This is a genomic window from Mesorhizobium sp. M0815 (assembly GCF_040319995.1).
Lineage (GTDB): Bacteria > Pseudomonadota > Alphaproteobacteria > Rhizobiales > Rhizobiaceae > Mesorhizobium.
On sequence record NZ_JAMYOU010000006.1, the window covers coordinates 1 to 226,929 of the forward strand.

Annotated in this window: 210 protein-coding genes, 1 tRNA gene, 1 other RNA gene, 3 pseudogenes and 1 riboswitch (1 of these 216 only partly in view); of the genes and pseudogenes, 74 read left to right on the top strand and 141 right to left on the bottom strand. The window is 63.2% G+C overall.

The window, feature by feature from the left end:
- The 6 genes from nuoE to NKI01_RS09305 form a co-directional block, all read right to left on the bottom strand.
- A partial coding sequence (gene nuoE, locus NKI01_RS09280; protein WP_352962914.1) for an NADH-quinone oxidoreductase subunit NuoE occupies positions 1-798 on the bottom strand: 798 nt, incomplete at its 3' end.
- A gap of 35 nt (positions 799-833) precedes the next feature.
- A complete protein-coding gene (locus NKI01_RS09285; protein WP_352962916.1) occupies positions 834-1,241 on the bottom strand; it encodes a hypothetical protein in 408 nt (135 codons plus the stop codon).
- Positions 1,238-2,428 carry an NADH-quinone oxidoreductase subunit D gene (locus tag NKI01_RS09290; protein WP_023720747.1) on the bottom strand — a complete coding sequence of 397 codons (1,191 nt, stop codon included), beginning with the start codon at positions 2,426-2,428 and terminating at the stop codon, positions 1,238-1,240. Before NKI01_RS09290 ends, NKI01_RS09285 begins: the two co-directional genes overlap by 4 nt.
- Complete coding sequence (locus NKI01_RS09295; RefSeq protein ID WP_023720748.1) at positions 2,429-3,031, bottom strand: NADH-quinone oxidoreductase subunit C; 603 nt, start codon at positions 3,029-3,031, stop codon at positions 2,429-2,431.
- A 5-nt stretch (positions 3,032-3,036) separates the two neighbouring features.
- Positions 3,037-3,618: a NuoB/complex I 20 kDa subunit family protein gene (locus tag NKI01_RS09300; RefSeq protein WP_023720749.1), complete on the bottom strand. Its 582-nt coding sequence runs from the start codon at positions 3,616-3,618 to the stop codon at positions 3,037-3,039.
- The gene (locus NKI01_RS09305) at positions 3,609-3,974 is read right to left on the bottom strand and encodes an NADH-quinone oxidoreductase subunit A (protein WP_023720750.1); all 366 of its coding nucleotides are present in this window, start codon (positions 3,972-3,974) and stop codon (positions 3,609-3,611) included. The genes NKI01_RS09300 and NKI01_RS09305 overlap by 10 nt, the downstream gene beginning before the upstream one ends.
- Positions 3,975-4,311: 337 nt before the next feature.
- Between NKI01_RS09305 and NKI01_RS09310 the strand changes: the two genes are divergently transcribed.
- From NKI01_RS09310 to NKI01_RS09345, 8 genes are all read left to right on the top strand, one after another.
- Entirely contained in the window at positions 4,312-5,511 is a 1,200-nt protein-coding gene (locus tag NKI01_RS09310; RefSeq protein ID WP_023720751.1) for a winged helix-turn-helix domain-containing protein, read from the top strand.
- 29 nt (positions 5,512-5,540) lie between these two features.
- Positions 5,541-5,744, top strand: a riboswitch (cobalamin riboswitch).
- Positions 5,745-5,782: 38 nt separating this feature from the next.
- Positions 5,783-6,217, top strand: coding sequence for a DUF1636 family protein (locus tag NKI01_RS09315; RefSeq protein ID WP_023720752.1), 435 nt, complete (start codon positions 5,783-5,785; stop codon positions 6,215-6,217).
- Positions 6,214-7,266, top strand: a complete 1,053-nt coding sequence (cobW, locus tag NKI01_RS09320) for a cobalamin biosynthesis protein CobW (protein WP_352962919.1) — start codon at positions 6,214-6,216, stop codon at positions 7,264-7,266. The genes NKI01_RS09315 and cobW overlap by 4 nt, the downstream gene beginning before the upstream one ends.
- An 18-nt stretch (positions 7,267-7,284) precedes the next feature.
- Positions 7,285-11,019, top strand: coding sequence for a cobaltochelatase subunit CobN (locus NKI01_RS09325; protein WP_352962923.1), 3,735 nt, complete (start codon positions 7,285-7,287; stop codon positions 11,017-11,019).
- Entirely contained in the window at positions 11,016-12,485 is a 1,470-nt protein-coding gene (gene cobG / locus NKI01_RS09330) for a precorrin-3B synthase (RefSeq protein ID WP_023720755.1), read from the top strand. Before NKI01_RS09325 ends, cobG begins: the two co-directional genes overlap by 4 nt.
- Positions 12,482-13,135 carry a precorrin-8X methylmutase gene (locus NKI01_RS09335; RefSeq protein WP_156948158.1) on the top strand — a complete coding sequence of 218 codons (654 nt, stop codon included), beginning with the start codon at positions 12,482-12,484 and terminating at the stop codon, positions 13,133-13,135. The genes cobG and NKI01_RS09335 overlap by 4 nt, the downstream gene beginning before the upstream one ends.
- Entirely contained in the window at positions 13,132-13,890 is a 759-nt protein-coding gene (locus NKI01_RS09340) for a precorrin-2 C(20)-methyltransferase (protein ID WP_352962926.1), read from the top strand. Before NKI01_RS09335 ends, NKI01_RS09340 begins: the two co-directional genes overlap by 4 nt.
- Positions 13,887-14,651 carry a precorrin-3B C(17)-methyltransferase gene (locus NKI01_RS09345; protein WP_023720758.1) on the top strand — a complete coding sequence of 255 codons (765 nt, stop codon included), beginning with the start codon at positions 13,887-13,889 and terminating at the stop codon, positions 14,649-14,651. The genes NKI01_RS09340 and NKI01_RS09345 overlap by 4 nt, the downstream gene beginning before the upstream one ends.
- Here NKI01_RS09345 and NKI01_RS09350 read toward each other — a convergent pair.
- The gene (locus tag NKI01_RS09350; protein ID WP_352962929.1) at positions 14,615-15,397 is read right to left on the bottom strand and encodes a cobalt-precorrin-6A reductase; all 783 of its coding nucleotides are present in this window, start codon (positions 15,395-15,397) and stop codon (positions 14,615-14,617) included. The two genes, NKI01_RS09345 and NKI01_RS09350, sit on opposite strands and share 37 nt — an antisense overlap.
- 1 nt (position 15,398) lies before the next feature.
- On the opposite strand from NKI01_RS09350, the gene cbiE reads away from it, so the two are divergent.
- From cbiE to NKI01_RS09390, 8 genes are read left to right on the top strand one after another with little or no spacing between them, the layout of a single operon-like run.
- Positions 15,399-16,640: a precorrin-6y C5,15-methyltransferase (decarboxylating) subunit CbiE gene (gene cbiE / locus NKI01_RS09355; RefSeq protein ID WP_352962932.1), complete on the top strand. Its 1,242-nt coding sequence runs from the start codon at positions 15,399-15,401 to the stop codon at positions 16,638-16,640.
- Entirely contained in the window at positions 16,637-17,017 is a 381-nt protein-coding gene (locus NKI01_RS09360; RefSeq protein WP_023720761.1) for a cobalamin biosynthesis protein, read from the top strand. Before cbiE ends, NKI01_RS09360 begins: the two co-directional genes overlap by 4 nt.
- The gene (cobM, locus tag NKI01_RS09365) at positions 17,014-17,778 is read left to right on the top strand and encodes a precorrin-4 C(11)-methyltransferase (protein ID WP_352962935.1); all 765 of its coding nucleotides are present in this window, start codon (positions 17,014-17,016) and stop codon (positions 17,776-17,778) included. The genes NKI01_RS09360 and cobM overlap by 4 nt, the downstream gene beginning before the upstream one ends.
- Complete coding sequence (cobA, locus tag NKI01_RS09370; protein ID WP_023720763.1) at positions 17,775-18,581, top strand: uroporphyrinogen-III C-methyltransferase; 807 nt, start codon at positions 17,775-17,777, stop codon at positions 18,579-18,581. Before cobM ends, cobA begins: the two co-directional genes overlap by 4 nt.
- Positions 18,578-19,891, top strand: coding sequence for a cobyrinic acid a,c-diamide synthase CobB (locus NKI01_RS09375; protein ID WP_023720764.1), 1,314 nt, complete (start codon positions 18,578-18,580; stop codon positions 19,889-19,891). The genes cobA and NKI01_RS09375 overlap by 4 nt, the downstream gene beginning before the upstream one ends.
- Positions 19,888-20,649 (top strand): adenosylcobinamide-GDP ribazoletransferase, encoded by a 762-nt coding sequence (gene cobS, locus NKI01_RS09380; protein ID WP_352855236.1) that lies wholly within the window; start codon positions 19,888-19,890, stop codon positions 20,647-20,649. The genes NKI01_RS09375 and cobS overlap by 4 nt, the downstream gene beginning before the upstream one ends.
- A gap of 24 nt (positions 20,650-20,673) precedes the next feature.
- A complete protein-coding gene (gene cobT, locus NKI01_RS09385; protein ID WP_023720766.1) occupies positions 20,674-21,684 on the top strand; it encodes a nicotinate-nucleotide--dimethylbenzimidazole phosphoribosyltransferase in 1,011 nt (336 codons plus the stop codon).
- Positions 21,685-21,710: 26 nt separating this feature from the next.
- Positions 21,711-22,451, top strand: a complete 741-nt coding sequence (locus NKI01_RS09390; protein WP_023720767.1) for a hypothetical protein — start codon at positions 21,711-21,713, stop codon at positions 22,449-22,451.
- 78 nt (positions 22,452-22,529) lie between these two features.
- Here the strand turns inward: NKI01_RS09390 and NKI01_RS09395 are convergent.
- Both NKI01_RS09395 and NKI01_RS09400 read right to left on the bottom strand, forming a co-directional pair.
- A tRNA-Lys gene (locus tag NKI01_RS09395) sits at positions 22,530-22,605 on the bottom strand.
- 344 nt (positions 22,606-22,949) lie between these two features.
- Positions 22,950-23,855 (bottom strand): PhzF family phenazine biosynthesis protein, encoded by a 906-nt coding sequence (locus NKI01_RS09400; RefSeq protein ID WP_352788435.1) that lies wholly within the window; start codon positions 23,853-23,855, stop codon positions 22,950-22,952.
- A 111-nt stretch (positions 23,856-23,966) separates the two neighbouring features.
- On the opposite strand from NKI01_RS09400, the gene NKI01_RS09405 reads away from it, so the two are divergent.
- From NKI01_RS09405 to NKI01_RS09420, 4 genes are all read left to right on the top strand, one after another.
- Positions 23,967-25,259: an efflux RND transporter periplasmic adaptor subunit gene (locus NKI01_RS09405; protein WP_352639666.1), complete on the top strand. Its 1,293-nt coding sequence runs from the start codon at positions 23,967-23,969 to the stop codon at positions 25,257-25,259.
- A 2-nt stretch (positions 25,260-25,261) separates the two neighbouring features.
- A complete protein-coding gene (locus tag NKI01_RS09410; protein ID WP_352495192.1) occupies positions 25,262-25,969 on the top strand; it encodes an ABC transporter ATP-binding protein in 708 nt (235 codons plus the stop codon).
- Positions 25,970-25,971: 2 nt separating this feature from the next.
- Complete coding sequence (locus NKI01_RS09415) at positions 25,972-27,189, top strand: ABC transporter permease (RefSeq protein WP_352495191.1); 1,218 nt, start codon at positions 25,972-25,974, stop codon at positions 27,187-27,189.
- 113 nt (positions 27,190-27,302) lie between these two features.
- Complete coding sequence (locus NKI01_RS09420) at positions 27,303-27,545, top strand: hypothetical protein (protein WP_023720771.1); 243 nt, start codon at positions 27,303-27,305, stop codon at positions 27,543-27,545.
- Here the strand turns inward: NKI01_RS09420 and NKI01_RS09425 are convergent.
- Together NKI01_RS09425 and NKI01_RS09430 are read right to left on the bottom strand one after the other, a co-directional pair.
- Positions 27,542-28,270 (bottom strand): hypothetical protein, encoded by a 729-nt coding sequence (locus NKI01_RS09425; RefSeq protein ID WP_023720772.1) that lies wholly within the window; start codon positions 28,268-28,270, stop codon positions 27,542-27,544. The two genes, NKI01_RS09420 and NKI01_RS09425, sit on opposite strands and share 4 nt — an antisense overlap.
- Positions 28,271-28,277: 7 nt before the next feature.
- Positions 28,278-29,390 carry an endonuclease/exonuclease/phosphatase family protein gene (locus NKI01_RS09430; protein WP_023720773.1) on the bottom strand — a complete coding sequence of 371 codons (1,113 nt, stop codon included), beginning with the start codon at positions 29,388-29,390 and terminating at the stop codon, positions 28,278-28,280.
- A gap of 187 nt (positions 29,391-29,577) precedes the next feature.
- Here NKI01_RS09430 and NKI01_RS09435 point away from each other — a divergent pair, with 187 nt between their 5' ends.
- Positions 29,578-30,165 carry a BA14K family protein gene (locus NKI01_RS09435; RefSeq protein WP_352483023.1) on the top strand — a complete coding sequence of 196 codons (588 nt, stop codon included), beginning with the start codon at positions 29,578-29,580 and terminating at the stop codon, positions 30,163-30,165.
- Positions 30,166-30,340: 175 nt separating this feature from the next.
- The gene (locus tag NKI01_RS09440; RefSeq protein ID WP_352483022.1) at positions 30,341-30,625 is read left to right on the top strand and encodes a PilZ domain-containing protein; all 285 of its coding nucleotides are present in this window, start codon (positions 30,341-30,343) and stop codon (positions 30,623-30,625) included.
- Positions 30,626-30,636: 11 nt separating this feature from the next.
- Here the strand turns inward: NKI01_RS09440 and NKI01_RS09445 are convergent, their stop codons facing one another.
- The 5 genes from NKI01_RS09445 to NKI01_RS09465 form a co-directional block, all read right to left on the bottom strand.
- The gene (locus NKI01_RS09445; RefSeq protein ID WP_352788440.1) at positions 30,637-31,260 is read right to left on the bottom strand and encodes a hypothetical protein; all 624 of its coding nucleotides are present in this window, start codon (positions 31,258-31,260) and stop codon (positions 30,637-30,639) included.
- Positions 31,253-31,774 (bottom strand): hypothetical protein, encoded by a 522-nt coding sequence (locus NKI01_RS09450; protein WP_352844452.1) that lies wholly within the window; start codon positions 31,772-31,774, stop codon positions 31,253-31,255. The genes NKI01_RS09445 and NKI01_RS09450 overlap by 8 nt, the downstream gene beginning before the upstream one ends.
- A gap of 495 nt (positions 31,775-32,269) precedes the next feature.
- The gene (locus NKI01_RS09455) at positions 32,270-33,247 is read right to left on the bottom strand and encodes a DUF3592 domain-containing protein (protein WP_352483017.1); all 978 of its coding nucleotides are present in this window, start codon (positions 33,245-33,247) and stop codon (positions 32,270-32,272) included.
- 238 nt (positions 33,248-33,485) lie between these two features.
- Positions 33,486-34,505 carry a ketol-acid reductoisomerase gene (gene ilvC, locus NKI01_RS09460; protein ID WP_352639676.1) on the bottom strand — a complete coding sequence of 340 codons (1,020 nt, stop codon included), beginning with the start codon at positions 34,503-34,505 and terminating at the stop codon, positions 33,486-33,488.
- Between the two features lie 23 nt (positions 34,506-34,528).
- Positions 34,529-35,182 carry a TetR/AcrR family transcriptional regulator gene (locus NKI01_RS09465; protein WP_023720781.1) on the bottom strand — a complete coding sequence of 218 codons (654 nt, stop codon included), beginning with the start codon at positions 35,180-35,182 and terminating at the stop codon, positions 34,529-34,531.
- Between the two features lie 156 nt (positions 35,183-35,338).
- Between NKI01_RS09465 and NKI01_RS09470 the strand changes: the two genes are divergently transcribed.
- Positions 35,339-35,767, top strand: coding sequence for an anthrone oxygenase family protein (locus NKI01_RS09470; RefSeq protein WP_023720782.1), 429 nt, complete (start codon positions 35,339-35,341; stop codon positions 35,765-35,767).
- A 37-nt stretch (positions 35,768-35,804) separates the two neighbouring features.
- On the opposite strand, the gene NKI01_RS09475 is transcribed toward NKI01_RS09470, so the two are convergent.
- Entirely contained in the window at positions 35,805-36,257 is a 453-nt protein-coding gene (locus tag NKI01_RS09475; protein ID WP_352495188.1) for a MarR family winged helix-turn-helix transcriptional regulator, read from the bottom strand.
- 100 nt (positions 36,258-36,357) lie between these two features.
- Between NKI01_RS09475 and NKI01_RS09480 the strand changes: the two genes are divergently transcribed.
- Positions 36,358-36,663: a Rieske (2Fe-2S) protein gene (locus NKI01_RS09480; RefSeq protein ID WP_352962941.1), complete on the top strand. Its 306-nt coding sequence runs from the start codon at positions 36,358-36,360 to the stop codon at positions 36,661-36,663.
- Between the two features lies 1 nt (position 36,664).
- Positions 36,665-37,390, top strand: coding sequence for a glutathione S-transferase family protein (locus NKI01_RS09485; protein WP_352590032.1), 726 nt, complete (start codon positions 36,665-36,667; stop codon positions 37,388-37,390).
- Positions 37,391-37,645: 255 nt separating this feature from the next.
- Here the strand turns inward: NKI01_RS09485 and NKI01_RS09490 are convergent, their stop codons facing one another.
- Positions 37,646-38,056, bottom strand: a complete 411-nt coding sequence (locus NKI01_RS09490) for a winged helix-turn-helix transcriptional regulator (RefSeq protein WP_023720786.1) — start codon at positions 38,054-38,056, stop codon at positions 37,646-37,648.
- 135 nt (positions 38,057-38,191) lie between these two features.
- On the opposite strand from NKI01_RS09490, the gene NKI01_RS09495 reads away from it, so the two are divergent.
- Positions 38,192-39,082: an SDR family oxidoreductase gene (locus NKI01_RS09495; protein WP_352962946.1), complete on the top strand. Its 891-nt coding sequence runs from the start codon at positions 38,192-38,194 to the stop codon at positions 39,080-39,082.
- 41 nt (positions 39,083-39,123) lie between these two features.
- Here NKI01_RS09495 and NKI01_RS09500 read toward each other — a convergent pair whose 3' ends face one another.
- The 3 genes from NKI01_RS09500 to NKI01_RS09510 form a co-directional block, all read right to left on the bottom strand.
- Positions 39,124-41,043, bottom strand: a complete 1,920-nt coding sequence (locus NKI01_RS09500; protein WP_352962949.1) for a potassium transporter Kup — start codon at positions 41,041-41,043, stop codon at positions 39,124-39,126.
- Between the two features lie 158 nt (positions 41,044-41,201).
- A complete protein-coding gene (locus NKI01_RS09505; RefSeq protein ID WP_352962952.1) occupies positions 41,202-43,115 on the bottom strand; it encodes a potassium transporter Kup in 1,914 nt (637 codons plus the stop codon).
- 97 nt (positions 43,116-43,212) lie between these two features.
- Positions 43,213-43,953, bottom strand: coding sequence for a pyridoxine 5'-phosphate synthase (locus tag NKI01_RS09510; protein ID WP_352962955.1), 741 nt, complete (start codon positions 43,951-43,953; stop codon positions 43,213-43,215).
- A 114-nt stretch (positions 43,954-44,067) separates the two neighbouring features.
- Between NKI01_RS09510 and NKI01_RS09515 the strand changes: the two genes are divergently transcribed.
- Positions 44,068-44,472, top strand: a complete 405-nt coding sequence (locus NKI01_RS09515) for a SpoIIAA family protein (protein WP_023720790.1) — start codon at positions 44,068-44,070, stop codon at positions 44,470-44,472.
- Positions 44,473-44,482: 10 nt separating this feature from the next.
- On the opposite strand, the gene NKI01_RS09520 is transcribed toward NKI01_RS09515, so the two are convergent.
- The 12 genes from NKI01_RS09520 to NKI01_RS09575 form a co-directional block, all read right to left on the bottom strand.
- The gene (locus NKI01_RS09520; RefSeq protein WP_352962958.1) at positions 44,483-45,610 is read right to left on the bottom strand and encodes an ATP-dependent DNA helicase; all 1,128 of its coding nucleotides are present in this window, start codon (positions 45,608-45,610) and stop codon (positions 44,483-44,485) included.
- Positions 45,611-45,756: 146 nt separating this feature from the next.
- Positions 45,757-46,122: a nitrile hydratase accessory protein gene (locus NKI01_RS09525; RefSeq protein ID WP_352844454.1), complete on the bottom strand. Its 366-nt coding sequence runs from the start codon at positions 46,120-46,122 to the stop codon at positions 45,757-45,759.
- Positions 46,109-46,768 (bottom strand): nitrile hydratase subunit beta, encoded by a 660-nt coding sequence (gene nthB / locus NKI01_RS09530; protein ID WP_352962961.1) that lies wholly within the window; start codon positions 46,766-46,768, stop codon positions 46,109-46,111. The genes NKI01_RS09525 and nthB overlap by 14 nt, the downstream gene beginning before the upstream one ends.
- Positions 46,765-47,370, bottom strand: coding sequence for a nitrile hydratase subunit alpha (gene nthA / locus NKI01_RS09535; RefSeq protein ID WP_352962964.1), 606 nt, complete (start codon positions 47,368-47,370; stop codon positions 46,765-46,767). The genes nthB and nthA overlap by 4 nt, the downstream gene beginning before the upstream one ends.
- Positions 47,371-47,426: 56 nt before the next feature.
- Positions 47,427-50,585, bottom strand: coding sequence for an efflux RND transporter permease subunit (locus NKI01_RS09540; protein ID WP_352962967.1), 3,159 nt, complete (start codon positions 50,583-50,585; stop codon positions 47,427-47,429).
- Positions 50,582-51,835 (bottom strand): efflux RND transporter periplasmic adaptor subunit, encoded by a 1,254-nt coding sequence (locus NKI01_RS09545; RefSeq protein ID WP_352962970.1) that lies wholly within the window; start codon positions 51,833-51,835, stop codon positions 50,582-50,584. Before NKI01_RS09545 ends, NKI01_RS09540 begins: the two co-directional genes overlap by 4 nt.
- A 168-nt stretch (positions 51,836-52,003) precedes the next feature.
- Positions 52,004-52,600: a LysE family translocator gene (locus tag NKI01_RS09550; RefSeq protein ID WP_352483004.1), complete on the bottom strand. Its 597-nt coding sequence runs from the start codon at positions 52,598-52,600 to the stop codon at positions 52,004-52,006.
- 31 nt (positions 52,601-52,631) lie between these two features.
- The gene (ilvN, locus tag NKI01_RS09555; protein ID WP_023720797.1) at positions 52,632-53,204 is read right to left on the bottom strand and encodes an acetolactate synthase small subunit; all 573 of its coding nucleotides are present in this window, start codon (positions 53,202-53,204) and stop codon (positions 52,632-52,634) included.
- A gap of 66 nt (positions 53,205-53,270) precedes the next feature.
- Complete coding sequence (locus tag NKI01_RS09560; RefSeq protein WP_352860183.1) at positions 53,271-55,067, bottom strand: acetolactate synthase 3 large subunit; 1,797 nt, start codon at positions 55,065-55,067, stop codon at positions 53,271-53,273.
- Between the two features lie 233 nt (positions 55,068-55,300).
- Positions 55,301-55,825: a GNAT family N-acetyltransferase gene (locus tag NKI01_RS09565; RefSeq protein WP_352788447.1), complete on the bottom strand. Its 525-nt coding sequence runs from the start codon at positions 55,823-55,825 to the stop codon at positions 55,301-55,303.
- Between the two features lie 61 nt (positions 55,826-55,886).
- A complete protein-coding gene (locus NKI01_RS09570) occupies positions 55,887-56,195 on the bottom strand; it encodes a hypothetical protein (RefSeq protein WP_352547049.1) in 309 nt (102 codons plus the stop codon).
- A 4-nt stretch (positions 56,196-56,199) separates the two neighbouring features.
- The gene (locus tag NKI01_RS09575; protein WP_352788450.1) at positions 56,200-56,766 is read right to left on the bottom strand and encodes a helix-turn-helix domain-containing protein; all 567 of its coding nucleotides are present in this window, start codon (positions 56,764-56,766) and stop codon (positions 56,200-56,202) included.
- A gap of 151 nt (positions 56,767-56,917) precedes the next feature.
- Here NKI01_RS09575 and NKI01_RS09580 point away from each other — a divergent pair, with 151 nt between their 5' ends.
- The gene (locus tag NKI01_RS09580) at positions 56,918-58,747 is read left to right on the top strand and encodes an ATP-binding protein (RefSeq protein ID WP_352962974.1); all 1,830 of its coding nucleotides are present in this window, start codon (positions 56,918-56,920) and stop codon (positions 58,745-58,747) included.
- Between the two features lie 44 nt (positions 58,748-58,791).
- Here NKI01_RS09580 and NKI01_RS09585 read toward each other — a convergent pair whose 3' ends face one another.
- The 3 genes from NKI01_RS09585 to miaA form a co-directional block, all read right to left on the bottom strand.
- On the bottom strand, positions 58,792-59,178 hold the full coding sequence (locus NKI01_RS09585) for an ester cyclase (protein WP_023720803.1): 387 nt from the start codon (positions 59,176-59,178) through the stop codon (positions 58,792-58,794).
- 129 nt (positions 59,179-59,307) lie between these two features.
- Positions 59,308-60,102, bottom strand: a complete 795-nt coding sequence (locus tag NKI01_RS09590) for a GGDEF domain-containing protein (protein ID WP_023720804.1) — start codon at positions 60,100-60,102, stop codon at positions 59,308-59,310.
- Positions 60,103-60,206: 104 nt separating this feature from the next.
- The gene (gene miaA / locus NKI01_RS09595) at positions 60,207-61,178 is read right to left on the bottom strand and encodes a tRNA (adenosine(37)-N6)-dimethylallyltransferase MiaA (protein WP_352788455.1); all 972 of its coding nucleotides are present in this window, start codon (positions 61,176-61,178) and stop codon (positions 60,207-60,209) included.
- Between the two features lie 49 nt (positions 61,179-61,227).
- On the opposite strand from miaA, the gene serB reads away from it, so the two are divergent.
- Both serB and NKI01_RS09605 read left to right on the top strand, forming a co-directional pair.
- Complete coding sequence (gene serB / locus NKI01_RS09600; protein WP_352495198.1) at positions 61,228-62,049, top strand: phosphoserine phosphatase SerB; 822 nt, start codon at positions 61,228-61,230, stop codon at positions 62,047-62,049.
- A pseudogene (locus NKI01_RS09605) lies at positions 62,046-62,612 on the top strand (GNAT family N-acetyltransferase); the annotation flags it as partial. The gene serB and the pseudogene NKI01_RS09605, both read left to right, overlap by 4 nt.
- A 42-nt stretch (positions 62,613-62,654) precedes the next feature.
- Here NKI01_RS09605 and NKI01_RS09610 read toward each other — a convergent pair.
- The 5 genes from NKI01_RS09610 to NKI01_RS09630 form a co-directional block, all read right to left on the bottom strand.
- A complete protein-coding gene (locus NKI01_RS09610; RefSeq protein WP_023720807.1) occupies positions 62,655-64,172 on the bottom strand; it encodes a DegQ family serine endoprotease in 1,518 nt (505 codons plus the stop codon).
- A 143-nt stretch (positions 64,173-64,315) separates the two neighbouring features.
- Positions 64,316-65,278: a protease modulator HflC gene (hflC, locus tag NKI01_RS09615; RefSeq protein ID WP_023720808.1), complete on the bottom strand. Its 963-nt coding sequence runs from the start codon at positions 65,276-65,278 to the stop codon at positions 64,316-64,318.
- Entirely contained in the window at positions 65,278-66,372 is a 1,095-nt protein-coding gene (gene hflK / locus NKI01_RS09620) for an FtsH protease activity modulator HflK (protein ID WP_023720809.1), read from the bottom strand. The genes hflC and hflK overlap by 1 nt, the downstream gene beginning before the upstream one ends.
- A 160-nt stretch (positions 66,373-66,532) precedes the next feature.
- Entirely contained in the window at positions 66,533-67,051 is a 519-nt protein-coding gene (locus NKI01_RS09625; protein ID WP_292664361.1) for a dihydrofolate reductase, read from the bottom strand.
- The gene (locus tag NKI01_RS09630; protein ID WP_352788458.1) at positions 67,051-68,061 is read right to left on the bottom strand and encodes a DUF4424 domain-containing protein; all 1,011 of its coding nucleotides are present in this window, start codon (positions 68,059-68,061) and stop codon (positions 67,051-67,053) included. The genes NKI01_RS09625 and NKI01_RS09630 overlap by 1 nt, the downstream gene beginning before the upstream one ends.
- Positions 68,062-68,202: 141 nt before the next feature.
- On the opposite strand from NKI01_RS09630, the gene cobF reads away from it, so the two are divergent.
- A complete protein-coding gene (gene cobF, locus NKI01_RS09635; RefSeq protein WP_352639705.1) occupies positions 68,203-68,976 on the top strand; it encodes a precorrin-6A synthase (deacetylating) in 774 nt (257 codons plus the stop codon).
- A 33-nt stretch (positions 68,977-69,009) separates the two neighbouring features.
- Here the strand turns inward: cobF and NKI01_RS09640 are convergent, their stop codons facing one another.
- From NKI01_RS09640 to NKI01_RS09665, 6 genes are all read right to left on the bottom strand, one after another.
- Complete coding sequence (locus NKI01_RS09640) at positions 69,010-69,351, bottom strand: winged helix-turn-helix domain-containing protein (RefSeq protein WP_023676697.1); 342 nt, start codon at positions 69,349-69,351, stop codon at positions 69,010-69,012.
- 81 nt (positions 69,352-69,432) lie between these two features.
- Positions 69,433-70,545 (bottom strand): molybdenum ABC transporter ATP-binding protein, encoded by a 1,113-nt coding sequence (gene modC, locus NKI01_RS09645; protein WP_023720813.1) that lies wholly within the window; start codon positions 70,543-70,545, stop codon positions 69,433-69,435.
- Positions 70,542-71,246 (bottom strand): molybdate ABC transporter permease subunit, encoded by a 705-nt coding sequence (gene modB, locus NKI01_RS09650; RefSeq protein WP_352495174.1) that lies wholly within the window; start codon positions 71,244-71,246, stop codon positions 70,542-70,544. Before modB ends, modC begins: the two co-directional genes overlap by 4 nt.
- A 15-nt stretch (positions 71,247-71,261) precedes the next feature.
- Complete coding sequence (modA, locus tag NKI01_RS09655) at positions 71,262-72,053, bottom strand: molybdate ABC transporter substrate-binding protein (RefSeq protein ID WP_031194508.1); 792 nt, start codon at positions 72,051-72,053, stop codon at positions 71,262-71,264.
- A gap of 274 nt (positions 72,054-72,327) precedes the next feature.
- A complete protein-coding gene (locus NKI01_RS09660; protein WP_352482986.1) occupies positions 72,328-73,122 on the bottom strand; it encodes a thymidylate synthase in 795 nt (264 codons plus the stop codon).
- A 113-nt stretch (positions 73,123-73,235) separates the two neighbouring features.
- The gene (locus NKI01_RS09665) at positions 73,236-73,547 is read right to left on the bottom strand and encodes a DUF2853 family protein (RefSeq protein WP_023676702.1); all 312 of its coding nucleotides are present in this window, start codon (positions 73,545-73,547) and stop codon (positions 73,236-73,238) included.
- Positions 73,548-73,709: 162 nt separating this feature from the next.
- Here NKI01_RS09665 and ssrA point away from each other — a divergent pair.
- Positions 73,710-74,065: a transfer-messenger RNA gene (ssrA, locus tag NKI01_RS09670) on the top strand.
- An 82-nt stretch (positions 74,066-74,147) separates the two neighbouring features.
- Here the strand turns inward: ssrA and NKI01_RS09675 are convergent.
- Positions 74,148-75,944: an acetolactate synthase 3 large subunit gene (locus NKI01_RS09675; RefSeq protein ID WP_352962979.1), complete on the bottom strand. Its 1,797-nt coding sequence runs from the start codon at positions 75,942-75,944 to the stop codon at positions 74,148-74,150.
- A 405-nt stretch (positions 75,945-76,349) separates the two neighbouring features.
- Here NKI01_RS09675 and NKI01_RS09680 point away from each other — a divergent pair, with 405 nt between their 5' ends.
- On the top strand, positions 76,350-77,090 hold the full coding sequence (locus NKI01_RS09680; RefSeq protein WP_352482982.1) for an SDR family oxidoreductase: 741 nt from the start codon (positions 76,350-76,352) through the stop codon (positions 77,088-77,090).
- A gap of 66 nt (positions 77,091-77,156) precedes the next feature.
- Here NKI01_RS09680 and NKI01_RS09685 read toward each other — a convergent pair.
- Together NKI01_RS09685 and NKI01_RS09690 are read right to left on the bottom strand one after the other, a co-directional pair.
- Positions 77,157-77,978 (bottom strand): annotated as a pseudogene (locus NKI01_RS09685) (LysR family transcriptional regulator); the annotation flags it as partial.
- 102 nt (positions 77,979-78,080) lie between these two features.
- Positions 78,081-79,286, bottom strand: coding sequence for a multidrug effflux MFS transporter (locus NKI01_RS09690; protein WP_352962982.1), 1,206 nt, complete (start codon positions 79,284-79,286; stop codon positions 78,081-78,083).
- A 167-nt stretch (positions 79,287-79,453) separates the two neighbouring features.
- On the opposite strand from NKI01_RS09690, the gene NKI01_RS09695 reads away from it, so the two are divergent.
- The 4 genes from NKI01_RS09695 (at position 79,454) to NKI01_RS09710 (ending at position 81,275) form a co-directional block, all read left to right on the top strand.
- Positions 79,454-80,143, top strand: a complete 690-nt coding sequence (locus NKI01_RS09695; RefSeq protein WP_352844473.1) for a TetR/AcrR family transcriptional regulator — start codon at positions 79,454-79,456, stop codon at positions 80,141-80,143.
- A gap of 134 nt (positions 80,144-80,277) precedes the next feature.
- The gene (locus NKI01_RS09700) at positions 80,278-80,814 is read left to right on the top strand and encodes an SspB family protein (protein WP_023676707.1); all 537 of its coding nucleotides are present in this window, start codon (positions 80,278-80,280) and stop codon (positions 80,812-80,814) included.
- 18 nt (positions 80,815-80,832) lie between these two features.
- Positions 80,833-81,036: a DUF4169 family protein gene (locus NKI01_RS09705; RefSeq protein ID WP_023720822.1), complete on the top strand. Its 204-nt coding sequence runs from the start codon at positions 80,833-80,835 to the stop codon at positions 81,034-81,036.
- A gap of 17 nt (positions 81,037-81,053) precedes the next feature.
- Complete coding sequence (locus NKI01_RS09710; RefSeq protein WP_023720823.1) at positions 81,054-81,275, top strand: ribbon-helix-helix domain-containing protein; 222 nt, start codon at positions 81,054-81,056, stop codon at positions 81,273-81,275.
- 3 nt (positions 81,276-81,278) lie between these two features.
- Here the strand turns inward: NKI01_RS09710 and NKI01_RS09715 are convergent, their stop codons facing one another.
- Positions 81,279-81,551 carry a CBS domain-containing protein gene (locus tag NKI01_RS09715; RefSeq protein WP_245278655.1) on the bottom strand — a complete coding sequence of 91 codons (273 nt, stop codon included), beginning with the start codon at positions 81,549-81,551 and terminating at the stop codon, positions 81,279-81,281.
- Between the two features lie 6 nt (positions 81,552-81,557).
- Here NKI01_RS09715 and NKI01_RS09720 point away from each other — a divergent pair, with 6 nt between their 5' ends.
- Positions 81,558-81,680, top strand: coding sequence for a hypothetical protein (locus NKI01_RS09720; RefSeq protein WP_352962985.1), 123 nt, complete (start codon positions 81,558-81,560; stop codon positions 81,678-81,680).
- Between the two features lie 11 nt (positions 81,681-81,691).
- Here the strand turns inward: NKI01_RS09720 and NKI01_RS09725 are convergent, their stop codons facing one another.
- The 3 genes from NKI01_RS09725 to NKI01_RS09735 form a co-directional block, all read right to left on the bottom strand.
- A complete protein-coding gene (locus NKI01_RS09725; RefSeq protein WP_352962988.1) occupies positions 81,692-85,846 on the bottom strand; it encodes an AsmA family protein in 4,155 nt (1,384 codons plus the stop codon).
- A 115-nt stretch (positions 85,847-85,961) separates the two neighbouring features.
- Positions 85,962-86,483, bottom strand: coding sequence for a hypothetical protein (locus tag NKI01_RS09730; protein ID WP_352482975.1), 522 nt, complete (start codon positions 86,481-86,483; stop codon positions 85,962-85,964).
- Between the two features lie 104 nt (positions 86,484-86,587).
- Entirely contained in the window at positions 86,588-88,000 is a 1,413-nt protein-coding gene (locus NKI01_RS09735; RefSeq protein ID WP_352590011.1) for an FAD-binding oxidoreductase, read from the bottom strand.
- 119 nt (positions 88,001-88,119) lie between these two features.
- On the opposite strand from NKI01_RS09735, the gene NKI01_RS09740 reads away from it, so the two are divergent.
- Positions 88,120-88,605: a thioesterase family protein gene (locus NKI01_RS09740; protein ID WP_352495168.1), complete on the top strand. Its 486-nt coding sequence runs from the start codon at positions 88,120-88,122 to the stop codon at positions 88,603-88,605.
- A gap of 147 nt (positions 88,606-88,752) precedes the next feature.
- A complete protein-coding gene (locus NKI01_RS09745) occupies positions 88,753-88,950 on the top strand; it encodes a hypothetical protein (protein ID WP_023676715.1) in 198 nt (65 codons plus the stop codon).
- A gap of 226 nt (positions 88,951-89,176) precedes the next feature.
- Here the strand turns inward: NKI01_RS09745 and NKI01_RS09750 are convergent, their stop codons facing one another.
- The 7 genes from NKI01_RS09750 to ettA all read right to left on the bottom strand — a co-directional run bounded on the left by NKI01_RS09750 (position 89,177) and on the right by ettA (position 94,636).
- On the bottom strand, positions 89,177-89,794 hold the full coding sequence (locus NKI01_RS09750) for an MOSC domain-containing protein (protein WP_352495167.1): 618 nt from the start codon (positions 89,792-89,794) through the stop codon (positions 89,177-89,179).
- Between the two features lie 141 nt (positions 89,795-89,935).
- A complete protein-coding gene (locus tag NKI01_RS09755) occupies positions 89,936-91,057 on the bottom strand; it encodes a beta-ketoacyl-ACP synthase III (RefSeq protein ID WP_352639723.1) in 1,122 nt (373 codons plus the stop codon).
- Between the two features lie 121 nt (positions 91,058-91,178).
- Positions 91,179-91,520 carry a hypothetical protein gene (locus NKI01_RS09760; protein WP_352482968.1) on the bottom strand — a complete coding sequence of 114 codons (342 nt, stop codon included), beginning with the start codon at positions 91,518-91,520 and terminating at the stop codon, positions 91,179-91,181.
- Between the two features lie 108 nt (positions 91,521-91,628).
- The gene (gene tam / locus NKI01_RS09765) at positions 91,629-92,426 is read right to left on the bottom strand and encodes a trans-aconitate 2-methyltransferase (RefSeq protein ID WP_352482967.1); all 798 of its coding nucleotides are present in this window, start codon (positions 92,424-92,426) and stop codon (positions 91,629-91,631) included.
- 22 nt (positions 92,427-92,448) lie between these two features.
- Positions 92,449-92,580 carry a type II toxin-antitoxin system RelE family toxin gene (locus NKI01_RS09770; RefSeq protein ID WP_352482966.1) on the bottom strand — a complete coding sequence of 44 codons (132 nt, stop codon included), beginning with the start codon at positions 92,578-92,580 and terminating at the stop codon, positions 92,449-92,451.
- A 98-nt stretch (positions 92,581-92,678) separates the two neighbouring features.
- Positions 92,679-92,927: a DUF6290 family protein gene (locus tag NKI01_RS09775; protein ID WP_352482964.1), complete on the bottom strand. Its 249-nt coding sequence runs from the start codon at positions 92,925-92,927 to the stop codon at positions 92,679-92,681.
- Positions 92,928-92,986: 59 nt separating this feature from the next.
- Positions 92,987-94,636 (bottom strand): energy-dependent translational throttle protein EttA, encoded by a 1,650-nt coding sequence (ettA, locus tag NKI01_RS09780; protein WP_023720834.1) that lies wholly within the window; start codon positions 94,634-94,636, stop codon positions 92,987-92,989.
- Positions 94,637-94,878: 242 nt separating this feature from the next.
- On the opposite strand from ettA, the gene NKI01_RS09785 reads away from it, so the two are divergent.
- On the top strand, positions 94,879-96,174 hold the full coding sequence (locus tag NKI01_RS09785) for a GGDEF domain-containing protein (protein WP_352962992.1): 1,296 nt from the start codon (positions 94,879-94,881) through the stop codon (positions 96,172-96,174).
- A gap of 28 nt (positions 96,175-96,202) precedes the next feature.
- On the opposite strand, the gene NKI01_RS09790 is transcribed toward NKI01_RS09785, so the two are convergent.
- The 4 genes from NKI01_RS09790 to NKI01_RS09805 all read right to left on the bottom strand — a co-directional run bounded on the left by NKI01_RS09790 (position 96,203) and on the right by NKI01_RS09805 (position 99,255).
- Positions 96,203-96,817 carry a hypothetical protein gene (locus NKI01_RS09790; protein WP_352482961.1) on the bottom strand — a complete coding sequence of 205 codons (615 nt, stop codon included), beginning with the start codon at positions 96,815-96,817 and terminating at the stop codon, positions 96,203-96,205.
- A gap of 74 nt (positions 96,818-96,891) precedes the next feature.
- The gene (locus NKI01_RS09795) at positions 96,892-97,905 is read right to left on the bottom strand and encodes a ribonuclease T2 family protein (RefSeq protein ID WP_352482960.1); all 1,014 of its coding nucleotides are present in this window, start codon (positions 97,903-97,905) and stop codon (positions 96,892-96,894) included.
- A gap of 118 nt (positions 97,906-98,023) precedes the next feature.
- The gene (locus NKI01_RS09800; protein WP_352482959.1) at positions 98,024-98,473 is read right to left on the bottom strand and encodes a MarR family winged helix-turn-helix transcriptional regulator; all 450 of its coding nucleotides are present in this window, start codon (positions 98,471-98,473) and stop codon (positions 98,024-98,026) included.
- Positions 98,470-99,255, bottom strand: a complete 786-nt coding sequence (locus NKI01_RS09805) for an alpha/beta fold hydrolase (protein ID WP_023720840.1) — start codon at positions 99,253-99,255, stop codon at positions 98,470-98,472. Before NKI01_RS09805 ends, NKI01_RS09800 begins: the two co-directional genes overlap by 4 nt.
- A gap of 265 nt (positions 99,256-99,520) precedes the next feature.
- Between NKI01_RS09805 and NKI01_RS09810 the strand changes: the two genes are divergently transcribed.
- From NKI01_RS09810 to NKI01_RS09820, 3 genes are all read left to right on the top strand, one after another.
- Positions 99,521-100,456: an alpha/beta fold hydrolase gene (locus NKI01_RS09810; RefSeq protein WP_352590000.1), complete on the top strand. Its 936-nt coding sequence runs from the start codon at positions 99,521-99,523 to the stop codon at positions 100,454-100,456.
- Between the two features lie 163 nt (positions 100,457-100,619).
- Positions 100,620-101,795, top strand: a complete 1,176-nt coding sequence (locus NKI01_RS09815) for a CaiB/BaiF CoA transferase family protein (RefSeq protein ID WP_352962996.1) — start codon at positions 100,620-100,622, stop codon at positions 101,793-101,795.
- The gene (locus NKI01_RS09820) at positions 101,792-103,441 is read left to right on the top strand and encodes a thiamine pyrophosphate-binding protein (protein WP_023720843.1); all 1,650 of its coding nucleotides are present in this window, start codon (positions 101,792-101,794) and stop codon (positions 103,439-103,441) included. Before NKI01_RS09815 ends, NKI01_RS09820 begins: the two co-directional genes overlap by 4 nt.
- A 40-nt stretch (positions 103,442-103,481) precedes the next feature.
- Here the strand turns inward: NKI01_RS09820 and NKI01_RS09825 are convergent, their stop codons facing one another.
- From NKI01_RS09825 to NKI01_RS09850, 6 genes are all read right to left on the bottom strand, one after another.
- On the bottom strand, positions 103,482-103,925 hold the full coding sequence (locus NKI01_RS09825; protein ID WP_352495157.1) for a CHRD domain-containing protein: 444 nt from the start codon (positions 103,923-103,925) through the stop codon (positions 103,482-103,484).
- Between the two features lie 152 nt (positions 103,926-104,077).
- Positions 104,078-105,049: an ABC transporter substrate-binding protein gene (locus NKI01_RS09830; RefSeq protein ID WP_023675876.1), complete on the bottom strand. Its 972-nt coding sequence runs from the start codon at positions 105,047-105,049 to the stop codon at positions 104,078-104,080.
- Between the two features lie 40 nt (positions 105,050-105,089).
- Positions 105,090-106,226: an ABC transporter permease gene (locus tag NKI01_RS09835; RefSeq protein WP_352963000.1), complete on the bottom strand. Its 1,137-nt coding sequence runs from the start codon at positions 106,224-106,226 to the stop codon at positions 105,090-105,092.
- Entirely contained in the window at positions 106,223-107,101 is an 879-nt protein-coding gene (locus tag NKI01_RS09840; protein ID WP_352495156.1) for an ABC transporter permease, read from the bottom strand. The genes NKI01_RS09835 and NKI01_RS09840 overlap by 4 nt, the downstream gene beginning before the upstream one ends.
- A complete protein-coding gene (locus tag NKI01_RS09845) occupies positions 107,102-107,632 on the bottom strand; it encodes an endonuclease domain-containing protein (protein WP_502899429.1) in 531 nt (176 codons plus the stop codon). It lies immediately after the preceding gene.
- Positions 107,622-108,413 carry an ABC transporter ATP-binding protein gene (locus NKI01_RS09850; RefSeq protein WP_023720849.1) on the bottom strand — a complete coding sequence of 264 codons (792 nt, stop codon included), beginning with the start codon at positions 108,411-108,413 and terminating at the stop codon, positions 107,622-107,624. Before NKI01_RS09850 ends, NKI01_RS09845 begins: the two co-directional genes overlap by 11 nt.
- A 161-nt stretch (positions 108,414-108,574) precedes the next feature.
- Here NKI01_RS09850 and NKI01_RS09855 point away from each other — a divergent pair, with 161 nt between their 5' ends.
- On the top strand, positions 108,575-108,979 hold the full coding sequence (locus NKI01_RS09855) for a cupin domain-containing protein (RefSeq protein ID WP_352482950.1): 405 nt from the start codon (positions 108,575-108,577) through the stop codon (positions 108,977-108,979).
- Between the two features lie 35 nt (positions 108,980-109,014).
- On the opposite strand, the gene NKI01_RS09860 is transcribed toward NKI01_RS09855, so the two are convergent.
- The 5 genes from NKI01_RS09860 to aptA form a co-directional block, all read right to left on the bottom strand.
- The gene (locus NKI01_RS09860) at positions 109,015-109,353 is read right to left on the bottom strand and encodes a hypothetical protein (RefSeq protein ID WP_352482948.1); all 339 of its coding nucleotides are present in this window, start codon (positions 109,351-109,353) and stop codon (positions 109,015-109,017) included.
- 29 nt (positions 109,354-109,382) lie between these two features.
- Positions 109,383-110,834: a dihydropyrimidinase gene (hydA, locus tag NKI01_RS09865; protein ID WP_352589985.1), complete on the bottom strand. Its 1,452-nt coding sequence runs from the start codon at positions 110,832-110,834 to the stop codon at positions 109,383-109,385.
- A 75-nt stretch (positions 110,835-110,909) separates the two neighbouring features.
- The gene (locus tag NKI01_RS09870) at positions 110,910-111,317 is read right to left on the bottom strand and encodes a contact-dependent growth inhibition system immunity protein (RefSeq protein WP_352589982.1); all 408 of its coding nucleotides are present in this window, start codon (positions 111,315-111,317) and stop codon (positions 110,910-110,912) included.
- The gene (locus NKI01_RS09875) at positions 111,314-112,564 is read right to left on the bottom strand and encodes a Zn-dependent hydrolase (RefSeq protein WP_352963005.1); all 1,251 of its coding nucleotides are present in this window, start codon (positions 112,562-112,564) and stop codon (positions 111,314-111,316) included. The genes NKI01_RS09870 and NKI01_RS09875 overlap by 4 nt, the downstream gene beginning before the upstream one ends.
- 68 nt (positions 112,565-112,632) lie before the next feature.
- Positions 112,633-113,961: an omega-aminotransferase AptA gene (gene aptA, locus NKI01_RS09880; RefSeq protein ID WP_352495153.1), complete on the bottom strand. Its 1,329-nt coding sequence runs from the start codon at positions 113,959-113,961 to the stop codon at positions 112,633-112,635.
- Positions 113,962-114,204: 243 nt separating this feature from the next.
- On the opposite strand from aptA, the gene NKI01_RS09885 reads away from it, so the two are divergent.
- On the top strand, positions 114,205-114,846 hold the full coding sequence (locus tag NKI01_RS09885) for a TetR family transcriptional regulator C-terminal domain-containing protein (RefSeq protein ID WP_352482943.1): 642 nt from the start codon (positions 114,205-114,207) through the stop codon (positions 114,844-114,846).
- Positions 114,847-114,856: 10 nt separating this feature from the next.
- On the opposite strand, the gene NKI01_RS09890 is transcribed toward NKI01_RS09885, so the two are convergent.
- Positions 114,857-115,729 carry a helix-turn-helix transcriptional regulator gene (locus NKI01_RS09890; RefSeq protein WP_352963008.1) on the bottom strand — a complete coding sequence of 291 codons (873 nt, stop codon included), beginning with the start codon at positions 115,727-115,729 and terminating at the stop codon, positions 114,857-114,859.
- Between the two features lie 105 nt (positions 115,730-115,834).
- Between NKI01_RS09890 and NKI01_RS09895 the strand changes: the two genes are divergently transcribed.
- Positions 115,835-116,686 (top strand): SDR family NAD(P)-dependent oxidoreductase, encoded by an 852-nt coding sequence (locus tag NKI01_RS09895; RefSeq protein ID WP_352963011.1) that lies wholly within the window; start codon positions 115,835-115,837, stop codon positions 116,684-116,686.
- Positions 116,683-117,405 carry an SDR family oxidoreductase gene (locus tag NKI01_RS09900; RefSeq protein ID WP_352855218.1) on the top strand — a complete coding sequence of 241 codons (723 nt, stop codon included), beginning with the start codon at positions 116,683-116,685 and terminating at the stop codon, positions 117,403-117,405. The genes NKI01_RS09895 and NKI01_RS09900 overlap by 4 nt, the downstream gene beginning before the upstream one ends.
- Before the next feature lie 28 nt (positions 117,406-117,433).
- Here NKI01_RS09900 and NKI01_RS09905 read toward each other — a convergent pair whose 3' ends face one another.
- The 5 genes from NKI01_RS09905 to NKI01_RS09925 form a co-directional block, all read right to left on the bottom strand.
- Positions 117,434-117,811 carry a DoxX family protein gene (locus NKI01_RS09905; RefSeq protein ID WP_023720860.1) on the bottom strand — a complete coding sequence of 126 codons (378 nt, stop codon included), beginning with the start codon at positions 117,809-117,811 and terminating at the stop codon, positions 117,434-117,436.
- 59 nt (positions 117,812-117,870) lie between these two features.
- A complete protein-coding gene (locus NKI01_RS09910; RefSeq protein ID WP_352495150.1) occupies positions 117,871-118,329 on the bottom strand; it encodes a carboxymuconolactone decarboxylase family protein in 459 nt (152 codons plus the stop codon).
- Between the two features lie 13 nt (positions 118,330-118,342).
- Complete coding sequence (locus NKI01_RS09915; RefSeq protein ID WP_352495149.1) at positions 118,343-118,861, bottom strand: RrF2 family transcriptional regulator; 519 nt, start codon at positions 118,859-118,861, stop codon at positions 118,343-118,345.
- A 103-nt stretch (positions 118,862-118,964) separates the two neighbouring features.
- Positions 118,965-120,278 (bottom strand): NAD-dependent dihydropyrimidine dehydrogenase subunit PreA, encoded by a 1,314-nt coding sequence (gene preA / locus NKI01_RS09920; RefSeq protein ID WP_352495148.1) that lies wholly within the window; start codon positions 120,276-120,278, stop codon positions 118,965-118,967.
- A gap of 2 nt (positions 120,279-120,280) precedes the next feature.
- Entirely contained in the window at positions 120,281-121,645 is a 1,365-nt protein-coding gene (locus tag NKI01_RS09925; protein WP_352963015.1) for an NAD(P)-dependent oxidoreductase, read from the bottom strand.
- 412 nt (positions 121,646-122,057) lie between these two features.
- Here NKI01_RS09925 and NKI01_RS09930 point away from each other — a divergent pair, with 412 nt between their 5' ends.
- The gene (locus NKI01_RS09930) at positions 122,058-122,834 is read left to right on the top strand and encodes a VOC family protein (RefSeq protein WP_023720865.1); all 777 of its coding nucleotides are present in this window, start codon (positions 122,058-122,060) and stop codon (positions 122,832-122,834) included.
- A gap of 117 nt (positions 122,835-122,951) precedes the next feature.
- On the opposite strand, the gene NKI01_RS09935 is transcribed toward NKI01_RS09930, so the two are convergent.
- Positions 122,952-123,458 (bottom strand): hypothetical protein, encoded by a 507-nt coding sequence (locus tag NKI01_RS09935; protein ID WP_031194518.1) that lies wholly within the window; start codon positions 123,456-123,458, stop codon positions 122,952-122,954.
- A gap of 181 nt (positions 123,459-123,639) precedes the next feature.
- Here NKI01_RS09935 and NKI01_RS09940 point away from each other — a divergent pair, with 181 nt between their 5' ends.
- Positions 123,640-124,032 (top strand): DoxX family protein, encoded by a 393-nt coding sequence (locus tag NKI01_RS09940; protein WP_023720867.1) that lies wholly within the window; start codon positions 123,640-123,642, stop codon positions 124,030-124,032.
- A 4-nt stretch (positions 124,033-124,036) separates the two neighbouring features.
- On the opposite strand, the gene NKI01_RS09945 is transcribed toward NKI01_RS09940, so the two are convergent.
- Positions 124,037-126,478 (bottom strand): GcvT family protein, encoded by a 2,442-nt coding sequence (locus NKI01_RS09945; protein ID WP_352963018.1) that lies wholly within the window; start codon positions 126,476-126,478, stop codon positions 124,037-124,039.
- A gap of 79 nt (positions 126,479-126,557) precedes the next feature.
- Positions 126,558-128,096: a trimethylamine methyltransferase family protein gene (locus NKI01_RS09950; RefSeq protein ID WP_352495144.1), complete on the bottom strand. Its 1,539-nt coding sequence runs from the start codon at positions 128,094-128,096 to the stop codon at positions 126,558-126,560.
- A 218-nt stretch (positions 128,097-128,314) separates the two neighbouring features.
- Between NKI01_RS09950 and NKI01_RS09955 the strand changes: the two genes are divergently transcribed.
- Positions 128,315-128,905, top strand: a complete 591-nt coding sequence (locus tag NKI01_RS09955) for a transglycosylase SLT domain-containing protein (protein WP_352495143.1) — start codon at positions 128,315-128,317, stop codon at positions 128,903-128,905.
- Positions 128,906-128,920: 15 nt separating this feature from the next.
- Here the strand turns inward: NKI01_RS09955 and NKI01_RS09960 are convergent, their stop codons facing one another.
- The 6 genes from NKI01_RS09960 to NKI01_RS09985 form a co-directional block, all read right to left on the bottom strand.
- The gene (locus tag NKI01_RS09960) at positions 128,921-131,332 is read right to left on the bottom strand and encodes a dipeptide ABC transporter ATP-binding protein (RefSeq protein WP_352589954.1); all 2,412 of its coding nucleotides are present in this window, start codon (positions 131,330-131,332) and stop codon (positions 128,921-128,923) included.
- A gap of 79 nt (positions 131,333-131,411) precedes the next feature.
- Complete coding sequence (locus tag NKI01_RS09965) at positions 131,412-132,569, bottom strand: ABC transporter permease (protein WP_352482929.1); 1,158 nt, start codon at positions 132,567-132,569, stop codon at positions 131,412-131,414.
- Between the two features lie 12 nt (positions 132,570-132,581).
- On the bottom strand, positions 132,582-133,616 hold the full coding sequence (locus tag NKI01_RS09970) for an ABC transporter permease (RefSeq protein ID WP_023720873.1): 1,035 nt from the start codon (positions 133,614-133,616) through the stop codon (positions 132,582-132,584).
- A gap of 221 nt (positions 133,617-133,837) precedes the next feature.
- Complete coding sequence (locus tag NKI01_RS09975; RefSeq protein WP_023720874.1) at positions 133,838-135,490, bottom strand: ABC transporter substrate-binding protein; 1,653 nt, start codon at positions 135,488-135,490, stop codon at positions 133,838-133,840.
- A gap of 260 nt (positions 135,491-135,750) precedes the next feature.
- Positions 135,751-141,801, bottom strand: a complete 6,051-nt coding sequence (locus NKI01_RS09980; RefSeq protein WP_352963022.1) for a translocation/assembly module TamB domain-containing protein — start codon at positions 141,799-141,801, stop codon at positions 135,751-135,753.
- Positions 141,801-143,729: an autotransporter assembly complex protein TamA gene (locus NKI01_RS09985; protein WP_352788499.1), complete on the bottom strand. Its 1,929-nt coding sequence runs from the start codon at positions 143,727-143,729 to the stop codon at positions 141,801-141,803. Before NKI01_RS09985 ends, NKI01_RS09980 begins: the two co-directional genes overlap by 1 nt.
- A gap of 273 nt (positions 143,730-144,002) precedes the next feature.
- On the opposite strand from NKI01_RS09985, the gene NKI01_RS09990 reads away from it, so the two are divergent.
- From NKI01_RS09990 to NKI01_RS10020, 7 genes are all read left to right on the top strand, one after another.
- Positions 144,003-149,483, top strand: coding sequence for an alpha-2-macroglobulin family protein (locus NKI01_RS09990; protein ID WP_352963026.1), 5,481 nt, complete (start codon positions 144,003-144,005; stop codon positions 149,481-149,483).
- Positions 149,484-149,646: 163 nt separating this feature from the next.
- The gene (gene pbpC, locus NKI01_RS09995; protein WP_352963029.1) at positions 149,647-151,743 is read left to right on the top strand and encodes a penicillin-binding protein 1C; all 2,097 of its coding nucleotides are present in this window, start codon (positions 149,647-149,649) and stop codon (positions 151,741-151,743) included.
- A 27-nt stretch (positions 151,744-151,770) separates the two neighbouring features.
- Positions 151,771-152,484 carry a M15 family metallopeptidase gene (locus NKI01_RS10000; RefSeq protein WP_352963031.1) on the top strand — a complete coding sequence of 238 codons (714 nt, stop codon included), beginning with the start codon at positions 151,771-151,773 and terminating at the stop codon, positions 152,482-152,484.
- Positions 152,485-152,703: 219 nt separating this feature from the next.
- On the top strand, positions 152,704-153,732 hold the full coding sequence (locus NKI01_RS10005; protein ID WP_352788508.1) for a sulfate ABC transporter substrate-binding protein: 1,029 nt from the start codon (positions 152,704-152,706) through the stop codon (positions 153,730-153,732).
- An 18-nt stretch (positions 153,733-153,750) separates the two neighbouring features.
- Positions 153,751-154,602, top strand: coding sequence for a sulfate ABC transporter permease subunit CysT (gene cysT, locus NKI01_RS10010; RefSeq protein WP_023720880.1), 852 nt, complete (start codon positions 153,751-153,753; stop codon positions 154,600-154,602).
- Positions 154,595-155,479 (top strand): sulfate ABC transporter permease subunit CysW, encoded by an 885-nt coding sequence (cysW, locus tag NKI01_RS10015; protein WP_023720881.1) that lies wholly within the window; start codon positions 154,595-154,597, stop codon positions 155,477-155,479. The genes cysT and cysW overlap by 8 nt, the downstream gene beginning before the upstream one ends.
- Before the next feature lie 72 nt (positions 155,480-155,551).
- On the top strand, positions 155,552-156,592 hold the full coding sequence (locus NKI01_RS10020) for a sulfate/molybdate ABC transporter ATP-binding protein (protein WP_352482922.1): 1,041 nt from the start codon (positions 155,552-155,554) through the stop codon (positions 156,590-156,592).
- A gap of 14 nt (positions 156,593-156,606) precedes the next feature.
- Here NKI01_RS10020 and NKI01_RS10025 read toward each other — a convergent pair whose 3' ends face one another.
- Together NKI01_RS10025 and NKI01_RS10030 are read right to left on the bottom strand one after the other, a co-directional pair.
- A complete protein-coding gene (locus NKI01_RS10025; RefSeq protein WP_502896288.1) occupies positions 156,607-157,005 on the bottom strand; it encodes a type II toxin-antitoxin system VapC family toxin in 399 nt (132 codons plus the stop codon).
- A complete protein-coding gene (locus tag NKI01_RS10030) occupies positions 157,005-157,277 on the bottom strand; it encodes an antitoxin (RefSeq protein ID WP_352963034.1) in 273 nt (90 codons plus the stop codon). Before NKI01_RS10030 ends, NKI01_RS10025 begins: the two co-directional genes overlap by 1 nt.
- Before the next feature lie 280 nt (positions 157,278-157,557).
- Here NKI01_RS10030 and NKI01_RS10035 point away from each other — a divergent pair, with 280 nt between their 5' ends.
- Together NKI01_RS10035 and NKI01_RS10040 are read left to right on the top strand one after the other, a co-directional pair.
- Positions 157,558-158,544: a sulfate ABC transporter substrate-binding protein gene (locus tag NKI01_RS10035; RefSeq protein WP_352482918.1), complete on the top strand. Its 987-nt coding sequence runs from the start codon at positions 157,558-157,560 to the stop codon at positions 158,542-158,544.
- 250 nt (positions 158,545-158,794) lie between these two features.
- Positions 158,795-159,244: an RrF2 family transcriptional regulator gene (locus NKI01_RS10040; protein ID WP_006202816.1), complete on the top strand. Its 450-nt coding sequence runs from the start codon at positions 158,795-158,797 to the stop codon at positions 159,242-159,244.
- Positions 159,245-159,252: 8 nt separating this feature from the next.
- On the opposite strand, the gene NKI01_RS10045 is transcribed toward NKI01_RS10040, so the two are convergent.
- Positions 159,253-159,732 (bottom strand): Lrp/AsnC family transcriptional regulator, encoded by a 480-nt coding sequence (locus NKI01_RS10045; RefSeq protein WP_352483074.1) that lies wholly within the window; start codon positions 159,730-159,732, stop codon positions 159,253-159,255.
- A 90-nt stretch (positions 159,733-159,822) separates the two neighbouring features.
- On the opposite strand from NKI01_RS10045, the gene NKI01_RS10050 reads away from it, so the two are divergent.
- Complete coding sequence (locus tag NKI01_RS10050; RefSeq protein WP_352482917.1) at positions 159,823-160,731, top strand: EamA family transporter; 909 nt, start codon at positions 159,823-159,825, stop codon at positions 160,729-160,731.
- Here the strand turns inward: NKI01_RS10050 and NKI01_RS10055 are convergent, their stop codons facing one another.
- Both NKI01_RS10055 and NKI01_RS10060 read right to left on the bottom strand, forming a co-directional pair.
- Positions 160,732-161,625, bottom strand: coding sequence for a dienelactone hydrolase family protein (locus NKI01_RS10055; protein ID WP_352788511.1), 894 nt, complete (start codon positions 161,623-161,625; stop codon positions 160,732-160,734).
- A gap of 217 nt (positions 161,626-161,842) precedes the next feature.
- Entirely contained in the window at positions 161,843-164,155 is a 2,313-nt protein-coding gene (locus NKI01_RS10060; RefSeq protein ID WP_352495137.1) for a glucose/quinate/shikimate family membrane-bound PQQ-dependent dehydrogenase, read from the bottom strand.
- A gap of 252 nt (positions 164,156-164,407) precedes the next feature.
- Between NKI01_RS10060 and NKI01_RS10065 the strand changes: the two genes are divergently transcribed.
- The gene (locus NKI01_RS10065) at positions 164,408-167,092 is read left to right on the top strand and encodes an ATP-dependent helicase (RefSeq protein WP_352639759.1); all 2,685 of its coding nucleotides are present in this window, start codon (positions 164,408-164,410) and stop codon (positions 167,090-167,092) included.
- Positions 167,093-167,101: 9 nt separating this feature from the next.
- On the opposite strand, the gene NKI01_RS10070 is transcribed toward NKI01_RS10065, so the two are convergent.
- The 5 genes from NKI01_RS10070 to NKI01_RS10090 all read right to left on the bottom strand — a co-directional run bounded on the left by NKI01_RS10070 (position 167,102) and on the right by NKI01_RS10090 (position 172,090).
- Positions 167,102-168,151: an ABC transporter permease gene (locus NKI01_RS10070; protein ID WP_352589930.1), complete on the bottom strand. Its 1,050-nt coding sequence runs from the start codon at positions 168,149-168,151 to the stop codon at positions 167,102-167,104.
- Entirely contained in the window at positions 168,148-168,945 is a 798-nt protein-coding gene (locus NKI01_RS10075; protein ID WP_352589927.1) for an ATP-binding cassette domain-containing protein, read from the bottom strand. Before NKI01_RS10075 ends, NKI01_RS10070 begins: the two co-directional genes overlap by 4 nt.
- Before the next feature lie 86 nt (positions 168,946-169,031).
- Entirely contained in the window at positions 169,032-170,045 is a 1,014-nt protein-coding gene (locus NKI01_RS10080; protein ID WP_352589924.1) for a substrate-binding domain-containing protein, read from the bottom strand.
- A 105-nt stretch (positions 170,046-170,150) separates the two neighbouring features.
- Entirely contained in the window at positions 170,151-171,059 is a 909-nt protein-coding gene (locus NKI01_RS10085; protein ID WP_352589921.1) for a sugar phosphate isomerase/epimerase family protein, read from the bottom strand.
- Entirely contained in the window at positions 171,056-172,090 is a 1,035-nt protein-coding gene (locus NKI01_RS10090) for a Gfo/Idh/MocA family protein (RefSeq protein ID WP_352482907.1), read from the bottom strand. The genes NKI01_RS10085 and NKI01_RS10090 overlap by 4 nt, the downstream gene beginning before the upstream one ends.
- 196 nt (positions 172,091-172,286) lie before the next feature.
- On the opposite strand from NKI01_RS10090, the gene NKI01_RS10095 reads away from it, so the two are divergent.
- Positions 172,287-173,312 (top strand): LacI family DNA-binding transcriptional regulator, encoded by a 1,026-nt coding sequence (locus NKI01_RS10095; protein ID WP_352589918.1) that lies wholly within the window; start codon positions 172,287-172,289, stop codon positions 173,310-173,312.
- A 31-nt stretch (positions 173,313-173,343) separates the two neighbouring features.
- Here NKI01_RS10095 and NKI01_RS10100 read toward each other — a convergent pair whose 3' ends face one another.
- The 6 genes from NKI01_RS10100 to NKI01_RS10125 are packed head-to-tail and all read right to left on the bottom strand — an operon-like array spanning position 173,344 to position 179,809.
- Positions 173,344-174,240 carry a ribokinase gene (locus NKI01_RS10100; RefSeq protein WP_352857849.1) on the bottom strand — a complete coding sequence of 299 codons (897 nt, stop codon included), beginning with the start codon at positions 174,238-174,240 and terminating at the stop codon, positions 173,344-173,346.
- Between the two features lie 30 nt (positions 174,241-174,270).
- Positions 174,271-175,146 (bottom strand): MurR/RpiR family transcriptional regulator, encoded by an 876-nt coding sequence (locus NKI01_RS10105; protein WP_023721163.1) that lies wholly within the window; start codon positions 175,144-175,146, stop codon positions 174,271-174,273.
- Positions 175,143-176,120, bottom strand: coding sequence for an ABC transporter permease (locus NKI01_RS10110; RefSeq protein WP_352589912.1), 978 nt, complete (start codon positions 176,118-176,120; stop codon positions 175,143-175,145). Before NKI01_RS10110 ends, NKI01_RS10105 begins: the two co-directional genes overlap by 4 nt.
- 16 nt (positions 176,121-176,136) lie before the next feature.
- Positions 176,137-177,663 carry a sugar ABC transporter ATP-binding protein gene (locus tag NKI01_RS10115; RefSeq protein WP_352589909.1) on the bottom strand — a complete coding sequence of 509 codons (1,527 nt, stop codon included), beginning with the start codon at positions 177,661-177,663 and terminating at the stop codon, positions 176,137-176,139.
- 56 nt (positions 177,664-177,719) lie between these two features.
- Positions 177,720-178,778, bottom strand: coding sequence for a sugar ABC transporter substrate-binding protein (locus NKI01_RS10120; RefSeq protein ID WP_352963038.1), 1,059 nt, complete (start codon positions 178,776-178,778; stop codon positions 177,720-177,722).
- A 41-nt stretch (positions 178,779-178,819) separates the two neighbouring features.
- The gene (locus NKI01_RS10125; protein WP_352963041.1) at positions 178,820-179,809 is read right to left on the bottom strand and encodes a TIM barrel protein; all 990 of its coding nucleotides are present in this window, start codon (positions 179,807-179,809) and stop codon (positions 178,820-178,822) included.
- A gap of 246 nt (positions 179,810-180,055) precedes the next feature.
- Between NKI01_RS10125 and NKI01_RS10130 the strand changes: the two genes are divergently transcribed.
- The gene (locus NKI01_RS10130) at positions 180,056-181,534 is read left to right on the top strand and encodes an esterase-like activity of phytase family protein (protein WP_352963043.1); all 1,479 of its coding nucleotides are present in this window, start codon (positions 180,056-180,058) and stop codon (positions 181,532-181,534) included.
- Between the two features lie 147 nt (positions 181,535-181,681).
- Here the strand turns inward: NKI01_RS10130 and NKI01_RS10135 are convergent, their stop codons facing one another.
- Positions 181,682-182,470 (bottom strand): L,D-transpeptidase, encoded by a 789-nt coding sequence (locus NKI01_RS10135; RefSeq protein ID WP_352481524.1) that lies wholly within the window; start codon positions 182,468-182,470, stop codon positions 181,682-181,684.
- Positions 182,471-182,669: 199 nt separating this feature from the next.
- On the opposite strand from NKI01_RS10135, the gene NKI01_RS10140 reads away from it, so the two are divergent.
- Positions 182,670-184,142, top strand: coding sequence for an MATE family efflux transporter (locus NKI01_RS10140; protein WP_352481525.1), 1,473 nt, complete (start codon positions 182,670-182,672; stop codon positions 184,140-184,142).
- Positions 184,143-184,151: 9 nt separating this feature from the next.
- On the opposite strand, the gene NKI01_RS10145 is transcribed toward NKI01_RS10140, so the two are convergent.
- The gene (locus tag NKI01_RS10145; RefSeq protein ID WP_352963046.1) at positions 184,152-185,339 is read right to left on the bottom strand and encodes an MFS transporter; all 1,188 of its coding nucleotides are present in this window, start codon (positions 185,337-185,339) and stop codon (positions 184,152-184,154) included.
- 175 nt (positions 185,340-185,514) lie between these two features.
- Here NKI01_RS10145 and NKI01_RS10150 point away from each other — a divergent pair, with 175 nt between their 5' ends.
- On the top strand, positions 185,515-186,090 hold the full coding sequence (locus tag NKI01_RS10150) for a TMEM175 family protein (RefSeq protein ID WP_023721173.1): 576 nt from the start codon (positions 185,515-185,517) through the stop codon (positions 186,088-186,090).
- A gap of 122 nt (positions 186,091-186,212) precedes the next feature.
- Here the strand turns inward: NKI01_RS10150 and NKI01_RS10155 are convergent, their stop codons facing one another.
- Positions 186,213-186,494: a hypothetical protein gene (locus tag NKI01_RS10155; protein WP_023721174.1), complete on the bottom strand. Its 282-nt coding sequence runs from the start codon at positions 186,492-186,494 to the stop codon at positions 186,213-186,215.
- A gap of 129 nt (positions 186,495-186,623) precedes the next feature.
- Here NKI01_RS10155 and NKI01_RS10160 point away from each other — a divergent pair, with 129 nt between their 5' ends.
- Complete coding sequence (locus tag NKI01_RS10160; RefSeq protein ID WP_023721175.1) at positions 186,624-187,487, top strand: SDR family NAD(P)-dependent oxidoreductase; 864 nt, start codon at positions 186,624-186,626, stop codon at positions 187,485-187,487.
- 40 nt (positions 187,488-187,527) lie between these two features.
- Here NKI01_RS10160 and NKI01_RS10165 read toward each other — a convergent pair whose 3' ends face one another.
- From NKI01_RS10165 to NKI01_RS10175, 3 genes are all read right to left on the bottom strand, one after another.
- Entirely contained in the window at positions 187,528-187,959 is a 432-nt protein-coding gene (locus NKI01_RS10165) for a low affinity iron permease family protein (RefSeq protein ID WP_031194582.1), read from the bottom strand.
- Between the two features lie 87 nt (positions 187,960-188,046).
- On the bottom strand, positions 188,047-188,688 hold the full coding sequence (locus NKI01_RS10170; protein ID WP_352481528.1) for a DapH/DapD/GlmU-related protein: 642 nt from the start codon (positions 188,686-188,688) through the stop codon (positions 188,047-188,049).
- A gap of 96 nt (positions 188,689-188,784) precedes the next feature.
- A complete protein-coding gene (locus NKI01_RS10175) occupies positions 188,785-189,273 on the bottom strand; it encodes a CreA family protein (RefSeq protein WP_023721178.1) in 489 nt (162 codons plus the stop codon).
- Positions 189,274-189,480: 207 nt separating this feature from the next.
- Here NKI01_RS10175 and NKI01_RS10180 point away from each other — a divergent pair, with 207 nt between their 5' ends.
- Together NKI01_RS10180 and NKI01_RS10185 are read left to right on the top strand one after the other, a co-directional pair.
- A complete protein-coding gene (locus NKI01_RS10180) occupies positions 189,481-190,059 on the top strand; it encodes an SCO family protein (protein WP_352465122.1) in 579 nt (192 codons plus the stop codon).
- A gap of 11 nt (positions 190,060-190,070) precedes the next feature.
- Positions 190,071-190,943, top strand: a complete 873-nt coding sequence (locus NKI01_RS10185; protein WP_023721180.1) for a 50S ribosomal protein L11 methyltransferase — start codon at positions 190,071-190,073, stop codon at positions 190,941-190,943.
- Between the two features lie 31 nt (positions 190,944-190,974).
- On the opposite strand, the gene NKI01_RS10190 is transcribed toward NKI01_RS10185, so the two are convergent.
- Entirely contained in the window at positions 190,975-191,319 is a 345-nt protein-coding gene (locus tag NKI01_RS10190) for a hypothetical protein (protein ID WP_348633244.1), read from the bottom strand.
- 36 nt (positions 191,320-191,355) lie between these two features.
- On the opposite strand from NKI01_RS10190, the gene NKI01_RS10195 reads away from it, so the two are divergent.
- Positions 191,356-193,200, top strand: a complete 1,845-nt coding sequence (locus NKI01_RS10195) for an aminopeptidase P family protein (RefSeq protein WP_023721182.1) — start codon at positions 191,356-191,358, stop codon at positions 193,198-193,200.
- Here NKI01_RS10195 and NKI01_RS10200 read toward each other — a convergent pair.
- Positions 193,190-194,080: a LysR family transcriptional regulator gene (locus NKI01_RS10200; protein ID WP_352788534.1), complete on the bottom strand. Its 891-nt coding sequence runs from the start codon at positions 194,078-194,080 to the stop codon at positions 193,190-193,192. The genes NKI01_RS10195 and NKI01_RS10200 overlap by 11 nt on opposite strands.
- Before the next feature lie 113 nt (positions 194,081-194,193).
- On the opposite strand from NKI01_RS10200, the gene NKI01_RS10205 reads away from it, so the two are divergent.
- Positions 194,194-194,484: a hypothetical protein gene (locus NKI01_RS10205; protein WP_156948172.1), complete on the top strand. Its 291-nt coding sequence runs from the start codon at positions 194,194-194,196 to the stop codon at positions 194,482-194,484.
- A gap of 89 nt (positions 194,485-194,573) precedes the next feature.
- Here the strand turns inward: NKI01_RS10205 and NKI01_RS10210 are convergent, their stop codons facing one another.
- Positions 194,574-196,091, bottom strand: coding sequence for a winged helix-turn-helix domain-containing tetratricopeptide repeat protein (locus NKI01_RS10210; protein WP_352963049.1), 1,518 nt, complete (start codon positions 196,089-196,091; stop codon positions 194,574-194,576).
- Positions 196,092-196,245: 154 nt separating this feature from the next.
- On the opposite strand from NKI01_RS10210, the gene NKI01_RS10215 reads away from it, so the two are divergent.
- Positions 196,246-196,692 (top strand): cupin domain-containing protein, encoded by a 447-nt coding sequence (locus NKI01_RS10215; protein ID WP_502895805.1) that lies wholly within the window; start codon positions 196,246-196,248, stop codon positions 196,690-196,692.
- Between the two features lie 42 nt (positions 196,693-196,734).
- Here NKI01_RS10215 and NKI01_RS10220 read toward each other — a convergent pair whose 3' ends face one another.
- Both NKI01_RS10220 and NKI01_RS10225 read right to left on the bottom strand, forming a co-directional pair.
- Positions 196,735-197,031, bottom strand: a complete 297-nt coding sequence (locus NKI01_RS10220) for an AzlD family protein (RefSeq protein WP_023721187.1) — start codon at positions 197,029-197,031, stop codon at positions 196,735-196,737.
- Positions 197,028-197,756, bottom strand: coding sequence for an AzlC family ABC transporter permease (locus NKI01_RS10225; protein WP_352855193.1), 729 nt, complete (start codon positions 197,754-197,756; stop codon positions 197,028-197,030). The genes NKI01_RS10220 and NKI01_RS10225 overlap by 4 nt, the downstream gene beginning before the upstream one ends.
- A gap of 242 nt (positions 197,757-197,998) precedes the next feature.
- Here NKI01_RS10225 and NKI01_RS10230 point away from each other — a divergent pair, with 242 nt between their 5' ends.
- The gene (locus NKI01_RS10230) at positions 197,999-198,796 is read left to right on the top strand and encodes a class I SAM-dependent methyltransferase (RefSeq protein ID WP_352963051.1); all 798 of its coding nucleotides are present in this window, start codon (positions 197,999-198,001) and stop codon (positions 198,794-198,796) included.
- A gap of 16 nt (positions 198,797-198,812) precedes the next feature.
- On the opposite strand, the gene NKI01_RS10235 is transcribed toward NKI01_RS10230, so the two are convergent.
- From NKI01_RS10235 to mraZ, 21 genes are all read right to left on the bottom strand, one after another.
- Positions 198,813-199,505 carry a DUF2461 domain-containing protein gene (locus NKI01_RS10235; protein ID WP_352844519.1) on the bottom strand — a complete coding sequence of 231 codons (693 nt, stop codon included), beginning with the start codon at positions 199,503-199,505 and terminating at the stop codon, positions 198,813-198,815.
- Complete coding sequence (gene ligA, locus NKI01_RS10240) at positions 199,505-201,712, bottom strand: NAD-dependent DNA ligase LigA (RefSeq protein ID WP_352844520.1); 2,208 nt, start codon at positions 201,710-201,712, stop codon at positions 199,505-199,507. The genes NKI01_RS10235 and ligA overlap by 1 nt, the downstream gene beginning before the upstream one ends.
- 229 nt (positions 201,713-201,941) lie before the next feature.
- Positions 201,942-203,615, bottom strand: a complete 1,674-nt coding sequence (gene recN / locus NKI01_RS10245; protein WP_352963054.1) for a DNA repair protein RecN — start codon at positions 203,613-203,615, stop codon at positions 201,942-201,944.
- A gap of 13 nt (positions 203,616-203,628) precedes the next feature.
- Complete coding sequence (locus NKI01_RS10250) at positions 203,629-204,498, bottom strand: outer membrane protein assembly factor BamD (protein WP_352456160.1); 870 nt, start codon at positions 204,496-204,498, stop codon at positions 203,629-203,631.
- Between the two features lie 204 nt (positions 204,499-204,702).
- Positions 204,703-205,650 carry a UDP-3-O-acyl-N-acetylglucosamine deacetylase gene (gene lpxC, locus NKI01_RS10255; protein WP_352481535.1) on the bottom strand — a complete coding sequence of 316 codons (948 nt, stop codon included), beginning with the start codon at positions 205,648-205,650 and terminating at the stop codon, positions 204,703-204,705.
- 279 nt (positions 205,651-205,929) lie between these two features.
- A complete protein-coding gene (gene ftsZ / locus NKI01_RS10260) occupies positions 205,930-207,600 on the bottom strand; it encodes a cell division protein FtsZ (RefSeq protein ID WP_023721195.1) in 1,671 nt (556 codons plus the stop codon).
- Positions 207,601-207,667: 67 nt separating this feature from the next.
- Positions 207,668-208,975: a cell division protein FtsA gene (gene ftsA, locus NKI01_RS10265; RefSeq protein WP_023721196.1), complete on the bottom strand. Its 1,308-nt coding sequence runs from the start codon at positions 208,973-208,975 to the stop codon at positions 207,668-207,670.
- Positions 208,972-209,913 carry a cell division protein FtsQ/DivIB gene (locus tag NKI01_RS10270; protein ID WP_023721197.1) on the bottom strand — a complete coding sequence of 314 codons (942 nt, stop codon included), beginning with the start codon at positions 209,911-209,913 and terminating at the stop codon, positions 208,972-208,974. Before NKI01_RS10270 ends, ftsA begins: the two co-directional genes overlap by 4 nt.
- Positions 209,901-210,827 (bottom strand): D-alanine--D-alanine ligase, encoded by a 927-nt coding sequence (locus NKI01_RS10275; RefSeq protein WP_023721198.1) that lies wholly within the window; start codon positions 210,825-210,827, stop codon positions 209,901-209,903. The genes NKI01_RS10270 and NKI01_RS10275 overlap by 13 nt, the downstream gene beginning before the upstream one ends.
- A gap of 315 nt (positions 210,828-211,142) precedes the next feature.
- The gene (gene murB / locus NKI01_RS10280) at positions 211,143-212,108 is read right to left on the bottom strand and encodes a UDP-N-acetylmuramate dehydrogenase (RefSeq protein ID WP_352589864.1); all 966 of its coding nucleotides are present in this window, start codon (positions 212,106-212,108) and stop codon (positions 211,143-211,145) included.
- Entirely contained in the window at positions 212,105-213,511 is a 1,407-nt protein-coding gene (murC, locus tag NKI01_RS10285; RefSeq protein WP_292664387.1) for a UDP-N-acetylmuramate--L-alanine ligase, read from the bottom strand. The genes murB and murC overlap by 4 nt, the downstream gene beginning before the upstream one ends.
- Positions 213,511-214,635, bottom strand: coding sequence for an undecaprenyldiphospho-muramoylpentapeptide beta-N-acetylglucosaminyltransferase (gene murG, locus NKI01_RS10290; RefSeq protein ID WP_352963056.1), 1,125 nt, complete (start codon positions 214,633-214,635; stop codon positions 213,511-213,513). The genes murC and murG overlap by 1 nt, the downstream gene beginning before the upstream one ends.
- A 1-nt stretch (position 214,636) precedes the next feature.
- Complete coding sequence (ftsW, locus tag NKI01_RS10295; protein WP_023721202.1) at positions 214,637-215,788, bottom strand: putative lipid II flippase FtsW; 1,152 nt, start codon at positions 215,786-215,788, stop codon at positions 214,637-214,639.
- Positions 215,788-217,188 (bottom strand): UDP-N-acetylmuramoyl-L-alanine--D-glutamate ligase, encoded by a 1,401-nt coding sequence (gene murD / locus NKI01_RS10300; protein ID WP_023721203.1) that lies wholly within the window; start codon positions 217,186-217,188, stop codon positions 215,788-215,790. The genes ftsW and murD overlap by 1 nt, the downstream gene beginning before the upstream one ends.
- 8 nt (positions 217,189-217,196) lie before the next feature.
- Positions 217,197-218,279: a phospho-N-acetylmuramoyl-pentapeptide-transferase gene (gene mraY / locus NKI01_RS10305; protein ID WP_352963058.1), complete on the bottom strand. Its 1,083-nt coding sequence runs from the start codon at positions 218,277-218,279 to the stop codon at positions 217,197-217,199.
- A gap of 24 nt (positions 218,280-218,303) precedes the next feature.
- Positions 218,304-219,737 (bottom strand): UDP-N-acetylmuramoylalanyl-D-glutamyl-2,6-diaminopimelate--D-alanyl-D-alanine ligase, encoded by a 1,434-nt coding sequence (locus NKI01_RS10310; RefSeq protein WP_023721205.1) that lies wholly within the window; start codon positions 219,735-219,737, stop codon positions 218,304-218,306.
- Positions 219,734-221,188, bottom strand: a complete 1,455-nt coding sequence (locus tag NKI01_RS10315; RefSeq protein ID WP_023721206.1) for a UDP-N-acetylmuramoyl-L-alanyl-D-glutamate--2,6-diaminopimelate ligase — start codon at positions 221,186-221,188, stop codon at positions 219,734-219,736. The genes NKI01_RS10310 and NKI01_RS10315 overlap by 4 nt, the downstream gene beginning before the upstream one ends.
- 54 nt (positions 221,189-221,242) lie before the next feature.
- On the bottom strand, positions 221,243-222,970 hold the full coding sequence (locus NKI01_RS10320; RefSeq protein ID WP_352481539.1) for a peptidoglycan D,D-transpeptidase FtsI family protein: 1,728 nt from the start codon (positions 222,968-222,970) through the stop codon (positions 221,243-221,245).
- Between the two features lie 14 nt (positions 222,971-222,984).
- On the bottom strand, positions 222,985-223,362 hold the full coding sequence (gene ftsL, locus NKI01_RS10325) for a cell division protein FtsL (RefSeq protein ID WP_023676771.1): 378 nt from the start codon (positions 223,360-223,362) through the stop codon (positions 222,985-222,987).
- A 4-nt stretch (positions 223,363-223,366) separates the two neighbouring features.
- Positions 223,367-224,398, bottom strand: a complete 1,032-nt coding sequence (gene rsmH / locus NKI01_RS10330; protein WP_023721208.1) for a 16S rRNA (cytosine(1402)-N(4))-methyltransferase RsmH — start codon at positions 224,396-224,398, stop codon at positions 223,367-223,369.
- A complete protein-coding gene (gene mraZ / locus NKI01_RS10335; protein ID WP_352481541.1) occupies positions 224,395-224,853 on the bottom strand; it encodes a division/cell wall cluster transcriptional repressor MraZ in 459 nt (152 codons plus the stop codon). The genes rsmH and mraZ overlap by 4 nt, the downstream gene beginning before the upstream one ends.
- A gap of 406 nt (positions 224,854-225,259) precedes the next feature.
- Between mraZ and NKI01_RS10340 the strand changes: the two genes are divergently transcribed.
- Positions 225,260-226,375, top strand: a complete 1,116-nt coding sequence (locus NKI01_RS10340; RefSeq protein WP_352495118.1) for a cystathionine gamma-lyase — start codon at positions 225,260-225,262, stop codon at positions 226,373-226,375.
- Positions 226,376-226,384: 9 nt separating this feature from the next.
- Here NKI01_RS10340 and NKI01_RS10345 read toward each other — a convergent pair.
- Both NKI01_RS10345 and NKI01_RS10350 read right to left on the bottom strand, forming a co-directional pair.
- A pseudogene (locus NKI01_RS10345) lies at positions 226,385-226,677 on the bottom strand (type II toxin-antitoxin system RelE/ParE family toxin).
- Positions 226,674-226,929, bottom strand: the 3' portion of a protein-coding gene (locus tag NKI01_RS10350) for a type II toxin-antitoxin system ParD family antitoxin (protein WP_352481543.1). Its footprint extends 29 nt past the window's final position; 256 of the gene's 285 nt are visible here — the last part of the coding sequence; the start codon falls outside the window, past its right edge; the stop codon is at positions 226,674-226,676. Before NKI01_RS10350 ends, NKI01_RS10345 begins: the two are co-directional and overlap by 4 nt.

A 226,929-nucleotide genomic window follows, 5' to 3' on the forward strand; every position in this document is an offset into this window, starting at 1 on the left:
CGGCGGGCCCCCCCCGGGGGGGTGGGGGGGTCGGCTCCTCTCGCCCCCCCCCCGGGGGGGGGCGGCGCCCGCGGGGGGGGGGGGGCCGGCCCCCGCGGCGGCGGCGGCGGCAGCCGCCGGCGCCGCTTCCCTGGCGGCCTTGGTCGCCGCCCTGGTTTCCCGGTCGCGGGTCGCCTTCAGGATCGCCTTTTCACTCTTGAGGGTCGTCAGGCCACTGGCCGGCTCTGAGGTGACGCGGCCGTTTTGCGGTCCTGGCGTCACCGAAGCACCCTTGCCGGCGTCATAGAGGTCGATGATCTCGGCAAGCCGCTCCGGCGTCAAATCCTCGTATGTGTCCTTGAAGACCATAACCATCGGTGCGTTGACGCAGGCGCCGAGGCATTCGACCTCCTCCCACGACAGCGTGCCCTTGTCGTTGGTGTGGAACTGGTCGTGATGGATCTTCGAGCGGCACACATCCATCAGCGATTCCGAGCCGCGCAGCATGCAGGGCGTGGTGCCGCAGACCTGGACATGCGCGCGGGTGCCGACCGGATTGAGCTGGTATTGCGTATAGAAGGTGGCGACTTCTAGCCCGCGAATATAGGGCATGCCGAGCATGTCGGAGATCGTCTCGATCGCCGCCTTGGTCACCCAGCCTTCCTGCTCCTGCGCCAGCATCAGCAAGGGGATGATCGCGGATTGCTCGCGCCCCTTCGGATATTGCTTGATCCACTGCTTCGCCGCTGCCGCATTCGCCCGGTTGAAGGCGAAGGAGGCTGGCTGGAGGCTGGCTTCTGCGAGACGGCGGACTGACATTTAGCGATCGACCTCACCAAAGACGTATAGGTTCGTCATCTTGCTGCGGCCTCCTTACAAAGTTTCGCCGTACCGTCGAAACATTGGAAAGTCGGCGAATTTGTCATGACAGGCGGGCAAACGCCGGATTTACCAGCCAAGAGAGCAACAAGCCGCGCGAACCCTGTTTTGCCGGAAGCAGCTGCCGATACCTCCGCCTTAGAGAAACTCGCGCCATCCGGCGCTGCGACGCTACACTCGCATGTATCTCTCTTGAAATAGAAAGCATCGACATCGGCGGATTCTGCTGTCGCACTTTCTTGCATGCCAAGCGTGACGTAGCTCAGCTTGAAGTGCTGCTTCACAAGATCGGAAGCATCGATAGACGCTCCGCACTCGATTGCATATGCAGGGTGCATTGCGACAGCAATGACGATTAACATGAGGCTCAGAATGCGATTCACCGATCGACCTCACCAAACACGATGTCGAGGGAGCCGAGAACGGCGGTGACGTCGGCCAACATGTGGCCGCGGCACAAAAAGTCCATCGCTTGCAGATGCGCAAAGCCGGGGGCGCGCAGCTTGCAGCGGTAGGGCTTGTTGGTGCCGTCGGAGACGAGATAGACACCGAACTCGCCCTTCGGCGCCTCGACCGCGGCATAGACCTCGCCGGCCGGAACGCGGTAGCCTTCGGTGTAGAGCTTGAAGTGATGGATCAGCGCTTCCATCGAGCGCTTCATCGCCGCGCGCTTCGGCGGCACCACCTTGCCGTCGAGGTTAGACACCGGCCCGCTGCCCTCCTTACCGAGCAACAGGTCGACGCACTGGCGCATGATTTTCGCCGACTGCCGCATCTCTTCCATACGCACCAGATAACGGTCGAAGCAGTCGCCGTTCTTGCCGATCGGAATGTCGAAGTCCAGCTCGGCATAGCATTCGTAGGGCTGCGATTTGCGCAGATCCCACGGCGCACCCGAGCCGCGCACCATGACGCCGGAAAAGCCCCAGGCCCAAGCGTCGGCCAGGGAGACGGTAGCGATGTCGACATTGCGCTGCTTGAAGATGCGGTTGCCGGTCAAAAGCGCGTCGAGGTCGTCGACCGACTTCAGGAACGGGTCGATCCACTTGCCGATGTCCTCGATCAGCTTCTGCGGCAGGTCCTGGTGGACGCCGCCCGGCCGGAAATAGGCCGCGTGCATGCGCGAGCCCGAGGCGCGCTCATAGAACACCATCAGCTTTTCGCGCTCGACAAAACCCCAGAGCGGCGGCGTCAGCGCGCCGACATCCATCGCCTGCGTCGTCACATTGAGGATGTGCGACATAATGCGGCCGATCTCGGAGTAGAGAACTCGAATAAGCTGCCCGCGCTTCGGCACCTCGATACCGAGCAGCCGCTCGGCGGCGAGCGCAAAGGCATGCTCCTGGTTCATCGGCGCGCAATAGTCGAGCCGGTCGAGATAGGGCACGGCCTGCAGATAAGTCTTGTGCTCGATCAGCTTTTCCGTGCCGCGATGCAAAAGCCCGATATGCGGATCGACGCGATCGACGACTTCTCCGTCAAGCTCCAGCACAAGGCGCAAAACGCCATGCGCAGCAGGGTGTTGCGGGCCGAAATTGATATTGAAGTTGCGAACGGAGGTTTCAGCCATTTACTGCTTTGCCTTCTCATCTCCCGGAAGCACGTAATCCGTACCTTCCCACGGAGACAGAAAATCGAAATTGCGGAATTCCTGCTTGAGCTCGACCGGCTCGTAGATGACGCGCTTGGCTTCGTCGTCGTAGCGCACCTCGACGAAGCCGGTCAGCGGAAAGTCCTTGCGCAGCGGATGGCCCTCGAAGCCGTAGTCGGTCAGGATCCGGCGCAGATCGGGATGGCCCGAAAACAGCACGCCATAGAGGTCGTAGGTCTCGCGCTCGAACCAGTCCGCGCCGGGATATATGCCGGTGATCGACGGCACCAGCGTCTCTTCGTCGGCCTGGACCTTGATGCGGATGCGGATATTCTGCCTCGGCGACAGCAGGTGATAGACCACGTCGAAGCGCTTTGCCCGCGACGGATAATCTGCGCCGCAAACGTCGATGATCGAAATGAACTGGCATTTCGGGTCGTCGCGCAGGAAGGTCACCACCTCGATCAGGTCGCGCGGCTCGACCGAGATAGTGAGTTCGCCATAGGCGAGCACCGCTTCGCCGATCCGGCCGGTCAGCTTCTCGCCAAGATAGGTCGAGAGGTCATTCAACGCCTGGGTCATGCCGCTCACCGTTCGATCGTGCCGGTGCGGCGGATCTTCTTCTGCAGCAGAAGGATGCCGTAGAGCAGCGCTTCAGCGCTCGGTGGGCAGCCGGGCACGTAGATGTCGACCGGCACGATGCGGTCGCAGCCGCGCACCACCGAATAGGAATAATGATAATAGCCGCCGCCATTGGCACAGGAGCCCATCGAGATGACGTAGCGCGGCTCCGGCATCTGGTCGTAGACCTTGCGCAGCGCCGGCGCCATCTTGTTGGTCAGCGTGCCGGCGACGATCATGATGTCGGACTGGCGCGGAGACGCGCGCGGCGCGACACCGAAACGCTCGCTGTCGTAGCGTGGCATCGAGGTGTGGATCATCTCGACGGCGCAGCAGGCGAGGCCAAAGGTCATGAACATCAACGAGCCGCTGCGCGCCCAGGTGATCAGCGCCTCGGTCGAAGTGACGAGAAAACCCTTGTCGGCGAGTTCGTTGTTGATCTCCAGGAAGAACGGATCATCCTCCCCCACCGGTCTGCCGGTGTTGGGGTCGATGAGGCCCTTGGGCTTCGGCGCGACGAGCGTGCCGGAACTGTCGTTCAATCCCATTCCAGCGCTCCTTTTTTCCATTCATAGGCAAAGCCGATGGTCAGCACCGCCAAAAACACCATCATCGACCAGAAACCGAGCATGCCGATCTGACTGAACGACACTGCCCAAGGAAACAGGAAGGCCACCTCCAGATCGAAGATGATGAACAGGATCGACACCAGGTAGAAGCGGATGTCGAACTTCATGCGGGCGTCGTCGAACGAGTTGAAGCCGCACTCATAGGCGGAAAGCTTTTCCGGATCGGGGTTGCGGTAAGCCACCAGGAACGGTGCGGCGAGCAGCGCCAGGCCGACGACCAGCGCCACGCCGATGAACAGGACGATGGGCAGGTACGAACCTAAAAGTGCGTTCATGCTGCAGTTTTCCGTTGGCGGCCAATCCACTCTGATTACAGCACCGGACCCACTTGCGGAAGCGTGACAGATTAACCACTGAACCGTTTTAAGGGGGCTCTATGCTGCAACGCGGCGAGGGTTAGCGCAGCGCTTTCGGCGAAGCAAGTCAAACCTTGTTCAAATCGCGGTGCTGGACGGCATATCCGGGAAAACTGGTCCGATCCGCTCCTGTTTGATTTCCTTCACTTTTCACTCCACTTTTCTCTCCTGACATAGATGCCGCCAAAACCTTGCTAGCATGGGGCGGAATCGCAGGTCATTTTTCTCTGTCTAACATCGTCCGGATACCGCCTTCATGAAAGAAAAAATCTCGCTTGCCCTGGCCCGTCGCATTGCGCTTGCGGCACAGGGATTCAATGACCCGCGCCCCAGCGGCACGCCTGACCGCCGGCATCTGGCCCGGGTGCTTGCACGTACCGGCCTGCTGCAGATCGATTCCGTCAGCGCCGTGGTTCGCGCCCATTATATGCCGCTCTATTCGCGGCTTGGCCCCTACAAGCTGGCGCTGCTCGACGACGCCGCGGTGACACGCAAGCGCATGGTCTTCGAATATTGGGCGCATGAAGCCTCGTTCCTGCCCGTCGAGACCTATCCGCTGATGCGCTGGCGCATGCGGCGGGCCGAGCGCGGCGAGGAAATGTACAGCGGACTGGCAAAATGGGGCCGCGAGCACGCCGCCTACATTGAGGACATCTATCGCGAGGTCGCTGAACGAGGCCCGATCGCGGCGTCGGCTTTCGAAGGCCAGAAGGGCTCGGGCGGCTGGTGGGGCTGGAGCCATGCCAAGCATGCCTTCGAATGGCTGTTCTGGGCGGGCCGCATCACCACGGCGCACCGGCGTGGTTTCGAGCGGTTCTACGATCTGCCGGAGCGCGTGCTGCCGCCAACGGTACTCGCTTTGCCAGTTCCGTCCCCCGCGGACGCCCACCGCGAACTGCTGCGCATCTCCGCCCGCGCCCATGGCGTCGCCACGGCGGGCGATCTGCGCGACTATTTCCGCCTCTCGCCCGCCGACATCAAGGGCCGCATCGAGGAACTGGTCGAGGCTGGCGACCTGTTGCCGGTGAGCGTCGAAGGCTGGAGCAAAACAGCCTATCTCCACAAGGACGCCCGTTTGCCGCGCAGGATCGAGGCGCGCGCCTTGCTTGCGCCGTTCGATCCCGTCGTCTTCGAGCGGTCGCGCACCGAGCGGTTGTTCGACTTCCACTACCGCATCGAGATCTACACGCCGGCCGAAAAGCGCCAGTATGGCTATTATGTGCTGCCGTTCCTGCTCGGCGACAGCATCGTCGGGCGCGTCGACCTCAGGGCCGACCGCCCGGCCGGCGTATTGCGCGTCCATGCCGCCTATTCGGAGCCCGGCGCCCCGCCGCAAACTGCCGCCGCCCTTTTCGAGGAATTGAAGCAGATGCAGGGTTGGCTCGGGCTCGAGCGCATCGAGGTGACGGCTGCCGGCGACCTCGGCCAGCCGCTCGCAGATATCGCCGCGTCATAGACGTGCGTTGACACGACTGCCTTCACAAGCCTAAATCCGTTCCAGACGGTCCCCTGCCCGCAACGGCAAGGGCCAAGAGGGAATGCGGTGCGAAATCTCGATTTCAAATCCGCGGCTGTCCCCGCAACTGTAAGCGACGAGCCAAGGCCGAAAACCACTGGGATATTCCCGGGAAGGCGGCACCCAGGCGATGACCCGCGAGCCAGGAGACCTGCCGTCTAGGACATAAGAATCCGATCGCCTGGCGGGTTTTCCGGGCAAGGAGCCTGATTTGGAACGCGACAGCAGTTTTCCGGCTGAGACAGCGGATTTATTGTCCGGCCATGGTGATTCCCCGGCCGGCGTTACCGTCATCGTCTGCTCGTCCTGCCGTGACGAGACCGGTTCGGACGCTTATCCCCGCGCCGGCGAACTGCTCGCCGAGCACACGCGCCGCGCCGCTTCCAGCGAAAACATTAAAATCCGCACCGTCGAATGCCTCGGCAATTGCAAGCGCCGGCTCAGCGCCGCGATGCTGCGCGACGGCTGCTGGAGCTATGTCTTCGGCGACCTGACCACGACCAGCGGCACCGATCTGGTGACGGGGGCAAAGCTGTTCGCTACTTCGACGGACGGCCTCATTCCGTGGCGCGGCCGTCCCGATTGCCTGAAGCGCGGCTTGGTTGCCCGCATCCCTCCCCTCGACCTTTTGAAGGACTTGATATGACTTCCCCAGATTCGGCCGCCAACGTTTCGCGCGTCCCCTGCACCGTCGTCACCGGCTTTCTCGGCGCCGGCAAGACGACGCTGATCCGCCATTTGCTCGAAAACGCCAAAGGCAAGCGCCTGGCCATCATCGTCAACGAGTTCGGCGATATCGGCATCGACGGCGAGATCCTGAAGGGCTGCGGCATCGACACTTGCCCCGAGGCAAACATCGTCGAGCTGGCCAATGGCTGCATCTGCTGCACTGTCGCCGACGACTTTGTCCCCGCGCTCGACCAGATCCTGTCGCTGACGCCGAAGGTCGACCACATCCTGATCGAGACGTCCGGGCTGGCCCTGCCCAAGCCGCTGGTCCAGGCCTTCCAGTGGCCGTCGGTGAAAAGCCGCGTCACGGTCGATGGCGTCATCGCCGTCGTCGACGGGCCGGCGCTGGCTGATGGCCGCGTTGCCAACGACATGGACGCCCTGCAGGCGCAGCGCGCGCAGGACGAGACGCTCGACCATGACGATCCTGTCGAGGAGGTGTTCGAAGACCAGCTCGCTTGTGCCGACCTGATCATCCTGTCGAAGAGCGACCTGCTGGACGCAGCCGGCGCGGCGCGCGCCAATGCCGTCATCGGCAAGCATGTTGCGCGGGCGGTGAAGATCGTGCCGACCTCGCAAGGCAAGGTCGATCCGTCGGTGCTGCTCGGCCTTGGTCTCGCCGTCGAGGACGACATCGAGAACCGCAAGACCCATCACGACGACGAGCTCGACCACGAACATGACGACTTTGACTCGTTCGTCATCGACATTGCGTCGGTGTCCGACCCGGACGAGCTGGCACAACGCGTCGCCACGGCGGCGGAGGAAGAAAACGTATTGCGCGTCAAGGGTTTCGTCGACGTCGGCGGCAAGCCGATGCGGCTCTTGCTGCAGGCCGTCGGTCCGCGCGTCAACCACTATTACGACCGCGCCTGGACCGCTGAAGACGATCGCCGCTCGCGCCTCGTCGTCATCGGCCTGAAAGGGCTGAACCGCCCGGCGATCGAGCGTATCCTCGCCGGCTGATCCCAGGTACGAGCCGCGATGCACATCCTCACCACCACATCCGCCTCGCTCGACGATCTCGCCGAGCCTGTCGATCTCAGGCAAACGCCTGCGGATGTCGTGGCGCTGTCCTTCACCGACAGCGACCTCGCCGGGCTGGCGGCGGCGTGGAAGGCAGATGCGGACCGCCTGCCGTCGATGCGGCTCGCCGCCTTGCGCGACCTGCGCCACCCGATGTCCGTCGACCTCTGGATCGACAGCGTCGCCCGCCACGCCAAGGTCGTCCTGGTCCGCATCCTCGGCGGTTACGACTGGTGGCGCTACGGCTGCGACCAGCTTGCCGTTGTCGCGCGAAATCGCGGTATTAAGCTGGCGCTCCTACCGGGCGAGAGCCACGACGAGGATTTGCGGCTGATCGAAGGCTCGACGCTGCCGCGCCAGGAACTTGATGGTCTGCTCGACTTTTTCCGCGAAGGTGGCCCGGCGAATATGACGGCGCTGGTGCAGAGGTTGGCAAGTCTCGCCGGATCGGGTGCGGCGGTCGCTGAACCTGTCAGCGTGCCAAAGGCGGGATTTTACGAGCCGGGACGCGGCGTTATAAAAAGAATGGACTTATCAAGCGTCGGCATTCCTTCGCGCCCCCCTCTGTCCTGCCGGACATCTCCCCCACAAGGGGGGAGATCGGCTGTCACTGACCGTCTCGCGACTTCTGCAACATCGAACATTGACGAAGGCGACGATGACCAGGCGATCTCCCCCCTTGTGGGGGAGATGTCCGGCAGGACAGAGGGGGGCGCGAAGGAACGCAGCCTAAACCTACCGTCCGCCGAACCCGCCCCCATCATCCCCATCCTGTTCTACCGCTCGATGCTGCTCGCCGCCGATGTCGCGCCCATCGACGCGCTTTTCGAAGCGCTGGGCGCACGCGGCATGGTTCCCGTGCCTATTTTCGTCTCCAGCCTCAAAGACCCGGCATCGCTCGCCTTTGTCGAAACCGCGTTTGCCGCGCTGAACCCTGCCGCCATCATCACCGCCACAGCTTTCGCCTCGGGCGCCGAACCCGGCGTCGAGACGCTGTTCGACCGCGCCGGAGTGCCGGTGTTCCAGATCGTCGTCGCGACCACCCGCCGCGACATCTGGCAGAACAACCAGCGCGGCCTGGCGCCCGCCGACCTTGCCATGCATGTCGTCCTGCCCGAGCTCGACGGCCGCATCCTGGCCGGCGCCATTTCCTTCAAGAGCGAAAGCGAGACCGATCCGGCATTGGCCTTCCGCCACTTCGCCAACCGGCCAGAGCCTGACCGCGTGGCGCAGGTCGCGAACCGGATCGAGGCCTTCGTGCGCCTGCAGCGGACGCCGCGTGCGGAGCGCAAGCTCGCCATCCTGATCCCCGACTATCCGAGCGCGCCCGGCCGCACCGGCTATGCCGTCGGTCTCGACGTGCCGTCCAGCGTGCTGGCGATGCTGCACGACCTGAGCGAACAGGGCTACGCCGTTGAAGGGATTCCGCAAACGCCGCGTGAGTTGCTGGAGATGCTGGAGCCAGCCGACCAGGGACTGGCATTGAAGGAGTATCTGACCTTCTCGAAGGAATTGCCGCCGGCGGCCATCGCTGCGGTGGAGGCCGCATGGGGGAATGCGGAAGATGAGACGGGTTCGCGCGAGGCACCCCCCTCTGTCCTGCCGGACATCTCCCCCTCAAGGGGGGAGATTGCGCTGTTGTCTCTGCTTTCGCCAATTACCAAGGGCGTTAAGGGAGAGCCGGCAGCCGAACTGCCAATCTCCCCCCTTGAAGGGGAGATGTCCGGCAGGGCAGAGGGGGGTGTCCAAGCGCCCACCACCGCAAAATTCCCCTTCCGCGCCGCCACCTTCGGCAATATCACCGTAGCCCTCGCCCCTGATCGCGGGCGCTCAGCCGACCGCCGCGCCGACTATCACGACCCGACACTGCCGCCGCGCCATGCACTGATCGCCTTTGGCTTGTGGCTGCGTAAGTCGCTCGGCATCCATGCAATTATCCATGTCGGCGCCCACGGCACGCTGGAGTGGCTGCCCGGCAAGACCGTGGCGCTCAGCGAAAACTGCTTTCCCGAAATCGTCACCGGCCCCCTGCCCGTCATTTATCCTTTCATCGTCTCCAACCCCGGCGAGGCAGCACAAGCCAAGCGACGCATTGCCGCCGTCACGCTTGGCCATCTGCCGCCGCCGCTGACCGGCGCCGGGCTGGACGAAGAGCAGCATAAACTCGAGCGACTGGTCGACGAATATGCCCAGGCCGACGGGCTCGACCGCCGCCGCCGCGACCGCCTGGCGAAGCTGATCGTCGAGACTGCGGAAAAGACCGGCCTCGCCTCAGAGGCCGGCGTCGCCAGGACCGACGCAGCCGACGAAGCCTTGCGCCGCATCGACGCCTGGCTCTGCGATCTCAAGGATTTCGCCATCAAGGACGGCCTGCATATCTACGGTCGCTCGCCTGAGGGCGAAACCGATCCTTTGCGCGAGCAGAGTGCGGCAGCCGAGAAAGTAGCACTCATCGCGGCCCTCGACGGCCGCCATGTCGCCGCCGGTCCGGCCGGTGCACCGGCGCGTGGCCGGCGCGATGTGCTGCCCACCGGCCGCAATTTGTTTACCGCCGACCCACGCACCATGCCGACGCCGACCGCCTATGATCTCGGCAAGGTGGCAGCGGAAGAAGTCGTCCGCAGCTACATGCAATCGCATGGCGACTGGCCGCGCTCGCTGGTCATCGACCTCTGGGGCTCGGCCTCGCTGCGCACCGGCGGTGAGGAGATCGCGCAAGGCCTGGCGCTGATGGGCTGCCGGCCGCAATGGGATTCCGCCACCGGCCGCATCACCGGCATCGAGGTGCTGCCGCCGGCAACGCTCGGCCGCCCGCGCGTCGACGTCACCTGGCGCATATCCGGCCTGTTCCGCGACATGTTCCCAACCCAGATCGCGCTGATCGATGCCGCCGCCAACGCCGTCGCGACCCGCGACGAGGACGATTCGGAAAACCCGCTGGCGGCGAGAACCCGTGCAGACGGCAAGATCAGCCCGCGCATATTCGGCACCTCGCCCGGCACTTACGGCGCCGGCATCGAGGACTTGCTATCAAGCGGCGACTGGGCCGCGCGCGAAGAGATCGGCCGCGCCTATCTCGCCGCCACCTCGCATGCCTATGGCGGCGCCGAGGGCGAAGGCATTTCGGCGCCCGGCGCTTTTGAGGGCCGCATCGCTGAGGCCGACCTTCTGGTTCATACCGGCGACGATCCCGGCCGCGACATCCTCGAAGGCTCGGCCGACGTCGCCTTTATCGGCGGCTTTTCGGCAGCGCTTGCCGCGCTCGGCAAAAACGCTGACGTGATCGTGCTCGACACCACGGATCCGCAAAAGCCCAAGCCACGCTCGGTTGGGGACGCCGTATCCCGCGTCGTACGGGCACGCGCCGTCAATCCGCGCTTCATTGCCGGCCAGATGCGCCACGGGCCGCGCGGCGCCTCGGAATTCGCCGAGACGGTCGACCGGCTTGTCGGCTTTGCCGAGACCACTCATGCCATATCTGGCGCGCTGATCGAGGCCGTGCACGACGCCTATCTCGGCGACCCCGTTGTCCGCGCCTTCATCCTGCGCGAGAACCCGTCGGCGGCGAAGGTCATGGCCGAACGTTTCATGTCGGCACGACGGCGCGGTCTGTGGCATCCGCTGCGCAATTCGATCGATGACGATCTCGCCGCACTGATTGCCGAAGCCCAGGCGCTTGGGGTGGCGGCATGAACGCTTTCTCCCGACGCAGCGCCTGCCCTGCTTTGTCGGCACCGATGCAAACCGGCGACGGGCTGCTGGTGCGGCTCAATCCGGTCGCTGGAGGACTGTTGCCGAAGTCGTTGATCGGACTCTGCGAATCCGCCCTGCGCCACGGCAACGGCATTATGGAAGTGACCGCCCGCGGCAGCTTGCAGATACGCGGCCTGACGCCCGAAAGCGCCCGGCTGCTGGCGATGGAGGTCGATGCGCTGGGTGTTGCCGTTCGCACCGGCGTGCCGGTCGAGACTGGTCCGCTGGCCGGGCTCGACCCGCAGGAAATCGCCGATCCGCGCCCGCTAGCGGAGCGGATTCGGGCGGCAATCGAGGACGCCGGCGTCACGCAGCGTCTTGGCCCGAAGGTCTCGGTGATTGTCGACGGTGGCGGACAGCTGACCTTGGATGCAGTGACGGCCGATGCCAGGCTGGCTGCGGTGCGGACCGATGCGGGGACGCAATGGCAGGTGGCTATCGCCGGCGGCGGTCAGACTGCGACGCTACTCGTCATGGCCGAGGAAGATGCGGCCTGCGACATCGCCGTTGCGATCCTAAGGATGGTTGCCGAAAAGGGGCGCGATGCCCATGCGCGGGATTTGACAGAAAGACAGCTGAGATCTCTGGCAAATTGGCGATCCTTCGCGCCCCCCTCTGTCCTGCCGGACATCTCCCCCACTTGGGGGGAGATTGCGCCCTCATCTCAGCTTTCGCCAATCGATAAGCATGCTAAGAGTGAGCCACCGGCGAAGCTGCCGATCTCCCCCCAAGTGGGGGAGATGTCCGGCAGGACAGAGGGGGGCGCGAAGGATCGCCGGCCCATCGGAGTTTTCGACTTGGCTGCAGCCGGAACCGCCCTCGGCATCGGCCTACCCTTCGGCAGCATGCCGGCGAACCAGATCATCGCTCTCGCGCAGAGCGCGCTGGCCCTTGGCGCCACCGAAATCCGCCTGGCGCCGGGCCGCGCGCTGGTTTTCCTCGGCCTCGCGCCAGCGGCCTGCCCGCCGCTCCACCAAGCCGCCGCAACCCTCGGCTTCGTCACCGACGCCGCCGACCCGCGCACCAGGATCGCCGCTTGCCCGGGTGCTCCCGCCTGTGCCTCCGGCCGCATCGCGACGCGCGAAATCGCCGAGACCATCGCCGTGGAAAACCGCGACATCTTCGATTCTTCCTTGACGCTGCACATCTCCGGCTGCGCCAAGGGCTGCGCCCATCCCGGTCCGGCGGCGCTGACATTGGTCGGTAGCGAAAACGGAGCCGGACTTGTCGTGGACGGGACGGCTAAGATGTTTCCTGCCGGATACAGGCCGGGCGATGACGCCTCGCGCGGCATCGGCGGCATTGCAGCGGCAATCCGCAGAAAACGACTTCGAGGCCAGACTGCCGCCGCCTGCCTTGCAAGGCTTGGCACGGCCGGCGTCGTCAAAGCTTACCGACAGGAATGAGCATGCCCGCCCAGAACCCCATCACCTACGACTATATTCATGATGGCACAGCGATCTATGAGCGCTCCTTCGCCATCATCCGCGCCGAGGCCGACCTGTCGCGCTTTTCCGAAGCCGAGGCCGACGTCGCTATCCGCATGATCCATGCATGCGGCCAGGTCGAGGCTGCGCGGCATTTCGTTTTCTCACGCGATTTCGTCGCCGCTGCGCGCACAGCGTTGAGCGCCGGCGCGCCGATCTTCTGCGACGCACAGATGGTCTCGCATGGCGTCACGCGCGCGCGGCTGCCGGCCGGCAACGAAGTGATCTGCACGCTGCGCGATCCGCGGACCGCCGACATCGCGAGAAAAATCGGCAACACCCGCTCGGCCGCGGCGATCGATTTGTGGGGCGAGCGCATGGCCGGTTCGGTCGTCGCCATCGGCAATGCGCCGACCGCCCTGTTTTATCTGCTGGAAAAGCTGCGCGATGGTGCGCCGAAGCCGGCGGCGATCATCGGTATGCCGGTCGGGTTTGTCGGTGCCGCCGAATCGAAGGATGCGCTGGCCGAAAATTCCTATGGCGTGCCTTACGCCATCGTGCGCGGCCGGCTGGGCGGCAGCGCCATGACCGCCGCCGCACTCAACGCACTGGCGAGGCCGGGCCTATGAATGCGATCGCAAGAGGTCGGCTGGTCGGCGTTGGCACCGGTCCTGGCGACCCAGAACTCTTGACGCTGAAGGCAGTGCGCGCGCTGGCGGAGGCCGATGTCGTTGCGCATTTCGCCAAGCGCGGCAACAACAGCAACGCGCGTGCCATCGTCGGAACCCATTTTCGCCCTGATTTGATAGAGTTGCCTCTGCTCTATCCGTTGACCACCGAGATCGACAAGGATCATGGCGACTACCGCTCGCAGATCACGGATTTCTACGAGCAGTCGGCCGAAAAGGTTGCCGAGCATCTCAGCGCCGGCAGGATGGTTGTGGTGCTCTCGGAAGGCGACCCGCTTTTCTACGGCTCCTACATGCATCTGCATGTCAGGCTGGCGCATCGCTTTCCGACCGAAGTCATTCCCGGCGTCACCGCCATGTCCGGCTGCTGGTCGGCGACCGGCCTACCGATCGTCCAGGGCGACGACGTGCTGACGGTGCTGCCGGGCACCATGAGCGAATTCGAGCTGACGCGCCGCCTCGCCGACACCGATGCCGCCGTAATCATGAAGGTCGGCCGCAACTTGCCCAAGATCAGGCGTGCGCTGGAGGCGACCGACAAGCTGCCGCGGGCCATCTATGTCGAGCGCGGCACCATGCCGGGCGGCGTCTCGATGCGGCTTGCCGACAAAAAGGACGACCAGGCGCCTTATTTCGCCATCGTGCTGGTCGCCGGCTGGTCGGGGCGGCCAAGCGCATTGGGAGCCGAAGCATGAGCGGCCGCCTGACCGTCATCGGCCTGGGGCCTGGCAACGCCGACCAGGTGACGCCGGAAGCGAACCGGGCCGTCGCCGAGGCGAAATTCTTCTACGGCTACAAGCCTTATCTTGACCGGCTTGATCTGCGTCCCGACCAGATTCGCGTCGCTTCCGACAATCGCGAGGAGCTAGCGCGCTCCAGGGACGCGCTGCTGAAGGCTGCGGAAGGCCACAATGTCGCGGTCGTATCGGGCGGCGATCCCGGCGTCTTCGCCATGGCGGCGGCCGTCTGCGAGGCGATCGAGGCGGGGCCGGTCGAGTGGCGCGCGGTCGACATCGCCATCGTGCCTGGCATCACCGCCATGCTCGCCGTCGCCGCCCGCATCGGCGCGCCGCTCGGCCATGATTTCTGCGCCATCTCGCTGTCAGACAATCTGAAGCCGTGGGATTTGATCGAGCTGCGCCTGCTGGCCGCGGCCGGCGCCGGCTTCGTCATCGCGCTCTACAATCCGATCAGCAAGGCGCGCCCCTGGCAACTCGGCCGCGCCTTCGAATGCCTTGCCGCGATCCTGCCGGGCACCACGCCGGTGATCTTCGGTCGCGCCGCCGGCCGTCCCGACGAGCGCATCGAAGTTTTCTTGCTGGCGGAAGCCGATGCGCAAAATGCCGACATGGCCACCTGCATCATCATCGGTTCACCGGAAACCCGGATCATCAAGCGCGGTGAAAAACCAGCGCTGGTCTACACGCCGCGGTCGGCAGCGGGCCCAAGAACATGACCGACCAGAAAATGATCGACCATCGCGGCAAGAGATTCGACCGTCTCAGCCGACGTGACGTCCGGCAACGCCGGCCTGCGGATCATGACCACCTCGATGCCGAGCGCCCGCGCTGCGGCGATCTTGCCGTAGGTCGCTTCGCCGCCGCTGTTTTTGGAAACGACGACATCGATGCGGTGCTCTTGAAGCAGCGAGTGTTCGTCCGGCTCCTGGAACGGCCCGCGCGCCAAGAGATAGGTCGCGTCGGGCACAGTAAGTCTTGGTTCGACCGGATCGACGCTACGGATGAGATAGTGGTGCTGGGGTGCAGCCTCGAAGGCAGTGATCTCCTGCCGTCCGAGCGCCAGGAACACGCGGCGCTGCGCCGATCCCAGCGCCGTCACCGAGCTGGTAACACCGTCGACCAGCGTCCACTGGTCACCTTCGGCAGGCTCCCAGCCTGGGCGCTTGAGCGCAACGATCGGCACGCCGGATCGGTGCGCTGCTTCCGCCGCATTGGCGGAGATCTGCGCCGCATAGGGATGCGTGGCGTCGATCAGCAGGTCGACGTCCGTCTCGTGGAGATACAACGCCAGCCCGTCGACGCCACCAAAGCCGCCAACCCGCACCGGCACGCCTTGCGCGGCCGGGTTTTCAGTGCGGCCGGCCAGCGACAGCGTAATCGCGAGATCGGAGCGCACCGAGAGTATTCCGGCCACCTGCCGGGCTTCGGTGGTTCCGCCGAGGATCAGAATGCGGTGGGTCATCATGCCTGCTGAAGGTCCGCGCGCCGCCGTGCTCACTCCAAAATGGCTCACGATCATCGGCATCGGCGAGGACGGTGTAGCGGGTCTCGGCGACGAGGCCAAGCAGTTGATCGCGGGTGCCGAATTCGTTTTCGGCGGCAAGCGCCACCTGGCCCTCGTCGCATCGCTCGCCAAAGGTGAAGCGCGCGCCTGGCCGACGCCTTTCGATGCCGAAATGCGCGACGTGCTGGCGCTCTCCGTCAGACGCGTCTGCGTGCTGGCCTCCGGCGATCCCTTCTACCACGGTGTCGGCGTCACCCTCGCCCGCAAGGTCGCGGCGGAGGATATGCGGGTGATCCCCGCGCCCTCGGCCTTCTCGCTGGCCGCCTCACGCTTGGGCTGGGCGCTACAGGACGTCGAGACCATTTCGCTGCATGGCCGCCCGCTCGACCTGATCCGGCCGTTGCTGCATCCTTGCACCCGCATTCTGGCGCTGACCTCGGATAGCGATGCACCGGAAGCGATTGCCCGTCTCATGACCGAACTCGGCTTCGGCGCCTCGCGGTTGACGGTTCTGGAGGCGCTGGGTGGGCAGAACGAAAGGCTGCGCTCGGCGAACGCCGGCGCTTTCGACCTCGAAAAGATCAACCCACTCAACGTGCTCGCAATCGAAGTTGATTCGACCCCGCAATCACGCGTCCTGCCGCTGACATCGGGCCTTGCCGATCATTTGTTCGAGCACGACGGCCAGATCACCAAGCGCGAAGTGCGCGCCGTCACCCTGTCCGCTCTCGCGCCAAGGCGCGGCGAACTGCTGTGGGACATTGGCGCCGGCTCCGGCTCCATCGGCGTCGAATGGATGCTCGCGCATCCCTCCATGCGCGCCATCGCCGTCGAAGGCGATCCGGCCCGCGCCGCGCGCATCCGACACAACGCCGCGGCCTGCGGCGTTCCCGGTCTCGCCGTCGTTGAAGGTTCGGCACCGCAAGCTCTTGCCGGACTGGAAACGCCGGCGGCGATCTTCATCGGCGGCGGCGGCAGCGATGCCGGCGTGCTGGAAAGAGCCATCGATGCCTTACCCGCCGGCGGCCGCCTCGTCGCCAACGCGGTGACGCTGGAGATGGAGGCACTGCTGCTTTCCCGTCACGCTGCGCTCGGCGGCGAGCTCACCCGCATCGCCATATCCCGTGCTTCGCCGGTCGGTTCGATGCAGGCTTGGCGGCCGGCTATGCCGGTCACCCAATGGAGCTGGGTGAAGCCATGATGGTCGCGGGCATCGGCAGCCGCAAAGGCGTCAGCGCACGCGACGTGCTTGCTGCGGTAGAAACCGCGCTGGAGGCGCACGGGCTTGCCCTGCCCGCGCTTTCGGCGCTCGCGACCGCGTCTCTCAAGCAGGATGAAGCGGCAATCTTCGCCGCCGGACGCGAACTCCGCCTTCCGGTGATCGTTGTCGAGCAGGACGAACTCAAAGCTGCATCTACAACCAGCCACTCCAACCTATCACAGGAGCACGCCGGCACGCCGTCGGTTTCCGAAGCCTCCGCGCTTGCCGCCGCCGGCAAAGGCGCAAAACTGCTCGGACCACGCACCGTGCTCGGTGCTGTCACCTGCGCCATCGCCATCAGCGGAGATGCGGTATGACCGTCCATTTCATCGGCGCCGGCCCGGGTGCCGCCGATCTGATCACCTTGCGCGGGAGCCGTCTGCTCGGCAGTTGTCCCATCTGCCTCTATGCCGGATCGATCGTCGCGCCGGAGCTGTTGCAGCACTGCGCGCCCGGAACGATGTTGATCGACACCGCGCCGATGTCACTCGACGAGATCGAGGCCGAATATCTGGCAGCCCACGCGGCCGGCCATGATGTCACCCGCCTCCATTCAGGCGACCTTTCCGTGTGGAGCGCCGTTGCCGAGCAGATCCGCCGGCTGGAAAAGCACGGCATCCCTTACACGCTGACGCCGGGCGTGCCGTCTTTTGCCGCCGCGGCCGCCGCGCTGCGCCGCGAGCTGACCATTCCGGAAGTCGCGCAAAGCCTGGTGCTGACCCGCATCTCCGGCCGCGCCTCGAAAATGCCGCCCGGAGAAACACTGGCCGGCTTCGGCCGCACCGGCGCCACGCTCGCCATCCACCTCGCCATCCACGCTGTCGACCGCGTCGTCGCCGAGCTGACGCCCTACTACGGCGCCGACTGCCCAGTCGCGGTCGTCTTCCGCGCCTCCTGGCCGGACGAGCGGGTGTTGACCGGCACGCTGGCGACCATTGAGGCGCAGCTAGGCGCGGATCCGATGGAACGCACGGCGATCATCTTCGTCGGCCGCTCGCTGGCGGCGGAAGATTTTAGTGAAAGTTCACTTTACGACGCCCACTACCAGCGGCGTTTTCGCGGACGAGACGGATCGTGAGCGGCAGCAATAGAAACACTACTGTCGAGCAGGCGCTCACCCGGCTGAACTTCAAGCCGCGCCAGCTGGAGCCCGGACATGTCTGGCTGGCCGGCGCCGGCCCTGGCGATCCCGGCTGCCTGACGCTGGAAGTGCTGGCCGCCCTCGGACAGTGCGACGCGCTGGTTTATGACGCGCTGGTCTCGCCCGAAGTCGTCGCCGTCGCCGAGGGCGCGGAACTGTTCTATGCCGGCAAGCGCGGTGGCAAACCATCGATGAAGCAGGACGACATCACCGCTCTGCTGGTCCGGCTGGCGCGCGAGGGCCGGCGCGTCGTCAGGCTGAAGGGCGGCGACCCCTATATTTTCGGGCGTGGCGGCGAAGAGGCGCTGGCGCTGGCCGGGGAAACCATCCCGTTCCACATCCTGCCTGGCCTGACGTCCGGCCTCAGCGCGCTGGCCGCCACCGGCATTCCCGGCACCATGCGCGGCATCAACAAGGCGCTGATCCTGGCGACCGGTCACGCCGCCGGCACCGATGACGATCTCGACTGGGCGGCCATCGCCCGTACCGGCCAGCCGGTGGTCATCTATATGGGCATGGCCAATCTGCCGCTGATCGCCGCCTCGCTGCTTGAGGGCGCGCTGGCGCCTTCGACGCCCGCCGCGGTAATTGTCGCTGCGACGACACCGCAGGAACGGATCGTCGTCGCCACGCTCGCCACCATTGCGGAAGAGGCAGCGGCCGCCGGTCTGACCTCGCCGGCGCTGATCGTCGTTGGCGGCATCGTCGCGATGCGCGCGGCATTGGCGGGTGAGTCATGACCCGCGCCATCATCATCGGCGCGCCGCGCTCGGGCTCGGGCAAAACCAGCGTCACCATCGGCATTCTGCGCGCGCTCGCCCGGCGCGGCCTGAAGGTGCGCGGCGCCAAATCCGGCCCGGACTATATCGATCCCGGCTTCCACGCCGCAGCCACCGGCCTGTCCGGCGTCAATCTCGACAGTTGGGCAATGCCGCCTGCCCTGCTCAACGCGCTGGCTGGTGAAGCGAACGAGGATGCCGAATTTATCTTTCTCGAAAGCGCCATGGGCCTGTTCGACGGGATTCCGGCTGCTCCAGGACGGTCCGGCTCGGCTGCCGACCTTGCCCGGCTCTACGGCCTGCCGGTGCTGCTGGTGCTCGACGTTTCCGGCCAGTCGACCACGGCAGCGGCCGTCGCCAAGGGTTTTGCCACCTACGATCCGGATGTGCGCATGGCGGGGGTCGTGCTCAACCGGCTCGGCAGCGAGCGCCACGGCCGGCTATGCGGCGATGCCATCGAGGCACTCGGGCTGCCTGTCGTCGGCGCTATCTTGCGCGATCCCTCGCTCAACCTGCCCGAACGCCATCTCGGCCTCGTCCAGGCCGGCGAATATGAGAATCTGATGGCGCACCTCGACCGGCTGGCCGACATGGTCGAGCGCTCGCTCGACCTCGACGCCATCATGGCGCTGGCGGCGCCATTCACGCCCGCGCCGGGCAATTTCGGCGACGCGCTGCCGCCCCCCGGCCAGCGCATTGCACTTGCCGAGGACGCCGCCTTCAGCTTCCTCTATCCGCATGTCGCCATGCATTGGCGCAAGGCCGGCGCCGAGATTATTCCCTTCTCGCCACTCGCCGACGAAGCACCAGGCGACAATTGCGATGTCTGTTGGCTGCCCGGCGGCTATCCCGAGCTTCACGCCGGTCGCCTCGCCGCCGCGGCGAATTTCAGAGCCGGCATGGCGCGGTTCGCCGCTACGCGGCCGGTGCATGGTGAGTGCGGCGGCTTCATGGTGCTCGGCGAGGCGCTCGAGGACGCGTCGGGCGAGACGCATCGAATGCTTGGCCTGCTCGGTCATTCGACCAGCTTCGCCAAGCGCAAGATGAATCTCGGCTACCGCGAGGCGCGGCTGCGTTCCGGGTGCCCGCTCGGCAGCCACGGCACGCTGATCCGCGGCCACGAATTCCATTATGCGCAGATGATCGCGACCGGCAATGACGAGCCGCTGGCCGACCTCGCCGATGGGCAAGGCAATCCGCTCGGCGCCTCCGGCTACCGGCGCGGCCATGTCAGCGGCACCTTCTTCCATGCCATTGCGAGGGGTGGATGAAGGCCTCGCAACGGCAGATTTTCGAGGACATCGCGCTTTGCCTCGTCTTCTTCACCCGGCTGCCGCTGCCGAGAACCGACTTCCGCGTCCGTAGCCTTGCTGCCGCGATCTGGGCGGCGCCCGTGGCCGGCCTCGCCGTCGCTCTGGCCGGTGCGCTGGTCTACGCCATCGGGACAAGGCTCGGCCTGGCCGGAGGGTCTGCCGCCGCATTGACCCTTGCCGCGATCTTGCTCGCCACCGGCTGTCTGCATGAGGACGGGCTTTCGGATGTCGCCGACGGTTTTGGCGGCGGCAAGACACGCGACAGAAAGCTGGAGATCATGCGCGACAGCCGCATCGGTGCCTACGGCGCTTGTGCACTTGCTGTCTCGCTGCTGATCCGCTGGACCGTGCTCGCCGAACTCGCCGGCCCGGTCTACGTGTTCTGGGCCCTCATAGCCGCGCATGCCGCTTCGCGCGGCCTGCTCGGCGCGTTCATGCACCTGTTGCCGCCAGCGCGCGCAGACGGCCTCTCGGCCAATGCGGGGACGGTCTCGGCCGAGACCGCTGGTATCGGGGCCGTGCTCGGCGCCATCCCACTGCTGGCGCTTGGGTTCGGCGCTGCCGTTTTCGCGATCATCCTGCTCGGTCTGTTATTCGCCGCCTTCCGCGCGCTTTGCCTCAATCAGATCGGCGGCCAGACCGGCGACACCGTCGGCGCCCTTCAGCAGCTCGGCGAGATCGCAATCCTGCTCGTCGCTTCCGTTTCCCTATCCTGACTCTGTTTCGGAGATTTTGCCCCCATGCCTTTCAAATCGCTCGATGAACTGCGCGCCGCCTGCCTCGACCTGCCCAATGGCAGCGACGCCGCGGCCAATGCCGTCGCCCACCGCCAGGACACCCTGACCAAGCCGCAAGGCAGCCTCGGCCGGCTGGAGGCGATAGCCGCCTGGCTGGCGCGCTGGCAGGGCCGCGACATGCCAAAACTCGACCGCGTCAAGGTCTTCGTCTTCGCCGGCAATCACGGCGTCACCGCACAGGGCGTGTCGGCCTTCCCCTCGGAAGTCACCGTGCAGATGGTGGCGAATTTCGCCGGCGGCGGCGCCGCCATCAACCAGCTTGCCCGCATTGCCGGTGCCGAACTCGACGTCATCCCGCTCGACCTCGACCGTCCGACCGGCGATTTCACCCAAGGACCCGCAATGAATGACGAGGCCTTCCTCGCCGCTGTCTCCGCGGGCTACGACGCGGTCAGCAAGGATCTCGACCTCGTCTGCTTCGGTGAAATGGGCATCGGCAACACCACCCCGGCGGCGGCCATCTCAACCGCGCTGTTCGGCGGCGGCGCGGAAAGATGGACCGGGCGCGGCACCGGCGTCGATGATGCCGGCCTTGTGCGCAAGATCGTCGCCATCGAGGCCGGCCTCAAGCGCCACGCCGAGGCTCTCACTGATCCCCTGCAGATCGCAGCCACGCTTGGCGGGCGCGAACTCGCCGCCATCTTCGGCGCAACGCTCGCCGCTCGCCGTCTTGGTGTGCCGGTGCTGCTCGACGGCTTCGTCTGCACCGCCGCCGCCGCACCCCTGGCGAAACTGCACCCGGCAGGCCTCGCCCACACACTCGCTGCCCACGTCTCCGCCGAATCCGGCCATCGCCGCCTGCTCGAAGCGCTCGGCCTGCCGCCGCTGCTTGATCTCGGCATGCGGCTCGGCGAAGGCTCCGGCGCCTGCCTCGCCGTCAACATTGTTCGTTCAGCGCTCGAATGCCACGCCCGCATGGCAAGCTTTGCTGAGGCTGGTGTTTCGGAGACGTAAACGCTCGCAAAGTTTGGGCTGCGTCGATGAACGAACCCTCGCAACATTTCGGAAACCCCAAACAGGGGCTTCGCGATATTCTTGCTCGGATTATCGAAGATTTCGACAGCAAGAGCGGAGCTTTTGCTGGGTTGAAATACAATTCGCCGTGGATACTGGCCACGGCGGATTGGGCAGAGCGATCCGGCCATACGGTCGAAGAACTGTGCGAGATGATTTCTCAATGGCGAATTTCAATTTTTTCCGGCGAGCAGACAAATCCGAAAATCGTTCAGATTTTCGAAGATCTTCGCAGCGCTGCGGAGGAGTGGAGAACCGAGACGGACTATGTCGATCCGCCTACTCCCTATAACCCTGAAGAGGCAAAATTCCCTAATCGCAAGGAGCTGAAAGCCCATACCCTTAAGGCTTGGAGTTCTTTGGGGCTATCGACGCAATGGCATCAATACGATGCCCGAGACCTTAGTTTTAGCGGAATCTTCGAAGACAAATTTGGTCATGATATTAGATTCTCGATGACTTTCAAGCTAGCATACGGTGGCCCCGTAAGATTGTTCTTCCAATTTCCTTACTATTCGGAAGGCGATCCGAGACATCTAGACCTCTTTATGCTTTCAGGCTGGTTTGTCTGTCAGGACCTCCGTTTGCCCGAAGCACCCGACCTTAAATGGACCGTCGGTAAAAGCAGGACAAACTTCGATGCCGTCGACGGCGTCTTGGCCATAGTGCGGGCGATCCTCAGCTGTCTGCGGCCAACTATCCAATAGCGGTTGCATAAATGCGGCCACCCGACAGCGGCGAAACATCCCGCTTTCTAGGTCTTTCCACCAATTTTCTGAAAAATTTGGTGGGTGCGCACAGGATTGAACTGTGGACCCGCTGATTAAGAGTCAGCTGCTCTACCAACTGAGCTACGCACCCACTCGGCCGGCAAAACCGGCGTTGGCGGGCATATAGCCGCCGACATCCGCCATGTCCAGCCCTGCCGGATTCATTTCCCGACAAATCGCACCGGGGGTCTCGTCATCCCTGGGCGGAGCGAACGCGAAGCGGAGCGCAGACCCTGGGACCCGTGCCGTGACAGTCGTCGAAGAACGCAGCGACGCGGATTAGCATCCGTCCGCAAATGAGCAGAAAGACGGCGGCTAGTTGAAGTCCAGCTTGCACCGTCCGCGCGTTGCCGTCCGGTCACGGCATGGATCCCAGAGTCTTCGCGAGTCGCTTCGCTCCTGCTCCGCCCTAGGAAGACGAAGCGTAAGGTAGGATCAGACAAACAGCTTGCCTTCCGCCACCTTGACCGCATGGCCGCCGATGCGGGCGGCTGCCAGTTTGCCGCCTTCGACATTCAGTTCGAGGCGAATGCGCGACGGCCGGCCCATCTCCAGCCCTTGCTCGATCCACAGCTGCGACGCACCATCCGTCGGCCGGTCGAAATGCATGATCGCGCCGGCGAAGGCGGCGGCCGCCGAGCCGGTCGCCGGGTCTTCGTAGGAAGGGTTGCCGGGTACGACCATGCGGACATGGAAGGCGCTGTCGTGGTGCACCGTCTCGCGGCAATACACATAGGGGCTGGCGAAGGCCCATTCGCTCTTGCGCGGCGCCAGTTCCGTCCACGCCTGGTTGTCCAGCCTGATCCGGGCAGCCGCCTCTAGATTGGCGACGGGGATGGTCACGTAAGGCACTCCAGCCGACCAAAATGAAACGCGGTGGTTCTCGAAGCCGATCTCGTGCGGCCCAAGGCCAAGGGCCGCACCGATCGCCTCGGGATCGGCCGACAATTCCAGCTGCGCCGGCAGTTTTGCCAGGTCGAACTCGGCGAAGGTCGAACCATCGTGCTTGCTGACAGCGCAGCGCACCGGGCCGATATTCTCCTCGAGCACGAAGATGCCGGCGGCCTCTCCCGCCATTTCGGCGAGCGCTATCGCCGAGCCGACAGTTGGGTGGCCGGCGAACGGCATTTCATAGTCAGGCGTGAAGATTCGGATGCGGGCCCGGTGCTTCGGGTTGTCGGGCGGCAGCACGAAGACGGTTTCGGACAGGTTGAACTCGCGCGCCACCGCCTGCATCGCCGCAACGTCCAGCCCGTCGCAGTCGAGTACCACGGCCAGCGGATTGCCGGCCAGCCGGGTGGTGGTGAATACGTCGTAAAGCAAGTAATTCCGCTTCTGCATTTCAGTAAGTCCTCTGCCTCATTCCCAACATGAGCGAAATTTAATTTGAATTTTGAACCATTAGGCCTGATTTGTGCACTGATGGGACATCACTGAACATAGGGGTCCGGCGTGGACCAGATTGTCAATCTGCCAAAGACGGATTCCACTTCCGCCATCGAGACGGCGCTCGGGCTTGACCACCAGGGCTTGAAGACAAAACGCCGTCGCGGTTGGCTTTACGCAGTGTTCGCACTGCTTGCCGTCGCCGCGGCTTTTGCCGGCTATGAGTGGTACGCGGGCTCGCCCGCCAAGATCGAGTATACCACGACACTGGCTGCCATGGCCGATCTTACCGTCGCGGTTTCGGCTACTGGCACGCTGCAGCCCCTCACCCAGGTCGATATTTCCAGCGAACTCTCCGGCGTCGTCCGCTCGGTCTCGGTCAACGAGAACCAGCTGGTGAAGAAGGGCGATGTGCTGGCCGCGCTCGACACTGCCAAGCTGGAGGTCCAGATCGAGCGCGCCCAGGCCTCCGCCAAGGCGGCGGCGGCGAGCGTCGAGGACGCCACCGTGACCCTGGCCGAAAACGAAAAGGGCCTGGTGCGCGCGGCGCAATTGACCAAGCGCGGCATGGCGACGGACCAGTCGCTTGAAGCGGCAACCGCCACGCGCGACCGCTCGAAGGCGGCGCTCGATATCGCCAGAGCCAACCTCGCCATGGCCAATGCCGATCTCAAGGCGCAGCAGACGGATCTTGCCAAGAGCACCATCTACGCTCCCATCGACGGCATCATATTGACGCGCTCGGTCGACCCCGGCCAGACGGTCGCCTCGTCGCTGCAGGCGCCGGTGCTGTTCGTCATCGCAGCGGATCTGAAGAACATGGAGCTGAAGGCTGCGGTCGACGAGGCCGACATCGGCGCCGTCAAACCCGGCCAGCATGCGCGCTTCACCGTCGATGCGTTCCCTGAACGGCCATTCGACGCCGAAATCCGCGACATTTCCTATGCCTCGGTCACTACCGACGGCGTCGTCACTTACGATGCAAGGCTGGATGTCGACAACAGCGAGCTTCTGTTGCGGCCCGGCATGACCGCCACCGTCTCGGTCGTCACCAAGCAGGCCAAAAACGTGCTAACCGTGCCGTCCATCGCCTTCCGCTACCGGCCGGCGCAGACGGCGGAGCGCGGTTGGAGCCTCACCGACCTGTTCACTGGCCGCATGGGACGCCCCGGAGGCAACCGCCAGCGCCAGGCGGCGACGAAGCCCACCGACGGCTCGCGCACGCTCTACGTGCTGGAGAATGGGCGGCCGCATCCGGTCAACGTCAAGGTCGGCTCGACAGATGGCGAACTGACCGAGATCGTTTCCGGCCTCGAGGAAGGCGCGCAAGTCATTACCGCCTCGCAGCAGAGGAGCTGATCGTGGCATCCGGCGCGACCCTCATCGGCTTCGACAAGGTCTGCAAAAGCTATGGCCAGGGCGAAGCCCGGGTGCATGCGCTGGCCGGCGTCGACCTCGCCATCAGGCGCGGCGAATTCGTCGCCATCATGGGCCCGTCCGGCTCGGGCAAATCGACGGCCATGAACATCATTGGCTGCCTCGACACGCCGACGGCCGGGACCTACAGCTTCGAAGGCATCGACGCCGGCCGTCTCGACCGCAACCGCCGTGCTCAGCTGCGCAATCTTTATGTCGGCTTCGTTTTCCAGGGCTATAATCTGTTGCCGCGCACCACGGCGGCCGAGAATGTCGAACTGCCGCTGATCTATCGCGGCGTCGGTGCCCGCGAGCGCCGCGGCCTGGCCATGCAGGCACTTGCCGAGGTCGGCCTTATCGGCCGCGAGCATCATACGCCGGCCGAGCTGTCCGGCGGCCAGCAGCAGCGCGTGGCGATCGCGCGCGCCATCGTCACCAGGCCGACGCTGCTCGTCGCCGACGAACCGACCGGCAATCTCGACACCGCCCGCACGCACGAGATCATGGAGCTCCTGACGCAGTTGAATACCGAGCTCGGTCTGACCATCGCGATGGTCACGCACGAAGCCGATGTTGCCGGCTGTGCGCAGCGCACGATCCGTTTCCTCGATGGCCATGTCGCCTCGGACACAGCCAATCTCGAGATGGCCTAGCCATGATCTGGGAAACCGTTCGCCTCTCGCTCCGCTCCATCCGCCGCAACGTGCTGCGCTCGTTCCTGACACTGCTCGGCATCGTCATCGGCGTCGCCGCCGTTATCGCCATGCTGACCATCGGCTCGGGCACCACCGAGAAGGTCAAGTCCGACATTTCCAAGCTCGGCAGCAACCTGCTCGTCATTCGTTCCGGCCGGCCGGCCGGACCCGGCGGCCCGGGAGGGCTCGACCAGGTGGTCCGGCCTCTTGCCGACAAGGACTTCGCCGCGCTTGTCGCGCACCTGGACGGCGCGCGCGCCATCTCGCCGGCGTCGCAAAAGCAGGTGCGCGTCATTTTCGGCACCGAAAGCCTGACCTCGGGCGTCACCGGCACCGACAGCGCCTATCTCGATGCCCGCGACTGGAAGCTGGTCTCGGGCCGCCCCTTCAGCGATTCGGAAACCCGCTCCGGCACCGGCGTCTGCCTCGTCGGCGAGACGGTGCGCCAGCAGTTCTTCGGCGCCGGCGATCCCGAAGGCGAGATCATCCGCGTCAACCGCACCTCCTGCAAGATCATCGGCCTGCTCGAACCGAAGGGCTATACCGGCTTCGGCCAGGACCAGGACAATGTCGTGCTGATGCCGCTTGCCGCCTATCAGCGTCGCATTGCCGGTAATCGCGACATCGACTCGATCTATGTCGCCGCCGACGACCGTACGCTGACCACGGTGCTGCAGCAGCGCGTCGAGGACATCTTGCGCGACACACGCCGCATCACGCCCGACCGTGACGATGATTTCTCGATCCGCGACATGACCCAGATCGCCGATGCCATGGCCAGCGCGACCACCACCATGACTGGCATGCTCGGCGCCGTCGCCGGCGTCAGCCTGCTCGTCGGCGGCATCGGCATCATGAACATCATGCTGGTGTCGGTAACCGAGCGCACGCGCGAGATCGGCATCAGGCTCGCCATCGGCGCCCACGAAAAGCATATCCTCATCCAGTTCCTGGTCGAGGCAACCGTGCTGTCGCTGCTTGGCGGCATCATCGGCATCCTGATCGGCCTGGCGCTTGCCGGCCTTGCCTCGCTGACGCTGACGATCCCGTTTGCGCCAAGCCCGGCGGTCATCCTGCTTGCGGTCGGCTTCTCCGCGCTGATCGGAATGGTGTTCGGCTTCTTCCCGGCGCTGCGCGGCGCGCGGCTTAACCCGATCGACGCGCTGAGACATGAGTAGGCGTTGCAGCAAGTGTCGCCTCCAGACGCTGCCGATTTTTTATGCAACCTGCCCTTGTCGCAGCACATTCTGCAATGATAACAATGCTGTTGGGGACTAAGGGGGAACAATGGATGAGCAAGAAAGCGCGACTGGCTCTGGCGATTGTGATCGTCGAAGCCGCCTTGGCAGGGCTTTGGTGGAATTTGATCCTTTATGGGATGGAGAATCCCGATCGCGTCACCGCTGACTTCCAGCAGGTAATTGGGCAGACGATGGGAACGGCGATGGGGGCGCTCCTGGGTCTCGGCGTGCTGTTGTATTTTGTCGCCGCCCGCAACGACCGCAAGGCTATTGAAGGCAGGCTACGACGTTAGAGTCGGAAGCCTTGCTCGCTCGCAAAGTGCCATTCGATCAGCGGTCTCATATGCGGCATCAGCCCGTCCGGCAGATCGGCGGCATTGCGGATGATGACGGGGCCTTCGATTTCAGGCTCTGACTCGGCGGCGACGAAAGCGCTGATCCGCTGTGCCAGGTCGTCGGCGGAGGCCGTCTCGCGGTAGCGGCGAAAAATCACCGTGCCGCTTGCCGTCGACAGGGCGTAATGGTGCCTGCCGCGTGCCGCGCCTGATAGGTCGAGGCCGGTCTCTTCCCGCACCTCGCGGATCATGTTGAAGTCGACGTCGACAAGGCCGTCGTGGAAATCGGTTGGCTCGAACGAACCGGCGGCGAAGTAGACGCGCCCGGCATTGACCGTATGCGGCGCCATGCGGATCGCCACCAACGCGTTGTCGCCGGCGACCAGCATGGCGTGCGCGTAGGCATGTTCGGCGCCAGGCACCTGCCTATTGCTGCGCCAAAGCATGAAGGTCGAATAACGCACCGCATGGCAGCGGCCGACGAGGCGATTGTCGCGATAGCTGAGAGCGGAAAGCAGCACCACGGTGCCGTCAAAAAGCGCCGGCTTGGCTGCGGTCTCACGCCGCCAGTTTGCGGCGATCGCCTCGGCATTATCGCGCTCGAACGGATGTGGGCCGGGATCGAGCCTGACGTCGATGGCATCGACCGGCAGGATGACGTTGCGCGGCAGGTCGAAACTCACGCGTGTCTCACGCCATGTCGAGGGCAATTGCTACCGGGCAATGGTCGGATGCCTTGGGCCGGTCCCACCCGGCGCGTGGAAAGCGCTCGACCTCCTGGCCCGCCGGAAATATGGTCCGCCAGGGCTGGCCGTTGCGGATGATATCGGGAACGGCGGTGGCGTTCTGCCTGGCTAGCGCCCTCGACAAAAGGATGTAGTCGAGCTGGCAGAGATGCCGCTCTTCCGGTCCGCGCGTGTGATAGAAAGTCCAGCGATCCATTTCCGGCCGCCGCTCGACCGCGTTTTCGCAAAAACCGCCGGCAGTGAGCACGTCGATGCAGGACCGGGTCTCGTCGATGACCTCGAAGCGATAGCCGTCGACGGCATCGCCGGTAATCTTCACGCGCTGCCGGTAGTCGTTCATGTCGCCGCAGATTGCCCAGCGTTTGTCGGCGGCATGGTCCTTGCCGAAGCGCTCCTCAATGATCCGCCGCACCGCTTGCGCCTCGGCGATGCGCAGCGGCATTGTTGCTTCACGGCCGTCGAGGCCGTTGCGGGGAGAGCCCATCGACTTGAAATGCACGAGATAGAGTGTCAACGGCGCGCCAGCCACCGTCAGATCGATTTCCAGGCAGTCGCGCCGGAAGATGCGTTCATTGGCCTGATGTCCAAGCGCTGCCAATTCCGCCGTGTGCAGCCCGAATTGCTCGAACGTGACATAGGCGTAGCTGGTCATACGCACGAATTCGATCGGCTGGCCCTGCGCGGTCTCGTTGCGCATCATCACGGCGACGTCAATGCCGCGCGAATCATTGCCGGCGGTGGTGTATTTCTGCCGGTAGCCTTGCCCCACCATCTTGAACAGATAGCCATATTCGAAGGCCCTCAGCGCCTCGATATTGTCGACCTCCTGCATGCAGATGATGTCGGCGCGGGTGGCCGCGATCGCCAGTGCCGTCAACTGCCGCGTGTCGTCAGACTGCGCGATCGCCCGCGCCTGCTCGAGCATCTTGTATTCGGCCTCGCTCTGGATGTCGAAAAGCGCCAGCGTGCGATCTTCGTTGAGCTGATTGCGGTATCCGGAATAATCAAACCTGTTCATCAGGTTTTCGACGTTGAATGTGGCAAGGCGCAGCGACATGGCTTTGACCTTTGCCCGCAAGCGCGCTCGAAAACAAGGGCGTAGAACCCAGGCGGCCCCGATTGACCGCGCGCTCGTCATGGTTGATGGAACCTTTTTTGTTCATCCTCCGTTCAGATGGAAAGTTCCATGAATGGGCTCTTCCCTGGGTATTCTGGGCGTGGGGCCTGAATCTTAGGAGAGTGCGATGAAACCGCTCTTTTTATCTTCCGTCAGATCCGGGCTGATGGCCCTCGGTCTGATAGCCGGCCTCTCGGCCCCCTCGCTTGCCGGGCCGATGCCCAAACCCCTGCTGCCGGTGGCGGGCAATGCCGCCGACATCGTGCAAATTCGTGAAGATTGGGCAGGCGGCAACGACAGGCAGATCTGGCGTTGGCGCCATCGCGGCTTTCGGCAATGGCACGGCGACAATGATTGGAGATGGCGGTCCAACAATTTCCGCGGCCGTCATTTTTCGAGACACTGGGACAATGGCGGCTGGGACGACAGCTGGCGTAGGCGCCATCATCGCCGCCATTACCGTGGCGGCTACTATGATGATGGTGGTGCGGGCGCCGCGATTCTTGGCTTGGGCCTGGGGCTCGGCCTTGGCAGCCTGTACAACAACTACAACTACTACGACGCGCCGCCACCGCGGCGCTATTACCGGACACAGCGGCTGTCCAGCGCGCATGTCCAATGGTGTTACAATCGCTACCGGTCGTACCGCGCCTGGGACAACACGTTCCAGCCCTACAACGGCCCGCGCCAGCAATGCTATTCGCCCTATAGCTGAGCAGGCCGACAACAAGCATCATTCGGCGCCGTGCTTCGCGGCGCCTTTTTCTTTCAGCCAGGAATCGCGAAAATCGTCCAGCCTCCACCAGCGATAACGCTATTTTTATCAGCCAGGTCTAATAATCCTCCCGATCAGAACGCCCGAGACGCGAAAGATCGCTGGATTGCGTACGATGGCCGAGGACGAACAGAGGGACAAACGCCGGCAGCGCGTCTTGAAGGGCGCGGCGATCCTGACCGGCATGACCAACTCCGAGGTCACATGCACGCTGCGCAACATGCATGCCGGCGGTGCCGAATTGAAGGTCTCGATCGACGCGCGCGTGCCCGATGAGTTCCTGCTCTACGTTCCAACCGACGGCATTGCCTACAAGGCGGAGGTCCGCTGGCGCCGCGAGGACCGAATTGGGGTGATGTTCACCGGCACCGAACCAAAGCCCAGCTGGCACTACGGTTGAGGTTCCCGGCCCTATCCGGGTGGCAGGACTTGCAGTGTCTGCTCGTCAAACAGCGGCTCCTCCTGGCCAACGCGAATGAACAGAAGCTTTCGCAGCTCGGGTGATTGTACCTCGAAATACTGAATGCCGTCCGGGGCTTCGCCCCATTCGCCGCATGGCGGTTCGCCGACCTCGTCAGGGTCTGCAACGGCTTTCAATTCACTGAGATAAACGGCATCGGGACTGAAGACATACCGCAGGGTGCCCGTGGGCGTGACCCCTTCGGTGTAAGGCATGAGCACGCAACGTGTGCTGACAGCCTTCTCGGTCTTCTGCGAGTATATTCGCTGCAACGCGGCGCCAGCGGCCTCGCCCGGCAGCATATCGAAGACTTCGACGACGGGATCGGCCGGCCCGCCATCGCTGTATTTGATGGCAAGAGCATTGCCGCCAAGCTCGAAATGGATCTGGCGGAATCCGAAATCGCAGCGCTGTACCCAGGCAGCCAGCCCGACATCTCTGTCCGCCAGCCGTTCCCAGGTGCATTTGTCGACAGGCGGACGCGACGGCTTGCTTTGGTCGGCACGCGCCCCGATGGCCATGGCCAGAAGGACCGGCAGGGCGCAGATGCAGGCCGGCAGTCTCTTGCTATTCATCGCTGCAACCCGTCAAGGTAAAGGCATCCCAGGCCGAGCCATCGGGATTGGCTTTGGCGAAATCGGGCCATTCGGTCAACATCGCGCCGAAGTCAGGCAACAGCAACCCTGTCGGTGCCGGCGAGGCTTCGCGAGAGCTCAACTGCTCGGCACCGCCTGCGTTGAACGCATAGACCTGCCCATCCCACACTCTGCACAGCCCGGTGCCGTCCTCGAGACCCGCCTCACGATCGTCGTCGTTGCAGGTGTGCCGAATCGTCCCCACAGGAAACGAGTACTTGCCATTGGTCCAGGTGATGTCCGATGGCAGGCGAATGGGGGTATTGGGCACGATCAGCGAAAAGACCTCTGTCGTCAGCGCGGCCGGTTCGCGGTCGATGGGCCGGAACTGTATCGTCGCTCCCGAACGCGGCTCGCGATAGGTCGCGTGGCTTAGCGAACATTCTGTCGCGTTCGCTGCTTGCAACAGGCTCAGCATGCTCAGAAAAATAGCTGCTGCTTTGCGGATGATCATTTGAGTCCCTGGAGCAGCAGCATTGTGAAGTTTAAGCATCGATGCTTTAGCATGGCCCGAGGCCCGGTCGAAAGAAAGAAATCGATGATGCGAAATCTCTTGATGCTCATTTCGATCTTAACATTTTCGTGCGGCAGCGCCTTTGCCACGGAACCCTATGTGGGCACATGGTCCCGGGACAGATCGAACTGTACCGCCGTCGCGGATGTTCAACGCCAGACTGTTTACACATTGTACCCTGAGGCACTGTCGGTTCCTGCTTTCGGCTGCGAACACGCAACGTTTCGCAAGATATCCACGGGCTGGGTGGCGCGGGCCAGCCAATGCTACGGTTCTGATCCCACGATCGAAGAGCCGTTCTCGCGTCTCGTCCATATCGTTGGCAATGGCACGACGGTGAGATTGACCTGGCCTGGCTTCGACAGCGGAGTTCTTGTCAGATGCTGACGACAGGTGCCTTCTTCCGCTGGATATGCAGCATCTAGAACAGCAGCTTCAGATTACGCCTACCAGAAGCGCGGCTCCACCAAGGAAGCCAGCGGCGCAGATCCACAGTAGCCAAAGCCCACGCACCCTGCATTCGAGAACGGCTGCAGCCGGATTGGCGGGATCGTAGTAGACCTCGACCTTGTCGCCCTCGAGGTAGCGCTGCGATTGACCGCTGACGAGGCTCGGCAGCGACGCCGTCACGTTTGCGCCGAAAGCGATGCGATCGGCGGCGTAGCGCTGGCCGGCAACGCTATAGCTGTAGACGATGCGGGATTTGAAAACTGTGTGCCAAGGCCGATAGCCGCCTCCGGACCTGTCGCGGGTCTCGACTTTCTGCAGGCCCGAGGCGTCGATGCGTCCTGCCGTGATGGGCCACTTGGCCGCCTGTTCCGCAAGTGACTTCTGGGCAAAGCCCATGCGCAGGACAAACAATCCCATGAAAAGCAGCAGGGCCGCGGCGCCGAGGTTCTGCGGCTTGGGCAAAAACGGCCGGATCGCTTCCAGGACGCCGCCAACGGAGAAGACCAATACCAGCGCGCCGACCACCAACCCGGCCGAAAGCTGGACCATGAATTTGAAGGAACCGTCGGGCATGGTGCGTTCGATCACGGCCTTGGCTGGATCGGCCGGATTGTAGAAGACGGTTACGCCGGCCCCGTTTGGAAATTTCGCAAGGGTTTCCGCCACCGCAAAGTTTCCAAGGTTCTCCTGCACGCTGTAGTGCGAACTGCGAAACTTCTTGCCGTTCACCTTGTATTCGAAGGTGATCGCCGGGAAGTTGCGCATCTCGGTCGACCCTCTGCTGTCCGAACCGGATCCCGAACTGGTCACCTCGCGAGCCTCGACCCGCGACGAGATGATCTTTCCCTGCGTCGGAGACCAGCGGCTGACCGCCCTCACCTCCCACCACTTCAGCAAGGTGACGAGGGACAGCATGCCGGCAACCGCGCCGGCAAACCCGACCAACAGAAATTTGAGTTCCAACGCTCACCCCCTTGGCCATTTTGTGCCATGCCCTGCACACGCATACCACGACAGCGGGAATAGCGCGCCTGCTGAGAAATCAACGCAAAAAGGCCGGCGGATCGCTCCGCCGGCTTTCTTGATCGACAATGAAATTGCGATCAGTTCTTGGCCTTGTCGACCAGCTTGTTCTTGGAAATTCCCACGCGCCCGCAGGGCGAAGCCCGAGGATGCGTAACGAAACGAACGTGGATTTCCTTCAGTTCTTGGCCTTGTCGACCAGCTTGTTCTTGGAAATCCACGGCATCATCGCGCGCAGCTTGGCGCCGACTTCCTCGATCTGGTGGCTGTCGTTGTTGCGGCGGATGCCCTTGAAGCGCGACATGCCGGCGCGGTATTCCTGCATCCATTCCGAGGTGAACTTGCCAGTCTGGATGTCCTTGAGCACGCGCTTCATCTCGGCCTTGGTCTCGGCGGTGATGATGCGCGGACCCGAGACGTATTCGCCCCATTCGGCGGTGTTCGAGATCGAATAGTTCATGTTGGCGATGCCGCCTTCATAGATCAGGTCGACGATTAGCTTGACCTCGTGCAGGCACTCGAAATAGGCCATTTCCGGCGCATAGCCCGCTTCCACCAGTGTCTCGAAACCGGCGCGGATCAACTCGACCAGACCGCCGCACAACACCACCTGCTCGCCGAACAGGTCGGTCTCGCACTCCTCGCGGAAATTGGTCTCGATGATGCCCGAACGGCCACCGCCGACGCCGCAGGCGTAGGAGAGCGCCAAATCGAGCGCATTGCCCGAAGCGTCCTGGTTGACCGCGACCAGGCACGGCACGCCGCCACCCTTCTGGTATTCGCCGCGCACCGTGTGGCCCGGGCCCTTTGGCGCGATCATGACGACGTCGACCGAGGCTTTTGGCTCGATCAGGCCAAAATGCACGTTGAGGCCGTGGGCGAAGGCGATCGCCGCGCCGTCGCGGATGTTCGGCGCGACCTCTGATCTGTAGATGTCGGCCTGCAGCTCGTCGGGCGTCGCCATCATCATCAGGTCGGCCCATTTGGCGGCATCGGCCACACTCATCACCTTGAGCCCGTCGGCCTCGACCTTCTTCGCGGTCGCCGAGCCGGCCTTGAGGCCAATGGCGATATCCTTGACGCCGGAATCCTTGAGGTTGAGCGCATGCGCCCTGCCCTGGCTGCCATAGCCGATGATGGCAACCTTCTTGCCTTTGATCAGGTTGAGATCGGCGTCGCGATCGTAATAGACACGCATTTTTCTTCCTTCCCGTTTTGAATTCAGAGGCCCTGCGGCCCGGTTTTTGCCCCGTAAAGAGCGAGAAACTGCTGCGTCGCCCGGACGGCATCGCCGCCGATCGCCGCATCAGTCAATTCCAGCCGGTCGCCGAGCAGCAGGCGGATCTGCACGTCGCGGGCGACCAGCCCGAAAAAGGTGCGGAAAGCCATCTCAGCGTCGGAAAACTCGAGGAAACCAGCTTCCTTGCCTGCCTCCAGCACCGGCTTCAGCCGCCTGGCCAGCGCGAAGCGGCCGTTCTCCAGCACGATGGCGCCGAGATCGTCCTTCCCCGAACTAGCATGGCCGACCGCCACCCGGTTCAGCGCGATCGAGGTGTCGCTCGAAATTACCCTGAGCCAGTCCGAAGCGAAGCGTTCGAGGCTCGCCGTCAGCGAGGCAAGATCGAGTCCCTTGCGGTCGACCGGCACTACCCGCACCTTGGACGCCTGCCATTGCACCGTTGCCGTCAACAGCCCGTCGCGATCGCCGAACCATTTGTAGAGCGTCTCCTTCGAGCAGCTCGCCCGCCGCGCCACGGCGGTCATGGTCAACTGATCGCCCTCTTCGACCAGCAGGCGAAGGGCGGCGTCGAGCACGGCCTTCTGCCGCTCCGTCAGCGTCTCGCTGGTGTCGATGTCGGTCACAGCGTGCAACACAGTCTTTCCTCAGGAGGCGAACTCACCCGCAGTTCAGATATGAACTCGACAGCGTACCGTACGTTACGGTTCGGCTTTATGGCGTATTGCCCGACCCGGCGCAAGCCTTTATTTCTGTAGCTTGCTCCATGCGGGGCATTACGGGAGACACGGATCATGCTCGCCGGATTGCTTGCCTTGACCGTTGCCGCTGTGTTTGCAGGCGCGGCTATCTACGTCAGCGTCGCCGAACAGCCGGCGCGGCTTCGCCTCGATGACAAAGCATTGCTGCAGGAATGGCAGCCTTCCTACAAGCGCGGCGCCGCCATGCAGGCCTCGATCGCCGTCATCGCCTGTATTCTGGGCCTCGTCGCGTGGTGGCAGACCGGCAATCTCGCTTATCTGGCCGGCGCCGTGCTGATCATCCTGCCTTGGCCATGGACGCTGCTGGTGATGATGCCGGCAAATCGGCTGCTGGAGGTGATGGACGCTAACACCGTCAATCCTGAGGCTCGGACAATGATCGTCAAATGGGGCAATCTGCATCTGGTCCGCGTCGGGCTTGGGGTTCTGGCGACATTGGCATTCCTTTGGGGCAGTGCCTGACCTCGCAGATCCGCGCCATCTTCGGCGCGAAGGCGTGTCACGCCAGGGCGGGCGGATCTCGCAGGCGCCCAAGCAGAGCCGACAGCGTGTCCAGATCATCGTTGGAAAGCTGGGAGCCGACCAACTCCGATATCGAGCGGCCGTAGACGACCCACATGCGGCGGCGCGTCTCGCGCCCCTTGCCGGTGATGCGGATGGTTTGCCCGCGGCCGTCATCGGCAACTGGAAGCTTCTCGACCTGCCCGTCGGCTTCGAGCCGCGCCAGCAGCCGCGAGATGTTGTATTGCGCAAACAGGGTGCGCTCGGTGAGTTGGAACGGCCGCAATCCGCCCTCGCCCGCCTCGGCAAGCTCATGCAGCACGTCGTACCAGGCAAGCGGCGGCAGGCCACTGTCCTTCAGCGCGTCCTCGGCACTTTCCAACAACTGGCGCGAAACCCGCATCAGGCGGGCCCAGGCTTTGATTGCTGGAGGTGAAGGAATCCCGGTCATGATTACATCGTAGGCGATAGATGCAACTGCATCAAGCTTGACGATTGATGCAAATGCATCTATATAGATGCAATCGCATCAATCATGAAAGGCAATTCCGATGAAGCATGAAATCTGCAGGATCGCCGACATTCCGGAAACAGGCAGCCTGATCGCTCCGTTTTTCGGCCGCGAGGTCCATGCCTACCGCAGCGGCGAGCGTATCCGCGCCTCCGCCAACGTCTGCCTGCACTTCGGTGGCCCGCTCGACTGCAAGGACGGCAAGCTCGTCTGCCAATGGCACGGCGCCTCGTTCGACATGGCGAACGGTGATCGCCTCGAAGGCCCAGCGCCGAAGGGCTCCCGCCTGATGTTCCTCTCCACCCGCGTCGAGAACGGCGCCTTGAACTATGTCTGGGGAGAGTGAGATGACCGACAAGCTCATCCTCGTCAGCCACCATCTTTGTCCCTATGTGCAGCGCGCGGCGATTTCGCTTCGCGAAAAGGGCGTGCCGTTCGAGCGCATCGCCGTCGATCTCGCCAACAAGCCTGCCTGGTTCAAGGCGATATCGCCGCTCGGCAAGGTGCCGCTGCTTCGCGTTGAGCATGACGGCCAGGAAACGGTGATCTTCGAATCGCTCGTCATCCTCGAATTCCTCGAGGAAACCCAGCCCAATCCGCTGCATCCCACCGATCCCTATGCCCGTGCCCGACATCGCGCCTGGATCGAGTTTGGCTCGGCAATCCTCAATGCCATCGGCCGCTTCTATTCAGCGCCTACGGAAGCCGCGTTGCTCGCCGAAAGCGAGGCGCTATCGGCGATGTTCGATCGCCTGGAAGTGGAACTGGCGAATGGCGCGGTTGGGCCGTGGTTCGCCGGTGAGCGCTTTTCACTGGTCGACGCGGTCTACGGGCCGATTTTCCGCTATTTCGACGTCTTCGACCGGATCGGCGATTTCGGCATCCTGGACGGAAAGCCGCATGTCCAGGTGTGGCGCGAGGCGTTGCGCAAACGCCCATCCGTGAAGGACGCGGTCGCTCCCGATTATCCGCAACGCCTCCATACATTCCTACAGGCGAAGGGCTCGCACCTTTCGGAAATCATCCGCCGAAACGATCCGGCCACCGGGCTTCCGCAAGCCCGATCGGCTTGAATGGATTGATCACAGTGCCTGTAATCATCGAGGCAAGGATATTCGTTTCCGGCGGAATGCTTGCCACTGGCCACCAGCCTGTCGCGGACGCAAGCCTCCAGCGCAGTATCGATACGTCCGTTCCGATGAGCGCGTAACTGATCGCCGCGCCGGCAATCGCGATGTCCAGAGAATTGCCCATTTGCCCGACCCGACCCAGGCCGGACAATCCTTCAGCGCTGTCGCTAAATCAAGCCGCCGTCTCGGCCTTGAGGCTCAGCCTTCGGCAGCATCGAAAACCTTCCGCGCCTCGCGTACAGCGCCGTGATTGAGCTCGGCCCATTGGATCAGCTGATGCAAGGGTCCAAACATCGAGCGCCCGAGATCGGTGAGGCTGTATTCAACGCTCGGCGGTTTGGTCGGAAAAACCTCGCGATGCACATAGCCGTCGCGCTGCAGATCGTGCAGCGTCTGAGTGAGCATGCGCTGTGAAATATCGGGCACGAGGCGCCGCAACTCGCCGAAGCGGTACGGCTTCTCGGCCAAGGCCTCCATCAGCAGCGAACTCCATTTGTTGCTTATGCCCTGGATCACATCGCGAACCGGGCAATCCGCAAGGTTTCCGCCACCGCTGCCTGCTTTGTAGATCTCGAGCTTCGATCTCAGATTGACGATCTTGCCGTCCATGGCTGGTTCCCTGGCTGTGCCTAACTCCCGCAAAACTGCCTTCTTTACGAGGATGGGTCAATTCCTATTTTAGTGCTGGTCTCTTTTGGAGACTAACATTGCACCCGCCGCTCCGGCGCAACGTCAGGACCTTTCATGACCGACACCCTTCTCGTCACCGGCGCCTCCGGCCAGCTTGGCCGCGGCGTCATCAATCATCTGCTTGACACGCTCAAGGTCTCCCCTCAGCGCATCATCGCCGCCACCCGCAATCCGGAAAATCTGGCCGATCTGGCAGCGCGCGGCGTCACCATCAGGGCGGCCGACTTCGACGACACCGCATCGCTGGCCAATGCGTTTACGGGCGCCGACAGGGTTCTGATCATTTCGACGAACGAGCTTGCCCTTCCGGGCAAGCGCCTGAAGCAACATGAGACCGCGGTCGCCGCAGCAAAAGGCGCGGGCGTTTCGCACCTGCTCTACACATCGATGCCCAATCCCGAGCCCGGATCGCCGGTGCTGTTTGCGCCCGATCACCACGGCACCGAGCAGGCGATCAAGGCGAGTGGTATCCCCTACACCATCTTCCGCAATGGCTGGTACCAGGAGAACCTGTTCATGGCGTTGCCGCACGCCATCGCCTCGGGGCAGTGGTACACATCCGCTGGAGACGGCCGCATTGCCCATGGCGCGCGCGACGACATGGCCGCGGCAATCGCCGCCGGCCTCGCTTCGAGCGCAACCGACAGCACGACATACACGCTGACCGGCCCCAAGGCCCACACGATGGCCGAAATTGCAGCCCTCGTCACCGAGATCACCGGCAAGCCGATCGAAGTTGTCCAGCTTTCGGATGAAGCGCTGACCGAGGGATTGAAGGCAGCCGGCGTTCCCGAGGCTTTCGCTCCCGTCATCGTTTCCTTCGACACCAACACGCGCTCCGGCCGCATCAGCATGGTAACGGACGCGGTCGAGACGCTGTCCGGCAGGAAGCCGCAGCCGCTGAAGCAATTTCTTGAAGCAAACAAGGCGGCTCTGGTGAGCTGAGCCTCACAATGGCCGTGCCCTCAAAGGGCACGGCCATTTGTTCAAATAGCCACCTGCGTCCCGATCTCGACGACGCGTCCGGTCGGGATCTGGAAATATTCCGTCGCATCAGCCGCCGAGCGCGCCAGCCCGATGAACAGCTTGTCTTGCCAGACCGGCATGCCGGAATTGGGCGAGGCCTTGAGCGAGCGCCGCGACAGGAAGAAGGATGTCGTCATGATGTCGAACTTCCAGCCCTGCTTGCGGCAGATCGCCAGCGCACGCGGGATGTTGGGCTGCTCCATATAGCCGAAGGTCAGCGTCACCCGCATGAACAGTTCGTTGACCGTCTCCATCTTGACGCGCTCGCTGTCGGGCACAACCGGCTGCGGTGCCGTCACCACCGAAAGGATGACGTTCTGCTCGTGCAGCACCTTGTAGTGCTTCAGGCTGTGCATCAGCGCCGTCGGCGCGCTCAGCGGATCGCTGGTCAGGAACACCGCGGTGCCCGATACCAGATGCGGCTTCTTCTTCAGCAGATTGCCGGCAAGGAAATCGAGCGGGATCTCGTTTCGGCGGGTCTTTTCGAACAAATAGCGGCTGCCGCGGATCCAGGTCCACATGGTCAGCACAATAACCGCGGCAATGGCAAGCGAGGACCAGCCCCCTTCAAACACCTTGACTATGTTGGCTGCAAAGAAGCCGGTATCGACGAAGGCGAACACCGCCATCAGGGCGACCGCGACGCCGAGCGGCCATTTCCAGATGCGCGTCATTACAACAAAAAGCAGTATGTTCGTCACCAGCATGTTGCCGGTCACCGAAATACCGTAGGCCGAGGCCAGGCGGCTGGATTCGCCGAAGCCGACCACCAGCAACATCACCACCAGCGCCAGCATCAGGTTGATGCGCGGCAGATAGATCTGGCCCGACTGTTTTTCCGACGTGTGCTGGATGACGAAGCGCGGCAGCATATTGAGCTGCACCGCCTGTCTGGTCAGCGAAAAAGCGCCGGAGATCACCGCCTGGCTGGCGATCACGGTCGCCGCCGTCGCCAGCACGACCATCGGAATAAGCGTCCAGCCCTGGTTCATCTCGAAGAATGGATGACCGACAACGCCGCCATTTGCCAGCACGAAGGCGCCTTGCCCGACATAGTTGAGCAACAGACAAGGGAACACGATTGCCAGCCAGGCGAGCACGATCGGCTTGCGGCCGAAATGGCCGAGATCGGCATAGAGCGCCTCGGCGCCGGTAACGGCGAGGAAGACCGCACCAACCGTGACGAAGGCGACGTCGGGCGAGTTGACCAGGAACGACACGATGTAATGCGGGCTGATTGCCAGCAGAATTTCCGGATCGGCGATGATGTGGTTAATGCCGGAAAGGCCGATGGCCAGGAACCATAGCGCCGTGACTGGCCCGAACACCAATCCTACGCCGCCGGTGCCGAACCGCTGTACCGCAAACACGATCGCCAGGATGGCCAGCGTCAGCGGCACCACATAGGGTTGGAATGTCGGCGTGACGACATTCATGCCTTCGACCGCCGACAGCACCGAGATCGCCGGCGTAATGACTGCGTCGCCGAAAAAAAGCGCCGCGCCGACAATGCCGATGCCGAGGATCACCGCCGAGCGGGTCGGGAAACTGTTGCGCGCCAGCGCCATCAGCGACAGCACCCCGCCCTCGCCGCGATTGTCGGCACGAAGCACGAACATGATGTATTTGATGGTGACGGTGATCGTCAGCGACCAGATGATCAGCGAGAGTACGCCCAGGATGTCGCCACGGTTGGCGACGTTGCCACCGGCTGATGCATGCAACGCCTCTCGGAATGCATAGATCGGGCTGGTGCCGATATCGCCGTAAACCACACCGAGTGCGCCCAGCATCAGCACCTTGGTGCTGTGCTGCTCGACCTCAGAATGGCTCGATTGTTCGACAAGTTCTGCCTCGTTACCAGCATTGGTAAGGGCCATGGACGACACTCCGATAAGCGGGCGGTGCTCTACGCTTGCTGCGCTGCAATATCAAGTGCCGTCACGTAATGGCTCCGTCCCGATATTGCGAGTCCTCCACGACTTGGCAGACTCAGTCCCATCGGCAGACTACCTGGAATGTCGCAACGGACACGTTTTCAAATAGCCACCTGCGTCCCGATCTCGACGACGCGTCCGGTCGGGATCTGGAAATATTCCGTCGCATCAGCCGCCGAGCGCGCCAGGCCGATGAACAGCTTGTCTTGCCAGACCGGCATGCCGGAATTGGGCGAGGCCTTGAGCGAGCGCCGCGACAGGAAGAAGGATGTCGTCATGATGTCGAACTTCCAGCCCTGCTTGCGGCAGATCGCCAGCGCACGCGGGATGTTGGGCTGCTCCATATAGCCGAAGGTCAGCGTCACCCGCATGAACAGTTCGTTGACCGTCTCCATCTTGACGCGCTCGCTGTCGGGCACAACCGGCTGCGGTGCCGTCACCACCGAAAGGATGACATTCTGCTCGTGCAGCACCTTGTAGTGCTTGAGGCTGTGCATCAGCGCGGTCGGCGCGCTCAGCGGATCGCTGGTCAGGAACACTGCGGTGCCCGACACCAGATGCGGCTTCTTCTTCAGCAGATTGCCGGCAAGGAAATCCAGCGGAATCTCGTTCCGGCGGGTTTTGTCGAACAAATAGCGGGTGCCGCGGATCCATGTGGACATGATCAGCCCCATGGCGCAAGCGACTGTTATCGAGACCCACCCGCCTTCGAGGATCTTGACGATGTTTGCGAGGAAAAATCCGGTATCGATCGTGCCAAACAGCAGTGTGAGCGCCGCCGCCAGTGCAAGCTGCCATTTCCACCGGAACCGCATCACGACAAACAGCAGGATGGTTGTCATCAGCATTTCGCCAGTCACCGAAATGCCATAGGCGGAAGCCAGCGAACTCGAACCGCCAAAGCCGACCACCAGCAACATCACGCCCAGCGCAACCACCAGATTGACGCGCGGCATGTAGATCTGGCCGGATTGCATTTCGGACGTATGCTGCACCTCGATGCGCGGAAGCAGATTGAGCTGCACCGCCTGGCGGGTCAGCGAGAAAGCGCCGGAGATCACCGCCTGACTGGCGATCACGGTCGCTGCCGTGGCCAACCCAACCATAGGCATCAGCGCCCAATCGGGCAGCATCTGGAAGAATGGATTGGTGGGTTTGCCGCCGTTGGCCAGAACGAACGCGCCTTGTCCGAAATAGTTGAGGAGCAAACAAGGGAACACCACGGAGAACCACGCCAGCACGATCGGCCTGCGCCCGAAATGACCGAGATCGACATAGAGGGCTTCGGCCCCGGTGACCGCCAGGAACACCGCCCCGACCGTAACGAAAGCGCCGGTGGGCGTATTGGCCAGATAAGCGACCGCGTAATAGGGATTGATCGCCAGCAGGACCGACGGGTCGTCCAGCAGATGGTAGACCCCGGCGGCGCCGATCGCCAGGAACCACACTGCCGTCACCGGTCCGAACACGGCCGCCACCCTGCCGGTGCCAAAGCGTTGCACGGCAAAAAGCATTGCCAGGATGATCAGCGTGATCGGAACCACGTAAGTTTCCAGCGTCGGGGTCACCACTTCCAGGCCTTCGACCGCCGAAAGCACGGAGATGGCCGGCGTTATAATGGCGTCGCCGAAAAACAGCGCCGCGCCGCAGAGCCCGATCCCCAGGATGAGCTTGGCTCCATTGGGATAAGCGCTGCGCGCAAGCGACATCAGCGACAGCGTGCCGCCCTCGCCCTTGTTGTCGGCTCTGAGCACAAAGGCGACGTATTTTATCGTGACGATGATCGTCAGAGCCCAGACGATAAGCGACAGCACGCCGAGGACGTCGTTGCGGGCGACCGGCCCCGACGATGCGTGCAGCGCTTCGCGAAACGCGTAAATTGGACTGGTGCCGATATCGCCGTAGACCACGCCCAGCGCGCCCAGCATCAGCACCTTGGTACTGTGCTGCTCGACTGTGGAGTGGCTGGATTGCTCGATGGGTTCTGCCTCGCTACCAGCGTTGGCAAGGGCCATGGACGACACTCCCATAGACGTGCGGTGCTCTATGCTGCGGGGATGGAAAGGACGCGCTGCCATGCCGGGAACGCACGGCCTATCGGCTCGCCTCTCTCTACCAGCCACAAGCCTTCAGAAACCGCCTGACCGTTGCGGCCATGCCATACTCCAACGCATCGGCTGTCAACCCATGTCCGATCGACACTTCGGCCAATGCCGGGATGCGCCTGGCCAGTGCCGGCAAATTGCTCACCACAAGGTCGTGCCCGGCATTGACCTGGAGCCCTGTAGCAAGTGCGGCATCCGCCGTCTTTCCCAATTTCTCCAATTCCTTCGCCGCTTTTGCCGAATCGGAATGATAGCTGCCATATGGACCCGTGTAGAGTTCGATCCGGTCGGCGCCGGTGTCGCGAGCGGCTTTCACGCCATCGGGATCCGGATCGGAAAAGAGCGATACGCGAAAGCCTCCCTTCTTCAGGCGCTTGACGACCGGTGTCAGGAACGCAGCCCCGGCGGCGAAGTTCCAGCCATGGTCGGAAGTCGCCTGCACCGGGTCGTCGGGCACCAGCGTCACCTGTTCCGGCTGATGCTTTTCCACAAGCGCCAGGAACTCCTCGGTCGGATAGCCCTCGATGTTGAATTCCGCACTCGGGAACTCGTCGTCGATCAGCGCCCTGATCTCAGGCAGATCGGAATGCCTGGTGTGCCGCTCGTCGGGTCGCGGGTGCACCGTCAGCCCATGCGCACCGGCGGCAAGGGCGATGCGTCCGAGCCCCGTCACGCTTGGCCACGGCAGGTCGCGCCGGTTGCGCAGCATGGCGATGGCATTGAGGTTGACGGAAAGCTTTGCAGGCATTTGCACGGTTCCAGGCTGATCTCGGCGCGCATCTATAGCGCCTTTAAGGGGAACAGACAGAGGGTTTCAGGTGTTCCAGGGGAACGAAGAAAATCGAGCGCAAGGAGTTTCCTGTTGAATTTTCTCGATGCCGTGCCGGCGATCCGCCGCATCGATACCGATCGCGAAGACCTCTTCGCCATCGATGTCGTCGGCCATGTCGCAGCGGCTGATGCCGAAAACCTGTTCGGATTGCTGGAGGCAGCCTACGCGCTGCACACGAAAATCGACGTGCTGGTGCGCCTGATCGATCATGAGGGTGTCGACTGGACCGACGTATCGGACGAGACGATCGAACAGGGCATAGCTCACGCGGTGGAGCATATCGGCCGCTGCGCGGCGGTCGGTGAGCCGAACTGGATAGCGGAGGCAAGAGCCTTCTTGCCAGCCTCTTTGCCTATCGAACTCCGGCATTTCGAGGCTAAGGACGAAACCGCCGCCTGGGAATGGCTTGGCGCCAGACCGATCGCCCAGCGCTGATACGGCCGCCCTATCGGACGATCGTCAGCCGTTCGGCCGCGCGCGTGATGGCGGTGTAAAGCCAACGCTGCCGGGTTTCCTTGAATGCCCAGCTTTCGTCGAAAAGCACGATCTCGTTCCACTGCGCCCCCTGCGCCTTGTGCACGGTCAGTGCGTAGCCATAATCGAAATCATCGAAGCGCTTCTTCTGCTGCCAGGGAATGTCGGCGTCCGGATCTTCGAACGCCGCCTTGAGCAGTTTGATCTTGGCGACGCCGCGATCCGGATCGTCTTCCTCCGGCGAGACCAGCAGATTGATGCCGGGCTTGACCGTCTCGCGCGACGAGGTCATCACCTTCCACAGCGAGCCGTTGAGCAGCCCCTTGGCTGGATCGTTGCGCAGGCAGACCAGCTTGTCGCCGGCTTGCGGATAATCGGCGTTGAACCCCTTCAGCTCGCGCAGCCGCTGATTATAGCGACGGCGCGTGCGGTTGGTGCCGACCAGCACCTGGTCCGCCTTCAGCACCAATTCCTGGGTGACGTCTTCCTTGCCGATCACTTGCGCCGCGCCATAGTCGCCGCGCATGAACTCGCGGCCCTCGCGCACATCGAGCGCCAGCCTGATGATCGGGTTGTCGCGCGCCTGGCGGTGGATTTCGGTGAGCAGAATGTCCGGTTCGTGGTCGGTGAAGAAGCCGCCGCCGGAGATCGGCGGCAACTGGCCGGGATCGCCAAGCACCAGGATCGGCGTGCCGAAGCTCATCAGGTCACGGCCAAGCTGCTCGTCGACCATCGAGCATTCGTCGATGACGACGAGCTTGGCCCGCGAGATCGGGCTCTGCCGGTTGAGCGAAAAGGTCGGCGACATTGAGGTTTTGCCGGTCACCTCGTCCGCTACCGATTCCTCGCCTTTCGGCCGGTAGATCAGCGAATGGATTGTGCGGGCATTGACCGCGCCCTTGGAACGCAGCACCTGCGCCGCCTTGCCGGTAAAGGCGGCGAACTGCACCTGGCCGTCGACATGCTCGGCGAAATAGCGCGCCAGCGTCGTCTTGCCGGTGCCGGCATAGCCGAACAGCCGGAACAGCTGCGGCTTGCCGGCTTTCAGCCAGCCGGCCACCGCCTTCAGCGCCTCGTCTTGTTGAGGGGAGAATTCCATCAGCGCGACAGACCGGATTCGCGAGGGAAAGACAAGGTGACTGCCGTCACCATCAACTTCATCGCCTGCAATTACGCTGCTGCGACAGGGCCAGGCTATCAGCGACGAAGAGGAACGTAAAGAGAACAACGCCGGGCGACGACAGCTTACCCAGCCCGCTGTGGATCGTTCTCCAGCAGGATCGGCTTGCCATGCGGCGTAGCATGCGCGGCCCGTTCCCAGGCAGCAGCAAGGCTGTCGACGTCGCTCCTACCGGCAACGCCTTTGGCCGAAAGCAGCTTTTCTAGCGCGGCCAGCCAGTGCTCGTAATAGTCATGACCGTCGCGCGCGGCGCCCGGCCGCTTCACCTCGGCCGACAAGGCGTCCGCCCATTCGCTCCACGAAAACAGCCCGTTGTCGTGTAGCGCCACCGTCATGGCGAACGCCTCTGCTTGCCACGGCTGGGCGAAGACTGGCGCCTCGACACCAGCGGGCAGCGCGGTGGCGGCTGAGCCCGTCTCACGCCGGTTCAAGGTAGCTCTCCCAGGCATCGATGGACACGACAAGTTTCGGGTCGGCGCCCTCGCCCCAGATTTCGCTGCCGGTGAAAGCCACCGTATAGACCCATTGCGGGTTTTCGCCCTGACCGTGAGCATTGGTGTCGGGAAAGACAAAGCCGTCACGCATGGCCTCGATGACGCCTCGCTTGCCGCGCGCGTAACGCGGCAGCCTGGTGTGGCCGGTCGGATGAAAGTTCCTGGTTCGCACGAGGTCGCCTGCCTTGAATCGCGGCAAGGCGGCGACCGGCCGGTCGCAAGGCCCGCCCTTGGCCAGCACCGCCGAAACGTCTTGCGCCTTCAGGACCCGCTTGGGTGTCGCTACCGGGTCGACCGCATCGCCCCTGGCCAGATCGCGGTCGCTGACGAAACCATGGCGTTTGAGTAACACCTCCAGCGCCTTGATCCAGATTTCGTAATAACTCGACGTATAGTAGTCGGCCGGGTGCAGCGATTCCCGCGCGTGCCGGCTCTCGTCGATGTTCCAGGCGCCCATGGCGCCGGCGCACAACGTCACCCCCAGCGCCCGCCTTTCCCAATCGGCATGGAAATAGGGTTCGTCCTGTTCAGGCGCGACCGGCCCGAAACCCATCTGGCCGCCGAGATCCTGCGGCCCGTTCATGCCGGTTCCCGCGCCAGCGCCGTGCCGATCATGGCATCGCGCGTCACCAGATCGGCGAGCCGCGCCTCATCCCAGCCCTCTGTGTCCCTGCGCCGCATCGGCACCACCAGATAGCGCAGCTCGGCGGTCGAATCCCACACCCGGATTGTTGTCGTTGCCGGCAAGCTCAGCCCAAATTCCTCGAGCACACCGCGCGGATCGATCACCGCGCGCGAACGGTAGGGCGGCGCCTTGTACCAGACCGGCGGCAGGCCGAGCACCGACCACGGATAGCAGGAGCATAGTGTGCAGACGACGAGGTTGTGCGTGTCGGCCGTGTTGAACACCGCCTGCATGTGCTCGCCTTGCCGGCCGGTGTAGCCGAGCGATTCGATGGCCGCCGTCGCATCACGCTTCAGCCATGCGGCAAACCCGGGATCAACCCAGGCCTTCGCCACCACCTTTGCCCCGTTGCGCGGGCCGATCTTGGTCTCGTAGGTGTCGACGATAACGTCGATCGCCGCTGGATCGATCAGCCCCTTGCGGGTGAGAATTGTCTCCAGCGCGCGCACCCGCGCCGCGAACGGATCGAACTCGTTGTCGTGGTCGTGATTATGCTGCATGGCGTCAAATTACGATCGCGGACACCCGGCCGCAAGCACCACGGCTTGGGCCAGCGCTATTCAGCTGCCGCCTTCTGCGGCACCGGTTCTTCCTCGTCGTTAAACAGCGACGGCTGGTCGACCGCCTCGACCGGACTCGGCTCGCCCCGGCGCCCCGTCCACAGCCTGACCAGCCAGCCGGAAAAATGCTCCATGTAAACGTAGATGACTGGGGTGACGAACAGCGTCAGTGCCTGCGAGGCGACGAGGCCGCCGACCACCGCCACGCCGAGAGGCTGGCGCAATTCCGCGCTGGCGCCAGTGCCGAGCGCGATCGGGATGGTACCCATCAGCGCGGCAAGCGTAGTCATCATGATCGGCCGGAAGCGCATCAGGCAGGCCTTGTGGATGGATTCGACAGGCGACATCCCCTCGCGCCTGAGTTCCAGCGCCACGTCGATCATCATGATGCCGTTCTTCTTGACGATGCCGATCAGCATCAGGATGCCGATCACCGCGATCACCGACAAATCCATCCCCGCCAGCCGCAGCGCCACCAGCGCGCCGAGCACCGCCGACGGAAGCCCGGTCAGGATGGTAAGCGGATGGATAAAGCTCTCATAGAGCATGCCGAGCACGATATAGATGGTCAGGATCGCGCCGCCGATCAGCAGCCCCTGGTTGGAAAGCGAATCCTGGAACGTCTTCGCCGTGCCCGAGAAGGCGGTCGAGATCGTCGGCGGCATGCCGATCTTGTCCTTCAGCGCATTGATGTGGCTCACGCTGTCGCCGAGGGCCACGCCTTGCGGCAGATTGTAGGAAATGGTCACTGCCGGAAGCTGGCCGAGCTGATTGACGGTCAAAGCGCCGGCGGTCCGATCGACACGGGCGAAGGCGCCGAGCGGCACCAGGCTGCCGCTTGCCGTTCTCACCTTGATGGCCAGCATCCGCTCTGGCGACCACTCGATCTTCGGATCGAGCTCCATGACCACTTTATAGCTGTCGGCCGAACCGAAGATGGTCGACACCTGCTGGGTGCCGAAACCGCCATAGAGGCTGGAGCGCAACGTGTCGGTATCGACGCCAAGCGTCGCTGCCTTGTCGCGGTCGATCACCAGCGTCGCCTGCAACGCGTTGTTCTGCAGGTCATTGGTGACATCGGTGAAGGCGCCATGATCGGCAGCCATCGCGTCCGTCAACTTTTGCGCCCAGACGTTCGTCAGGCCGGTATCGAGGCCCTGCACGGCAAGCTGGTAGGCACTCGCCGAAGCGCGCGCGCCGAGCCGCAGGTTCTGCACCGGTTGCATGTAGGTTTCGATGCCGGACACATTGGCAAGCTGGCGCCGCAGATCCGCAAGCACCTTGTCGATATTGGGGCGCTGGTCCTTGTCTTTCAGCTGTACAAACAGCTGGCCTTGGTTGAGCGCATTGTTTCCACTGCCCGCCGACCAGCCGACATGCGCGACATAGGGCGAATGGGAGAAGACATCAGCCACTTGCCCCTGCAACTTGACCATGGCGTCGAAGGAGATGTCCTGGCGCGCGATGGTCGTCACCGAGACCTGGCCGATATCCTCCTGCGGGAAGAAGCCCTTCGGCGAGATCTGGATCAGCCACACCGACAGCCCGGCGGTTACCAGGAAGACAAGGAAAACCAGGAAATTGTGGCGCAGGCAGAATGTCAGCAGCCGGTCATAGCCCCGCATGAAGACGTTTTGTCTATGGCCTTCACCGTGCGCTGCTTTCTGCTCGGCTTTCGATAACGACAATAGCCGCGAGCACAGCATCGGCGTCAGCGTCAGCGAGACGAACATCGATGCCAGGATGGCGACCGTCACCACCACCGCGAACTCGTTGAAGATGCGCCCGATCACGCCGCCCATCAAAAGCACGGGAATGAACACGGCGACCAGCGAGATCGAGATCGAGATGATGGTGAAGCCGATTTCGCGGGCGCCCTTGAGCGACGCCTCCATTGCCGAGAGCCCATCCTCCTCCATATGCCGGAAGATATTTTCCAGCATGACAATGGCGTCGTCGACGACAAGGCCGACCGCCAGCGTCAGTCCCATCAGCGAGATGTTGTCGATGGAAAAGCCGAACAGGTACATCACGCCCAGAGTGGCGATGAGCGAAATCGGCACCGCCACGGCCGGGATCACCGTCGCCGTCACCCGGCGCAGGAACAGGAAGATCACCATCACCACCAGCGCGATAGTGAGCAGGAGCGTGAACTGCACGTCGTCGACCGCCTCGCGGATCGATGTCGAGCGATCGTTGAGCAACTGGATGCTCGCAGCTGCCGGCATCTGACCCTCGAAGGAAGGCAGCATCGCCTTGACGCGGTCGACGACATCGACGGTATTGGCATCCGGCTGACGCTGCACCGCCATGATGATGGCGCGGGTGCCGTCATACCAGCTTGCCGTCGTCGTGGTCTCGACCGAATCGATGACGCGGGTCACCTCGCCGAGCCGCACCGGATGGCCGTTCTTGGTGGCGATGATGATGTTGGAGAATCCCGCCGCGTTGGTCAGCTGCGTGTTCGCCGTGATGGTCAGCTGCTGTTTGTTGTTCTTGAGCACACCGAGCGGCGTGTTGCTGTTGGCCGAGGCAATGGCCGTCTGCAGCTGGTCGATCGAGATGCCGCGTGCGGCGAGCGCCGTCGGATCGATCTGGACGCGGACGGCATATTTCTGTTGGCCGTAGATCGAAACCTGCGCAACGCCGTCGATCGTCGACAGCGACGGCGAAATCACATTCTCGGCAAAGGCATCGAGATCGGTCAGCGGAATGGTGTCGCTGACCAGCGACATCAGCAGGATCGGCGCGTCGGCTGGATTGACCTTGCGATAGCTCGGCGGGCTGGTCATCTCCGGCGGCAATTGTCGTTGCGTGCGTGCGATCGCCGCCTGCACATCGGCGGCGGCTGCATCGATGTCGCGGTTGAGCACGAACTGAATGGCGATCGAGGTCGTGCCGAGCGAATTGGTCGTCGAGATCGAATCGATGCCGGCGATAGTGGCAAACTGCTTGATCAGCGGCGTTGCCACCGAGGTCGCCATGGTTTCCGGCGAGGCCCCAGGCAGCGAGGCCGAGACGTTGACAACCGGAAATTCCGCGCTTGGCAGCGCCGCGACCGGCAGGAATTTGTAAGCAAATAGCCCGCCCAGAACCAAGGCGAACGACATGAGCAGCGTGGCGACGGGCCTGCGGATGCAGAATTCGGAAATCATGGCTGTGTTCCGCCCGTCCTGTCGGCCTCCGCGACCTTCGGAGTCGCCTGGTCGTCGGTACCGGTCGAGGCCTTGCCTTCGCGGACCGCCGCGCCGTTTTTCAGCTTGGTCTGGCCTTCGACGACGACACGCTCGCCGCTTTCCAATCCTTGGCTGATCGCGGTGTTGGCGCCTTCTGTCAGCGCGACCTGCACGGGCCGCATTTCAACGGTGTTGTCCGGCTTGATCACATAGACGAACGGCCCCTTCTGGCTGGGCTGGACGGCGACCGTCGGAACGGACGTCATTTGCGGCATGATGCCGGCATCGAGCACAACATTTACATATTGGCCCGGCCACAGCGAAAGATCGGCGTTGGGCACGCTGGCCCGCGTTGCGATGGTGCCGGATGCCGTGTCCACGCTGGAATCGACGAAATCCAGCGTTCCCTTGCCGATCGGCTTCGGGTCGCCGTCCTTGGTCAGCGTCACCGCGCCTTGCTGCGGCGCCGCCAGCGCCTTGTGCAGTAAGGCAAGATCGCTTTCCGGAAGATTGAAGTTCACCTGCAGCGGGTCGACCTGCGTGATCGTCACCAGCGGCGTCGACGTGCTGCTGCCGTTGCTGGTGGTGACGAGGTCGCCGACCGCGACGCTGACCGCGCCAAGCCTGCCGGAAATCGGCGCTTTGATCGTGGCAAAGCCAAGCTGGACCTCGTCCGCATCGATCGTCGCCTTATCGGCGTCGACAGTGGCCGCGGCGGATTTCTGCGCCGCGACGGCCTGATCATAGGTCTGCTGTGTTCCGGCCTGCCTGGCGACGAGATTTTTGGCGCGCTGAAGATCGGCCGTGGCGCTGGCAAGCAGCGCCTGGTCTTTTGCGAGCGTCGCCTGATCGCGTGCCAATTGGGCCTTCAATGAGCGATCGTCCAGCGAGAACAGAAGGTCGCCGGCCTTCACCATCTGTCCGTCCTTGACCGCGATTGCGACGATCTGGCTTGAGACCCGTGCGTTGATGCTGACCACGGCGGGAGAGGACACAAAGCCGATGGCATAGCGCCGGACCGGGAAATCGGCCGTCGAGGCGGTGGCGGCAACCACCGAAGTCGAACGCGCGGCATTTGCCGCTGCAGCGGGCTTGTCCGCCGCCGCCGTCGTCTGCTTCGCCGACAGCATCTGCTGAAGACCGCTCATTGCGGTGGGCGAATGATAAGGCCACGCCGCCGCGGCAACGCAGGCTGCAGCAATCACCGCAAATACGATCTTTCCGCGCATCGACAAAAGGCCTCTCGATCCGACACGCCGCTATCCGGTGGCCGCAGTCTAGCTCAACTCGCAGCCTCTTGCCGCGCTTTTGCCAGATAATAGAGAATGCCGAAGGCGAAAAAGGGCCAAAAGCCGTCATTACGAAGATTTAATGTGCAGTGCACAATAAAACGGCAGCTAACGCAGCATCGGCCACAGCGTCGCCGCAAGCATCACGCCCATGGCGATGTTGAACCATTTGAGCCGCACCGCATCAGCCAGAAAACCGCGCAGCGCCATGCCGAAACCGGCCCAAGTCGAAATGCTCGGCAGCATGACGACGGCGAAAGCGGCCGCGATCAGCACCACGGACACAAACGGGCGTTCCGGATTGGTATAGACGGCCATGGCCGTAATCGCCATCACCCAGGCCTTAGGATTGACCCACTGGAAAGCCGCAGCCTCGATGAAGCGCATCGGCTGGCCCTTCGCCTCGCCTTCGCCGCCGAGCGAGCGCGACATGGCGATCTTCCAGGCCAGATAAAGCAGGTAGAGGCCGCCGGCGATCTTCAACCCGGTATGCAGCACCGGAAAGGCCGTCAACACGGCCCCAAGCCCGAAGCCTACGGCAAGCAACAGCACGAGGAAGCCGAAGCCGATGCCGAGCATGTGTGGCACGGTCTTGACCAAGCCGAAGTTCACACCCGAGGCCAAAAGCATGAAATTGTTCGGACCCGGCGTGATCGAGGTCACGAAGGCATAAACCAGCAGGGCGAAGAATGCGTCGAAGGTCATGCCGTTCCCCTAATCAATGCGAGCAGGACGATTACATCCCCTGCGGGCCGCGGTTCATCGCCGCCACTCCGGTACGGCAGATTTCGACCAACCCGAGCGGCTTCATGATGGCGATAAACTGATCGAGCTTCGAACCCTTACCGGTGATCTCGAAGATGAAATGCTCGGTGTTGGCGTCGATGACGCTGGCGCGGAATGCATCGGCGAGCCTGAGCGCCTCGACGCGGGATTCGCCGGTGCCGGCGACCTTGACCAGCGCGAGCTCCCGCTCCAGTGGCCGCTCCTGTCCGAATTCCTGCGATCGCACAGTGAGATCGACGACACGATGCACCGGCACGATGCGCTCGAGCTGGTGCTTGATCTGCTCCAGCACGTGCGGCGTGCCGCGCGTCACGATGGTGATGCGCGACAGGTGCTTTTCGTGCTCGGTTTCCGAGACCGTCAGGCTCTCGATGTTGTAGCCACGTCCGGAGAACAGGCCGATGACCCGGGCAAGCACGCCCGGCTCGTTGTCGACGAGGACCGAAAGCGTGTGGTTCTCTGGTTTTTCCGTCTCCTTGGCGATGAAATAGGCGGAGCCGGTCGGTTGCAACTGTGCGTTCATGACATGAATCTCGATTTCAAACTTTTGTGCTAATCTGCTGTTTCCGCACAGCTTCCTTGAACCAGGCTACACCAGTTCCCTGCCCTTGGCGTCGATCGCGTTGGCGACAGCTTCGTCGGTCGCCTCATCAGGCAACAGCATCTCGTTATGCGCCTTGCCGGACGGGATCATCGGGAAGCAGTTGGCGAGCGTCGCCACGCGGCAATCGAACAGGACGGGCTTCTTGACCGCGATCATCTCCTTGATGGCGTCATCGAGCTCGTCCGGCTTGTCGCAGCGAATACCGTGGCCGCCATAGGCTTCGGCGAGCTTGACGAAATCCGGCATCGCCTCGGTATAGGAATGCGACAGCCGGTTGCCGTGCAGCAGCTGCTGCCATTGCCGCACCATGCCCATGTACTGGTTGTTGAGGATGAAGATCTTGATCGGCGCCTCGTGCTGTACCGCCGCGCTCATCTCCTGCATCGTCATCTGCACCGAAGCGTCGCCGGCGATATCGATGACCAGCGCATCCGGGTGCGCGATCTGCACGCCGAGCGCGGCCGGCAGGCCGTAGCCCATCGTGCCCAGCCCGCCGGAGGTCATCCAGCGGTTCGGCTTCTCGAAATGATAGTGCTGCGCCGCCCACATCTGGTGCTGGCCGACCTCGGTGGTGATGTAGGTGTCGAGGTCTTTGGTCAGCGCATAAAGCCGCTGGACGGCATATTGCGGCATGATCACCTCATGGTTCATCTTGTAGGCGAGTGAATCGCGCGCGCGCCATTTGGCGATCTGCTCCCACCACGGGTGAAGCGCCTTCTTGTCGGCCTTGGCGGTTGCCCGCCACAGTCGCACAAGATCCTCCAGCACACGGCCGACATCGCCGATGATCGGCACGTCGGTATGGACGTTCTTGTTGATCGAAGACGGGTCGATGTCGATGTGGATCTTCTTCGAATTCGGCGAAAACGCTGTCAGCCGCCCGGTGATGCGGTCGTCGAAGCGCGCGCCGATGCAGAGCATGACGTCGCAATCGTGCATCGCCATGTTCGCTTCGTAGGTGCCGTGCATGCCGAGCATGCCCATCCAGTTCTTGCCCGACGCCGGATAGGCGCCAAGGCCCATCAGCGTCGAGGTGATCGGGAAGCCGGTCAGGTCGACCAGCTCGCGCAGCAGATGGCTCGCCTCCGGGCCGGAATTGATGACGCCGCCGCCCGAATAGATGATCGGCTTCCTGGCGCCGGCCATCAGCTCGACCGCCGCCTTGATCCTCTCCAGGTCGCCCTGGACCTTCGGCTGGTAGCTGGTGCGCGGCGCCGTCTGCGGCGGAACATAGATTCCCTTGGCGAACTGAACGTCCTTCGGGATGTCGACGACGACCGGGCCGGGGCGCCCTGTCGTTGCCACATGGAAGGCCTCGTGGATCGTTGCCGCGAGCTGGTTGACGTCCTTCACCAGCCAGTTGTGCTTGGTGCAGGGCCGCGTGATGCCGACCGTGTCGCACTCCTGGAACGCATCCGAGCCGATCAGCGACGTCGGTACCTGGCCCGTCAGGCAGACCAGCGGGATCGAATCCATCAGCGCGTCCTGCAATGGCGTCACCGCATTGGTGGCGCCCGGCCCGGAGGTCACCAGCATGACGCCGGCCTTGCCGGTCGAGCGCGCATAGCCTTCCGCCGCGTGGCCAGCGCCCTGTTCGTGGCGAACGAGGATGTGCTCGACCTCGTCCTGCTGGAAGATTTCATCGTAGATTGGCAGAACCGCGCCTCCCGGATAGCCGAAAACATGCTTGACGCCATTGTCCTTCAGCGCCTGCACCACCATTTCGGCGCCAGTCATCTCGGTTCTTGGCGTTTCGCGCCGCTCGTTCTGTCCACTGCTCATCGGTCTGGTCCCGTACTGTTCGCCATCGGGCGATTGCTGGTCGTTTAGTCGTGTTTCGGGCAATAAAAAAGGCCCCCGAGGGAGCCTGTGTCTTGCGCATGGGAGGTCACCGCCTGGCGGTTACACCGCCTTGCCCACGCGCTTTCCTACGAGAATGAGTGCCGTTTTCATGGTCGCGGACAATAGAATTGGTTTGATGGTGCTGTCAACGGCGAATGTGCGCGGGCCAGATATCAGACTGTACCAATGCGCTTCCAGTAGATGAGGGTGCCCGTCAGCCCGCCATGCGGCTTCAGCGCATAATCTGGTATTTCGCCGCCCAGCGTGAAGCCGAGCTTTTCATAGAGGCCGGAAGCCCCCTCCTCTTTTGCCGTGTCCAGCACCAACAGCGTGCGGCCTTTCTCCATGGCAACGGCTTCCGCCGCCTCCATCAGGCGGGTTGCGACGCCCTTGCCGCGATAATTGAGACGGGTCATCAGCTTGGCGATCTCGGCCCGGTGCGGCTGGTTGGGAGGGCAGTCGAGCAGCACGGTGACGGTGCCGATCAGAGCCTCGCCGTTCCAGGCCCCGAGCACCGCCCTTTCGCCTCTGGCGACCGCCTGAAGCGACTTGTTCCAGAAGGCTGCAGCCATCTCCGGCGCCAAGGGACGCATGAAGCTGACCGAGCCGCCGGCGGCAACCGTGCCGATCAGCAAATCGACCAGCATTTTTTTCGTTCCGGCAGTATTGCTGAGCAGGTTGATTTCTATTGAATCCATGTGGTCTCCTCTGTGTGCAACGGGAACGGCAGTGCATCGAGCGGCAGCATGGCCTGCACCGTCAGCCGAAATGACTGGTCCGCTTCCGCTTCCTGGCTCGGCGGATTTCTCCGATGCGCTCGGCGTCTTCCTCTTGCAGATGTCGCCCGCGTTCCAGCAGTTCGAGCGTGTATTCCTCATAGGTCAGGCCTAGCCGCTCGGCCTTGTCCAGCCGCATCAGCATGATCTCGCGGCTCGGCACTTTCCATGCCTGGGCATGGGCGGTCCGCCAGGCAAGAAAGATATAGGGGTCTCCCTTGCCCCAAGGCGGACCGTCGTAGTCGTCGAGCGGCGGACCGCCATTGTCGGAACGTTTCGGACGGCGCGCCATCGTCTCAGCTCCTGGCCAACGCAACCAGATAGTCGGCGGCGTCCGGCCCCGGAGCGTGGAAGACGCAATCGGATGGCGCGCCGAGCGCCAGGCAGTCGCCGGGCTCGAGCCTGTGAACGATGTCGCCCTCGACGAATTCCAGCTGCCCGGAGATCAGCCAGATCTGTTGTCTGATGAAGGCATAGGAGGCCGCCGGGAAGCTCACCTTGGCGCCCGCCGGCAGTTTGACCCGGATCAGTTCGAGCGGCATGTCCGAAACCGGCGAAAGGTGCCGCCGCACATAACCCGTAGCCGGATCGCGCCAGACCGGCTGGTCACGTTCGCGAAGCAGGCCACCGCCTTGCAACTCCGCCCTTGCGATCAAAGTGGAAAGCGTCATGCCGAACGCGGCCGCAATGCGCACGAGGAGTGCCGCCGTCGGGCTCGTCATGCCGCGCTCGATCGTGCTCAGCATGGCTTTCGAGACATCGGACTGCTCCGCCAAATCCGCCAGGGACCAGCTGCGAGCCACCCTTTCGGCGTGTATCCTTCTGCCGATAGTCGATGAGATATCGTTCGCTATATTATCCATTCATCCACTATAGCGAAATCCCGCGCTCGGGCAACGGCCGTTTCGTCCAGTTTTCGCAAACCCCTTAACGTCCGCTAAACCATCCGGCCTCACCCCACCTTAACCCCATCCGCCTAGGCTCATTGTTTGGGAAAAGGGGATCGGCCTGTCCATGCTCGTCGAACGCGAAACCTCCATTGGAGAACCGACTTTGCTGGAGCGCCGCAGGGCGGAGCAGAACGACAAGCGGATTCTGGGCAATGTCGTGCAATGCGATGGCGCGCGCGCCACCATCAGCGCCTATGCCGACGATATCGAAGGCACGGTCACCGGCCTATGGAGCGTCGGCAAGATGATCTCGATCAATCTCGGTACATCACGAACCGTCGGACTGGTCTACGAAATCGGCAAGTCGGATCGTGCCTGGAGCAGCGAGGGCCAGAATCCGATCGAGGTCAGCATCGAATTGATTGGCGAGGTGCGCGACGGCGCCGAACCCGGCGCCAAGCCGATGTTCGACCGCGGCATCACGACCTATCCGCATATCGGCGCCATTGCCCATCGTATCCGCAGCCGCGACCTGCAGGCCGTCTACGATCTCGCCGGGCGTCACTCGATCACCATCGGTACGCTGTCGCAGGACGAGGTTATCGACGCCAATATTGCCATCGACGATACGCTGGCGCGCCATTTCGCCATTGTCGGCACCACCGGGGTCGGCAAATCGACCGCCGTCTCGCTGCTCTTGCGCAAGTCGATTGCCGCCCGGCCCGACCTGCGCGTGCTGATCCTCGATCCACACAACGAGTTCGCCGCGTCCTTGCCCGAATATTGCTTCAGGGTCGATTCGACGACGCTCGACCTGCCCTTCTGGATGTTCAAACTCGAGGAATTCGCCGAGGTGCTGTTTCGCGGCCGCGAGACGGTGCCGGAAGAGGTCGACGCCTTGCGCGATCTCATTCCCGCGGCCAAGAACCTCTATCGCAATCCGAACACCGGCCACTACCTGCGGCGCAGCACCGACGCGCTGACCGCCGACGCGCCGGTACCCTATCGCATTGCCGACCTCATCAAGCTGGTCGACGAACGCATGGGATTGCTGGAAAGCAAGAACGATCGTCCAACCCTCAGGTCACTGAAGACACGTATCGAATCGGCGGCATCCGATCCGCGCTACCGTTTCATGTTCAACTCGCGCCTGATCGAGGACACCATTCACGAGACGATCGGCAACATTTTCCGCGTGCCGCATCACGGCCGCCCGGTGACCTGCTTCGAAATGGCCGGTATGCCGTCCGAGGTGGTCAATTCCGTATGCTCGGTGCTGGCGCGGCTGGCGTTCGACCTGGCGTTGTGGAGCGAAGGCCGCTTGCGGCTGCTCTTCCTGTGCGAGGAAGCGCATCGCTATATGCCGGCCGATCCCCGCCTCGGTTTCGCGCCGACCCGGCACGCGCTGTCGCGCATCGCCAAGGAAGGCCGCAAATATGGCTGTTATCTCGGTGTCGTCACCCAGCGCCCGGGCGAGCTTGATCCGACCATCCTGTCGCAGTGCTCGACGTTCTTCGCCATGCGGCTCGCCAATGAGCAGGACCAGGCGATCATCCGCTCGGCGATCGCCGATTCCTCGGCTTCGACGCTGGCGTTCCTCTCCTCCATGGGCCAGCGCGAGGCCATCGCCTTCGGAGAAGGCGTGGCGACGACGATGCGGATGAAGTTCGAAAAACTCTCCGAGGATTTGATCCCCGGCACGGCCAAGCGCGAGGACGCCTTGCCCTCCGAAACCGGCAACGATGTCGACCTCGTTGCGATCGTCGAACGGCTGCGCAACGTGCCTAGACCACAACAGGCAATGCCGTTCGCGGAAGTCATTGATCCGGGCCGGCAGGCCGGCGATTCCGACTATCGCAAACCGCCGGCCGTACGTACCCAGCGGGACGAGGATTTCGACTTGCGCTACGGCCTCAAGCCGGCGACCTTCGGCCTGCGTCCCCAGAACGATTGAGCCGAGCGACGTTTAGGCAGACCTCATCGGTGCGTCGGCAACCATCAAAGCTGAACTTCGATGGCTGCCTTGTCTATAACGGACCATACCTGGCGAATTTTCCCTCTCTGAAACTCATAGAATACGTTCTCGGTAAACCAAATTCTCTTCCCGCTTACATCGAGCCCAAGGAACGTTCCCCTTGGGGTGCAGTTGAAGCTTAGCCGGCTCGCTATATAAGGCGGATCGGCAACCAATAGCCGAATGTCGAAGTAAAGGTCCGGAATTTCATCGAAGTCTCTCTCCAACATTTCGAGGTACCCGGATAATCCAAGCGGCCGACCGTTGTGGATCGCTTCATCATGAACAAACTGCCCCAGATTTGGCCAATCCTGCTTGTTCAGACATGCAATATAGCCTCGGTAAAGATCGGAGAGGTCGGATTTGATCACGGCAACACCTCTATCTCCCACAAGCCTTGCAAGGCGCCGTCTCAGCTTATTTGGCGACGTCGGTCTGCGAGCACCGGAAGCACAGAAAACGGCACTAGACGGCCAGCATCACGAATTTAATGACGGGATTCAGGCGCAGACGCGGTTGCGGCCTTGCCTCTTTGCCTCATAGAGCTGGCGGTCGGCGCGGCGATAGAACTCCTCGGCGGTTTCCTTGCGGTCCCAGACGGCAAGCCCGACGCTGGTGGTGATTTTCAGTCGGACATTGCCTGTCAGCACCGACATGCTGGCGATCGCCTTGCGGATGCGCTCGGCGAATTTGGATAGCAGCTCGGCGTCCATATTGGGCGTGACCACCGCGAACTCCTCGCCGCCCAGGCGCGCCACCACGTCGTGATAGCGTGTCATGTCCTTGAGACAGTTGGCGACGGCCCGCAACACCTCGTCGCCGACATCGTGGCCGTGGCTGTCGTTGACCTGCTTGAAGTGGTCGAGATCGAGGATCATCAGCCCGACTGGTTTTTCGATGCGGCGAAACTCCTCGAGATATTCTTTCAGCGCATCGTCGAAATAGCGCCGATTCTGCATGCCGGTGAGGCTGTCGGTCAGCGCCGCATGCTCCAGCGTCTCCGAGCGCGCACTGAGTGAAACTGTCATCGCGCGCAGCTTGCCTTCTTCCGTCGCCTGCTTTCGGATCAGCGGATAGATGAAGAAAATGCCGAAGAACAGCGCAGTCGCCAGCAGCACGCCGATCGCAAACAGCAGCTTGTTGAGATAGACGATTTCATCGAGTTCCGAAGGCGTATTGCTAATGTCGGCCGCCAGGGTTTGCAGGAGTCCATAGGCGTAAAGCGTCACCAGGCCGGCGGCCAGGATCACAAAAATAAAGACGAAAAACGCTGATTCCGCCTTGTGGAAATGCATCTGCTCCCCGTTGAAAAGTTCCTATCGATCTTATGGCATGCGGGAGCTTACGGACAGTTAACCTGGACAACTTCAACGCGAAATGTCCCTTCGATGTCGACTTTTCAGGTTGCGCTCGAAGGAGGGGGTGAGATCACCCAGTTGATCCCCTCACCGGGACGCAACCTGTGCCATTCCGGACCCAATTGGTGCCTGAACCAGGTCGCCTGCCGCTTTGCATATTGCCGCGTCGCGATCTTCGCACGCTCGATAGCCTCGGGAAAACTGATGGCGCCGGCCAGCGCGGCCTGAAGCTCGCGAACACCGATCGCCTTCATCGCCGGCAGGTCGGGATCGAGGCCGAGCGCCGAAAGCTGCTTCACCTCGTCCAATGCCCCTTTGTCCAGCATGCGGTCGAAGCGGGCATCGATCCGCTCCACCAGCGCCGCCCGCTCCGGCTCGATGACGAAAAAGCGCGCGCTGCTCCTGTCGATCAACGGCTGGCCACGCGCGGCCTGCCAGTCCAGGATGGAGCGGCCCGACGCGTCGAGCACCTCCAGCGCCCGCACGATGCGCTGGCCATCCGTCGGCCTCAGCATCATGCCGGCCGCAGAATCCTCGCGCAACAGGATGCGGTGCAATCTCACAGCGCCCTGTTCTTGCAGCTCGTAGCGCCAGCGCTCGCGGATCGACTGCGGAATGTCGGGCATCTCCGAAATACCTTCCGTGAGCGCCCGGAAATAAAGCCCGGTACCGCCGACGAAAATCACTTGCCGCGCCGAAAGCGTGCCGTCGTCGATCAGCTTCATGACATCACGCAGCCAGGCGCCGGTGGAATAGGCGGTGGACGGATCGACGTGTCCATAAAGAAAGTGAGGGACGCGGGCGAGTTCGGCAGCACCCGGCCGCGCCGTCAGCACGTCGAGCACCGAATAGCCTTGCATGGAATCGGTGCTGACGATGACACCGCCATTGCGCTCGGCGAGGTCGAGTGCGAGCGCCGACTTGCCGCTGGCGGTCGGCCCGGCTATCAGGATCGCGTTCTTCACGCGGCCTTCGCCCGCCTGTCCGCTGGAATTTTCGATGCTGATCGCCACGCTTCTATCCCATCCCGCCGGCCGCGCATTGACGCCGACGCTAGCGAATATGGCGTCTGGGTCTGTCGGCGCAAGCGCTGTTCGCTGGCTGGCCGAAGGCATCGCCTGCGAGCTCGATTTGCCAGAGACCGCCGAAGCTTCCGAAATAACGGCCCGCCTGCATGCCGCGCTTGCTTCCGAACCCATCGACGTGGCCGTCCAACCGGCTGAGAACAGGCGCAAGAAGGTCCTGATCGCCGACATGGATTCGACGATGATCGAGCAGGAATGCATCGACGAGCTTGCCGACGAGATCGGCGTCAAGGATCGCGTCGCCGCCATCACGGCGCGATCGATGAACGGTGAGATCGCATTCGAGCCGGCCTTGCGCGAGCGCGTGGCGCTGCTTAAGGGTCTCGATGCCGCAATCATCGACCGCATCATCGACAATCGCCTGACGCTTGCCTCCGGCGGTCGCACGCTCGTCCAGACAATGGCGGCCAACGGCGCGTGGACGGCGCTGATTTCCGGTGGTTTCGACATCTTCACCACCCGCATCGCAGCATTGCTCGGTTTTCACGAAAATCGCGCCAATCGGCTGATCGAGCAGGATCGCCGCTTCACCGGCTTGGTCGCCGAGCCAATCCTCGGCCGCGCCGCCAAGGCCGAAGCCCTTATCGAGATTTCCGCCCGCCTCGGCCTGACGCCTGCCGATGCCATTGCCGTGGGTGACGGCGCCAACGATCTCGACATGATCCGTCTTGCCGGCATCGGCGTCGCCTTGCACGCCAAGCCGGCCGTGGCAGCCGAGGCAAAGATCCGCATCGACCACGGCGACCTCACCGCCTTGCTTTATCTGCAGGGTTATCGCCGGGAGGAATTTGTCGAGTGACGCCGATCCGCACCGAACGCCTGATCCTGCGCAACTGGGAAGATCGTGACCGCGAGCTCTTCCATCGCATCAATTCCGACGAGCGCGTCATGGAATTCTTTCCGTTTCGGCGCGACCGTGCCCAGTCGGATGCCAAGATGGAGGAGTTGCGCGCCGCTATCGATCGCAACGGCTTCGGCTTCGCGGCCGCTGAGATCACAGCCACAGGTGAATGCATCGGCTTCGTCGGCATAACCCGAACCGATCATTTGCCATTCTTGCCGCCCGGCACGATCGAGATCGGCTGGCGGCTGGCACCCGAATTCTGGGGCCGCGGCTATGTCACCGAAGCAGCCGATGCCTGGCTCACCTATGGCTTTGAAAGACTTGGCCTCGACGAAATCGTGTCCTTCGCAGTCAAGGATAACAGCCGGTCCACTGCCGTCATGGAGCGCCTGAACATGATCGCCGACCCGGCCTCCGATTTCGACCATCCCGGCGTTCCGGACAGCCACACCGCACTCAGGCGACATGTCTTCTACAGGCTGTCACGCACAGACTGGCAAGCAAGAACGCTAGCCGCCCTTTTTCTTTTCAAGATCAGAGTGTTACAGGCTCTTCCGGACTCAATCCATCCGGATTGTCACAAACCTCAGCTCGCCGGTCTTCGACGCCAGCATCAAAAGCGCGTTCTTGCGCCCTTGCTCCTTCAGCGCGCCGATCCGGTCCATGACGTCCTTGGGCGTGGCGACCGATTCCTGCGCGATCTCGGTGATCACCTCGCCCGGCTGGATGCCGCGTTCGGCAGCGGCTGAATCCTTGGTGACGTCGGTCACGACGACGCCGGAGACGTCGGCGGCGATGCCGAATTTCGTGCGCGTCTCGTCGTTGAGCTCGCCGATCGTCATGCCAAGCACGGCAGCCGTCGAAACGGCAGGCGCCTTGTCGGCATCGTCCTGGTCGGTGTTGCCGTTTTCACCGCCGCTGGCAAGCTTTTCGCCGTCCTCGAGTCGGCCGAGCGTCACCTTCACGGTCTGCTCGACCCCCTTGCGCACGATGATCACGTCGACCGCCTTGCCGACCGGGCTTTCCGCCACGACGCGCGGCAGGTCGCGCATTTCATGGATGTCCTTGCCGTCGAACTTGATGATGACGTCGCCGGCCTGGATGGTGCCGTTGTCGACCGGTCCGCCCTTGATGACGCCGGCGACCAGCGCGCCCTTGGCGGTCGCCATGCCCAGGCTTTCGGCAATGTCGTCGGTCACCGGCTGGATGCGCACACCGAGCCAGCCGCGCCGCGTCTCGCCGAACTGGCGAAGCTGGTCGACGACGCCCGAGGCGAGCTGCGACGGAATGGAGAAGCCGATGCCGATCGAGCCTCCCGACGGCGAGATGATTGCCGTGTTGATGCCGATGACCTCGCCGCTGCTGTTGAACAGCGGTCCGCCGGAATTGCCGCGGTTGATCGCGGCATCGGTCTGGATGAAGTCGTCATACGGGCCGGAATTGATGTCGCGATTGCGCGCCGAGACGATGCCGACCGTCACCGTGCCGCCGAGACCGAACGGATTGCCGATCGCCATCACCCAGTCGCCGACACGCATCGTATTGGAATCGCCGAACTTCACCGCTGTCAGCTTGTGCCCTTTCGGATCGACCTTCAGCACCGCGACGTCGGTCTTGGTGTCGGTGCCGACCAGCGTCGCCTTGAGCGTCACCCCGTCGGAGAAATTCACCTCGATGTCGTCGGCATCGGCAATGACGTGGTTGTTGGTCACCACGATGCCCTGCTCGGCGTCGACCACGAAGCCGGAGCCCAGCGACTGCACCTTTTGCCCGCCGCCGCCCTTGTCGCCGCCGCGGTTCTTGAAGAAATCGTCGAAGAAGTCCTGGAAGGGTGAGCCTTCTGGAAGCTGCGGCATCGGCACGGCGCCCGGACCCTCCGTGCCCTTCACCGTCTGCGAAGTCGAGATGTTGACCACCGCGCCGAGCAGGCCGGCGGCGAGATCGGCAACCGAGGGTGGCCCGTCGGCTGCCACTGTCGGCGTCACGAACGACGGAACGGCAACGGCGCCGACCAGAAGCGCAGCGGCCCCGGCGATGAACGTCCGCCTCGCTGCACGCAGAAGGGTGGTGGATGTCATCGAAAGGCCTCCGGGTGTTCTAAAAAAGCGCTTCGGCAAAAACGCCGCGTCGCGTCATGTTGGCAAGAAATAAGGCACGTTTGCGGCTACGGCTACCGCCAGAGGATAAATCCTCCATTACGCCGGCTTCCCCTGCACCGGCCCTACTGGCCGGTGCCTGGCTGTGCCGCTGGCGCGGCGGGAGCGGGCGGCGCTGGCGGTGGTGCCGCCGGTGCCGCGAGCGTTTCCTTGCTGTTCGGGTCGCGGAAAAAGCGGAAGAACTCGGAATTCGGCGACAGCACCATCGTCGTTCCGGTGCTGTTCAGCGCCGTGCCATAGGCATTCATCGATCGATAGAAATCGAAGAAGGCCGGATCGCGCTGATAGGCCCCGGCAAACGTCGCGCTGCGCTGGGCTTCACCTTCACCACGCAGGATTTCAGACTCTTTTTGCGCTTCGGCGACGATTTCCACCACTTCACGGTCGGCGCGGGCCCTGATCCGCTGCGCTGCCTCATTGCCTCGCGCCCTCAGCCGCTCGGCTTCGGCGAGACGTTCGGCCTTCATGCGGTCGAAGGTCTGCTGCGAGACCTCAGCCGTGAGATCGGTGCGGCGGATGCGGACATCCTCGATCTGCAGGCCAAGCGAGGTGGCGTCGGGCCTCAGTTGATCGCGTACCTCGCGCATCATCACGGCGCGCTCTTCCGAGAGTGCCGCCTCGAAGTCGCGCAGGCCGTAGACGCGGCGCAAGGCGGCGTCGAGACGCGTCCTCAGCCGGGCCTCGGCCAGTTCGATCTGGCCGGAGACCGCGGCGCGAAACACGCGCGGATCCGAGATACGATAGGCGATAAAGGCATCGACCTCATAGAACTTGCCGCCCGAAACCTGGACGCGGATGTTATCGAGGTCGAAGCGCAGGACCCTGTTTTCGATCAGCTGCACGGTGTCGGCATCGAAGAAGGAGAACGGCGCCTTGAAATAGATGCCTGGCTGGTTCTTGACGTCGACGATTTCGCCGAACCTGAGCACCAGCGCCTGCTGGCGCGCATTGACGACGAAGACAGACGAATAGAGCAGGAACAGGATGACCGCGGCGATGACCGCAATGACGGGAAGACGGTTGGCCATCACTGGTTTCCTCCGGCGGCCGGTGCCGGCGCCTTCTGCTGCAATGCGGGCAGCGGCAGGTAGGGAACGACCCCTTGCCCATTGCCTTGCTCGACGATGACCTTGCTCGAATCCTTCAGCACCCTCTCCATTGTTTCCAGGTAAAGCCGCTTGCGCGTCACCTCCGGCGCCTTTGCATATTCGTCATAGACCGAGATGAAGCGCTGCGCCTCGCCTTCGGCCTCCTGCACGACCCGGTTCTTGTAGGCGGCCGCGTCTTCGCGGATCTGCGCGGCAGCGCCGCGCGCCTGGCCGAGCTTCTGGTTGGAATACTGATTGGCCTGCTCGACGAACTTGTCCTCGTCCTGTTCGGCCCGCTGCACCTCGTCGAACGCGTCCGCCACCTCGCGCGGCGGCGCGGCATCCTCGATCGAAATGGCGTTGACGTTGAGGCCGGCCTTGTAGCCGTCCAGCGTCGTCTGGATGATCTCACGCACCGACGCCGCAATTCCTTGCCGGTCGTCGCGGAAAATGTCCTGCGCCGGACGCCGGCCGACCGCTTCACGCATCGCGCTTTCGGCGACCTGCTGCAGCATGCCGCCGGGGTCGGACACGTCGAACAGATAGGCCTTCGGGTCGGAAACCTGATAGGCCACAGAGAATTGCACGTTGACGATGTTCTGATCGCCGGAAAGCATCAGACCATTGCCGCTGGTGCTGCCGCCACCGATGCTGACAAGCTGCTCGGCGATGTTGGCGGTCTCGACCGTTTCAATGGGCCACCAATGGAAATGCAGGCCAGGCTGCGAGAGTTCCGCCTTCGGCTTGCCGAACCTGAGCTCCACCGCAACTTCGTCGGGCTGCACGGTGTAGACCGCCTTGAACGCCCACAGCACCACCAGCGCCGCAGCAATCAGCCCGAACACCGCCGGGCTCGCGCCACCGCCGCCCGGCAGTGCGCGCCGCAACCTGTCCTGCCCACGCCGGATGATATCCTCGAGATCAGGAGGCGAGCCCTGCGGGCCGCTGGGTCCCTTGGGTCCCTGTCCCCAAGGTCCCTGATTGTTGCCGCCGCCCCACGGGCCGCCGCCGCCGCTCTTGTCGTTCCAGGGCATGAATGTCCTTTCGCTTGGAATTCCCTCAAGCGCCGGCTCACCGGCGCAAAATCCAATATTATTCTTCTATAGGGATGCAACGGCACGCTTTCAACGCGATCGGCTGCCGTCACAGTCCGCCTTTGGGTCCATTTAGACCTGTCGCGACGCTTTGTCGTCTTCAATTCACATCGCGGCGCCGCTCGTAAACCGAATAGCGTGTCGCATGGCTGTCCTTCTCACCGGCCTCAACCTCCTGTGAGTGGACTATCCGCCATAGTGCCGGGTCGATCGGCGGGAAATGGGCGTCGCCGTCGACCGCGGCCAGCACATGGGTGACGTGCAGCCGATCGGCCAGCGGCAGCGCCTGAGCATAGATCTCGCCGCCGCCGATGACGCAGATCTCGTCGGCGCCTGCCATGCAGCGCCCGCGCACCGTCGCCAGCGCGATTGCGTCCTCGATCGAGTGCGCGACTTCTACGCCCTCGGCGCGCCATGCCCTGTCCCGCGTCACCACGATGTTGAGCCTGCCCGGCAACGGCCGGCCGATGCCTTCATAGGTCTTGCGGCCCATGATGATAGGCTTGCCCATCGTATCGGCCTTGAACCGCTTGAGATCGGTGGAAAGCCGCCACGGCAACCCACCCTCGCGCCCGATCACGCCGTTCTCGGCGATGGCGACGTAGATCGCGAGGTCCATCAGCCGCCGTTCCCGCCATCGGATGGCTCCAGCAGCAATATGTCAATGTCGTGCTCGGGGTAGAAGTTCTGCGCCTTCATCTCGAACGTCGTCGGTCCGATCTTCCTGACGTTTTCGCCGCAAAACGAGACCAGGTTCTTCGGATCGCCCTTGTCGACGGTCAGCTTGAACGTGCCGATGTTTCCCGACGCCCAGTTGCCGCCCGTGGTCAGGATATAGGCGATGCGGTTCTCGAAATATTTGGGGTAGCCGTCGGGATCGTCCTTGGCTGCCTTGCGCACGGCATTCTCGAACGTGCCATCCATGCAGTAGCGGGTCTTGTAGGCGGCATACTGACCCTGGAATTGGCCGTCATAGAAGAAGCTGACCGAGGAGGTGCCGCCGACGCTCGGCTTGTAGCGATGCGAGACATGCACCGCCTTGTTGGCCGGAAAGGTCGAGCGCCACCAATAGGTCGAGCGCAATTGCCAGAACGGCGTATAGACGGTCTTCATGCCCGAACCGTCATCGGCAGTGTCTTCGATGATGATGCCGCGGTTGACCCAGTCGTCGGTGACCGCTTGCGGCAGCTTTGCCAGCGCTGCCTTGGCCGCATCGCCGAATGGATAGAAAGGCACGCCCTGCGCCTCCAGGTCGGCGCCAATGTCGATGGCGAGCGCGAACACCTTCTGCTCGAGCTGCGGCTTTGCCGGCACCCCGTCGATCGTCACTTCGAAGCCGAGGAAATTGTCGCTCTGCGCCTCGGGAATCGCCGGTATTTCTTCGGGGTCGCCTTCGATGTCGGGCATCGGAAAGGCGACGATCGCATCGACATCCTTGTCGGTGTTGTTGCGGAAGACGTAATCGACCGTCACCTTTTCCGGCGAGATGTACAGATCCTCGCTTTCCATCGCCACCGCATCGCTGCGCGACAGGATCAGCCCACCGGTGCCGAGTTCGGCGACCGAATCATTGGCGAGTGCGGGCGTAGCCGAGAGCGCCAAGGCTGCGGTCAGGACGTAACGGAACATGGAAACTCCCCCGGCGAAAATGCCAACATGACTCTAGCCGTTCAATGTGGCGTTTCAAAGCCTTTCGGCAAACGCGCCGGCGCGTGCCGGCTTGTCGTGTCGGTCTAGACACGCCGGTCTCGATCGGGCAGGAGTTCGCTCATGCGCAAGCTTCTTGTCATCGGCATCGGCGCCGGCAATCCGGAGCACATGACGGTCCAGGCCATCAACGGCCTCAATCGGGCCGACGTGCTGTTCATCCCCGACAAGGGCGCGAAGAAGAACGATCTCGCCGAATTGCGCCGCCAGATCTGCGACCGCTTCGTCATCAATCCGAACTCGCGCCGCGTTGAATTCGATGTGCCGGTGCGCGCCGAGCCGGCGCCTTCCTACCGCTCGACCGTCGACGACTGGCACGAGGCGATCGCCGCGATCTATGAAGGCCTGATTCGCGGCGAACTCCCCGAAGATGGCTGCGGCGCCTTCCTGATCTGGGGCGATCCTTCGCTCTACGACAGCGCGCTGCGTATCCTGGAGCGCGTGCGCCTCAGAGGCAATGTCGCGTTCGAACTGGAGGTCATCCCTGGCATTACCGCCATCCAGGCACTCGCAGCCAGTCACAAAATGGCATTGAACCGCATCGGCGACGCCATTTTGATCACCACCGGCCGCCGGCTCGTCGAGGAAGGTCTGCCCGAAAACGCCGGCAGCACCATCGTCATGCTGGACGGCAAATGCGCCTTCAACACGCTGGCCGACAAGGACGTTAGTGTCCACTGGGGCGCCTATCTCGGCACACCCGACGAGATCGTCGTCTCGGGCCGGATTGGCGACGTCGGCGACGAGATCGTCAGCATCCGTGAGGCGGCACGCCGGAAAAAAGGCTGGATCATGGACACCTATCTGCTGCGCAAGCCGGGCGAGCCTGAGGAGTGACAGGGATTGAGCGCGGCATGAATTCCGCCGAGTTCACGCAGCATCGATCTCGGCCTGCAGCGCCTCCATATGCGCCGCCGCTGCTGAAGACGCAGCCCGCTCGATGGCGCGGAAGCGGCTGACCACCGCAAGCCCGACCGACGTCAATTGGGCGCCACCGCCTTTCTTGCCGCCCGTCTGTGCCGCAACCAGCGGCTTGCCGAACACGCGGTTCATGTCCTCGACCAGATCCCAAGCGTGCTTGTAGGACATCTCCATGCCGCGCGCCGCGGCCGAAATCGAGCCGAAGGCAGCGATCTGTTCCAGAAGCTCGATCTTGCCCGGCCCGATGCGGCCATCTGGATCGAGATTTATCCGCAAGCTCAGCGACGGCATTTGCTCCTCCGCGGTCACGCCATTCTACAAGTTCTCCAGCGATACCGCTATTCCAACACGATATAGCGAATCATCGGCCGTTCACCCATCCGCCTCGGCGGGGAGGCCGGCGCCGGTATTTGCCCGGTCGAAGCTCACCGTCTTGACCACCGCGAAGACCTTTCGACCAAGCTGGAGCCCTAGCGTCTGCCGCGACTGTTCAGTGATGCGGGCAAGCACGGTTGCGCCATTGCAGTCGATGCCGATCTCGACCGTAGGCCCTTCGCCCGGCTTTATCGCCATGATCGCGCCCGGGAATATGTTGAGCGCGCTGAGGCCAACCGGCTGCTCGGTGGCGATCATCACGTCGCGGGCGCGGATGCGGACGCGCACCGGCGCACCGACCGGCGTTGCCAGAAGCGGCACACGGATCTCGCCCGCCGCCGAGCCAAGCACGGTCATGCCAAACGCCTCGTCGTGGCGCAGAACCGCGGTATCCAGCACGGCACCGCCCTCGCCGCGCTCTTCGGCCGGCAATAGATCCAGACGCTGCATGATCACTCCGGTTGGACCGGAAGCAGCGACCTTGCCCTGCATCAGTACCACGACGTCGCTCGCCAACCGCGCCACTTCGGCGATCGAGTGGCTGACATAGACGATCGGGATTTTCGTCTCGTCGCGCAGCCGCTCGATATAAGGCAAGATCTCGGCCTTGCGCGCCTCGTCGAGCGACGCCAGCGGCTCGTCCATCAGCAGCAATTTCGGACTGGCAAGCAGCGCCCTGCCGATTGCCACGCGCTGCTTCTCGCCACCGGAGAGTTTTGCCGGCCGCCGGTCGAGCAAATGGCCGATCCCGAGCAGTTCGACCACGCCATTGATATCCGCGTAGCGCTCAGCAGCCGGCGTGAACCAGCGGCCATAGCGCAGATTGCTCGCCACGCTCATATGCGGAAACAGCCGCGCGTCCTGGAACACCATGCCGATCCGCCGCTTGTGCTTCGGCATGAACAAGCCGGCATCGCTATCGACCAGCACACGGCCGTCGGCCGCGATACGGCCTTTGTCGGGGCGGATCAGCCCGGCAATCAGGTTGATCAGCGTCGTCTTTCCGGAGCCGGAAGGCCCGAACAGCGCAGTCAGCCGCCCGGCGCTTTCGAAGCGGGCATTGACGGCGAAATCGCCAAGCCGGTGGCTGATGTCGACCTGAACCGTCATTCGATGTCCATCCGCCGGCCGACGCGTCGCGCCAGCACTTCCGAGGCGACCAGTGCCGCCATCGAGATGACGATCGAGATCAGCGTCAGCCTGAGCGCACCGGCGTCGCCGCCGGGAACCTGCGTGAAAGTGTAGATCGCCGACGGCAGCGTCTGCGTCTCGTTCGGAATGTTGGAGACGAAGGTGATCGTCGCGCCGAATTCGCCCATCGCCTTGGCGAAGGAGAGGATCGCACCGGCGATCAGGCCGGGCAGGATCAGCGGCAGCGTGATCGTGCCGAACACCCATAATGGATTGGCGCCGAGCGTGCCGGCGGCCGCCTCGATTTTGCGGTCGACCGCTTCGATCGACAGCCGGATCGCCCGCACCATCAGCGGAAAACCCATCACGCCGCAGGCGAGCGCGGCGCCGGTCCAGCGAAAGGAAAAAACGATGCCGAAATGTTCGGCCAGGAAAGCTCCGGCCGGACCGCGCTTGCCGAAAGTCAAAAGCAGCAAATAGCCGGTCACCACCGGCGGGAGGATCAGCGGCAGATGCACCAGCCCGTTGAGCAGCGTCTTGCCCCAGAACTGGCCGCGGGCGAGCACAAGAGCGATCGCTACGCCCGGCGGCAGGCTGGCAATCATCGCCACGGTCGCCACCTTGATGGACAGTCGGACCGCATTCCATTCGTCGGGAGCGAGATCCAGCAGCCAGCTCATGCTCAGGGCCGTTCGTCAGTTGCTCGGCGCAAGCACGGTAAAACCTTGCGCCTTGAAGAGTTCGCCAGCCTTGGCGGATTGCAGGCATTTCAGGAATGCCGGGGTATCCTTGCCCTTCGAATCCGCAAGCTGGGCAACCGGATAGATGATCGGCGGATGTGTATTGTCGGGGAAAGTGCCGACCACCTTCACGCCAGGCTCGGCATGCGCGTCGGTGGCATAGACGATGCCGAGTGCTGCCTCGCCGGTCGACACCAGCTTTAGGGCGGCGCGCACATTCTCGGCCTGCGCCACGTTGCCTTCGACGGAAGACCAGACACCGAGCGATTCGAGCGCCGCCTTGCCGTATTTGCCTGCCGGCACCGCCTTGAAATCGCCCATGGCAAGTTTGCCGTCACCCACGAGCCCGGCAAGATCGAAACCCTTTTCAATCCTGGTTTCAACCTTGGAATCCTGCGGCGCGATCAGCACGATCTGGTTGCCGAGCAATTTCACTTCGGTGTCGGGCTTGGTCAGCTCCTTGTCGGAAAGATATTTCATCCAGTCGAGATCGGCCGAGATGAACACGTCCGCCGGCGCGCCGCTTTCAATCTGCTTGGCCAGCGCCGAGCTCGCCGCGTAGGAAATGGTTGCCGCCTCGCCGACACTGGCCTCGCAGGCCTTGTTGACGGCATCGAGCCCGTCCTTCAGGCTCGCCGCGGCAAACACGACCACCTTGTCATCGGCATGGGCCGCCGGCACCGCGGCCATCAGCATGGCAGCGAGACCCGCGATGGCAATCGTCGTCGAACCTTTGCGCGCCAGCATGAACTCTCCTCGTCTCGGATCGCCCGAAGCCGTCCATCGATATATCCATGTGAACATAACAAGGAAAGGCTCTTTACCAGGCGACGGCATTCTGAGCTGCGGTTTTCTCCGCCTGCGATAACCTCCTTTAGATACAGCGGTATCGAGGTCGAAGAAAATATCGCATGGAATCTGTTGCGCGCACCACAGACGTCGGTCGATCAAGATGGATGCTGACAACGTCCGAGGGCGTAGCCGCAGTAGGCAATTTCGATATGCACAGTCAGGTAGGGTGCTAAACCGCGATCGGCGCCTTGATCGTCGCGTCGGCGAAATAGTTGTCGAGCCGGAAATCCTCGAAGCCGAAGGCAAAGAGATCCTTCACCTCGGGATTGATCCATAGCGTCGGCAACGCCTTGGGCGTACGCCGCAATTGTTCGCGCGCCTGCTCGAAATGGTTCGAGTAAAGATGCGCGTCGCCGAGCGTGTGGATGAAATCGCCGGGTTTCAATCCGGTCACCTGCGCCACCATCAGCGTCAGCAACGCATAGGAAGCGATGTTGAAGGGCACACCGAGAAAGATGTCGGCGGAGCGCTGATAGAGCTGGCAGGAAAGCTTGCCTTCCGAAACATAGAACTGGAATAGGCAGTGGCAGGGCGGCAACGCCATGGCCTCTACCTCGGCAGGGTTCCACGCCGAAACGATCAGCCGCCGCGAGTTAGGATTTTTGCGTATCTCCTTCAGAAGATTCGCAATCTGGTCGATGGCGCCGCCATGGCCGTCCGGCCACGAACGCCATTGCTTGCCATAGACCGGGCCGAGATCGCCATTCTCGTCGGCCCACTCATCCCAGATCGAGACGCCGTGATCGTTGAGATATTTGATGTTGGTGTCGCCGGCCAGGAACCACAAAAGCTCATGGATGATCGACTTGAGGTGCAGCTTCTTGGTGGTGGTGACCGGAAAGCCGCGGGCCAGGTCGAAGCGCATCTGGTAGCCGAATATCGAGCGTGTTCCGGTGCCGGTACGGTCGCCGCGATCTGCGCCGTTTTCCAGCACATGCTTCAGAAGGTCGAGATACTGGCGCATCGGCTCCGGTCCGATTCGGGTTGTCAGCCATCATAGCCGAATGACCGTCGGCCGAACACAGCAAAGCGAGACAATTCCAGCAGAAGCCTCGCCAGCATCAGCGGCGAGTTTGTTCAGAGCGAGCCGAGCATGCCCAGATCCTTGGCGACAAGATAATAGAACGTCACCCGGCTCTTGCTGTTGTCGGCCGCCATCGCCTTGCAGGTCTTTTCGATAGCCGCATCCGCCTTGGCGCCGTCGGTGACACCGAGCTTGCCAGCGACCCAGCTGTTCCTGACGCGCTTCAGTTCCTCCGGGTCGGTGCAGGACACCAGCGAGGAATCGCGGTTCCTGAGCGCGATGCCCAGATGCTTGACGATCTTGGCGACCGCGTCGGCATCCGCCGCCGCATCATATTTTTTTACGTCTGCGAGATAATCGGCCATCGAATTTCCCCTCGTCGGCGCCACGGGATCCGGTCGATGAGGATTGTGGCGCGCTGCCGCAACTGTGCGCTGGGTCTCCTCACCGCCACAAAGCTTCGGTTGAGACCGGCTGCAAGTCAACCCCGTGATGATCCACTTTGACACGGACGAAAGTGGCATTCCGGCCTTTCATTTTCCACCGCCAGTCCCTATATTCGCCTCGTCGGCTCGACCGACTATGGTGATAAACAGGCGATGAAATAAGCCGTTCGGACCCGGGGGCGGTACCCGGCGCCTCCACCAAAAACCGCTGCTCAAGAGCGGCTTTTGCTGGGGGCGAAATAGGATCGACGAAGGTGTAAAGATCGTACTTTTGCCCGGCATTGTACCACCGTTATCGGGCTAAACTTATAGTTGCCAACGACAACTATGCGGAAGCACGTCTCGCCGCGTAAGCGGTGCGATAGCTTCAATTCAAGCCCTAGTGGTTCGCACTTCTAGGCGGGGTTCGGAGGTACCTGGCAACAGAAACCTCCATTTCTTCTTTTTTGATATGTGCAGCTGCAGGCCTCGCCGGCTGGGCTTTTTATGCGCCCTGATACGCTCAAGACGCCGCGGCGTTTATACCAGCCCCTGGCTGACCGCGTCGATCGCACCGGCGAATGTTTCACCAGTAGCCTCATCGGGCAACAGCATCTCATTGTGCCCTCTGCCCGTCCGGATCATCGGAAAACAATTGGCGAGCTTGGCAACACGACAGTCGAGGAGCACCGGCCGGTCCACGTCGATCATTTCCTGTATCGCATCGTCAAGGTCGGCTGGTTTGTCACAGCGCAGGCCGACCGCTCCGAACGCCTCGGCCAATTTGACAAAATCGGGCAAGGCCTCGGAATAGGAATGCGCGAGGCGGTTGCCATGAAGGATTTGCTGCCACTGGCGAACCATGCCCATATATCCGTTGTTCAGGATGAATATCTTGATCGGCGCGTCGTACTGGACTGCCGTCGACAGCTCTTTCATGGTCATCTGAACCGACGCGTCGCCGGCGATATCGATGACGAGGCTGTCCGGATGAGCGATCTGCACGCCGAGCGCCGCCGGCAGGCCGTAACCCATCGTCCCCAGGCCGCCCGAACTCATCCAGCGGTTCGGCTTTTCGAAGCCGTAGAATTGGGCCGCCCACATCTGATGCTGGCCGACTTCAGTGGTGATGTATGTGTCGCGATCCTTCGTCAGCTCGTAAAGGCGCTGCACCGCATATTGCGGCATGATCACGTCGTTGTTCATCTCATAGGAGAACGAATTGCATGCGCGCCAGGCGGCGATCTTTCTCCACCAGTCCTGAAGGCGGCTTCCATCCGGTTTCTGAGATAATGCGCGCCATAGACGAACCATGTCACCCAGAACATTGCCGACATCGCCTTGTATGCCGATATCGGCGTGGACGTTCTTGTTGATCGAGGACGGATCTATATCGATATGTATCTGCCTGGAGTTGGGCGAAAAAGCATCCACACGCGAGGTCACGCGGTCATCGAAGCGCGCGCCGATACAGATCATGACGTCGCAATCGTGCATCGCCATGTTCGCCTCATAGGAACCATGCAGACCGACCATCTTGAGCCAGTTCTTGCCGGAGGCGGGGTAAGCTCCAAGGCCCATAAGCGTCGAGGTGACCGGAAAGTCGCTCAGTTGAACCAGCTCCCGGAGCAATGTCGATGCTTTCGGGCCGGAATTGACGATGCCGCCGCCGGCATAAATAACGGGACGGCTGGCATTGGCCATCAGCGCTATCGCCTGGCCGATCTTGTTGATGTCGCCCTGCAGCTTCGGTTGATAATTTTTCAGCGCAGCAACGTCCGAACGCGGCGTGTACATGCCGGACGCAAACAGAACGTCCTTTGGCATGTCGACGAGAACAGGCCCCGGTCGCCCCGACTGGGCGATGTGGAACGCCCTATGGATCGCTGACGCTAAGTCATCGACGTCTTTGACCAAAGAGTTGTGCTTGGTGCAGGATCGCGTGATGCCGATCGTGTCACATTCCTGAAAGGCATCGGAGCCGATCAATGTTGTCGGCACTTGTCCGGACAGACAGACGATCGGCACTGAATCCATCAGTGCGTCCTGCAGGGGCGTCACGGCATTCGTCGTGCCTGGGCCTGACGTGACCAGCATCACGCCGACCTTGCCCGTGGACCGGGCATAACCCTCGGCGGCATGGCCGGCGCCCTGTTCGTGGCGCACAAGGATATGCTTGAGATCGTCCTGCTGGAATATCTCGTCATAGATCGGCAAAATAGCCGCGCCGGGATAGCCGAAAATATGCTCCACACCATTGTCTTTGAGTGCGCGGAGAACGATCTCCGCTCCTGTCATGCGGTTGCTCGTATCCTGAATGGAATTATCGCTTGTCATGGTTCTGTCCCGTAGCGTGATGAGGATGGGTTGACGGGGCATCGCCGAAATCGGGCGTAAGAAGAATTTCGGGCATAAAAAAAGGCCCCGTCAGGAGCCTGTTTGTCGCGCACGGGTGGCTGTCGCCGGATGGTTACACCATCCTGCCCATGCGCTTTCCTACCACTGCAAGAACCATAGCGATCTTCATGATCATCGCTGCTAACACAGAAAATCGCGCATCGTCAACGTCTCAGGCTAAGGCGTCTCAGGCCAAGGCGAAAACCCAAGGGCTTCCCTTCATCGGAATTTCCGATGGCAGCATTCGTATCTTCCCGTTTCCCTTCTCCCCTGCCTTTGTCGAACAAGGCTTCAGTTTCTCGCCGCGTGTCGGTCACGCCCCGCGAGCTACCTGATGGAGAAAAGATGAACCAGGAAACCACACCAACACCCGAACGCATCCTGATCGTTGGCGGCAGTTCCGGCATGGGACTGTCGCTTGCCGAACAGCAGCTTGCTGCCGGCGCCGAGGTTACGATCGTCGGCCGCTCCGAGGACCGGTTGTCGGCCGCACGGCAGCACTTGCCTCACCCGGAAAGGCTGAGGACGATCGCAGCCGACGTCACAAGCGAGGACGAGGTCCAGCGCCTGTTCGAGGACGTCGGTACGCTCGACCACATCGTCTCGACCGCCGCAGACATCATCGGCGTCTATGTGTTGCTTCCCGAGATGGACGTCTCGATAGCGCGGAAAGTGATGGATTCCAAAGTCGTCGCGCCGCTTCTTCTCGCCAAACACGGCGCGCCTCATCTGACGCCCAGGGGGTCGATCACGCTGACCTCGGGCATCGCCGCCTATCGTCCGGCGGCGAAAGGCTCGGTGGTGGCAGCCGTTAATGGGGCCCTTGGCTCACTCGCCTACGCGCTTGCCGTCGAACTGGCGCCGATCCGCGTCAATGTCGTCTCGCCGGGCTGGGTCGACACGCCGATTTGGGATGCCGTCGTCGGCAGCGGAAAGACGGCTGCGCTGGACGCCATGGCAAAGCGTCTGCTCGTCGGCCGGATCGGCCGGGCAGCCGACGTTGCCCAAGCTATCACGTCCCTGATGCATAACGGCTTCATCACCGGAACCGTGCTTCATGTCGATGGTGGCCAGCGATTGGTCTAGTGATGGCCAGACCTCGCGAACCATTGCGAGGAACAGTTGCAAGACCGGCGCTTGAATGCGCCGGTGGCGCCATACCATGGTGACCGGCGTCACCGGGCTGCTTCCGACCCAAGGCAGCACGACGATATTGGCGTCAGCCGCAGAACCCACGAGACGCGGGACCAGCGCGCATCCAAGACCGGCTGCAACAAGGCCCCGTATCGCGCCCATGCTGGCGAACTCGCCGACCAGTTTTGGACGGTCAGGCAACGTTGCGGCAAACGTTTCGTCGAACATCCGCCTGTAGACGCAACCGGGCTGGGTGACGAGGAAGGCCTCGTCAGCCAGATCGTCGGGCGTTATGGCAGAATATCCGGCCAACCGGTGATTTGCCGGCATTATGATGACGAGCTCTTCTTCTGCCACCTGCTCGCTTCGCAGCTCCGGCGCCGCCGCCGGGGCGGCCCCGAAATGCAAAGACACGTCCAGCGCCCCGCTGGCCACGCCGGCACGCAACCGGCTGCTATCGCCCGCCTGGAGGTTCAGTTCCACGTCTGGATAGCGCCGGTGGAATTCGCTCAGCAAGGCTAGCAAGCGCGTAACGCAAAGCGTCTCCAGGCCGCCGACCGTCAGGCGACCGGCAACCGTACCGCTCGCGTCGGCGACAGCGGAACGGGCTTCGTCCGCAAGGTCGAGGAGATCGTTTGCGTAGTCCAGCAGGCGCTGTCCTGCCGCCGTCAGCTTCAAGCCACGCCGTGACCTGTCGAACAGCGACGTGCCCAGATCGGCTTCCAGCGCCTGGATCTGTTCGGTCACGCTCGATTGGGCAAGATGAACCCGCTCGGAGGCGCGCGTGATGTTCAAGGTGGTGGCGACCGCCACGAAGGTCTTGAGATGTCTAAGCTGCATGTCTTGAACCCGTCATATAGGCAAAGGCTGCTTTGAACCGGGACCGCAAACGTGAAAAGGCCGGGAACATCGCCCGGCCTTTTTTGTCTCGCTAGGAGAAGCTTACTCCGCCGGCGCTTCCGCAGCTTCGCGGCTGCGGCCGAGCGTTACCTTGGCCAGCGTGAAGGAGATCGCCGCGCAGAGCGTGATGCCCGCCACCATTGGCAGCGGCGTGCCGTCAAAGAACACGCCGGCGACACCCATGGCGACCGCCCCGATGGCGAAGTGCAGCGTGCCCATCAGCGCCGACGCCGTGCCGGCGATCTCACCATGCTCTTCCATGGCCAGCACCGACGTAGTCGGGATAACCAGGCCGAGGAAACCGTAGCCGACGAACAGCAGGGCCGCCATCACGTCGAGCCGGTCGACACCCGAGGCCATCACCGCGAACAACACCACCATCGTCGTCGCATAGCCGATCACCGCGACGCGTACCACGCGCTGCAGCCCGAACCGCTCCGACAGCAACCCGGTCAGCTGCGACATGCCGATGAAGGCAACCGCATTGATCGAGAAGAACACGCTGTAGACCGAAGGCGACAGCCCGTAATGGTCGATCAGGATGAAGGACGAGCTCGACAGATAGACGAAGAAGCTCGCAATGCCGAAGCCGGCGATGGCCGTCAGGCCAAGGAAGTTGCGGTCGCCCATCAGGAAGCGGTAGCCGGAAAGTGCCGTCCCGAAGGACGACCCGGCGCGCTCCTCGACCGGCCGCGTCTCCTTGAGCGAGGTCGCCAGCAGGATGGTGGCGAGCACAGCCGCGCCCGTCACCGTCCAGAACACGGCGCGCCAGCCGAAATTCTCGATGATTTGGCTACCGGTCAGCGGCGCCAGGATCGGCGACACCGAAAAAACCAGCATCAACAGCGACATCAGCTTGGCGGCTTCGGTGCCGGTGTGCAGATCGCGCACGATCGCGCGCGGCACCGCCATACCGGCGCTGGCGCCGAGCCCTTGCAGGAAGCGGAAGGCGATCAGCCATTCGATCGACGGGGCCAGCGCCGAGCCGACGCCGCCGACCATGAACAGCGCCAGGCCGCCATAGAGCGGCAGCTTGCGGCCGACCATATCGGAGATCGGTCCGACGACGATCTGACCGAAGCCCATGGAAAGAAAGAAGATCAGCAGGCTCATCTGCACCGCGGCGGTGCCGGCATGCAGATCCTCGCCGATCGACGGCAAGGCCGGAAGATACATATCGATGGCAAACGGGCCGATGGCGGACAATAGGCCGAGCACGACCGCAATGCGGAGGAATTTGGCGTTCATGATAGCAGGCTCTTTCGAATTCTGGTTGCCGCCGCGGGCCGGCGTGTAACCCTAGGACGTTCCATCCCGTGGAGTTCCGACTCTTCTGCGGAACGAAACCCCCTCGTGTTAGTCCACAAATCTAGACAGGCTTGTCTAATTCGTCAACCACCTCTATATAGTTTTGCATGAAGGCCAACGTTTCTCCTGACATTTTCCCGCCGCGGGGCCATGAGGCCAAGCGGATGTCAATTGTCGACGCCGCCGCCTCGGTCTTCTGCCGCGAAAGCTTCGCCGGTGCCAATATCGACATGATTGCCGCCGAAGCCGGCGTCTCCCGCCAGACCATCTACAATCATCATGGCGACAAGGAAAAACTCTTCGTTGCTATCGTTCGCGACCTCACCGAACGTTGCAATGCCGGCATCTTTGCCACGATCTCCACTTTTCCCGATCGGCCGAAGGATCTCGAGGCCGACCTCATAGCCTTTGCCGTCCGGATGAACCACAACTGCATCTGCAACCGCGACGGAAAATTCCTGCGCAAGCTGATCCAGAGCGAGGGCGAGCGCTACCCCGAGCTCTTCGCCGAATGGCGCGAAGAAGGACCGGGCAGGACATGGCCGGCGATCGCCGCCCGTTTCGCCCGCCTCGCTCATGCCGGCTTCCTTGATATCGACGATCCCGATGTCGCAGCGCGCCAGTTCATGGCGCTTGCCAATGCCGAGTTGCAGACGACATTCATGCTCGGCGGTACACCGACCGAGGACGAGGTGGTGCAATCGGCGACAAATGGCGTGCGCACCTTCCTGCGCGCCTTCGGCAAGCGGCAGCATGTGGTCCGGGCAAGCAAACAGGGCGTGCTCGCCAGCGCTTGACGATCAAAGCCGTTTGGCGATCAAATCGTCGCCAACAGGCTTCGCTTCCGCACCCCGGCGATCTATATCCGGTTTACGCCGCGCTCAAGCTTGATTACAGCTATCAGGACGATTCAACGGAAGCCGACAGCCACATGGCCGACGACCACATCCGCTACGACATTCTGGCCCAGGAGGCGTTGCGCGGCGTCATGCGCAAGGTCCTGGCCGAGGTCGCGCGCACCGGTCTCCCAGGCAACCATCACTTCTTCATCACATTTCTCACCGGCGCGCCGGGCGTGCGCGTATCTTCGCGGCTGCGCGAACGCTATCCCGAACAGATGACCATCGTTATTCAGTTCCAATATTGGGACCTGAAGGTGAGCGACACCGGCTTCGAGGTCGGGCTGTCGTTTTCCGACGTGCCGGAGAAACTGGAAATCCCGTTCTCGGCCGTACGCGGCTTTTACGATCCGTCCGTCAACTTCGAGCTCGAATTCGACGTCAAGACGGATACCCCGGCTGAACAGGAGACAAAGGCCAAGCCTGCTCCCGAGCCGCTGGCCATCGTCGCCGAGAAAAAGCCTGAGACGAAGAAGAAAACCGCTGAGGCGGAAAAGAAGCCTGCCGCGGCCGACGCCGGCGCCAAGGGGGCCGACGTGGTGTCGCTCGACGCCTTCCGCAAGAAGTGACCCGACGGGCGGCGTGACATGGCCGAGATCGTCAATCTCCGTCAGGCACGCAAGCAGAAGGCGCGAGCCGAGAAGGAGCGCCTGGCCGAACAGAACCGGGCGCTGCATGGCCGTTCCAAAACCAGCCGGGATCGCGACCGCCTGATCGCCGACAAGGCCGACAAATTCGTCGCCAGTCATCGCCGGGAAAAATCGGGCGATTCGGACAAATCCGATGCTTGAAGTGTGAGGGCGGTCGCGTGAGCCCGGTCGAAAAGCGCTCGGTCACCATTCGCGGCCACCGCACCAGCTATTCGCTCGAAAAGCCTTTTTACGACGACCTGGTCGCCATCGCGGCCGCGCGAAAATTGACGCTCGCCGCGCTTGTCGCCGAAATCGACGAGAGCCGCCCGCGCGATGCGAACCTCTCCTCGGCGCTCAGGCTCTATGTGCTGGACTGGGCCAAGCGCCGCAAGTTGTAGCCTTCAGGCAACGCTATTTTGTTTCCTGCGCCGGATACGGAAGCCCAGCAAAGCCGAGCGGTCGCGTTCTTCGGCCTGCTTCTTCGATCTGACACGCATCAGGTCCTTCCAGCCGACATAGCCCACCAGCCGCGCATTTTCTCGCGTGACGACGGGCAAATGGGACACGTTCGCCATCAGCAGCTTGTCGGAGGGGCCCTCGAGATACTCATCCGGATAGGCAACCGTCTTTGCGAAGCCGGGCTCGTCGCGAGGGACCACTACGAGGAGGACCACCGCCGCGTGCTGCTGCGGCTGACCGACTGCGCCGACGACAGTCTCGCCGATCTGTCAGCCGCTCATCTCGACGAACTCGGGCGGATCGAGCCGATGCTGAAGCGCTTGCTTGCTGGACGCGGCGCATAAGGGATGCGCCGTCACCCGCCATTCAGCGATTTTAGCAGATCGTCGATCGACGAGGGATCGAACTTGAGCTTTGGCGGGGGCGGCACTGAGGGTGGCACGTTATTTGCGGCCGGTGGCGCACGTTCTGCTTTCTGCGCTTGCTCCGCCGCGGCCTTGCGTTCGGCGTCGAGCTTTGCCTTCTCTTCCGAGGCGATCCGCAACGCCTCTTCCGCCCTCTGGCGTTGCTGTTCTTCGGCCTGCGCTGCTTCCTCGGCAGCCTGTTGCGCCGCCTCGGCTTTGGCTTCGGCATCCGCTTTGGCCTTTGCAGCCGCCTCGGCTTTCGCCCTGGCCTCGGCTTCGGCCTTCGCCGCTGCATCCGCTTTCGCCTTGGCTACAGCCTGCGCCCTGGCCTCCGCTTCGGCTTGGGCCTGCGCCTCAGCTTCGGCCTTTGCCTTGGCGTCCGCTTCAGCCTTCGCCTTGGCTTCAGCCTGCGCCCTGGCCTCCGCTTCGGCTTGGGCCTGAGCCTCGGCTTCGGCCTGTGCCTTAGCGTCCGCTTCAGCCTTCGCCTTGGCTTCAGCCTGCGCCCTCGCCTCCGCTTCGGCTTGGGCCTGCGCCTCAGCTTCGGCCTTTGCCTTGGCGTCGGCCTCGGCCTTCAGCCGCGCTGCTTCCTGTTGCCTGCGCAGTTCCTCCGCCGCTCTTTCACGCTCGGTTTGCAGGGCAGCGTAGTAGCGCACCTCACGCCGCAGCCTTTGTTTCTCGAGCAGCGCGGCTTGCATGGCTTCGACCCGCTGCTGCTCCTTTTCCAGCGCACGCTGGGTCAGGAACTGTGCCAGTGGCTCGCTGTCGAACTGCCGTTTGATGGCGCCGAACGGACCGTCGACGCTGAAATTCAAAATTGGTTCGGAGCCGACCAGCGCCTCGTCGCCGGGCCGGTAGGCGATCTCGCCCTTAGCATCGACGGTGCTGGTATTCAGATCGGCGGTGATGTCGGCGGACAGCGTCGCGCCCGGGCTTTCGAATTTGACCGGCGGCGCCCTCAGCGTGCCGCCGGCGATGGTGAAGGCAATATCGGTGTCCTGCGCCGGAAAACTGCCCGCCGCGGCGATCTGCGGCACAAAGCCGGCAGTCTTCGACGCGTCGATATCGCGCCCTATCGCGTCGGCCTTGGCAATGAATGCGCCAAAGGCATCGGGATTGAAGCCGGCAATGGTCATGCCCTTCAGCGTCGCCGTGCCGGAACCGGACAGCGCCGCCACCATCGCGTCGACCGATTTGCCGCTGGTCGACAGCGCCGTCGTGAACTCGCCGTTTCCGCTGATGCCGGCCTCCGGCAGCACGGCTGCCAGATCGCCGCCGGCGAGCTTCATCTGGCCGGAGAAAAGCCCGGTGCCGTCATTGTTCTTGAGCTCGAACAGACCACTCAGCACACCGCCGAGGAACTTTGCCTTGAGATCGGAAACGCGGATACCCTCCTGGTCGAGCTGCAGCGACAGCGCGGCGTCATAGGCGGTGGCAAGCGGGCCGGCGGCGAGCGACGCCGCCGTCAGATCGAGATCGGCGGTAAATGGCAGACTGGATTTCTGGCTGAACGGTGCCGTCGGCCAGGCCCCATCATTGACAAGGAAGGCCTGGTCGCCGAACAGCATCATCGCCATCGGATCGAGGTCCAGCTCGTCCAGCGACAGCGCGCCGGCAAGATGCGGCAGCCCCTCTTTGACGTCGATATTTACGTCACCGGAAACCGCCGCTTCATTGACGGCGCCACTGAGGCCGCTCAGCACCAAGAGACCATTGCCGTAGTCGGCATCGGCCGCAAGCGACGTCGACATGCCGGTCCCCATGCCAGGCAGGCCGACGCCGGTCGTCATCAGCCATGGCTCGATATCGGCCGTTTCAAGGCTGACCTTGCCCTTTGCGGCGGCGCCCTGAGGCGTGTCGGCAACTGTCCCCTCGAAACTAGCTTTGAAGTCGTTGCCGGCGAGGCTGAAGCGTGTCGCCAGGCCGCCGCCAAGCGTGCCTTTGGCCGAGACGTCGGTGGTCGCCTCGCCGAGCATGCCGAGTGGCAGTGCCGGCAACCCGTAAAGCGCCAGAAGTGCGGTGGCGTCGGCGTTCCTTGCATTGAAGGTCAACGTCACCGGCGCTTCGAGAGGCCGGTCGAGCGCCCCTTTGCCGGACAACGACGCCGAAAAGGCCGAGCCACCGGCCCTGCCCTGTGCGCTCATTGCCAGTCCAGTCGTACCGTCGCCATTGTCTGCGGCACTCGTGACGGCGTCGATACGCGCATCCTGGAACAGCTCCGGATAGGCAGCGGCGCGCGCCGCCAGCCCCTTCAGCACCGCATTGTCCGGATAATGCCGGACGGCGACGTCGATCAGCGGCTTGAGGTCGACGGCGACCACCGAGGCGTCGAGCTTGCCGGTCGGGCTCGCCGGGAAGTCCTTGATCCGGCCGGTGGCGCTGATAGAGGCGCCGGCAAGTCCGCCGACCGACAGGCGGTCGATCTCAAGCAGCCCGTCGCGCAATCTAAGCGCGGTGTCGACGCTATCGGCGGTCAACCCACCTGCGCTGACCGGCCCGGCCTTGATCTGGAAATCGAGGTCGCGGTCGGAAAAGCGGTTGGCTCCCTTGTCGCTGACGAAGATCGAGGCGAAGGCGGCGAGTCCATCGACGTCGAGTTCGCCACCTTCCAGTTGCATCAGCACCGATGGCCTTGTGTCTTCGGGCTGGGTGGAATCGATGCGGCCGGAGAACTTCGCCTTGCCGAGGATGAGTTCGAGATCGCTGAAGGCCTGGTGCTTTTCACTCAAATCTACTTTTGCCTTGAAGCCAGCGGCCGGCAAGCGGCGGATCGCCTCGTCGACGTCCTTCGACAGCCAGGCGGCAAAGCCGGAGGGCTGCGCCACGGCCAGAAGCAGCGATCCGGTGAATCCAAAATGATCCTCGACGCTGACCATGCCATTGGCTTCCAGCTTGGCGCGGCCGGGCAGCGTGGCGGCCAGCGATTTTACCGCCCAGCCGCCCTCGGCCGGTTCGGCGGACAGATGCACGTCGCGAATCGTCGTGTCGCCTGCCACCACCGCCGGCAGTTTCACCTCGACCGTGCCCGGTATGGTCGGCTTCGGCAGATCGAGCAGCGCCTGCTCCAGCGCCGCCACCCGCTCGGACAGCGTCAATCCGGCACTGGCCGCCGCCCCCACTGCCTCGTCGAACTGCACCTGCGCGCCATTGGCCTCGATCGAGAAATGCGGCTTCAGCCCAAGGTCGACCGCAGCCTTGCCATCGGCGGTGTAGGGATTGTCGAGCGGTCCGGTCTCGAAGCGGAATTCGTCGACGCCGAGCTCCTGGTGGTCGAGCGAAAACTTGCCGTTCAGCCTGAACCCCGGATCCGGCTTGCCGGCGCTGACTTTCACTGCCTCGCCGTCGGTGCCGCGCAACTGCGCTACAGTCTGGTCTGCGCCCGATATCTTGAACTGGCCCGAATAGACCGCGGCGCCCTCGACGAGGCCCACATTGCCGTCGGTCTCGATGACCAGCGGATAGTCATCCGGACCGGCTTTGAGCCTGAGCCGCATTTGCCCGTCCGGTTCAGCCTTGCCGGTGGAAGCGGCGATCGTGGTCCGCAACCCGTCCAGCAACAGGGAGCCGTCCATCCGCCAGGGGCCGCCCAGCGACTTGGCCGAGATCGTCGAGTTGATCTCGGAAATAAGATGGCTACGGCCGCCGGCGGCGTGGCTGAGCGCGATCTGTCCTTCCGTCACCGTCAGCTTCTCGATGGAGATCTGGCCGGGATCGAACGGCGAGGACGGCCGTATCGTCCAGTCGACCGTGCCGTTGGCGGCGATGTCGATCGTCGCCTTCGGCCGCACCAGGCGCATGTCGAAGATTAGCACCTCGCCGCGCAGGAATGGCGCGAGTTCTGCATCCATCGAAAAGGTTTCGACGGTCATCGCCGGCTGGCCGTTGGGGCCACCGGCGACGGCGACGTTGGAAAAGGTCACCGAGGGAAACGGCAGCAGCCTTGCCGTTGCATCGCCTCGCACGGTCACCTTGCGGCCTAGGACGGCGCTCGCCTCGCGCTCGAAATCGGCACGGTAACCCGTCCAATCGACAAAGTAAGGCACCACCAGCGCCGCACACAGCACCAGCACGAGAAGCCCACCGAAGATCACGAACAGGCGTGCGAGCATGAACTCCGAAGCGGTTGATTGAAAATCAGCCGCACTCTACCCGCATCAGCGTGTCGATAAAGAGGCAATTCCCGCCAGACAGGCGTCCAGAGCAAAAGAAGGCGGCCAAGAAAACTCAGCGCGCGTCGCGCTTTGCCTGCGCCACCTTTGCCGCCTGCCGCTGCCGGCCGAGTTCCATCGGCCGGATCAGATTCTCGGGCCGCCGGCTCACGATCGCGCGCATGCCTTTGTGCGCGGTGCGCGTGTTGAACTCGGGACCGTCTGCCGCAGCGCCCTGCTTCATGGACAGCGCCTTGCGTGCATTCTCGACCAGCGAAACACGCGCTGCCAACTGGCGGCGGCGTTCGGCCTCGCCATTGAGCCGCCGCATGGTCATCGCCAGAACCGCCAGCTTCAACTGCGAACCTTCATCGGCCTTCGAGGCGCCGGCGCCCTTTGGCGCACCCTTGCCGCGCATTTCGCGGCGGCGGCGATGCGCCTCGGTCTGGGCCTTGTCGCGCCGCTCCCTTAGGAGCTTGACCAGGCTGGCGAGTTCGGCGTCGGCAAGATGCTGCACTGCTGGATGGTGCGACTTCTCGACGAGAGCATGTTCGTCGGCGCTCAGCGCCCGAGCCTCTTCCTTGCGTGAAATCGCCAGGACACCATTCCTCCGTCTGTGACGCCTGCCTGCCTCTCAGGTGCTTGGAGTCTCGATCCAAATGGTGGTGCGGTCAAGCCAGGGACCATCTGGATCTTCTTCCACTATTCGGCCGGCAATATCTTGCCCGGGTTCATGATATTCAGCGGGTCGAGCGCCTGCTTGATCGTGCGCATGATGTCGACGCCATGACCGAGCTCATGCCGCAGGAAGCCGATCTTGCCCTGCCCTATGCCATGCTCACCAGTGCAGGTGCCGTCCATGGCGATGGCGCGCATATTGAGCCGCGCCACGAATTTTTCCGCCAATGCGATCTCCTTCGGGTCGTCCACGTCCATCAGCACCAATACATGGAAATTGCCGTCGCCGGCATGGCCGACGATCGGTGCGATCAGGCCCATCTCGGCGATATCCGCCTCGGTCTCGGTGACACATTCGGCAAAGCGCGAGATCGGCACGCAGACATCTGTCGACAGGCCCTTGGCGCCCGGCCGCAGCGTCAGCGATGACCAGTAGGCATCGTGCCTGGCTTTCCACAATTTTGTCCGCTCTTCGGCGATGCTGGTCCACAGGAACGGGCCGCCGCCATTTTCCTCGGCGATCATGCCGAAAGTCTCGGCCTGTTCGGCGACGCTGGCATCGCTGCCGTGGAACTCGACGAACAGGCAGGGGCTCTCCGGATAGTCGAGCTTCGAATAGGTCTTCATCGCTCGCATCTGCAGCGCATTGACCAATTCGATGCGCGCCACCGGAATGCCCATCTGGATGGTCGCGATCACCGCGTTGCAGGCCGCCTCGACGCTGGGAAACGGGCAGACGCCGCCCGAAATCGCCTGCGGAATGCCCTGCAGCTTCAAGGTCAGCTGGGTGATGATGCCAAGCGTACCTTCCGAGCCGATCAGCAGCCGCGTCAGATCATAGCCGGCCGAGCTTTTCTTGGCGCGCTTTCCGGTCGTCACCGCTTCGCCGTCGGCCATCACCGCCGTCAGTGACAGGACGTTGTCGCGCATCGTGCCGTAGCGCACGGCGTTGGTGCCAGACGCCCGTGTCGCCGCCATGCCGCCGAGCGAAGCGTTGGCGCCCGGATCGATCGGAAAGAACAGGCCGGTGTCGCGCAGGTGCCGGTTGAGGTCCTCGCGCGTCACGCCGGGCTCGACGATGCAATCGAGGTCCTGCGGATTGACCGCGATGATGCGGTTCATGCGTGACGTATCGAGCGAGATGCCGCCGCCCGGCGCATTGGTGTGACCTTCGAGCGAAGAGCCGACGCCAAAGGCGATCACCGGCACGCGATGTGCCGCGCAGGCACGCACGATCTCCTGCACCTCCTCCGTCGTCTCGGCAAAGGCGACGCCGTCCGGCGCCTGCGTCGGGATATAGGTCGTGGTGTGCGCGTGCTGGGCGCGGATCGCCTGGCCGGTCTGGAATCGCTCGCCGAGCCGCTGCTTGAGGATGCCGAGCACGGCGGCAATGCCTTCCTCGTTGCGTTCGACCGGGTTGAGGTCGCTTAGAGCCATCGATTCCTCCGCGAATGGACCAGCGTCCACCCTTGTTCTGCATCTAGGGATGCGTAGTCTCACCGACCACGCTCTGTCCAGTCCACGCTCATCCCGGCATGACGAGAAGGAAGTTTCCGATGCCCATCCCCGCCCCTTTCGTCTCTCGCGCCATGGACATCGAGAAGGCCTGGATCGACTACAACGGCCATCTGAACATGGCCTATTACAACGTGCTGTTCGACCGTTGCTCCGACGAAGCCTTCGAGATGATGGGAATGGGGATGGACTATGTGAGGGAACGGCGGCTGACCATCTACACCGCGGAAGTCCATGTCTGCTACGTCCAGGAGCTGCATCTCGACCACAAGGTCACGGTCTCGTTCCAGCTCCTCGACCATGACGACAAGCGGCTGAGGGCCTATCAGGAAATCCGCCATGTCGACGGCTGGCTTGCCGCCACGTCCGAAACGCTGTCGCTGCATGTCGACATGGCTGGCCCGAAGGTGGCGCCCTTCCCCGCCGACGTCCTTGCCAGGGTGGAAGCGATGCGCGCCGCCCATGCCGCCCTGCCGATGCCGGAGCGCGCCGGCCGCTCGATCGGTATTCGTCGTAAGCCGGCTTGAACCGCAACCCAACCGCCGTTAACCTTACCGAGGTTTTAACGTGAACAAGCCGAATTGAGACGTTGAACGACTCAGCGCGGCGTTGGAAAACCATCCGCATCGAGTTGCGATACGGGCGGCGGAGCAGCAGCGGTTCGGGGAACGTGCATGAAAACCGACATCAAGGTCGAGGCGGACAGGCTGGCGGCTGACCCACGCATCACCGACTATGATTTCTGGCGCTCGCTGAAGAACCTCAACAACGAGATCTTCCACATCGCCAACAACAACGAGCCGATCCCCTTCGCCATGATCCGCTGGCGCGCCATCCTTAAGCAGGCGCGGATGAAACGCGGCCACGCCTGAAACTGTTATGATAACACCGAGCTTGCGGCACAAGAATACAGCGTTGCTTACGACAACGAATGGTCGCCAGGCAGCAAGCCACCGAATTCCGGCATCTATCGTTGCAAGAATTGCGGTGAAGAAATTGCGGCGAACAAAGAAAACGGCCAAACAAGGCGATGGATTGGAAGCTGTTTCAGCAGCCAACTACAAACAGACAATCCCTGATCCTCTAAGATTTTAGTCTTCAGGCCCGGTAAATCCACTGTTCTGGCACGCGCACCGAAATCTCCTCGCCGGCCGTGATCGTGCCGGGCTTCTCGACCCAGGCGACGAGGCCGCGCAAACGCTTCGCCGCTTTCGCGAACAGCAGCGCGCCGGCCTCGTGATCGGCCATCCCGGCATTTTCGGCGACCGATCGCCCGGCGATGCGGCAAGGCCCGTTCTGCGCGTCGATCTTGACAGTCGCGCCGCCTTTGAAGAACAGCAGCGCGCCGGACGGCAGCATCGAGAGGTGCGGCAGGCCTTCGATCAGGAGATTGGCGCCGATCCATTCCGGCTTGATCTCGGCGATGCCCATCCGTTCGGCAACGATTGCCAGTTCGTCCGCCGCGACGATCGACAATTGCCGTTCGTTGCGCATTTCGGTGCCGCGCGGATACCAGGGTTCCCGTCCGCCGGAGCGCCGCGTCGTGCCGGCGTGGAAATCGCCTTCAATGCCGTCGAAGCCAAGCTGCAACTTATCCACCGCCCGTGTCTCGAAATGATCGAATGGTGCGAGATAGAGCGAGGCCACCCTGGCGGTGAGCTTTCGCGCCGGGACGATCTCGACCGGAGTTTCGGCTTCGGGAAAAAGATCCAGCATGGGTTCGTTCCTCGCGTGATACGCGCAATTAGCCGCGGTCAGCTCATCGGGTCCAGTCGAAAGCGCTGATGCTCCGATCAAGCGGACTGATGCGACTCTGCTCGGCGCGTTCCGATGCTGGTTCCGTTCGCGCCGAAATGGTCAAAGCATGCGCAATAGCGCGCCGCCGATCGAGTAGCCGGCGCCGAAGGCGCAGAGCAGGCCGTAGTCGCCGGCCTTCATGTCGGCATGGTTCTCCGACAGGGCGATGATGGCACCGGCGGCGGCAGTATTACCGAGGCGCTCCAGCACCATCGGCGCGCGGTCATGGTCGACGTCATGGCCGAACGACAATTTCAGGATCATGGCATTCATCCGCGCATTCGCCTGATGCAGCCAGAAGCGCCGGATCGCTTGCGGTGTCAGCCCGTGTTCGGCCAGGAATTCGACGATGAACTTGTGGCCGGCGACGGTGACTTCCTTGAACACCTTGTTGCCGATCTGCTTGATCAGATTGCCTTCCAGATCGATCATGTACGGATCGTCCTGGGTGGCGCGGGTATAGTAACCGAGATTGGTGCGGATGCTGTTCGACATCTGCGTCCAGGCACGCGTGTCGAGCACCTCGAAACGCCCCGACCGCTTCTCGCCCTGGGCGAGCCCTTCGACGATCATCGACACGGACGCGTCGCCGAAGATGAAATGCGTCTGCCGGTCGCGAAAATTGAGGTGGCCCGTGATGATCTCCGGCGTCGTCACCAGTACGCGTTTATGCGCCCCTGCCCGCACCAGATTGACCGCAATGTGCAATGCGACCGCCGCCGAAGAGCAGCCAAGCCCCATGTCGAAGCCGGCGCCTCTCGTGCCCAGCGCCTGCTGCATTTCGATGGCGATAGCCGGATAGGGCCGCTGATGGTGCGAGGCCGAGCAGATCACCAGGTCGATATCCCCAGGCTTCAGCCCGGCATGATCGAGCGCCTTGCTGGCCGAGGCGATGCCGAACTCGGCCTCCAGCGACAGCGCATCGTCGGGCCGCGCCGGGAAGCGCGGCGCCATGCGGGTCGGGTCGAGGATGCCTTCCCGTTCGATGACATGGCGGGTCTGGACGCCCGAGGCGTGGACGATGAAGGCACTGTCCGATTTCTGCAGCAGCGGCTCGCCCGAGACCTCGCGCCGGACGTTCTCCATGTCCACCCAAGTGTTGAAGCTGGCGACGAGCTCCTCATTGGTGATCGACGCTTCGGGGATTTCAACGCCGATGCCGCTGATGATGACGCGATGCATTTCCAGTTCGTCCCGTGCGCAGGCGTTGCGGCTTCATGTCGACGCCGCAAAAGCTCGGCGCAACCTCTTTTTGCACCTAGCCAGTTTATGCCGGCTTAAATCAAGTCCCTGGAACGGGTCTTTACCAGGCGCAGAGCTTGGTATTGGTCTGCGGGTTGTTCCAGCAGGCACCGTCATCATTGCTGCGCACGAATTGTCCGGGCAGCGGCACGTTGCGCTGGCCGAGATTGACATAGCCGTAGGCAAAACCCGGGTCGTCGATCTCCAGGACGTAAGTCGGATAGCCCGGCGCCGAGATGCGAAAGCTGCCGGCATCATCCAGCGCCCGATAGCTGCAGGAGAAATACCCGTCATCGCTGGTGAAGCAGCGCGCTCGCTTGGCCTGCGCCGATATCGAAAGGCAAGCACAGCGGCCGCACAAATGCTGCCGCCGAAAATGAGCGTTTTCAGTGTCATCATCCACCCCCCATGGCCCATGAGGGCCGCCATCCCTGCCCCAGCGAGATGCGCATGACGGCGAAAGCCGGTCAAGCATCCGCTGCTGGCTGTTTTTGGGTGTAGCTAAGAGTTTCTAAGCAGAACGCCGCGCCACGATGAAGACACGGGGAAAGCGCAGCAACACCTTGCCGCTTGCCGTTTTCGGATAGGCTTCGGCGATCCTGGCCGTGTAGCGCTTCAGGAAAAGCTGCCGCTCGCCTTCGTCGAGCGGATCGAGGAACGGCTTCAGCCCCGTCGACTTCACCCATTCGACGATCGCCTCGGCATCGGCCAGCGGATGGTTGTAGATCGTGTGCCAGATATCGAGCCGATCCGAGAATGGCGACAAAAGGTCGTAATAGAACGCGACAGGCGGCAGCGGCGCGCGGGCCGCACGCTCGAACTTTTCAGTGAACGGCATCTCGGCCGCGGTCTCCCGCATCAGCCGGTGCGAAGGCTCGCCCATATTGTCCGGCATCTGCACGGCAAGCGCGCCGCCGGGCGCCAAAAATCCTATCAGCCGCTGGAAGACAGCCGGATGCTCCGGTAGCCACTGAAACACTGCATTGGCGAAGATCACGTCGACCGGTTCGGCCGGCTGCCACGTCGCCGCGTCCGCCAAGGCAAAGGTGACGCCGGGCAGGCGCGCCTTCGCCTTCTCGATCATGTCGGGCGAGGTATCGAAGCCGCTGATCTGTGCCTGCGGCCAGCGCTCGACCAGCAATTCGGTCGAATTGCCCGGCCCACAGCCAATGTCCACCACCCGGCGCGGTTCCGGCACTGGCACCTGCGCTAGGAGGTCGCGCGCCGGCCGCGTGCGCTCATCCTCGAATTTCAGGTAGAGTGCGGCGGACCAGTCGGGTTTTGCCTTTACCGCTATGCTGTTATTCATCGATAGATCTCGCGACGGTTGCCTATCTCCCGATCAGCACGACGAGCCGGCTGTCCTGAAACTGGGCAATGATTCTGTAGTCGCCGACGCGAAACCGCCAAGCTTCCTTGGTCCCAGTCAGCCGTTTGGCGAGTGCTCTTGGATTGGGGTGCACAGAAACTCTTTGATACAGGAATTCTAGGACACGGCGCTAGTCCTTCGGTGAAAGCCCTTCAATGTCTTTTTCGGCTCGCGTAAACTCGACCTGCCAACTCATTCAGCGGCAGGTTTCTTGTGCCGCTCCTCGACTTCGCGAAGTTCAAGCTTCCGGATCACCTCTTCCAACGGAATGCGTACGCCGTCGTCATCCCTCAGGCGTTCCTCCGCAATCCTGGCATCCTGCCAATCCTCAATGGTTTCGAGGATCGTTTCAACTGCGACCTGATCGATCGTACGGCCGCTGGCCTTGGCAATATCGGCCAGCAGCTTCTCGGCTTTTTGCGGCAATTTGACCGTGATCATGGGCAACTCCATCCGATCAATTTAGGCCAAACGACGATCGCCCGCAACGGATCGAGACCCTACCTCGTCAGCCGCTTATACGTCATGCGGTGCGGATTGACGGCATCGGGCCCGAGTCTACGGATCTTGTCCTGCTCGTAATCCTCGAAATTGCCTTCGAACCATTCGACATGGCTGTCGCCCTCGAAGGCGAGGATGTGCGTCGCCAGACGATCGAGGAACATGCGATCGTGCGAGATGATGACGGCGCAGCCGGCGAAGCTCTCGAGCGCGTCTTCAAGTGCGGCCAGCGTTTCGGTATCGAGATCGTTGGTCGGCTCGTCGAGCAGCAGCACATTGCCGCCGGTCTTCAGCATCTTTGCCAGATGCACGCGGTTGCGCTGTCCGCCGGACAGGTTGCCGACCTTCTGCTGCTGATCGCCGCCGCGGAAATTGAACGACGCGCAATAGGCGCGGGTGTTGGCTTCGAACTTGCCGAGCTTGACCACTTCGGCGCCGCCCGAGATCTCTTCCCAGACGGTCTTGGTCGGGTCGAGTGCGTCGCGGCTCTGGTCGACATAACCGAGCTTGACCGTCTCGCCGACGCGGATGGTGCCGGCATCGGGCTTTTCCTGGCCGGTGATCATGCGGAACAGCGTCGTCTTGCCGGCGCCGTTCGGGCCAATGACGCCGACGATGCCGCCGGGCGGCAGCTTGAATTCGAGATCGTCGATCAAAAGCGTGTCGCCAAAGCCCTTCGACAGGTCCTCGACCTCGATCACCACATTGCCGAGCCGCTCGCCATGCGGAATGACGATCTGCGTATCGCTCGGACGCCGCTTGTCGGCCGCATCCAGCAGATCCTGGAACGCCTGGATACGGGCCTTCGACTTGGTCTGCCGGGCTTTCGGGCTGGACTGGATCCACTCGCGCTCGCGGCCGATCGCCCGCTGGCGCGCATCGTCCTCGCGGCCTTCCTGCTTGAGCCGCTTGGCCTTGGCTTCGAGATATTTGGTGTAGTTGCCTTCGTACGGGATACCGCGGCCGCGATCGAGCTCGAGGATCCAGCCGGTGACATTGTCGAGGAAGTAGCGGTCGTGGGTGATGATCATCACCGCGCCCGGATAGGCGCGCAGATGCTTTTCCAGCCACGCCGTCGTCTCGGCGTCGAGATGGTTGGTCGGCTCGTCGAGCAGCAGAAGGTCGGGCTGGCGCAGCAAGAGCTGGCAGAGCGCGACGCGACGGCGTTCGCCGCCCGACAGCTTGGTGACATCGGCCTCCTTGGGCGGGCAGCCGAGTGCCTCCATCGCCATCTCGACCTGCTGCTCGAGATCCCACAGATTGAGCCGGTCCATCTCGTCTTGCAGCTTGGCCGACTCGTCCGCCGTCTCGTCGGAATAGTTCATCATCAATTCGTTGTAGCGCTCGATGATCGCGGTCTTGGCGGCAACGCCTTCCATGACGTTTTCGAACACATTCTTGTTCGGATCGAGCGCCGGCTCCTGCGCCAGGTAACCGACGGTAGCACCCTCGGCCAGCCAGGCCTCGCCGCTCCACTCCTTGTCGATGCCGGCCATGATCTTGAGAATCGTCGACTTGCCGGCGCCGTTGGGACCGAGGATGCCGATCTTGGCGTCCGGGTAGAAGGACAGATGGATGTTCTCGAGCACCTTCTTGGTGCCGTAGGCCTTGTTGAGGCCGGCCATGTGATAGATGAACTGGCGTGCCACGCGCGCTTTCCCTGAAAAGTCGACTGATGTCGGATTGAATGGAAGTTGGGGGCTATGTAAGCGATGCGGCCCCGAACGGCAAACAGTTTTGGTCCCAGGCGGAGTTGGTCGCACCGCGAACGCTTAGCCGCTTCATTTCGTGCCGGCGCCCGGGCGAAAGCTCCGGTTAACCATTCCGCGTCAAAACAGTGTTTGGATGGGAAATCGCTGGCAGCCGCGATTTCGGGGAGAGAGATCGGGCCGTGTTGAACAGTTTCCTGCTTTTTGCCGAAGCGGTTCTCTATTTCGGCATCATGGTCACGCTTTTCCGGTTCAGGGGCCGCATCGGCCTCGGTGTCTTTGTTTGCGCCATTGGCGTCATGCATTTCCTGGAAACCTATCTCGCCAGCGTCTTCTACGTCGCGCTGCCGTTCGGCATGGTATCGCCGGGTTCGGCCGTGCTGTTTTCCGGCAAGCTGGTCATGCTGCTCCTGCTCTACATCAAGGAGGACGCGGCAACTGTCCGGCAGCCGATTTACGGCCTGCTGCTCGGCAATGCCCTGATGATCGGGCTCGTGCTGATCCTGCGCCTGCATGACATCGCACCGCTGCCCGACGGCAAGCTTCCCGACATCGGCTTCATCGACGAGATGGGCTGGCTGATGGTGTGGGGCACGACGCTGCTGTTCGTCGACGCCATCCTGATCATCCTGCTCTATGAAAAGCTCGGCAAATATCTGCGCAAGGCGCTTTTCACCCGCATCCTGGTCTCCGTCGCCTGCGTGCTCACCTTCGACCAGGCAGGCTTTTTCACGGCGCTGCATTTCGTCACCGGTGCGCCGGTCGCGGTGTTCTTCGGCGGCTGGTTCGCCAAGATGGCAGCGGCCCTGGTCTACAGCACCATGCTGGTCGCCTATATCAGGTGGTTCGAGGCGCGGCAGGTGCCGGCGCCGCGCGGGCTTTCCGACATTTTCGACACGCTGACCTATCGCGAGCGCTATGAGGCGCTGGTCGAGCATGTCGGTCGCGACGGCCTCACCGGCCTCCTGCACAGGGGGCGCTTCGACAGCGATGGCGAGGCCGCCGTCGCCGCCAGCCTGCGGACTGCCAGGCCGCTCAGCCTGCTGATCATCGATGTCGACCACTTCAAATCGATCAATGACCGCTTCGGCCACGCCGAGGGAGACAAGGTGCTGAAAGCCCTGGCGATTTTGCTTGGCGAACTTGTCGGGACCGAAGATCAATTGTTCAGGATCGGCGGTGAGGAATTCGCCATCCTCTGCTGGCGTCCACGGCCGCTCGCCAGACTGCTGGGCGAAACCGTCAGGCAAGCGGTCAAGACGTCTGCGAGCACCAGCCGGTTCGACATCACCGTCAGCGCCGGCATCTCGACGGTCAGCGAGACGACGCGTTGCCTTGCCGATCTCTTTGCGCTGGCCGACCAGCGTCTCTACAAGGCCAAATCGACCGGACGCGATCGCGTTGTCGGCGAACCGGGTGGCAACGAAGCAGACGGGCGCAACACATGGAACAGGCCGGAGCGCAGCGCCGGCGCGTAACTCTCACTCTGGTCTCGGATTGGCGCAATCAGGATTGTTTGCGCCGCTGCCATGCGCCGATCGCAACCGAAACCGCCATCAACCCGATCGCCAGCCATTTCATTGCCGCGATGACCGGGCCGGCATCGATGTCGTAGGCGATGAACAGAAGAATGCCCGGCACCAGCAGGCCGCAAAGCACGAGCGTGATCCGGTTGATCTGCCATGACACTTTTGCCGCAAGCATCTGGTCGCCGGGCACGGCGACAAGCGCGGCCCGCATTGCCTTCGGCGCGACCAGCGCGGTCGAGAGACGCAGCGAAATCGGCAAGCCGATGCCGATGATCAGCAAGGCGCATGCCGCCAGGAGCAGCGAAAACTTGAGCGCACTGGTTTCGGGTGGTACCGGGAACAGCAGCGTCGCCAGCGGCAGGAAGACACAGAAGATCCCGAGCGCGGCGATGGCGATGAAGATCGCCGCGTTGACCAGCGTGAACAATTGGTAGGTGCCGCCGCCGATCGGTTTGGCCAGCGTGGTCATGCGCGCCCACTCCACTTCGGTGTAGGAAAAGCCCGGCCATTCCATATGGCCGTCTCGGATCGCCGTCATGCCCCTGGCCCAGAACGCCAGCCGCGCCAGCGCCCCGTTCGTCATGCCACTCATCGCCACCCCCTACGAATGTGTGCCTTCAAGACCATACCACCCCCGGCGCAAGGCGACAGTCGCGTTCGGCCTGTCTACTGGAACCCGACGGCGTCGACGGTACCCTTCGGACAACCCACCTTGGCTGTCGGTGCCGAGGCAAGCAGCAGCGCACCGAGCGAAGAGTTCGAAGCGATCGGGCCGGCCAGGCCGAGCGTCAGCTCGTCGATCAGCCGCCTGCCGCTCGAGGGATCGACCACGCAGGATACGCGGACCCGGTCGCCCGCGCCTTTGCCGAAGGCGCTGTCGAAGGTGCTGCGGATCTGATCGGATGTCAGCTGCTTGCCGACGTTCCTGGTGAAGAGATCGCGCACCGGCGACGCGTTCACCGCTTGCATCAGGTTCAAAGCGTCGGAGAAATACTCCTGCTGGCTCTTGCCGTAGCAGGTGCCGTGCTTGATCCATTCATGCCTTTCGAGGGCGGATGCGGTGCCCGGCATCACCTGGTCGAGTTCCGATCGCGTATTCGGGTCCAGCGTGACCGGCGGCAAATCCCGCCAATGTGCCGGATCGTCGTTCGCCTTGTCGCTTGCCGCGACCTGGCAATAGAAATTTCCATTCGGTTGCGGCCACAACCCATGCAAGGTGAAGTGGGTCGCATCGAAACCGGCGGCGGTCTGCGCCCGGCATTCGGTCTTGCTGGATTTGGTCTCACAGAAAGCCGGCTGCCAGCTCAGCGCGAAGACATATTCCGGCTTTCCGGACGCCGATGGCTTGTTCGGCTCGGCAGGCGCCGGTGCAGCCGGTATCGTCGACGCGCTGCCGCCCGAAACGTGACCGCAGCTGATCTTAACCCAGCGGCGCTCCGGATCGGCGCCCGGAACGCGGATGAGATAGTGCGTGGGCGCGTCCTTGTTGCCGGCCAGCAGATCGTAACTCTGGCCAGCCGCGGTCGAGACGTTGCGGGGATTCTTGCCGCTCTTGATCGCCTGCGTTGCCGGACAGGCGGCATCGGCGACGAAAGAGCCGGTCATCTTCACATCGGCCCGCGCCGCGCTTGCGCCAGCAAACGCAAGAAACACCGCCCCCCATATCGCCCAAATCCGCATTCCGGCACTCCTCGTATTCACGCCGCAAGCTAGAACTTGCGACATGTCAGAATTACGATTTCTTTCGTCGGCCGTAAAAACAATCGCCAGCGCATTGAGACGGTTCCCGTGTGGTCGATCAGGATCCGCCCGCCTCCACGCGTTCTGTCAAGGTGCGCAGCAGATCAAGCGAGGCTTTTAGCGCGTCGGCGTCCATACCCTCCGAAACGCGGTTCGCCCAAACATGCTGGCGTGTGCCGATATTCTTGACCGCTGCCCGGCCGGCATCGGTTATCGACAACAGCTTGGCGCGGCGATGCGCTGGGTTGTCGGCATAGGCGGCAAGCCCCTCCGCAGCCAGTATGTCGGCCAGCCGCTGTACGCTCTGACGGGCGAGACCCATGTCGCGGGCGACGTCGGCCACGGATTTCGGCTCCTTCAAAACCGCACCCAAAACCTGCCAGCGCGCTGCCGTCAGCCCGGTTGGAGCGGCCAGCCGGTCGGCCGCATCCAGAAAACTGCCGTTCATCCTGAACACGGCAAGCACGAGTTCCGTGAACACATTTGCCGCTTCGGTCCTGGTCGTCATTTCTGGCCGGCCTCGATGGTCGCGACGAAATTATTAACGGCTTCGGCTACGACCTCGGGCTTGTCAAGCATCACCCAATGGCCGCTGCCCGCCACGATCTGGCGCGGAATGTCCGTGCGCAGCCGGTAGAGCGCGGCTGGAGTGTCACTGGCCTCGGTAGCCAATACGAACATAGGCCCGCGATACGCATTGAGTGCCGGCTCCGGGTTCCATTCGGCCAGTGCCTTGCCGACACCTGCCCTCGCCGCCGGATCGACCACTGCCACATCGGCCAGAACACGCTGGCGAACAGCCGCGTTAGGGCCGGCAATCGACGTGTAATAGGCGTTCAGGACATCGCGGCCTTGCGGACCGGCCAGATCGCGGACAAAGCCGTCGCGAATCGCCTGCGGCAGCGCACGAGGATTGGTCGCCGGGTCGACGAGCAAGACACCTGCGACCCGGTCGGCATGGCTGGCGGCATAAGCGAGCGCCACACCACCGCCGCCGCTGTGCGCGACAATGAGAAACCGCTTCAGGCCAAACGCGTCGGCCACGGCACCGACATCCATTGCACGGCCGTCATAGCCATAGTCACCGTCCTGCGCCGGCGCGGAGGCGCCATGGCCGCGAAAATCGAAGGCTACCGCCTCGCGGCCTTCGACGGAGAGCTGCATCACCCGGTCCCAGTGGGAAGCGCGGCTGCAATCTCCATGCAGGAACAGGATCGGCAGGCCATTGCCGGCGTTGATCCTATAAGTGGCAAGCTGGCCTTGCGGGCCTGGAACGGTGGACGTCATCATGGGTCATCTCCCTGGTTTCCTGACTGAACGCAGCAATCCCTGGCAACAGGGTGGCCGTCGTGAAGGCGAAGCCCGCCAGCAAGATTGCACGCCGCGAAATGGCCCCGGTGGTTTTCATAGTCATACCCCCAATCTGCTGGCCAATTGACAGTATGCTGTCATGTAATCATATTGACAGCATACTGTCAACTAGCGTCGAATGGGTACCCTACGTCTCTTGACGTCGATCGCTGCGTCGCCCAACAGTCGCCGACGGGAGCGAGACATGCCATTTGACAAGCAGAGGATGCTGGCATCGCCGACCGGCGCCGAGCTCAACCTTTATGTGAAACACGCCACAGGCCAGCCGCGCGCCATTGTCCAGATCAATCACGGGTTGGCCGAGCACGCGGCGCGCTATGCCCGCTTCGCCGATTTCCTCGGCGCGCGCGGCTACCAGGTCTACGCGCACGACCACCGTGGCCACGGCGTCACCAAGGCGCCCGACGCGCCACCTGGCAGGTTCGCCGATGCGGATGGAGGTGCCAAGGTCATCGCCGATGTCGCTGCCGTCCATGATCTGATCGCCAGGGAACAGCCCGGCCTGCCGGTCATCGCCTTCGGTCACTCCTTGGGCGCGTCGGTCGCTCTGAACTTTGTCCTCCGCAACTCGGCGCGCATCCATGCCGCCGCGATCTGGAACGGCAATTTCTCTGCCGGACTGCTCGGCCAAATCGCGCTGGGCATGCTTGCCTGGGAAAAGTTCCGGCTTGGCTCAGACGTGCCGTCGCGCATGCTGCCCCGGCTGACGTTCCGGGCTTGGGGCAAGGCAGTGCCCGATCGCCGGACGCCCTTCGACTGGCTGTCGCGCGATGCCGCCGAAGTCGAGAAATACATCGCCGACCCGCTCTGCGGCTGGGACGCATCGGTGTCGATGTGGCAGGACATCGTCAAGATGACGCTGCATTGCGGCCGCGACCGCAATTTTTCCGGCGTGCGGCGCGACCTGTTCGTCAATCTGGTCGGAGGCGAGCAGGATCCGGCCTCGGACGGCGGCAAGGCGGTCAGCCATCTCGCCGGCCGGATGCACATGCTGGGCTTTTCGAATCTCGTTTCAAAGGTTTACGCCGAAACCCGCCACGAGAGCCTGAACGAGGTCAATCGAGACATCATCATGGAGGATTTTGCCGCTTGGGCCGATCGCGTGCTGAGGGCGCCTTGATACTTGGCCCATTGCAAGGGCCGTGACAGCGGCACCCGGGATTGATAGTGGGATGTCGCCCAAACATGCCCTTGGGCTCGACCCGAGGGTGCGCAGCGGTTTTGGGATAACGACATGCACAAAAAACATCTAAGCCTGCGCTTTCGGCCAACCACGGTGATCCATGACTGAGCCTCCGCTCAAAGGCATCCGCGTCATCGAACTCGCACGCATCCTCGCCGGGCCATGGGCCGGGCAGCTGCTTGCTGACCTCGGCGCCGACGTGATCAAGGTCGAGAGCCCGGACAGCGGCGACGACACCCGCAAATGGGGACCGCCCTTCGTCATCGGCCATGATGGCGAGAACCTTTCGGCCGCTTATTACCATTCCTGCAACCGCGGCAAGCGCTCCATCGCCATCGACTTCTCGACGCCCGAGGGCGCCGAGACGGTGCGCCGGCTGGTCGCGACCTCGGAAGTGCTGATCGAAAACTTCAAGGTCGGCGGACTTAAGAAATACGGCCTCGACTATGACAGCCTGAGGAAAATCAACCCACGGCTGATCTATTGCTCGATCACCGGTTTTGGCCAGTCGGGACCGTATGCGCCGCGCGCCGGTTATGATTTCATCATCCAGGGCATGGCCGGCATGATGTCGATCACCGGCGAAGCCGGCCGCGGACCGCAGAAGGCGGGCGTGGCTATTTCAGATGTCTTCACCGGGCTTTATTCGGTCGTTGCCATCCAGGCGGCACTTCGCCACGCCGAGAAGACCGGCGAAGGCCAGCATATCGACATGGCGCTCTACGACACCCAGATCTCAACGCTCGGCAACCAGAACCTCAACTATCTCGTCTCCGGACAATCGCCGGTGCAGATGGGCAATGCGCATATGAACATCGCGCCCTACGAGGTGGTGCCGGTGAAAGATGGCCACATCATCCTGGCGGTCGGCAATGACGGCCAATTCGCAAAGTTTTGCGCTGCCGTCGGCCTCGATGAGCTGGCTTCGAACCCTGACTTCGCCACCAATCCCGCCCGCGTCGCCAACCGGGCAAAGCTGCGCGAGCACATGGTCGAGGCGCTGAAGGTCTTCGATCGCGACCCGCTGCTGGCCAGGCTGGAGACAGCCGGCGTGCCGGCCAGCCCGATCAACAATATCGGCCAGATGTTTGCCGACCCGCAGACCATCGCGCGCGGCATGCGGCTCGACCTCGATGACGGCCATGGCAATCTCTTGCCCTCGGTGCGCGCGCCGATGGTCATGTCCGGCACGCCGCTGGTCTATGAACGGCCGTCGCCGCGTCTCGGCGAACACACCGAAGAAATCCTTGCCGAACTGGAGAGGTCAGGAAAATGAAGACCGGCGGACAACTCATCGTCGATGCGCTCGAAGCCAACGGAACGGACCGTATCTATTGCGTGCCCGGCGAATCCTATCTGGCGGTGCTCGACGCGCTGCATGATTCGCCAATCCGCACCATCGTCTGCCGCCAGGAGGGCGGTGCCGCAATGATGGCCGACTGCCATGGCCGCCTGACCGGCAGGCCCGGCATCTGCTTCGTCACCCGCGGCCCAGGCGCCACCAATGCCTCGGCCGGCATCCACATCGCCATGCAGGATTCGGTCCCCCTCATCCTGTTCATCGGCCAGGTCGCCAGCCACGCCAAGGGGCGCGAGGCCTTCCAGGAGGTCGACTATGTCAGGTTCTTCGGCGATATCGCCAAATGGGTGGTCGAGATCGACGACGCCGCGCGCATCCCCGAATTCGTCACACGGGCATTTGCAGTGGCGACGTCCGGCCGCCCGGGCCCGGTCGTCATCTCGCTGCCCGAGGACATGCTGACCAGCCTTGCCGAGGCACCGGAAGCCCGGCATTACACCCCTGTCGAGACGCGGCCTGGCGAAGCCGAGCTCGACGCGCTGGACGAGCTGCTCAACAAGGCAAAGCGGCCGTTCGTCATCCTTGGCGGTACGCGCTGGGATGCGCAGGCCGTTGCACGGATGCGGACGATAGCCGAAGCCTGGTCGCTGCCGGTCGGCTGCTCCTTCCGCCGCCAGATGCTGTTCGACCATCTCCACGCGAACTATGCCGGCGATGTCGGCATCGGCATCAATCCCAAAGTGGCAACCGCCATCAAGCAGGCCGACCTTGTGCTGCTGATCGGCGGCCGCATGGGCGAGATGCCGTCATCCGACTACACGCTGCTGAAGAGCCCCTACCCCGACCAGACGCTGGTCCATATCCATGCCGACGCCGGCGAGCTCGGCCGCGTCTACCGGCCGGCGCTGGCGATCAATACCTCGCCTGCCGCTTTCGTCGAAGCCTTTGCCAAACGCAAGCCGGCCGCAACGCCGGTGTGGGCGGCGGAGGCAGCGAAGCTGCACACCGCCTATCTCGACTGGTCGACGCCTCCGGAGAGCGGCCCCGGCGCCGTGCAGATGGGGCCGATCATGAATTATCTCGAAACGATGCTGCCGGACGACGCCATCCTCACCAATGGCGCCGGCAACTACGCCACCTGGGTGCATCGCTACCATCGCTTCCGGCGTTTCGGCACGCAGGCAGCACCCACATCCGGCTCGATGGGTTACGGCACGCCGGCGGCCGTCGCCGCCAAACAGCTTTTCCCCGACCGCGACGTGATCGCCTTTGCCGGTGACGGCTGTTTCCTGATGAACGGGCAGGAATTCGCCACCGCCGTGCAATACGGGCTGCCGATCATCGTCATAGTCGTCAACAACGGCATTTACGGCACCATCCGCATGCATCAGGAGCGCGAATATCCGGGCCGTGTCGTCGCCACCGATCTGAAAAACCCCGACTTTGCTGCTTTGGCCCGTGCCTATGGCGGCCATGGCGAGACGGTGGAAAAGACCGCCGACTTCGCGGCGGCCTTCGAGCGCGCCCGTGCTAGCGGCAAGCCGTCGATCGTCGAGATCAGGCTCGACCCCGAAGCCATCACGCCGACCCGCACGATGACCCAGATTCGCGACAAGGCCTGACAAACAGGGTGGTTGCCCTGTTTTTGTCGTCTTGATGTGCCTATTTGACCTTTTCGATCTGGCCGCGGATCTCGCCGTCGGCGTGGGCCGCGGTGTGGATGTTGACGTAATATTTGCCCGCCTCAAGATCGGTGGCCTGGGCATCGGTCAATGTCGCCGAACCCTTGATCGGGCTCTTCAGCTTGCCTTCGAACGGCACCACTGGATCGGCGTTTTGACCCTCTGCCGCCGGGCCGTGAATGTGTGCGGCCTTCGCCGGCCCGCTGAGGCCGGAATATCTCACCGTCCAGCTGAGTTTCTTGGTGGCGGTGTTGAATCTGAGCGTGGCGGTGCCCTTGCCCTTCGTGGTGACGGGCGGGTTCTGCTGAGCACCATCGAGCGTCGCCGTCATCTTTATAGTTTCGGCCAGGGCCGGTGAAGCAGAGAAGATGGCTGCAGAAATGGCCAGCGCCGAAAGCATCGGCGTGAAGGACTGGATGCGCATGGAAACCTCCGTTGTGACACCCTTGAGGCGGATGCACCGGCACAACGATTTTGCGAGCGGATGTTTCCACCGGTAACGTTCATTTTACATCCCACTAAAAAGGGGCGGTCGCCCGCCCCTTTCGGTTTCCAACGGAGCCGGTTTGACAGCCCCTATTTGATGGCCTTGTCGGTGATCGCGGTCGTGTAGGCGCCGGTAGGCTCCTTGCTGATGATCTTCTGGTCGAGCAGCGCCTTCGCGGTGCGCTCGTACGTCGCCGGATCGAGCTTGCCATCGGCATTGTCGATCAGCTTGGCGACTTCGCCCATCATCCGCTTCTGGTGGTTCTCGTCCTGGCCGCCATTGTCCATGACGATGCCGGCCGCCTCGTCGGAATTGTCGACGGCGTATTTCCAACCCTTCATCGAAGCGCGCACGAAACGCACCATCTTGTCCTCGAAGGCCGGATCCTTGAGCTTGTCCTCCAATGCATAGAGCCCGTCTTCGAGCAGATCGTTGCCCATGGCGGAATAGTTGAAGACAGTCAGCTCTTCCGGCTTGTAGCCGGCGTCGATGAGCTGCCAGTATTCGTTATAGGTCATGACCGAAATGCAATCCGCCTGCTTCTGGATCAGCGGCTGCACGTCAAAGCTCTGCTTGAGCACGGTGACGCCGTCCGGCCCGCCGTCGGTCTTGAGGCCAAGCTTGTTCATCCAGGCATAGAACGGATACTCGTTGCCGAAGAACCAGACGCCGAGCGTGTGGCCCTTGAAGTCGGCTTCCGTCTTGATCGGGCCGTCCTTCGGGCAGACCAGCTCCATGCCGGCCTTCTTGAACGGCTGGGCGATGTTGACCAGCGGCACGCCCTTTTCGCGTGCAGCCAGCGCGCCGCCCATCCAATCGACGATGACGTCGGCGCCGCCGCCGGCAATGACCTGCTCGGGTGCGATGTCCGGGCCGCCGGGCTTGATGTCGACGTCGAGGCCTTCGGCGTCATAGAAGCCCTTGGCCTTGGCGACATAATAGCCGGCGAACTGTGCCTGCGTGACCCATTTCAGCTGCAGCGTCACCTTATCCGCGGCCATCGCCTGAAACGCGGCAAGCGACATCGCGCCGGCCAGCATCGAAACAACAAGTCTTTTCATGTTTTTACCCTCTGAAGTTAGCGCCCTAAACCCACCGCCCCTATCCACCACGGACAGAGGGATGCCAAAACGTGATTGCTCTCTCGAAAAGAGCGACCACGCCATAAAAGACCGAACCCGCAAGTGCTGCAACTGCGATTTCGGCCCACACCATGTCGATGTTCATCCGCCCGACTTCCGTCGAAATGCGGAATCCCATGCCGACCACCGGCGTGCCGAAGAACTCGGCGACGATGGCGCCGATCAGCGCCAGCGTCGAATTGATCTTCAACGCATTGAAGATGAACGGTGCCGCCGCCGGCAGCCGCAGCTTGAACAGCGTCTGCCAGTAGCTCGAGGCATAGGTGCGCATCAGGTCGCGCTCCATATGGCCGGAGGCGGTAAGCCCGGCGACGGTGTTCACCAGCATCGGGAAGAAGGTCATGATTATGACCACGGCTGCCTTGGATTGCCAGTCGAAGCCGAACCACATGACCATGATCGGCGCGACGCCGATGATCGGCAGCGCCGACACCATATTGCCGATCGGCAAAAGCCCGCGCCGCAGGAACGGCACACGGTCGGCGGCGATGGCAACGAGGAAGCCGGCGCTGCTGCCCACGACATAGCCGAAGATCACCGCCTTGAAGATGGTCTGCCTGACATCGGCCCCCAGCACCGGCAGCGAGCCGACGATGCGTGCACCGATGGCGCTTGGCGGCGGCAACAGGATGAAGGGAACGCCGGCGCCACGCGTCACCGCCTCCCAGATGATCAGGATCCAAGCGCCGAAGATGGCTGGAATGATCAGGCGCAAGGCGGTTGACGCCCAGCGCGACGTCGGGCGAACCGACGACAAGACCGTTACGCAGCGCCAGGCCAAAAACCACGCCGCGACGAGCAGCAGATAGAAGGAGCCACGAGCGCTGCCCTCATTGCCGGTTATGCCGGCGAGCAACATCCACGCCGCGCCGTGAGCGCCAAGGAACAGCAACACCACCCCGATCATCGGTGGAAAGTTGTCGGCCTCGATTGCCATGAGCAGCAAAATGAAAATCAAAACCGTAGTCGCCATGCCGTAACCGGGCGTAGCACTGACGAGCGGCCAAAGAAGCAGCGCGCCGACAAGCAGGATAAGCGCGGCATATCCTTGCCAGGATCGGGGGGTGATTGAGGAAAGGCTCAGGAGCGAGCTCATGCCGGCCTCCCGCCCATGGCGCGGTCAACAAGGCGCCCAGCAATGCCGACCAGCATAACCAGCAGCGCCGCCACCACCGAGCCGGCGACCAGCGCCGACCAGATGTCGATCGTCTGGCTGTAGTAGGCGCCGGCGAGCAATTTGGCCCCGATGCCGGCGATGGCGCCGGTCGGCAGCTCGCCGACAATGGCGCCGACGAGGCTGGCGGCCACCGCCACCTTCATCGAGGTGAACAGGAACGGCACCGAGGCCGGCACCCGCAATTTCCAGAAGGTCTGCGAGGGACTGGCATTATAGGTATGCATCAGGTCGAGATGGGTGAGCTCGGGCGAGCGCAGCCCCTTCACCATGCCAACCGCCACCGGGAAGAACGACAGATAGGTCGAGATCAGCGCTTTCGGGATCAGCCCGGTGATGCCGACCGCCGCCAGCACGACAATGATCATCGGCGCCACCGCCAGGATCGGAATGGTCTGCGAGGCGATGATCCACGGCATCATGCTGCGGTCGAGCGTCGCCACATGCACGATGCCGACGGCGATGACGATGCCGAGCGCCGTGCCGAAGGCAAAGCCGAGCAGCGTCGACGACAGCGTCACCCAGGCATTGTAGACAAGGCTGCGGTTCGAGGTGATGCTGCGCAAAAAGGTGTTTTCGAAAAAATTCACCGCCACCTGGTGTGGCGCCGGTAGCGTCGGCTTCGGTTGTGCCAGCGTCTTGCCGATGAATTCCACAATGCCCGGTGTCAAATTGGCGCGGCGGTCGAGATCGCGCTGGAACGGCGCGTTGAGGACAACGGCCATGACGTACCAGACGACGACCACGCCCAGGAGGATCGAGGTCACGGGAACGATCTTGTCGCGAAACGAGTCCATCTAGCGATCCTCGGGCGCTTGGCGCCCTCCTCTCCCCAACGGGGAGAGGGTGGCCGGAGCGAAGCGGAGGCCGGGTGAGGGGGTAGAAATCTTTCCGTCGAGGCAAGCCAATATCGTATCAAGGACCGCTCGACGTTCGGCCAGAACTTCATGGTTCCAGAACCGAAGAACGGAATAGCCATAGCCATTCAGCCAAGCAGTTCTCGCCGTATCGGTTGGAGAATCCGCATGCTGACTGCCGTCGACTTCAACAATCAGACCCTTCTCGCGACAAACGAAGTCCGCGATGAAAAGGCCAAGGGGCACCTGCCTCACAAATTTGTAGCCGTTGAGATGACGTCCTCTCAGTTCCCCCCAAAGCCGGTACTCAGCCTCGGTCTCGTCAAACCGGAGCTTTCGGGCACGAGCGGTTGCCCCAACATTTCTTTTAGTTGGATCTGTTAGCGCCGCCCCCTCACCCGACCTCCGCTTCGCTCCGGCCACCCTCTCCCCGTCGGGGAGAGGAGGACCCTCATCCCGCTCAATCATCATAGCTGTGCCCTGCCCTCAGCCCGTCGCGCACCCGTGCCGCGATGGCCAGGAACTCCGGCGTCTCGCGGATATCGAGCGGCCGCTTCTTCGGCAGCGTCGATTCTATGACATCGCTGACACGCCCCGGGCGCGGCGACATGACGATGATGCGCGTCGACAGATAGACCGCCTCGGGGATCGAATGGGTGACGAAGCAGATGGTCTTGTTGGTCCGCTCCCAAAGCTCCAGCAGTTGTTCGTTGAGGTGGTCGCGCACGATCTCGTCCAGCGCGCCGAACGGTTCGTCCATCAACAAAAGGTCGGCATCGAAGGCGAGCGCCCGTGCGATCGAGGCGCGCTGCTGCATGCCGCCCGAAAGCTGCCAAGGGTATTTCTTCTCGAAGCCGCTGAGGTTGACGAGGTCGAGGGTTCGCTTGATGCGCGCCGCCTGCTCCGCCCTGGACAGGCCCATGATCTCCAGCGGCAGCGCCACATTGCGCTCGATCGTGCGCCACGGATAAAGTGCGGCCGCCTGGAAGACATAGCCATAGGCGCGGCGCTGGCGCGCCTGCTCGGGCGTCATGCCGTTGACGGAAATGGCTCCCGATGTCGGCTTCTCCAGATCGGCGATGACGCGCAGCAAGGTCGTCTTGCCGCAGCCGGAGGGCCCGATGAAGGACACGAATTCGCCCTTGCCGATGGTCAGGTCGACATTCGACAGCGCCTGCACCGGACCGTCATTGGTCTGGAAGGTCAGGCCAAGCTTGCTTGCCGAAACAACGGCTGGCGATGCTCCCGTCATCGGCCGTAGCCTGTCGCTTCCGGCCACTGCGGCGCCGGCCGGAATCCGATTGATTTTACCCCGATGTTGCTTTCCACTCGCCCAGTCCTACTCGCCCCAGTTCTACGTGCCGCAGTTCTACGTGCCCTTGTCCCATCAGATAGACGCCCGGAGTTGCCCCGATGTCGCCCAAACCGACGTGCCATCTTATCCGCCCTGAAAGCTCTTATGAAGGCAAGCAGGGCCTGAGCTATTTCGCCGGTATCGCCGCCGAAAGCGTCGGCTCTTCCGGCATCTGCATGCATCTGCTGACCATGCCTCCGGGCGCCCGCGCCAAGGCGCATATGCACGAAAACCATGAAACCGCGATCTATGTGCTCTCCGGCGAAGTCCATACCTGGTATGGCGACCGGCTCGAACAGCATATCGTGGTCAAGGCCGGCGATCTTTTCTATATTCCCCCCGGTGTGCCGCATCTGCCGGCCAATCTGAGCGACAGCCCCGCCTCGGCGGTTATTGCCCGCACCGATCCCAACGAACAGGAAAGCGTCGTCCTGCTGCCGGAACTGGACGGGTTGGTCGCCTGAGGACTGGGTCGAGGCGGCGGCCGTCATCGGCACCGTCACGAACATGATTTCAGCGGCCCCATCTCCTCAAGGCCGGGAATGGTCACGAAGAAACCGTCCCCTCCTTTGTTGATGACCTTGACGACATCCGTGGTCGTCCCCTTCTCGCCCTCGGCGAAACAGGTGGAGCTCAACAACTGGGTGCCAGGCGTCGTCGTCAATGGCTGTGCGAACTCGCAGCCGCTGCCATAGGTTTCGACGCCCTCGGCGGTCAGCACGACATAATCGTCGCTGTCCTGATAACCGAGCCGTACACCAGCGCAGCCGACCTCATTGCCAAAGGAGCCGGCAAGGACGTCCGCCGCCGGCCCGGCGGCAAGGATCACCGCGGCCATTGAGATGATCGCTCCGTGGCTCGCCAAGCTCAAACGCCCGTCGCCGGGATGCCTGTACGCTCCACCTTGCGCGGCGCGGAAATTTCCTTCCAGGTCGACAGTGCCCGGTTGACCGCCGCGTTCGGCTCGCGAGCGACGAATTCGCCATGGCCGGGCTTTGCCTTAACCTCGTTTTCCTCGATCGACAGTTCGCCGCGCGAGAAGACGAAGCGCGGCAGGCCGGTTACCTCAAAACCTTCGAAGACGTTGTAGTCGATCACCGACTGCTGCTTCTTGGCCGTGATCTTCTTCTTGCGCTTCGGGTCCCAGACGAGAATGTCGGCGTCCGCGCCTTCGACGATGGCGCCCTTCTTCGGATACATGTTCAGTATCTTGGCGATGTTGGTCGAGGTCACCGCGACGAACTCGTTCATCGTCAGCCGGCCGGTGTTGACGCCGGTCGTCCACAGCACTGGCAAACGATCCTCGAGCCCGCCCGTGCCATTCGGGATCTTGGTGAAGTCGCCGACTCCGTTGCGCTTCTGCTTGGTGGTGAAGGCACAATGGTCGGTCGCCACCACTTGCAGCGACCCGGACTGCAGGCCCGCCCACAGCGAATCCTGATGCCATTTGTTGCGGAAGGGCGGGCTCATGACGCGGCGCGCCGCATGGTCCCAGTCCTTGTTGAAATATTCGCTCTCGTCCAGCGTCAGGTGCTGGACCAGCGGCTCGCCGAACACCCGCATGCCTTTCTGGCGCGCCCGGCGGATGGCTTCGTGCGCCTGCTCGCAGGAGACATGCACGACATAGAGCGGCACGCCGGCCATGTCGGCGATCATGATGGCGCGGTTGGTCGCCTCGCCTTCCACTTCCGGCGGGCGTGAATAGGCGTGCCCTTCGGGGCCATTGTTGCCCGCCGCCAGCAGCTTCTGCGATAGCGCCGCCACCACGTCGCCATTCTCGGCATGGACCAGCGGCAGCGCGCCAAGATCGGCGCAGCGCTGGAACGACGAATACAGCTCGTCGTCGTCGACCATCAGCGCGCCCTTGTAGGCCATGAAATGCTTGAACGAGGTAATGCCCCTATCGACGACGGTGGCCATCTCGTCGAACACCTGCTTGCCCCACCATGTGATCGCCATGTGGAAGGAATAGTCGCAGGACGCCTTCGAAGTCTTGTTGTCCCACATCTGCAGGGCCTCGAGCAGCGATTGCCGCGGCGCCGGCAGGCAGAAGTCGACAACCATCGTCGTGCCGCCGGCAAGCGCGGCGCGCGTGCCGGATTCGAAATCGTCGGCCGAATAGGTGCCCATGAACGGCATTTCGAGATGGGTATGCGGGTCGATGCCGCCCGGCATCACATAGCAGCCGCTGGCGTCGAACTCATGGTCGCCATGCAGGTCCGGCCCGATGCCGACGATCTTGCCGTGCCTGAACAGCACGTCGGCCTTCCACGTCCGGTCCGCGGTGACGATGGTGCCATTCTTGATGACTTTGGACATTTTCTTGTTCCCCTATATGTCCGCGTTGGCAAGCTTAAGCTTTCTTCGATCTGGCGGTTCCCGCGTCCTGACCGCTCAAAATTTCCCAGGCGGAACCGAATTGTGGCCGATGCTTGCCGATGTCTGACATGGTTTGGTCAAGCGATTGCAGGATCCCGTCAAGCTCAATCCAAAGATCCTGGTTTCCATCCAGAACTCCGGAGAAATCTTGAGGCAGTTCATAAGTAGATCGCCATCGTGGAACGTCACTGCGATCAACGGGTTTTCAGTCAGTATGGATATCGCTTTGGGGACCACATATTCCAGCCCGAATCCTTGGCTGACCAGCAGCCTTATTTGCTCCCCCCTAAGGTTCCGCAGCGGCGTTGCCAACGCGATGCTGCATTGTTCGACGAGAGAGGTTTGAAATGGAGGCTGATCTGCCTTCCAGCCCAGAAGCACGTTGAGCGTCCGATCCTCGTCAAGATTGCGACGCGGCTTCATTCGACAATCACCGCCGTATCGACCACCGCGTGGAACAGCACATCGGCGCCGGCCGTTGCCCATTCCCTGGTGATCTCCTCGGCCTCGTTGTGGCTGAGCCCGTCGACGCAGGGACACATCACCATCGCCGTCGGTGCGACGCGGTTGATCCAGCAGGCGTCATGGCCGGCGCCGGAGACGATATTGCGGTGCGTATATCCCAGGCGCTCCGCCGCATCCCGCACCGCCTTGACGCAGCCCGCGTCGAAAGTGACCGGATCGAAATGGCCGACCTGCTCGATTTGATATTTAATGTCGAGCGCGTCGCAGATCGTGTCGATGCCTTCCCGGATGCGGCCGTCCATGGCGTCCAGCACTTCCTTTTCCGGTGAGCGGATGTCGATGGTGAAGACGGTGCGACCGGCGATGATGTTGCGCGAGTTCGGATAGACCTCCATATGGCCGACCGCGCCAACGGCGTCCGGCTGGTAGTCCATGGCGATCTCGTGCACCAACTCGATCACCCGCGCCATGCCGAGCCCGGCATTGCGCCGCTTCGGCATCGGCGTCGAGCCGGTATGCGCCTCCCTGCCGGTCAGCGTCACCTGCAGCCATTTCAGTCCCTGGCCATGGGTGACGACGCCAATGTCGATGCCCTCGTCCTCGAGGATCGGGCCCTGCTCGATATGCAATTCGAAGAAGGCGTGGATCTTGCGCTCACCGACTTTCTCGGTGCCCTTCCAGCCGATCCGTTCGAGCTCCTCGCCGAATTTCTTGCCGTCCTTGTCGACATGCGAATAGATTTCGGCCTGATCGAGCACGCCGGCGAATACCCCGGACGCCATCATCGCCGGCGCAAAGCGCGCGCCTTCCTCGTTGGTCCAGTTGGTGACGACGATCGGGTGCTTGGTCTTGATGCCGAGATCGTCGAGCGAGCGCACAACCTCCAGGCCGCCGAGCACGCCGAGCACGCCGTCATACTTGCCGCCGGTCGGCTGCGTATCGAGATGGCTGCCGACATACACCGGCGGCAGGCTGGGGTCGGTGCCTTCGCGACGGGCAAACATCGTGCCCATCTCGTCGACGCCCATTTCGAGCCCCGCCTCATCGCACCAGCGCTTGAACAGATGCCGCCCTTCGCCATCCTCGTCGGTAACGGTCTGGCGATTATTGCCGCCGGCAATGCCGGGGCCGATCTTCGCCATCTCCATTATCGAATCCCACAAACGGTCTGAATTGATTCGCAGATTCTCGCCGGGGGCGGCCATTCAAGTTCCTCTCATTTACTCACATTAGGACGACGGTTCCCGTCGTCGCCCTACATGTTGGGGAGCATCTAGTCCACCGCCCTCAGCACTTCGCGCACATGGTCGATCAATTCGTTGATCTGGCCCTTGGTAATGATGAGCGGTGGCGACAGAGCGATGATGTCGCCGGTGGTGCGGATCAGCGCACCGCGGTCGAACGCCTTGACGAAAGCCGAGAAGGCGCGCTTCGTCGGCTGGCCTGCGATCGGCGCCAGCTCGATCGCGCCGATCAGGCCGATGTTGCGGATGTCGATGACGTTCGGTTCGCCCTTCAGCGAGTGCAGCGCGTCCTCCCAGTACGGCGCCAGTTCCTCGCCGCGCGTCAGCAGCCCCTCTTCCTTGTAGGTGTCGAGTGTGCCCAGCGCCGCCGCGCAGGCGATCGGATTGCCCGAATAGGTGTAGCCGTGGAAGAACTCAATCATATGCTCGGGCCCGGTCATGAAGGCGTCGTGGATTTCCTTCTTGACGAACACCGCGCCCATCGGGATGACGCCATTGGAGACGCCCTTGGCCGTCGTCATGATATCCGGGGTGACACCGAAATAGTCGGCGGCAAACGGCGTGCCGAGGCGGCCAAAACCGGTGATGACCTCGTCGAAGATCAGCAAGATGCCGTGCTTGGTGCAGATCTCGCGCAGCTTCTGCAGATAGCCCTTCGGCGGCAGGATGACGCCGGTGGAACCGGCAACCGGTTCGACGATGACTGCGGCGATGGTCGACGCGTCGTGCAGGGCGACGATGCGTTCCAGCTCGTTGGCCAGTTCCGCGCCATGCTCGGGCACGCCTTTCGTGAAGGAGTTCTTTTCCGGCAAATGCGTGTGTGGCATGTGATCTACGCCGCCGAGCAGCGTGCCAAACATCTTGCGGTTGGTGACGATGCCGCCGACCGAGATGCCGCCGAAATTGACGCCGTGATAGCCGCGCTCGCGGCCGATCAGCCGGGTGCGCGAGCCCTCGCCTTTTACGCGGTGATAGGCGATCGCCATCTTCAGCGCCGTCTCGACTGATTCCGAGCCGGAATTGGTGAAGAACACATGGTCCATGCCCTTCGGGGCGATGTCGACCAGGCGATTGGCCAGCTCGAACACGATCGGGTGGCCCATCTGGAAGGCCGGCGCATAGTCGAGCTCTGCCGCTTGGCTCTGGATCGCCTCGGTGATCTTCGGGCGGCAGTGGCCGGCATTGACGCACCACAGGCCGGCGGTGCCGTCGAGAACCTTGCGCCCGTCGCTGGTCGTGTAATGCATGTCCTTGGCCGACACCATCATGCGCGGCGCCTGCTTGAACTGCCGGTTTGCCGTGAACGGCATCCAGAATGCGCTGAGATCGTTCGGCGTGACTTTCAGCCGGTTGGACATGACCAAGACTTCCCCTTGTAACCTGTTTCGGTGCGGCTAACGCTTGGTCTTTCCAACACTTGGTCTTTGCTGCGTTTTCGTGCTACGCAAATTTTTGACCGGTTGGACAAACGTTAGCACCGCCTTATCAGCGGTCAAGGGATTACTAGCGGAAATGCGGCTTTCGAAGTGCGCTCCACAGGGCGGGGAAAAACTGGTCCAGAGAATTGGTCCAGACGCTCCTCACAGCGAAGGTTGTTCGAGGTGACGGGGGCGGTCGAAAGCTCCGCTCCACGCCGCACCCGCATCCAGCTGGAAAAGCGCGAGCTCATTCTGGAGGCGGCGCTCGAAGTCTTCTCCACCAACGGTTTTCGCGGTTCGACCATCGACCAGATCGCCGAAGCCGCCGGCATGTCGAAGCCGAACCTGCTCTATTATTTCCGCCGCAAGGAGGACATCCACGAGACGCTGATGCAACGGCTTCTCGACACCTGGCTGGCGCCGCTGCGCGAACTCGACGACATTGGCGATCCGCTGACCGAACTGCGCAACTACATCAGGCGCAAGCTCGAAATGGCGCGCGATTTCCCGCGCGAGAGCCGGCTATTCGCTAATGAGATCCTGCAGGGCGCGCCGCGCATCATGCCGATGCTGGAAGGTGAGTTGAAGACGCTGGTCGACGAGAAAGCCAACGTCATCAAGGGCTGGATGCGCGCCGGCAAGATTGCCCGCACCGACCCCTGGCACCTGATCTTCTCGATCTGGGCGACGACGCAGCATTATGCCGATTTCGACGTCCAGGTCCGCGCCGTGCTCGGCCCCGACCGCGGCGGCGACGGCCGCTTCGAGGATGCCGCAAGGTTTCTCGAGCAACTGTTCATCGACGGGCTGAAGCCGAAAGACTAGCCTTGATGGTTCACGCGCTGCGCCGCGCGGCCGGCAGCGCATCGAGCAGCTTCTGCAGCTTGGCGATCGAATTCTGCTCGGCGAGCGGCGTGTAGACGATCAGCTTCATGTCCGAGCCGTCGTCGATCGACAGGCTCATATGTTCGAACGCCATGGCGCCCGCTATCGGATGCCTGACATGCTTCACACCCGATAGGTTGCGGGCCACATCGCGCAGCGGCCACCAGGCGCGGAACTCCGGGCTTGAACGCGTCATCAGCGCAATCAACCGCTCGAAATCCGGATCGCCGACATACTTCGCGCTTTCCGCCCGGAATGACGCCAGCACGGCGCGCGCCAGTTCCTCCCAGTCGGCGAGCAGGCGCCGATGCTGCGGGCTGGTGAAAACCATATGGACGATGTTGCGGGCATCGCCCTCCAGCAGGCCATAATCGCCGAACACGGCTGCCGCCGCCGGGTTCCAGGCCAGCACATCCCAGCGCCGCCCGACGACATAGGCCGGCTGCAGGACCAGGCTCTGCAGCATGTGCAGCAAGGGGCCGTCGATCTTTTCCGGCGCGTCGACGCGACGCTCCGGCTGCGGCCGGCCGGCGAGAATAAACAGATGCCGTTGCTCAGCCGCGTCCAGGCGCAGCGCCTGGCTGAGTGCGGTCAGCACTTCCACCGACGGCCGAACGTCGCGGCCCTGCTCCAGCCAGGTGTACCAGGTCGTGCCGACGCCGGCGATCATCGCCACCTCCTCGCGCCGCAGCCCGGGCGTGCGCCGGCGTAAGCCGGTCGAGATGCCGGTGGCCGAAGGCGTCAGCCTTTCGCGCCGCGAACGCAGGAAGGCGCCGAGCTCGCGGCGGCGGCTGTCTTCGGCGGAATGCGCGGTGGAATCCATGGCCGCTATTATAGCAGTACCGATACCAGGATAAAGTTTGAACTGTTTGGCAAGTGGCTGGTGCCCCATCTTTCCGCTCAGAGCGATGAGATGGAGGCTCTGAACATGGAACTGAAAGACAAGACAATCCTCATCACCGGTTCGACCGACGGCGTCGGCCGCGTCGTCGCGCAAAGGCTCGGCGCCGGCGGCGCCCGCATCCTGGTGCATGGCCGCGACGCGACCAGGGGCAAGGCGATCGTGGCCGAGATCGAAGCCGCCGGCGGCAAAGCCGAGTTGCTCGTGGCCGATCTCTCCTCCCTGGCCGAGGTCCGCCGCCTCGCCGAGGCTGTTCGCGCCCGCACGGGCCGACTCGATGTCCTCATCAACAATGCCGGCGTCGGCACCGCCGGCCCCAACGCCAAACGACAGGTCAGCGCCGACAGCTACGAACTGCGCTTTGCCGTCAACTATCTCGCCGGCTTCCTGCTCACCACGGAGCTGCTGCCGCTGCTCAAGGCCAGCGCGCCGGCGCGCATTGTCAACGTCGCCTCGGCCGGCCAGCAGGCGATCGATTTCGACGACGTCATGCTGACCCGCTCCTATGACGGCGTCCGTGCCTACTGCCAGAGCAAGCTGGCGCAGATCATGTTCACCATCGATCCGGCGGAGCAGCTGAACGGCATCGGCGTCACGGTCAACAGCCTGCATCCGGCAAGCTACATGAACACCACGATGGTGCGGCAGGCGGGCGTCACACCCTGGAGCTCGGTCGAAACCGGCGCCGAAGCCATCATCAACCTCGCCGCATCGCCGGCCCTGGAAGGGCGGAGCGGCCTCTATTTCGACGGCCAAAAAGAATCCCGCGCCGATGCGCAAGCCTATGACGCTAAGACACGACGTCGATTGCGGGAATTGAGCCTCGGTCTTGTCGGGCTCGCACCGGCTTCCGCAACATCGAAGAGAGAAAATTCATGATCGAGAAAGCGCAACACACTGTGGTCGTCGGCGGCTCCTCCGGCATCGGCCTCGCCACCGCGAAAAAACTGCTTGGCCCGGGCATGAAGGTGACGATCACCGGGCGCAGCCGGGAACGGCTCGACAACGCATGGCAAAGCCTTGGCGGTGCCGTCGGAAAAGCTGCCTTCGATGCCGCGAAGCCGGACGAGGTTCGCCGGTTTTTCAGCGATCTCGGCCCTTTCGATCACCTGGTGCTGGCCGCGAGCGGCGGCAAGGGGCTCGGCCCGTTCGAAACGCTTGACCTGACCGACATCGGCGGCGGCGTCGACGAGAAGGTCCGGCCGCAGCTCTCCTGCCTGCAGGCCGCCTTGCCGACGCTGAACAAGAGCGGCTCGGTGACTTTCATCTCGGCGGTGTCGGCGCAATTGTCGGCGCCGGGTGTCGCCGGCATCGCCGCCGTCAACGGCATGCTGCTGACCGTAGTGCCGATCCTGGCAATGGAGCTGAAGCCGTTACGCGTCAATGTCGTGGCGCCGGGCGTCATTGACACGCCCTGGTGGGATTTTTTGCCTGATGAACAGCGCCATGCGGTGTTTGCCGATTATGCAGGCAAGACGCCGGTCGGCCGCATCGGCCGCGCCGAGGACGTTGCTGAGGCGATCGCGTTCCTGGTTTCGAACAGCTTCGTCACCGGCCAGATCCTGACCTGCGACGGCGGCTTGCGGTATGCGGCGTAACGCGGCTACATCTACGCGGCAATCGCTTTCAAAGCGACTGCGCGATCAGCGCCAGAAATCCTCCGGTCAGCGCGACGTTGCCGACAAAGCCATTGATGCGGGACGCGCGCTCGGGACCCTGATGATCCCAGAAATTATGGAACATCGGCGTAGCAACGACAAGGAACAACACCAGGCACAGAGCGGCGGCAGCGGTCCAGATGCCCGCGATCACCAGTGCTCCGGTGACGGTCTGCAGGACGATCCCCAGCCAGAGCACCAGCCGCGCCTGCGGCACGCCGCGCGTCGTCATCAATTGGGTCAGGAACGCCGCGTTTTGGATGTTGCGCAGGCCGGCAAAGACAAAGGCGCCGCCGAGCAGCAGGCGGGCCGCGAATAGAATCTCACTATCAAAGCTTGAAAACATGCTGTTGGTCCTTGGGCAGAAAAGAGGCGCGCGACGCAGGCCGCGCGCCTGGTCCATGCTCAAGCGGCCATGACCGCCGGCATCGGATGGATTGCATGGAACGGAACGCAAAGTCGGTTCCAGGTGTTGATCATGCCGAGTGCAACCGACAGCTTGACCAACTCCTGCTCCGAAAAATGCTCGAGCGTCCTTGCGTAGAGTTCGTCCGAAACACCGTTGTCGGCGATCCTGGTCAGCGCGTCGGTCCAGGCAAAGGCTGCGCGTTCGCGCTCTGAAAATAGCGGCGATTCCTTCCAGGCGGAGACGAGATAGAGCCGCTGCTCGCTCTCGCCGTCGTGGCGCGCCTCGCGGCTGTGCATCTCGACGCAATACGAGCAGCCGTTGATCTGCGACGCCCTGAGCTTGATCAGATGCAACAGGCTTTTTTCGAGCCCGCATTCGTCGACTGCCTTGTTGAGCACCGACACCGCCTTCATGATCTCCGGCGCCGCGCCGAAAAATTGCAGCCTCTCTTTCATCGTTTTTAGCCTTTCATGCTTGCTTGGTTGAACTTGATTTCTGCGGACGCTGACGGCGCTCGACGAAGGCGCAGTTGGCGGCGACCGAACGGGGATCGGCATCGGCCGTGTATTCTGCAACGATGTCGGACAGCCGGGCGTCGGCGAGCGCTGCGCGGTAGGCACGCTCGGCCTTCAGCATCGCCACCTTGATGCCGCAGGGTTTGACATAAACCGAGGCATCGAGCCTGGCGGGGCCGCGCTGGCGGATTTCGGCGCAGCGAAAGGCCGGTTCTCGCCCTTCGACGGCCAACACGATATCGAGCAGCGTAATGCGTTCCGCCGGCCGCGCCAGCCGGTAGCCGCCGGACGGCCCCGGAACCGATTCCAGAATGCCCGACACCGTCAGCATGTTGAGATGCTTGAGGAGATAGCTCGGCGACAGCCCGAACGCTTCCGCCATGGCAGCACCCGGCATGGTCGCGGCGCCATCAACGCCAGCAAGCATCGCGGCGCAGTGGATGGCCGCTTCGACGCCCTCACCCAGCTTCATTTCGCTCTCCTAGTCATGGATATAGATTATCGTGGATAATCTTTGTCCGCAATAGGGAAATTAAAAAAGCGGCGCCCGTGAACGCCGCTTTTTTTTCGCAATGCTATTCCGCCGCCACCTTGGCCATCGGGTTGTTCGGATGCGTCGTCCAGTTGGCGTAGATCGGTGACACCGGCTTGCCGGTGCGCTGGTCCATCACGCCGACCGCCAGCGGCTCCATGGTGATGCAGTTCTCGACCGGGCAGACATTGACGCAGAGATTGCAGCCGACGCATTCGGCCTCGATCACCTCGAAATGCCTGACGCCGTCCACCATGCTGGTGATCGCCTGGTGCGAGGTGTCCTCGCAGGCGATGTGGCAGCGGCCGCATTTGATACAGGCGTCCTGGTCGATATGCGCCTTGGCGATATAGTTGAGGTTGAGATACTGCCAGTCGGTGACGTTGGGCGTGGCGCGGCCGACGATGTCGTCGAGCGAGGCATGGCCCTTCTCGTCCATCCAGTTTTCCAGGCCGGCGATCATCTCCTGCACGATCTTGAAGCCATAGGTCATTGCCGCCGTGCACACCTGCACATTGCCGGCGCCGAGCGCCATGAACTCGGCGGCGTCGCGCCAGGTGGTGATGCCGCCGATACCGGAGATCGGCAGGCCATGCGTTTCCGGGTCGCGCGCGATCTCGGCCACCATGTTCATCGCGATCGGCTTCACCGCCGGACCGCAATAGCCGCCATGCGAACCCTTACCGTCGATCGTCGGCTCCGGTGCGAAATTGTCGAGATTGACGCCGGTGATCGAATTGATGGTGTTGATCAGCGACACCGCGTCGGTGCCGCCGGCAAGGGCAGCGCGTGCCGGCTTGCGTATGTCGGTGATGTTGGGCGTCAGCTTGGTGATGACCGGCATGCGGGTGTTGGCCTTGCACCAGCGCACCACCATTTCGATGTATTCCGGCACCTGGCCGACCGCCGCACCCATGCCGCGTTCCGACATGCCGTGCGGGCAGCCGAAATTGAGCTCGATACCATCAGCGCCGGTCTCCTCGACCACCGGCAGGATAGCCTTCCAGGCATGCTCCTCGCACGGCACCATCAGCGAGACGACGATCGCCCGGTCGGGCCAATCCATCTTGACCTGCTTGATCTCGCGCAAATTGACCTGCAGGTCACGATCGGTGATCAGCTCGATATTGTTCAGGCCAAGCAGGCGACGATCGGCGCCCCAGATCGCGCCGTAGCGCGGGCCATTAACGTTGACCACCGGCGGACCCTCTTCGCCGAGCGTCTTCCAGACAACGCCGCCCCAGCCCGCCTTGAAGGCGCGGATGACGTTGTAGGCCTTGTCGGTCGGCGGCGCCGAGGCCAGCCAGAACGGGTTCGGCGATTTGATGCCGACGAAATTATTGCGGATGTCTGCCATGCTCATGCCCTCCCGTTCGAGGCAAGTGCCCGATGAATGCTTTCCGCCGCGTCGCGGCCTTGCGCGACGGCCGAGACGGTCAGGTCGTCGCCGCCAAAGATGCAGTCGCCGCCGGCCCAGACGTTTGGCAGCGAGGTGCGGCCTTCGGCGTCGACCTTGATGCGGCCGGCTTCCAGGTCAAGCAAAGCCCCGCTGCCGTTGAGCGCAGCCGGGACAAAACTCTGGCCGATCGCCTTGAACACCTGGTCGGCGGTCAGTGTCAGCCGCTCGCCGGTGCCGACGAGCCGGTCGCCGTCCATCGCGGTGTATTCGAGCTCGATCGCCGACACCTTGCCGCCATCGGCAATGACCCGCTTCGGCTGCAGCCAGTGCCGGATGATGACGCCGTTGGCAGCGGCCAGGTCCTGCTCGAATTCGGAGGCGTTCATGTGCTCCGGGCCGCGCCGATAGCAGATCGTCACCTCTTCGGTCCCGAGCAGCTTCGATTGCACCGCCGCGTCGATCGCCGTCATGCCGCCGCCGATGACGACAACACGCCGGCCGACCGGCAGGCTGGCCAGATCACTGGCCTGACGGAGCTCGGCAATGAACTCGACAGCATTGGTGACGCCTTGCGCCTCCTCGCCATCCGCTCGCAAGGCATTGACGCCGGCAAGCCCCATGCCGAGGAACACCGCGTCGTAATTCCGGGTCAGGTCCGACAGCTGGTAATCACGGCCGAGCGCCTTGCCGTTCTGGATGTCAATGCCGCCGATCGACGTGACATAGTCCACCTCGGCTTGGGCGAAATTGTCGACGCTCTTATAGGCCGCGATACCGTATTCATTAAGGCCGCCGGCCTTCGGGCGGGCTTCCAGGATGGTCACGTCGTGGCCGTAGCGGGCGAGCCGATGGGCGGCCGCTAGCCCGGCCGGACCGGCGCCGACCACGGCGACGGTCTTGCCGGTCGGTTCGGGGCGCTTGTAGAACTGCTTGTTTTCGGCCATGGCGACATCGGTGGCGTAGCGCTGCAGGCGACCAATCTGCACCGGCTTGCCTTCGGCCACTTCGCGCACGCAGACCTCTTCGCACAGCGTCTCGGTCGGGCAGACGCGGGCGCACATGCCGCCCAAGATGTTCTGGTCGAAAATCGTCTTGGCTGAGCCGATCGGATTGCCCGTCGAAATCTGGCGGATGAACAGCGGGATGTCGATCGAGGTCGGGCATGCATTCATGCACGGCGCGTCATAGCAGAAGTAGCAGCGGTCGGACTCGACCAGCGCCTCGTGGTGATCGAGCGGCGGATGCAGGTCGGCGAAATTATCGGCGTATTGTTCCGGCGAAAGCCGCCCGCCGGCAATGCCTTGCTTGAACTGGCCTTCTGCCATCGTCAGTTCCCCATGTTCTTGTTTTGGGGAAGGCTAGCACGTTTTATTTTTTTATCAATTGGTCAATTTTCGGCGCAAGCGACTGAAAAGCTTCAACAAACATGACTGTAATAATCATGTTTTTCCAAACGGCCATATACGTCACGAAGCAGGTACGGAACCGCATTCAGGAGCGTTGCCATGGATCAACCTGATCTCGTCGCACAGCGCGACAAGTTCGGAAGTGAGCGACATCCGGCGCATGGATCAACAACCCCTCGTTGACTGCAAGCAAAGTCGAAAACCACAGGGCGCGCAACCCGGTAACATTTCCGGTTTGCCGTCATCTTTTTTGGTTGGCTGTCGGATTTTCGTCGTGAAGATCGTCCTAGAATGGATCGCGCATGATCGAAAAACCGCAAGGAGCACGACAATGCCACAGTCCCCCATGCCCTTCTTCTGGTACGAGCTGATGACCACCGATCTCGACGCCGCCGAGGCGTTCTACACCGCCGTGGTAGGCTGGCGGGGGCAGCCTTTCGACGGGGCGCCGGGCATGCCGCGCTATATCGTCATGAATGTCGGCGAGCGCGGCGTCGGCGGGCTGATGACGCTGCCCGATGACGCGCGCAAGATGGGAATGCCGCCGGCCTGGATCGGTTATATCCTCACCAGGGATGTCGATGCCGCAACGGCCTCCCTCAAGAAGGCTGGTGGCGCGGTTCACCGCGAGCCAGACGACATTCCGGGCGTTGGCCGCTTCGCCGTCGTTGCCGATCCGCAAGGCGCGATGTTCAACTTCCTGCAGCCCAGCGGTCCCGACCAGCCGCCGCTACCATTGGCGACACCCGGCAACATCGGCTGGCATGAGCTCTACACATCAGACTGGAAGGCGGCGTCCGATTTCTATTCCAGTCAGTTCGGCTGGGAGAAGGGCGACGCCATGGATATGGGTCCGATGGGCGTCTACCAGCTTTTCGCCTTCGGCGGCGAGCCCGTTGGCGGCATAATGAACAAGCCCGAGCAGATCCCGATGCCGGTCTGGCAGTTCTATTTCAACGTGCCCGGCATCGACGCGGCAGCCAAGCGCGTCACCGACAATGGCGGCAAGATCCTGATGGGTCCGATGGAGGTCCCCGGCGGCAGCTGGATCGTGCAGTGCACAGACCCGCAAGGCGCCCATTTCGCGCTAATGGCACCGGTGCGGTAGCAACGTCGCGTCGCGATTGGCGAAACCGGCAGCAAAAACCGATCTCCCCCCTCGTGGGGGAGATGTCCGGCAGGACAGAGAGGGGCGCTGTCCCTCCAACCTTACGCTCTTTGAGAACTATTCCGGCGTCAGCACGGAAACTTTGAGATCGGGCTTCTTGGCGCCGCTGAGCTGGATGGTCGCCGGGCCGGCGGCTAGCTTGAAGCGCACGCTCTTGCGGATCCCCGGACAGGTTTTTATACCACTGAAAGCCGCCGACTTCACGGCTTTACCGTCCTGAACGACATCGATCCAAGCCTCATCAGACAGGCTGATCTGGAGCTCTCCCTCCGGGGGCACGGCCACGCTCGCCATCGCGCCGAATGTACCGGCTGCCGGCGCGCGTTCCGGCGGAACGGTGAAGCTGATCGTGCCGACCGGCGCCAACGCCACATCTGCAGCCTCGCCGACCGAAAGGTCAGCGCCGGACTGCGCGGCGGGCGCCGCCGCAAACAGGGCCTCCTCGCGCGTCACCGGCCATTTGAAGGCAGCACAGCCGGCATCGTCGGCCGTGGCGACGCTGGTGCCTGCAAGGATGGCGAATAGGCTGACGACGACTTTTCTCATGGCAAACGGAACCCACATGGTTTGGAGTGTCTGGATATCACTACAACTATAGCATTTAAAATACAACCCTGGAGAGAAAAATATTAAAAGAACGAGGAACATTTCCAATCACTGATTGTGGCTGGCGGGCCATGCGAAGTGAATGGTCCCCTGTCGGGCGATGATCTATGGCCGGTTCGGGGGTAAAATGGAGTCTTAGATGAAGCTTTTCGACGGTCTTGTCAGATATCAGCTGCAGGCTCTGGCCGCATTGCGCTTCGTGACGGCACTGCAATTCATCGAACATGGTACGCAAAAGCTGTTCAATTTCCCCGTCGGCGACCATGCCGGCGCCCTGAGCGGGCTATCGCTGACCGCGGCCATCCTGGAATTCGCCGGTGGCATCCTGCTGGTATTGGGGCTTTTCACTAGGCCGGTGGCATTCCTTCTCAGCGGTGAGATGGCGATCGCCTATTTCATGGCGCACATGCCGCGCGACTTCTTCCCGGTCAACAATGGTGGCGATGCGGCAATATCGTTCTGCTTCATCTTCCTCTATCTGGTATTCGCCGGCGCCGGCGCATTGGCGCTGGATAACCGCCGCAGCGCCTGAAACCTCACCCACGCATCCGCTCGAAGTTCGCGTCGAACAGTGGGACCGGCTGCATGCGCGCAACATGGCGTTTGCCCAGAAGCTCGATCTCAAAACCGTCGACTTCGTCGGCAATCTCTTTCGGCACATAGCCGATAGCGACGGATTTTTTCGAATGATGCGCATAGCCGCCCGACGTGACCCAGCCGCGCACGGCGCCGCCATGCCAGATTGGTTCGTCGCCGATGACGTCGGCATCGACAGCATCGACGACAAAGGCCCGCAGCCGCAGTCTGCCGCCTTGCTTGCGCTCTGCCAGCGCCGCCTGCTTGCCGATGAAATCGGCCTCCTTGGCATAGGCGACGAAGCGATCGAGGCCGGCCTCCAGCGGCCCATAGATCGGCCGGTATTCGCGCGCCCATGAGCCGTAATTCTTTTCCAGCCGCAATGCGTTGAGCGCTCGCGAGCCGAACAGGCCGATGCCGAATTCTTCGCCCGCCGCCATCAGCGCCTGATAGGCGGCGCGCTGATATTCCGGCGCCACCCAGATCTCGTAGCCGAGATCGCCGGTGTAGCTGACACGCCCGACCAGACACGGCGCCATGCCGATGTCCATCTTGCTGATGGCCATGAACGGAAAGGCCGTATTCGACACATCAGATCGTGTGACCTTTTCAAGAAGGTTCCGCGTGCTCGGCCCGGCGATCGATAAGCCGGTGAGTTTTGCTCCCAGCGCTTCGATACTGACCGAGCCGTCCTTCGGCAGATGCGCTTCGAACCAGCGCATATGGTACTGCTCGGCGACGCCGGAGCCGGCCAGGAACCAGCCGTCCCTTTCCGAATTTGGGCTGCTGAGATTGGCTAGCGTGAAATCGCCAATCAGCCTGCCGTCTTCCTTCAGCATCGGCGCCAGCGTCATGCGGCCGGGCCTTGGCAGCTTGCAGGCAAGCAGGCGGTCGAGCCAGGCTGCAGCGCCCTCGCCCGTCACCTTGTATTTGGCGAAGCTCGAAATCTCCGACAGGCCAACGCCTTCTCGAACGGTCTTGACCTCATTTGCGACATGCTCGAAATCGCTCGAGCGCCGCCACGAGAACTCGTCCCTCACGCCTTCCGGCGCATACCATAGCGGCACTTCCAGCCCATAGGCGACGCCCCATTGCGCGCCTTTGGCCGACAGGAGATCATAGACCGGTGTGGTCCTGAGCGGCCGTCCAGCGGGCAGTTCCTCGTTGGGGAAGCGGATCGAAAACCGCCGCGAATAGTTTTCGCGCACCTTGGCGTTGGTATAGGCCATCGTGGCCCAGTCACCGTAGCGCGACACATCCATCGCCCAGATGTCGGCGCCGGGATCGCCCTCGATCATCCAGTTCGACAGCGCCAGCCCGACGCCGCCCCCCTGTGAGAACCCGGCCATGACACCACAGGCCACCCAGAACCCCGGCAGGCCGCGCACCGGCCCGACCAGCGGATTGCCGTCCGGCGCGAAGGTGAAGGGCCCGTTGATGATCTGCTTGATACCGGTGTTCTGGAAGGCCGGGAAATGCCGGAAGCCGACCTCCAGCGATGGCGCGATGCGGTCGATGTCGGGCTCGAGCAACTCGTGGCCGAAGTTCCACGGCGTCTGGAACTCGGACCATGGCTTGTTGGCCTTTTCGTAAGTACCCATCAGCATGCCGCCGCGCTCCTGACGCAGATAGAGCTCGCCATCAAAGTCGACTGCATGGATGATTTCCGTGCCGGTCTTCTGGTTCCAGGCGGCGACTTCCGGCATGTCCTCGGTGATCAGGTACATGTGCTCCATCGCCAGCACCGGCAGCTCCAGCCCGACCATGCGGCCGACCTCGCGCGCCCACAGGCCGCCGGCGTTGACGACATGCTCGGCCACCACCTCGCCCTTGTTGGTAATGACGCGCCACAGCCCGTCGGCGCGCCGCACGATGTCCTCGACCTTGGTGAAGCGCTCAACCTCGGCCCCAAGCTTCCTCGCGGCCTTGGCGTAGGCGTGGGTAACGCCGGATGGATCGAGATGGCCATCCTCCTTGTTGCGGACGGCACCGACGAACTGCTTGGGATCGAGCAGAGGCATCAGTTCGGCGGCTTCGGCCGGCGATATCTCCTCGAGCTCGATGCCGAGATAGCGGCCCTTGGCGACAACGCCGCGCAGCCAGTCGAGCCGCGCCTCGGTCGCCGCCAGCAGCACACCGCCGGTCAGATGCACGCCGGTCGCCTGGCCGGACAGTTCCTCAATCTCCTTGTAGAGCGAGATCGTGTATTTCTGCAGCTTGGCGACATTGGGATCGCCGTTGATCGTGTGCATGCCGCCGGCCGCGTGCCAGGTCGAGCCGGAGGTCAATTCATCGCGCTCCAGGAGCACGATGTCGGTCCAGCCGTGCCGGGCCAGATGGAACAGCACGGAGCACCCGACGACGCCACCGCCAATAACCACGACCTTTGCATGTGATTTCATGGGATTCTCGTCATTTCAAAGAGTTGGATGGGTTTCATGATTCTGGAAGAGAAGAAGATGAATCCGAGAAGAGTGGTGCTTAAGGCTCGCTCTGCCCGATCGCTTCCTTGCGCTTGGCTAGGTACGCCTCCAGCGCCTCGCGCCTGGAGATTTCCATCACCGGCTCGGCGTAGTCCTCCAGCGCCTTCTTCCACAGCCTGGTCGCACGCGACGTGGCGTCGAGCCCACCGGCCTCCTGCCAGGCCTCGTAGTTCTGCCAGTTGGACAGTATCGGCTGGTAGAAGGCCGTGGCGTAGCGCTCCAGCGTGTGTGGCTCGCCGAAGAAGTGGCCGCCGGTCGGAACCGCACCCAGAGCCTCGACGGCAAGCTCGGCCTCGTTGACTTCGATCGGGCGCAAAAACTCCATCATGTGCTGGATCATCTCGACGTCGATGATGAACTTTTCGAACGATGCAGTTAGTCCGCCCTCCTGCCAGCCGGCGGCGTGATAGACGAGGTTGCCGTGGCCTAGCACCGCGCCCCACAGCGCCATCAGCGTCTCATAGGCGCCTTGCGCGTCGGCGGCATTGGAGGCTGAGCCCGGTGTCGTGCGATAAGGCAGCTTGTAACGCCGCGCCAACTGTCCGGACGCGATGTTCGCCTTGGTATTTTCAGGCGTGCCGAAGGCCGGCGCGCCCGATTTCATATCGACATTGGAGGTGAAGGCGCCATACATCACCGGCGCGCCGCGACGGACGAGCTGCGTCAGCACAACGCCAAACAGCGCCTCGGCATTCTGCTGGGCGAGCGCGCCGGCAAGCGTCACCGGGCTCATCGCTCCCATCAGCGTGAACGGCGTCACCGCCACCGACTGGCCGAACTCGGCCATCGTCATCAGCCCCTCGGCCATCATCTCGTCGAAGCGGCGCGGCGAGTTGACCGAAATGATCGTGGTGACCCCGGGATCGTCGCGCATCTCGTCAAGCGTCAGTCCGCGCGCGATTGCCATCATCTTGATGCCGTCGAGCGCCCTGCCACGGCCGATGGCCGAGACGTGAAAGCTTTTGTCCGTCAGCGTCAGATTGGCGAAATAGGTGTCGAGATGACGGGAATTCGCCGGCAATTCCACCGGCGCGCAGACCTGGTTGCCGAGCATGTGGATGCAGTTGAAATGCTGCGCCAGGCGGACGAGATCGGAATAATCGCGCAAATTGCCGGCACGGCGGCCGCGCTCCATGTCGTGCACATTGGGCGGCCCGGCGACGAGCGTGAAGTTGATGGTATTGCCGCCGAGGTGGACGGCATGGGCGGGATTGCGCGGCGTCAGAGTGTAGCTGGACTGTGTCGTCTTCAGCGCTTCCTCGATCATGCCGCGATCGATGCGGACGTTCATCGAGGCATGATCGACCTTGGCCCCGGCCTTCTCGAACAGCGACAGCGCCCGCGGGCTCATCACCTCGATGCCGAAATTCTCCAGGATATGCATAGAGGCTTCATGGATCGCCTCGATCTGGTCGGCCGAGAGCATCGCCATCGGCGGATAAGGGTTTGTCACCCGCCTGAGCGGCAGTTGCGGGATGGCGGTCGGTCCCCTGTTGCTCGTTCGCTCGGCGCCGCGCTTGCGTCTTGGTTCGCTCATGCGGCGCATCAAAGCGCCGGCACGAGGATCGAGCTGTCAAGAATCCGCCACCTGCGGGCGTGATTTTAGCCAAGGCGCCATTCCGGGAATTGCATATCGGTAAAAGCGACAACAAACGTCGGAATCTTCATACTTCCTCAGCGCCTGCCAAAGCGGCCGACGAGCCGTTAAGGAACGCCGCAAGATTCCTTTTATGTTTTCGGCCTAATGCTCTTCCAATGCGTAGGTCGAGTTTTAGTAAAATTGTAGCGATTGCCGTGCCGCTGACGCTTTCGGCATGCGCGACGCCGCCGAACCACATCAACGATGTCTGCGCCGTTTTCGACCAGAACGATGGCTGGTTCGACAACTGGCAGGCGGCGGCACAGCGCGCCGAGCAGAAATATGGGGTGCCGGTCCCCGTGCTGATGGCGACGGTGCGCAAGGAATCCGGCTTCAAGAGCAACGCCAGGCCGCCGCGCACCAAGCTGCTGGGCTTCATTCCCTGGAAACATATCTCCAGTGCCACCGGCTTCTCGCAGGCGCTCGACGGCACCTGGGCGCAATACCAGAACGAGACCGGCAGTTGGGCGGCGCGCCGCACCAGGTTTGCCGATGCCGTCGATTTTGTCGGCTGGTATCATTCCAAGACCGCCGACACGCTCGGCGTCGCCCGCAACGACACCTACAATCTGTATCTCGCCTACTATCTTGGCTGGAATGCCTATAAGCGCGGCAATCGCGGCGGCGCCGACGTGCAGCGCTATGCGCACGCCACCGAACAGATGGCGCAGGACTACGCCGCGCAGCTACGGCAATGCGCGCCCTAGCATATCAACGGTATTTCAGCCGCCCTTGGGTTTGCGCGGCTTGCGCGTGGCGTTCTCAGCTTGGCGGCCGTCGCCGACTGTCGGCGGCGTGATTGGTGCCACCGCGCTATCGGCAGAGCTTGAGATGCCGCCGGTCTCTGAAACCTCGTCGCGAACCTCGTGACGGCGGGCTTTGGCGACCGCTTCGGCATTCTCCGCTGCCTGACCCTCGGCATCGGCTTCAACGCTGCCAGTCTTGCCATGCGGGCGCTTGGGCGGATCTCCAGCAAAGCCCGGGCCAACACCGTGGTTTGCATCATCCGGCACGCCCTCATTCGCCGCGTGTTCCTTGTCGAATTTAATCACCGGCTCCATTTTTGCCAGCACGTCGTCGGCCAGCCAGCACAGGCTCATATGACCGTCGCCGAGATTTTTGACCGGCGGCACCGTAGTTTCGCAAAGATTGTCCGGCACAAGTTTCTTGTAGCCGCAGCGCGTCTGGAACGGGCAGCCCGAGGGCGGGTTCATCGCCGACGGAATGTCGCCTTCGAGCACGATATGCCTTTTCACCACGCTGGTATCGGCAATCGGGATCGCCGACAGCAGCGCCTCGGTATAGGGGTGATAGGGCGGCGAAAATATCTGGTCGGTCGTGCCTTGCTCGACGATATAGCCGAGATACATGACGACGACGCGGTCGGCGATGTAGCGCACCACCGACAGATCGTGGCTGATGAACAGCATCGTGGTCTTGTTCTTGCGCTGGATGTCCATCAAGAGTTCGGTCACCGCCGCCTGGACGGACACATCCAGCGCCGAGACCGGCTCGTCGGCCACCACCACCTTGGCGTCGCCGGCAAAGGCCCGCGCCACGCCGATGCGCTGTTTCTGGCCACCTGAAAGCTGGCGCGGCTTGCGCGTCTCGAATGCCCTTGGCAGCTTCACCAGATCGAGCAGTTCCAGCATCCGCTTGCGGCGGTCGGCCACCGTGTCGCCGACATTGAACTTTTCCAGCGTACGGATGATCTGCGAACCGACCGAATGGCTGGGATTGAGTGTGTCGAACGGATTTTGGAACACCATCTGGATCGACGACACGGTGTCGACGCTGCGCTTCTCGATCCCGGTCGACTGGATTTCCTTGTTGCCCAGCTTCACGCGGCCGGAGCTTGCCGTTTCGAGGCCGAGCAACACCTTGGCCAGGGTCGATTTTCCGCAGCCGGATTCGCCAACGATAGCGACGGTCTCGGATTCGCGCGCCATGAAAGAGATCGTCTCGTTGGCCTTGACGACACGTCCTTCGCTCGAGCCGAACACTTCGCTGCCGCCGACTTTGTAGTACTTCCTGAGGTCTTCGATCTGGAGCACCGGCGCACCGGGCACCACGCGCTCGTTGACTTTCTTGGCGCCAGGCGGCAGCGCCTCCCAGTCGATCTCGTTGAAGCGTACGCAGCGCGAGAAATGCCCGTCATGGCCTTCGACCGCGATCATCGGAATTTCGGCGGCGTTGCAGACGCCCTCGACGAAATGGTGGCAGCGCGGGCCGAAATTGCAGCCCTTCGGCCGCTCGTGCGGCAGCGGCAACTGCCCCGGAATGGATATCAGAGGCCGCGAATTCTTGTCGGCGCCCGGCAACGGGATCGAGCGGAACAGGCCTTGCGTGTAGGGATGGCGCATCCGGTCGAAGACGTCCTTGATCTTGCCCGTCTCCACCGCTTCGCCCGAATACATCACCGTGATGCGGTCGCAGGTCTCCAGGATCAGGCCGAGATTGTGCGACACGAAGATCATCGAGGTCCCGAACTTCTCGCCCAGCCCCTTGACCAGATCGACGATACCGGCCTCAACCGTCACGTCGAGCGCTGTCGTCGGCTCGTCGAGCAGAAGCAGCGCAGGCTTCGACAGCAGCGCCATGGCAATGACGATGCGCTGCTGCTGGCCGCCGGAAAGCTGGTGTGGGTAGGAACGCATCATGCGCTCGGGATCCGGCAGCTTCACCGCGCGCACCATTTCCAACGCGCGTTTATAGGCTTCATCCTTCGATACCTTGTCGTGGATCAGTGGCACTTCCATCAGCTGCTGGCCGACCTTCATCGCCGGATTGAGACTGGCCATCGGCTCCTGGTAGATCATGGCGATCTTGTTGCCGCGGATGGCGCGCAGTTCCTCGTCGGACAGTTCTCCCATGTCCTTGCCTTGGAACTTGATCTTTCCGCCGACGATCTTTCCGATGTTCGAGAGGTCGCGCATGATGCCGAGCGACACGGTCGACTTGCCGCAGCCGGATTCGCCGACGATGCCCATCGCCTCGCCGGGCATGACCGTGCAGGAAAAATCCATGACGGCCGGGATCTCTCCCTTGCGGGTGAAGAAGGAGATCGACAGGTTCTCGATCTCGATGATCGGCCCATTGGTCGGCTTGGCGGGATTTCGAACTGCCTCATTCATGGGTCGCTCCAATCCTTGTTCTGCAGGCATGTCGGGCCGAACCCGGCATCGATCTTTCCCGGTTCAATCTTTCCCGGCATCAATCCTTCATCGACTGTTCGCGCAACGAATCCGCCAGGAGGTTGAGGCCGAGCACGAACGACATCAATGCGATCGTCGGCGGCAGCGCCGGGTGGATGAAAGAGCGCAGCAGCCGGCTGGCATCCTTGATCGCCGTGCCCCAGTCCGGGCTTTCCGGCGCCAGCCCCAGCCCGAAATAGCCGAGCGTGCCGAGCAGGATCGTAGTGTAGCCGATGCGCAGGCAGGCGTCGACGATCAGCGGCCCGCGCGCATTGGGCAATATCTCCCACAGCATGATGTACCAGGGCGATTCACCGCGCGTCTGCGCCGCCGCAACATAGTCGCGCGTTTTGATATCCATGACCAGGCCGCGCACGATGCGGAACACGCCCGGGCTGGAGGCGAACACCACTGCCACGAAGATGTTGAGCTGGTTGGGATCGATGTGGATGATCTTGAACGGATCGGCGTCGAAGACAAGGCCGGCATAGATCCAGCCGCCAACGACCAACGTCAGGCCAAGCAGGATATAGAGGCGGTCGGGCCGGTTCTTGTAGCGCGTCCAGAACAGCACGCTGAAGAAGATGATCGGGAACAGGAAGAACAGCCCGGCCATCGCGTAGGGGATCGGCGTGTCCATGATGCCTGGCGTCACCAGGAGGTAGAACAGCAGGATCACCGGGAAGGCCAGCACCAAATTGGCGAGGAAGGAGAGCACCGTATCGATCCTGCCGCCGTAATAGCCAGCCGGCAGGCCGAGCGTGATGCCGACCATCAGTGCAAAGCCGGTTGCCGCCGGCGCGATGATCAGCACGATCTGGCTGCCATAGACCATGCGGGAGAACACGTCGCGGGCGAGCTTGTCGCCGCCGAAATAGTATACAAGCTTCGACGCCGGCTCGATCGCGCCCGGCAGCGCGTCCTTCATGATCGGCACCTGGGCGAGCGGATCGAAGGGCGCGACGGTCGATGCGAAGATCGCCGTGAACAGCCAGAACAGGCAGATGCCGACGCCGACGATGCCGACGCCGCTGTCGAAAAGCTGGCCGTAAAGGCCAAGCTTCTTCTTGTAGCCGAAGCTCGCCCCCATCACCAGGGCGAGAGCGATCCAGACCGGCCAGAAGCGGGTAAGCACGCCGAGTACGACGTTGAAGGCGCTGAGATATTCGACCTGCATCCGCCCGGTCTCCTATTGAACTCTGATGCGGGGATTGAGGAACGCGTAGCCGACATCGGAGATGAGCTGTGTGATCAGGACGATAAACACCGAGACCAGCGAGCAGCCGAGCAGAAGATCGATGTCGTTGTTGCCGGCCGCCTCGACCAGCGTGTAGCCGAACCCCTGGTAGCGGAACATCACCTCGACGATGACGACGCCGGTGAGCAGCCAGGGGAACTGCAGCATGATGACCGTGAACGGTGCGATCAGCGCGTTGCGCAGAGCGTGCTTTACCACCACGCTGCCGAAGGAGAGGCCCTTCAGCCGGGCGGTTCGGATATATTGCTGCGTCATCACCTCGACCATCGAGGCGCGGGTCATGCGGGCGATGTAGCCGATGCCGTAGATCGCCAGCGTCATCACCGGCAAGGTGAAATTGTAGAAGGTGATGCCCTGGCTGGCCGAGGCCGCCGAGCCGTTCAGCACGCCGAGCCAGGAGGCGAAGATGACGGTGAAGATGACGCCCGAAACATATTCGGGCGTCGCCGTCGAGGCGATCGACGCCACCGACAATGTGCGGTCGGTGCGTGAGCCCTCGCGCATGCCGGCAAGAATGCCGATCAGGAGCGAGACCGGCACCATAACCGCAAGCACGCAGAGCATCAGGATGCCGGTGGCGCTGAGCGCCGGAAAGAGTTTCGAGGCGACCGTCGTCTTGAATTTGGTCGAGCAGCCGAAATCGCCTTGCAGGATGCCGGAAAATGTCGGCACGACCGGATCGTTGCAGAAGGAGAAACGCTGCGCTGGCTTGCCTGTCGCCGGGTCGGTCACCGGCTGCTTGGGCACGACGCCCAGCCATTGTCCGTAGCGGACAAAGAAATTCTGCCGATAGCCATGATTGACCAGCCAAGCCTCGAGCTGCTCGGCCGATGTGTGCATTTCGGTTTGGCTGATCGCGAGCTTCTTCAGATTGGGCCCGAGATTGACCAGGAAGAAGACGATCATCGTCAGGCACAGCATCGTCAATGCCATGGTGCCGAGACGCCTGATAACGAAAGAAAGCATGGCGGTCCCCTGCCGGTCGGGTTGGGGGGTGGAACCGGTTTGCAAGCCGTGCCCTGCCGCCAGCGGCAGAACAAGCCTTCAGACCAGTCCCAGATGCAATACCCTTTTTATTGCAGACCCCGGCCGAAGAGTCCGCAACTTTTTGCTGCGCCGACTTCCGGTCCAAGGACCATGCAACGAGCGAGAGAAAGGGGCCAGACGCCCCTTTCCGGATCGTCCGGTCAGGCCTGGTCGAGCCAGACCTTACCGTAGTCGCGCTCGAAGGTCGGGTGCATCTTGTAGTTCTGCACCGCCTTGACCGAATGGCTGTAGAGCTTGCGCCAATAAGGCTGGATGATAATGCCGGAATCCTGCAGGATCTGCTCGATATCCTTCATCATTTCCTTGCGCTTGGCGGCGTCGGCAACTGCCAGCGCAGCGTTGAGCTTGGCATCCCACTCGGGATTCGACCAAGCCGTCTCGTTCCAGGCTTCACCTGTACGATAGCCGATCGCCAGAACCTGGACGCCGAGCGGCCGCATGTTCCAGTTGGTCATCGACAGCGGATACTTCGTCCAGTCGTTCCAGAAGGTCGAACCCGGCAGCACCGTACGCTTTACCTTGATGCCGGCGTCGCGCATCTGCGCGGCGATCGCATCGCCGGTGTTCTTGTGCCAGTCTTCGTCGACCGTGATCAGCTCGTGCTCGAAATCGGCTTGGCCGGCTTCCGCCATCAGCGCCTTTGCCTTGGCCGGGTCGCGAGCAACCTTCGGCAATTCGTAGTATTCGGGATGGATCGGGGCGACATGGTGGTTCTCGGCAACCGTGCCGGCATTGCCGTAGCCGAGCTGGAGGACGACAGCGTTGTCGACCGCGAGCTGCAGGGCGTTGCGAACCTTCTGGTCGCCGTAAGGCTTGTTGGTCACATTGGTGCGGCAGACGATCGTCGAAGCGGTGACGACTTCGGACTTCGCCAGGTCCATGCCGTCGAGGATCGACACATAGTCGGCCGAGGTTTCGAAATTGGTGTGCACTTCGCCAGCTTCGAAAGCGCTGACCATCGCCGCCGGATCGGTGCCGTAGTCGATGAACTCGATGCCGTCGAGGAAGACCTCGCCATCCCACCACTTGTTGTCTTCACGACGCTTGTAGACCACTTTCTGGCCGACATCGTAAGAGACCAGCTCGAACGGCCCAGTGCCGATCGGGCAGGACTTGAAGTCGCCGCCTTTTTCGTCGAACGTCTTGTGGACGATGAGGCCGGGATAGTCGCACACGTTGGGAATGAGGGCGATATCGGGCTTGCTGAGCGTCAGCTTGATCGTGTGGTCGTCGACCTTGGTCACCGCGCTCTCATCCAGCTTGTCGTCCTTGACCAGCGAACCGAGGCGACCGGGCATAGAATTGCCTTCGGCCTTCTTGTCGGCCCAACGCTTGAGGTTGAAGATGACGTCGTCTGCGGTGAACGGATCGCCGTTGTTCCAGGTGACGCCTTTGCGCACATGCAGCGTGTATTCGGTAGCGTCGTCATTCACGTCCCAGCTCTCCAGCAGATAGGGGCGGAATGTGTATTCGGTGGTATATTTGACCAGCGGCTCGAGCGCCTGACGCTCGGCATTGGCGATTTCCGACCAGTCGGACTTGCGCGGATCCTTCGGATCCTTGATCCACTGCGCGACCTTCAATACGCCGCCTTTCTTGCCCTGGACCTCTTCCGCCTTGGCCGGCGTGGGGTCTGCAAGGCCAAGCATGCCATATGCCATCGCCGTCGACGCACCGAAGACGCTGGCGAGAGCCAGAAATTCGCGACGATCCATCTTGCCTGCCTTGGCGTCTTCGGCCATGGCCAGGATGTGATCGGGAACGCGGTCGCCGTTACTCTTGTAGATCGTCATGACTAACTCCCATTGTTGGCTTTCTGCCTTTTAACATTCCGCATTCGCGCCATGATGTCAAAGACGGCACGGATTGGGAACATGCCAAGGAATGTGCAACTTTGAAAGCAGGGCGGTTCGCGCGATAACGACAGTCTTGGCGCAAATTTGCTACTGCGCCAGGGATTTCGCGCGAAATCTCCACGGACAATTAAACCGGGACATTTGCTGCTGCGCCGCTCGTTCTTCGGGCAACCAACTGTTCTGCGCGAACAGCCGTTTTAATATTCCCGTTCATAGAAAACACCGCCTTTGGCTTCGCCGGCGTCGGTTGCCTCACCACGCAGCTTGACGCCGCGCCCGACGTCGAGATCGACGGTTGCCTTGCCCGAGCCGGGCCTATCGCCCTTCTGGATCGTCACGTAAGTGCGGTCGTTGAGATACTTGCCCGCCGAGACGGCGGTGCCGCCCTCTTCGTCGGTGATTACGTCGAGATCGTCGACGCCGATCGCGCTGCGCAGGTTCTGCAGCAGGGAGGTCGAGCCGCCGACGCCGGCCAGTTGTCCGGCAGCCTCGGCAAGCTGCGCGATCTGCAGCGGCGACAGGTTCGACATCGAACGGCCGAAGATCAGCTGCGCCAGCACCTCGTCCTCCGGCAGCGCGGGTACCGAGGAGAAGGTGAATTTCGGGTTGGTCGCCTCGCCCGACACCACGATGGTCACGGTGGCGCTGGTTGTCTTGGATTGCGCCGTAAGGTTGAGGTAGGGCACCAGAGAGCCCGAGAAGCCGACCGTGCCTTCGGTGAAGGTCAGCCGCTTGGCAAGGATCGTCAGCCGCCCGCGCCGCAAGGTGAAGGTGCCGACCGCCTGGGGTGACGATGCCGGACCGGTCAGCCGCAGCGAACCGCCGAGCTCGGCGTCGACGCCCCTGCCCTGGATGAAGATCTGGCTCGGCGCATTGATCGTGACGTCGAGGTTGAGGCCACTGCCGCCGCCACCGCTGCTTGCAGCGGCCGGGCGCAACGCCTTGTCCTGCGCACGCACGGCTGCCGGCGCATTCTTGTGCTTGACGTTGAGCTCGGCCAGCGAGCCGGGCAGCTTTTCGGGTACGGTGATGACGGTCTTGGCCAGGTTGACGGTACCGGAAATCACCGGCCCGGAGGTGAGCGGTCCCTTGATGGTCAGGTCGCCGCCGAGGTTAGCAGTGACCACCTTGCCGTCGGTATAACGGCCGTCGACCAGTTTGACCGACAGGTCGGCTGGGAAACCCTTAGCCGGATCGATGCCGACGGTGCCGCTGGCCGAAAGGCTGCCACGCGTCGACAGCGTGCCGGTCAGGCGGTTGATCCTGGCCACGCCACCACCGATAGCGACATCGGCGGTGATGTCGTTGATCGCGAGCCCCGAGCGCGCGTCGACCAGGCGGGCGCCTGACGTACGGACCGTGCCTGAGATCACCGGCGACGTCGCCGGGCCGCGCACCTGCACATCGACGTCGGCCGTGCCGCTCAAGGACAGGCCTTGCGCGGCGAGTGTCCTGGTGAGGAAGGCGAACGGCACCTTGCCGGAAAAGTTGAGATCAAGGGTGGGCGCGCCTGATGTCGTCATCGTGCCGCCGCCCTTGAGGCCAAGGCCGGCGGCATCGCTCATGTTGGCGTCGAAGGTCAGTCTGTTGCCCGAATACGTACCTGAAGACGAAACGCCCATGCCGCCGAAACCTGCACCGCGGGTCTGCGACGTCTGAACGCCTCTGGCGTCGATCTTGAAGGCGACGGCCGGATTGGCCGGCGCGCCCGTCACCTTCACCGTGCCCGAGACGGAGCCGGCGGCATCGAGGCCAGGCGAAAAACTGTTGGCTATCGAGATCGGGACGCGGGCCAGCGTCGCGTTGAGGTCGAGCGCCTGCCCAGCCTTGCCCGTGACCGTCGCCGTTCCGCCGCCGAGGTTGAGCACCAGCCTGTCGAGGCTGGTCACTCCATTGGCGATGTTGATGGTCGAGGCCTGGGCGATAGCCGCCTTGATGCCGCGAATGGTCGCCTCGCCGGAGGCAAGTTCGACCGTCGTCGTGCCCTTGACCGCCCTGACCCGGCCGCCGGCCTTCAGCGGAATATCCTTCACGGTGGCGCCACCGGAGAAACCGGTCCATTCGCCGTCGCGCTTGAGATCGACGTCGACACCACGGATAACCGTGCCGCCGGAAGTGACGCTGTCGGCACGGATTTTTCCGGAGATCACCGGTGCCGCCAGGTAGTTGGCGATCAGCGCATCGATGGTCACGGCCTTGGCCGAGACATCGCCGCGCGAGATCGAGCCCGTCGTCGCCTTGATGGCGACCTGCGGCACGGCGCCAGCCTTGGAGAAGGCGATCGTGCCGCGCACATCGCCATCGGCCTTTTCCAGTGCCAGGGCAGCAAGCGGACCGATATCGGGCAGGTCCAGTGCTACCGTACCGACCGGCACGAAGGCATCGTCGAGCGCCAGGTCGCCGGAAATACGGTTCTTGCCCAGCGACAGCAAAAGCCCGTTGATGGCGCGTTTGCCGTCCGATGTCGCCAGCACGGCACTACCCTGCAGCGACTGGCCCGCGACATTTCCGGTGAGTTGTACATTCGCCGCCGGGTTGGCGGCATCAGCCTTGCCGGTGGCGGTGAGCTTCAGTCCGGTGATCTCACGCGCCGCCACCGAAAGCCTATCGCTGTTGACAGTCAGCGACAGATCCGGCGCGGTGCTGGCGCCTTGCGCATTCAGCGCGAAAGAAATAGCGCCTTTGGCATCCTTGGATAGCAGCGAGACGTCGCCCAGCGCGCCTTTGACGTCGGCGCTCAGCTTGTTATCGGCAAGGCTCGCCTGCCCGTCTGCGGTCAGCGCGCCTGATGACAGCCTGATCGCGTTGGCGGTGACATTGCCGTTGGCGTCTCGCTTCAGCGCGGCACTGAGTTGCGTCCGCTCGGCGAGCATGCCACGCGCCGCTACTGGCAGCGCCGCCGACGCGGCATCCGCCTTGAGATTTAGATCGATGGCGCCGTCGGCCAGCGAGACCCGCCCGTTGAAGCCGCTGTTCAACGCGTCGCTGGTCACGGTGCCGCTATCGATGATGACAGCGTCGGCGGCAAGGCTGCCGGCGACTTTGGCAGTGACCTTGCCGGCGATCAGCGGCGCGACGGTCGGATTGTCGAGGCCGATTTTTCCGGCGGTCACCGAGCCGAAGATCGGCCCGCTCCGGGCTTTCACGTCGAAGCGGTCGGAGTGCAGCGCAAGCGTGATGCCCTCGATCTTAGCTAGATTGGTGGCGGCCGATGGCAGCGTCGCGGAGATGTCGAGCTTCGGCTGGGTGCCCTGCCCGGCCGCCTTTAGCGACAGCGTCTGCAGCTCGAGCTTGATCGGGCTCTCCTTGCTGCCGAGCGAAAGCGGCAGGCTCGGGCCGGTGGATGCGAGGTCGAGCGAGAAATCGCTGGCACCGTTCGGATTGATGGTGCCGGCTGCCTTGCCGGAGATTTTCTCGCCGGCAAGCGTCGCATGCTCGATGGCGACGCCGCTGGCCGACGAGAAACGGCCAGCCGCATCGAGATTGAGCGGCCCGAGCCCGGCCCGCCGGGTCTGGCTGGTTTCGCCGCCGCTGAGCCGGGCGTTGAAGCGAATGTCTGGGGCAGCCGACGATCCCGTGACTTGCGCGGTGCCGCTGAGCGTGCCCGCGGCATCGAGGCCCGGTGAAAAATCATTGGCAAGTGCTGCCGGCACCGCCGACAAGGTGGCAGCGAGATCGAGCGTCTGGCCAGCCGTACCCGACACGGCAACCGAACCACCGCCGACACCGAGCGCCAGTTTCTCTATGCTCACCATGCCATTGGCGATTGTCAGCGCCGATGGCTGCGCGACCGCTGCCTTGATGCCGCGGATGGTCGCCTCGCCGGAGGCAAGCTCGATGCTGGTGATGCCGTTCGCAACCCTGACCCGCCCGGCCGCGCTGGCCGGAATGCCGGCGACCGTGGCGCCGCCGCTAAAGCCGGTCCAGTCGCCATCGCGCTTCAGGTCGACGTCGATGCCGCTGATCACCGTGGTTCCGGAGGTGATCGTGTCGGCCTTGATCTTGCCGGAGATCGCCGGGGCTTTGAGATAATTGGCGACCAGAGCGTTGACGGCGATTGTCTTCGCCGCCAGTTCGCCGCGCGAAATCGCGGCGCTCGTCGCATCGATCGCGACCGTCGGCGCACCATTGTCATTCGCGAAACGGATCGTGCCACGCACGTCGCCGGCTACCGTTTGGCCGGCAAGTCTGGCCAGCGGAGCAATATCCGCGGCATCGAGGTTCAACGTGCCGAGCGGCAGCAGGTTGTCGTCGAGCCCGAGGTCGCCGGAGACCTTGTTGTCGGCCAGTGAGACGGCAAGTCCATTGATGGAGCGCTTGCCGTCGGTGGTGACCAGCGATGCCTTGAGGTCGAGCGGCTGGTCGTCGACCGAGCCGGTCAGCGAGACATCGGCGGCAGGGCTGGCAATGTCGGCCTTGCCGCTCGCGCTCAACTTGATCTGCTTCACCGCATGGCCGGACGCCGTCAGGCTGTCGCTGTTGGCCGAAACCGAGAAATCCGGTGCGCTGCGCGCGCCGCTTGCCGTCAGCGCGAAACCGACGGCGCCGCCGACCTTCGCGCCGACCAGCGGCGACAGTACCGACACGTCGCCGAGCGTGCCCTTGATATCGGCCCGGATATCGGTGCCTTGCGCACTGGCGGTGCCGCTGGCACTAAGCGTGCCGGAGGTGAGCTGCAATGCGTTGGCGGCGAACGCACCGTCCGGGTCGCGTGTCGCGGTTGCGGAAAACTGCACACGCTCGCCGAGAACCGAGCTGATCTGCGGCGGCAGCGCCGCCGAAGCCGCGTCGGCATTCATCTTGAGCGTCATCGACAGATCGGCCAGCGCCACAGTGGCCGTCACGGACGCATTGAGCGCGTCGCTGCGCAGCGTGCCTTGGTCGACAACGACCTGTTCCTTGCTGACCGAGCCGGCGAGACCGGCGCTGACCCTTCCCGTTATCAGCGGCGCCAATGTCGCAACGTCGGTGTTCAGGCCGGCCGCCGTCAGCTTGATGGTGACGGGCCCGCTACGGTTCTGGATGTCGAAGCCATCAGAATGCACTTGCCCGATCAGGTCGTCCACCCGCGTGCCGCCCGCCACCACGGAGACCAGCGACGCGCCGATATCCACCATCGGCGCCTTGCCATCGCCGAAAGCGCGGACCGTGGCGTCATTGATCGCCACGGTTATCGGCTGTGCCTCGCTGCCGAGGCTAAGCACGATCGGCGGTCCTTTCGCGGCGAGTTTCACAGAAAGATCGCTGACGCCGTTCGGATCGACAATGCCGGCGGCGGTCGCGTGCACGGCGCCGCTGTCGATATTGGCGCGCTCGACATCGACGCCGCCGGCCGCGGTCGCTGTGCCGGCAAGGTCGAAGGTGGTCTTGCCGGCAAACAGCGGTTTCAGGGTTTCGGGCAGGAAGCGCTCGAATTCGCCATCGCCGTTGGCCTCGACATAATGGCCCTTATCGGTGAGCTGATGGCGACCGGTGAGTTGGGTGACGATCCGGCCGTCGACAACGAAAGTCCCAATACCATTCCAGTTGGCGAGCGGTCCTGTGCCGGAAACGACAATGTCGACTGGCGGCGCGCCCGGCAGCTTGAGCAGGTTGGCGATGATGCCGCCGGCCGGCTCGGATGCCTTGAGGTCTAAGTCGAGCTTGTTGTCAGCCGGCGCGAAATGGGCTTTGGCGTCGACCGTGCCTTGCTTGCCGTCATGGCGAACGATGTTGAGGCTGCTCTCGATCGCCAATGGCGAGGCGTCCGCCTTGAGCGCTCCCTTGGCTGCAAGTTCGGCGACGCCGCTGCCGGCCAGAGCCTGCCCGAGCGCGACTTCGGGAAGGTCGAGTTGCTTGACGTCGATGGAAACCGGCAGCGTCGCCGCTCCGCTTTGGCTCGGCTGCGTGCTGGCCACCGGCAGCCGTGCCAGCTCGATGCGCTCGGCCCCAATGCGATCGGCGCTGAAGCTCTTCGACAGGAGTGCCAGAGGCGACCAGTCGACTGCCACCTTGCGCGCCACCATCCAGGCGCCTTCGCGATCCTCCAGAACGACATGATCGACCCTCAGCGCTCCCGACCAGATGCCGTCGATGCCGACGACAGTGACCTTGCGATCGCCGCTCGAGGCCAAGGTCGAGATGATGCCGGCAAGGTTTTCGCGGCCGCCCTCGGTTTTGGTCAGCACGATGAGCGCCCCCACCGCCGCTGCCACGACGATGAGCAGCGTGTAGAAAAGGATACGGAGGATGCGCCTGAATATTGCCATCAGAATGCCTGGCCGATGCCGGCATAAATGCCGAAATGAGGATCGTCGGGGCCGCGGTTGAGCGGCACTGCCGCGTCGATGCGCAGCGGCCCGAACGCCGTCAGATAGCGCAAGCCTACACCCGCGCCGACCTTCATGTCCGAAAAATCGGGGACCTGCCTGGTCGACACCGTGCCGGCATCGACGAACGGCACGACGCCGATCTTGTCGGTGACGGCGATGCGCATCTCGACAGAGGTCTCGAAGAAGGAAAGCCCGCCGATCGGCTCTCCATTGCTGTCCTTCGGGCCGATGCCCTGATAGGCATAGCCGCGCACCGAGCCGCCGCCGCCGGAGTAGAAGCGCCGGTCGGCCGGAACATCCTGAAGACCGGCGCCGATGATCGAGCCGATGGCGACACGTTCGGCAAAAACGAATTTCGAGGCCGAATCGAGCGACTGGTAGGCCGACCCCTCGCCTTTCAGCTTGACGAACGCAGCCCCGCTCAAAATGTCGTAGCTCGGCTCGGCATAGGCCAGCACCCTGAAGCCCCTGGTCGGATTGAGCTTGCTGTCGCGATTATCGTAGACATATTGCAGCGGAATGCTGGCGATCAGATAGGTGTGTTTGCCGAAAGCGTCGTGGATCCTGGAATAGTCGAGCGCGACTTGCGCGGAAACCGTCTGCTTTTTGTCGAGTTCGTAGGACAGGCCGGTGCTGCCCTTGACCGAGAAATGGTCGTAGGCGTCGGGGTGCTCCAGCACGGTGTTGACACTGGCAATGAATTTCGACGCCGGCCCGACCACGCCCGGCTTTTCGAACATGACGCCGGCATTGTAATTGAGCTGGGTCAAGTCGTTGCTGCCGATGCCGCTGATCTTGCCGTCGATGCGCAGCTTTTCGGCGCGGCCAAACAGATTGCGGTGGCCCCAATAGCCCTCGAGGCCCAGCCCTTCGGTGTTTGAGAAGCTGCCGCCAATGCCGAAATAGCGCGGCTTACGTTCGCTTACCTGGACACCGATCGGGATGTTGCCCTCGACGTCGAGGGCGTCGGCTTCCTTCACCGTCACGCTGTTGAAGACCTCGAGCCCGAGCAGCCGGTCGCGCGCATCGTCGATCTCATCGGGCGAATATTGGCGGCCGCGCTTCAGGCCGGTCATATATTCGGTGAAGTCGCGGTCGACCTTTTCGGTGCCCTCGACAGTGGTGTCGCCATAGCCGGCGACCGGCCCGGCCGCGACGGTGAGCGTCACGTCGAGCGTCGACCCGGCGTGCTCGGCGACGATCTCGCGGCCCGTCACCTTGGCCAACGGCCTGCCTTCTTGCTTGAGTGCCCGCACGATCGCCGCCTCGGCCTTGAGCACGGCGCCCGAACCGGCGTCACCGCCGGCGATCAGGCCGAAATCGGCACTTGCCAGCCCCGCTGCATCGCCTTTCAGTCTGATGTTGCCAAGCGTGAATTTCGGCCCGGCTGCTATGCTTATCACCACCGGAATCGGCTGCGGGCCGGAAAACTCGGCATCGGGCGGCAGATCGTCGAGCGGCTTGCCCTGAATAGTGATGGTGACGACACCCTCGTAGCGCGCGTCCGCGTAGAGCGCGGCGACAAGTTGCTCACGGTCGCTGCGCGCCTTGGCCAAAAGACCCAGCGAACCTGATACCGGGTGTTCCTCGTCGGCTTTCAGCGCCGAGGCGTTTTCGAGCTTCTCGGCGAGATCCTCGTCGGCGTCGGGCGCTTCTATCGTCACGGCATAGCGCAGTGGGTCGACGATGTCGGCATCTTCGTCCTTTGACGACCCCCAGAGCTTGATGCCGAAAATCTCGAAGGCTGCCGCACTTCCGGTTTCGGCAACAAGTGCCGTCGAGCACAACAAAGCGAAAAGCAGGGCGCGCGAAAGCGCGCGCTGTGGCGCGGTTCCTCCCGACATCTGCCTTTCATACGCCGGCATTATGCTCCTAGCCTAGCTCGCAAACCTAAAATTGGAATGAAGTTCTGAAGCACTCGTAAAGGGGCCACAATCCAATTGCTGAAATAGACAGGGCTTGGAACTCACACCTTCTGCGTCGCCGCAAGAAAGCGTGATCCCCTGTCCTATGGAGCTACTACCGGTCACCGACCGGAAAGCAAACCGTTGGCAGGCGGATCCTGCCGCGTCCTGATGTTGACAAGCGCGACTGAAGCTTGAAGATTTCTGGACGTAAGCACTTGTCTGGAGGGGTTTATGGCAATGCGCGCGGCTCGTGGTCTATCGATTCTTTTCCTTCTCTTTTTCGCCTGGAGCGGTGTCGCGCAAGCGGCCGAAGCCCGGCGGGTGGTGACATCGGATAATTCCGACTATTTTGGTTTCGATCTCAGATCCGACCAGAATGTCAGCCTCGATCAGTGCAAGACCACCTGCCTCGGCGACCCGGCCTGCCGTGCCTTCACCTACAACCTCAAGGCCAAATGGTGCTTCCTTAAATCCGATTACAACTCGTTGAAACCCTTCGGCGGCGCCGTCGCCGGCAAGGTCGTCAACATCGATGGCGATCCCGACATCGGCGCGCCACCCGAACTCGCCTTCTTCCCCAACTGGATGGCCGACCAGGCCCAGCAATACCGCAACAAGCTCACCGGCCCGACCTACACCAAGCCGACAGAGGGGCTGACGGCGCTGAGGGCCGCCGCCGAACAGTCGGCGCTGACGGGCGATCATCGCTCGGCCATGCACAAATACGAAGCGGCGGTTTCGGTGCTGCCGGACGATGGCCAGCTCTGGCTCGAGCTGGCGCGCGAAACGCTTGCCGTCCATCCGACCGCCAACAGTTCGGAGCCGTCGACCCTACCGGCGAACGCCACTTCCGCCGCCTTCAACGCCTACAAATTGCTGCGCACCACCAAGACGCGCGCCGACGTGCTGGCGCTGCTCGGCGACGGCCTTGACCGCCGCGACCTCTACAGGCCGGCCCTGCAGGCCTACGAGGCGAGCCTCGCTTTGGTCAATTCGCCGGCGGTCAGGGCCGCCTATCAGGATCTCAAGGCCCGCAAGGGCTTCCGCGTCATCGATCATACCGTCGATGCCGACACCAGCGCGCCGCGTATCTGCGCGCAGTTCTCCGAGGAGTTGGTCAAGACCGGCGTCGATTATTCCCAGTTCGTCACCGTCGACAACGCCGCTCCCAAGGGCGTCGAAGCCAAGGACAAGCAGATCTGCGTCGAAGGGCTCGAGCACGGCCAGCATTATGACGTGACCTTCCGCGCCGGCCTGCCGGCCGCCATTGGCGAGGTCACCGCGGCACCGGTGGTACTGTCGATCTACGTGCAGGACCGCGCGCCTTCGGCCCGCTTCACCGGCGACAGCTTCGTGCTGCCCGCCGGCGCACGCCGCGGCATACCGGTCGTCACCGTCAACATGAATGCCGCCGAAATGAAGCTCTTCCGCATCGGCGACCGCTCGCTGGCCCAGCTTCTGTCGGGGTATCAGTTCCTGCGCCAACTTGACGGCTACGACATTTCGAACATCTCCGAACAGATGGGCGAGCCGGTCTGGCAAGGCCAGCTCGACATCGCCAACGACCTCAACAAGGAAGTCACCACCTCCTTCCCCATCGACGAGGCGTTGCCGAAGCGCAAGCCCGGCGTCTATGTGCTGACCGCACAAGCCGTCAACGATCGCAGCGACGACTATGATTCGCACGCCACGCAATGGTTCGTCGTCTCCGACATCGGCCTGTCGACCTATACCGGACAGGATGGGCTGAACGTCTTTGCCCGTTCGCTCGCAACCGCCAAGCCGATTGCCCGCGCCGAGCTGACGCTGCTGGCCAGGAACAACGAGATCCTTGGCACCGCGACCACCGACGCGGAAGGGCGGGCGGTGTTCAATCCCGGCCTGACGCGCGGCGACAGCGGCATGGCACCGGCGGTGCTGATGGCCAAGCAGGGCGACGACGACTTCGTCTTCCTCGATATGGGCCGCGCCGGGTTCGACCTGTCCGACCGCGGCGTCGCCGGACGTGCGGCGCCGGGCGCGCTCGACGTCTATGCCTGGACCGAGCGCGGCATCTACCGCGCCGGCGAGGACGTCCACGTCTCGGCTCTTGCCCGCGACAGTGCCGCCAAGGCGGTCGAGAACCTGCCGCTCACCTTCATCTTCTCGCGGCCCGACGGCGTCGAGGACCGCCGCATCGTCAGCGACGGAGCATCGGCCGGCGGCCACGCCGTCGACCTGCCGCTGGAACCCAACGCCATGCGCGGCACCTGGACAGTGGCGATCCACACCGATCCCAAGCAGGCGGCGGTTGCCAGCCAGATGTTCCTGGTCGAGGACTTCGTCCCGGATCGCATCGAGTTCGACCTGTCCGCCGACAAGCAGGAGATCGCCCAGGGCGAGACCGCCAACATCACCGTCGACGGCCGCTTTCTCTATGGCGCGCCGGCCGCGGGCCTCGCGCTCGAAGGCGAATTGACGCTGTCGACCGCCCGCGACTGGGACCGCTTCAAAGGCTATTCCTTCGGTCTGGCCGACGAACAGTCGGCCGAACCAACGGTGACGCCCTTCACCGGCCTGCCGGTGGTCGGCGACGACGGCAAGGCGACCTTCCCGGTTTCCGTCGATCAATTGCCATCCACCACCAAGCTGGTCGATGCCAAGGTCACGGTCCGGTTGCGCGAGACCGGCGGCCGTGCGATCGAGCGCTCGCTGAATATCGGCATCCGCCCGCAGGGCCACATGATCGGCATCCGCCCCGATTTCGACGGCGACGAGGTGCCGCAAGGCGGCACGGCCAAGTTCAGCCTGATCGCCGTCGACCCCGACGGCAAGCGTGAGGCGCTCAAGGGTGCGCAGTGGTCGCTGGTCAAGGTCGAGCGCAGCTACCAGTGGTACCGCTCGAGCAATTCCTGGAACTATGAGCCGGTCATCTTCACCAAGGCGGTGGCCAACGGCCAGGTCGACCTGAGCGCCGATGGCGAGGCTACCATGTCGCTGCCGGTCGACTGGGGCCGCTACCGGCTCGATATCGAGACAGCCGATCCGGAAGGCCCGGCGACCAGCTATGAGTTCGACGCCGGCTGGTATGTCAGCTCGACGACCACCGAAACGCCTGACGGGCTCGAGATAGCGCTCGACAAGGACACCTATGCGGCGGGCGAAGTAGCCAAGCTCAAAGTGTCGCCGCACTTTGCCGGCGAATTGCTCGTCACCATCGGCGCCGACAAGCTCTTGAGGACGGTCACCGCCAGCGTGCCGGCCGGCGGCAGCACCGTCGACATCCCGGTCGGCGACGATTGGGGTGCCGGCGCCTACGTCACGGCAACGCTGTTCAGGCCGGGCGATGCGCAAGAGACGCGCATGCCGGCGCGCGCCATCGGCGTCAAATGGCTGAAGCTCGATCCCGGCTCGCGGAAGCTTGCCGTCAGCTTGGCGCCGCCGGACAAGACCATGCCGCGCCAGCAGCTGTCGATCCCGGTCGCCGTCGCCGGCGTGCAGCCCGGCACCAACGCCTATGTCATGGTCGCGGCCGTCGACGTCGGCATCCTCAACCTGACCAACTACAAGGTACCGGATCCGGAGAACTGGTTCTTCGGCCAGCGCATGCTCGGTCTCGAGGTTCGCGACATCTATGGCCGGCTGATCGACGGCTCGCTGGGCACGACCGGCAAGCTGCGCACTGGCGGCGATGGCGCCAACATGCAGTCGCAAGGCAGTCCGCCGACCGAAAAGCTGGTCGCCTTCTTCTCCGGCCCGGTCCAGCTCGACGCCGACGGCAAGGCGCGGATCGACTTCGACATACCACAGTTCAACGGCACCGTGCGCGTCATGGCCGTCGCCTGGACCAAGGAAGCGGTCGGCCATGCCCAGTCAGACGTCATCGTGCGCGATCCGGTGGTGATCACCGCCGGCCTGCCGCGCTTCCTGGCGCCCGGCGATTCCGCCGTCATGCGGCTCGACGTCGCCGACACCGATGGCCCCGCTGGCGACTACAAGCTGACCATCGACACGACGGGCGACCTGTCTACCGGCAGTGCCGCCTTGCCTGAAAAGCTGACGCTGGCCAAAGGCAAGCGGCAGACACTGACCGTGCCGTTGATTGCGCAGACCGCGGGCAACGCCTCGATCACCATCAAGCTTGCGCATGCCGATGGCACCGCCGTCGAGCAGACGCTCTATGTGCCGGTGCGCCCGGCGCAACTGCCGGTGACCACCCGCATGGTCGTCGACCTCAAGGGCAATGGCGGCGCGCTGCGCGTCGACAAGGAACTGTTGGCGGCAAGCCTGCTCGATGGCGCTTCGGTGAGCGTCGGCGTTTCGCAGTCAGCTGCCTTCGATGTGCCGTCGCTGCTGATGACGCTCGACCGCTATCCCTATGGTTGCGCTGAGCAGACCACCAGCCGTGCCATGCCGCTTCTATACGTCAACGAGATGGCTTCCGGCATCGGCATGGCCAGCGACCCCGATCTGCATGGCCGCGTCCAGGACGCCATCTACAAGGTGCTGAGCTACCAGGCCTCGGCCGGCAGCTTCGGTCTGTGGGGTCCGGGTTCCGGCGATCTGTGGCTCGACGCCTATGTCACCGATTTCCTGACCCGGGCGCGCGAGCAGAAATACGACGTGCCGGCCCTGGCGATGAACCAAGCGCTGAGCAATCTGCAGAACGCGATCGGCTACGACCAGGACGTCCAGGATCGCGGCAGTGAGATCGCTTATGCGCTCTATGTGCTTGCCCGCAACAAGAAGGCCTCGGTCGGCGATCTGCGTTATTACGCCGACACCCAGCTCGAAGCCTTTACCAGCCCGATGGCCGTCGCCCAACTGGCGGCCTCTCTCGCGCTCTACGGTGACACGCAGCGCTCGGAGGCAACCTTCCAGGCCGCGTTGCAACTGGCCAAGTCGACGCCGGAATATGACTATTACCGGTCCGACTATGGCTCGCCGCTGCGTGACGGTGCGGCGATCCTGGCGCTTGCCGCGGAAAGCAAGCCGGTGCCGACCATCGTGCCGGCGCTGATCCAGCTGGTGACCAGGGAACGCGCCGACGCCAGGTGGACCAGCACCCAGGACGAGTCCTGGATGCTGCTGGCGGCCCGCGCGCTGAAGGCCGGCAATGATTCGATCGCGCTGACCGTCAACGGCGCACCGCATGCCGGCGGCTATTCGGACCAGATCGCCGGTGGCGAACTGGCCGACAGTCCGCTGACCATCGTCAACACCGGCAGAAATCCGCTGCAGGCGGTCGTCACCACCGTGGCCTCGCCGATCCAGCCTCTGCCGGCCGGCGGCAACGGCTTTACCATCAGCCGTACCTACTACAAGCTCGACGGCACAGAGGCCAACGTGACGGAGGTCAAGCAGAACGAACGCTATGTCGTCGTGCTCAAGGTTTACGAGCAGAACACCTGGCCTTCGCGGCTGCTGATCACCGACCTGTTGCCGGCCGGCTTCGAGATCGACAATCCGGGCCTGGTCTCCAGCGCCCAATTGACGAACTTCTCCTGGCTGGCGCAGACCGATGCTGCCCATCTCGAATTCCGCAACGACCGTTTCGTCGCGGCCTTCAATCCGAACGACGGCGACGGCGACCGCAACATCACGCTCGCCTACGTCGTGCGCGCGGTGACGCCGGGCATCTACGCCCACCCGGCGGCAACGATCGAGGACATGTACCGGCCGCAATATTCGGCCCGCACCGCCACCGGCATGATGGAGGTCAAGGCGCCGTAACGATGGAGAGGGACGCAGACCGGTTGACTGCAGGTAACGACGTGATGCCGCGCCGCCCCTCACCCTTACCCTCTCCCCGTGAAGGACGGGGAGAGGGGGTCGCCAGCGTTGCGGCCATTCACCTTCTCCCCGTCCTCCACGGGGAGAAGGTGCCGGCAGGCGGATGAGGGGCGGCGCCGTGCTCTCCAAAAGATTCCTCCGCCGAGCGGCCATTGCGGGCATTTCCTTCGCCGCAATCACCGCTGTCGCCCTCTGGCAGCTCGACCGCGCTTTTCCGCCGCCGCTGCCGGCTGCGCTGACGGTCTCGACCGAGGTGCAGGACCGTGACGGCCAGCTGTTGCGGGCCTTCGCCACGCCGGATGGCTATTGGCGGCTTGCGACCAACCTGGACCAGGTCGACAACCAGTTCGTCGACATGCTGGTCACCTATGAGGACAAGCGCTTCTGGGATCATCAAGGCGTCGACGTGCTGGCACTGGCGCGTGCGGCCGGACAGTTCGCGACCAGCGGCCATATCGTCTCCGGTGGTTCGACGCTCTCGATGCAGCTCGCCCGGCTGATCGAACCGCGCGACAGCCGCAGCCTCGGCTCGAAGATCAAACAGATGCTGCGCGCCGTCCAGATAGAACGGCGGCTGTCCAAGCGCGAGATCCTCGAACGCTACCTGACGCTGGCGCCCTATGGCGGCAATCTCGAAGGCGTGCGCGCCGCTTCGCTCGCCTATTTCGGCAAGGAGCCGAAGCGGCTGACGGTCTCTGAGGCGGCCCTGCTCGTCGCTTTGCCGCAATTGCCGGAAAAGCGACGCCCTGACCGCAACCTCGAAGTCGCTCATGCCGCCCGCGACCGCGTGCTGACCCGCATGGTGTCGGCAGGCCTGCTCGGCGAACGCGAGGCCGCGCGAGCCGCGCTCGACGATGTGTCGGGGCTGCGGCGGACCTTGCCGGCGCTCGCTGCTCATGCTGCCTATGCAATGCTGCCCAAGGCCATTCCCGGCCAGAAGCTGCAACTGACGATCCGCAAGAGTGTCCAGGAAGGGCTGGAGCAGGTGGCCAAGGATGCCGCCGCCAAGCTCGGCCCTCGCCTCTCGGTGGCCATGGTGCTGGCCGATGCCCGCACCGGCGATATTCTTGGCGAGGTCGGCTCTGCCGATTTCTTCGATGCCAGCCGTTCGGGCTGGATCGACATGACCAAGGTCGTTCGCTCGCCTGGCTCGACGCTGAAGCCGTTCATCTACGGCCTCGCCTTCGAGCAAGGCCTGGTGGCGCAGGAGATGCTGATCGAGGACAGCCCGGCCGATTTCTCCGGTTACCGGCCGAAGAACTTCGACATGGGCTATCAGGGCGATGTCAGCATCAGGCAGGCGCTGCAATTGTCGCTCAACGTGCCGGCGATCCGCGTGCTCGACGCGGTCGGCCCGGCCCGGCTGATGGCGCGCTTTCGCCAGGCAGGCGTGATGCCGATACTGCCCGTCAACGAAGCGCCTGGCCTGGCGATCGGCCTCGGTGGCGTCGGAGTGACGCTGCGCGACCTCGTCCAACTCTATGCCGGCCTTGCCAATGGCGGCAAGGCACACACGCTGCATGACGGCACCGAGCCGGCGAACACCGAACGCTCGACCACCACCATCCTCGATGGTCAGGCGAATTGGCAGATCACCGACATCCTGTCGGGCGTCAAGCCGCCCCAGGGTGCCGCCCAACGCGGCATCGCCTACAAGACCGGCACCTCCTACGGCTATCGCGACGCCTGGTCGGTCGGCTTCGACGGCCGTTATGTGCTCGGCGTCTGGGTCGGCCGCCCCGATGCCGGCGCGGTGCCCGGTCTGTCCGGCTATGTCTCGGCCGCGCCCATTCTGTTCGAAGGCTTTGTCCGTTCCAGCCTAGCCGCCGTGCCGCTGCCAAGCCAACCGTCCGGCGTCCGCCGGCCAAAGCGCGAAGAATTGCCGGTGACGCTGACGCGCTTCGGCGCCGGCGTCGACGGGCTGGTGCAGGCGACGCCGACCGAACCTGCACCAACCATCGTCTTTCCGCCTGACGGCGCCCGTGTCGATCTCGGCACTTCCTCGGCCGACGCCTCGCCGCTGGTGCTCAAGCTGCAAGGCGGCCGCGCACCGTTCCGCTGGCTGGCCAACGGCAAGCCGCTGGTCGGCATCGACCGGCGGCGCACCGCGACCTGGCAGCCGGACGGCGCCGGCTATTCCACCCTGACCGTAGTCGATGCGGCGGGGCGCGCGGCCAGTGTGAAGGTTTTTGTCGAGTGAAAGTTTCCCTTGAATAGTTTCCGGCAGGTGATTCAGCGGATTGGGTTTTACGCCTTGCTTTCGGCCGCCGGTATTTCCTCGGCCTCTGCTGACGCCCTCCCCGCCGGCTTTGTTCGGCTGGCCGACATCGATCCCAGTATCCGGCAGGATATCCGCTATGCCGGCCTCGAAAACTTCCTGCATCGCAAGGTATGCGGTTACGATGCGCCGGTATGCGTCCTCACCAGCCAAGCGGCGCAAGCGCTTTCCGCAGTGCAGAAAGCGATTGCTGCCGGAGGGCTGACGCTGGTCGTGTTCGACTGCTACCGCCCTGCGCGTGCTGTCTCCGACATGGGTGACTGGACAAAAACGAGCGGACCACCGGACCCGCAATGGTACCCAAAGGTCAAGCGCAAGGATCTCATCGCCAAGGGCTATATCGGCGAACTGTCCACCCATTCGCGCGGATCGACGGTCGATGTCGCCATCACGCGAGCGGACCGCAAGAGCGCTCCGAAACCGGCCTGCGGCGCGACCGATGCCGACACGCTGGATTTCGGCACCGGTTTCGACTGTTTCGATCCGACGAGCGAAACGGCTCACCGACCGATCGCCAGTGAAGCGGCGGCAAACCGCAAAAAACTTGTCGAGGCGATGCGCGCCGGCGGCTTCAAGAATTACGCACGCGAATGGTGGCACTTCACGCTGGAAAACGAGCCGTTTCCAAGAGAGCGCTTCAACTTTCCCGTCACCGCCGAATAGTCCGCCAAAACCTCGTTCGGACGCGACGCCGCCATTGCCGAAGAGCTAGCCGTCTCTAGATAATCGCGTCGGGAGCGTAGGTCCCGTGCAAGGGAAAATAGTTCCTCCCATCGCCGAAAGTAGGCGAAAAATTGCTTCAATAGGCCAAAAAAGGCAACATTGAATGCATCTAAATTCTATCAATTCGGTAGATTTGGCGCGAGTTCAACGGAGGCGGAAATGACCAAACCTCATTTCAGGAAACTGCTCGGCGCACTGGTCGCCACATCGGTCCAGTTCGGCACGCTCGGTTTCGCGTTTGCCGACACCACCATTCTCAACGTGTCCTATGACCCGACGCGTGAGCTCTACAAGCAATTCGATGAGGCCTTTGTCGCCCACTGGAAGACCGAGACAGGCGAGACGGTGACCATCCAGCAGTCGCATGGCGGATCCGGCGCCCAGGCGCGCGCCGTGATCGACGGGCTCGACGCCGACGTGGTGACGCTGGCGCTCGAAGGCGATATCAACGCCATTGTCTCGAAAACGAAGAAGATCAATCCCGACTGGCGGACGAAATTCGAAAACAATTCGGCGCCTTACACCTCGACCATCATCTTCCTCGTCCGCAAGGGAAACCCCAAGGGCATTCATGATTGGGGCGATCTGGTCAAGGATGACGTCCAGGTGATCACGCCCAATCCGAAGACCTCCGGCGGCGCGCGCTGGAACTATCTTGCCGCCTGGGCCTATGCCAGCGCCAAGGATGGCGGCGACGAGGCCAAGACCAAGGGATTCGTTGGCAATCTCTATGCGCATGTCCCGGTTCTCGACACCGGTGCGCGCGGCGCCACCGTGACCTTTGCGCAAAAAGGGCTAGGCGACGTGCTGCTCGCCTGGGAAAACGAGGCCTATCTGGCGCTCGACGAGTTCGGCGCTGACAATTTCGATATCGTCTACCCGCCGACCTCGATCCTGGCCGAGCCGCCGGTCGCAGTGGTCGACGCCAATGTCGACGCCAAAGGCACACGCAAAGTTGCCGAAGCCTATCTGAGCTACCTCTATTCCAAGGAAGGCCAGACGATCATCGCCAAGAACCATTATCGCCCTTCGAAGCCCGACCTGGTGCCGGCGGAGGACCTGGCCAAGCAGCCTGAGATCAAGCTGGTCACCATCGACGACCCACTTTTTGGCGGCTGGAAGAAGGCACAGCCTTATCATTTCGGCGACGGTGGTATATTCGACCAGATCTATAAGCCGGCCCAGTAGCATTTAGATCAGGACGACATGACCACAGCACCCGCCAAGGCGGGGTGGCGGTTCAGGCAGCCGAGCGTCATTCCGGGTTTCGGATTGACGCTCGGCTTCTCGCTTGCCTACCTCACCCTCATCATCCTCATTCCCCTGTCCGGGTTGATCTGGCGCTCGGCGGCGCTCGGCTGGACCGACTTCTGGGCGATCGTCACCGACCGCCGCACCATCAACGCGCTTGAAATCAGCTTCGGCACCGCCTTCATTGCCGCCGCCGTCAACGTCGTCTTCGGCACGATCGTCGCCTGGGTGCTGGTGCGCTACAGCTTTCCCGGCCGCCGCATCGTCGATGCCATGGTCGACCTGCCCTTTGCGCTGCCGACGGCGGTTGCCGGCATCGCGCTGACCACGCTTTACGCACCGAACGGCTGGATCGGCAGCCTGCTGACGCCGCTCGGCATCAAAGTCGCTTATACGCCACTCGGCATTGTCATTGCGCTGATCTTCATCGGGCTGCCCTTCGTCGTGCGCACCGTGCAGCCGATCATGGAGGAGATCGACAAGGAGGTCGAGGAAGTGGCCGCAACGCTCGGCGCCAATCGCTTCCAGATCATCAGCCGCGTCCTGCTTCCCGGACTGGCGCCGGCCATCGTCACCGGTTTCGCGCTGGCCTTCGCGCGCGGCGTCGGCGAGTACGGCTCAGTCATCTTCATCGCCGGCAACCTGCCCTATAAATCCGAGATCGCACCGCTTCTGATTGTCATCAGGCTCGAGGAATATAATTACGCTGCGGCGACCGCGATCGCGGCGATCATGCTGGCGCTGTCCTTCGTGATGCTGCTGGTCATCAACCTGGTGCAGACGTGGAGCCGCAAGCGCTATGGCTGACCCGGAGATCAAATCCTACGCGCCGCACCACGAAAGCCAGTCGCCGGCGGTGACCGAAAGCCGCACGGCGAGAACCGTGCTGATGATCGTGACCTTTGCCTTCCTCGGCATTTTCCTGCTCTTGCCGCTGATCATCGTCTTCAAGGAAGCTTTCGCCAAAGGCATCGAGGCCTACACACAGGCGCTGTCGGAACCGGATACGCGCTCGGCGATCCGCCTGACGCTTCTGGTCGCGGCGATCTCGGTGCCGCTCAACGTCGTCTTCGGCATTTCCGCCGCCTGGGCGATTGCCAAGTTCGAGTTCAAGGGCAAGGCGTTCCTGACCACGCTGATCGACCTGCCGTTTTCGGTCTCCCCGGTCATTTCCGGCCTGGTCTATGTACTCCTCTTCGGCGCGCAAGGCCTGCTCGGTGCTTGGCTCAAGGCGCATGGCATCGTCATCCTGTTTGCCGTGCCGGGCATCGTGCTGGCCACCATCTTCGTCACCTTCCCCTTCGTCGCCCGCGAATTGATCCCGCTGATGCAGGAGCAGGGCAATGGCGACGAGGAGGCGGCCCTGTCGCTCGGCGCCAATGGCTGGCAGGCGTTCTGGTACGTGACGTTGCCTAACGTCAAATGGGGATTGCTCTACGGCGTACTGTTGTGCAATGCCCGCGCCATGGGTGAGTTCGGCGCGGTCTCGGTGGTGTCCGGCCACATACGCGGGTTGACCAACACCATGCCGCTGCATGTCGAAATCCTTTATAACGAGTACAATGCCGCCGCCGCCTTTGCCGTCGCTTCGCTGCTTGCCGGCCTGGCGCTCGTCACACTGGTCTTGAAAACACTTCTCGAGATGCGCTACGGCGCCGAGATCGCCGCGACGCGCGGACACTGACAAAATGCATGTCGCCCAAAAGTGGGAACCGGTTTTGGGATAACGACATGCATCAACTACAAAGGGATTTGTATGGAAGTTCGCGTTGCCAACGTGCGCAAGGAGTTTGAGCGGTTTCCGGCCCTTCACGACGTTTCGCTCGACATCAAGTCGGGTGAGTTGATCGCGTTGCTGGGGCCATCCGGTTCCGGCAAGACGACGCTGCTCAGGCTGATTGCCGGGTTGGAGCGGCCGACCCGCGGAAAGATCTTCTTCGGCGAAGAGGATGCCTCGCAAAAGTCGATCCAGGAGCGCAATGTCGGCTTCGTCTTTCAGCATTACGCGCTGTTTCGCCATATGACGGTCGCCGACAATATCGGCTTCGGACTCAAGGTCCGGCACGGGCCGTCACGCCCGTCGGCGAAGGAAATCCGCCGCCGCGCCTCGGAACTCCTCAACCTCGTTCAGCTTTCCGGTCTGGAAAAACGCTATCCGGCGCAGCTTTCGGGCGGCCAGCGCCAGCGCGTGGCGCTGGCCCGCGCGATGGCGATCGAACCGGCCGTGCTTTTGCTCGACGAGCCGTTCGGCGCGCTCGATGCCCAGGTGCGCCGCGAACTGCGCCGCTGGCTGCGCGACATCCACGACGCCACCGGCCACACCACGGTCTTCGTCACCCATGACCAGGAAGAGGCGCTGGAGCTTGCCGACCGCGTCGTGGTGATGAGCCAGGGCCGCATCGAGCAGGTTGGCACCGCCGACGAGATCTACGACACGCCGAACTCGCCCTTCGTCTATGGCTTCATCGGCGAATCGAGCTCGATCCCGGTCAAGGTCGAGGACGGCCAGGTCTGGATCGCCGACCGGCCGATCGGGCTTTCCGCGCCGCACGCACCGCAAGGTGAAGCGACGCTGTTCTTCCGCCCGCACGACGTCGATCTGGTGGAAGAATGCAACGGCTGCATCGCCGGCACGGTTGTCGCCAGCCGCCGCGTCGCCGGCACCAGGCGGGTCGAGCTCGAAATCGGCGGCGAACGCCAGCGGGTCGAGATCGAGTTGCCAGTCGACCATCCGGCGGCGCAGAAAAGCCGGGTGGCTTTCAGGCCGCGGCGCTGGAAGCTTTTTCCGGCTGCTTGATCCTCTTTTAGGCGCTACACCAGCCAGTTCTCGACCTTCAGGCCTTTGATCCGGTTGAACTCGCCGGTGTTGGCGATCACCAGGGTAGTTCCCAGTGCATAGGCGTGGGCAGCAATAAAAAGGTCGTTTTGGCCGATGGTCTGGCCCCTTCCTTCCAGCTCTGCGCGAATCGCGCCGTACTCGGCATCTACCGGCACATCGAGCGGCAAGACAGGAATCTCAGCCAGCAATTCCTCGACCTTCTTGAGCAACTTGGCCGACTCTTTCCTGGCGCAGCCATATCGCAGTTCCGAGGCGACCACGATGCTGGTACACACGGCGGCGTCTCCCACGCGCAGGACGGCGGCGGCGGCTTTCCCGGCCGGATTTCGGATCATGTCGCTGATAATGTTCGTGTCCAGCATGAACCGCATCAAAAAAAATCCTCGGATTTGACAGGCATATCCTCGACTTCGGGAAAGTCCTCCTCGGAACCGGGGGGCGGCTCTTTCGCCCATTGCGCGAGCAGCGCCGTGAGGCCGGGTTTGCGAACCGGCTCGATGATCAGGCGGTCGCCTTCACGACTGATCAAGACCTTTTCGCCGGGAAGTTTGAACTCGACAGGAATGCGCACCGCCTGACTGCGATTGTTACGAAACAGCTTCGCCTCTTTCGGCGGGGTTGTTGAATGGCGGCGTTGAGGCATGACGATAGCTCCTTGTATATACCATTTGTATATGCCAGACCGCGCGGCGATGCAATCGCCATCGCGTTGGCCGGCCGGGAACCATCGTGCACGCCGACGGCATCGGCACCGCTGCCAAGCTGCCCGGAAGACTCTGCCTGAAAGAAAAAACTAGAAATCCTCCACAGCGGGAATATTTCTTCTATCGACAACGTGGAGCGGCCGCTCTGCCTGCCTCGTCGCGCACAATGCCTTGCCGCTATGGTCCGGCAATAAGCGCACGCATTGGAGCCTTGTTTTCATGAAGCGATTTTTGCTTGGCGTCGCCACATTGGCCGGCCTGTTCCTCGCATCCTCCCAAGCCTGGTCGGCCGACAAATTGCTGAACGCTTCTTACGATGTCGGCCGCGAGCTGTTTGCGCAGGTCAACAAGGCGTTCGTCGCCGGCCACCCAGGCGTCACCATCGATCAGTCGCATGCCGGGACGTCTGCGCAGGCACGTGCCATCGCCGAGGGCCTCGGCGCCGATGTGGTCACCTTCAACCAGGTCCTCGACATCGACTTCCTGGTCAGGAAGGGTCTCATCTCCGCGGATTGGCAGAAAGATTTTCCCGACAACGCCTCGCCCTTCTATTCGCTGCCCTCCTTCCTGGTGCGCGCCGGCAATCCGAAGCACATCAAGGATTGGAACGATCTCGTGCGCGACGACGTCCAGGTGATCTTCCCCAATCCGAAAACCTCCGGCAATGCCCGGTACACCTACCTTGCGGCCACCGCCTACGCCAAGGAAGCCTTCAAGGGCGACGACGCCAAGGTGAAGGAATTCGTCACCAAGCTGTTCAACAACGTACCGATCTTCGACAGCGGCGGACGCGCCGCGACCACCACTTTCGTGCAGCGCGAGATCGGCGACGTGCTGATCACCTTTGAGTCGGAAACGCGCGGCGTCCGCAAGGAGTATGGCGAGGACAAATTCGAGCAGGTGACGCCCTCGGTCAGCCTTTTGGCCGAGTTTCCGGTGGCGATCGTCGACACGATCGCCGACGAGCATGGCACGCGCGACCTCGCCAAGACCTATCTCGACTTCCTTTATACGCTGGAGGGCCAGGACATCGCCGCCCGCAACGGCCTGCGGACCCGCGACGCGACGGTCGCCGCCAAGTACAAGGCTGAGTTTCCCGATGTCCGCCTATTGACGGTGCAGGATGTCTTTGGCGGCTGGGCCAAGGTCCAGGCCGAGCATTTCGCCGCTGGCGGCCTGCTCGACCAGACTTACGGCAGCCGCTGACGTCTGCAACCTCGTGAACTGATTGAAAGCGGGCGTTTGCCGGCTTTCTTCATTTGCTCGCCGAAAACGTGGCCTCCGCCCGTTCCGGACGCCCGCCCTCCAAAACGTTACGAAGAATCAACGCGTTTGCGCGCAATATGTCTTCGGGCGGCCTGTCTGCGCGAACGGCATCGCACGGCCAAACCGTCATTATTTGCACACAAACAGCCGCCAGATGCGGGTGGTTGGGGCTTAATGGGTTGACTCGGGCATGCTTACCAAAAAAGGCAAATACGGCCTCAAGGCTCTCGTGCATCTGTCCGGCCTGCCGGTCGGCCAGCTCGCATTCGTCAACGACATTGCGGTCGCCAACAACATCCCCAAGAAATTCCTGGATGCCATCCTGGGCGAGTTGCGCAATGCCGGCTTCGTCCAGAGCCGCAAGGGCAAGGAAGGCGGTTACCGCCTCGCCCGTCCCGCTTCCGAAATCAAGATCGGCCATGTCGTGCGTGTCCTCGACGGGCCGCTGGCGCCGATCCCTTGCGCCAGCCGCACACAATACCAGCGCTGCGAGGATTGCGACGAGGCGACCTGCCAGGTCCGGCACATGATGCTGGAGGTGCGTCAGGCGATCGCAGAGGTGCTGGACAACCGCAGCCTCGCCGCCATGCGCGACGCCGACAATGACGATTTCCCGGTCGAGCTGACGTCGCAGATTTAAATCTAGCATCAGGCCGGGCGCTTCACCGCCCCTAGCGGCGAGCGTGCCACTACCGGCGTCGACTGGATGATCGCCGTATTGGTCATCGCATGGGGAATGATCCGGTCGATCACCCGCTCGAGCTCGGCGACCGAGCCGACATGCGCCAGCGCGATGAAACAGTCTTCGCCGGTGACCCGGTCGCATTGGGCGATTTCCGGCAGGTCGCGGATGATTTCGGCCACGACGGCGAGTTGCCCCGGCACCGGCCTGATGCGCAGCCATGCCGACAGCTTCATGCCGAGCGCGGCCGGATTAATCCGCACCGTATAGGCCTCGATCACGCCGCTTTCCTGCAGCCGCTTGATGCGCTCGGCGACGCTCGGCGCCGACAGGCCGACTGAGCGCGCCAGTTCGGCAATACTGGTGCGCGCATCCTCCTCCAGCAGGCGCAGGATTTTTAGATCCGCCGGATCCAGATCGGTATTTTCATTTCGAAGGCGTTTCAGCGGAATACTCCTTGCTTTCGAAAAGGGAATAGCCGCAATGCCCGGCCATCATCCATATCAACGGCAAAAATCGCCTGCGATACTGACCCCATGGAAGATCGGACGCAAGCCCCAGCAGCAAGTCCGGCACTCGCCGGCCCGGCTTTTACCTTGGCAAGCTCGGTGCCGCCCCATCTGTGGTTCGGCGTCAGCGCCGTGTTCCACTATCTCGGCCCCGCTTTCGCAGTCCTGCTTTTCTCGCATGTCGGCGTGCTCGGCATGGCGTGGCTGCGCATCGCCACCGCGGCACTGGTCTTTGCCCCGCTGACCCGACCATGGGCGGTCTTCGCCCGCGCCGATCGCTCGACGCGGTTGTTGCTTGTGGGTTTCGGCGTCTGCCTTGGGGTGATGAATTGCTCGTTTTACCTGGCGCTCGACCGGCTGCCGATCTCGCTGGTAGCGGCGATCGAATTCGTCGGCACCATCGGCGTCGCGCTTGTCGGCCTCAGAAGCCCGCGCAATCTCGCCGCCCTTGCAATCGCCGTCGCCGGCACCTTGCTGCTCATCGACGTCAAATGGTCGAGCGATCCTGTCGGCCTGTTCTGGGCCTTCCTCAATGGCGCGCTGTTCGTCTTCTATATCGTGCTCGGCCATCGCGTCGCGCGCGCCGACGCTGGCGATGGCATCGCCGGGCTGGGTGCCGCCATGGCGGTCGCCCTTCTCGTCGTTCTGCCGATCGGTCTTGCCGATGCGCTGCCGGCGTTCTCGACGCCGCCGCTGCTGCTTGCGGCGGTCGGTGTCGGCATCTGCTCGTCGGTCATTCCCTATATTTGCGACCAGCTTGCCATGTCGCGGCTGCCGCGCTCCAGTTTCGCGCTGATGCTGTCATTGCTTCCGGTTACCGCGACGTTTATCGGCGTCATCGTGCTGCGGCAGGTGCCGAGCCTCACTGACTGCCTCGGCATCGCGCTGGTGGTGGCCGGCGTCGCCCTTCACAAACCGGCGCTGGCGCCCGCCTGATCAGGCCAACTTCTCCTTGAGGAAAGCGATCGTCCGCCCCCAGGCGAGGTCAGCCGCCTTCTTGTCGTAACGGGCCGCCGATGTGTCGTTGTTGAAGGCATGGTTGGCGCCTTCATAGACATAGACCGAATATTCGATATGGGCCGCGTCGAGTTCCTTCTTGAAGGCGTCGATGCCGGCATTGGTGCGGGTGTCGAGCCCGGCATAATGCAGCATGAGCGGCGCCTTGATCTTCGGCACGTCCTCGGCCTTCGGCTGCATGCCGTAATAGGCAACGGCGGCTGCAAGATCCGGCGCGTTGACGGCCAGCATGTTCACCGTGCCGCCGCCCCAGCAGAAGCCGACGGCGCCGACCTTGCCGTTGCCGTCCTTGTGGCCTTTGAGGTAGGCGACCGTTGCGACGGCATTGGTGGCGACCTGTGCTGGATCGAGCTGGGAAAACAGGTCACGTGCCCTGTTTTCATCGGCCGGCGTGCCGCCGAGCGGTGTCATGAAGTCCGGGGCAAGCGCCACGAACCCCTCCAGCGCCACGCGCCGCGCCACGTCGCGAATATGCGGGTTGAGCCCCCGGTTTTCGTGCACGACGATGACCGTGCCCAGCCTGCCGGTCTGACCCGCCGGCTTGACCAGATAACCCTTCATCTCGCCGCCGCTGCCTGGATAGCTGATGTCCTCGCCTTTCACGCGCGGATCGTTTTCCGCGACGATTGCCGCCTGGGCCGAATTCGCCGCCAGCAGCGGCGCGATCGCGGCCGCTGCCGCACCCGATCCGGCAAGCCTGGTCAACTGCTCCATGAAGCGCCGCCGGTCGAGCGTCAGATGCGTGTATTCATCATAGGCATCGATCATCGCCTGGGTAATGACAGGCTTGGCGGGGCCGGCAGGTGTTGTCATGGCGCGCTCCTAGGTCTTCGGCCCCCGGCAGCAACATAGGGTCGAAGCCTGGCTGGTCCAGTCACGGCTGAGTGAGGGCTGCCATAAGTCTCTGCACGATGGCCTTGATGCCGCGTTGGTCCAGCAGGCCGAGACAGCCGCCGGCCCGCAGCTGACCAACGAGGTACTTGCATCGGTACCCGACCTGAAAGGGCATCTCGGGCTCTGAGGAACTTCTCTATTTCGGCAGCGTATAGGCCATCACATAATCGCCCGGCTTGGTGCCGACCGAGCCGTGGCCGCCGGCAACGATGACGACGAACTGGCGTCCGTCGGCTACCGTGTAGGTCATCGGTGTCGACTGCCCGCCGGCAGGCAGCCGCGCCTGCCAGAGCTGTTTGCCGGTCGTCAGGTCATAAGCGCGCACATAGTCGTCGACCGCCGCACCGAGAAAGGCGACGCCGCCGGCAGTGATCATCGGCCCGCCAATGCCCGGCACGCCGACCTTGAACGGCAGCGGCAGCGGCGTCATGTCGTAGACGGTGCCGTTGCGATGCTTGTAGACGATCTTGCCGGTCCGAAGGTCGGCGCCGGCCACATAGCCCCACGGAGGCGCCTGGCAGGGAATGCCGAGCGGCGACAGGAATGGCTTCAATATCACTGCGTAAGGCGCACCGTCATTGCGGTTCAGGCCTTGTTCGCTGCCCTTGGTATCGCCCGGCGGCGGCACGTCGGCGCGCGGCACCAATTTGGAGATGAACGCCAGGTATGTCGGCATGCCGAACATCACCTGCCGGACCGGATCGACTGCCACGCCGCCCCAGTTGAAGGTGCCGAAATTGCCAGGATAGATCAGCGAGCCTTGCAGCGACGGCGGCGTATAGCGGCCCTCATACCGCAGCTTCCGAAGCTCGATCCGGCAGGCCAGCTGGTCGAACATGGTGATGCCCCACATATCCGCGCCGGTCAGTGGCTTCGGACTGAAGCTGAGGTCCGAGACCGGCTGCGTCGGCGAGGTATGGTCGCCTTCGATCGCGCCGCCCGGCGCCGGCACTTCCTTGACCGGAACGATCGGCTCGCCGCTGCGCCGGTCGAGCACATAGAGGTCGCCCTGCTTGGTCGGCCCGACCAGCGCCGGCACCACACCACTGGCCGTGGTTATGTCGACCAGCGTCGGCTGCGCCGGCACGTCCATGTCCCAGAGATCGTGATGCACGGTCTGCCGCACCCAGCGCAATTGTCCGGTGTTGAGATCGAGCGCGGTGATCGAGGAAGAGAATTTCTCGTCATTGGCGCTGCGTCCGGCGCCGAGCTGGTCCGGCGTCTTGTTGCCGAGCGGCACATAGAGCAGGCCGAGCTTCTCGTCGGCGCTCGCCGTCGACCACATATTGGGCGAGTTGTTGGTGTAGGTCTGGCCCGGCGGCAGCGGCGTCGTCTGGTCCGGATTGCCGGAATCCCAATTCCATAACAGCGCGCCGGTGTCGGCATCGTAGGCACGGATGACCCCGGACGGCTCCTGCGTCGAATAATTGTCGTTGACCGCGCCGCCGACGATGATCTTGTTGGCGACGATCAGCGGCGCGGAAGTCGAATAGTAATAGCCCGGCTTCGGATATGGCATGTTGGCGAGCAGGTTCAGCGTGCCGCCCTCGGCAAATGTCGGACAGACCTGGCCATTCGCCGCGTCGAGCGCGATCAGCCGGGCGTCCGATGTCGGCAGATAGATGCGCGTGGCGCAGGGCTGGCCGGCGGCGATCTTGGCATCGGCATAGTAAGCCACGCCGCGGCAGGTCTGGTGCTGGCGGTCCTTGTTGAGCTTGACCTGCGGATCGAAACGCCATTTCTCCTTGCCGCTCGCGGCATCGATGGCGATGGCGAAATTATGCGGCGTGCAGATGTAGAGCGTGTCGGCGATTTTCAGCGGCGTCACCTGATAGGTCGTCTCGCCGATGTCGTCGGGCCCTTTCACGTCGCCGGTGCGATAGGTCCAGGCCGGCTGCAGATTGGCAACGTTTTCGGGGGTGATCTGGTCGAGCGGCGAATAGCGCTGGCCATATTGCGTGCGACCGTAATAGTGCCATTCGCCGGCCGGCACATTGCCGCCGAGTTCGGCCGTCGGCGTCACCTTGTCGGTGTTGAGTTGGCCGGCAATATCCTTTGGGTCCGTCGTCATCGAATAACCGGCGACGCCGAGCGATGCCAGCACCGCGAGGATCAGCGGCGCTCGTCCGTCGGGACCGGTAAGCCCGCGCCGCGCCCATGGCGTCAATAGCCACAGCGCGACAAGCACGATGATGCCGCCGCGCGGGCCGAGCTCCCACCAGTCGAAGCCGGTTTCCCAGACAGCCCAGGCGAGCGTGCCGAGCACGATCGCCGCGTAGAGCCACAGCGCCGTGGATCTGCGCCTGTAGAGCAGCCAGGCAGCGATCAGGAAAGCTATGCCGGCGATGACGTAATACCAGCTGCCGCCCAGCGTCACGAGCCAGATGCCGCCGCCGCCAAGCGCCAGGCCGATGAGGAAAAGGATCAGGGAGGTGATGACCACAGCCAAGACGGTGCTCCTTCGACTGGTGCGCTCCGCGACGCGTCCATGGGCAACCCCGCATTGCGTGCCTGCCCCCACGCAACTTTCTCCGGCCCGCTTCCCCTGTCAAGCAAGCTCGGCGTTTTACGGCGTCGACCCACGGCAAGCTCGGCGTTTTGGTTAGCGGACCCATTCAGATTGTGAGTCTACCGACTGGACAGAGAACAAAACGGAGACACTTCTGGCCTTTCGCTGCCGAATCACTACATTCGGGGAGAGATGTCCGGCTTTTCGGAAGACATGCCCTTTTTTGACGAACCGAACGCGCGGCCCGTGGCCCCCTCGGGCATCGCCGCGCGCGCCATGGCTGCCCGCAGCAATCAAAACAACGCGCCCGATTATCTCAACGGCCTCAACCCCGAGCAGCGGCTGGCGGTGGAAACCACCGAAGGCCCGGTGCTGGTGCTGGCCGGCGCCGGCACCGGCAAGACGCGCGTCTTGACCACCCGCATCGCCCACATCCTTGCCACCGGCAAGGCCTTCCCTTCGCAGATCCTCGCCGTCACCTTCACCAACAAGGCGGCGCGCGAGATGAAGCAGCGCATCGGCCTGTTGATCGGCGAAGGCAATGTCGAGGGCATGCCGTGGCTCGGCACCTTCCACTCGATTGGCGTGAAGCTGCTGCGCCGACATGCCGAGCTGGCCGGGCTCAAATCCGACTTCACCATTCTCGACACCGACGATGTCGTGCGGCTGATCAAACAGCTCATCCAGGCGGAAGGGCTGGACGACAAGCGCTGGCCGGCCAAGCAGTTCGCCCAGATGATCGACGGCTGGAAGAACAAGGGCCTCGGTCCCGCCGACATCCCCGAGGGCGATGCCCGTGCCTTCGCCAACGGCAAGGGCCGCGAACTCTACAAGGCCTATCAGGAGCGGCTGCAGACGCTGAATGCCTGTGACTTCGGCGATCTCCTATGTCACCCGATCCGCATCTTCCGCGCCAATCCGGACGTGCTGAAGGAATACCACAAGCGCTTCCGCTACATCCTCGTCGACGAGTACCAGGACACCAACACCGCACAGTACATGTGGCTGCGCCTGCTGGCCCAGCGGCCTCAAGGCAAGCCAATCTCCCCCCTCGCGGGGGAGATTGGGCGCTCTTCGGCCGAAGGCCGCAAGCCCGACCGGGCGTCGGCCGGCCAGGCCGCCCCCGCGGAGGCCAGCGAGCGAAGCTCGCGCGCGGCCGTGAGCGAAAGCAAAGTTAACATCTGCTGCGTCGGCGACGACGACCAGTCGATCTATGGCTGGCGCGGCGCCGAAGTCGACAACATCCTGCGCTTCGACAAGGATTTCCCCGGCGCCACCATCATCCGGCTGGAGCGCAACTACCGCTCGACCGCGCACATCCTCGGCACCGCCTCGCATCTCATCGCCCACAATGAGGGCCGCTTCGGCAAGACGCTGTTTACCGAGAAGATCGCCGAGGACGACGAGAAGGTGCATGTCCACGCCGCCTGGGATTCCGAGGAGGAGGCCCGCGCCGTCGGCGAGACCATCGAGGCCTACCAGCGCCAGAAGCACAATTTGAACGATATGGCGATTCTCGTCCGCGCGTCTTTCCAGATGCGCGAATTCGAGGACCGCTTCGTCACGCTCGGCCTCAACTACCGCGTCATCGGCGGCCCGCGCTTCTATGAGCGGCTCGAGATCCGCGACGCGCTGGCCTTCTTCCGCGTCGTCGCGCAAGGCGCCGACGACCTCGCTTTCGAGCGCATCGTCAACGTGCCGAAGCGCGGGCTTGGCGAGGCCACCATCCGCCAGATCCATGATACCGCCCGCGCCCTTCGCATCCCGATGCTGGAGGCGGCGGCAAAACTCGCCGAGAGCGACGAGCTGAAGCCGAAGCCGCGCGCCGCACTTCGCGAGGTCGCCGCCAATTTCGAACGCTGGCAGAAGGCTCTGGAAACCACCCCGCATACCGAGCTCGCCGAGACCATTTTGGAGGAGAGCGGCTACACCGACATGTGGAAGAACGACCGCTCGGTGGAAGCGCCCGGCCGGCTCGAGAACTTGAAAGAACTGATCCGCTCCATGGAGGAGTACGAATCGCTGCGCTCCTTCCTCGAACATGTCGCACTCGTCATGGACGCCGAGCAGAACGCCGAGCTCGACGCCGTCAACATCATGACGCTGCATTCGGCCAAGGGCCTCGAATTCGAGACCGTCTTTCTGCCTGGCTGGGAGGAGGGCCTGTTCCCGCATCAGCGCGCACTCGACGAGGGCGGCCGCTCCGGCCTGGAGGAAGAGCGCCGCCTTGCCTATGTCGGGCTGACCCGCGCCAAGAAGAACCTGCATTTGTGGTTCGTCTCCAACCGCCGCATCCATGGCCTCTGGCAATCGACTATCCCGTCGCGCTTTCTCGACGAACTGCCGGAAGCCCATGTCGAGGTCGCCGAAAGCGGCAACTCCTATGGCGGTTACGGCAACGCCTATGGCGGTGGTTCTTTCGCCTCCGGTCGTGGTGGCCAAGGGGCAGGAAGACAGAACCCCTACGGGGCGTCGCGCTTCGACAACATTGGCGGCAATTCCGGCGCCGAGAAATCCGGCGCTTTCTCCAACACCTATGCGACGCCGGGCTGGCAGCGCGCTCAAGCGAACCGCACCGAGGCGACCGACCGCAATTGGGGCACGCGCTCCGGTCACCAGGTCGAGCGCATCGGCTATGGCGAAACCGACTCGGGCTACGGTGCCGGCCGCACCTCGATCAAGGGCCGCACCATCGACGGCGAGCTGGTCGCCAAATCCGTCGCCGACACGCCCTCCCCCTTCAGCGTTGGCGACCGCGTCTTCCACCAGAAATTCGGCAACGGCAACATCTCGGCCATCGAAGGCAACAAGCTGACCATCGACTTCGACAAGGCCGGCCAGAAACGCGTGCTGGACGGGTTTGTCACGGGGGTTTGAGGCCGCCGGTCACCGATACCGCGCTTGGTTCCACTTATGGCCGAGCAGCGACAGGATAATGATCAGCCCGTTGAAGAACTGGACGTAGAAGCCGCTCAGTCCCGCCGCGACGACGCCGGTCTGGATGAAGGACACCGTAACCGCGCCGATCGCGCCGCCGACGACGGTGCCGATGCCGCCCCAGGTCGGCGTGCCTCCGACGAACACCGATGCCAGCACCGGCAGCAGGTATCCGTCGCCCGCCGTCGGCCACCAGGTGAAGTTGATCATTACCGAGAACGTGCCGGCGATCGCCGCGCCGATACCGACGAAGACGAACACTTTCACCCTGACGCGCTTGACATCGATGCCCATCTGCTGGGCGCTGTCGGGATTGTCGCCGACCACCTTGACCTGGGCACCGAAGCGATGGCGGTTGTAGAGCAGCGCCGACAGCACGACGAAGGCGATGGCCCAGAATATCTGCACCGGGATGCCGTAAAGCTGGCTGGAGAAGATCTTGTAGGCCCAGCTGTCGGCAAGGCCGGTCAGCGCGGTCGACCTGCCCTCGTTGATGATCTGGATCAGGCCGCGCAGCAGGAAATTCATGCCGAGCGTGGCGATCAGCGACGACAGCCCGCCATAGACGACCAGCGAGCCGACCAGGAAGCCGAGCAGCATGCCGGTGACGATTGCGGCGGCGATGCCGAGGAACGGGTCGTAGCCGGCCTGCACGACCAGCGCGAACACCCATGAGGCAAAGCCCATCGTCGCCGGAAACGACAGGTCGATCTCGCCACAGGTGACGACGAAGACCAGCGGCACCACCACGAACAACGCCACCGGCAGCGTGGTCAGCACGGAACTGTAAAGATACCAGGTGGTGAAGACCGTCGGATTAGCGATCATGAACACCGCCATCATAACGATGAACACGGCCAACGTGCCGAGTGCGGCGCGGTTGTCGAGGATGAACCCGCGCAGCCAATTGTCGGACGGGTGTCTCCACTCTTTCCCGGCGGTTTCGCCATGCGTGGTGCCGAGGGGGCTCTGCAGATCGGGTTCCATGGTCTTGCTCATCGTGCCGCCCTCTCCGTATCGCCCGCGTCGTGCAATCCCGGCAATCCGCTGGGGTGGGCGACGTCTTCCATGAAATTGATCAGATCCTCGGCCGACTTGACCTCGCTCCGGTCGGCGGTGAGCGCGACCTTTCCGCGGTCCAGCACCACGAAGCGATCGGCGATGTCGAAGACGTGGTGGATGTTGTGGCCGATGAACAGGATCGAGCGTCCGCTCGCCCGCACCTGGCGCACGAAGTGGAAGACCTTGGCGGTCTCGGTCAGCGATAGCGCGGTCGTCGGTTCGTCGAGGACTATCAGCTCCGCCTTCTTATAGATGGCCCGCGCGATCGCCACGCCCTGGCGTTCGCCGCCCGAGAGCTGGCCGACGATCGACTGTGGCGTGAACACTTTCGAGGTGAAGCCGATCTCGCGCATCAGCCGGCTCGCCTCCGCGATCTCCTTGTTGACCTTCAGCCAGCCAAGCCAGCCGGTGAGTTCGCGGCCCATGAAGATATTGCGCACGATCGTCTGCTGCACGGCGAGCGCCCGGTCCTGGAACACCGTTTCGATGCCGGCGTCGCGCGAGCGCGCAGGGTTCCATCCGGTCACCGGCTTGCCGCGGACGAGAATCTCGCCGCTGGTCGGCTTGACCACGCCAGACAGGATCTTGATCAGCGTCGACTTGCCGGCGCCATTATCGCCGATCAGGCCGACCACCTCGCCGCGATCGACGCTAAGATTGACCCCACCCAGCGCATAGACCTGGCCATAGGACTTGCTGATGTCGCGCAGTTCTATGATGCGTTCGGCCATGGCGATCCTCGCTTGATTTTCGCGTGCCGGCCTTTTCGCCGGCGGTCCCGCCGGCCGGGCTCGATCCCGGCCGACGGCTTGGGAGGTCAGCGCAGCGCCTGCTTGGCGAGCTCGGCGACGATCTCGTAATTCTGTGGCGTGACGAAACCGGCGCCGGTGTCGACGTTCATCGGCGCCAGACCCAGCACCACTTGCTGGCAGAGGCTGAGGATCGGCAGATATCCCTGCAGGAACGGCTGCTGGTCGGCCGTCAGTTGCACCCAGCCGCCCTTGAAGCCCTCGACGATCTGCGGGCTGGTGTCGAAGCCGAAGTTGAAGATATCGCCCGGCTTCCTGCCCGCCGCCTGCATGTAAGTCGGTACGTTGCCCAGCATCTGCCCGCCGGGATAGCCAACCGCCTTGACGTCGGGATTGTTGAGCAGTGCCGCGGTGATCACCGGAATGGCCAGATTGGGGTCGGAAGCCCATTCGCCGCTTGGCGGCGAGGAGAGCTGTATGACCTCGACGCCCGCTTCCTTGAGGGCAGCGACAGTGCCGCGCTCGCGCGCGCCGCGGCTCTCGTTTTCGAACGGGCCGATCATAATCGCCTTGTCGCCGGCCTTGAGCCCGGCCAGCTTGACCGCCTCGGCGCCGAGCGCGCGGCCCTGCTGCTCCTGCTGGGCGCCGACATAGCCGCCGCCGAACGCCGCCGTGACCGTCGGCACCGGCACGTTCTGGTACATCATCTTGATACCGTCCTTGTGTGCCTGTTCGGCCAGCGGCATGATCGAAGCGTCGCCGGGGTGGCCCATCATGGCGATGCCTTGGGGCTTGACCGCGACAGCCTCGCGCAACTGCTGCACCATCTTCTCGACATCCCACTGGGAAAAGATGTAGTCGACCTTCGGCCCGAGATCGGCCGCCGCCTGCTTGGCACCATTATAGACGATCGTGCCGAAGGCATCGCCCTCCGCCCCGCCGACGAAGAAACGGATATGGACATCCTTGCACCACTGGGCATCGAGCGCCTGCGCCGGCAAGGTCGAGAGTGCGGCGGCGAGCGCCATCGCGGCCGCCGCGACGGTCGAGCGCAGAACTGTCCTTCTCATCGTAATGCTCATGCACTTATCCTCCCTTTGTTCCCTCGCTAACCGAGGGGTTTCGACGATCGCTTCGGCAAGGCGCCGCAATCTTTCCCTGGCCGGCACCTCCCGCCGGCCGAGTTCTCACACCGGGTTCGGCAGGTAGCTCGCGCCTCCCCGGCATTGTTGGAGATAATCCAGCGCACGCGCCTGGCCGGTGATCTCGAGATCGCCGCGATAGACCGGGTCGTGCCAGCCCTCGATGTCGATGGCGCCCTTGTAGCCGGCCAGCCGCAGCTCGCTGATCACCCTTGTCCAGTCGCTGTCGCCGAAGCCCGGCGTGCGCATCTGGACGAACGGCAGGCGACCGAACACGCCATGTTCGCGGATCACGTCCCAGCGCACCGTCGCGTCCTTGCCATGGACGTGGAAGATGCGCGGCGCCCATTTGCGGATCTGCGGGATCGGATCGATCAGGTAGACCAGCTGGTGGCAGGGCTCCCACTCCAGGCCGAGATTGTCGTCCGGCAACTCGTTGAACATCAACTCCCAGGCGTCCGGATTGTGGGCGATGTTCCAGTCGCCGCTGGCCCAGTTGCCGTCCATGGCGCAGTTCTCGAACGCGATGCGCACGCCCTTGTCGGCGGCGCGCCTGGCCAAGGGTCCCCAGACCTCGCGGAAACGCGGCAGGCTGTCGGGCAGCGGCTTGCCGCGAATGCGGCCGGTAAAGCCGCTGACCATATTGGTGCCGAACAGATGGGCGTTGTCGATGATCGTTTCCCACGCCTGGAGCACGCCGCGATCGATCTCGCCGCTCTCCAGCGGATTGCCGAACACGCCGATCGACGAGACGATGACATCGGCATCGCCGATCGCCTCGCGGATCTCGCCCGCCAGCCGCGGAATGTCCTTGCCGCCCAGCGTCTGCCAGAAGAACGGCTGGATGCTCTCGAAGCCGAGCGGCAGGATCTGCCTGACATAGGCGGCCGGGTCGTCGAGATTGGCCCGCACCATTGTGCCGATCCTGATGTCGAGCAGCGGGTTTGGCATCATGATCCTTCCTGTGCAGCGATGGCGACCCGGCGCCCGGTCTCGGCGCTCTCGATCGCAGCGAAAACCATGGCCAGGCTCTTGATGTTGTCGGCGCCGCGCGTCTCCGGCTCGGTGCCGGTTTCGACGGCGCGGACGAAATCCTGGATGATGCCGAGATGGCCGCCGACGCGATCGGCCGGGTCGAGCGGCGGCACGGCGATCGGTTCGGTGCGGTCGAACAGGCCTTCACGGACCGGCCGCACGACTTCCGCCTTCAGCCCATCCTCGCCGTCCCAGACAATGCTGCCGCGCTCGGCGACAATACGCCATGTACTGTCCCAACTGGTACGGAAGCCGGCCGCGCACCAGCTGCCGGCATAGGTGAACAGCTTGCCGCCGCCGAGGTCGAAGCTTGCGGTTGCCGACGACCCTTGCCGATACCAGGAATTGGCCGGCTCCCACTCCTGGCAATGGACACCGGCCGGCTCGCCGGCCACCATGTAGCGGGCGGCATCGAATGTGTGGATCGCCATATCGAGCAGCAGCACATGGCGCATCTCTTCGCGAAAACCGCCGAAATGCGGCGCAACGAAGAAATCGGCGTGGATGCTGGTCGCAGCACCAATGACGCCGGAAGCGAGAAAGCGCCGGATGCGCCTGACATTGGCGACATAGCGGCGGTTCTGCACGACGGCATGGATGCGCCCGGCGCTGCGGGCGGCCTCGACAATGGCACGCGCATTGCCCGGGCTGTCGGCCAGCGGCTTTTCGGTCAAGAGGTGGCAATGATGGGCAAAGGCGGAAAACGCGACCTCGCGGCGGGCGGCGGGAACCACCACGTCGAATACCGCGTCGGGCCTGGTCTGGTCGAGCACGGCGTCGAGGTCGGTTCCGATGACAGCGCCGGAAAGCTCGTATTCGCGCGCCCTCGCCCGCGCCCTTTCGGCGTCGATATCAACCAGGCCTACAATGGCGAGCCCGTCGATCTGCCTGGCCGCATCGAGCCAGGCCTTGCTCATCGCTCCGCAGCCGACCAGGACGACATTGATCATCCAGTGTTCCTCCCTCTCGGCCCCTCCAGACCGATCCTCACGGCATTCACGGCAGGGCCGTGAATGTTTTTCCGTAAACGTTTACGAGAACACACCCGATGGCGTAGAATGTCAATTGGCCGGTTGCGAAAAATCGTGGTGTCGGCTTGGCCCGGAGAGCAGCCGGTGCTAGCCAAGCAAGGGGGAGAACTGTCCTTTGGCGTCCAGCATTCACGACCTTGCGCGTCACCTGAACATTTCGATCGGCACGGTGTCGCGCGCGCTCAACGGTCGCGCCGACGTCAATGCCGACACACGCCAGCGCGTGCTCGATGCGGCCAAGAAACTGAACTATTCACCGAACCAGTCCGGCCGCAGCCTGCGGCGCGGCGCCACCCATTCGATCGCCTTCATGCTGCAGCCGCATCCGGGCGACCAGGAGTATGGCGAGCCGTTCTTCATTCCATTCCTGACCGGGCTGCAGGCCAAGCTCGCCGAAAGCGGGCTCGACCTGATCGTGGTGATGGGCGCGCCAGGCGACTATCAGCAGGAGCGCCTGCGCCGTGTCGTCGAGACCCGCCGGGCCGATGCCGTGGTGCTGGCCTGGACGCGGCGCGAAGACGAGCGCATCGACTATTTGACCCAGGCCGGTTTCCCGTTCGCGACGCTCGGCCGCAGCCGTTCCGGCGGCGATGCCTACCCCTCGCTCGACCTCGACTTCGAAAAAGCCGGAGCTGACGCCGTCGATCGTCTCGTCGCGCGCGGCCACCGGCGCATCGCCGCCATCCGCCCGTCGCTCGACCTCAATTTCGGCTATCTGTTCCTCGCCGGCTATCGCAAGGCGTTGCGGCGGCACGGCATCGAATTCGACCCCGAGTTGATCGCCGACGGCTTCATCAACGAGGCCGGCGGCTACGCGGTGACACCGAAGGTCATGCGCTCCAAGGACCCGCCGAGCGCCATCATCTTCAACAACGACGCGATGGCGCTTGGCGGCTGCAAGGCTCTGGCCGAGGCGGGAATCAAGCCCGGCCACGACATCGCGGTGATCGTCATCGTCGACACGCCGCTCTGCCGCTATTTTTCGCCGGCGCTGACCGGCTTCCGCCCGGCGCTGGAGCCGATGGGCGAGCGGCTGGCCGAAATGCTGCTGGCATCGATTCCGGCCTTCGCCGGCACCGAAGGCGCCCGCATCATCCGCGAAGTCTGGCCGCTGGAGCTTATCGCGCGCGACAGCGATTGAGCGCGGCGGTCACCGAGCAGGTTCAGATTGATCAAGGCCCGCCGCGCTCGCGCTCCGGCGTTGCAACCAGCAAGGCCGCTGCGGCATTGGCGGCGGCAAGTGCCGCCTCGACAGGCTGCCCACGCGCAAGCCCCGCCGCGAAGGCGCCAACGAATTCGTCGCCGGCACCGTGGGTGCTGATGACCTTCACCGGCATCGCAGGCAAGGCGAACGCCTGGCCGTCGCGGTCGCGATAGGCGACCCCCTCCCCGCCGGCGGTGACGATGGCAGCCGGGTAGGAGCCGACGAGCATACCGGCCGCATTCGCAGCACCCTCGAGCGTGTCGACGACCGGAACACCGGCCAGGAATTCCGCCTCGATGGCGTTGACGATGACGATGTCGGTGAGCGCGATCAGCTCGGCGGACAGTTTCCGGGCGGGTGCGGCGTTGAGGAGGACGCGGCCGCCTTGCGCCTTCACCGCCCGCGCCGCGGCGATATTGGCGGCTTCCGGCACCTCGTTTTGCAGCAGCAGCACCGCCGTTTGCGCGATCAGCTCGGCCGCCTCCGCAATGTCCTTTTCGCTGAGAGTGAGGTTGCTGCCCGAGACGATCACCGCGCCATAGTCGCCGCTGTCGTCGAAAATCGCTACGCTCATGCCCGAGCCGGCGCCGGAAGCCTCCCGCACGGAGCGCCGGTCAACGCCCCAGCGATCGAGATTGTCGAGAAGCGTGCGGCCGAAATCGTCATCGCCGACAGCTCCGATCATTGCCGCACGCACGCCGGCCCGCGCTGCCGATACCGCCTGGTTGCCGCCCTTGCCACCGCATTTTGGATGCCAGGCATGACCGGTCACCGTTTCGCCCTTGCGTGGGCGATCGGGGGCTTCGACCATGATGTCGTAATGCAGGCTGCCGAATACGGTGACCAGCGGCGGGGAAGCCGTCATGTGCCCTTGACTTTCACGAGCCGCTGCCTTTCATGAGTTCTTGTCTTTCCGTTTCGACGTCACCGCGGACATGGTGCGGCCGAGATTGCGCTCCGCCGCCTGGTAGTCGCGTTGCGCCACCGCGACGAACAGCGCGTCGAGGATGTTGAGCTGGGCAATGCGCGCCGCGGCGTTCTCACCCATCAACGGCGAGCCTTGCGCGGTCGAGCAGAGCACGATGTCGGCGACGGCTGCCAATGGCGAGTTATCGTAGTTGGTGATGGCCAGCGTGCGTGCGCCGCTTTTGCGCGCAAGCTGTATAGCGTCGATGACGGCGCTGGTGTTGCCGGAATGCGAAAAGCCGACGGCGATGTCGTCGGCGCCGAGCAACGAGGCCGACATTAGCATCATGTGCGAATCGTCGTAGACAGAGGTGCGGATGCCGATCCGAAGGAATTTGTGCGAGACGTCGCGTGCGATCTGCGCCGAACCGCCGACGCCGTAGAAATCGCGGTTCCTGGCGCGGTAAAGCAGATCGGCGGCGCGGTCGAAATCGTCCATGTCGAGGATGGCGAGCGTCTCCTCCAGCGCCTGGATGGAGGTGCGGAACACCTTCTGCACGATTTCGGCCGAGCTGTCGTCCACCGACAGCTCCTGATGCATCTCGGCGGTCGGCAGGCGGCTGTATTCATAGACCGCCGTGCGGAAATCGCGATAGCCGGAAAAACCCAGCTTCTTCGCGATTTTGACCACCATCGCCTCTGAGACGCCGGCCTCCTCTGCGATCTGCTTGAGCGGGATAGTCTCGTCGAAGCCGCGCCTGCCGAAGACGGTTTCCACCACCTTCGCCTCGAGCGGCGTCAGATGCGGCATCATCATGCGGATGCGCGGCCCTACTGCTTTCAGATCCAGCCCGGTCAATGTCATCCACGTCCCCTCGTCACGCGATCGACAAGCATCGCGGCGAGGATTATAAGGCCAGTTGCCAGGAGCTGATAGAAGGACTGCACGTTCATCAGCGTCAGGCCATTGCGCATGCTGCCAAGGATGACGGCACCCAGGATTGTGCCGACGACGCTGCCCTTGCCGCCCATCAGCGAGGCACCGCCGATCGCCGCCGCTGCTATGGCGTCGAGCTCCCAGAGATTGCCGAGAATGGGTTCGGCCGCACCCAACCGGCCGATCAGGATCTGTGCGGCAAGCGCCGCCAGCAGGCCCGAGATCATATACGCGGCGATCTTGGTGCGGGCGATCGGCACGCCGGCTATATAGGCCGCTTCCTCATTGCCGCCGACGGCGAGCAGATATTCGCCGAACGGCGTCTTCTTGAGGATGATCCAGGCAATCAGCGCGACCACGGCCACGATAATGACCGCCAACGGCAATCCGAACAGCGAGCCATTGAAGATGGCACGGAAGCCGGCAGGCAGGCCGAGCACCGGATTGCCGCCGGTATAGATCAGCGCCAGCGCCCGGTAGGTGCTGAGCGTTCCCAGCGTGACGATGAAGGGCTGCAGCCCGACATAGGCGACCAGCACGCCGTTGAGCAGGCCGCAGGCAAGGCCGATGGCGAAGCCGGCGGCGATGGCCAGCGGAAACGGCACGCCGCCAACCAGCATCGAGGCCGAGATGACTGCCGAAAGAGCTGCCGTCGGCCCGACGGACAGATCGATGCCGCCCGAGATGATGACCAGCGTCATGCCCAACGCCAGGCAGGCATTGATGCTCGACTGCTGCAGGATGTTGATCAAATTGCGCTCGGCAAAGAAGCCGGGGACCAGCGCCCCGAAGACAGCGAGGATCACCACCAGGCCGATCAGCGTGCCAGCGTCGCGCACCGAAAACCGGTGCAGGAAATCTGCGCTTGGGCGCGCTGCTGTGTGTTGGGTTATATCGGTCATCCGCTGGTCCTGTCCGTTATGCACCGGCCCGACGGCCTTGCGCCTTGCCGGCCTCAATCTCCGTTTGGGGTATGGCGTGCGCGGCGATCGCCTGTTCGCTGAGACTTGCGCGGCCCAGTTCGGCGGCGACCGTGCCGTCGCGCATGACCAGCACCCGGTCGGCGAGCCGGATCACCTCGGGCAACTCGGACGAAACGACGATTGCCGAATGGCCTTCGGCGGCGAGCTCCTCGATCAGGTGGTAGATCTCCGCCTTGGCGCCGACATCGATGCCGCGCGTCGGCTCGTCGAACAGAAGGATCCGCGTTCCCGCCGCCAGCCAGCGGCCGATGATCGCCTTCTGCTGGTTGCCGCCGCTGAATAGGCGGATCGGCCGGTCGAGCAGGAACGGTCTGAGATTGACGCGTTTCATCTTCTCGGCTGCCACGCGCTTCAGCCGGCGGTGGTCGATGACGCCGCGCGGCGCGAACACGCCCATCGACGCCAGCGCCATGTTGCTGGAGATCGACCGCAACGGCACGATGCCTTCGCGCTTGCGCTCCTCCGGCACAAGGCCGATGCCGGCGGCGATGCCGCCGCGCGGACTGGAAAGTTTTATCGCCTTGCCGTCGATCTCCATTGTGCCTGATGACGCCCGGTCGGCGCCGGCCAGCAATCGCAGCAGCTCGGTGCGGCCCGAGCCGACCAGGCCGGCAATGCCCAGCACCTCGCCGCGATGCAGGTCGAACGAAACGTCATGGACCTTGGTCGCCGAGGCCAGGCCACGCACGCTCAGCCTGATCTCGCTGGAAGCATGCGAGCGGTGCTGTTCCTGCGCAAGTTCGCGGCCGACCATCATCGAAACGACGGCCTTTTCCGACACCTGCGCGAGATCAACGGTTTCGACCACGACACCGTCGCGCATGATGGTGGCGCGCTGGCAGATGCCGAACACCTCATCCAGCTTGTGCGAGACATAGACGACCGTGACACCGTCGCGCGCCAGGCCCGCAATCACTTCGGCCAGCCGTTCGAACTCGCTCGGCGTGAGGCTCGATGTCGGCTCGTCCATCGCCACGATCCTGGCGCGGTCGAGCAGCGCCCGGGCAATCTCGACGATTTGCCGCTGCGCCACCTTCAGCGAGCCAAGCGGGGCTGCCGGATCGATGGTCGGGTCGATGGCGGCCAGGGCTTCCGCAGCGCGGCGCTCCTGCTCGCGCCGTGCGACGAAGACGCCGCCGCGCGTCAGCGGATGGCCCAGGAACATGTTCTGGGCAACGCTGAGACGTGGCACCTGCTGTAATTCCTGATGGATCATCGCGACGCCCGCGGCCCGCGCCTGGACCGGGTTGTTCAGCGTCACCGGCCTGCCGTCGATGAAAACGCTTCCCGCTGTCGGCCGGTAGACGCCCGACAGGATGCGCAGCAGCGTCGACTTGCCGGCGCCGTTCTCGCCAAGCAGGCCATGGATTTCGCCGGCGCCGACCGAAAAGGACACGTCGCTCAGCGCCCGCACGGCCGGAAACAGCTTGGAAATGCCCTCGAATTGCAGCCGCGCTGACATTGCTTCGGTTCTCCAAGCAAGGGTGCCGACCCAAGGCCGGCACCCGCCGCCCTGCTCTATTGGCCTGCTGCCGCGTCCTCGAGCAGCGCTTTGCGCACGGCGTCGCCGCCGCCCGAGTAACGGTCGGCATTGTCCTTGGTGATCAGCGCCTGCGGGGTGGCAACAACACGCGGCAGCTTCTGCCCAGCCACCAGTCGCAGCGCCGATTCCAGCGCCACCTCGCCGGTCAGCACCGGGAAGCTGTCGACGGTACCGGTCAGCTCGCCGGCCCGGATCGAGGCATAAGCGTCGGAAATCCCGTCGGTGCCGAAGACGGCCACCTTGTCCTGCAGACCGGCCGCCTTGACCGCTTCGACGATGCCCAGCGCCATGCCGTCATTATTGGCATAGAAGCCGATCAGGTCGGGGTGCTGCTGCAGGATATTGGTGGCCGCGTCGTAGGAGGTCTGGCGATCCCAGTTGCCCGGCACGCTGGCGACGACCTCGAACTTGCCGCCTTCAGTGATCGTGCTCTTGAAGCCGTCGGTGCGCTGGACGGCGGCGTAGACGCCGGCCTGGCCTTCGACGATGGCAACCTTGCCGCCATCCGGCCGGTTCTTGATGAACCATTTGGCGACACGCACACCATTGTCGCGCTGGACATTGCCGACATAGTACTCGGCCTGCGGGATGACCGCGTCATTGACGTTGACCACCGGCACGTTGGCGGCCCTGGCCTGTTCCATGATCGGCTGCAAATTGGAGTCGGTCTGCGGTGAAACGAGCAGCACGTTGTAGCCTTGCGTGACCAGGCCTTCGGCGATGGTGAGCTGGCCGAGCTGGTCGCCCTCGCTCTGCGCCGCCTGGTAGACGACGGGCACGCCGATGCGGTCGCCGAACGACTTGTAGCCCTCACCCAGCGAGCGCCAGTATTCGTTGGTCAGCGTCTTGGAGACCGCACCCGCCTTGGTGCCCTCGGGCAGCTTGGGGAAAGCCCCGAACTTGGCCTCGAGCTGCGACCAGTCGATGCGATCCTTCTCGGTGTCGGAATTGAGCGGCGCGAGATCCGCGGAAAACACCGAGCCGATGGACAGCGTCATCAGGGCAGCGGTAGCGGTGACGAGCAGACATTTCATGGTCTTTCCTCCCTTGTTGAAAAACGGTGATGGCGCCGGCCTCAGCTGTCCGGCCCGAGCATGGCTTCCTGGATGATGGCCTGCGACGCGACCGCGTCCTGACGATCGACGGCGGCTGACAGGCGGTTGTCCTTTTCCAGCCGCTCGACGACGCGCAGCATGCGCTTGACGGTGGCGATGTTGACTTCGCATTCGTGGACGGGATCGAGCCCGGTCATGTCGGGGAACGTGTCGAAGTAGATGGCCCCGGCATAGCCGTCGCGGCGGATCTGCCTGAGCAGCTCGATCGTCTGCAGCGTGTGCACGGCACCGACCATCAAGCCGTCGTCGCGCTTGGCGTAGCCATCGTTGAGGTGCACGCCGAGCAGCTTGCTGTGCCGTGCCACGAGGGCGGCGGCGAAAGCCGGCTGCTCGTCGGCATAGAGCACATGGGCGAAATCGAGCGTCACGCCGAGATTGGGCAGGCCGATCTCGCGGATCGCCAGCAAGGTCGTCGCGGCATCGGGCATCAGGCTGTAGGAGCGCGGCTCGTTGGGTTTGTATTCAAGGCTGATCTGGCAGCCCGGATCATGCGCCGAAACTTCACGAATGCCATCGATTTCGTGTTGCCAGAGTGTTGCGTAGTCAGCCTGGAAGGCGTAGTCGAAGCCATCCTGCCCTAACCACAATGTCATCAGGCTGGCGCCGGCCTCGCGCGCGGCGTCGATGCCGGCCTTGGTCAGGTCGATGGCCTCGCGGCGAACGGAAGGATCCGGATTGGTGAAGGCCCCGAGCTTGAAGGCCGGATTAGAGTAGTAGCGCATGGCGAAGCCATTGATGGAAAGCCCGAGATCGCAGAGTTTGCGTGCCATTTCCGCAGGTTTTTCATCGACATGGTCGGGGAAGTTGAGGTCGAGATCGGTCAATTCCGCAACCTTCGCCGCACGCGCCGCCATTTGCAGCATGGACGGTTTACCAACAAGATCAGGCCACTCGGCCTGTGGCCGCGAGGCAAAGGAATTGAGGCGGGTAGCGAAACGACAGACTGTCATCGGTGACCTTTCATTGTCATAACTTCACATAAGAATGATTATTTGTAAAGTTGTTAATTGCTCTCGGTGGCGACGGATTCGCCATGCCCGGGCTAGTTGCGACCACATGAGGCCAGGCAAGCGCAGCACTGTCACGCAAGTATCATGTTCGCGTCCTAGATCGCTTCTCCGAAGGCTTTCGCGGCATTCTCGATGCGACGCGGCGCTTTTTCAGATCCCGGCTGTTTTGTCACAAAGAGGATTTCCATGAAAAACCTGCACCGAAACGCGTCCCTCGCAGTCGCGCTGGCGATGTTCACCGCCTTGACTCCGGCCTTGGCTGAAAACGCAGCGACCGTCGGCGGCGTCAGCTTCGTCAACAAGGGCCTGGTCGGTGTCGGTCGCATCCCGGCCAGCCAAAGGGACAAGTTCGGCGAGACGTTTGGCTCCGGCTCGGGCATGGCGATCGACGCTGCCGGCTGGACGCATGGCGCCGATGGCTATAAGGGCTCGCTGTGGCTGCTGCCGGATCGTGGCTACAATGTCGTCGGCACCACCGATTACCGTCCGCGCATCAACACGATTGCCATCGAATTCGCCCCGATCGCACCGGGTGCGGCACCAGCCGCCGGCCAGGAACAGTCGGGCCTCAAGGCAACCCTTGCCGACACCATGCTTTTGACCGACGACAAGGGCGCCGACGCAACCGGCCTCGATCCGCTCAACGGCGTGCGCGCCGCGACCGACGACATGCCGATCCTGCCCGAAGCCAACGGCAAGCTCGCGCTCGATAACGAGGCGATCGTGCGGCTGCCCGACGGCACCATGTTCATCTCGGACGAATATGGTCCGAACATCTACCACTTCTCCGCCGATGGGCGTCTGATGTCGGCAACGCAGTCACCGGCGGCGCTTGTCCCGATGCGTCATGGAACGCCGAACTTCGCGTCCAACAATCCGGGACCGGGCGCGGCAGACCCAGATCCGACGGATCCCGAAACCGGCCGTCAGAACAACCAGGGCCTCGAAGGCATGGCACTGACGCCGGACGGGAAGTTCCTGATCGCTGTGCTGCAATCGGCCCCCAGACAGGATGGCGGCGATTCCGCTTCGACGCGCCAGAACACGCGCGCGCTGGTCTACGATGCCTCGGATCCGGCCCAACTCAAGCTTGCGCATGAATATGTTGTGCCGCTGCCGGTGTTCACCGATGCCAAGGGCAAGACCAAGATTGCCGCGCAGAGCGAAATCGTGGCTCTGTCGGACAAGACCTTCCTGATGCTGGCGCGCGACAGCGGCAACGGCCAGGGGGTGAAGGGCGACACCTCGCTCTATCGCGAGATCAGCGTCGTCGATGTGTCGGCGGCAACCGACATCGCCGGCACCGAGTTCGACAAGGACAAGCCGGTTGCGCCCAAAGGTGAGCTCGATCCCTCGGTCACGCCGGCCAAGCTGACGCCGTTCATCGACATCAACGACAAGACCGAGCTCGGCCGCTTCGGGCTGCACAATGGCGCGCCCAATGACCGCAACAACCTTTCGGAGAAGTGGGAGGCGATGTCGGTGGTGAGCGTCCGCGATCCAACACGGCCCGACGACTATTTCCTGTTCGTCGCCAACGACAATGACTTTCTCACCCAGGACGGCTTCCAGGTCGGCGCGGCCTACAAGGCCGAAGATGGCCCCGATGTCGACACGATGTTCCTGGTCTATCAGGTCACGCTTCCAGGCCTCGCCGGGAAGTAGCGACACCCCCAGGCAGGCGGACGCGCCTAACGCGTCCGCCTGCCTGGCACGATCGAACGGTCGGGCCCTTCAGTTGCGGCTCGCCGGCACAAGGATTGTGTTCTAGTGGGTTTGCAAAACCTAAGACTGATGATCCGTCGAAGGCACTTACCTCAACATCTCCGCGTCCTTTGGCACGCCCGCATCGATCGGCTCGGCCGTCCTGTCCGACACGGCGGCGATCTTCCCGGCGGCCGACAGGTTCGGGCGCACGAAGACCGGCGCGACGCCGTCGACGCGGCTGTAGAGGTCGATAATGTCCTGATTCATGAAGCGCACACAGCCGGAGGAAGCGTTCTTCCCGATGGAATCCCACTCCGGCGTGCCGTGCAGCCGGTACATCGTGTCCTTGCCGTCGCGGAAGAGATATAGCGCGCGTGCGCCCAGCGGGCTGTGGGGGCCGGGCGGCATGCCGTCCTTGTATTTCGCCAGTTCCGGCCGGCGCTGGATCATCTCCGGCGGCGGCGTCCAGACCGGCCACTTCTTCCTCGCCTGAACCACGGCGCTGCCGGTCCATCCGAAACCGGCCTTGCCGAGGCTGACGCCATAGCGAATTGCCTTGCCGCCGTCGCGCACCAGATAGAGGAAGTGCTCGGAGGTATCGACGACGATCGTGCCGGGTTTTTCTCCGGTCGGATCGGACACGATTTGGCGCACGAATTTCGGATCGACCTTGGCTACCGGGATTGCCGGCAGTTGATAGCCCTCGTCGACGCGCGCCGCATACATACTTGCGGCATCGCCGAAAGCCGGATCGCTTGGCGCCGCGGTCACTGGCGGCGCCGCTACGTCCGTCGTGGTGCACGCCGAAAGAGCCACGGAGGCCGCGCCCAAAGCGGATGCACCAAGAAACGCACGCCGGTTCAGGCGCTCAAAAAACAGCGGAATATCGGACATGAACCCCCGGCTTGCCCATGAGATCCAGGAAAGATGCGGCCCCACGCGTGCAGGATCAATATACGATTCCGGAAGCTTTGAGAACATGATTGGATCAAGGCACGCCAGGCGGAATTCGCAACGCTGCGTCGACCTGTCTCGTTAAATCGGCAATCATTGCGGACCGGACTCAAGATAAGCCTTCGCCGAGTTGCCTGCCATGGACGACAAGATGCCCGCGCGCCGGCGGACCAGCGACCTCACCAGTGGACCTATCCCGCGTACATTGCTGCTGTTCGCCCTGCCGGTGCTCGGCTCCAATGTTCTGCAGTCGCTCAACGGCTCAATCAATGCCGTCTGGGTCGGTCGTTTCCTCGGCGAAGCGGCGCTGACCGCCACGTCCAATGCCAACCTCGTGCTGTTTCTCATCCTCGGCACCGTCTTCGGCATCGGCATGGCGGCGACCATCCTGGTCGCGCAATCGGTCGGCGCCCGCGATCTGCCCGAAGCCCGCCGCATCGTCGGCACCAGCGCCACCTTCTTCTTCCTTGTCTCGGTGGTGTTCGCGGTCTGCGGCTGGATCTGGGTCGATACAATCCTCAATGCGCTCGGCACGCCGGCCGATGCGTTGCCGCTGGCGCGCTCCTATCTGCGTATCATTTTTCTCGCCGTACCGATGATGAACCTGCTGTCCTTCGTCATGACGGTGCTGCGCGGCGCCGGCGATTCGCGCACGCCTTTCCTATTCATGGCGCTGGCCGTCGTGCTCGACGTCATTTTGAACCCGTTGCTTATTCTCGGCATCGGCCCGTTCCCCGAACTCGGCATCGCCGGCTCGGCCACCTCGACGCTGATCGGCCAGACGGTAAGCGTGCTTGCCATCCTGATCGTGCTTTATGCGCGCAAGCACCCGCTGCGGCTGGCCGGCGCCAATCTTGCTCTGCTGCGGCCGGACCCGGCGCTGCTGCGCATTGTCGTCTTCAAGGGCGTGCCGATGGGCCTGCAGATGATCGTCGTCTCGTCCGCGGCGCTGACTGTGATGGGCATGGTCAATGCCTACGGCTCGCAGGTCGCCGCTGCCTACGGCATAGCCGCCCAGCTCTGGACCTATATCCAGATGCCGGCGCTCGCCATCGGCGCCGCGGTCTCGTCCATGGCGGCGCAAAATGTCGGCGCCGGGCGCTGGGACCGGATCGGCCGCATCGCCGCGTCCGGCGTCGGCTTCAACCTTGTGCTTACCGGCGTGCTTGTCGCGCTGCTGTTCGTATTCGATCGCGCGGTGCTCAGCCTCTTCCTCAGCAGCGACAGTGCAGCGATCGACATCGCCACTCACATCAACAAGGTCGCATCCTGGTCCTTCATCCTGTTCGGCATCACCATCGTGCTCTTCGCCACTGTGCGTGCCACGGGCGCGGTGATGCCGCCGCTGATCATCCTGGTGATCTCGGTACTTCTGGTGCGCACCAGCTTCGCCTATTTCTTTCGAAGTGCGATCGGTGAGGAAGCGTTGTGGTGGAGCTTTCCGGCCGGCTCGATAACCTCGCTCGTGCTGGCCACGGCCTATTATCGCTTCGGCGGTTGGCGCAGCGTGCACATGATCGAGAGCCGGCCGGCTGCCGGCGAACCGCCGGATACCGGCCTCGGCGTGCCGCGCCAGCGCGCGCATCTTTCGCCCGAGACGCCGAACGGCTGAAAGGCCGGCTCAGCGCGCGTATTTCGCGCCAAACCCGAGCGCCACCAGGGAAAAGACGACAATCATGCCGGCAAAGGCCAGGCTCGCCACGGTCGCGCTTGCCACGGTCGACAGGATGCCGATGCCGATGACCGGCAGCGCGTTGCCGCAAAAACAGCAGATGAAGAAGGCCGAGACCACTTCGGCGCGCCGGTCCGCCGGCGCGATCTCGTTCACCACTTGCAAGCCGCCGCGATAGCCGAGCGCTGCCGACACGCCACACAGAGCACTTGCGGCGACCATGATGGCCATCGAGGCGAAGACCTGCGCCGCAACGATCAGTGCGACGCTGGGGATCATCAGCGCAAGTGCCGCAAACATCGCGGCCCGGCTCGAAAGACGCGTCGTCGCCACAATGGTGCCGGCCGCCACGATCGACAATTCAAAGAACAGAGCGCCGGCTACCGCATGGTTGGCTACCTGCAGTTGCTGCGCCAGGATGCTCGGCGCGAGTGCCGCATAAAGGCCGACGAGCGCCATCGCGCCAAAGCCGGTCACCGCCGGCGCAACGAAATTTGCGCGGATGTCATCAGGCACGGAAAGCCGCGGCCGCATCGAGACGTCAGCCAGTTTTCCCGGCCGCGAAACGGTTTCCTGCGTACGCCAGATCAGCAGGGTTACGATCGCTAGCATCGCCAGGTGGACGACGAATATCAGCCTGAGCGGCCAAGGTGCGTATTCTGCGAGCAACCCGGCCCCCAGCGCACCAATGCCGAGGCCGAGAAAATTGGTGCTGGTGGCAATCGTCGCCGCCTGTGACTTGTCGTTGGCCGAGAGCAATTCGGCGAGCCAGGCCGTCCCAGTCCCGGCGCCGACGCCAATTCCCAATCCGCTCAAAATCCGGGCGATGTCGAGCCACGCGACATTTTCTGCGAACAGGAAAAACACCGCGCTGACGACGGCCACCGCCATCCCGGCCAATGCCATCGGACGGCGCCCGATAACATCGGACACACGGCCCAACATCAGCAGCGCTGCCAGATTGCCGATGACATAGACGGCGTAGACCAGCGTCAAAGTGATCTGCGAGAAGCCGAAGACCTGCTTGTAGATGATGTAAAGCGGCGTCAGCGCCGTGCTGCCGGCGAAAAGAGCCGCGATCATGGCAGCCACGGCAGCCGCTGCGGCGCTGCCGCCGAGTTCGTGATCGCGCGTCATGACTTGAGCGTGAGCTGTCATTTTTCGACCTTTTGCTGTTCGGGATCTGACACCAAACGCCTTTTTCGCGTCAGCCGTTCCCCCTTCCCGACTTGCTCCTGACAAGTTTGGCAGCTTTGCCGATGGCGCTGAGCGAGATCCTCTTTTAACCTCAGCGGATTGTCAGGGGAGATTCATGGGCAAAGGACGGGTCGAGGCATTCACCGATGGCGTGGTCGCCATCATCATCACCATCATGGTGCTGGAATTGAAGGTGCCGCATGGCGAGGATTTTTCCGCGCTGGCACCACTCTGGCCGATATTCCTCAGCTATGTGCTGTCCTTTATCAATGTCGGCATCTACTGGAACAATTTGCACAACATGTTCCATACCGTGCAGCGGGTTGACGGCCGCGTGCTGTGGGCGAACCTCAACCTGCTGTTCTGGCTATCGCTGATGCCGGCGACGACAGCCTTCATGGGTGAGAACCATTTCGCGCCCGTGCCGGTCGCCGTCTATGGCGTCGACCTGGCGCTCTGCGCCATCGGCTTCAACATCCTCACCATGGCCCTGCATCGACTGCACAGCAGCGAAACCCTTTTCGCCAGGGCATTGGGCAATGACCTCAAGGGAAAGATCTCGCTGGCCCTCTATATCGCCGCCGTCGCACTGACCTTCGTCAATCACTGGATCGGTGTCTCGATCTATGTCCTGGTAGCGCTGATCTGGTTAGTGCCGGACAGGCGCTTCGAGCGGCTAATCGAGAAATAGACAGACCATGATCCCGAACCGAAGGACCGCGTCAGCGAAAAGTGGATGCCGGTTTTCGGAAAAGATCATGGTCCAACGAGAAGATAGAGCCCATCCCGAATTTTATCGGGATGGAACAGGCTCTAGCCTCGCATTTCCTTCAGCTTTTCCGCTACCGAGGCGGCAAGGTCGGCGTAGCGCTCCTCCAGCCGCTCGGCCGCCTTGATCACTGAAAAATCATGGCCGAACTTTTCCAGCGCCATACGCAGCTTTTCGACGAACTCCGCCTGTTTTTCGAGCGCCGAAAAAAGTGTTTTCACTTGCGCTTCGCTGATGTCGGGATTGGCAAGCATTTGCGGCACTTCGCGGCTCATCTGGTCGCCGGTTGCGGTCTGTTCTTTCAGGATCTCGATCCAGTCGGTCAATCGTCAGTCTCCTTTTTCGATATCAGCATGCGCAGCGCCCGCCGACGCGGTCAACCCGAAGATACCGGCATCGGCTTGCGCGAGCCTCGTTCCGCGCTAAGTTCGCCGCGGCCAGAACAGGAGAAAATCATGACCACCAACGCCGAGATCCAGACCGCCCTGCCCGCACTTGCCTCCGGTAATGTCGCCGTCATCACCGGCGCGGCCAGCGGCATCGGCCTTGCCGCGGCCAAACGACTAGCGGCGATGGGCATGAAGATCGTGCTGGCCGACATCGGCGGCGCACGCCTCGATGAGGCCCGACACGCCGTCGCCGCCATCGCCGGCGAGAGCGCCGTGCTTGCTGTTGCAACTGACGTCTCGAAAGCCGACGAGCTCGACCGACTGGCCGAACGGACATTCGGCGCCTTCGGCGACGTCTCGCTGCTGATGAACAATGCCGGCGTCGGCAACAACCCCGGCAAGCCCTGGGAGAACCGCGAGGCCTGGAAGCAGTTGCTGGACATCAATTTCTGGGGTGTCATCCATGGCGTCGAGGCCTTTGCGCCGCGCATGCTGGCGGCGGGAAAGCCGGGTCTGATCGTCAACACCGGCTCCAAGCAAGGCATCACCACGCCGCCCGGCAACCTCGCCTACAACGTCTCCAAGGCTGGCGTGAAGACCTATACCGAGGGCCTTGCACACGCGCTGCGCAACGAGCCCGGCGCCAATGTCGCGGCGCATTTGCTAATTCCCGGGTTTACCTTTACCGGCCTGACCGAAGGTGCGACCGAAAAGCCGGCCGGCGCCTGGACCGGCGAGCAGGTCATCGACTTCATGCTGGCCTCGGTGCTGCGTGGCGATTTCTACATCCTGTGTCCCGATAACGAGGCGACCCGGTCCATGGACGAAAAGCGCATGGCTTGGGCGATTGGCGACATCATCGAGAACCGCCCTGCCCTGTCGCGCTGGCACCCGGACTACAAGGAAGCCTTTGCAGCATTCATGAAATGATCCGGCGAACGTCGCGCAGGAACCCGGACAACAGGCTCCCTCACGCCGAAGCGTGCTTCTTCGCGTTGCGCTTCTTGGCCACGGCTTTGGGTGCGGCCATGTCGGCAACCTGTTCGTCGTGCCGCTTCGCCGCGCGTTCACATTTGGCCCGGATTTCCTCGACTTCGGATTCGGTCAGGTGCTCGATGCCGATAAAGGTATTCTTGGCTTTGCTGACGCGGATCAACTCGTCGAGCTTGGCCTGGATCGCTGCACTGTCGCGGTTCTGGGTGTTCTGGATGAGAAACACCATCAGGAAGGTGACGATCGTGGTGCCGGTATTGATGACGAGCTGCCACGTGTCGGAAAAGCCGAAGACCGGACCGCTTGCCGCCCAGACCACAATGATCAGGAAACAGACGGCAAACGTCGGCGGCAGACCGGCAAGATGGGCGATATGGTTGGCGATCCTGGTGAACAGCTTTTCGATCATGGCAGGGAGAAACAATCGGCAACTGCTTCGAGTTCCCTGCGAGGAGGAATTCACGGTCAAACAGCGCACGCGCCGCGCTCGCAACGATCAGGCGGCGTCGTTTTCCCAGCGGTCGAGGAAAGCCTCGATAGGCAAGGCCTGCATGTCGGGGACTGCCCTGGCCAGTTTCTCGACCGGCCAGTCCCACCAGGCAAGACGTTCGATCCGTGCCGCAGTTTCCGCGCTGAAGCGCTGGTACAATGGCCTGGCCGGAACGCCAGCGACGATTGCATAGGCCGGCACGTCGCGCGTCACCACCGCGTTGGCACCGACGATCGCGCCGTTGCCGATCACTATGCCAGGCATGATCACCGCGCCATGGCCGATCCAGACATCATGGCCGATGCTGACGGCTTTCGCCCGCCGTCGGTTGCGGAACGCCTGATCGACACCCAGCCAGCGGAAGTACTCGTTGGGCCGGTAGCTGATCTTGTGTTGCGTCAGCCGCTCGACCGGATGTTCCAGCGCATTGATGCGGCTGTTGGCGGCAATCGAGCAGAATTTGCCGATCGTCGTATAGATCGCTTCAGCGTGGCGCTCGAAGTAGGAGAAATCGCCGACCGTCACCTCGCGTAGGATGACCCGCTCGCCGATCGACGCATAGCGTCCAAGCTTGCACGCCTTCAGCTCCGCCGTCGGATGGATGCGCGGCTCGGGATCTTTCAGGACAAGGTGTTCGGGACGGTCCATGCGCGCGCTTTACGCCGGCACGCATAGTCTCGCAAGCCGAGTGCAGCGCCGCGCATCCGTTTGGATGCGCCAAGGACCCTGTAGCACCTTCAGTCTCTATTTCGGCTTGCCGCTGGTCCACACCACGTTCTGGCCGTAGAGCGGCACGGTGGTGACCGACATCTTTGCCGAGCCATCCTGCACCTGGCGCGAATGCGATAGGTAGATCAGCGTCTCGTTGGCCTTGTCGTAGATGCGGTTCACCACCTGCTTTTTCCAGATCAGGCTGATGCCTTGCTTGAACACCTCCTCGCCGGCCTCGCTCATGTCGATGTCGCCAATGGTGATCGGCCCGGTCTGGCGGCAGGAGATCGAAGAATCGGACGGGTCCTCGAACCAGTTGCCTTTCTGCAGGCGGTCGATCATGCCACGGTCGAAATAGGAGACGTGGCAGGTCACGCCCTCGACCTTCGGATCCTTGATCGCCTCGACGATGATGTCGTTGCCGAGCCAATCGACGCCGACCTTGCCGACTTCCTCGGCGACGGCCGCGCCGGCACCAATGACCAGGCATGCAGCCAACGCGCCGCCAATCAATTTTCGCAAAGAGGCCTCCTGCGGTTCGAATTTTGCCGACCTCAGGTGGGACGAACGGCGGCGCTTTGCAAGCAGATCGCCTTCCCACAGCATTGCCGGTTGCGGCAACGCGACATCTTTGCGTCGGTGCGACTGAACCGCTAAGAGTGATCGCCAAGCTGGGGCCTTCACGGCGCCAATATGGCGGCCGATGGAAATCACGACGGACTTTCACTGATGATGCGTTCAATTCTGGTCGGCATTCTGGTCCTGATGGCCGCAGGCATCGGCTGGCTCACCTTCGACTGGTACCGCGGACATTATGGCGGCGAGCCGTTCGGAGCGCCATTTACGCTGGTCGACCAGAAGGGCGCGCCGGTCACCGAAGCCGCCTTTCGCGGCCACCCCAGCGTCGTTTTCTTCGGCTTCACGCATTGTCCGGAAGTCTGCCCGACCACGCTTTTCGAGTTGGCCGGCTGGCTGAAGACGATGGGCGACGACGGCAAGAATCTGCGCGCCTATTTCGTTACGGTCGACCCGGAGCGCGACACGCCCGAAATCATGAACACCTATGTCAGCAATTTCTCCGATCGCATCCTCGGCATCACCGGCGATCCCGACAAGGTCCACGCCATGGCCAAGTCCTTCGGTATCTACTGGAAGAAAGTCGACACGAACGACGGCGACTACACGATGGACCACACCGCTTCGGTGCTGCTGCTCAATGCCAAGGGCGATTTCGCCGGCACCATTGCCTATGGCGAAAGCCCGGACGCCGCCATCGCCAAGCTCAAACGGCTGGCGGCGGAAGGTTGACATATCCGGTAATGACGCAGACGCGTTTGTATTTCACCGCGGGCAAGATCGAGGCTGATCGCATCTTCGCGGCGCTCGGTGCGGCGTTCGACGATGAGGGCCTGCCGGTTGCGGTGCTCGAGGTCGACGAGGACCGCGACATCCACGAAGTATCGCTCTATGCGGACGACAACGTCGATGCGGTCGAGGCGCGGCTTAGGGACATCCTTGCCGGACTGTCGCTGTCGAAATCGATAGAGCGCGAAGCGCTGCCCGACATCGACTGGGTGGCGCGCTCGCTGGAGGGGTTGAAGCCGGTGCGGGCCGGGCGCTTCTTCGTCCATGGCGCGCATGACCGCAGGAAGCGCCACAGCGGTGAGCTCGCCATCGAGATCGAGGCCGGCCTTGCCTTCGGCACCGGCCATCACGGCACCACCGCCGGCTGCCTCGAAATGCTGGAGCAGGTCATAGAGCGCGAGCATCCGCGCAACGCGCTCGACCTTGGCACCGGCAGCGCGGTGCTCGCCATCGCGGTGGCCAAGCTCGCTCATATTCCAGTGCTGGCGACCGACATCGACCCGGTCGCCGTCAAGGTGGCCGCCGCCAATGCGCGGCTGAACCATGTCAAGGCGCTCATTGAAACGGTGGCTGCACCCGGTTTTCATCATCCGATCTTTGCCGCGCGTGCGCCCTTCGACCTGATAATTGCCAATATATTGGCGCGGCCGCTGATGCGGCTGGCGCCGCAAATGGCCGGGCATATCGCGCGCGGTGGCTCGATCGTTTTGTCAGGCATTCTCGAGCGCCAGCGCGACGCGGTGATCGCGGCCTATGTCGGCCAGAAATTCCGGCACGTCCGCACCTTGCACCGCGAAGGCTGGGTGACGATCCATCTCAAGCGCTGAGGCGCCGCGCCTTCAACGCATCCGCTCGGACCTAGCGAGAGTTCGCCGCTTTCTTCAGCTCTTCGCGATCGTAGCCGTGAGCTTTCAGCGTTTCGTCATCAAAGCCAAGCAAAACGCCGCTCACATACCGGCTCGCTTCGCGCTGGCGAGCTTCGATCAGCGCGTTCACAGCGCTTCTGAAAAATCCGCGTCTGGCTGAAATCGTGGACATGATGGTCTCCTTTGCAGGCAATAAGACACGTTCCTCCACGTTAAGAAGGTAAGCCTTGCTGACGCTTTTTGAAATCGCCGATTCTGCATGGCCTCCATGCGCAAAAAGAGGCTGTCGCGACCAGGCATGATCGTTCCGAAAATCGATTCCGATTTTCGAGGTCATGCGCTACGGTCGCGCCAGCATTCGAGGAGAGCCCACATGTTCCAGACCTTCGATTCCGCCGGCGATCCGGCCGTTGGCAAGCCGCGCGTGGCAATGCTACGCCAATGGTTGGCGGCGAATGGGCTGGACGGCTTCATCGTGCCCCGCGCCGATGAGCACCAGGGCGAATATGTCGCCGACCGCTCGGCACGGCTGAAATGGCTGACCGGCTTCAGCGGCTCGGCCGGCGTCGCCATTGTGCTTGGCAAGCGCGCCGCCATGTTTGTCGACGGGCGCTACACGCTGCAGGTGCGCCAGGAGGTTGATCTCGACATCTTTTCGATCGAGAGCCTTGTCGACAACCCGCCGGCCAACTGGATCAAGGACAATCTCGGCAAGGGCGTGCGGTTGGGCTTCGATCCATGGCTGCATACGATCAGCGACGTCAAGGCGCTGAGGGCCTCGGCCGTGAAGTCCGGCGCGATACTGGTGCCGCTCGAACAAAATCCGATCGACGCCATTTGGCAGGACCAGCCCGGGCCGCCACTGGCGCCGGTCGAGATCCACCCGATCGGCTTTGCCGGCGAACTGGCCAAGGACAAGTTGGTCCGGCTGGCGGCAGCCATCGAGAAGGAGGGCGCCACCCATGCCGTATTGACCGACCCCTCCTCCATCGCCTGGGCCTTCGACATCCGTGGTGGCGACGTGCCGCACACACCGCTGGCGCTCGGCTTTGCCGTGCTCGCCGCCGACGGATCGCATCTGCTTTTCATGGACCAGCGCAAGTTCTCACGCACCGTCGCAGCCTATCTGACGCAGCTCGCCGAATTGCACGAACCCGGTGAATTCGAAACAGCGATCGTCACCCTGGCCAAGGGCGGTGCAAAAATCGCGCTGGACCCCGCTCTGGCGGCGGAGAAGCTCAGCATGCTGGTCGAGGACAATGGCGGCACCGTCACTGCCGCACCGGATCCGGCCCGCATCCCACGCGCAACGAAGAACAAAGCCGAGATCGCCGGCGCCCGCGCCGCGCATCGCCGTGACGGAGCCGCCGTCGCCAAGCTGCTGTGCTGGCTCGACCGTCAGGAACCCGGCACGCTCGACGAGATCACCGTTGTCACCAGGCTCGAGGAGACGCGCCGGCAAACCGGCGACGAAACACAGATGCCGCTGCGCGACGTCTCGTTCGACACAATCTCCGGCGCTGGTCCCAACGGCGCCATCATGCACTATCGCGTCTCCCGCGCCACCAATCGCAAACTGGAGCATGGCGAGCTGTTCCTGCTCGATTCCGGCGGACAGTACCAGGACGGCACCACCGACATCACCCGCACAGTGCCGATTGGCGCGCCGACGGAAGAGATGCGCGAGCGCTTCACGCTGGTGCTGAAAGGCATGATCGGCATCTCCATGCTGCGCTTTCCACTGGGCACGCGCGGCTCCGAACTCGATGCCGTAGCGCGCCTGGCGCTATGGAGACACGGCTGCGATTTCGCCCATGGCACCGGGCACGGTGTCGGCTCCTATCTTGCCGTACATGAGGGCCCGCAGCGTATCGCCAAGACCGGCACCGAAAAGTTGCTGGCCGGCATGATCGTCTCCAATGAGCCCGGCTATTACAAGGAAGGTTCTTACGGCATCCGCATCGAAAATCTCGTCCTGGTCACTCCGGCTGAGATGGTCGAAGGCGGTGACATCGCCATGCATGGCTTCGAGACGCTGACGCTGGCGCCGATCGACAAGCGGCTGATCCGGTCGGATCTGTTGACGCGTGACGAGTTGCATTGGCTCGACGAATACCACGCGCGGGTGCTGGCCGAGATCGGGCCGATGCTCGACGGCGAGACGCTGGCCTGGCTGGAAAAGGCAACCGCCCCGCTGCCGCACGACTTCAAGCAATAGCGGCGGCGGCAACGCCGGTTGACAGGCTTTGCTCCGCAAGCAGTTCTTGCAAAGCCGTGACGTTGGGAGAACCGGCTCCCTTGCGCCAGAACAACACCGTGACGGCGTTGTCTTCGTCAGAGGGCAGTTCGTGCAGCTTTAGCCAGCGGCTCTCCGGGAAACCCGAAAGCACACTTTTCGGCATCAGCGCTATGCCCATGCCAGCCACCACGCAACTAAGGATGGCATGGTATGAACCAAGCTCGATGGTTTTCTCGGCCATGAACCCTCTGCGCGCGTACCATTGTTCCAGCCGCTTGCGGTGCGGGCAGCCGTGCTCGAAGGCTATCATGGTTTTGGGCATGTCCAGGCGGTCGTCGATCGAAACGCGCGATGCCGCCGAGACAATGATCAGCTGCTCCTGGAATGCGGGCAGCTTTTCGAACGGAGCGTCGGCGATGGGCTCGGCGGCGAACGCCGCATCGAGTTCGCCGGCAAGCATGGCGGTCGCGAGAACCTGCGGGTTGCCGGTGCGCAACTGGATTTCCACTTCGGGATAACGTGCGTGATAGTCGGCGAGCAGACTTGGAAGCCGTGCCGCGGCGGTGCTCTCCATGGCACCTAGGCGAAGCGTGCCGCGCGGGCGTGGATCGAGCATCGCCGTTCGCGCCTCCTCTGCAAGCGCCAGCAGCCGATCCGCATAGCCGATCAATTTGTGACCGGCGGGCGATACGTGCAGGCGCTTGCCCTCCCGGATAAACAGCTGCACGCCGAGATCCTCCTCGAGCTGCCGGATGCGTGTGGTCACGTTCGATTGCACGCGAAACAGTTTTTCCGCTGCCCTGGTGATTCCGCCCTCGCGCACCACCGTGCGGAAGATGCGCAGATCGGCCAAATCCATATATCTCTCCTGGAGAACATAACGATCTTAATTATTCATTTTAGCTGATTAGCCCTTTCCCGTAAATCGTCGGTGTAGCTGCCGATCAACACGGCAAACCAGGGGAGATGGAAATGTCGCCTGAGCCCTTCGGCATCCAGCCGATCGATCTAAGCGCATTGACGCCGAAGCAGCGCGAGGCGCTCTATAGCGGCGCCGTGCGTCGCGCCCACCAGGAGAGAGCGGAGGCGATCCGGCTGAGCCTGTCGCGGGTCGCGTCGATATTCAAGAAGCCTGCTGGCTGGGCAGGAGCTATTGTTTCGTTCGCTGGGCTTATGGGCGCTGCGGCGAAGCGTACGATCAGAAGTGGTGATTTTCGCAATGGCGGTGGGTCGGCTATCGACCGGACCGCAGCATCACCCTGAGTGCGAAGCCGACCTGGCTTGTGCTGCCCAACAACTGCGTGACCGACATCACACAGACGACGCCAATCTGCAGGGGATTGACCGCAGCCTTACTGCTGCCAACCGGCTTTCTTCAACAGATCCGCCATCTGGTCTGCCCAATGTGGATTGCGCAGCCTGAGCGGCGCCAAGGCATCGCCTGTAGGGTTCTCCATCTCCCGCATCAGTTCGACGCAAGATCTTGCCTCCGGCAGACGGCCAAGCGAGACGTAGCAGCAGGCGAGTGTTTCATGGGTGGGTCGCCACGTGGGACCGACCTTGCGAGCCTCAATCGCCGCGACGAGCCCCTCGTTTGCCTGCCCCGCAAATAGATAAGCGAGCGCCAGGACATTAAACCAGACGAAGTTCTGCGGATCGTACCGGTTCAACATAAGGCCGTGTTCGAGCGGCGCTATCGCTTCGGATGCGCTGCCGCGGAAAAGCTGCCCCATTCCCATAGCCAGATGACCAAGAGCGAAACTTGGGCTGATCTCGATCGCTCTTTCCGCAGCAAGAACGGCTTGTTCCTGCGCATTGGCATAGATGCTGCAGATGGCGAGCGCATAATGCGAATAGGGATTTTTCTCGTCGAGCCGAACCGCCTTCAGGGCTGCATCCAGGCCTTCTCGGATATCCTGTGCCGGCTTGTCGCTCCAGCCGTAAGCGACGATGCCGGCGCTCACCCGACCGAGCCAGAGATGGGCCTCTGCGAGTTCAGGATCGAGCTTGCACGCCAGCCGAAATAACTCGCGGCCACGCAAGTGAGTTTGACGGCCGACGTGGTGAAAATGCCAGGTACCTTGCCGCACCAGGTCCCAGGCCGTCGCATTTCCGCTGTTGCGTCCAACGGCTGGGAGCGACTCCGTCTTGAGCAGTTCGGGTTCGATCGCACCAGCCACCCGCTCGGCTATGGCATCCTGGACGGCGAACGCCTCCGTCAGTTCCATCTCGTATCGTTCGGCCCAGATCTGATTGGCCGAGGCGGCATCGACCAGTTGCGTCGAGACCCGGATCTGCTGGCCGGACCGGCGCACACTTCCTTCCAAGACATAACGGGCGCCAAGCTCGCGGGCCACCTGTTTGGAGTCGACCGACTTGTCCTTATAGACGAAGCTGGAATTGCGCCCGATCACCCGGAACCATCGGAACCTTGTCAGCGCGGTGATGATGTCCTCGGTGATGCCGTCAGCCAGATAGGCCTGTTCCCTGTCGCCGCTGACATTGGCGAACGGCAACACCGCAATGGACGCCCTTTCGGAGAGACCCGCCAGTTGGCTCGGAAGCGCATCGTCTGCAGCGGGGTCAAGCACATGAACACTGCCGGCGAAGCGATATCCGGTGCGGGGGACGGTGGCGATCCATTCGCTGCCGTCCGGCTGCGGGCCGAGTAGCTTGCGCAGGGCGGCAATCTGCACCGAAAGATTGCTTTCCTCGACGACGGCATCGGACCAGGCGGCCTCCATGAGGGCCGTCCTGCTCAGCGCCTGCGTCGGTGCCTCCACCAGGGCCTGAAGCAACGACAAGCCTTTTTGCCCGACCGCAACTGGCTTGCCCTCGCGAACAAGCGTCCCGCGCAGCAGGTCGAGCACGAACGGCCCGAACGCGAAGCGTCGCGGTGCTGAAGCATCTCGCTTTCCGGCTTCGGAAGAATTCGGAACTTTTCGCCTCCTGTTAAGGACTTCGGACGGGGGACTGATCATTCTGGCCGTCCTTCGCACAGACTAACACAAATGGAGGTTCAAGATGATGATGTTGAAACAGCCGGCCGCAATGGACAGTGCTGCGCCCAGCGAGGGAAAGGCTTTGGTTGTTAGGGGCGGCGAGGCTTATCGGGCCGAACAGGGGTCGGACTATCTGCCGGGAATAAGTGCTGAGACCGTCGGAGCGAAGGCCCTTTGGCTGGGCGTCGCCTCAATCCCGCCGGGCAAGCGGACCAAAGCCCATGTCCATGCGCGCCACGAAACAGCATTTTATATGCTGAGCGGAGACGAGTTGGAGATGTGGAGCGGGGACGAACTGCAGTTTCGCGACCTCGTGCATCCCGGCGACTATCTCTACATTCCCGCCAACGTGCTTCACGTTGCCGTGAACCGGGCAAGCACGCCGGCCACCTTTATTGGCGCCCGCAACGAACCGACCGCACAGGAGAGTGTCATTCTCTTCCCGAAGATGGACGGCAAAATACCATAGAGCGGCGATCTGGCAGGAAGACAGGCGTACTCCGTCGGTCCACTACCCGACGAGCTGCCGCGCAAGGATCAGCACGGCAGCACCCGCCAGGAACATCGCCATCAGCCCGCCGCGCAGCGAGACCAGGCCGGCAACAATCAAGGCTGCCCATTCCGCCGGTCCGGCGCTGAGCGCCGCCGGCGCCACCAGCGTGGTCAGCACCGCCGCCGGCACGGCGCTGAGCCCGGCCTCGACGCGCGGATGGATATGGTCGAAGCGTGAGATCACCAGATGACCGCCGATGCGGGTCAGATAGGTCGCGATCGAAGCGGCGACGATGATCCACAAGGTCGTGCTCATGGCCGTGTCTCCACGCCGCTGTGGCGGGGCGGCAGGATGACGGCGAGCAGCACGCCGGCCAGCGCACCTATGGAGACATGCCAGGGCGAGCCGACGGTTTTGTACGCAATGGTGGAGGCGGCAGCGCTGGCGATGACCACCGGCAGCCACAGCGGCCGCTTGCGGAAGCTCATGACCAGGCCGAGAAAATAGATCGGCAGCAGGAAGTCGATGCCCAGCACATGGGTGTCGGGAATAAGCTTGCCGAACATCGCGCCGAGCGCGCTTTCGATGACCCAGAACACATAGACCGGCAGCCCAAGCCCCATATACCAGGTAAACCCGACGGTTTCGCCGGCCTCCGCCTTGCGCTCGGCCATCGCGAACTGCGGATCAGTGAGCACGAAATAGCCTATCGCCTGCTGGATCAGTGGCCAATGCGCGATGCGCCGGCCGATACCGGCCGAATAGAGCACGTGGCGAAAATTCACCGCGAAGATCGACAGCACGATCAGCCACGGCGCGACATGCTGGCCGAACAGCTCGATGCCGACCATCTGGCTGGCGCCGCCGAACACCGTTGCGCTCATCAGGAACGCTTCGAGCACGGAAAACCCGTTGTCGACTGCGAGCGCCCCGAACAGCAATGCAAACGGCGCCGATGCCACCACGACGGGCATGCTGAGCCGCACGCCGTCCCAGAAATCGCTTTTCGCACTGTTTTCGGAGATTGCTTCCGCCGACATCAATCGCCTCCTCGGGACGGTCGTATGTAGGGAGGGCCGCCCTCCTTGTCACACCAATTCGATTGAGGCAAATGATCAGCGGAAGTGATGGCTGAGGCGGGCGGCAAGGCGCTCCAGTGCCCAGTGGATAAAAATCAGACGCTTGGCACCTGGGAGGGCATATCCGTTGGCGCCCATCGGTCCTTGCCAAAAGTGGCGGCCACAGACCCAAGGCCAGAGGTGGTTCCCCAGAGGTGGTTGCAATGAGCGAATTTTTCATCGATCCAAAATTCGGCCGCCTGGCCTTCGGCGCCGATCCCGGCAGCTATCACGCGACGCGGCCTGGCTATCCTGATTGGGTATTCGAAATTCTATGTGAACGGTGCCGTCTCGCCCCTGGCACGGCGACGTTCGAGATTGGCGCAGGTACAGGAACTGCTACGCGCCGCTTACTCGAACTGGGCGCGAGCCCGATGCTCGCCATCGAGCCGGATTCTCGCCTCGCGACTTTCCTTTGCGAGACTATTCAGGACAAGGCGCTCTCGGTGAGCGTCTCTGCGTTTGAGGATGCCGTCCTTGAGAAGGCCGGTTTTGATCTCGGCGTCAGCGCCACTGCCTTTCATTGGCTGGATGAGGACACCGCGCTGGTCAAGGTCGCCGAGCTGCTTCGGCCGGGCGGCTGGTGGGCAATGGTCTGGAATGTATTCGGCGACAACAGTCGCCCCGATCCCTTTCATGATGCGACGAAGGCACTGCTTGAAGGGCCTTCGAGCCGTTCGGCGGGCTCAAATGGTATTCCGTTCGCCCTTGATGCCGAGGCCCGCGTGGCGGCGCTGGAGCGAACCGGCGCGTTCGATTCCATCGAACATGGGACAAGTGTCTGGTCGCTCGTCCTCGATCCTGACCAGACGGTCGCCCTCTATGCCACTTTTTCCAACATCAACATCCGCAGCGACCGCAAAGCAATCCTGGCGGAGCTGGGTCGCATCGTCCGCGACGAGTTCCAAGGCTCCATAACCCGCAACATGACCACCAGCCTCTACACTGCGCGGCGCATTTGACTGTCTGATTTATCCGCTAGCGCGGCGAAGCCTTGCCTTCGATCGCCCTGCCCCAGTCGAGCAGCGGTTTTGCCCGCATGACGAAGTCGACGAGTTCGTCGACCAATCCAGCTCCATAAATATCCGCCGGCTCGACTGCGTGCCGGACGGCAAAATGCCGATTGCGGATCGCGGCAGCGAGATCGGGCTCGGCGATATGCTCGAAGCCGCGCGGCGTGCGCTTCATGCAGCCGTCCGGGTCGAGCTCAAGGCCGTTCTTTTTCAGCGCCGCGACGAGGGTGCGGAATTCAGCCGGCCGCTTCGCGATCGCGTTGCGCAGTGCCAGCAATAGCTCCGGTCCGGGCTGCCACCAGGCAACGGCGGCAAAGCAGCGCTCGAGCCCGATATGGACGTAAAACACGCCCTGTTCCATCTTGGTGCCGTCAGGCGAAAGGATCGCCGACAAATGCCGGTTATAGGGCCGTTTGTCCTTGGCGAAACGCACATCGCGGTTAATCCGGAACAGCGACTTCTTGCGGTCGCCGCGCAGGCCGAGCCCCGCGGCCGTGAAGCGCTCGGAGAGCGTCTCGACCAGATCGCCGAAGGGATCACGCAGGTCGCGTTCGAAAAGGTGGCGGTTTTCCAAAAACCACTCCCGGCTCTGATGAAAATCGAGCGCCTTGAGGAAGGGAATGGCCTTTTGCCCAAAACCGTAGAACACAGCCGCCATCACCCGCCCTTGCCGATCCGCTGCAGCCAGGTGTCCTCGTCGATCACCTCGATGCCGAATTTGGTCGCGTCCTTCAGCTTGGAACCGGCGCCCGGCCCCGCTACCAGGAGATCGGTCTTCGCAGAAACCGAGCCGGCGACCTTCGCGCCGAGACGTTCAGCCATCGCCTTGGCCTCGGGGCGCGTCATCTTTTCCAGCGTGCCTGTAAACACGATTGTCTTGCCGGCGACCGCACTATCGGCTGAGACGTTCACAATGTATGGCTTCGGGTGGACCTGTGTGAGCAGCGCTTCAAGCACGGCGTCGTTGCGTTCATTGCCGAAGAAATCGCGAAGCGCACCTATCACCGTATCGCCGATGCCGTTGATCGAAGGAAAAACGGTGTGTGGATCGGCCGCCGCCGCCGTCTCCTTGCCAATGCGGATCAACTCCTCGATCGTCGAGAAGGTTCGGGCAAGCACAGCGGCCGTCGTTTCGCCGATATGGCGGATGCCCAGCGCAAAGATGAAGCGATCGAGTTCGGGTTCGCGGCGAGCGTCGATGGCAGCGAAGAGCTTGTCGAGGCCGTCGTAGTTGCGTTCCTCGACACTGCGTACATTCTTGCGCGTCTTGCCCGATGCGGCCTCACGCTGCCTGGCCTGCTCCTCCCGCCGTTCCGCCAGCGCCTTGGTGACGGCGGGACGGCGGTCCCTGAGCGTGAAGATATCGGCAGCTGTCTTGATCAACCCGGCATTGAAGAACAGGTCTATGTTTTCAGCGCCCAGGCCTTCGATATCCATGGCGCCGCGCGACACAAAGTGGCGCAATCCTTCCACGGCCTGCGCAGGGCAGATCAGCTCGCCGGTGCAACGTCGGCGGGAATCCTCCTTGCCGGTCTTCTCGTTGATCTCGCGCGTTGCGGGTGAGCCACAGATCGGACATTTGTGCGGGAATTCGTAGGGCACGGCATCTGGCGGACGCTTATCGGCTACGACGCTGACGATCTGCGGAATGACGTCCCCTGCCCGCTGGATGACCACTGTGTCGCCGATACGCACGTCATAGCCGTCGCGGATCGGCTGGCCGTTGCTATCCAGACCCTTGATGTAATCTTCGTTGTGAAGCGTGACGTTTTCGACCACGACGCCGCCGACCGTGACGGGTGCAAGCCGGGCAACGGGCGCCAGCGTACCGGTACGGCCGACCTGAATGTCGATCCTCAGCACGGTTGTCATGGCCTGTTCGGCCGGAAATTTGTGGGCGATGGCCCAGCGTGGTTCGCCAGTGACGAAACCCCATCTGCGCTGCAATTCCAGCTGGTCGACCTTGTAGACGACGCCGTCGATGTCGTAGCCCAGTGATGAGCGCTGGGTCTCGATCAGGTGATAATGCGCGACCAGTTCCTCGACCGATCTTGCCCGGACCATCAGCGGGCTGACCTTGAACCCCCACTCCGCGAATTTCTGCACGGAATCGTACTGGGTCGGAGCCGGATCCTTTGTGGTAAAGCCCCAGGCGTAGGCAAAGAACTTGAGGTTGCGGCTGGCGGTAATAGACGGGTCCTTCTGACGGAGCGACCCGGCCGCGGTATTGCGCGGATTGACGTAATCCTGGCCGCCGATCGCCGCCGAGCGCTGCTTCAACGCCTCGAATTCCGCGTAGGTCATATAGACCTCACCGCGTATTTCGATGACCTCGGGCCAGCCCGATCCCTTCAAGGTCTTGGGAATGTCGGCGATGGTCCTCAGATTGGCGGTGATGTCCTCGCCAACGGCGCCGTCGCCGCGCGTTGCCCCCTGCACGAACACACCACCTTCATAACGCAGCGAAGCCGACAGCCCGTCGATCTTCGGCTCAGCCGTGAAGGCGATGTCCAGATCCTTGTCGCGATCAAAGAACCGCCGGCCACGTACGATGAAATCGGCGACATCCTGGTCGGTATAGGCCTTGGCGAGGCTGAGCATCGGCACCGCATGACGCACCTTGGCAAAGCCTTCCGCCGGTGGCGCGCCGACCCTGCGTGAGGGGGAATCCTCACGCAGCAAAGCAGGGAAGCGCTGTTCGATGGCGAGATTGCGCCGCGTCAGCGCGTCATATTCCGCGTCCGTGATTATCGGCGCGTCCTCGCCATGGTAGCGCCGGTCGTGCTCGGCGATCTCCTGCGCCAACCGCTTCAACTCGCTTGCCGCCTCGCTTTCGCTGAGCGAATCGACTGGTTTTTCGTCCATACACTGCTCCCTCCACGGTGGCGCGACACAATAGAACAGGATTCTCTCATGAGGGAGAGATCAGACACGGAAATCATTCCTGAACAGCAGGATGGAGCCAGACCCTGACTCAGGTCACGAGCGCCGGAAACGAACTCGTCTAGAGCAATTCCAGGAAAAGTGTGAAACGGTTTTCCGTCCGGAATTGCGCAAAACAAAGAGGTAGAGCGGTTCGGCGTGATGAACCGCTCTACGCTGCCGCGATGTTCTCCCGCAGCAAGCGCTCGGCCGCCGCGCGCGCCTCGTCGGTGATGGTGGCGCCGGCGAGCATGCGCGCGATCTCCTCCTGCCGCGCCGCCCGGTCCATCTCGGCGATGCCGGTCGACACCCGGTCGGCCCCGCCTGACTTGGAGATCAGGAAATGCGTCGCGGCGCGCGCCGCCACTTGCGGCGCGTGCGTGACCGAAAGCACCTGCACGCGCTTTGCCAGCCGCGCCAGCCGCTGGCCGATGGCGTCGGCAACCGCGCCGCCTACCCCGGTGTCGATTTCGTCGAAGACCAGGGTCGGCGCCGAGCCGCGATCGGCCAGCGCCACCTTGAGTGCCAGCAGAAAGCGCGAAAGCTCGCCGCCGGAAGCGACCTTCATCATTGGGCCGGGCCGGGTGCCGGGGTTGGTGTGCACCCAGAACTCGACCTGGTCGATGCCTTCTTCCCTGCGGCTCCCGGCATCGCTTGCGATCTCGACGATGAACTCAGCCCGTTCGAGCTTCAGCGCCGGCAGTTCGGCCATTACCGCCTTGGTCAGCCCTGCGGCCGCCGCATGGCGAAGCGACGACAGCTGGGCCGCCGTAATGTCATAGGCCTGACGCGCAGCTGCAGCCTGTCTCTCCAGCGCATGCAGGCGCTCTTCGCCAGCGTCGAGATCGGTAAGGTCGGCCGCCATGGTGTCGCGCAGTTGCGCCAGATCGTCGACAGCGACGCTGTGCTTGCGCGAGGCGGCACGCAGCGCAAACAGCCGCTCCTCGGCCTTCTCCAGCCGCTGCGGATCATATTCAGTGGCGCGAAGTGCTGCTTCCACGCCCGACTGCGCCGCGTCGAGCGACAGCATCGCCTCGTCGAGCGATTTGACGACCTCTTCAAGCAAGCCGGGCGCTTCCGTCACCTTGCGCTGCAGCCGCCTGAGCAGGCTGGCCAACTGCGGCAAGGGTGAGGACGGGCCCGAGAGCACATCCTGCGCATCGTGGATTTCCGAGGCGATCTTTTCGGCACGCATCATCGAGGCGCGCAGTTCGGCGAGCTCGGTCTCTTCACCCGGTTGCGGATCGAGCCTGGTCAATTCGGCGACCGCCGCACGCAGATAATCGGCCTCGCGGGAAGCCGCCTCGACTTTGGCCCGGTGCCGTGAAAATTCCTGCTCGCAGGCGCGCCAGTGCCGCCACGCCTCGCCTGTTGCACGCGCGGCGCCCAGATGACCGCCGAAGCTGTCCAGCAATTCCCGATGCGCACCGGGATCGACCAAAGCGCGCTCGTCGTGCTGGCCGTGGATCTCGACCAGCGCATGGCCGACGTCGCGCATCAGCGTCACGCTGGACGGCTGGTCGTTGACGAAAACGCGCGTGCGGCCGTCCGCCGTCTGGACGCGGCGCAGGATGATGTCGCCGTCGTCCTCGAGGGCGTTCTCGGCGAGCAGCATACGGGCCGGGTGGTTGCGCGGCACGTCGAACACAGCGATGACCTGGCCTTGTGCCGCGCCATGCCGCACCAGCGAGGCGTCGCCGCGGGCGCCAAGCGCCAGCGACAAGGCGTCGAGCAGGATGGACTTTCCGGCGCCGGTTTCGCCGGTCAGCACCGAAAGGCCGGACGAGAAGTCGATGTCCAGCTTCTCGATCAGAACGATATCGCGGATCGACAGCCTGGAGAGCATGGTGACGCGCCGCTCAGGCGCCGGTGATCAGCTTCCCGGCCTTGGAGATCCACGATCCGGCATTCTCGCGCGGCTCGAGCCCACCACTCTGCAGGAGCTTATAGGAGTCCTTGTACCACTGGCTGTCGGGATAGTTGGTGCCGAGCACGGCCGCGGCGGTCTGCGCTTCCGACGTCAGCCCCATCGCGTAGTAGCTCTCGGTCAGACGCGCCAGCGCCTCCTCGACATGGCGTGTGTTGGAATAGTTCTCCACCACGTTGCGGAATCGTTTGACGGCTGCGATGTACTCGCGGCGCTCGAGATAATAGCGGCCGATCTGCATCTCTTTGCCGGCGAGCTGATCGTTGGCGAAGCGGATCTTCTCCTTGGCGTCGTCGGCATATTCGGACGTGGGCCAGCGCGTCACCAGGTCCTGCATCGTCTGCACGGTAAGACGCGCTTCCTTCTGGTCCTGGGTGACGTCCTTGATCTGGCGGTAGTAGCTCAGCCCGATAATATATTGGGCATAGGCTGCATCGTCGGTCGACGGGTAAAGGGTCAGGTAGCGCTTGGCCGAACCGATCGCCTCGTCGTAATTGCCCTGACGGTAGTCGGCAAAGGCGCCCATCACCATCGATTTGCGGGCGAATTCCGAATACGGATGCTGGCGGTCGACGGCATCGAATTTGCGGCTTGCCTCCTGCAGGCGCCCGGCATTCAGATTGGCGAGACCCTGATTATAGAGCACGTCGGCCGGCTCGGTCTGATCGACATAGGTCGATAGATCGACGTCCTTCTCGGACGACATGCAGGCCGACAGAAACAGCGATGGAACGACGACCGAAAGCGCCAGGAAAACAGCCCGCCGCGGCGCCTTCGATTGACCAACTCGCTTGAAAAACATGATTGGATTCCGCCCTTTCGGCGTCATTTCAGTCGACGGCAGCAGCCATAAACCATAACCGCCTTGCCCGGCAACGCTATCCCCGGCCAATCGCACATTTTTGTGGCGGTTTGGCGCCACCTGGAAAGCTGTGCGATTTGGCCGGCCAGTGATGCATCCTTGCAACACAGCTGATCGCAATAAGAGCCGCAAAAACGTTAAGAATCAGATCATCCAGGGCGCAAAGAGGGGGGCATTGACAGCGCTCATCTCGGCGGCACGGCCGCGCTCGCGGCGCGTCGTCTCGACGATCTCGAAAGCCGAACGGTCGGACAAGAGACGGCGCAGCGCCGCGGCGTTCAGCCTGTGGCCACCACGATAGGAGCGGAAGCAGCCGATAAACCGGGCACCGGCGAGCGCCAGGTCGCCCATTGCATCCATCGTCTTGTGCCGCGCGAACTCGTTGGGATAGCGCAGGCCTCCCATGTTGATCACGCGGTTGTCATCGCCGATCACCAGCGAGTTCTCCAGCGAGGAGCCGAGCGCGTAGCCAGCTGCCCATAGCCGCTCGACGTCCTTCATGAACCCGAAAGTGCGGGCCCGCGCGACGTCGCGGCGGAAAATGTCGGCATTCATATCGGATGCGAAAAGCTGGCGGCCGATCGCCGGGCTTTCGAAATCGATCTCGATCTCGAAGCGCGTGCCATCATAGGGCCTGAACTCCGCCCAGCAGGCGCCGTTCTCGATGCGAACCGGCTTGACCACCCTGATGTAGCGACGCTTGACCGGCAGCGTTTCGATGCCTGCCTGGTCCATGGCCTCGATGAACATGACCGCGCTGCCGTCGAGGATAGGCACCTCACGGCCGTCGATTTCAATGACGAGATTGTCGATCCCAAGCCCAAAGAGCGTCGCCATCAGATGCTCGACCGTGGCAATGTGCTCGCCTTGCGGATCGCCAAGCATGGTGCAGAGGTCGGTGGCACCGACCTCGGAAACGAGCGCGCGAAATTCGTGGCTTCCGCTTGCATTCGAAAGCTGGAAGACGATACCCGTATCGGCATCTGCCGGCAGGAAATGGACGGTGACCGGATTGCCGCTATGGACGCCGATACCAGTCAGCGTCGCACGCGATTTAAGTGTCGTCTGATAGTCGTGCAAAACAATCCCCATAGCCCGTACTGCCTAGGTCCGCTTCATCTGCCCTGAGGGCGCGGCTCTTGATTGATCGGCAGGCAGGGCCACTTCCCCGAGACTCCCAGCAAACCGACTTTGGTCGGTGGCGAAGATAATGGTCCCACAGGGAGACTCCAAATCACGGTTTCTTACTCTTTGTAACTGCGGTCCAGCGCGGGATTGCCCCATAAGTCCTTGTTTTAAAACCGCTTTTAATATTAACAGGCGAACAGTTTCCTGCTCGCCTGTTAACAACTGTTACGAACCGTCAACAGATCAATTGGCCTGCCGGCGCAGGAAGGCGGGAATCTCCAGCTGATCGTCTTCCTGGACAGCCCGGCTCTGCGGCGTCAGTCGGCCCTGCTCGTCCAGCTGGCCGCGGCGCGGCGCGTAAAGCTGCGGATCCTGGCTGGCTAGGCGGCGCACTTCCGCCGGCGCCTGGCGCAGTTTCGGTTCGCGCGGCTGCGCCGGCTGCAGCCGTGCAGGTTCCTCTTCGCGGCGGGTTAGGCCGTTGGTCAGGCGCTTGAGCAAGCCCATCGGGCCGCTGTTCTCGTGGTCGGCCGGGCGGGCCTTGGCTTCCACTTCAGCCTTCACCTGCGGCGGGAAATCCTCTACCCGCGGCATGCGCTGGGGTGCCGCGGCAATCGGCTGCGGCATTTCACGATGCGGAGCCGGCTGCATCGCTTGCTGAACCACTGGCTGCATCATCGGCTGCGGCTGAGCGGGAGGCGCCTGGAAGATCTTGCTCTGCGGACGGAAGTCTTCCGAATGCGCGACCGGTGCCGGGCGGGCCTGCGCCATCGCTGCCGCATTCGCCTCGGCGAGCTGAATGGCCTCGGCGACCGGATCGGCAGCACGTGGTTCATAGATCGGCTGCTGGACAGGCGCCGGGCGCATTTCCGTGACCTGAGCCGCCGGGCGGCTGACCGGCTTCGGCGGAGCCGTGCGGATGGCGATCGGCGCTGCAGCGATTTCGGCCGCCGATTTGTCGATGCCGGTGGCGACCACCGACACGCGGATAACGCCTTCGAGTTCCTCATCGAAGGTGGCGCCCAGAATGATGTTGGCGTCCTGGTCGACCTCTTCGCGAATGCGGGTTGCGGCCTCGTCGACTTCGAACAGTGTCAGGTCGCGGCCGCCGGTGATCGAGATCAGCAGGCCCTTGGCGCCCTTCATCGAGGTCTCGTCGAGCAGCGGGTTGGCGATGGCGGCTTCCGCGGCGGCCATTGCGCGGCCCTCGCCCGAAGCCTCGCCGGTTCCCATCATCGCCTTGCCCATTTCGCGCATGACCGAGCGGACGTCGGCGAAGTCGAGATTGATCAGGCCTTCCTTGACCATCAGGTCGGTGATGCAGGCGACACCCGAATAGAGCACCTGGTCGGCCATGGCGAAGGCGTCGGCGAAGGTCGTCTTGTCATTGGCCAGCCGGAACAGGTTCTGGTTGGGAATGACGATCAGCGTATCGACACATTTCTGCAGTTCCTCGATACCCATGTCGGCCGTCTTCATGCGGCGCTGGCCTTCGAAGTGGAACGGCTTGGTGACGACGCCGACGGTAAGGATGCCCTTTTCGCGGGCAGCGCGCGCGACCACGGGCGCCGCCCCGGTGCCGGTGCCGCCGCCCATGCCGGCGGTAACGAAGCACATATGCGTGTTCGAGAGATGATCGATGATCTCGTCGATGCACTCTTCCGCCGCCGCGCGCCCGACTTCAGGCTGCGATCCGGCGCCGAGACCCTCGGTGACATGCGCACCGAGCTGGATCAGCCGCTCGGCCTTCGACATCGTCAGTGCCTGCGCGTCGGTGTTGGCCACCACGAACTCGACGCCGCGCAAGCCGGCGGTGATCATGTTGTTGACGGCATTGCCGCCGCCGCCGCCGACACCAAACACGGTGATGCGCGGCTTGAGCTCGGTGATGTCCGGCTTCTGCAGATTGATGGTCATTGTCTTCGTCCTTTGCCTTTCCCGCCGCTTCGCCGCCGCGGCCGCCTATGGGGCTGTCCCCGTCAAATTAAAAACTGTCTCTCAACCACTGACTCATTCGATGCAGTTTTCCGCCTGTTCCGGTCATCCGAAGACCGGAAATTCCCTTCGCCGGGCGGCTCTCGAAGCTCGCCATCTGCGGGTAGATCAGAAGTCCGACCGGGGTCGAGAAAGCCGGCCCCTTGGCCGCCTCGGGCAGGCCTGCCACGCCGAGCGGGCGGCCAATGCGCACATTGCGGCCGAGAATGCGGCGTGCGGCTTCGGGCAGGCCGGCAAGCTGGCTGGCGCCGCCGGTCAGCACCACCCGCTTGCCGACGGCATTGCCGTAGCCGGACTTGTTCAGCCGGTCGCGCAGCAGTTCCAGCGTCTCGTCGATGCGGGCGCGGATGATGCGCGTCATCACCGAGCGCGGAATCTGCAACGGCACCTCGCCGTCTTCGCCGATCGGATGGATCGAGACCAGGTCGCGGTCGTCGGCGCTTCCTGGCAGCGCCGAGCCATGCATCACTTTCAGCCTTTCAGCGGCATCGAGCGAGGTCGACAGGCCCTTGGCCATATCCAGCGTGACGTGGTTGCCGCCAATCGCGATGGCGTCGCCGTGGACGAACTTGCCTTCCGAAAATACCGAGATCGTCGTCGTGCCGCCGCCCATGTCGATGCAGGCCGCGCCCATTTCGAGCTCGTCGTCGACCAGGGCGGCTAGCCCGCTGGCATAGGGTGTCGCCACCATGCGCTCGACCGAGAGATGCGAGCGGTTGATGCAGAGCTCCAGATTGCGCAGAGGCGCCGCGTCGCCTGTCAGCACGTGCATGTCGACGCCAAGCTGGTCGCCAACCATGCCGCGCGGATCGCGCACACCGCGCTCGGCATCCAGCGAAAAGGCCACGGGAAGCGAATGGATCACCTCGCGCTCAGCCCGCAGCGCCTGCTTGGCGCCGGCGGCAAGCACGCGTTTGATGTCGGCCTCGTCTGCTTCATGACCGCCGAGATTGATGGTGGCCGAAAAAGCCTCGCTCTTCAGCCGGCCGGCGGTCATGTTGACGATCAGCGAATCGACCGTCAGTCCCGCCATGCGTTCGGCGGCGTCGACGGCAAGACGGATGGCGTGCTCGGCACGGTCGAGATCGATGACGACGCCCGATTTCACGCCTTGCGATTTCTGGTGGCCGATGCCGATCACCTGGATGCGATGCGAGCGTCCGCGCAGCAGCTTGCCATCGTCGCGCGGCTTGAGCTTGGCCACCACGCAGCAGACCTTGCTGGAACCGACATCCAGCACCGTCAGGATGCCGGACCGGCGCGACGAGGCATCGCTGTTGCCGCCAAGCCAGCTCATATCTTCGTCTCCGGCTTGCGCTTCAGCATCTTGGGCTTTTCGTTAAGCGCAGCCTCGCGCTGCGTCGCCGCTTCCGGCGTCAACTGGACGACCAGACGGTCGGAAAGGCGCATGTCGACGGCTGCGATGTCGCGCGTCAAAAGCCCGTTCTCGTGGTCCATCCTGACCAGGTCGGCAATCGCCTGGTCCTCACCGTCTTCGGGAAGCTTGACGGTGATGCCATTCTCAAGCTTGAGATCCCAGCGCCGTTCGCCGATGCGGATATAGCCTTTGATCCGCGCGGCAAGCTCCGGATAATTCTTGATCCTGGCCAGGAAATCCGGCGCCTTGGCCGGTGCGCCGGTGCCGATGATCAGCGGCAGCAATATCTGCTTGCCGCCGGAGAACGGCGCGATCACGGTGCCGGATTTCTCGATGACCGAAAGCGCGCTCCCTTGCTGCCACAGCGCGAACGGCTCGCGCTCCTCGACGCGCACTTCCAGCGTATGCGGGTAGACTTTGCGCACTGCCGCGGCTTCGACCCAGGGCAGCGTGGTGATGCGTTCGCGCGCAGCTTCGGCATCGAAACCGATCAGCGAGGTCCAGCCGTCGAGTTCCAGCCTGTCGAGAATATCGATCTCGGAGGTTTCGCGGTTGCCGACGACCTTGACCTGGTCGACGGCAAAACCGGTGCGGGCGGTGACACTCTGGACGATGGCGTCGGCATGCCCGCCGAGATAGGCGCCATAGGCGCTGCTCGAAATAAGCAGTGCCGCCGACAGGATGGCAGCGCAATAGGGCGGCGCTTCGAAATCGCCCTCGCCGAGGCGCGCCAGCACACGCACCGGCCGGCGGAGCAGGCGTGGCAGCACGAAATGGTCGAACGACAACGGCATGCCGAACAGCACCGGCCCGGCCGCGCCCTTCCCCTTGCCCTGTCCCCACTTCAACGCAGACACGAAGCGTCCTCCACCATCCAACTCAACAAATCGCCGAACGAGTGTCCCGCTTGCGCGGCGATTTCCGGCACCAAAGACGTCGGCGTCATACCCGGCTGGGTGTTGACCTCGAGCCAGACAATTTCACCGTTTTCGGAGTGACGATCGTCATAACGGAAGTCCGACCGGGAAACGCCCCGACAGCCGATAGCTTGGTGAGCCTTGAGCGTCAGTGTCTGTATTTTTTGGTAAATATTCGGTGAAAGTTTTGCCGGGCATTCGTGTTTTGATCCGCCCGCGACGTATTTTGAATCATAGTCGTAGAAGGAATGGCCGGTCGGGATGATCTCGCAGACACCGAGCGCCACATCGCCCATCACCGCGCACGTCAATTCTCGCCCGTGCACATAACGCTCGACCATCACCGTATCGCCATATCTCCACTCGGACGAGCCGATGATCTGCGGTGGATGCGACTGGCCTTCATGCACGATGACGACGCCGAAGCTCGATCCTTCGTTGACCGGCTTGACCACATAGGGCGGCTTCATCGGGTGCTTGTTCTGGATGGCGAAGCGATTGGCCACCTTCGATTCCGCTACCGGAATGCCGGCCGCTTTGGCGACCTTCTTGGCCTGTTCCTTGTTCATCGCGAGCGCCGAGGCAAGCACGCCGGAATGGGTGTACGGAATGGCCAGATACTCGAGGATGCCCTGGATGGTGCCGTCCTCGCCGAAGGGGCCGTGCAGCGCGTTGAAGACGACGTCGGGCTTGAGCTCGACGAGCACCGAGCTGATGTCGCGCGAGACGTCGACCCGGGTGACCTGGTAGCCCTCCCCCTCGAGTGTATCGGCGCAGGCTTTGCCCGACGACAGGGACACGGGCCGCTCGGACGAGAATCCCCCCAGAAGGACGGCCACGTGCTTGCTTGTCATTCCCCGTCATTTCCTCTCACAGCAGGCCTGCACCATCGTGCATGGCCCGAAAAGCATCGCGCGCACTCAAATACGCCGAGCAGCTTTGCTCCCGTGTTTCCGCAACATTGAGTCCGAGTCTCCCGGCAGGTTGCCCCCCCAGACGGAAACGCGAGTAACGCGTCGAAACGACTCAAATCAGGAAACGCTTCAGGGCAGAGAATCAGAGAGTTGATTCGCTGGCAAGTGCTTACGATTCCGATGGATTCACTTTCCGCAAAAACGGCAGCAAAATGTGAATTCATGAGGTCCGGAGGCAACGGTCTTCGGCTTGCGCTAAAGCAGCTGCCCGAGAAATTCCTGGACGGCATGGCCCGGCCGAAAATTGCCGATGCGCTTGATCTCCCACTGCAGCCGGATGCCCGATCTTTCGAGCACGCGCGCACGCACCGTCTCACCGAGATATTCAAGCTCGTAGCCTGTGGCGGTCCCGGTGTTGATCATGAAGTTGCAATGCATCGGCGACATCTGTGCCCCGCCGACCATCAGGCCGCGGCAGCCGGCCTTGTCGATTTCCTTCCAGGCCGAGGTGCCCTCGGGATTCTTGAAGGTCGAGCCACCGGTCTTTTCGCGGATCGGCTGCACGGTCTCGCGATGGTTCTGGACAGCATCCATCGCGGCCTTGATCGCCGCCTTGTCCTCCGGAACGCCTTCGAACAGCGCCGACGTGAAGATCAGCCCGGACGGCGCAGCTGAATGGCGATAGGCATAGCCCATGTCGGCGTTGCTCAGCACATGCACATTGCCCTTGCGGTCGAGCGCCCGCATCTCGACCACGCGCTCGCGCGTCTCGACACCGTTGGCGCCGGCGTTCATCCTCAGCGCTCCGCCGATGGCGCCGGGAATGCCGTGGTAGAAATGAAAGCCGCCGATGCCGGCCTCGTAGGCAACGGCCGCAACGCGCTTGTCGGGTGTCGCGGCCCCCGCCTTGATCGTGGTCGGCGCTATCACTTCGGTCTCGCCAAAGCCTTTGGCCGAAAGCCGGATGACGAAGCCCGCAATGCCGCCGTCACGGACAAGCAGGTTTGAGCCGACGCCGACGATGGTCAGCGGTATTTCCTCGGGCACCGCCTTCAGGAACGCGGCAAGATCGTCCTCGTCGGCCGGCTGGAACAATGCCTCCGCGAGCCCGCCGGCTCGAAACCAGGTGATCTTGTCCATCTCGGCATTGGGCGTGATGCGGCCGCGCAGTCCGGCAAGCCGGTCGCCAAGCTTGTCGATCAACGCCTGGCCGCGCATCATGAGATAGTCCCGCCGAGTTCTTTGGGCAGCGCATAGGCCCATTGGGTGATGTTGCCAGCGCCGAGGAAGACGACGAAATCGCCCGGCTTCGCCACCTCGCGCACGATCGGCGCAATCGCCGCCGGACCTTCGATGTAGCGTGCGTCGCGATGGCCGCCGGAGCGGATGCGCGACACCAGTGCGTCGGACGTAACGCCGTCGATCGGTTCCTCGCCGGCCGCATAGACGGGCGCCACCATTACCGTATCGGCGTCGTTGAAGCAGACGGAAAACTCGTCGAACAGATCGCGCAGCCGAGTGAAGCGATGCGGTTGGGTAACGGCGATGATGCGGCCCTTGGTGGCGCTGCGCGCGGCCTTCAGTACCGCCGTGATCTCGACCGGATGATGACCGTAATCGTCGAACACATCGACACCGTTCCACGAACCGGTATGGGTGAAGCGCCGCTTGACGCCGGCGAAGGACGACAGACCCTTCTTGATTGCCTCAGCCGAAAGGCCGAGCTCATGCGCGACGGCAATCGCCGCCGTCGCATTGGAGACATTGTGGCGCCCGGGCATGGGTAGCCGCAGACCTGATATCGTTATCTGGCCGTGCGTCTTGCGGTCGCGGATCACCACGTCGAATTCCGAGGTCGGGCCGTCCATGCGGTGATTGGTGAAGCGCACGTCGGCCTGCGCATTTTCGCCATAGGTGATGACGCGCCGGTCCTCGATGCGGCCGACCAGCGCCTGCACCTCGGGATGGTCGGTGCACATCACGCCAAAGCCGTAGAACGGCACGTTCTCGACGAACTGGCGAAACGCCTCGCGCACTTTGTCGAAGGAGCCGTAATGGTCGAGATGTTCGGGGTCGATATTGGTGACGACGGCAATCTCGGCCGGCAGCTTGAGGAAGGTGCCGTCGCTCTCGTCGGCCTCGACCACCATCCATTCGCCGTCGCCCATGCGGGCGTTGGTGCCATAGGCATTGATGATGCCGCCATTGATCACCGTCGGGTCGAGCCCGCCGGCATCGAGTAGCGTCGCCACCATCGAAGTCGTCGTTGTCTTGCCGTGCGTGCCGCCGATCGCGACCGCCTGCCGGAAGCGCATCAGCTCGGCTAGCATTTCGGCGCGCCGCACGATCGGCAGCAACTTCTCTCTCGCCGCCTTCAGCTCCGGGTTGGATTTCTTGATTGCGGTGGAGACGACGACCACTTCGGCCTCGCCGAGGTTCTCGGCCTGGTGGCCGACGAAGCATTCGATGCCCTTGTCGCGCAGCCGCTGCACATTGGCGCTGTCGGCCTGATCGGATCCCTGCACCTTGTAGCCGAGATTGTGCAGCACCTCGGCGATGCCGCTCATGCCGATGCCGCCAATGCCGATGAAATGCACGAGGCCGATCGTCTGTGGCATCTTCATCAATGCGTCTCCTTCCTGAATTCCGAAACGGATTTCCTGGACGCAATAGCCTCTGTCAGATCGGCGAGCAACCGCGCGGCATCCGGTTTACCGGACGATTTCGCCGCCGCAGCCATTGTCGCCGCCCTGCCTGGATCATCCATTAGCCCGCCGACAAGCGCAGCGATCCGCTCCGCCGAAAGCGTGGACTGCGGATGCACCTCGGCGCCACCCGCTGCGGCAAGGGCGGCCGCATTCGCCGCCTGGTCGTGGTCGAGCGCGTGCGGATAAGGGACCAGCAGCGCCGGCCTGCCGATCACCGCGATTTCCGATACGGTCGACGCGCCGGAGCGCGACATCACCAGATGCGCCGCCGCGAGCCGCGCCGCCATGTCGGTGAAGAAGGGCGACACCTCGGCCTCGATGCCAAGCGCGGCATAGGCGGCTTCCACCCGCGCCACATCGTCGGCGCGGGCCTGCTGCGTGATCGCCAGTCGCCTACGCTGTGCATCGGAAAACCGGGCGATCGCCGCCGGCACCGCATCGGAAAAGAATTGCGCGCCCTGGCTGCCGCCAAACACCAGAAACCGGAACGGCTCTTCGCCGGCCGATGCAGCATAGGGTGTATTCGCTGCTTCCAACACTTGCGGCCTGACCGGATTGCCGGTGGTCACCGTCTTGGCGCCAGTGGCACTGATGTCTTCCGGCAGGAACCCGCCGGCAACGGCGTCGACGCGGCCGGCGAGCGCCCGATTGGCGCGGCCCATCACCGCATTCTGCTCGTGGATCAGCGTCGGCACCTTGCGCCGGGTCGCCGCGTAAAGCGGCGGCAGTGTCGGATAGCCGCCGAAGCCGACCACTATGGCGGGCTTGATGCTGGCGATGACGGCCGACGCCTGCCGCACCCCGCGCCAGATTTTCCAAAACGCGGCGAGCATGGCAAAAGGATTCTTCGAGCCCATCGTCGCCGACTGGATCGGATGGATGGCGGTCGCCGGGAACTGCCCGGCAAAGCGCTCGGCGCGGTCGTCGGTGGCCAGATGTACCGCCCAGCCGCGCCCCTTGAGCTCATGTGCCAGCGCCTCGGCCGGGAACAGATGTCCGCCCGTTCCGCCAGCAGCTAGAAGGATGACCCCCTTCGCCATCTCACTCCGCCGGCATCGCACGCGGCGACGGCATGAAGCCCAGCTGCTTGCGCTTTTCCGGGCGCTTGCGCGTCAGCGCCAGCACCATGCCCATCGAGATGGCGATCGCGATCTGGGAGGAACCGCCATAGGAGATGAACGGCAGCGTCATGCCCTTGGCCGGCATCAGTTGCAGATTGACGGCCATGTTGATGACCGACTGCAGGCCGAAGACGGTGACCAGGCCGCCAACCGCGTAGCGCGTGAAATCGTCCTGCTCCTTGAGTGCCGTGTTGAGGCCGCGCAGCACGATGAAGCCGAAGATGGACATGATGAAGAAACACATGATCAGCCCGAATTCCTCGCCAGCGACCGAGAAGACGAAATCGGCATGGCTGTCGGGGATGACCCGCTTGACGGTGCCCTCGCCCGGCCCGACGCCGAACCAGCCGCCATTGATCAGCGCCTCGCGGCCCATGTCGACCTGGAACGTGTCGCCCTCGCCGGTCATGAAGCGGTCGATGCGGCCGGCAACGTGCGGGAACACCGCATAGGCGGCGAACACGCCGCCGACGCCGGCAGCACCCAGCGCGACGATCCACAGCCACGGCAGCCCGGCCATGAAGAACATCACCCCCCAGGTGCCGAGCACCAGCATGGTCTGCCCCAGGTCAGGCTGCGCCACTAGCAGCGAGATGACCAGCGCAAGCAGCAACATGGCGAACAGATTGCCCGGAATGTCGGGCTGGCGCTTGTGCTCGGCGAACAGCCAGGCGCAGATGATGACGAAGCCCGGTTTCAGGAACTCGGACGGCTGTATCGACAGGCCGGCAAGCGATACCCAGCGCCGCGCGCCTTTCACCTCGACGCCGATATAGAGCACCGCCACCATCAAAAACAGCGTGATGCACAGCATGACCAGCGCCATGCGCCGGATCTGCCTGGATTCAAGGAACGAGACGGCAAGCATCACTCCAAGTGCCGGAATGGTGAAGATGATCTGGCGTGTGGCGAAGTGGAAACTGTCTAGTCCGATGCGTTCGGCCACCGCCGGGCTTGCGGCGAAGGACAAAACGATGCCGAGGCCCATCAGCGACAGGAACGCCGCCAGGAACCAGCGATCGATCGTCCACCACCAGGTCGCCACGGGGCTTTTGTCGAGACGGCTTTGCATTATCGTGTCCCTCCGATGGGCTTCACGCCATCAATGGCGGTTGCGGCTTGCCTGAACGCCTCACCGCGGACTTCGAAATTCTTGAACTGGTCGAAACTGGCGCAGGCCGGCGACAGCAGCACCACCGCCTCGCCGCTACTATCCTTGGCCGCATCGCGGGCGGCGTGTTCGACCGCCGCAGCCAACGTGCCTGATATCTCGTAGGGCACCGCTTCGCCCAGCGTCGCCGAAAAGGCCGGTGCGGCTTCGCCGATCAGATAGGCCTTGGCGATACGCGGGAAGAAGCCGCGCAACGGCTCGATGCCACCCTCTTTCGGCAGACCTCCGGCAATCCAGTAGATACGCGCAAAGCTCGACAGCGCCGGTGCCGCGGCATCGGCATTGGTCGCCTTGGAATCGTTGACGAACAGCACATGCCCTTTGCGGCCGACCTGCTCCATGCGGTGCGCCAGCCCCGGGAAACTCTCCAGTCCGGATTGGATCTCGCCGAGCTCGAGCCCGACCTTGAGGCAGGCGGCGGCGGCGGCCAGCGCATTCTGCGCGTTGTGCTGGCCGCGCAACGAGCCGATGCCTTCGAGAAAGGCGACCCGGCTGTAGCGGCCGTGCACGGCTTCCATCAGGTTGGTGCCTTCGGCGAAATAGCCGTCGGTCAGCGGCAGGCGCTTGGAGATGCGAATGATCTGCCGGCCCGCTCGCTCCAGCCGGTCGGCGATCTGGGCGCACCAGGAATCGTCGACACCGATGATTGCCGTCTCGCTGCCGGCCACCAGCCGCTCCTTGATCGAGGCGTAGTGTTGCATCGTGCCATGGCGATCGAGATGGTCCGGCGTCAGGTTGAGCAGGATGCCGGCCGTCGGATTGATCGAAGGGGCAAGATCGATCTGATAGGACGAGCACTCAACCACATAGTGCCGCTCGGGCTGCGGCGGATCGAGCGTCATCACCGCGCGGCCGATATTGCCGCCCATCTGCGTGTCGCGCCCGGCCGATTTGAGGATGTGCGCCGTCAATGCCGTGGTCGTCGACTTGCCGTTGGTGCCGGTGATGGCGATGAAGGCTGCTGCCGGCGCCCGCGCCGTCCGCTCGCGGCAGAAAAGCTCGATATCGCCGATGATCTCCACGCCTGAGCCCCGCGCGAGCTCGACGGTCCAGTGTGGCTTGGGATGCGTCAGCGGCACGCCGGGCGACAGCACGAAGGCGGAAAACCTCGCCCAGTCCGCGCCGCGCAGGTCTGCGGTGGCGATGCCGACCGCGCCGGCCTTGGCAACGCTGTCGGGATTGTCGTCCCAGGCGAGGACGTCCGCGCCGCCCTCGATCAGCGCGCGCGCCGTGGCAATCCCCGAGCCGCCGAGCCCGAAGAGCGAAACGCGCTTGCCTGAAAAGGATGCGGCGGGGATCAAGCGGCCTCCTATCTGAGCTTCAGGGTCGACAGCCCGACCAGCGCCAGAATGACGGCGATAATCCAGAAGCGGATCACCACCTGGCTTTCGGTCCAGCCGAGCTTTTCGAAATGATGGTGGATCGGCGCCATCAGAAAGACGCGCTTGCCGGTCATCTTGAAATAGCCGACCTGGATGATGACCGAGAATATCTCGACGACGAACAGGCCGCCGACGATGACCAGCACGATCTCGTGCTTGGTCGCCACCGCGACCGTGCCGATCAGCCCACCCAGCGCCAGCGAGCCGGTATCGCCCATGAAGATTGCCGCTGGCGGCGCATTGAACCACAGGAAACCGAGACCGGCACCGATCACCGCTCCGAGGACCACGGCAAGCTCACCGGTGCCGGGAACGAAATGGATCTGCAGATATTCAGCGAACACCGCATTGCCGGAGAGATAGGCGATGACGCCGAAGGACGCCGCCGCGATCATGATCGGCACGATCGCCAGCCCGTCGAGGCCGTCGGTCAGGTTCACCGCATTGCCGGCGCCGACGATGACGAAGCACGAGAACGGGATGAAAAACCAGCCGAGATTGACGAGAAACTCCTTGGCGAAAGGGAATGTCAACGATGACGAGAACGGCACCTGGCCGATATGCATGATCACCCAGGCGGCGATGCCGGCAATGACGAATTCGAGCCCGAGCCGCGCCTTGCCGGAAAAGCCGAGATGCGATTGCTTCGTCACCTTGAGATAATCGTCGTAGAAGCCGATCGAGCCGAACCCCAGCGTCACCAGCAGCACCACCCAGACGTAGATGCTCGACAGGTTCGCCCACAGCAGCGACGAACCGACGATGCCGGACAGGATCATCAGTCCGCCCATTGTCGGCGTTCCCGCCTTCTTGAAATGCGTCTGCGGCCCGTCGGCGCGGATCGGCTGGCCCTTGCCTTGCCGCAGCCTCAGCGAATTGATGATGGTCGGTCCGAAGATGAACACGATCAGCGCCGCTGTGATCAGCGCTCCGCCGGTGCGGAAAGTTATGTAGCGGAAGACGTTGAAGACCGAGATCTTGTCCGCAAATTCGACGAGCAGTGTTAGCATGCGCTTGCGTCCCCCGGACCGATCCTAGGTCTGTCTGCTGGTTGTGGCTTCCGCCGGAAACTTGCCGAGCAACGCCTCGACCAGCTTTGAAAAGCCTATGCCCTTCGACGATTTGATCATGACCACGTCGCCGGGCTTCAATTCCGACAGAAGCACCGGTTTCAGATCTTCCGCGCCGGCGCGGTATTCCGTCTTGATCTCGCCCGGCAGCACGTCGGCCAGCGCCCGCATTTCCGGGCCGCCGAGGAAAACCGTGCGCGTATCGGTGCCGACGATCAGGTCGGCAAGCGCGGCATGCAATTTCGCCGAATGGCTGCCGAGCTCGAGCATGTCGCCAAGCACGGCAATGCGCCTGCCCTCGCCCGACACCGGTGTGGTGTTGAGCAGTGCCATTGCAGCGGTCATCGACGCCGGATTGGCGTTGTAGCTCTCGTCGATCAGTGTGATCGGCCCCTTGGGATGGCGCAACACATAGCGTTTGCCGCGTCCGCGTTCGGGCGAAAGATCGGCCAGCGCCTGCGCAACCCTGGTGACGTCGGCGCCGACCAGATGCGCGGCACCCAGCACGGCCAGCACATTCTGCACCATATGGCGGCCCGGCGCGCCGATCCTGGCGACAATCTCGTGTCCGCCAATCTTGGCGGCTATCACGGAGTGATCGGCATTGAGCTCGCATTTGATCAGTTTGAAGGTCGCCCTTGCATTCTCGCCGAACCCGTAGACATGCTCGACGCCCGCTTCTTTCGCCATCTTCTCCAGCAGCTTCCAGCGCTGGTCGTCGCGGTTGAGAAGAGCGGCGCCACCGGGCTCCAGTCCCTCGAAAACCTCTGCCTTGGCCTTGGCGATCTCGTCCAGGTTGCGGAAGAAGCCGAGATGAGCGGCCGCGATCAGCGTAATGATGGCGACATGCGGCCGGACCATTTTGACGAGGGGCCGGATCTCGTCCGGATGGTTCATGCCGATCTCGAAGACGGCATAGTCGCAATCCTGCGGCATGCGCGCCAGTGTCAGCGGCACGCCCCAGTGATTGTTGAACGACTGAGCCGATGCATGCACCGTACCGACCGCGGACAGAGCGTGGCGCAGTGCTTCCTTGGTGGTGGTTTTGCCCGCCGAACCGGTCACGGCAATCACCCTCGCCTTCGAGCGTGCGCGCGCCGCAACGCCGAGCTTTTCCAGCGCGACGAGCACGTCCTCCACGACGATCATCGGTGCCGTCAGCCGCCCCAGCGACGGCAGCTTGCCCTCGGCGACGACAAGCACGCCGGCGCCCGCCTTGATGGCGGCGGTGACGAAATCATGGCCGTCCATCACCTCGCCCTTGATGGCGAAGAAGGCGTCTCCCGGCTGCAGGCTGCGACTGTCGATGGAAATGCCGGCGATGCCTTCAGGCATCGGACCGAGCGGCCGGCCATCCATGGCGGCAACCAGCGCCTCGGAGGTCCACAGATAGCTCACGCCGCTTGCTCCCTGAGCGCCGAGCGAACTTCCTCATGATCGGAAAAATGCAGCGTCTCGGTGCCGATGGTCTGGCCTTCCTCATGGCCCTTGCCGGCCACGATCAGCGTGTCGCCAGCGTGAAGCATCCCGACTGCCTCGTGGATGGCCTTGCGCCGGTCGCCGATCTCGATGGCGCCAGGTGCGGCCTCCAGGATCGCGGCGCGGATCGTCTCGGGAACTTCCGAGCGGGGATTGTCGTCGGTGACGATGACGACATCGGCCAGCCTTGTGGCGATCTCGCCCATGATCGGCCGCTTGCCCCGGTCACGGTCGCCGCCGCAACCGAATACGACGATGACGCGGCCGGTGGTAAAGGGACGCACCGAAGCCAGCACGTTTTCCAGCGCGTCCGGCTTGTGCGCGTAGTCGACATAGACCGGTGCGCCATTGGCGGCCGTCCCAACGAGGTCGAGCCGCCCCGGCGCACCCTTCAATTTCTCTAGCGCCATCAACGCCTTGGCAACAGATGTTCCAGTCGAAATGGCGAGGCCCGCCGACACCAGCGCATTGGCGATCTGGAAGTCGCCCGCCAACGGCAGGTCGACTTCATGGAGAACGCCGTCAACTTCGACCTCGGCGCGTTGGCGGTGGCGCTCGTGCTCGACCCGCTTCAGCCGCAGGAAATCGCCGTGGCGGCCGACCGTCAGCACGTTCAGTCCCGCTGCCCGCGCCGCCTTGATTGTCGGCTCCGACCACGGGTCGTCGGCAAAGATGACGGCCGGCGCGCCCTTCGGCAGCAGCGCATCGAACAGACGCAATTTGGCGCGATGATAGTCCTCGACCGTCGGATGATAGTCCATATGGTCGCGGCCGAGATTGGTGAAGCCGCCGGCCGCAAGCCTGACGCCATCGAGCCGGCGCTGGTCGAGGCCATGGCTGGACGCTTCCATCGAGGCGTGGGTGACGCCGGCCTCCGCCAACTCCTTGAGCAGCCTGTGCAGTGCCACCGGATCCGGCGTGGTCAGCGAGCCATATTCATTGCGGCCCGGCGCCACCACGCCGGTCGTGCCGATCGAAGCGGCGACCAAACCCGCCTGCTCCCATATCTGTCGGGTGAATGCGGCGACGGAGGTCTTGCCGCTGGTGCCGGTCACCGCGACCATGGTTTGCGGTTGCTTGCCGAAAATACGGGCAGCACTCAGCGCCAGCGCAAGGCGCGGATCGTCTACGACAAGAACCGGAACTGGCAGCCCGGCGACCGCACTGCCCTTGCCGACAACAATCGCGGCAGCGCCGCGGCTCGCGGCATCGGCGGCATAGGCTGCGCCATCCGCCTTGGAGCCGGTGAGCGCGAAAAAGACAACACCCGGTGTTACCTGGCGGGAGTCCGACGAAATCCCTGTAACCTCCATGTCGAAGGAAGCTGTCCCCTCGACAGGCAGGATACCGGCTAGATTTTTCAGCTTCATCGAACCCCGTTCATCGCAACAAAATAGCGCGCAGTTGCCGGCGCGCCCCAAGAATCACTGATAGGAAACCAGCGTTGCACCATTTTCATGGCTGAAATCTGGCTTCACGCCAAGCATGGAAGCCGCACGTCGGATGATGTTTGCAGCCATGATGCCCGCATTCGAGGCAGCCGTGGCACCCATGCCGGGCTTTTCCGGCTTCGGTTCGTCGGCGATCGTAAGCACTATGTATTGCGGATCGTCCATTGGGAAAGCCGCAACGAAAGCGTTGAAATTCTTTTCCTTCGAGTAGCGGCCGTTGACGACCTTCTCCGCCGTTCCCGTCTTGCCGCCCACCCGGTATCCTGGCACCCGGGCATTGCGGCCGGATCCCTTTTCGGCATTGAGGGCATAGAGATAGCGCATGCCCTCGACGGTCTTGTCGCTGACCACTTTCTTGGCCACCGCCATCGCCTGCTCCTGGGTGCGCGGCAGGAAGGTCGGGTCCATCAGATAGCCGCCATTCATCAGCGCGGCGCAGCCGACCGCCGTCTGCAGCGGGGTCGTCGACACGCCGTGGCCGAAGGCGATGGTAATCGAATTGACCTGCTTCCAGACCTTGGGCTCGGTCGGCCGGGCGACTTCCGGCAGTTCGGTCTGCATCTTCTCGAGGATTCCCAGGCGATGCAGGAATTCGCGGTGTCCGTCAATGCCAACCGCTTCGGCTTCCTTGGCAGAGCCGATATTGGATGAGTAGATGAACACTTCCGGCACCGACAGCACCCGGCCCTTGCCATGGAAATCATGGATGGTCTGATGGCCGATCCTGATCGGGCGCGATGCGTCGAAGCGGCTTTGCAGCGTTATCTTGCCGGAATCGAGCGCCATGGCGGTGGTGAAGCTCTTGAAGGTCGACCCCATTTCGTACAGGCCGGCGGACATACGGTTGAGCCGGTCCTTGTCCTGCGCGTTATAGGGGTTGTTCGGATCGAAATCTGGAACCGACGCCATCGCCAGCACCTCACCGGTCTTGACGTTGAGCACGACGGCACCCGCCGCGATCGCATGGTACTTTTCCATGCCGGTGGCGACCTCGTCACGTACGATATGCTGGACGCGCAGATCGATCGAGAGCTGGACCGGCTTCAAATCCTTGGCCACCGCCAGGCCCGACGCCTGAAGATCGCTCAAGCCCTGTTCGTCGATGTATTTCTCCATGCCGGAGATGCCCTGATTGTCGATGTTGGTGAGGCCGACAATGTAGGACGAGGTTTCGCCGGCCGGATAGAACCGGCGCTTTTCGGTGCGGAAGCCGAAGCCGGGGATGCCGAGCTGCATGATATCGGCCTGCTGCTTCGGCGTCAGTTGCCGCTGCAGCCAGACGAAGCCGGCGCCGCTCTTCAGCTTGTTGTATGTCTGCTCGTAGTCGATCTCGGGAAGCACCGTCGACAGCTTTTCGATCGCCTCGTCGGCATCGACGATGCGGCGCGGTTCGGCAAACAGCGACGCCGTCTTGATGTCGGTCGCCAGCACTTCGCCGTTACGGTCGACGATGTCGGGCCGCGATGCCGTCACCCGGCTCTGCGGCCCGCCCGACAGGTCGGGGTTCTGGAAACCCAGATAGACCAGCCGCCCGGCAATGGTCGAATAGATACCGAAGAACACCGCCATCGTCATGACAATGCGGGTCCTGCCCTTGCCACCGGTTGCCTTGCGGGCACCTTCGACCACGATCGATCCGCCCGCGCCGGGCTTCGAACCGCGCTTCAGCAGCCTGCCAACCTGTGGAAATCTGGCGGCCATTGGAAATCCGGTGATCATTGGACGATGCCTCCGGTCACCACCGGATCCTTGCCGCCAATATCAGCCATGCCGCCCAGCCGCTGCGATGAAAGGTCCTCGATGTTGACGGGTTTGGCCGGCAGATCGTCCAGCCCGACGATCTGGCGCGCATTGACCGGCTCGAGTCCGAGTTGCGATTTGTAGATTTCGGTGAGCTTCTGCAGGCGCGACGGCTGGGTAAGCAGGCTCCAGTCCGCCTTGAGCAGGTCGATCGTGTCCTCTTCATAACGGATCTGCGCCTGGATCTTGTGCACTGCCGCCAGTTGCTCCTCGGCCTCGCGCTTGGTCTTGTAGGTCAAGGCAGCCGCCGAAACCATGACGGCGATCAGGACTATGTCGCTGGTACGAAACACGTGTTCACCTCTCTCCCGGTCGATCGGCACCGGGAAGCTTTGGGCCAGGCAGTTTTGGCAGGCCGAAAATCGAAAAATCACCAGCGCGCGCCGGCGCCTCTGTACGGATCGCAGCGCGCAGCCTTGCCGAGCGCGCCCGCGGATTGGCCGAAATCTCGGCATCGCCAGGCGTCACGCCGCTGCCCTTCTTGGTGAAGGTGGCGGTGCGCGCCTGCGCCTCGGGCAGGTGCCGCGATCCGGTCGCTGAATCAGCTCTGTCGGCGATAAAGCGCTTGACCATGCGGTCCTCCAACGAATGGAAGGTCACCACGGCAAGCCGCCCGCCCGGTTTCAGCACGCGCTCGGCGGCAAACAGCGCCTTTGCCAGCTCGCCGAGCTCGTCGTTGACGAAGATGCGCAGCGCCTGGAAAACCCGGGTGGCTGGATGGATCTTGTCTTTCGGCGCGCGGCCGATATGCGTCTCGATGGCATCGGCAAGGTCGAGCGTGCGCTCAAAGGGGCGTTTTTCGCGACGGCTCTCGATCATACGGGCGATGCGCCCAGCATGGCGTTCTTCGCCGAGAAAACCGAAGATGCGGGCAAGATCGCCCACCTTGAAAGTGTTGACGACGTCGGCGGCGCTCAGGCCCGCCTGCGCCATGCGCATGTCGAGCGGTCCATCGGCGCGGAATGAAAAGCCGCGCTCCGGCTGGTCGATCTGCATGGAGGAGATGCCGATGTCGAGCACGACGCCATCGGCACTTTCAACCTGCTCGTCGAGCGTTGAGAACGGTGCCTGGACAAGCCTGAGCCTGCCGCCGGACTGCTGTTCAAGGGTCCGCCCCGCCGCGATCGCATCCGGATCGCGGTCGATGGCGACGACCGAGGCTCCGCTTGCCAGAATGGCCTTCGTGTAGCCGCCAGCACCGAACGTGCCGTCGACGAGCACCTCGCCTTTTGTCGGCGCCAGCGCCTCCAGAACTTCGGCAAGGAGGACCGGAATGTGACGGGCTGGTCCGCCAACGGCATGAACTTCATCGCCGTCGCCCGCCATCATTCCGGCCGCTCCCCGGGCTTCGTCCCCTGCCGAAGCTGCAAAAGCCGGGCGCGAGCTTCCGTCCCATAGGCGCTGAGCCGTCCCGGCTCCCAGATCTGAAAGAAATTGCCGCGGCCAACGAAGGCCACTTCCGCTGAAATGCCGGTATGCTCGCGAATGAAATCGCTCATCGTGATACGGCCGTCCTGGTCGAGCTTCAGAAACGTTCCATCGCCATGGCAGAAGAACGACATGTCGTCCGCCGCCTGCAGGAACGGGTCTTCCTGCGCGATGCGCTGCTCGTAGCGATCGAGCAGGTCGAGCCCACCGACATCCATCGCCGGGCGATCCAGGCAGCGTAGCGCATAAAGTTCCGAATAGCCGCGTTTCTGCACAACGGCACGGAAATGCGCCGGCACGGACACCCGTCCCTTCGCATCGATCCTGTTCACCGCGTTCGACAGAAACCGGTCCATTACGCCTTACGGCCGCTTGCGCCGCCGCACCCCTCTGCATCTTCCTGTCCGCGCCGCCCCGGCCCGGTCGCCGTCCAAAACCCACTTCATTATGACGGGCGAACGCAGGCAAACGCGCAGCCGCCGCGGCTGCCCGATTGGCGTACGCTTCACCCTGACACGGAACGAAGGCTTGAGTATCGGAATGGGATATCATGGGGTGTTATGGGCGTCAACGGGAACAGTCTTCAAAACGCGCCTGCCACGACTGGGGAGAGCAGCTTTGACGGCACTCCGGTCTTTATCCTCCATTAAGCCTAACGAAGGGTTTAGAGCCGTGTGGTCCAACCGGACGCGGCTTGCTGCGGATCGTTGCCGCGCATAGCCTCGGCATCTCCTTTTCCGGTCAGTAACGAGGTTTGAAGCCATGTCTGAAACAGCCAAGTCGCGCGCCGCGGCACTTCCTCATCTGCGTCGCGCCGGGCTGGCCAAGGGCGACCCAATTCCCTTGCCCTTGACCATGGCCGCCATTTTCCACGCGCCGGGTGACGCCACCGGCTACGATCAATATGGCCGCTTCAGCAATCCGACCTGGGATGCAGTCGAGCACATGCTGGCGCATCTGGAAGACGCCCCATGCGTCGCCTTTCCCTCGGGAATGGCTGCCATCTCGGCGGTGTTTTTCGGCCTGCTCAAAGCCGGCGACCGTATCCTGCTGCCGTCCGACGGCTACCATACGACGAGAGCGCTGGCAGACCGTTTCCTGAAGTCCTTCGGCGTCGCGTACGATGTCCGGCCGACATCGAGCTTCCTCGACGGCGGCTTTGACGGATACCGGCTTGCCTTCGTCGAAACGCCCGCCAATCCAGGACTGGACATATGCGACATCGCAGCCGTCGCCGAAGCCGTGCACAAAGCGGGTGCGATGCTTGTGGTCGACAACACGACGATGACGCCTTTCGGCCAGCGCCCGCTCGATCTCGGCGCCGATATCGTCATTGCTGCCGACACCAAGGCGCCGAACGGCCATTCCGATGTGCTGTTCGGCCATGTCGCCAGCCGCAACGCAGATATTATCTCGAGGGTGACCGACTGGCGCGAGACGTCGGGCGCCATCCCCGGGCCGTTCGAGGCATGGCTGGTACATCGCGGCCTCGAAACGCTGGACGTGCGCTTCGACCGCATGTGCGCTTCCGCCGAAATGATAGCGCGACGGCTGAAAGACCATCGCGCAATCAGCGGCTTGCGCTTTCCGGGACTGGAGAGCGACCCATCACACAATCTTGCCCGCGCCCAGATGGAGCGCTTCGGATTTCTCATCTCGTTCGTGCTCGCCTCGGAGGACAAGGCCGAGGATTTCATCAACAACTGCGCGTTGATGCAGGCAGCGACATCGTTCGGCGGCGTACACACTTCGGCCGAACGGCGATCAAAAAGGGGAGATGCCGTTCCGCCCGGCTTCGTTCGCTTGTCGATCGGCTGCGAGCCGGTGGAAGAGCTTTGGCAGGCGATCGAGACGTCGCTAGACCGCATCGGCACCTGAGCAGCGCGACTACGAATTCAGATCGCCGGCGTCGATCTTGCGCCGGCCGTGGAGAACGCGAACGATTTCGATCGCCTCTTCGCGGACACGATACAAAGTGAGGTATTCGCCGACGATCAGGTGACGGATGCCGGGCGCAATGTCTTCGCGCGGTGCACCTGAGAAGGGATGCAGGGTCAGCAAATCCACCGCCTTTGCAAGAGATCCACGAGGCGAACCGCCGCATTTGGATTCTGTTCGGCAATGTAGTCGACGATGGCTTCGAGGTCGATCAATGCCTGAGGAAGCAGGCGATATTTCACTCCTCAAGGCCTTTGGCCTCGGCCATTTTCAGATATTTGGCGCGCAGCCGTTCCATGATTGGCGGCCCGTCAAGCGCCGGTCCGCTGTCGATCCCCTCCTGCGCCATCTTGCGCAATTCCTCGACCGTGTAGCCGAGCAGGTCGCGCCTGTCCTTCCATTGCCTCAGTGCGTCGCGGATCACCTCGCTCGCCGAGGCATATTCGCCGGCGGCGACCACGTCGTCGACTGCCGCGGCCAACTCCGGCGACAGC

Excerpts from the sequence above, each read along its gene's own strand:
- NKI01_RS09565 (WP_352788447.1), bottom strand. The coding sequence starts at position 55,825 with ATGGATTCAATAGAAATCAACCTGCTCAGCAATACTGCCGGAACGAAA.
- NKI01_RS09540 (WP_352962967.1), bottom strand. The coding sequence starts at position 50,585 with ATGATTTCCGAATTCTGCATCCGCAGGCCCGTCGCCACGCTGCTCATG.
- NKI01_RS09810 (WP_352590000.1), top strand. The coding sequence starts at position 99,521 with ATGCCATTTGACAAGCAGAGGATGCTGGCATCGCCGACCGGCGCCGAG.
- NKI01_RS10315 (WP_023721206.1), bottom strand. The coding sequence starts at position 221,188 with ATGAAGCTGAAAAATCTAGCCGGTATCCTGCCTGTCGAGGGGACAGCT.
- NKI01_RS10275 (WP_023721198.1), bottom strand. The coding sequence starts at position 210,827 with ATGACAAGCAAGCACGTGGCCGTCCTTCTGGGGGGATTCTCGTCCGAG.
- NKI01_RS09520 (WP_352962958.1), bottom strand. The coding sequence starts at position 45,610 with ATGGAATTCTCCCCTCAACAAGACGAGGCGCTGAAGGCGGTGGCCGGC.
- NKI01_RS10200 (WP_352788534.1), bottom strand. The coding sequence starts at position 194,080 with ATGGATTTGGCCGATCTGCGCATCTTCCGCACGGTGGTGCGCGAGGGC.
- NKI01_RS09675 (WP_352962979.1), bottom strand. The coding sequence starts at position 75,944 with ATGACAAGCGATAATTCCATTCAGGATACGAGCAACCGCATGACAGGA.
- NKI01_RS09970 (WP_023720873.1), bottom strand. The coding sequence starts at position 133,616 with ATGCTTTCTTTCGTTATCAGGCGTCTCGGCACCATGGCATTGACGATG.
- NKI01_RS10085 (WP_352589921.1), bottom strand. The coding sequence starts at position 171,059 with ATGATGCCAAACCCGCTGCTCGACATCAGGATCGGCACAATGGTGCGG.
- hflK (WP_023720809.1), bottom strand. The coding sequence starts at position 66,372 with ATGCCCTGGAACGACAAGAGCGGCGGCGGCGGCCCGTGGGGCGGCGGC.
- NKI01_RS09490 (WP_023720786.1), bottom strand. The coding sequence starts at position 38,056 with ATGGACGGCAAGATCGTCAATCTGAGATCGAAGCTCGAGATCTACAAA.
- NKI01_RS09840 (WP_352495156.1), bottom strand. The coding sequence starts at position 107,101 with ATGGACTCGTTTCGCGACAAGATCGTTCCCGTGACCTCGATCCTCCTG.
- cobM (WP_352962935.1), top strand. The coding sequence starts at position 17,014 with ATGACCGTCCATTTCATCGGCGCCGGCCCGGGTGCCGCCGATCTGATC.
- NKI01_RS09950 (WP_352495144.1), bottom strand. The coding sequence starts at position 128,096 with ATGAGCGAACCAAGACGCAAGCGCGGCGCCGAGCGAACGAGCAACAGG.
- NKI01_RS09915 (WP_352495149.1), bottom strand. The coding sequence starts at position 118,861 with ATGAAGCTGGGTGAGGGCGTCGAAGCGGCCATCCACTGCGCCGCGATG.
- NKI01_RS10215 (WP_502895805.1), top strand. The coding sequence starts at position 196,246 with ATGATGATGTTGAAACAGCCGGCCGCAATGGACAGTGCTGCGCCCAGC.
- ligA (WP_352844520.1), bottom strand. The coding sequence starts at position 201,712 with ATGGACGAAAAACCAGTCGATTCGCTCAGCGAAAGCGAGGCGGCAAGC.
- ilvC (WP_352639676.1), bottom strand. The coding sequence starts at position 34,505 with ATGCGTGTCTATTACGATCGCGACGCCGATCTCAACCTGATCAAAGGC.
- NKI01_RS10050 (WP_352482917.1), top strand. The coding sequence starts at position 159,823 with ATGGAAGATCGGACGCAAGCCCCAGCAGCAAGTCCGGCACTCGCCGGC.
- NKI01_RS09725 (WP_352962988.1), bottom strand. The coding sequence starts at position 85,846 with ATGCTCGCACGCCTGTTCGTGATCTTCGGTGGGCTTCTCGTGCTGGTG.
- NKI01_RS09450 (WP_352844452.1), bottom strand. The coding sequence starts at position 31,774 with ATGATCATCCGCAAAGCAGCAGCTATTTTTCTGAGCATGCTGAGCCTG.
- NKI01_RS10075 (WP_352589927.1), bottom strand. The coding sequence starts at position 168,945 with ATGGCCGAACGCATCATAGAACTGCGCGACATCAGCAAGTCCTATGGC.
- NKI01_RS10170 (WP_352481528.1), bottom strand. The coding sequence starts at position 188,688 with ATGGACCGTCCCGAACACCTTGTCCTGAAAGATCCCGAGCCGCGCATC.
- NKI01_RS09400 (WP_352788435.1), bottom strand. The coding sequence starts at position 23,855 with ATGCAGAAGCGGAATTACTTGCTTTACGACGTATTCACCACCACCCGG.
- NKI01_RS09415 (WP_352495191.1), top strand. The coding sequence starts at position 25,972 with ATGATCTGGGAAACCGTTCGCCTCTCGCTCCGCTCCATCCGCCGCAAC.
- NKI01_RS09590 (WP_023720804.1), bottom strand. The coding sequence starts at position 60,102 with ATGCATTTCCACAAGGCGGAATCAGCGTTTTTCGTCTTTATTTTTGTG.
- NKI01_RS09345 (WP_023720758.1), top strand. The coding sequence starts at position 13,887 with ATGAGCGGCCGCCTGACCGTCATCGGCCTGGGGCCTGGCAACGCCGAC.
- NKI01_RS10195 (WP_023721182.1), top strand. The coding sequence starts at position 191,356 with ATGTTCCAGACCTTCGATTCCGCCGGCGATCCGGCCGTTGGCAAGCCG.
- NKI01_RS09945 (WP_352963018.1), bottom strand. The coding sequence starts at position 126,478 with ATGAAATCACATGCAAAGGTCGTGGTTATTGGCGGTGGCGTCGTCGGG.
- NKI01_RS09905 (WP_023720860.1), bottom strand. The coding sequence starts at position 117,811 with ATGTTTTCAAGCTTTGATAGTGAGATTCTATTCGCGGCCCGCCTGCTG.
- NKI01_RS10140 (WP_352481525.1), top strand. The coding sequence starts at position 182,670 with ATGGACGACAAGATGCCCGCGCGCCGGCGGACCAGCGACCTCACCAGT.
- NKI01_RS09640 (WP_023676697.1), bottom strand. The coding sequence starts at position 69,351 with ATGCCGTCGCTGAGCTTGCGGATAAATCTCGATCCAGATGGCCGCATC.
- NKI01_RS10025 (WP_502896288.1), bottom strand. The coding sequence starts at position 157,005 with ATGCGGTTCATGCTGGACACGAACATTATCAGCGACATGATCCGAAAT.
- NKI01_RS09875 (WP_352963005.1), bottom strand. The coding sequence starts at position 112,564 with ATGGCCGCCCCCGGCGAGAATCTGCGAATCAATTCAGACCGTTTGTGG.
- nthA (WP_352962964.1), bottom strand. The coding sequence starts at position 47,370 with ATGCAGCATAATCACGACCACGACAACGAGTTCGATCCGTTCGCGGCG.
- NKI01_RS10100 (WP_352857849.1), bottom strand. The coding sequence starts at position 174,240 with ATGACGGCTTCCCCGCCGCTGGTCACCGTATTCGGCAGCCTGCATTAC.
- NKI01_RS09510 (WP_352962955.1), bottom strand. The coding sequence starts at position 43,953 with ATGCCTGCAAAGCTTTCCGTCAACCTCAATGCCATCGCCATGCTGCGC.
- NKI01_RS09350 (WP_352962929.1), bottom strand. The coding sequence starts at position 15,397 with ATGACCCACCGCATTCTGATCCTCGGCGGAACCACCGAAGCCCGGCAG.
- NKI01_RS09990 (WP_352963026.1), top strand. The coding sequence starts at position 144,003 with ATGGCAATGCGCGCGGCTCGTGGTCTATCGATTCTTTTCCTTCTCTTT.
- NKI01_RS09470 (WP_023720782.1), top strand. The coding sequence starts at position 35,339 with ATGCTCGCCGGATTGCTTGCCTTGACCGTTGCCGCTGTGTTTGCAGGC.
- NKI01_RS09815 (WP_352962996.1), top strand. The coding sequence starts at position 100,620 with ATGACTGAGCCTCCGCTCAAAGGCATCCGCGTCATCGAACTCGCACGC.
- NKI01_RS09910 (WP_352495150.1), bottom strand. The coding sequence starts at position 118,329 with ATGAAAGAGAGGCTGCAATTTTTCGGCGCGGCGCCGGAGATCATGAAG.
- NKI01_RS09625 (WP_292664361.1), bottom strand. The coding sequence starts at position 67,051 with ATGGACCTCGCGATCTACGTCGCCATCGCCGAGAACGGCGTGATCGGG.
- cobW (WP_352962919.1), top strand. The coding sequence starts at position 6,214 with ATGACTTCCCCAGATTCGGCCGCCAACGTTTCGCGCGTCCCCTGCACC.
- NKI01_RS09505 (WP_352962952.1), bottom strand. The coding sequence starts at position 43,115 with ATGGCCCTTGCCAACGCTGGTAGCGAGGCAGAACCCATCGAGCAATCC.
- NKI01_RS09790 (WP_352482961.1), bottom strand. The coding sequence starts at position 96,817 with ATGAGTGGCATGACGAACGGGGCGCTGGCGCGGCTGGCGTTCTGGGCC.
- NKI01_RS09985 (WP_352788499.1), bottom strand. The coding sequence starts at position 143,729 with ATGCCGGCGTATGAAAGGCAGATGTCGGGAGGAACCGCGCCACAGCGC.
- NKI01_RS09870 (WP_352589982.1), bottom strand. The coding sequence starts at position 111,317 with ATGAAGCCGCGTCGCAATCTTGACGAGGATCGGACGCTCAACGTGCTT.
- NKI01_RS09955 (WP_352495143.1), top strand. The coding sequence starts at position 128,315 with ATGCGTAGGTCGAGTTTTAGTAAAATTGTAGCGATTGCCGTGCCGCTG.
- NKI01_RS10220 (WP_023721187.1), bottom strand. The coding sequence starts at position 197,031 with ATGAGCACGACCTTGTGGATCATCGTCGCCGCTTCGATCGCGACCTAT.
- cysT (WP_023720880.1), top strand. The coding sequence starts at position 153,751 with ATGACCACAGCACCCGCCAAGGCGGGGTGGCGGTTCAGGCAGCCGAGC.
- rsmH (WP_023721208.1), bottom strand. The coding sequence starts at position 224,398 with ATGATGGCGGGCGACGGCGATGAAGTTCATGCCGTTGGCGGACCAGCC.
- NKI01_RS09445 (WP_352788440.1), bottom strand. The coding sequence starts at position 31,260 with ATGAATAGCAAGAGACTGCCGGCCTGCATCTGCGCCCTGCCGGTCCTT.
- NKI01_RS10160 (WP_023721175.1), top strand. The coding sequence starts at position 186,624 with ATGACCACCAACGCCGAGATCCAGACCGCCCTGCCCGCACTTGCCTCC.
- NKI01_RS09480 (WP_352962941.1), top strand. The coding sequence starts at position 36,358 with ATGAAGCATGAAATCTGCAGGATCGCCGACATTCCGGAAACAGGCAGC.
- mraY (WP_352963058.1), bottom strand. The coding sequence starts at position 218,279 with ATGCTAACACTGCTCGTCGAATTTGCGGACAAGATCTCGGTCTTCAAC.
- NKI01_RS10230 (WP_352963051.1), top strand. The coding sequence starts at position 197,999 with ATGAGCGAATTTTTCATCGATCCAAAATTCGGCCGCCTGGCCTTCGGC.
- aptA (WP_352495153.1), bottom strand. The coding sequence starts at position 113,961 with ATGTCCAACCGGCTGAAAGTCACGCCGAACGATCTCAGCGCATTCTGG.
- NKI01_RS09890 (WP_352963008.1), bottom strand. The coding sequence starts at position 115,729 with ATGGATTCCACCGCGCATTCCGCCGAAGACAGCCGCCGCCGCGAGCTC.
- nthB (WP_352962961.1), bottom strand. The coding sequence starts at position 46,768 with ATGAACGGGCCGCAGGATCTCGGCGGCCAGATGGGTTTCGGGCCGGTC.
- NKI01_RS09560 (WP_352860183.1), bottom strand. The coding sequence starts at position 55,067 with ATGAGCAGTGGACAGAACGAGCGGCGCGAAACGCCAAGAACCGAGATG.
- NKI01_RS09390 (WP_023720767.1), top strand. The coding sequence starts at position 21,711 with ATGAACGAACCCTCGCAACATTTCGGAAACCCCAAACAGGGGCTTCGC.
- NKI01_RS10125 (WP_352963041.1), bottom strand. The coding sequence starts at position 179,809 with ATGACAGTCTGTCGTTTCGCTACCCGCCTCAATTCCTTTGCCTCGCGG.
- NKI01_RS09775 (WP_352482964.1), bottom strand. The coding sequence starts at position 92,927 with ATGATCACGGTCAAATTGCCGCAAAAAGCCGAGAAGCTGCTGGCCGAT.
- murC (WP_292664387.1), bottom strand. The coding sequence starts at position 213,511 with ATGAAGATGCCACAGACGATCGGCCTCGTGCATTTCATCGGCATTGGC.
- NKI01_RS09700 (WP_023676707.1), top strand. The coding sequence starts at position 80,278 with ATGGCCGACGACCACATCCGCTACGACATTCTGGCCCAGGAGGCGTTG.
- NKI01_RS09295 (WP_023720748.1), bottom strand. The coding sequence starts at position 3,031 with ATGACCCAGGCGTTGAATGACCTCTCGACCTATCTTGGCGAGAAGCTG.
- hydA (WP_352589985.1), bottom strand. The coding sequence starts at position 110,834 with ATGTCCAAAGTCATCAAGAATGGCACCATCGTCACCGCGGACCGGACG.
- ftsW (WP_023721202.1), bottom strand. The coding sequence starts at position 215,788 with ATGCAAAGCCGTCTCGACAAAAGCCCCGTGGCGACCTGGTGGTGGACG.
- NKI01_RS09925 (WP_352963015.1), bottom strand. The coding sequence starts at position 121,645 with ATGGCAGAAGGCCAGTTCAAGCAAGGCATTGCCGGCGGGCGGCTTTCG.
- ftsA (WP_023721196.1), bottom strand. The coding sequence starts at position 208,975 with ATGAGCTGGCTTGGCGGCAACAGCGATGCCTCGTCGCGCCGGTCCGGC.
- NKI01_RS09335 (WP_156948158.1), top strand. The coding sequence starts at position 12,482 with ATGAGCATGCCCGCCCAGAACCCCATCACCTACGACTATATTCATGAT.
- NKI01_RS09965 (WP_352482929.1), bottom strand. The coding sequence starts at position 132,569 with ATGCAGGTCGAATATCTCAGCGCCTTCAACGTCGTACTCGGCGTGCTT.
- NKI01_RS09420 (WP_023720771.1), top strand. The coding sequence starts at position 27,303 with ATGAGCAAGAAAGCGCGACTGGCTCTGGCGATTGTGATCGTCGAAGCC.
- NKI01_RS10250 (WP_352456160.1), bottom strand. The coding sequence starts at position 204,498 with ATGTTTTTCAAGCGAGTTGGTCAATCGAAGGCGCCGCGGCGGGCTGTT.
- NKI01_RS10040 (WP_006202816.1), top strand. The coding sequence starts at position 158,795 with ATGCTTACCAAAAAAGGCAAATACGGCCTCAAGGCTCTCGTGCATCTG.
- NKI01_RS10105 (WP_023721163.1), bottom strand. The coding sequence starts at position 175,146 with ATGACATTGACCGGGCTGGATCTGAAAGCAGTAGGGCCGCGCATCCGC.
- NKI01_RS10235 (WP_352844519.1), bottom strand. The coding sequence starts at position 199,505 with ATGGCGGCTGTGTTCTACGGTTTTGGGCAAAAGGCCATTCCCTTCCTC.
- preA (WP_352495148.1), bottom strand. The coding sequence starts at position 120,278 with ATGGCAGACATCCGCAATAATTTCGTCGGCATCAAATCGCCGAACCCG.
- NKI01_RS09735 (WP_352590011.1), bottom strand. The coding sequence starts at position 88,000 with ATGGCTCTAAGCGACCTCAACCCGGTCGAACGCAACGAGGAAGGCATT.
- NKI01_RS10185 (WP_023721180.1), top strand. The coding sequence starts at position 190,071 with ATGACGCAGACGCGTTTGTATTTCACCGCGGGCAAGATCGAGGCTGAT.
- NKI01_RS09340 (WP_352962926.1), top strand. The coding sequence starts at position 13,132 with ATGAATGCGATCGCAAGAGGTCGGCTGGTCGGCGTTGGCACCGGTCCT.
- NKI01_RS09845 (WP_502899429.1), bottom strand. The coding sequence starts at position 107,632 with ATGATGATTGAGCGGGATGAGGGTCCTCCTCTCCCCGACGGGGAGAGG.
- NKI01_RS10150 (WP_023721173.1), top strand. The coding sequence starts at position 185,515 with ATGGGCAAAGGACGGGTCGAGGCATTCACCGATGGCGTGGTCGCCATC.
- NKI01_RS10165 (WP_031194582.1), bottom strand. The coding sequence starts at position 187,959 with ATGATCGAAAAGCTGTTCACCAGGATCGCCAACCATATCGCCCATCTT.
- cbiE (WP_352962932.1), top strand. The coding sequence starts at position 15,399 with ATGCCTGCTGAAGGTCCGCGCGCCGCCGTGCTCACTCCAAAATGGCTC.
- NKI01_RS09745 (WP_023676715.1), top strand. The coding sequence starts at position 88,753 with ATGAAAACCGACATCAAGGTCGAGGCGGACAGGCTGGCGGCTGACCCA.
- NKI01_RS10090 (WP_352482907.1), bottom strand. The coding sequence starts at position 172,090 with ATGATCAATGTCGTCCTGGTCGGCTGCGGAGCGATGAGCAAGGCCTGG.
- NKI01_RS09325 (WP_352962923.1), top strand. The coding sequence starts at position 7,285 with ATGCACATCCTCACCACCACATCCGCCTCGCTCGACGATCTCGCCGAG.
- NKI01_RS09290 (WP_023720747.1), bottom strand. The coding sequence starts at position 2,428 with ATGGCTGAAACCTCCGTTCGCAACTTCAATATCAATTTCGGCCCGCAA.
- NKI01_RS09305 (WP_023720750.1), bottom strand. The coding sequence starts at position 3,974 with ATGAACGCACTTTTAGGTTCGTACCTGCCCATCGTCCTGTTCATCGGC.
- NKI01_RS10320 (WP_352481539.1), bottom strand. The coding sequence starts at position 222,970 with ATGGCCGCCAGATTTCCACAGGTTGGCAGGCTGCTGAAGCGCGGTTCG.
- cobS (WP_352855236.1), top strand. The coding sequence starts at position 19,888 with ATGAAGGCCTCGCAACGGCAGATTTTCGAGGACATCGCGCTTTGCCTC.
- serB (WP_352495198.1), top strand. The coding sequence starts at position 61,228 with ATGGCGTCTGGGTCTGTCGGCGCAAGCGCTGTTCGCTGGCTGGCCGAA.
- NKI01_RS09690 (WP_352962982.1), bottom strand. The coding sequence starts at position 79,286 with ATGAACGCCAAATTCCTCCGCATTGCGGTCGTGCTCGGCCTATTGTCC.
- NKI01_RS09695 (WP_352844473.1), top strand. The coding sequence starts at position 79,454 with ATGAAGGCCAACGTTTCTCCTGACATTTTCCCGCCGCGGGGCCATGAG.
- modC (WP_023720813.1), bottom strand. The coding sequence starts at position 70,545 with ATGACGGTTCAGGTCGACATCAGCCACCGGCTTGGCGATTTCGCCGTC.
- NKI01_RS09820 (WP_023720843.1), top strand. The coding sequence starts at position 101,792 with ATGAAGACCGGCGGACAACTCATCGTCGATGCGCTCGAAGCCAACGGA.
- NKI01_RS09980 (WP_352963022.1), bottom strand. The coding sequence starts at position 141,801 with ATGGCAATATTCAGGCGCATCCTCCGTATCCTTTTCTACACGCTGCTC.
- NKI01_RS09475 (WP_352495188.1), bottom strand. The coding sequence starts at position 36,257 with ATGACCGGGATTCCTTCACCTCCAGCAATCAAAGCCTGGGCCCGCCTG.
- NKI01_RS09680 (WP_352482982.1), top strand. The coding sequence starts at position 76,350 with ATGAACCAGGAAACCACACCAACACCCGAACGCATCCTGATCGTTGGC.
- NKI01_RS09740 (WP_352495168.1), top strand. The coding sequence starts at position 88,120 with ATGCCCATCCCCGCCCCTTTCGTCTCTCGCGCCATGGACATCGAGAAG.
- NKI01_RS09575 (WP_352788450.1), bottom strand. The coding sequence starts at position 56,766 with ATGGATAATATAGCGAACGATATCTCATCGACTATCGGCAGAAGGATA.
- lpxC (WP_352481535.1), bottom strand. The coding sequence starts at position 205,650 with ATGGGGATTGTTTTGCACGACTATCAGACGACACTTAAATCGCGTGCG.
- NKI01_RS09930 (WP_023720865.1), top strand. The coding sequence starts at position 122,058 with ATGCCACAGTCCCCCATGCCCTTCTTCTGGTACGAGCTGATGACCACC.
- NKI01_RS09485 (WP_352590032.1), top strand. The coding sequence starts at position 36,665 with ATGACCGACAAGCTCATCCTCGTCAGCCACCATCTTTGTCCCTATGTG.
- NKI01_RS09360 (WP_023720761.1), top strand. The coding sequence starts at position 16,637 with ATGATGGTCGCGGGCATCGGCAGCCGCAAAGGCGTCAGCGCACGCGAC.
- cobT (WP_023720766.1), top strand. The coding sequence starts at position 20,674 with ATGCCTTTCAAATCGCTCGATGAACTGCGCGCCGCCTGCCTCGACCTG.
- cysW (WP_023720881.1), top strand. The coding sequence starts at position 154,595 with ATGGCTGACCCGGAGATCAAATCCTACGCGCCGCACCACGAAAGCCAG.
- NKI01_RS09660 (WP_352482986.1), bottom strand. The coding sequence starts at position 73,122 with ATGCGCCAGTATCTCGACCTTCTGAAGCATGTGCTGGAAAACGGCGCA.
- NKI01_RS09610 (WP_023720807.1), bottom strand. The coding sequence starts at position 64,172 with ATGACATCCACCACCCTTCTGCGTGCAGCGAGGCGGACGTTCATCGCC.
- tam (WP_352482967.1), bottom strand. The coding sequence starts at position 92,426 with ATGAATAACAGCATAGCGGTAAAGGCAAAACCCGACTGGTCCGCCGCA.
- NKI01_RS09495 (WP_352962946.1), top strand. The coding sequence starts at position 38,192 with ATGACCGACACCCTTCTCGTCACCGGCGCCTCCGGCCAGCTTGGCCGC.
- NKI01_RS09805 (WP_023720840.1), bottom strand. The coding sequence starts at position 99,255 with ATGATGACGTCCACCGTTCCAGGCCCGCAAGGCCAGCTTGCCACTTAT.
- NKI01_RS10205 (WP_156948172.1), top strand. The coding sequence starts at position 194,194 with ATGTCGCCTGAGCCCTTCGGCATCCAGCCGATCGATCTAAGCGCATTG.
- NKI01_RS09895 (WP_352963011.1), top strand. The coding sequence starts at position 115,835 with ATGGAACTGAAAGACAAGACAATCCTCATCACCGGTTCGACCGACGGC.
- NKI01_RS09705 (WP_023720822.1), top strand. The coding sequence starts at position 80,833 with ATGGCCGAGATCGTCAATCTCCGTCAGGCACGCAAGCAGAAGGCGCGA.
- ftsZ (WP_023721195.1), bottom strand. The coding sequence starts at position 207,600 with ATGACCATCAATCTGCAGAAGCCGGACATCACCGAGCTCAAGCCGCGC.
- NKI01_RS09830 (WP_023675876.1), bottom strand. The coding sequence starts at position 105,049 with ATGAAAAGACTTGTTGTTTCGATGCTGGCCGGCGCGATGTCGCTTGCC.
- modA (WP_031194508.1), bottom strand. The coding sequence starts at position 72,053 with ATGCTGGCGCGCAAAGGTTCGACGACGATTGCCATCGCGGGTCTCGCT.
- NKI01_RS10180 (WP_352465122.1), top strand. The coding sequence starts at position 189,481 with ATGATGCGTTCAATTCTGGTCGGCATTCTGGTCCTGATGGCCGCAGGC.
- NKI01_RS10225 (WP_352855193.1), bottom strand. The coding sequence starts at position 197,756 with ATGTCGGCGGAAGCAATCTCCGAAAACAGTGCGAAAAGCGATTTCTGG.
- NKI01_RS10055 (WP_352788511.1), bottom strand. The coding sequence starts at position 161,625 with ATGACAACACCTGCCGGCCCCGCCAAGCCTGTCATTACCCAGGCGATG.
- NKI01_RS09755 (WP_352639723.1), bottom strand. The coding sequence starts at position 91,057 with ATGCATCGCGTCATCATCAGCGGCATCGGCGTTGAAATCCCCGAAGCG.
- NKI01_RS09545 (WP_352962970.1), bottom strand. The coding sequence starts at position 51,835 with ATGCGCGGAAAGATCGTATTTGCGGTGATTGCTGCAGCCTGCGTTGCC.
- hflC (WP_023720808.1), bottom strand. The coding sequence starts at position 65,278 with ATGGCCAACCGTCTTCCCGTCATTGCGGTCATCGCCGCGGTCATCCTG.
- NKI01_RS09860 (WP_352482948.1), bottom strand. The coding sequence starts at position 109,353 with ATGGCCGCGGTGATCCTTGCCGCCGGGCCGGCGGCGGACGTCCTTGCC.
- NKI01_RS10080 (WP_352589924.1), bottom strand. The coding sequence starts at position 170,045 with ATGAGCATTACGATGAGAAGGACAGTTCTGCGCTCGACCGTCGCGGCG.
- NKI01_RS10030 (WP_352963034.1), bottom strand. The coding sequence starts at position 157,277 with ATGCCTCAACGCCGCCATTCAACAACCCCGCCGAAAGAGGCGAAGCTG.
- NKI01_RS09570 (WP_352547049.1), bottom strand. The coding sequence starts at position 56,195 with ATGGCGCGCCGTCCGAAACGTTCCGACAATGGCGGTCCGCCGCTCGAC.
- NKI01_RS09825 (WP_352495157.1), bottom strand. The coding sequence starts at position 103,925 with ATGCGCATCCAGTCCTTCACGCCGATGCTTTCGGCGCTGGCCATTTCT.
- modB (WP_352495174.1), bottom strand. The coding sequence starts at position 71,246 with ATGAGCTGGCTGCTGGATCTCGCTCCCGACGAATGGAATGCGGTCCGA.
- recN (WP_352963054.1), bottom strand. The coding sequence starts at position 203,615 with ATGCTCTCCAGGCTGTCGATCCGCGATATCGTTCTGATCGAGAAGCTG.
- NKI01_RS10035 (WP_352482918.1), top strand. The coding sequence starts at position 157,558 with ATGAAGCGATTTTTGCTTGGCGTCGCCACATTGGCCGGCCTGTTCCTC.
- NKI01_RS09900 (WP_352855218.1), top strand. The coding sequence starts at position 116,683 with ATGATCGAGAAAGCGCAACACACTGTGGTCGTCGGCGGCTCCTCCGGC.
- NKI01_RS10120 (WP_352963038.1), bottom strand. The coding sequence starts at position 178,778 with ATGAAATGTCTGCTCGTCACCGCTACCGCTGCCCTGATGACGCTGTCC.
- mraZ (WP_352481541.1), bottom strand. The coding sequence starts at position 224,853 with ATGGACCGGTTTCTGTCGAACGCGGTGAACAGGATCGATGCGAAGGGA.
- NKI01_RS09630 (WP_352788458.1), bottom strand. The coding sequence starts at position 68,061 with ATGTTCCGTTACGTCCTGACCGCAGCCTTGGCGCTCTCGGCTACGCCC.
- NKI01_RS09430 (WP_023720773.1), bottom strand. The coding sequence starts at position 29,390 with ATGTCGCTGCGCCTTGCCACATTCAACGTCGAAAACCTGATGAACAGG.
- ilvN (WP_023720797.1), bottom strand. The coding sequence starts at position 53,204 with ATGAACGCACAGTTGCAACCGACCGGCTCCGCCTATTTCATCGCCAAG.
- NKI01_RS10115 (WP_352589909.1), bottom strand. The coding sequence starts at position 177,663 with ATGTCAGCGCGGCTGCAATTCGAGGGCATTTCCAAGCTGTTTCCGGCC.
- NKI01_RS09855 (WP_352482950.1), top strand. The coding sequence starts at position 108,575 with ATGTCGCCCAAACCGACGTGCCATCTTATCCGCCCTGAAAGCTCTTAT.
- NKI01_RS09580 (WP_352962974.1), top strand. The coding sequence starts at position 56,918 with ATGCTCGTCGAACGCGAAACCTCCATTGGAGAACCGACTTTGCTGGAG.
- NKI01_RS09800 (WP_352482959.1), bottom strand. The coding sequence starts at position 98,473 with ATGACGACCAGGACCGAAGCGGCAAATGTGTTCACGGAACTCGTGCTT.
- NKI01_RS09935 (WP_031194518.1), bottom strand. The coding sequence starts at position 123,458 with ATGTGGGTTCCGTTTGCCATGAGAAAAGTCGTCGTCAGCCTATTCGCC.
- NKI01_RS10070 (WP_352589930.1), bottom strand. The coding sequence starts at position 168,151 with ATGAGCAAGACCATGGAACCCGATCTGCAGAGCCCCCTCGGCACCACG.
- NKI01_RS10005 (WP_352788508.1), top strand. The coding sequence starts at position 152,704 with ATGACCAAACCTCATTTCAGGAAACTGCTCGGCGCACTGGTCGCCACA.
- murG (WP_352963056.1), bottom strand. The coding sequence starts at position 214,635 with ATGGCGAAGGGGGTCATCCTTCTAGCTGCTGGCGGAACGGGCGGACAT.
- NKI01_RS09300 (WP_023720749.1), bottom strand. The coding sequence starts at position 3,618 with ATGGGATTGAACGACAGTTCCGGCACGCTCGTCGCGCCGAAGCCCAAG.
- NKI01_RS09940 (WP_023720867.1), top strand. The coding sequence starts at position 123,640 with ATGAAGCTTTTCGACGGTCTTGTCAGATATCAGCTGCAGGCTCTGGCC.
- cobF (WP_352639705.1), top strand. The coding sequence starts at position 68,203 with ATGCGCAAGCTTCTTGTCATCGGCATCGGCGCCGGCAATCCGGAGCAC.
- NKI01_RS09835 (WP_352963000.1), bottom strand. The coding sequence starts at position 106,226 with ATGAGCTCGCTCCTGAGCCTTTCCTCAATCACCCCCCGATCCTGGCAA.
- NKI01_RS09550 (WP_352483004.1), bottom strand. The coding sequence starts at position 52,600 with ATGACCTTCGACGCATTCTTCGCCCTGCTGGTTTATGCCTTCGTGACC.
- NKI01_RS10110 (WP_352589912.1), bottom strand. The coding sequence starts at position 176,120 with ATGACCGATATAACCCAACACACAGCAGCGCGCCCAAGCGCAGATTTC.
- NKI01_RS10145 (WP_352963046.1), bottom strand. The coding sequence starts at position 185,339 with ATGACGCGCGATCACGAACTCGGCGGCAGCGCCGCAGCGGCTGCCGTG.
- NKI01_RS09500 (WP_352962949.1), bottom strand. The coding sequence starts at position 41,043 with ATGGCCCTTACCAATGCTGGTAACGAGGCAGAACTTGTCGAACAATCG.
- cobG (WP_023720755.1), top strand. The coding sequence starts at position 11,016 with ATGAACGCTTTCTCCCGACGCAGCGCCTGCCCTGCTTTGTCGGCACCG.
- NKI01_RS09750 (WP_352495167.1), bottom strand. The coding sequence starts at position 89,794 with ATGCTGGATCTTTTTCCCGAAGCCGAAACTCCGGTCGAGATCGTCCCG.
- NKI01_RS09975 (WP_023720874.1), bottom strand. The coding sequence starts at position 135,490 with ATGACGATCTACAAGAGTAACGGCGACCGCGTTCCCGATCACATCCTG.
- NKI01_RS09375 (WP_023720764.1), top strand. The coding sequence starts at position 18,578 with ATGACCCGCGCCATCATCATCGGCGCGCCGCGCTCGGGCTCGGGCAAA.
- murB (WP_352589864.1), bottom strand. The coding sequence starts at position 212,108 with ATGATGCGCGGCCAGGCGTTGATCGACAAGCTTGGCGACCGGCTTGCC.
- NKI01_RS09795 (WP_352482960.1), bottom strand. The coding sequence starts at position 97,905 with ATGCGGATTTGGGCGATATGGGGGGCGGTGTTTCTTGCGTTTGCTGGC.
- NKI01_RS10065 (WP_352639759.1), top strand. The coding sequence starts at position 164,408 with ATGTCCGGCTTTTCGGAAGACATGCCCTTTTTTGACGAACCGAACGCG.
- NKI01_RS09850 (WP_023720849.1), bottom strand. The coding sequence starts at position 108,413 with ATGACGGGAGCATCGCCAGCCGTTGTTTCGGCAAGCAAGCTTGGCCTG.
- NKI01_RS10020 (WP_352482922.1), top strand. The coding sequence starts at position 155,552 with ATGGAAGTTCGCGTTGCCAACGTGCGCAAGGAGTTTGAGCGGTTTCCG.
- pbpC (WP_352963029.1), top strand. The coding sequence starts at position 149,647 with ATGAGGGGCGGCGCCGTGCTCTCCAAAAGATTCCTCCGCCGAGCGGCC.
- NKI01_RS09440 (WP_352483022.1), top strand. The coding sequence starts at position 30,341 with ATGGCCGAGGACGAACAGAGGGACAAACGCCGGCAGCGCGTCTTGAAG.
- NKI01_RS10340 (WP_352495118.1), top strand. The coding sequence starts at position 225,260 with ATGTCTGAAACAGCCAAGTCGCGCGCCGCGGCACTTCCTCATCTGCGT.
- NKI01_RS10130 (WP_352963043.1), top strand. The coding sequence starts at position 180,056 with ATGAAAAACCTGCACCGAAACGCGTCCCTCGCAGTCGCGCTGGCGATG.
- NKI01_RS10190 (WP_348633244.1), bottom strand. The coding sequence starts at position 191,319 with ATGACCTCGAAAATCGGAATCGATTTTCGGAACGATCATGCCTGGTCG.
- NKI01_RS09310 (WP_023720751.1), top strand. The coding sequence starts at position 4,312 with ATGAAAGAAAAAATCTCGCTTGCCCTGGCCCGTCGCATTGCGCTTGCG.
- NKI01_RS09960 (WP_352589954.1), bottom strand. The coding sequence starts at position 131,332 with ATGAATGAGGCAGTTCGAAATCCCGCCAAGCCGACCAATGGGCCGATC.
- NKI01_RS09435 (WP_352483023.1), top strand. The coding sequence starts at position 29,578 with ATGAAACCGCTCTTTTTATCTTCCGTCAGATCCGGGCTGATGGCCCTC.
- NKI01_RS10135 (WP_352481524.1), bottom strand. The coding sequence starts at position 182,470 with ATGTCCGATATTCCGCTGTTTTTTGAGCGCCTGAACCGGCGTGCGTTT.
- NKI01_RS09665 (WP_023676702.1), bottom strand. The coding sequence starts at position 73,547 with ATGGCCGATTATCTCGCAGACGTAAAAAAATATGATGCGGCGGCGGAT.